The organism is Lysinibacillus sp. C5.1 (assembly GCF_016350185.1).
GTDB classification, from domain to species: Bacteria; Bacillota; Bacilli; order Bacillales_A; family Planococcaceae; genus Lysinibacillus; species Lysinibacillus sphaericus.
In genome coordinates this window covers 2604599-2835284 of sequence record NZ_CP066226.1, presented here as the reverse complement: position 1 = coordinate 2835284, position 230686 = coordinate 2604599, and the positions used below count along the sequence as shown (strand labels likewise).

General features: G+C 37.2%; 233 protein-coding genes, 6 pseudogenes and 4 riboswitches (2 of these 243 cut by a window edge). Of the genes and pseudogenes, 180 read left to right on the top strand and 59 right to left on the bottom strand.

What is annotated here, in order from left to right:
* From I5435_RS13795 to I5435_RS13780, 4 genes are all read left to right on the top strand, one after another.
* On the top strand, window positions 1–890 hold the 3' portion of the coding sequence (locus tag I5435_RS13795; RefSeq protein WP_025219898.1) for an aminotransferase-like domain-containing protein. 514 nt of this gene lie to the left of the window's left edge; 890 of the gene's 1404 nt are visible here — the last part of the coding sequence; its start codon lies off the left edge, out of view; its stop codon occupies window positions 888–890.
* Between the two features lie 303 nt (window positions 891–1193).
* The gene (locus I5435_RS13790; RefSeq protein WP_024361124.1) at window positions 1194–1658 is read left to right on the top strand and encodes an N-acetyltransferase; all 465 of its coding nucleotides are present in this window, start codon (window positions 1194–1196) and stop codon (window positions 1656–1658) included.
* A gap of 23 nt (window positions 1659–1681) precedes the next feature.
* Entirely contained in the window at window positions 1682–2869 is a 1188-nt protein-coding gene (gene argJ / locus I5435_RS13785; RefSeq protein ID WP_052599504.1) for a bifunctional glutamate N-acetyltransferase/amino-acid acetyltransferase ArgJ, read from the top strand.
* 207 nt (window positions 2870–3076) lie between these two features.
* Window positions 3077–4309, top strand: coding sequence for a DNA polymerase IV (locus I5435_RS13780; RefSeq protein ID WP_024361122.1), 1233 nt, complete (start codon window positions 3077–3079; stop codon window positions 4307–4309).
* A 40-nt stretch (window positions 4310–4349) separates the two neighbouring features.
* Here I5435_RS13780 and I5435_RS13775 read toward each other — a convergent pair whose 3' ends face one another.
* Window positions 4350–4898 (bottom strand): GNAT family N-acetyltransferase, encoded by a 549-nt coding sequence (locus tag I5435_RS13775; protein WP_337982450.1) that lies wholly within the window; start codon window positions 4896–4898, stop codon window positions 4350–4352.
* Window positions 4899–5095: 197 nt separating this feature from the next.
* Between I5435_RS13775 and I5435_RS13770 the strand changes: the two genes are divergently transcribed.
* Together I5435_RS13770 and I5435_RS13765 are read left to right on the top strand one after the other, a co-directional pair.
* Window positions 5096–5341, top strand: a complete 246-nt coding sequence (locus I5435_RS13770) for a YkuS family protein (RefSeq protein ID WP_337982449.1) — start codon at window positions 5096–5098, stop codon at window positions 5339–5341.
* Between the two features lie 177 nt (window positions 5342–5518).
* Window positions 5519–5959: a GNAT family N-acetyltransferase gene (locus tag I5435_RS13765; RefSeq protein WP_024361119.1), complete on the top strand. Its 441-nt coding sequence runs from the start codon at window positions 5519–5521 to the stop codon at window positions 5957–5959.
* A gap of 70 nt (window positions 5960–6029) precedes the next feature.
* Here the strand turns inward: I5435_RS13765 and I5435_RS13760 are convergent, their stop codons facing one another.
* The 5 genes from I5435_RS13760 to I5435_RS13740 form a co-directional block, all read right to left on the bottom strand.
* Window positions 6030–9551: a S8 family peptidase gene (locus tag I5435_RS13760; RefSeq protein WP_337982448.1), complete on the bottom strand. Its 3522-nt coding sequence runs from the start codon at window positions 9549–9551 to the stop codon at window positions 6030–6032.
* Between the two features lie 370 nt (window positions 9552–9921).
* A complete protein-coding gene (locus tag I5435_RS13755; protein ID WP_025219892.1) occupies window positions 9922–10758 on the bottom strand; it encodes an energy-coupling factor ABC transporter ATP-binding protein in 837 nt (278 codons plus the stop codon).
* On the bottom strand, window positions 10751–11527 hold the full coding sequence (gene cbiQ, locus I5435_RS13750; protein WP_024361116.1) for a cobalt ECF transporter T component CbiQ: 777 nt from the start codon (window positions 11525–11527) through the stop codon (window positions 10751–10753). The genes I5435_RS13755 and cbiQ overlap by 8 nt, the downstream gene beginning before the upstream one ends.
* A 3-nt stretch (window positions 11528–11530) precedes the next feature.
* Complete coding sequence (locus tag I5435_RS13745; RefSeq protein WP_024361115.1) at window positions 11531–11803, bottom strand: energy-coupling factor ABC transporter substrate-binding protein; 273 nt, start codon at window positions 11801–11803, stop codon at window positions 11531–11533.
* Between the two features lies 1 nt (window position 11804).
* Entirely contained in the window at window positions 11805–12551 is a 747-nt protein-coding gene (locus I5435_RS13740) for an energy-coupling factor ABC transporter permease (protein ID WP_025219891.1), read from the bottom strand.
* Between the two features lie 143 nt (window positions 12552–12694).
* Window positions 12695–12878: riboswitch (cobalamin riboswitch) on the bottom strand.
* Between the two features lie 256 nt (window positions 12879–13134).
* Window positions 13135–13314: riboswitch (cobalamin riboswitch) on the top strand.
* A gap of 136 nt (window positions 13315–13450) precedes the next feature.
* On the opposite strand from I5435_RS13740, the gene I5435_RS13735 reads away from it, so the two are divergent.
* From I5435_RS13735 to I5435_RS13620, 24 genes are all read left to right on the top strand, one after another.
* Window positions 13451–13822 (top strand): (2Fe-2S) ferredoxin domain-containing protein, encoded by a 372-nt coding sequence (locus I5435_RS13735; protein ID WP_024361113.1) that lies wholly within the window; start codon window positions 13451–13453, stop codon window positions 13820–13822.
* A gap of 3 nt (window positions 13823–13825) precedes the next feature.
* Entirely contained in the window at window positions 13826–15496 is a 1671-nt protein-coding gene (gene cobJ / locus I5435_RS13730; RefSeq protein ID WP_337982447.1) for a precorrin-3B C(17)-methyltransferase, read from the top strand.
* Window positions 15497–15510: 14 nt separating this feature from the next.
* Window positions 15511–16431 (top strand): sirohydrochlorin chelatase, encoded by a 921-nt coding sequence (locus I5435_RS13725; protein ID WP_337982446.1) that lies wholly within the window; start codon window positions 15511–15513, stop codon window positions 16429–16431.
* Window positions 16428–17189, top strand: coding sequence for a precorrin-6A reductase (gene cobK, locus I5435_RS13720; protein WP_024361110.1), 762 nt, complete (start codon window positions 16428–16430; stop codon window positions 17187–17189). The genes I5435_RS13725 and cobK overlap by 4 nt, the downstream gene beginning before the upstream one ends.
* Window positions 17190–17201: 12 nt before the next feature.
* Window positions 17202–17861, top strand: a complete 660-nt coding sequence (locus I5435_RS13715) for a precorrin-8X methylmutase (protein ID WP_024361109.1) — start codon at window positions 17202–17204, stop codon at window positions 17859–17861.
* On the top strand, window positions 17861–18994 hold the full coding sequence (locus I5435_RS13710) for a cobalt-precorrin-5B (C(1))-methyltransferase (RefSeq protein WP_107894359.1): 1134 nt from the start codon (window positions 17861–17863) through the stop codon (window positions 18992–18994). Before I5435_RS13715 ends, I5435_RS13710 begins: the two co-directional genes overlap by 1 nt.
* Entirely contained in the window at window positions 18951–20171 is a 1221-nt protein-coding gene (cbiE, locus tag I5435_RS13705) for a precorrin-6y C5,15-methyltransferase (decarboxylating) subunit CbiE (RefSeq protein ID WP_337982445.1), read from the top strand. The genes I5435_RS13710 and cbiE overlap by 44 nt, the downstream gene beginning before the upstream one ends.
* Window positions 20164–20871, top strand: coding sequence for a precorrin-2 C(20)-methyltransferase (cobI, locus tag I5435_RS13700; protein WP_024361106.1), 708 nt, complete (start codon window positions 20164–20166; stop codon window positions 20869–20871). The genes cbiE and cobI overlap by 8 nt, the downstream gene beginning before the upstream one ends.
* Window positions 20871–21656, top strand: a complete 786-nt coding sequence (cobM, locus tag I5435_RS13695) for a precorrin-4 C(11)-methyltransferase (protein ID WP_024361105.1) — start codon at window positions 20871–20873, stop codon at window positions 21654–21656. Before cobI ends, cobM begins: the two co-directional genes overlap by 1 nt.
* A complete protein-coding gene (locus I5435_RS13690; RefSeq protein ID WP_024361104.1) occupies window positions 21649–22770 on the top strand; it encodes a cobalt-precorrin 5A hydrolase in 1122 nt (373 codons plus the stop codon). Before cobM ends, I5435_RS13690 begins: the two co-directional genes overlap by 8 nt.
* 11 nt (window positions 22771–22781) lie before the next feature.
* Window positions 22782–24149: a cobyrinic acid a,c-diamide synthase CobB gene (locus I5435_RS13685; RefSeq protein WP_337982444.1), complete on the top strand. Its 1368-nt coding sequence runs from the start codon at window positions 22782–22784 to the stop codon at window positions 24147–24149.
* Window positions 24142–24780 carry a precorrin-2 dehydrogenase/sirohydrochlorin ferrochelatase family protein gene (locus tag I5435_RS13680; RefSeq protein WP_337982443.1) on the top strand — a complete coding sequence of 213 codons (639 nt, stop codon included), beginning with the start codon at window positions 24142–24144 and terminating at the stop codon, window positions 24778–24780. Before I5435_RS13685 ends, I5435_RS13680 begins: the two co-directional genes overlap by 8 nt.
* A complete protein-coding gene (gene cobA / locus I5435_RS13675; protein WP_024361101.1) occupies window positions 24777–25544 on the top strand; it encodes a uroporphyrinogen-III C-methyltransferase in 768 nt (255 codons plus the stop codon). The genes I5435_RS13680 and cobA overlap by 4 nt, the downstream gene beginning before the upstream one ends.
* A gap of 52 nt (window positions 25545–25596) precedes the next feature.
* The gene (locus I5435_RS13670; RefSeq protein WP_229386989.1) at window positions 25597–26157 is read left to right on the top strand and encodes a nitroreductase family protein; all 561 of its coding nucleotides are present in this window, start codon (window positions 25597–25599) and stop codon (window positions 26155–26157) included.
* Between the two features lie 14 nt (window positions 26158–26171).
* Window positions 26172–26708, top strand: a complete 537-nt coding sequence (locus I5435_RS13665) for a cob(I)yrinic acid a,c-diamide adenosyltransferase (protein WP_024361099.1) — start codon at window positions 26172–26174, stop codon at window positions 26706–26708.
* 80 nt (window positions 26709–26788) lie between these two features.
* The gene (locus I5435_RS13660; RefSeq protein WP_108030058.1) at window positions 26789–28288 is read left to right on the top strand and encodes a cobyric acid synthase; all 1500 of its coding nucleotides are present in this window, start codon (window positions 26789–26791) and stop codon (window positions 28286–28288) included.
* On the top strand, window positions 28285–29121 hold the full coding sequence (locus I5435_RS13655; protein ID WP_024361097.1) for a class I SAM-dependent methyltransferase: 837 nt from the start codon (window positions 28285–28287) through the stop codon (window positions 29119–29121). Before I5435_RS13660 ends, I5435_RS13655 begins: the two co-directional genes overlap by 4 nt.
* A gap of 97 nt (window positions 29122–29218) precedes the next feature.
* Window positions 29219–30154 carry a ribonuclease Z gene (gene rnz, locus I5435_RS13650; protein WP_337982442.1) on the top strand — a complete coding sequence of 312 codons (936 nt, stop codon included), beginning with the start codon at window positions 29219–29221 and terminating at the stop codon, window positions 30152–30154.
* A gap of 354 nt (window positions 30155–30508) precedes the next feature.
* Window positions 30509–32503 carry a methyl-accepting chemotaxis protein gene (locus I5435_RS13645; RefSeq protein WP_337982441.1) on the top strand — a complete coding sequence of 665 codons (1995 nt, stop codon included), beginning with the start codon at window positions 30509–30511 and terminating at the stop codon, window positions 32501–32503.
* A gap of 97 nt (window positions 32504–32600) precedes the next feature.
* Entirely contained in the window at window positions 32601–32831 is a 231-nt protein-coding gene (locus I5435_RS13640; protein WP_024361094.1) for a hypothetical protein, read from the top strand.
* Window positions 32832–32999: 168 nt separating this feature from the next.
* Complete coding sequence (cdaS, locus tag I5435_RS13635) at window positions 33000–33620, top strand: sporulation-specific diadenylate cyclase CdaS (protein ID WP_337982440.1); 621 nt, start codon at window positions 33000–33002, stop codon at window positions 33618–33620.
* A 95-nt stretch (window positions 33621–33715) separates the two neighbouring features.
* Complete coding sequence (locus I5435_RS13630) at window positions 33716–34159, top strand: MarR family winged helix-turn-helix transcriptional regulator (RefSeq protein WP_337982439.1); 444 nt, start codon at window positions 33716–33718, stop codon at window positions 34157–34159.
* A gap of 54 nt (window positions 34160–34213) precedes the next feature.
* Window positions 34214–35155, top strand: a complete 942-nt coding sequence (locus I5435_RS13625; protein WP_024361091.1) for a ring-cleaving dioxygenase — start codon at window positions 34214–34216, stop codon at window positions 35153–35155.
* Window positions 35156–35168: 13 nt separating this feature from the next.
* Window positions 35169–36224: an LLM class flavin-dependent oxidoreductase gene (locus tag I5435_RS13620; RefSeq protein WP_337982438.1), complete on the top strand. Its 1056-nt coding sequence runs from the start codon at window positions 35169–35171 to the stop codon at window positions 36222–36224.
* A 95-nt stretch (window positions 36225–36319) separates the two neighbouring features.
* Here the strand turns inward: I5435_RS13620 and namA are convergent, their stop codons facing one another.
* Both namA and proC read right to left on the bottom strand, forming a co-directional pair.
* The gene (gene namA, locus I5435_RS13615; RefSeq protein ID WP_025219882.1) at window positions 36320–37330 is read right to left on the bottom strand and encodes an NADPH dehydrogenase NamA; all 1011 of its coding nucleotides are present in this window, start codon (window positions 37328–37330) and stop codon (window positions 36320–36322) included.
* 45 nt (window positions 37331–37375) lie between these two features.
* The gene (gene proC, locus I5435_RS13610) at window positions 37376–38182 is read right to left on the bottom strand and encodes a pyrroline-5-carboxylate reductase (RefSeq protein ID WP_258842063.1); all 807 of its coding nucleotides are present in this window, start codon (window positions 38180–38182) and stop codon (window positions 37376–37378) included.
* 393 nt (window positions 38183–38575) lie between these two features.
* Here proC and I5435_RS13605 point away from each other — a divergent pair, with 393 nt between their 5' ends.
* From I5435_RS13605 to I5435_RS13560, 10 genes are all read left to right on the top strand, one after another.
* Window positions 38576–39523 carry an MBL fold metallo-hydrolase gene (locus I5435_RS13605; RefSeq protein ID WP_443136930.1) on the top strand — a complete coding sequence of 316 codons (948 nt, stop codon included), beginning with the start codon at window positions 38576–38578 and terminating at the stop codon, window positions 39521–39523.
* A gap of 9 nt (window positions 39524–39532) precedes the next feature.
* Entirely contained in the window at window positions 39533–40288 is a 756-nt protein-coding gene (locus I5435_RS13600) for an SDR family NAD(P)-dependent oxidoreductase (RefSeq protein ID WP_337982436.1), read from the top strand.
* Between the two features lie 183 nt (window positions 40289–40471).
* Window positions 40472–41665: an argininosuccinate synthase gene (locus I5435_RS13595; RefSeq protein WP_024361085.1), complete on the top strand. Its 1194-nt coding sequence runs from the start codon at window positions 40472–40474 to the stop codon at window positions 41663–41665.
* A gap of 80 nt (window positions 41666–41745) precedes the next feature.
* Window positions 41746–43119, top strand: a complete 1374-nt coding sequence (argH, locus tag I5435_RS13590; protein WP_024361084.1) for an argininosuccinate lyase — start codon at window positions 41746–41748, stop codon at window positions 43117–43119.
* Window positions 43120–43341: 222 nt separating this feature from the next.
* Entirely contained in the window at window positions 43342–43734 is a 393-nt protein-coding gene (locus I5435_RS13585) for a carboxymuconolactone decarboxylase family protein (protein ID WP_025219880.1), read from the top strand.
* A gap of 424 nt (window positions 43735–44158) precedes the next feature.
* On the top strand, window positions 44159–44779 hold the full coding sequence (locus I5435_RS13580; RefSeq protein WP_337982435.1) for a hypothetical protein: 621 nt from the start codon (window positions 44159–44161) through the stop codon (window positions 44777–44779).
* Window positions 44769–45446, top strand: a complete 678-nt coding sequence (locus I5435_RS13575; RefSeq protein ID WP_337982434.1) for an alpha/beta hydrolase — start codon at window positions 44769–44771, stop codon at window positions 45444–45446. Before I5435_RS13580 ends, I5435_RS13575 begins: the two co-directional genes overlap by 11 nt.
* Before the next feature lie 311 nt (window positions 45447–45757).
* A complete protein-coding gene (locus I5435_RS13570; RefSeq protein ID WP_069513162.1) occupies window positions 45758–45910 on the top strand; it encodes a YpzG family protein in 153 nt (50 codons plus the stop codon).
* A 126-nt stretch (window positions 45911–46036) separates the two neighbouring features.
* A complete protein-coding gene (locus tag I5435_RS13565) occupies window positions 46037–46552 on the top strand; it encodes a GNAT family N-acetyltransferase (protein WP_108030063.1) in 516 nt (171 codons plus the stop codon).
* 38 nt (window positions 46553–46590) lie between these two features.
* The gene (locus tag I5435_RS13560) at window positions 46591–46932 is read left to right on the top strand and encodes a cupin domain-containing protein (RefSeq protein ID WP_025219877.1); all 342 of its coding nucleotides are present in this window, start codon (window positions 46591–46593) and stop codon (window positions 46930–46932) included.
* 51 nt (window positions 46933–46983) lie between these two features.
* Here the strand turns inward: I5435_RS13560 and I5435_RS13555 are convergent, their stop codons facing one another.
* Entirely contained in the window at window positions 46984–47478 is a 495-nt protein-coding gene (locus tag I5435_RS13555) for a GNAT family N-acetyltransferase (RefSeq protein ID WP_231784639.1), read from the bottom strand.
* Window positions 47479–47551: 73 nt separating this feature from the next.
* Here I5435_RS13555 and I5435_RS13550 point away from each other — a divergent pair, with 73 nt between their 5' ends.
* Entirely contained in the window at window positions 47552–47965 is a 414-nt protein-coding gene (locus tag I5435_RS13550; RefSeq protein ID WP_024361078.1) for an NUDIX hydrolase, read from the top strand.
* A 125-nt stretch (window positions 47966–48090) separates the two neighbouring features.
* Here I5435_RS13550 and I5435_RS13545 read toward each other — a convergent pair whose 3' ends face one another.
* From I5435_RS13545 to mscL, 3 genes are all read right to left on the bottom strand, one after another.
* Window positions 48091–49251 (bottom strand): aminotransferase class I/II-fold pyridoxal phosphate-dependent enzyme, encoded by a 1161-nt coding sequence (locus tag I5435_RS13545; RefSeq protein ID WP_337982433.1) that lies wholly within the window; start codon window positions 49249–49251, stop codon window positions 48091–48093.
* 3 nt (window positions 49252–49254) lie between these two features.
* Complete coding sequence (locus tag I5435_RS13540; RefSeq protein ID WP_025219873.1) at window positions 49255–50370, bottom strand: methionine biosynthesis PLP-dependent protein; 1116 nt, start codon at window positions 50368–50370, stop codon at window positions 49255–49257.
* A 315-nt stretch (window positions 50371–50685) separates the two neighbouring features.
* Window positions 50686–51075, bottom strand: a complete 390-nt coding sequence (gene mscL / locus I5435_RS13535) for a large conductance mechanosensitive channel protein MscL (protein ID WP_107894386.1) — start codon at window positions 51073–51075, stop codon at window positions 50686–50688.
* Between the two features lie 172 nt (window positions 51076–51247).
* Between mscL and I5435_RS13530 the strand changes: the two genes are divergently transcribed.
* Window positions 51248–51943: a lytic transglycosylase domain-containing protein gene (locus tag I5435_RS13530; protein ID WP_025219871.1), complete on the top strand. Its 696-nt coding sequence runs from the start codon at window positions 51248–51250 to the stop codon at window positions 51941–51943.
* Between the two features lie 39 nt (window positions 51944–51982).
* Here I5435_RS13530 and I5435_RS13525 read toward each other — a convergent pair whose 3' ends face one another.
* Window positions 51983–52240, bottom strand: a complete 258-nt coding sequence (locus tag I5435_RS13525) for a GlsB/YeaQ/YmgE family stress response membrane protein (protein WP_024361073.1) — start codon at window positions 52238–52240, stop codon at window positions 51983–51985.
* A 113-nt stretch (window positions 52241–52353) separates the two neighbouring features.
* On the bottom strand, window positions 52354–52899 hold the full coding sequence (locus I5435_RS13520; protein ID WP_025219870.1) for a cysteine hydrolase family protein: 546 nt from the start codon (window positions 52897–52899) through the stop codon (window positions 52354–52356).
* 433 nt (window positions 52900–53332) lie between these two features.
* Here I5435_RS13520 and I5435_RS13515 point away from each other — a divergent pair, with 433 nt between their 5' ends.
* The 14 genes from I5435_RS13515 (at window position 53333) to I5435_RS13450 (ending at window position 72416) form a co-directional block, all read left to right on the top strand.
* Entirely contained in the window at window positions 53333–54508 is a 1176-nt protein-coding gene (locus I5435_RS13515) for an amino acid deaminase/aldolase (protein ID WP_337982432.1), read from the top strand.
* On the top strand, window positions 54496–55818 hold the full coding sequence (locus I5435_RS13510; RefSeq protein ID WP_337982431.1) for a D-arabinono-1,4-lactone oxidase: 1323 nt from the start codon (window positions 54496–54498) through the stop codon (window positions 55816–55818). Before I5435_RS13515 ends, I5435_RS13510 begins: the two co-directional genes overlap by 13 nt.
* Window positions 55819–56208: 390 nt before the next feature.
* Window positions 56209–57879 carry a dihydroxy-acid dehydratase gene (gene ilvD / locus I5435_RS13505; RefSeq protein WP_024361069.1) on the top strand — a complete coding sequence of 557 codons (1671 nt, stop codon included), beginning with the start codon at window positions 56209–56211 and terminating at the stop codon, window positions 57877–57879.
* 487 nt (window positions 57880–58366) lie between these two features.
* Entirely contained in the window at window positions 58367–60130 is a 1764-nt protein-coding gene (gene ilvB / locus I5435_RS13500; RefSeq protein ID WP_024361068.1) for a biosynthetic-type acetolactate synthase large subunit, read from the top strand.
* The gene (gene ilvN / locus I5435_RS13495) at window positions 60127–60642 is read left to right on the top strand and encodes an acetolactate synthase small subunit (RefSeq protein ID WP_024361067.1); all 516 of its coding nucleotides are present in this window, start codon (window positions 60127–60129) and stop codon (window positions 60640–60642) included. The genes ilvB and ilvN overlap by 4 nt, the downstream gene beginning before the upstream one ends.
* A 98-nt stretch (window positions 60643–60740) precedes the next feature.
* A complete protein-coding gene (ilvC, locus tag I5435_RS13490) occupies window positions 60741–61775 on the top strand; it encodes a ketol-acid reductoisomerase (protein WP_024361066.1) in 1035 nt (344 codons plus the stop codon).
* Window positions 61762–63303, top strand: a complete 1542-nt coding sequence (locus tag I5435_RS13485) for a 2-isopropylmalate synthase (RefSeq protein WP_337982430.1) — start codon at window positions 61762–61764, stop codon at window positions 63301–63303. Before ilvC ends, I5435_RS13485 begins: the two co-directional genes overlap by 14 nt.
* Before the next feature lie 87 nt (window positions 63304–63390).
* Window positions 63391–64491, top strand: a complete 1101-nt coding sequence (leuB, locus tag I5435_RS13480; RefSeq protein ID WP_024361064.1) for a 3-isopropylmalate dehydrogenase — start codon at window positions 63391–63393, stop codon at window positions 64489–64491.
* A gap of 16 nt (window positions 64492–64507) precedes the next feature.
* The gene (gene leuC, locus I5435_RS13475) at window positions 64508–65917 is read left to right on the top strand and encodes a 3-isopropylmalate dehydratase large subunit (protein WP_024361063.1); all 1410 of its coding nucleotides are present in this window, start codon (window positions 64508–64510) and stop codon (window positions 65915–65917) included.
* Between the two features lie 32 nt (window positions 65918–65949).
* Complete coding sequence (leuD, locus tag I5435_RS13470) at window positions 65950–66540, top strand: 3-isopropylmalate dehydratase small subunit (protein ID WP_024361062.1); 591 nt, start codon at window positions 65950–65952, stop codon at window positions 66538–66540.
* Window positions 66541–66716: 176 nt separating this feature from the next.
* Entirely contained in the window at window positions 66717–67598 is an 882-nt protein-coding gene (gene rbsK / locus I5435_RS13465) for a ribokinase (RefSeq protein WP_229386974.1), read from the top strand.
* 261 nt (window positions 67599–67859) lie between these two features.
* On the top strand, window positions 67860–69710 hold the full coding sequence (locus I5435_RS13460) for a dynamin family protein (protein WP_337982429.1): 1851 nt from the start codon (window positions 67860–67862) through the stop codon (window positions 69708–69710).
* Between the two features lie 266 nt (window positions 69711–69976).
* Window positions 69977–70315 carry a hypothetical protein gene (locus tag I5435_RS13455; RefSeq protein ID WP_024361059.1) on the top strand — a complete coding sequence of 113 codons (339 nt, stop codon included), beginning with the start codon at window positions 69977–69979 and terminating at the stop codon, window positions 70313–70315.
* 13 nt (window positions 70316–70328) lie between these two features.
* Window positions 70329–72416 (top strand): ankyrin repeat domain-containing protein, encoded by a 2088-nt coding sequence (locus tag I5435_RS13450; protein ID WP_337982428.1) that lies wholly within the window; start codon window positions 70329–70331, stop codon window positions 72414–72416.
* A gap of 69 nt (window positions 72417–72485) precedes the next feature.
* Here I5435_RS13450 and I5435_RS13445 read toward each other — a convergent pair.
* Both I5435_RS13445 and I5435_RS13440 read right to left on the bottom strand, forming a co-directional pair.
* Window positions 72486–72668 (bottom strand): annotated as a pseudogene (locus I5435_RS13445) (IS5/IS1182 family transposase); the annotation flags it as partial.
* 314 nt (window positions 72669–72982) lie between these two features.
* Window positions 72983–73288 (bottom strand): annotated as a pseudogene (locus I5435_RS13440) (transposase); the annotation flags it as partial.
* A gap of 116 nt (window positions 73289–73404) precedes the next feature.
* Here I5435_RS13440 and I5435_RS13435 point away from each other — a divergent pair.
* From I5435_RS13435 to I5435_RS13420, 4 genes are all read left to right on the top strand, one after another.
* On the top strand, window positions 73405–74409 hold the full coding sequence (locus I5435_RS13435) for a LacI family DNA-binding transcriptional regulator (RefSeq protein WP_337983871.1): 1005 nt from the start codon (window positions 73405–73407) through the stop codon (window positions 74407–74409).
* A 109-nt stretch (window positions 74410–74518) separates the two neighbouring features.
* Window positions 74519–75925 carry an aldehyde dehydrogenase family protein gene (locus I5435_RS13430; RefSeq protein WP_370510658.1) on the top strand — a complete coding sequence of 469 codons (1407 nt, stop codon included), beginning with the start codon at window positions 74519–74521 and terminating at the stop codon, window positions 75923–75925.
* Between the two features lie 24 nt (window positions 75926–75949).
* Window positions 75950–76795 (top strand): AhlS family quorum-quenching N-acyl homoserine lactonase, encoded by an 846-nt coding sequence (gene ahlS / locus I5435_RS13425; RefSeq protein WP_024361054.1) that lies wholly within the window; start codon window positions 75950–75952, stop codon window positions 76793–76795.
* Window positions 76796–76812: 17 nt separating this feature from the next.
* Window positions 76813–78000: an iron-containing alcohol dehydrogenase gene (locus I5435_RS13420; RefSeq protein ID WP_337982427.1), complete on the top strand. Its 1188-nt coding sequence runs from the start codon at window positions 76813–76815 to the stop codon at window positions 77998–78000.
* Between the two features lie 49 nt (window positions 78001–78049).
* On the opposite strand, the gene I5435_RS13415 is transcribed toward I5435_RS13420, so the two are convergent.
* Window positions 78050–78559: a ferritin gene (locus tag I5435_RS13415; RefSeq protein ID WP_025219855.1), complete on the bottom strand. Its 510-nt coding sequence runs from the start codon at window positions 78557–78559 to the stop codon at window positions 78050–78052.
* A gap of 281 nt (window positions 78560–78840) precedes the next feature.
* A complete protein-coding gene (locus tag I5435_RS13410) occupies window positions 78841–79599 on the bottom strand; it encodes a TerC family protein (protein ID WP_024361051.1) in 759 nt (252 codons plus the stop codon).
* A gap of 441 nt (window positions 79600–80040) precedes the next feature.
* Between I5435_RS13410 and I5435_RS13405 the strand changes: the two genes are divergently transcribed.
* Window positions 80041–81792, top strand: coding sequence for an ABC transporter ATP-binding protein (locus I5435_RS13405; RefSeq protein WP_337982426.1), 1752 nt, complete (start codon window positions 80041–80043; stop codon window positions 81790–81792).
* A 154-nt stretch (window positions 81793–81946) separates the two neighbouring features.
* Here the strand turns inward: I5435_RS13405 and I5435_RS13400 are convergent, their stop codons facing one another.
* From I5435_RS13400 to I5435_RS13375, 6 genes are all read right to left on the bottom strand, one after another.
* Window positions 81947–83026, bottom strand: coding sequence for a Ger(x)C family spore germination protein (locus I5435_RS13400; RefSeq protein ID WP_337982425.1), 1080 nt, complete (start codon window positions 83024–83026; stop codon window positions 81947–81949).
* Window positions 83019–84476: a spore germination protein gene (locus I5435_RS13395; protein WP_337982424.1), complete on the bottom strand. Its 1458-nt coding sequence runs from the start codon at window positions 84474–84476 to the stop codon at window positions 83019–83021. The genes I5435_RS13400 and I5435_RS13395 overlap by 8 nt, the downstream gene beginning before the upstream one ends.
* Complete coding sequence (locus tag I5435_RS13390; RefSeq protein WP_337982423.1) at window positions 84476–85600, bottom strand: endospore germination permease; 1125 nt, start codon at window positions 85598–85600, stop codon at window positions 84476–84478. Before I5435_RS13390 ends, I5435_RS13395 begins: the two co-directional genes overlap by 1 nt.
* 109 nt (window positions 85601–85709) lie before the next feature.
* Window positions 85710–86600 carry an anti-sigma-V factor RsiV gene (locus I5435_RS13385; protein WP_337982422.1) on the bottom strand — a complete coding sequence of 297 codons (891 nt, stop codon included), beginning with the start codon at window positions 86598–86600 and terminating at the stop codon, window positions 85710–85712.
* A complete protein-coding gene (locus I5435_RS13380) occupies window positions 86593–87111 on the bottom strand; it encodes an RNA polymerase sigma factor SigV (protein ID WP_337982421.1) in 519 nt (172 codons plus the stop codon). Before I5435_RS13380 ends, I5435_RS13385 begins: the two co-directional genes overlap by 8 nt.
* Before the next feature lie 119 nt (window positions 87112–87230).
* Complete coding sequence (locus I5435_RS13375; protein ID WP_024361044.1) at window positions 87231–87998, bottom strand: TSUP family transporter; 768 nt, start codon at window positions 87996–87998, stop codon at window positions 87231–87233.
* A gap of 216 nt (window positions 87999–88214) precedes the next feature.
* Here I5435_RS13375 and I5435_RS13370 point away from each other — a divergent pair, with 216 nt between their 5' ends.
* Window positions 88215–88640, top strand: a complete 426-nt coding sequence (locus I5435_RS13370) for a hypothetical protein (RefSeq protein ID WP_108030079.1) — start codon at window positions 88215–88217, stop codon at window positions 88638–88640.
* Window positions 88641–88715: 75 nt separating this feature from the next.
* Window positions 88716–89714: an LLM class flavin-dependent oxidoreductase gene (locus I5435_RS13365; protein WP_337982420.1), complete on the top strand. Its 999-nt coding sequence runs from the start codon at window positions 88716–88718 to the stop codon at window positions 89712–89714.
* 165 nt (window positions 89715–89879) lie between these two features.
* On the opposite strand, the gene yfkAB is transcribed toward I5435_RS13365, so the two are convergent.
* Window positions 89880–90992 carry a radical SAM/CxCxxxxC motif protein YfkAB gene (gene yfkAB, locus I5435_RS13360; protein ID WP_029747077.1) on the bottom strand — a complete coding sequence of 371 codons (1113 nt, stop codon included), beginning with the start codon at window positions 90990–90992 and terminating at the stop codon, window positions 89880–89882.
* 395 nt (window positions 90993–91387) lie between these two features.
* Between yfkAB and I5435_RS13355 the strand changes: the two genes are divergently transcribed.
* The 9 genes from I5435_RS13355 to I5435_RS13315 all read left to right on the top strand — a co-directional run bounded on the left by I5435_RS13355 (window position 91388) and on the right by I5435_RS13315 (window position 100356).
* Entirely contained in the window at window positions 91388–92080 is a 693-nt protein-coding gene (locus I5435_RS13355; RefSeq protein ID WP_024361040.1) for a YjjG family noncanonical pyrimidine nucleotidase, read from the top strand.
* Window positions 92081–92235: 155 nt separating this feature from the next.
* The gene (locus I5435_RS13350; protein ID WP_024361039.1) at window positions 92236–93150 is read left to right on the top strand and encodes an S-layer homology domain-containing protein; all 915 of its coding nucleotides are present in this window, start codon (window positions 92236–92238) and stop codon (window positions 93148–93150) included.
* A gap of 170 nt (window positions 93151–93320) precedes the next feature.
* Window positions 93321–94916: a nickel ABC transporter substrate-binding protein gene (gene nikA / locus I5435_RS13345; protein WP_024361038.1), complete on the top strand. Its 1596-nt coding sequence runs from the start codon at window positions 93321–93323 to the stop codon at window positions 94914–94916.
* Window positions 94917–94920: 4 nt separating this feature from the next.
* Window positions 94921–95862, top strand: a complete 942-nt coding sequence (locus tag I5435_RS13340) for an ABC transporter permease (protein WP_025219844.1) — start codon at window positions 94921–94923, stop codon at window positions 95860–95862.
* Complete coding sequence (locus I5435_RS13335) at window positions 95862–96668, top strand: ABC transporter permease (protein ID WP_337982419.1); 807 nt, start codon at window positions 95862–95864, stop codon at window positions 96666–96668. Before I5435_RS13340 ends, I5435_RS13335 begins: the two co-directional genes overlap by 1 nt.
* Window positions 96669–96683: 15 nt before the next feature.
* Window positions 96684–97556 carry an ABC transporter ATP-binding protein gene (locus tag I5435_RS13330; RefSeq protein ID WP_024361035.1) on the top strand — a complete coding sequence of 291 codons (873 nt, stop codon included), beginning with the start codon at window positions 96684–96686 and terminating at the stop codon, window positions 97554–97556.
* Window positions 97550–98374, top strand: a complete 825-nt coding sequence (locus I5435_RS13325; protein WP_229386964.1) for an ABC transporter ATP-binding protein — start codon at window positions 97550–97552, stop codon at window positions 98372–98374. The genes I5435_RS13330 and I5435_RS13325 overlap by 7 nt, the downstream gene beginning before the upstream one ends.
* Window positions 98371–99552, top strand: a complete 1182-nt coding sequence (cntE, locus tag I5435_RS13320) for a staphylopine family metallophore export MFS transporter CntE (protein WP_337982418.1) — start codon at window positions 98371–98373, stop codon at window positions 99550–99552. Before I5435_RS13325 ends, cntE begins: the two co-directional genes overlap by 4 nt.
* Before the next feature lie 171 nt (window positions 99553–99723).
* Entirely contained in the window at window positions 99724–100356 is a 633-nt protein-coding gene (locus tag I5435_RS13315; protein ID WP_024361032.1) for a 50S ribosomal protein L25/general stress protein Ctc, read from the top strand.
* Window positions 100357–100420: 64 nt separating this feature from the next.
* On the opposite strand, the gene I5435_RS13310 is transcribed toward I5435_RS13315, so the two are convergent.
* On the bottom strand, window positions 100421–101047 hold the full coding sequence (locus I5435_RS13310) for a YczE/YyaS/YitT family protein (RefSeq protein WP_024361031.1): 627 nt from the start codon (window positions 101045–101047) through the stop codon (window positions 100421–100423).
* A gap of 159 nt (window positions 101048–101206) precedes the next feature.
* Between I5435_RS13310 and I5435_RS13305 the strand changes: the two genes are divergently transcribed.
* Both I5435_RS13305 and ade read left to right on the top strand, forming a co-directional pair.
* Window positions 101207–101629 (top strand): pyridoxamine 5'-phosphate oxidase family protein, encoded by a 423-nt coding sequence (locus tag I5435_RS13305; protein ID WP_024361030.1) that lies wholly within the window; start codon window positions 101207–101209, stop codon window positions 101627–101629.
* 247 nt (window positions 101630–101876) lie between these two features.
* Entirely contained in the window at window positions 101877–103622 is a 1746-nt protein-coding gene (ade, locus tag I5435_RS13300) for an adenine deaminase (RefSeq protein ID WP_337982417.1), read from the top strand.
* Between the two features lie 44 nt (window positions 103623–103666).
* On the opposite strand, the gene I5435_RS13295 is transcribed toward ade, so the two are convergent.
* Window positions 103667–104224: a flavodoxin family protein gene (locus tag I5435_RS13295; protein WP_025219839.1), complete on the bottom strand. Its 558-nt coding sequence runs from the start codon at window positions 104222–104224 to the stop codon at window positions 103667–103669.
* An 86-nt stretch (window positions 104225–104310) separates the two neighbouring features.
* Window positions 104311–105336, bottom strand: coding sequence for an S-layer homology domain-containing protein (locus tag I5435_RS13290; protein WP_025219838.1), 1026 nt, complete (start codon window positions 105334–105336; stop codon window positions 104311–104313).
* A gap of 379 nt (window positions 105337–105715) precedes the next feature.
* Between I5435_RS13290 and I5435_RS13285 the strand changes: the two genes are divergently transcribed.
* From I5435_RS13285 to I5435_RS13235, 11 genes are all read left to right on the top strand, one after another.
* Entirely contained in the window at window positions 105716–105880 is a 165-nt protein-coding gene (locus I5435_RS13285) for a hypothetical protein (protein WP_162832707.1), read from the top strand.
* A 674-nt stretch (window positions 105881–106554) separates the two neighbouring features.
* Entirely contained in the window at window positions 106555–107469 is a 915-nt protein-coding gene (locus tag I5435_RS13280; RefSeq protein ID WP_024361026.1) for a metal ABC transporter solute-binding protein, Zn/Mn family, read from the top strand.
* 8 nt (window positions 107470–107477) lie between these two features.
* Complete coding sequence (locus I5435_RS13275; RefSeq protein WP_024361025.1) at window positions 107478–108227, top strand: metal ABC transporter ATP-binding protein; 750 nt, start codon at window positions 107478–107480, stop codon at window positions 108225–108227.
* On the top strand, window positions 108221–109093 hold the full coding sequence (locus I5435_RS13270; RefSeq protein WP_024361024.1) for a metal ABC transporter permease: 873 nt from the start codon (window positions 108221–108223) through the stop codon (window positions 109091–109093). The genes I5435_RS13275 and I5435_RS13270 overlap by 7 nt, the downstream gene beginning before the upstream one ends.
* On the top strand, window positions 109090–109959 hold the full coding sequence (locus I5435_RS13265) for a metal ABC transporter permease (protein WP_025219836.1): 870 nt from the start codon (window positions 109090–109092) through the stop codon (window positions 109957–109959). Before I5435_RS13270 ends, I5435_RS13265 begins: the two co-directional genes overlap by 4 nt.
* Window positions 109960–110218: 259 nt before the next feature.
* Entirely contained in the window at window positions 110219–110677 is a 459-nt protein-coding gene (locus I5435_RS13260) for a VOC family protein (protein ID WP_025219835.1), read from the top strand.
* Window positions 110678–110821: 144 nt separating this feature from the next.
* Complete coding sequence (locus I5435_RS13255; protein WP_024361021.1) at window positions 110822–112009, top strand: MFS transporter; 1188 nt, start codon at window positions 110822–110824, stop codon at window positions 112007–112009.
* A 135-nt stretch (window positions 112010–112144) separates the two neighbouring features.
* Window positions 112145–112822, top strand: coding sequence for a copper amine oxidase N-terminal domain-containing protein (locus I5435_RS13250; RefSeq protein ID WP_108030092.1), 678 nt, complete (start codon window positions 112145–112147; stop codon window positions 112820–112822).
* Between the two features lie 18 nt (window positions 112823–112840).
* Complete coding sequence (locus I5435_RS13245; RefSeq protein ID WP_024361019.1) at window positions 112841–113080, top strand: hypothetical protein; 240 nt, start codon at window positions 112841–112843, stop codon at window positions 113078–113080.
* Window positions 113081–113094: 14 nt separating this feature from the next.
* Complete coding sequence (locus tag I5435_RS13240) at window positions 113095–114000, top strand: FAD:protein FMN transferase (RefSeq protein ID WP_025219833.1); 906 nt, start codon at window positions 113095–113097, stop codon at window positions 113998–114000.
* A complete protein-coding gene (locus tag I5435_RS13235) occupies window positions 113994–114560 on the top strand; it encodes a ferric reductase-like transmembrane domain-containing protein (RefSeq protein ID WP_024361017.1) in 567 nt (188 codons plus the stop codon). The genes I5435_RS13240 and I5435_RS13235 overlap by 7 nt, the downstream gene beginning before the upstream one ends.
* A 68-nt stretch (window positions 114561–114628) precedes the next feature.
* Here I5435_RS13235 and I5435_RS13230 read toward each other — a convergent pair whose 3' ends face one another.
* Together I5435_RS13230 and I5435_RS13225 are read right to left on the bottom strand one after the other, a co-directional pair.
* Window positions 114629–115867 carry a sensor histidine kinase gene (locus I5435_RS13230; protein ID WP_025219832.1) on the bottom strand — a complete coding sequence of 413 codons (1239 nt, stop codon included), beginning with the start codon at window positions 115865–115867 and terminating at the stop codon, window positions 114629–114631.
* Entirely contained in the window at window positions 115857–116537 is a 681-nt protein-coding gene (locus I5435_RS13225; protein ID WP_024361015.1) for a response regulator transcription factor, read from the bottom strand. The genes I5435_RS13230 and I5435_RS13225 overlap by 11 nt, the downstream gene beginning before the upstream one ends.
* A gap of 314 nt (window positions 116538–116851) precedes the next feature.
* Here I5435_RS13225 and I5435_RS13220 point away from each other — a divergent pair, with 314 nt between their 5' ends.
* Window positions 116852–117154, top strand: a complete 303-nt coding sequence (locus tag I5435_RS13220; protein ID WP_024361014.1) for an antibiotic biosynthesis monooxygenase family protein — start codon at window positions 116852–116854, stop codon at window positions 117152–117154.
* 112 nt (window positions 117155–117266) lie between these two features.
* On the opposite strand, the gene thiD is transcribed toward I5435_RS13220, so the two are convergent.
* The 5 genes from thiD to crcB (I5435_RS13195) all read right to left on the bottom strand — a co-directional run bounded on the left by thiD (window position 117267) and on the right by crcB (I5435_RS13195) (window position 120939).
* A complete protein-coding gene (thiD, locus tag I5435_RS13215) occupies window positions 117267–118088 on the bottom strand; it encodes a bifunctional hydroxymethylpyrimidine kinase/phosphomethylpyrimidine kinase (protein ID WP_024361013.1) in 822 nt (273 codons plus the stop codon).
* A gap of 221 nt (window positions 118089–118309) precedes the next feature.
* Window positions 118310–119515 carry a DUF418 domain-containing protein gene (locus I5435_RS13210; RefSeq protein ID WP_024361012.1) on the bottom strand — a complete coding sequence of 402 codons (1206 nt, stop codon included), beginning with the start codon at window positions 119513–119515 and terminating at the stop codon, window positions 118310–118312.
* 358 nt (window positions 119516–119873) lie between these two features.
* Window positions 119874–120221 (bottom strand): hypothetical protein, encoded by a 348-nt coding sequence (locus I5435_RS13205; protein ID WP_024361011.1) that lies wholly within the window; start codon window positions 120219–120221, stop codon window positions 119874–119876.
* Window positions 120218–120580, bottom strand: coding sequence for a fluoride efflux transporter CrcB (gene crcB / locus I5435_RS13200; RefSeq protein ID WP_025219831.1), 363 nt, complete (start codon window positions 120578–120580; stop codon window positions 120218–120220). The genes I5435_RS13205 and crcB (I5435_RS13200) overlap by 4 nt, the downstream gene beginning before the upstream one ends.
* Window positions 120577–120939 (bottom strand): fluoride efflux transporter CrcB, encoded by a 363-nt coding sequence (gene crcB / locus I5435_RS13195; RefSeq protein WP_024361009.1) that lies wholly within the window; start codon window positions 120937–120939, stop codon window positions 120577–120579. The genes crcB (I5435_RS13200) and crcB (I5435_RS13195) overlap by 4 nt, the downstream gene beginning before the upstream one ends.
* 556 nt (window positions 120940–121495) lie before the next feature.
* Between crcB (I5435_RS13195) and I5435_RS13190 the strand changes: the two genes are divergently transcribed.
* Together I5435_RS13190 and I5435_RS13185 are read left to right on the top strand one after the other, a co-directional pair.
* Entirely contained in the window at window positions 121496–123238 is a 1743-nt protein-coding gene (locus I5435_RS13190) for an ABC transporter ATP-binding protein (protein ID WP_337982416.1), read from the top strand.
* Window positions 123235–124968, top strand: a complete 1734-nt coding sequence (locus I5435_RS13185) for an ABC transporter ATP-binding protein (RefSeq protein ID WP_024361007.1) — start codon at window positions 123235–123237, stop codon at window positions 124966–124968. The genes I5435_RS13190 and I5435_RS13185 overlap by 4 nt, the downstream gene beginning before the upstream one ends.
* Window positions 124969–125400: 432 nt before the next feature.
* Here the strand turns inward: I5435_RS13185 and I5435_RS13180 are convergent, their stop codons facing one another.
* The gene (locus I5435_RS13180) at window positions 125401–125778 is read right to left on the bottom strand and encodes a hypothetical protein (RefSeq protein WP_337982415.1); all 378 of its coding nucleotides are present in this window, start codon (window positions 125776–125778) and stop codon (window positions 125401–125403) included.
* A gap of 176 nt (window positions 125779–125954) precedes the next feature.
* Here I5435_RS13180 and dacB point away from each other — a divergent pair, with 176 nt between their 5' ends.
* The 6 genes from dacB to lepB all read left to right on the top strand — a co-directional run bounded on the left by dacB (window position 125955) and on the right by lepB (window position 131325).
* Entirely contained in the window at window positions 125955–127388 is a 1434-nt protein-coding gene (gene dacB / locus I5435_RS13175; protein WP_337982414.1) for a D-alanyl-D-alanine carboxypeptidase/D-alanyl-D-alanine endopeptidase, read from the top strand.
* An 89-nt stretch (window positions 127389–127477) separates the two neighbouring features.
* Entirely contained in the window at window positions 127478–128233 is a 756-nt protein-coding gene (locus I5435_RS13170; RefSeq protein ID WP_024360998.1) for an SDR family NAD(P)-dependent oxidoreductase, read from the top strand.
* Between the two features lie 31 nt (window positions 128234–128264).
* Complete coding sequence (locus I5435_RS13165) at window positions 128265–128702, top strand: MarR family winged helix-turn-helix transcriptional regulator (protein ID WP_024360997.1); 438 nt, start codon at window positions 128265–128267, stop codon at window positions 128700–128702.
* A gap of 524 nt (window positions 128703–129226) precedes the next feature.
* Window positions 129227–130165, top strand: coding sequence for an LCP family glycopolymer transferase (locus I5435_RS13160; protein ID WP_024360996.1), 939 nt, complete (start codon window positions 129227–129229; stop codon window positions 130163–130165).
* Between the two features lie 347 nt (window positions 130166–130512).
* Window positions 130513–130608: a hypothetical protein gene (locus I5435_RS13155; RefSeq protein WP_029747072.1), complete on the top strand. Its 96-nt coding sequence runs from the start codon at window positions 130513–130515 to the stop codon at window positions 130606–130608.
* A gap of 159 nt (window positions 130609–130767) precedes the next feature.
* On the top strand, window positions 130768–131325 hold the full coding sequence (lepB, locus tag I5435_RS13150; protein WP_024360995.1) for a signal peptidase I: 558 nt from the start codon (window positions 130768–130770) through the stop codon (window positions 131323–131325).
* 64 nt (window positions 131326–131389) lie between these two features.
* Here lepB and I5435_RS13145 read toward each other — a convergent pair whose 3' ends face one another.
* Window positions 131390–131587, bottom strand: coding sequence for a hypothetical protein (locus I5435_RS13145; protein ID WP_025219824.1), 198 nt, complete (start codon window positions 131585–131587; stop codon window positions 131390–131392).
* Between the two features lie 177 nt (window positions 131588–131764).
* Window positions 131765–131865, top strand: a riboswitch (purine riboswitch).
* A gap of 57 nt (window positions 131866–131922) precedes the next feature.
* On the opposite strand from I5435_RS13145, the gene I5435_RS13140 reads away from it, so the two are divergent.
* Both I5435_RS13140 and I5435_RS13135 read left to right on the top strand, forming a co-directional pair.
* Window positions 131923–133092 (top strand): MFS transporter, encoded by a 1170-nt coding sequence (locus I5435_RS13140; RefSeq protein ID WP_108030104.1) that lies wholly within the window; start codon window positions 131923–131925, stop codon window positions 133090–133092.
* 101 nt (window positions 133093–133193) lie between these two features.
* Entirely contained in the window at window positions 133194–133487 is a 294-nt protein-coding gene (locus I5435_RS13135) for a hypothetical protein (RefSeq protein WP_024360992.1), read from the top strand.
* A gap of 58 nt (window positions 133488–133545) precedes the next feature.
* Here I5435_RS13135 and I5435_RS13130 read toward each other — a convergent pair whose 3' ends face one another.
* The 3 genes from I5435_RS13130 to I5435_RS13120 all read right to left on the bottom strand — a co-directional run bounded on the left by I5435_RS13130 (window position 133546) and on the right by I5435_RS13120 (window position 135288).
* On the bottom strand, window positions 133546–134031 hold the full coding sequence (locus tag I5435_RS13130; protein ID WP_024360991.1) for a DUF3231 family protein: 486 nt from the start codon (window positions 134029–134031) through the stop codon (window positions 133546–133548).
* Window positions 134032–134261: 230 nt separating this feature from the next.
* Window positions 134262–134546, bottom strand: a complete 285-nt coding sequence (locus tag I5435_RS13125; RefSeq protein ID WP_108030105.1) for a hypothetical protein — start codon at window positions 134544–134546, stop codon at window positions 134262–134264.
* Between the two features lie 97 nt (window positions 134547–134643).
* Window positions 134644–135288 carry a cupin domain-containing protein gene (locus I5435_RS13120; protein ID WP_337982413.1) on the bottom strand — a complete coding sequence of 215 codons (645 nt, stop codon included), beginning with the start codon at window positions 135286–135288 and terminating at the stop codon, window positions 134644–134646.
* A 730-nt stretch (window positions 135289–136018) separates the two neighbouring features.
* On the opposite strand from I5435_RS13120, the gene I5435_RS13115 reads away from it, so the two are divergent.
* The 6 genes from I5435_RS13115 to I5435_RS13090 all read left to right on the top strand — a co-directional run bounded on the left by I5435_RS13115 (window position 136019) and on the right by I5435_RS13090 (window position 139755).
* Entirely contained in the window at window positions 136019–136567 is a 549-nt protein-coding gene (locus I5435_RS13115; RefSeq protein WP_024360988.1) for a hypothetical protein, read from the top strand.
* Window positions 136568–136660: 93 nt separating this feature from the next.
* The gene (locus tag I5435_RS13110; protein WP_337982412.1) at window positions 136661–137095 is read left to right on the top strand and encodes a GNAT family N-acetyltransferase; all 435 of its coding nucleotides are present in this window, start codon (window positions 136661–136663) and stop codon (window positions 137093–137095) included.
* A gap of 10 nt (window positions 137096–137105) precedes the next feature.
* A complete protein-coding gene (locus tag I5435_RS13105) occupies window positions 137106–137585 on the top strand; it encodes a nucleoside 2-deoxyribosyltransferase (RefSeq protein ID WP_337982411.1) in 480 nt (159 codons plus the stop codon).
* A 12-nt stretch (window positions 137586–137597) separates the two neighbouring features.
* Entirely contained in the window at window positions 137598–137915 is a 318-nt protein-coding gene (locus I5435_RS13100; protein ID WP_024360985.1) for a YbjQ family protein, read from the top strand.
* Window positions 137916–138143: 228 nt separating this feature from the next.
* Window positions 138144–139121 (top strand): helix-turn-helix transcriptional regulator, encoded by a 978-nt coding sequence (locus tag I5435_RS13095; RefSeq protein ID WP_029747070.1) that lies wholly within the window; start codon window positions 138144–138146, stop codon window positions 139119–139121.
* A gap of 124 nt (window positions 139122–139245) precedes the next feature.
* Window positions 139246–139755 carry a hypothetical protein gene (locus I5435_RS13090; RefSeq protein ID WP_024360983.1) on the top strand — a complete coding sequence of 170 codons (510 nt, stop codon included), beginning with the start codon at window positions 139246–139248 and terminating at the stop codon, window positions 139753–139755.
* Between the two features lie 167 nt (window positions 139756–139922).
* Here I5435_RS13090 and I5435_RS13085 read toward each other — a convergent pair whose 3' ends face one another.
* Window positions 139923–140360, bottom strand: a complete 438-nt coding sequence (locus I5435_RS13085; protein ID WP_337982410.1) for a DUF5412 family protein — start codon at window positions 140358–140360, stop codon at window positions 139923–139925.
* 124 nt (window positions 140361–140484) lie between these two features.
* Between I5435_RS13085 and I5435_RS13080 the strand changes: the two genes are divergently transcribed.
* Window positions 140485–141018: a GNAT family N-acetyltransferase gene (locus tag I5435_RS13080; protein ID WP_337982409.1), complete on the top strand. Its 534-nt coding sequence runs from the start codon at window positions 140485–140487 to the stop codon at window positions 141016–141018.
* Window positions 141019–141076: 58 nt separating this feature from the next.
* On the opposite strand, the gene I5435_RS13075 is transcribed toward I5435_RS13080, so the two are convergent.
* The gene (locus I5435_RS13075) at window positions 141077–141475 is read right to left on the bottom strand and encodes a hypothetical protein (RefSeq protein WP_025219816.1); all 399 of its coding nucleotides are present in this window, start codon (window positions 141473–141475) and stop codon (window positions 141077–141079) included.
* A gap of 589 nt (window positions 141476–142064) precedes the next feature.
* Here I5435_RS13075 and topB point away from each other — a divergent pair.
* The 14 genes from topB (at window position 142065) to I5435_RS13005 (ending at window position 155413) form a co-directional block, all read left to right on the top strand.
* Entirely contained in the window at window positions 142065–144200 is a 2136-nt protein-coding gene (topB, locus tag I5435_RS13070; protein WP_337982408.1) for a type IA DNA topoisomerase, read from the top strand.
* A gap of 83 nt (window positions 144201–144283) precedes the next feature.
* On the top strand, window positions 144284–144985 hold the full coding sequence (locus tag I5435_RS13065) for a GntR family transcriptional regulator (RefSeq protein WP_025219814.1): 702 nt from the start codon (window positions 144284–144286) through the stop codon (window positions 144983–144985).
* 200 nt (window positions 144986–145185) lie between these two features.
* Window positions 145186–145608, top strand: coding sequence for a phosphonate C-P lyase system protein PhnG (gene phnG / locus I5435_RS13060; RefSeq protein ID WP_108030111.1), 423 nt, complete (start codon window positions 145186–145188; stop codon window positions 145606–145608).
* 13 nt (window positions 145609–145621) lie between these two features.
* Window positions 145622–146194, top strand: a complete 573-nt coding sequence (phnH, locus tag I5435_RS13055; protein WP_108030112.1) for a phosphonate C-P lyase system protein PhnH — start codon at window positions 145622–145624, stop codon at window positions 146192–146194.
* Window positions 146194–147282, top strand: a complete 1089-nt coding sequence (locus I5435_RS13050; RefSeq protein ID WP_108030113.1) for a carbon-phosphorus lyase complex subunit PhnI — start codon at window positions 146194–146196, stop codon at window positions 147280–147282. The genes phnH and I5435_RS13050 overlap by 1 nt, the downstream gene beginning before the upstream one ends.
* Complete coding sequence (locus I5435_RS13045) at window positions 147279–148124, top strand: alpha-D-ribose 1-methylphosphonate 5-phosphate C-P-lyase PhnJ (protein ID WP_024360974.1); 846 nt, start codon at window positions 147279–147281, stop codon at window positions 148122–148124. The genes I5435_RS13050 and I5435_RS13045 overlap by 4 nt, the downstream gene beginning before the upstream one ends.
* Window positions 148124–148960, top strand: coding sequence for an ATP-binding cassette domain-containing protein (locus I5435_RS13040; protein ID WP_374116271.1), 837 nt, complete (start codon window positions 148124–148126; stop codon window positions 148958–148960). The genes I5435_RS13045 and I5435_RS13040 overlap by 1 nt, the downstream gene beginning before the upstream one ends.
* 11 nt (window positions 148961–148971) lie before the next feature.
* Window positions 148972–150144 carry a phosphonate metabolism protein PhnM gene (gene phnM / locus I5435_RS13035; protein WP_108030114.1) on the top strand — a complete coding sequence of 391 codons (1173 nt, stop codon included), beginning with the start codon at window positions 148972–148974 and terminating at the stop codon, window positions 150142–150144.
* A gap of 12 nt (window positions 150145–150156) precedes the next feature.
* Window positions 150157–150855: a phosphonate C-P lyase system protein PhnL gene (gene phnL, locus I5435_RS13030; protein ID WP_108030115.1), complete on the top strand. Its 699-nt coding sequence runs from the start codon at window positions 150157–150159 to the stop codon at window positions 150853–150855.
* Window positions 150852–151661, top strand: coding sequence for a PHP domain-containing protein (locus I5435_RS13025; protein WP_108030116.1), 810 nt, complete (start codon window positions 150852–150854; stop codon window positions 151659–151661). The genes phnL and I5435_RS13025 overlap by 4 nt, the downstream gene beginning before the upstream one ends.
* Before the next feature lie 116 nt (window positions 151662–151777).
* Window positions 151778–152818, top strand: a complete 1041-nt coding sequence (locus I5435_RS13020; protein WP_108030117.1) for a PhnD/SsuA/transferrin family substrate-binding protein — start codon at window positions 151778–151780, stop codon at window positions 152816–152818.
* A 107-nt stretch (window positions 152819–152925) separates the two neighbouring features.
* Window positions 152926–153762 carry a phosphonate ABC transporter ATP-binding protein gene (phnC, locus tag I5435_RS13015; RefSeq protein ID WP_108030118.1) on the top strand — a complete coding sequence of 279 codons (837 nt, stop codon included), beginning with the start codon at window positions 152926–152928 and terminating at the stop codon, window positions 153760–153762.
* Window positions 153763–153779: 17 nt separating this feature from the next.
* Window positions 153780–154568, top strand: a complete 789-nt coding sequence (phnE, locus tag I5435_RS13010) for a phosphonate ABC transporter, permease protein PhnE (protein WP_024360967.1) — start codon at window positions 153780–153782, stop codon at window positions 154566–154568.
* A complete protein-coding gene (locus I5435_RS13005; RefSeq protein ID WP_024360966.1) occupies window positions 154568–155413 on the top strand; it encodes a PhnE/PtxC family ABC transporter permease in 846 nt (281 codons plus the stop codon). The genes phnE and I5435_RS13005 overlap by 1 nt, the downstream gene beginning before the upstream one ends.
* A gap of 132 nt (window positions 155414–155545) precedes the next feature.
* Here the strand turns inward: I5435_RS13005 and I5435_RS13000 are convergent, their stop codons facing one another.
* Window positions 155546–157231 (bottom strand): methyl-accepting chemotaxis protein, encoded by a 1686-nt coding sequence (locus tag I5435_RS13000; protein ID WP_337982407.1) that lies wholly within the window; start codon window positions 157229–157231, stop codon window positions 155546–155548.
* Between the two features lie 1051 nt (window positions 157232–158282).
* Here I5435_RS13000 and I5435_RS12995 point away from each other — a divergent pair.
* From I5435_RS12995 to I5435_RS12870, 26 genes and pseudogenes are all read left to right on the top strand, one after another.
* The gene (locus tag I5435_RS12995) at window positions 158283–159641 is read left to right on the top strand and encodes an aspartate kinase (RefSeq protein WP_024360964.1); all 1359 of its coding nucleotides are present in this window, start codon (window positions 158283–158285) and stop codon (window positions 159639–159641) included.
* A 230-nt stretch (window positions 159642–159871) separates the two neighbouring features.
* The gene (locus I5435_RS12990) at window positions 159872–160054 is read left to right on the top strand and encodes a hypothetical protein (RefSeq protein WP_024360963.1); all 183 of its coding nucleotides are present in this window, start codon (window positions 159872–159874) and stop codon (window positions 160052–160054) included.
* A gap of 280 nt (window positions 160055–160334) precedes the next feature.
* Window positions 160335–161015 (top strand): adenosylcobinamide amidohydrolase, encoded by a 681-nt coding sequence (locus I5435_RS12985; RefSeq protein ID WP_029747066.1) that lies wholly within the window; start codon window positions 160335–160337, stop codon window positions 161013–161015.
* Window positions 161012–161968, top strand: coding sequence for an adenosylcobinamide-phosphate synthase CbiB (gene cbiB, locus I5435_RS12980; protein WP_024360962.1), 957 nt, complete (start codon window positions 161012–161014; stop codon window positions 161966–161968). Before I5435_RS12985 ends, cbiB begins: the two co-directional genes overlap by 4 nt.
* Window positions 161955–163040 (top strand): pyridoxal phosphate-dependent aminotransferase, encoded by a 1086-nt coding sequence (locus I5435_RS12975; protein WP_108030120.1) that lies wholly within the window; start codon window positions 161955–161957, stop codon window positions 163038–163040. The genes cbiB and I5435_RS12975 overlap by 14 nt, the downstream gene beginning before the upstream one ends.
* Window positions 163041–163045: 5 nt before the next feature.
* Window positions 163046–163654: a histidine phosphatase family protein gene (locus I5435_RS12970; RefSeq protein ID WP_108030121.1), complete on the top strand. Its 609-nt coding sequence runs from the start codon at window positions 163046–163048 to the stop codon at window positions 163652–163654.
* A gap of 13 nt (window positions 163655–163667) precedes the next feature.
* A complete protein-coding gene (locus I5435_RS12965; RefSeq protein WP_108030122.1) occupies window positions 163668–164243 on the top strand; it encodes a bifunctional adenosylcobinamide kinase/adenosylcobinamide-phosphate guanylyltransferase in 576 nt (191 codons plus the stop codon).
* A gap of 216 nt (window positions 164244–164459) precedes the next feature.
* A complete protein-coding gene (gene cobS, locus I5435_RS12960; protein ID WP_024360959.1) occupies window positions 164460–165236 on the top strand; it encodes an adenosylcobinamide-GDP ribazoletransferase in 777 nt (258 codons plus the stop codon).
* On the top strand, window positions 165209–165805 hold the full coding sequence (locus I5435_RS12955; protein WP_108030123.1) for a histidine phosphatase family protein: 597 nt from the start codon (window positions 165209–165211) through the stop codon (window positions 165803–165805). The genes cobS and I5435_RS12955 overlap by 28 nt, the downstream gene beginning before the upstream one ends.
* The gene (locus I5435_RS12950) at window positions 165757–166149 is read left to right on the top strand and encodes a bifunctional adenosylcobinamide kinase/adenosylcobinamide-phosphate guanylyltransferase (RefSeq protein WP_025219801.1); all 393 of its coding nucleotides are present in this window, start codon (window positions 165757–165759) and stop codon (window positions 166147–166149) included. Before I5435_RS12955 ends, I5435_RS12950 begins: the two co-directional genes overlap by 49 nt.
* 46 nt (window positions 166150–166195) lie before the next feature.
* Entirely contained in the window at window positions 166196–166690 is a 495-nt protein-coding gene (locus I5435_RS12945) for an ECF transporter S component (RefSeq protein ID WP_024360956.1), read from the top strand.
* Window positions 166687–167373, top strand: coding sequence for a hypothetical protein (locus I5435_RS12940; RefSeq protein ID WP_337982406.1), 687 nt, complete (start codon window positions 166687–166689; stop codon window positions 167371–167373). The genes I5435_RS12945 and I5435_RS12940 overlap by 4 nt, the downstream gene beginning before the upstream one ends.
* 107 nt (window positions 167374–167480) lie before the next feature.
* Window positions 167481–167669, top strand: a riboswitch (cobalamin riboswitch).
* Window positions 167670–167829: 160 nt separating this feature from the next.
* Window positions 167830–170043, top strand: a complete 2214-nt coding sequence (locus I5435_RS12935; RefSeq protein WP_108030125.1) for a ribonucleoside-diphosphate reductase subunit alpha — start codon at window positions 167830–167832, stop codon at window positions 170041–170043.
* 12 nt (window positions 170044–170055) lie between these two features.
* On the top strand, window positions 170056–171096 hold the full coding sequence (locus I5435_RS12930; RefSeq protein WP_024360953.1) for a ribonucleotide-diphosphate reductase subunit beta: 1041 nt from the start codon (window positions 170056–170058) through the stop codon (window positions 171094–171096).
* Between the two features lie 270 nt (window positions 171097–171366).
* A pseudogene (locus I5435_RS12925) lies at window positions 171367–173102 on the top strand (ABC transporter ATP-binding protein).
* Window positions 173099–174919, top strand: coding sequence for an ABC transporter ATP-binding protein (locus I5435_RS12920; protein ID WP_108030127.1), 1821 nt, complete (start codon window positions 173099–173101; stop codon window positions 174917–174919). Before I5435_RS12925 ends, I5435_RS12920 begins: the two are co-directional and overlap by 4 nt.
* Before the next feature lie 238 nt (window positions 174920–175157).
* The gene (locus I5435_RS12915) at window positions 175158–175874 is read left to right on the top strand and encodes a toast rack family protein (protein WP_108030128.1); all 717 of its coding nucleotides are present in this window, start codon (window positions 175158–175160) and stop codon (window positions 175872–175874) included.
* 112 nt (window positions 175875–175986) lie between these two features.
* Window positions 175987–176511: a tubby C-terminal domain-like protein gene (locus I5435_RS12910; RefSeq protein ID WP_108030129.1), complete on the top strand. Its 525-nt coding sequence runs from the start codon at window positions 175987–175989 to the stop codon at window positions 176509–176511.
* A 155-nt stretch (window positions 176512–176666) separates the two neighbouring features.
* Window positions 176667–177602 carry a DoxX-like family protein gene (locus I5435_RS12905; RefSeq protein ID WP_337982405.1) on the top strand — a complete coding sequence of 312 codons (936 nt, stop codon included), beginning with the start codon at window positions 176667–176669 and terminating at the stop codon, window positions 177600–177602.
* On the top strand, window positions 177599–178210 hold the full coding sequence (locus tag I5435_RS12900) for a DUF4166 domain-containing protein (protein WP_337982404.1): 612 nt from the start codon (window positions 177599–177601) through the stop codon (window positions 178208–178210). Before I5435_RS12905 ends, I5435_RS12900 begins: the two co-directional genes overlap by 4 nt.
* Window positions 178179–179732, top strand: a complete 1554-nt coding sequence (locus I5435_RS12895; RefSeq protein WP_337982403.1) for a YndJ family protein — start codon at window positions 178179–178181, stop codon at window positions 179730–179732. The genes I5435_RS12900 and I5435_RS12895 overlap by 32 nt, the downstream gene beginning before the upstream one ends.
* A 556-nt stretch (window positions 179733–180288) precedes the next feature.
* Window positions 180289–181971 carry a methyl-accepting chemotaxis protein gene (locus I5435_RS12890; RefSeq protein ID WP_229386931.1) on the top strand — a complete coding sequence of 561 codons (1683 nt, stop codon included), beginning with the start codon at window positions 180289–180291 and terminating at the stop codon, window positions 181969–181971.
* 290 nt (window positions 181972–182261) lie between these two features.
* The gene (locus I5435_RS12885) at window positions 182262–183836 is read left to right on the top strand and encodes a right-handed parallel beta-helix repeat-containing protein (RefSeq protein WP_337982402.1); all 1575 of its coding nucleotides are present in this window, start codon (window positions 182262–182264) and stop codon (window positions 183834–183836) included.
* Window positions 183837–184396: 560 nt separating this feature from the next.
* Complete coding sequence (locus I5435_RS12880; RefSeq protein ID WP_024360943.1) at window positions 184397–184588, top strand: hypothetical protein; 192 nt, start codon at window positions 184397–184399, stop codon at window positions 184586–184588.
* Between the two features lie 235 nt (window positions 184589–184823).
* On the top strand, window positions 184824–185399 hold the full coding sequence (locus I5435_RS12875; protein ID WP_337982401.1) for a DNA-3-methyladenine glycosylase I: 576 nt from the start codon (window positions 184824–184826) through the stop codon (window positions 185397–185399).
* 284 nt (window positions 185400–185683) lie between these two features.
* Entirely contained in the window at window positions 185684–185884 is a 201-nt protein-coding gene (locus tag I5435_RS12870; protein ID WP_024360941.1) for a cold-shock protein, read from the top strand.
* Window positions 185885–185968: 84 nt separating this feature from the next.
* Here I5435_RS12870 and I5435_RS12865 read toward each other — a convergent pair whose 3' ends face one another.
* Window positions 185969–186256, bottom strand: coding sequence for a hypothetical protein (locus tag I5435_RS12865; protein ID WP_024364925.1), 288 nt, complete (start codon window positions 186254–186256; stop codon window positions 185969–185971).
* Window positions 186257–186905: 649 nt separating this feature from the next.
* Here I5435_RS12865 and I5435_RS12860 point away from each other — a divergent pair.
* Window positions 186906–187208, top strand: coding sequence for a hypothetical protein (locus tag I5435_RS12860; RefSeq protein ID WP_024364924.1), 303 nt, complete (start codon window positions 186906–186908; stop codon window positions 187206–187208).
* Between the two features lie 163 nt (window positions 187209–187371).
* Here I5435_RS12860 and I5435_RS12855 read toward each other — a convergent pair whose 3' ends face one another.
* Window positions 187372–187818: a hypothetical protein gene (locus tag I5435_RS12855; protein ID WP_167492624.1), complete on the bottom strand. Its 447-nt coding sequence runs from the start codon at window positions 187816–187818 to the stop codon at window positions 187372–187374.
* 319 nt (window positions 187819–188137) lie between these two features.
* Between I5435_RS12855 and I5435_RS12850 the strand changes: the two genes are divergently transcribed.
* From I5435_RS12850 to I5435_RS12835, 4 genes are all read left to right on the top strand, one after another.
* Window positions 188138–188530: a hypothetical protein gene (locus I5435_RS12850; protein ID WP_025219789.1), complete on the top strand. Its 393-nt coding sequence runs from the start codon at window positions 188138–188140 to the stop codon at window positions 188528–188530.
* Between the two features lie 153 nt (window positions 188531–188683).
* Window positions 188684–189343, top strand: a complete 660-nt coding sequence (locus I5435_RS12845; protein ID WP_024364921.1) for a hypothetical protein — start codon at window positions 188684–188686, stop codon at window positions 189341–189343.
* Window positions 189344–189440: 97 nt separating this feature from the next.
* The gene (locus tag I5435_RS12840) at window positions 189441–190061 is read left to right on the top strand and encodes an NAD(P)-dependent oxidoreductase (protein ID WP_024364920.1); all 621 of its coding nucleotides are present in this window, start codon (window positions 189441–189443) and stop codon (window positions 190059–190061) included.
* 287 nt (window positions 190062–190348) lie between these two features.
* The gene (locus I5435_RS12835) at window positions 190349–191098 is read left to right on the top strand and encodes a polysaccharide deacetylase family protein (protein WP_024364919.1); all 750 of its coding nucleotides are present in this window, start codon (window positions 190349–190351) and stop codon (window positions 191096–191098) included.
* A 179-nt stretch (window positions 191099–191277) separates the two neighbouring features.
* On the opposite strand, the gene I5435_RS12830 is transcribed toward I5435_RS12835, so the two are convergent.
* On the bottom strand, window positions 191278–191454 hold the full coding sequence (locus tag I5435_RS12830) for a hypothetical protein (protein ID WP_024364918.1): 177 nt from the start codon (window positions 191452–191454) through the stop codon (window positions 191278–191280).
* 255 nt (window positions 191455–191709) lie between these two features.
* The gene (locus I5435_RS12825; protein WP_080653413.1) at window positions 191710–191868 is read right to left on the bottom strand and encodes a YjcZ family sporulation protein; all 159 of its coding nucleotides are present in this window, start codon (window positions 191866–191868) and stop codon (window positions 191710–191712) included.
* A 695-nt stretch (window positions 191869–192563) separates the two neighbouring features.
* Between I5435_RS12825 and I5435_RS12820 the strand changes: the two genes are divergently transcribed.
* Together I5435_RS12820 and I5435_RS12815 are read left to right on the top strand one after the other, a co-directional pair.
* Window positions 192564–192980, top strand: coding sequence for a phage holin family protein (locus I5435_RS12820; RefSeq protein WP_024364917.1), 417 nt, complete (start codon window positions 192564–192566; stop codon window positions 192978–192980).
* A 496-nt stretch (window positions 192981–193476) separates the two neighbouring features.
* A complete protein-coding gene (locus I5435_RS12815; RefSeq protein ID WP_025219786.1) occupies window positions 193477–193785 on the top strand; it encodes a hypothetical protein in 309 nt (102 codons plus the stop codon).
* A gap of 55 nt (window positions 193786–193840) precedes the next feature.
* On the opposite strand, the gene I5435_RS12810 is transcribed toward I5435_RS12815, so the two are convergent.
* Window positions 193841–194377, bottom strand: a complete 537-nt coding sequence (locus I5435_RS12810; protein WP_337982400.1) for an HXXEE domain-containing protein — start codon at window positions 194375–194377, stop codon at window positions 193841–193843.
* 575 nt (window positions 194378–194952) lie between these two features.
* Here I5435_RS12810 and I5435_RS12805 point away from each other — a divergent pair.
* The 4 genes from I5435_RS12805 to I5435_RS12790 all read left to right on the top strand — a co-directional run bounded on the left by I5435_RS12805 (window position 194953) and on the right by I5435_RS12790 (window position 198049).
* Window positions 194953–195114, top strand: coding sequence for a hypothetical protein (locus tag I5435_RS12805; RefSeq protein ID WP_162832729.1), 162 nt, complete (start codon window positions 194953–194955; stop codon window positions 195112–195114).
* Window positions 195115–195548: 434 nt separating this feature from the next.
* Window positions 195549–196385 (top strand): hypothetical protein, encoded by an 837-nt coding sequence (locus tag I5435_RS12800; RefSeq protein ID WP_229386925.1) that lies wholly within the window; start codon window positions 195549–195551, stop codon window positions 196383–196385.
* 631 nt (window positions 196386–197016) lie between these two features.
* Window positions 197017–197367, top strand: a complete 351-nt coding sequence (locus I5435_RS12795) for a hypothetical protein (protein ID WP_024364912.1) — start codon at window positions 197017–197019, stop codon at window positions 197365–197367.
* Between the two features lie 157 nt (window positions 197368–197524).
* The gene (locus I5435_RS12790) at window positions 197525–198049 is read left to right on the top strand and encodes a GNAT family N-acetyltransferase (protein WP_025219782.1); all 525 of its coding nucleotides are present in this window, start codon (window positions 197525–197527) and stop codon (window positions 198047–198049) included.
* A gap of 298 nt (window positions 198050–198347) precedes the next feature.
* On the opposite strand, the gene I5435_RS12785 is transcribed toward I5435_RS12790, so the two are convergent.
* Window positions 198348–198995 carry a pentapeptide repeat-containing protein gene (locus I5435_RS12785; RefSeq protein ID WP_024364910.1) on the bottom strand — a complete coding sequence of 216 codons (648 nt, stop codon included), beginning with the start codon at window positions 198993–198995 and terminating at the stop codon, window positions 198348–198350.
* A 132-nt stretch (window positions 198996–199127) separates the two neighbouring features.
* On the opposite strand from I5435_RS12785, the gene I5435_RS12780 reads away from it, so the two are divergent.
* From I5435_RS12780 to I5435_RS12755, 6 genes and pseudogenes are all read left to right on the top strand, one after another.
* The gene (locus I5435_RS12780) at window positions 199128–199901 is read left to right on the top strand and encodes a class I SAM-dependent methyltransferase (protein WP_337982399.1); all 774 of its coding nucleotides are present in this window, start codon (window positions 199128–199130) and stop codon (window positions 199899–199901) included.
* A gap of 108 nt (window positions 199902–200009) precedes the next feature.
* Window positions 200010–200885 carry a hypothetical protein gene (locus I5435_RS12775; protein ID WP_024364908.1) on the top strand — a complete coding sequence of 292 codons (876 nt, stop codon included), beginning with the start codon at window positions 200010–200012 and terminating at the stop codon, window positions 200883–200885.
* 156 nt (window positions 200886–201041) lie between these two features.
* Window positions 201042–201626 carry a hypothetical protein gene (locus I5435_RS12770; protein ID WP_025219779.1) on the top strand — a complete coding sequence of 195 codons (585 nt, stop codon included), beginning with the start codon at window positions 201042–201044 and terminating at the stop codon, window positions 201624–201626.
* A gap of 123 nt (window positions 201627–201749) precedes the next feature.
* The gene (locus I5435_RS12765; protein ID WP_024364906.1) at window positions 201750–202112 is read left to right on the top strand and encodes a DUF6713 family protein; all 363 of its coding nucleotides are present in this window, start codon (window positions 201750–201752) and stop codon (window positions 202110–202112) included.
* A 170-nt stretch (window positions 202113–202282) separates the two neighbouring features.
* Window positions 202283–203865: pseudogene (locus tag I5435_RS12760) on the top strand (IS1182 family transposase).
* Window positions 203866–204126: 261 nt separating this feature from the next.
* Window positions 204127–204501: a GNAT family N-acetyltransferase gene (locus I5435_RS12755; protein ID WP_231786325.1), complete on the top strand. Its 375-nt coding sequence runs from the start codon at window positions 204127–204129 to the stop codon at window positions 204499–204501.
* A gap of 95 nt (window positions 204502–204596) precedes the next feature.
* Here I5435_RS12755 and I5435_RS12750 read toward each other — a convergent pair.
* Window positions 204597–205527, bottom strand: a pseudogene (locus tag I5435_RS12750) (beta-propeller fold lactonase family protein); the annotation flags it as partial.
* Window positions 205528–205853: 326 nt separating this feature from the next.
* Here I5435_RS12750 and I5435_RS12745 point away from each other — a divergent pair.
* From I5435_RS12745 to I5435_RS12735, 3 genes are all read left to right on the top strand, one after another.
* Window positions 205854–206042 carry a hypothetical protein gene (locus tag I5435_RS12745; RefSeq protein WP_337982398.1) on the top strand — a complete coding sequence of 63 codons (189 nt, stop codon included), beginning with the start codon at window positions 205854–205856 and terminating at the stop codon, window positions 206040–206042.
* Between the two features lie 131 nt (window positions 206043–206173).
* Window positions 206174–207091, top strand: a complete 918-nt coding sequence (locus tag I5435_RS12740) for a DUF4868 domain-containing protein (protein WP_025219775.1) — start codon at window positions 206174–206176, stop codon at window positions 207089–207091.
* Between the two features lie 25 nt (window positions 207092–207116).
* Complete coding sequence (locus tag I5435_RS12735) at window positions 207117–207662, top strand: hypothetical protein (RefSeq protein ID WP_024364901.1); 546 nt, start codon at window positions 207117–207119, stop codon at window positions 207660–207662.
* Between the two features lie 145 nt (window positions 207663–207807).
* Here the strand turns inward: I5435_RS12735 and I5435_RS12730 are convergent, their stop codons facing one another.
* Together I5435_RS12730 and I5435_RS12725 are read right to left on the bottom strand one after the other, a co-directional pair.
* Window positions 207808–208338, bottom strand: a complete 531-nt coding sequence (locus I5435_RS12730) for a GNAT family N-acetyltransferase (protein ID WP_337982397.1) — start codon at window positions 208336–208338, stop codon at window positions 207808–207810.
* Between the two features lie 626 nt (window positions 208339–208964).
* Entirely contained in the window at window positions 208965–209525 is a 561-nt protein-coding gene (locus tag I5435_RS12725) for a GNAT family N-acetyltransferase (protein WP_108030145.1), read from the bottom strand.
* A gap of 193 nt (window positions 209526–209718) precedes the next feature.
* Between I5435_RS12725 and I5435_RS12720 the strand changes: the two genes are divergently transcribed.
* The 8 genes from I5435_RS12720 (at window position 209719) to I5435_RS12685 (ending at window position 216556) form a co-directional block, all read left to right on the top strand.
* Window positions 209719–210042: a DUF3986 family protein gene (locus I5435_RS12720; protein ID WP_108030146.1), complete on the top strand. Its 324-nt coding sequence runs from the start codon at window positions 209719–209721 to the stop codon at window positions 210040–210042.
* Between the two features lie 980 nt (window positions 210043–211022).
* Complete coding sequence (locus I5435_RS12715) at window positions 211023–211631, top strand: hypothetical protein (RefSeq protein WP_337982396.1); 609 nt, start codon at window positions 211023–211025, stop codon at window positions 211629–211631.
* A 792-nt stretch (window positions 211632–212423) separates the two neighbouring features.
* Window positions 212424–212660, top strand: a complete 237-nt coding sequence (locus I5435_RS12710; RefSeq protein ID WP_337982395.1) for a hypothetical protein — start codon at window positions 212424–212426, stop codon at window positions 212658–212660.
* A 102-nt stretch (window positions 212661–212762) separates the two neighbouring features.
* Complete coding sequence (locus I5435_RS12705) at window positions 212763–212996, top strand: DUF3953 domain-containing protein (protein WP_337982394.1); 234 nt, start codon at window positions 212763–212765, stop codon at window positions 212994–212996.
* A 252-nt stretch (window positions 212997–213248) separates the two neighbouring features.
* Window positions 213249–214607: a (R)-1-hydroxy-2-aminoethylphosphonate ammonia-lyase gene (gene pbfA, locus I5435_RS12700; RefSeq protein ID WP_258842918.1), complete on the top strand. Its 1359-nt coding sequence runs from the start codon at window positions 213249–213251 to the stop codon at window positions 214605–214607.
* Window positions 214608–214801: 194 nt separating this feature from the next.
* Window positions 214802–215326: a hypothetical protein gene (locus I5435_RS12695; protein ID WP_337982393.1), complete on the top strand. Its 525-nt coding sequence runs from the start codon at window positions 214802–214804 to the stop codon at window positions 215324–215326.
* A 294-nt stretch (window positions 215327–215620) separates the two neighbouring features.
* Window positions 215621–216073 carry an OsmC family protein gene (locus I5435_RS12690; RefSeq protein WP_337982392.1) on the top strand — a complete coding sequence of 151 codons (453 nt, stop codon included), beginning with the start codon at window positions 215621–215623 and terminating at the stop codon, window positions 216071–216073.
* A gap of 261 nt (window positions 216074–216334) precedes the next feature.
* Complete coding sequence (locus I5435_RS12685; protein ID WP_337982391.1) at window positions 216335–216556, top strand: hypothetical protein; 222 nt, start codon at window positions 216335–216337, stop codon at window positions 216554–216556.
* 943 nt (window positions 216557–217499) lie between these two features.
* On the opposite strand, the gene I5435_RS12680 is transcribed toward I5435_RS12685, so the two are convergent.
* Together I5435_RS12680 and I5435_RS12675 are read right to left on the bottom strand one after the other, a co-directional pair.
* The gene (locus I5435_RS12680) at window positions 217500–217688 is read right to left on the bottom strand and encodes a hypothetical protein (protein WP_337982390.1); all 189 of its coding nucleotides are present in this window, start codon (window positions 217686–217688) and stop codon (window positions 217500–217502) included.
* 169 nt (window positions 217689–217857) lie between these two features.
* Window positions 217858–217986 (bottom strand): hypothetical protein, encoded by a 129-nt coding sequence (locus I5435_RS12675; RefSeq protein ID WP_255313819.1) that lies wholly within the window; start codon window positions 217984–217986, stop codon window positions 217858–217860.
* Window positions 217987–218148: 162 nt separating this feature from the next.
* On the opposite strand from I5435_RS12675, the gene I5435_RS12670 reads away from it, so the two are divergent.
* Both I5435_RS12670 and I5435_RS12665 read left to right on the top strand, forming a co-directional pair.
* Window positions 218149–218463 (top strand): hypothetical protein, encoded by a 315-nt coding sequence (locus I5435_RS12670; protein WP_337982389.1) that lies wholly within the window; start codon window positions 218149–218151, stop codon window positions 218461–218463.
* Window positions 218464–218711: 248 nt separating this feature from the next.
* Window positions 218712–219164 (top strand): GNAT family N-acetyltransferase, encoded by a 453-nt coding sequence (locus tag I5435_RS12665; protein ID WP_108030150.1) that lies wholly within the window; start codon window positions 218712–218714, stop codon window positions 219162–219164.
* Between the two features lie 60 nt (window positions 219165–219224).
* Here the strand turns inward: I5435_RS12665 and I5435_RS12660 are convergent.
* Window positions 219225–220091: pseudogene (locus tag I5435_RS12660) on the bottom strand (IS3 family transposase); the annotation flags it as partial.
* Complete coding sequence (locus I5435_RS12655; RefSeq protein ID WP_025220230.1) at window positions 220052–220612, bottom strand: helix-turn-helix domain-containing protein; 561 nt, start codon at window positions 220610–220612, stop codon at window positions 220052–220054. The pseudogene I5435_RS12660 and the gene I5435_RS12655, both read right to left, overlap by 40 nt.
* Before the next feature lie 340 nt (window positions 220613–220952).
* On the opposite strand from I5435_RS12655, the gene I5435_RS12650 reads away from it, so the two are divergent.
* Window positions 220953–221633 carry a DUF6241 domain-containing protein gene (locus I5435_RS12650; protein ID WP_337982388.1) on the top strand — a complete coding sequence of 227 codons (681 nt, stop codon included), beginning with the start codon at window positions 220953–220955 and terminating at the stop codon, window positions 221631–221633.
* A 708-nt stretch (window positions 221634–222341) separates the two neighbouring features.
* Here the strand turns inward: I5435_RS12650 and I5435_RS12645 are convergent.
* Window positions 222342–222941: a VanZ family protein gene (locus I5435_RS12645; RefSeq protein WP_029747468.1), complete on the bottom strand. Its 600-nt coding sequence runs from the start codon at window positions 222939–222941 to the stop codon at window positions 222342–222344.
* A 1239-nt stretch (window positions 222942–224180) separates the two neighbouring features.
* Here I5435_RS12645 and I5435_RS12640 point away from each other — a divergent pair.
* The 6 genes from I5435_RS12640 (at window position 224181) to I5435_RS12615 (ending at window position 228505) form a co-directional block, all read left to right on the top strand.
* Window positions 224181–224852: a CPBP family intramembrane glutamic endopeptidase gene (locus tag I5435_RS12640; RefSeq protein WP_337982387.1), complete on the top strand. Its 672-nt coding sequence runs from the start codon at window positions 224181–224183 to the stop codon at window positions 224850–224852.
* 628 nt (window positions 224853–225480) lie between these two features.
* The gene (locus I5435_RS12635; protein ID WP_337982386.1) at window positions 225481–226104 is read left to right on the top strand and encodes a hypothetical protein; all 624 of its coding nucleotides are present in this window, start codon (window positions 225481–225483) and stop codon (window positions 226102–226104) included.
* Window positions 226104–226517, top strand: coding sequence for a hypothetical protein (locus I5435_RS12630; protein ID WP_337982385.1), 414 nt, complete (start codon window positions 226104–226106; stop codon window positions 226515–226517). The genes I5435_RS12635 and I5435_RS12630 overlap by 1 nt, the downstream gene beginning before the upstream one ends.
* A gap of 96 nt (window positions 226518–226613) precedes the next feature.
* Window positions 226614–227336: an SDR family oxidoreductase gene (locus I5435_RS12625; protein ID WP_024364755.1), complete on the top strand. Its 723-nt coding sequence runs from the start codon at window positions 226614–226616 to the stop codon at window positions 227334–227336.
* A gap of 69 nt (window positions 227337–227405) precedes the next feature.
* The gene (locus tag I5435_RS12620) at window positions 227406–227843 is read left to right on the top strand and encodes a phage holin family protein (protein WP_337982384.1); all 438 of its coding nucleotides are present in this window, start codon (window positions 227406–227408) and stop codon (window positions 227841–227843) included.
* Window positions 227840–228505, top strand: coding sequence for a M15 family metallopeptidase (locus I5435_RS12615; protein WP_337982383.1), 666 nt, complete (start codon window positions 227840–227842; stop codon window positions 228503–228505). The genes I5435_RS12620 and I5435_RS12615 overlap by 4 nt, the downstream gene beginning before the upstream one ends.
* A 169-nt stretch (window positions 228506–228674) precedes the next feature.
* On the opposite strand, the gene I5435_RS12610 is transcribed toward I5435_RS12615, so the two are convergent.
* Window positions 228675–229499: a hypothetical protein gene (locus I5435_RS12610; RefSeq protein WP_337982382.1), complete on the bottom strand. Its 825-nt coding sequence runs from the start codon at window positions 229497–229499 to the stop codon at window positions 228675–228677.
* Between the two features lie 535 nt (window positions 229500–230034).
* Window positions 230035–230686: the 3' portion of a site-specific integrase gene (locus I5435_RS12605; protein WP_337982381.1), read on the bottom strand. 497 nt of this gene lie beyond the right edge of the window; only the last 652 of its 1149 coding nucleotides appear in the window; the start codon falls outside the window, past its right edge; its stop codon occupies window positions 230035–230037.

The window sequence follows — 230686 nt, the reverse complement described above, 5'->3', positions numbered from 1 at the left end:
GTGCAGGAGGTCAAAATGCAATTGTCGGCACATTAGCCGCTTTATTTCATCCAGGAGATCGTATTGGAACAGATCCTATTACATATGCAGGAATCAAAACGGCGGCCAATATGCTTGGTATTCAACTAGTTGCCATTCAGCAAAAAAATGGAGAGATGACAAAAGAAGGACTATTGTATGCTTGTAAAAATGAACATATTAAAGGTCTTTATGTGATTCCAGATTTTCATAACCCTACAACCCATACAATGTCTTTGGAAACAAGAAAAATGATAGCAGAAGTGGCAAGGCAAAAAGGATTGATCGTGATAGAGGACGCCATTTATAGCTTTTTGAAGGAGCAACCACTAGCGCCAATCGCCTTTTATGCACCGGAAAAGGTAGTGTATATTGCCAGCGTGTCCAAAACGATATCACCTGGTTTAAGGTTATCCTTTATTGTGACGCCTAGTGCATTAAGAAAGAAAATTATTGAAACACTATATAATATCAATATTTCGGTATCACCTGTTATGGTGGAGCTTACAGCAAGACTAATTCAAGATGGTGTTGCGCAAACGATATTAGAGAAACATCGCTTATATGCTAAACAACAAAATGCGCTTGTGAATCAGTATTTAGGTGAATACAATATTTTAGGTGATGCTGAATGCATGTTTAGATGGCTTCTATTACCGAAAAAATTTACAGGTGTGCAGTTTGAATTACTTGCTTCGAAAGCCGGCGTCCAAGTCTATGCAGCAGAACGTTTTGCAGTAGGTAATGCCAAACCAGTAAATGCTGTACGGTTGGCAATTACGGCACCAGAAAATAGCACACAGCTTGAGCAAGCTTTAACGGTGTTAAAGGAATTGCTTGAAAGTGATGGTGACTACGCGTTTGTAGATTAACAGTGAATGAGTGGAAGGGAGAAGTGTTAGATTGCATGCAATCTAACACTTTTTTATTGTTGAGCGTAACAGCGCGGTTTCCAAAAGTTTACCCGCGAATCAGGGGCATTTACCCGCGGTTTTTCACAGTTTACCCGCGAATTGGAGACTTTTACCCGCGCTTCCCAAAGGTTTACCCGCGAATCATAAACTTTTACCCGCGATTCAAATATTCTGTAAATTTTCACAAAAACAAATTGCATTTTAAATCAGTTTAGTGCATATTTATAACATATTAATTTTTTTTAGAAAAAGGAGAAATCTATGAAAATATATAATGCTACAACAGCTGATGTTACACCTGTCTATGAACTAATCAAAATTTACGCAGATAAAGAGATTGTATTACCTCGTTCCTTATTATCAATTTATCAACAGTTACAGTGTTTGTATGTTGTTAAGGACAATTCTAAGGTTGTTGGGGTAGCAGGGCTACATGTCTTAGGGCAAGATTTAGCAGAGGTTCGTTCCTTAGTCGTAGATCCAGATTACCAACAAAAAGGAATCGGTCGAATGTTAGTGGAACATATCATTCAGGAGAGTCCCAAATTAGGAGTGGAAAGATTAATATCCTTAACATATCAAGTAAAGTTTTTTTCAAAACTGGGATTTCAAATTGTCAAAAGAGATGATTTGCCAGAAAAGGTTTGGACGGATTGCGTGAATTGCCCAAAAATTAATAATTGCGATGAAGTAGCGATGGTTAAATATTTGGAAACTGCAGACTAAAAGTTGAAAAGGAGGAAAAGGCAATGCAAGAACTAGGGAAAAAAGAAAATGATATGCAAACAATGATGCCGAAAGGATTTTATACTTGTGTGAAGAACCTCGGTATTAAAGATGAAACGCTAGACTTCACGGTTATTATGTCATCTACTGTAGCAAACGCAGCTGCTATGTTTACGCAAAGTAAATTTTGTGGTGCACCTATCCCCATTGGTAAGGAAAATGTTGCAAACGGTAAATTACAATGTTTTGTCATTAACAGTAAAAATGCGAACGTCGCAACAGGGGAAGAAGGGATTCGCAATGTTCAAGAAATTGTCAACTTGGTCGCACAAGAGTTAGCAATTGCACCTGAAAATATTTTACCTTCTTCAACTGGTGTAATTGGGCATCAATTACCGATGGATAAAATAAAAAATGGAATCATCAATCTTAAAGAACAGTTAGTAGAAGGAGGCTTAGAAAAATCAGCACAAGCAATTATGACGACTGATACTTATCCAAAATGTAAAATATGCAAAGTCGGTAATGCTACACTAGTTGGTATTGCAAAAGGTTCTGGCATGATCGAGCCGAATATGGCTACGATGTTATCTTACTTTGTAACAGATGCTGAAATTCCAGCCGCGACTTTACAAACAATTTTTAAAGAAGCCGTGAATCATTCATTTAACATGGTTAGTGTCGATACCGATACGAGTACAAGTGACACAGTAGCCATTATGGCGAATGGATTAGCAGGGAAAGTGGATATCAAGCAATTTACTGAAGCGTTAAATAATATGAGCATTGACTTGGCAAAAGAAATTGCCCGTGATGGGGAAGGCGCTACAAAATTAGTTGAAGTCACTGTCAATGCGTCATCGAGCTTTGCACAAGCAAAAAAAGTGGCTAAAAGTATTGTGAATTCGCCACTCGTGAAAACCGCTATTTTTGGAAAAGATGCCAATTGGGGACGTATAGCCATGGCGATTGGTAAATGTGAAGATGAAGTAGACCTTAATCCTGAAAACATCTCCATCTATTTTGGTGAAACGTTAATTTATCAAGGGAAACCAATCGATACCGTCGATTTATCTGTCATCCAAGAGTATCTTGAGAATTCTGAAATCCAGATTAAAGTATCTCTCGGATTAGGCAAGGAAGAAGCTACTGTATGGGGTTGTGATTTGTCCTATGACTATGTGAAAATTAATGGTTCCTATACAACATAAAATAACAGTGCAGCTATTGTGCAATCATTGTACAGTACCTGCACTTTTTTTGTCGCAAAAAATGCAAGTGGGTGAAAAAAGGAACAAAAGTTCTTATATGTGATAAACTATAGAAAAAGTTTAAATTGAAGGATTAGCATGACGCAGAAACGATACATTCTTTCTTTTAAAAATGTATGTAGATAATAATTAATGAGGTGAGAGAAAATGCATAAAGGAAGAATTATTTTGCATATTGACCTAAATTGCTTTTATGCCTCAGTGGAACAAATTTACGATCCCTCATTAAAAGGAAAACCAATCGCCATTGCAGGTAATCCAAAAGAGCGTAGAGGTATCGTGATTACATGTAGCTATGAAGCTAGAAAAAGTGGTGTTTATACAACGATGAATGTCGGTGAGGCAAGAAGAAAGTGTGCCGATTTAATTGTTCTGCCACCGAATTTTGAGCGATATCGAGCAGCTTCAAAAGCATTTTTTAGCTTATTGAAAGAATATAGTGAAATTCTTCAACCAGTTTCTATTGATGAAGGGTATATGCAATTGCCGATGGTAGAAGGTCAAAATGTAATGGACCTTATACAAGGCATACAAGACCGCATTTGGAACGAACTACAATTGCCTTGTTCAATAGGTGTTGCACCGAATAAGTTTTTAGCGAAAATGGCAAGCGATATGAAAAAGCCGATGGGAATTACCATATTACGTAAGCGTGATGTACCATCTATACTGTGGCCATTGAATGTCATAGAAATGCATGGAATTGGGAAAAGCACAGCCGAGAAGTTGAAAAAGTTGGGTATACAAACAATTGGAGAATTAGCTGTGGCGGATGAACGGCTATTAAAGCAACAATTTGGCATCAATGGTGTTCGTATGAAACAGAAGGCGAATGGTGAGGATGATCGACCTGTTGATCCCGAGGCAATATATGATACGAAAAGTGTAGGGAACTCGACAACACTTTCGCACGATACGACGGATAGAGATGAATTATATAAACTCATTACTACACTTTCTGAAAAGGTAGCAGATCGTTTAAATGCTAAAAAACTTGCTGGCGTCACGGTGAGTATTTTAATCCGTACAGCTAATTGGAAAACCTATACGCGCAGTAAATCGGTCAACAATGCTATTTTTTTAAAAGAAGATATTATTGAACATGCATGGAGCCTTTTTCAAAAACATTGGAATGAGGAGCCTGTCCGATTATTAGGCGTAACCATTTCAAATGTCAGCAATATGAAAGAAATGACACAGCAATTAACATTTTTTAATTTTGAAGAGCATATCAAAGAGGAGCCAATTTTAAAGGTAGTGGATGAGATAGAAGAACGATTTGGCAAAGGCATCATTAAAAGAGGAGCAGATATTGCAAAACGATCATCTTTTCAATCACAGACGAGCTTTAGTAAAGATTTTTTAGATGATCTTAAATAAGGTGCTTACGTTTTTATGACGTAAGCACCTCGTTTGCCTTTTATTCTTTTGGGTTAATAATTCCGTAAAAAACAATATCTTCAAATGTATTATTTTTATAAATATGATCTTTTAAAGTACCTTCATATCGCATACCACACTTTTCCATAATCTTACCAGAAGCGGGATTTGATTTAAAATAGCGAGCATAAACACGATGATAGTTTTTCTCTGTAAATACAAAATCAATTAGTGCTTTAGCGGCTTCGGTTGCATAGCCATTGCCCCAATGCTCTTCACCAATCCAATAGGCAATTTCACCATTTTTATATTGTGGATGATTGGAAATACCGATTGCCCCATATAACTGTCCACTTTGTTTGCCTGTTATAGCAAATTCATACATAGTATCTAGATCATAATGCTTTTCATGATTTGCAATCCATGTGAGTGCACATTCTAATGAATAGGGGTAAGGTAAATTTAATGTGCTTTTATAGATATTATAATTATTACAATAATTGCTGACTGCTTGTGCATCTGATTCCTGAAATAGACGAAGCAGTAAGCGCTCTGTTTCTATTGTTTTGGCCGTTTTACTATAGATCATGTTTATCCTCCCATCCTGTTAGTGATTAAAGCTTAAAACTTTTTTACAGTATATCATGTGGAATTGGATTATATGTATATTGTTAGGTGATTTTGTAGCTATCTGAAGCCTGTGTTATTTGTACATAATAAAATATAAAATAAGTGAATAATTAGGTAACCTATATGGCACATTAACATATAGGAGGTGGAAGAAGAATGTCTAAAATTATTGGTGTTGAACAATCGTTATCAAACGTAGAAGATGCTTTAAAAGCAAAAGGGTATGAAGTGATTCAGCTTCGTAATGAAACAGATGCAAAAAAATGTGATGCTTGCGTAATTACAGGACAAGATAGAGATGTCATGGGCATTAGTGATCCTATTATGGCAGGTCCTATTATCGATGCAGCTGGGCTTTCCGCTGATGAAGTAATACAACGTGTAGATCAATATTTCCATTAAAGAAAGGGTGCTATTTTTGAAGTCCTTCGTGACATCAAAGGTGGCACCTTTTGAATGTCGTATAGGACTAGTGAGGTACTATTGACAATATCTTTATCCTATCATTTCCTTTATAATGAACACTAGCTACATACATTTTAAGACCATCATGGGTAGACATAAGGGGAGAAGAATGAAATGGAAATACTTCACGCAACAATGGATGAATTAGAAGATGTAACAGTGCTATTTGATGAGTATCGGCAGTTTTATGGACTAGAATCGGATATTAGTAATGCCAAAGCATTTATCCAATTACGGATGGCTTTAAAAGAATCCATTATTTTTATTGCTGTGGAAAATGGGAAATCAATAGGGTTTGCACAACTGTACCCAACGTTTTCTTCTATCGCATTACAGCGTGCTTATATACTAAATGATATCTATGTAACGGATGAAGCGAGGGGCCAAGGGGTAGGCACAGCATTGATGGAAAAAGTGTTTCAATATTGTGAGCAGCAATCGGCACGTTATGTGACACTGCAAACCGCTGCTGACAATGTACATGCGCGTAAATTATATGAAAATCTGAATATGATACAAGATCAATATTGTAATTATGTAAAGTATTTTGGTTAAATGAATGGTAATTATGAAAAAGCCCTAGATAGCAATCTAGGGCTTTTCTATTGACAGAAAGGTAATGCATTTACTGTATTGCCAGTGTATACGGTTGTGTACTTGCTCGACCATTTGCTTCACTAACTTCAATATAGTATGTTCCTGGCTCCAATTGTACGATACCTAGTTCGGCATCATCGGCACCGTAATTATCGATGGTTTTTACTGTGCGTCCTTTAGCATCAATAATACGGATAACACCATCCAAACCTTTTTCGGTTAGTAAGGTGAACGTTACATTGCGCTTGCTGTCATTGTAGAATTTAAAATAGTCCTTATCACCAAACGGTACATTTGCATTGAAATATTGAGTAGCTACCCATTTATCGTCTGTTTTCGTGAGTGAAGATGGTTTTGTAGGTATACCATTGACTAATTTAGAATCCGCATCCTCATCCTTCTTTTTATGATCAAAGAGCGTTAAAGTATATGGCTGAGTCGAAACTAAGCCGTTATCGATGGCATTAACAGCAATAAAGTAACCATAATCTTTTTTTACTTTAAATGATGTATTTAGCGCCGATATCCCTGATATACCAAGTAGCCTTTCAAAATAGCTTTCACCTTGGCCAAATGGAATTTCTGTTTGCATTTCATTGCCGTCAATTTGCTTATTACCATTAGTATCTTCAATGATAGAGCCCGTAAATTTCAAATCTATTTGTAGCTCTCTTGGTAATGACGTTCCTTGCTTATTTGTATATGGCTCGGAATTGATGAGAAGACTTAATACTGTATCTTCGCCCTGATGTTTGTAGTAGTAATAATTTGTATCATCATAAAAAACGAGTTTATTTTGATAGTTGGTGCCAGATTCAATTGAACGGGCATTTTCAACTGTATTGATTTCTTTATTTTGGTCTTGGGGAATTGCCGCAATTTTATTTGCTTTAAAAATATATGGTTCGGTAGAACGATCTCCGAAATTTAAGACTTTAGCAACATAAGTTTTGCCCTTTTTCAATGCAATTGTCTTGGGATCATTTTCATTGATTGTTATGCCGTAGAGTCGTGAAATAATCGCTGGATCATTCGTTAATGAAGAAATTAGTTGCAATTCTTTCGTTTCCTCATCATATTCTAAAATACTACCAGTTGGTCTTTGATTTTTGCCTTTTTGAAGTTGGAAACTATAGATGGCATCTTCTTGTGGTGTGAAAATAAAATAGTCGATATCCTCATCTGTTTGGAAGTATGCCTTGTATTCTTTACCAATCGTATAAGGAATTGCATGCTCCAAAATTACTTTTGAGTCCTCTTCTTCATCAGATACTTCTATACTTGAAAATAGTTTTTTGTTAAAGTTCTGTTGACGTTTTTTTGTTTTCGATGGAGCAGGTGAGGAAGAATTATTTTCCTCGGCTTCTTGTGTCGGTTCAATTAATGGAAGACCGTCTTCATCTTCAGGTAAATAAACGACTTCACCAGTTAATGTGTAAGGAAAAATGGACTCGTTAATTCTATCGTTTTCTTCATTGTCAATGCCGCCACTTAAAAACGTTAAGAAAGATTCGAATGAAGAATCGTTATCACTGTTATTTGTAACGCTAAGGACATATTCTTCATCAGGTTCGACATCGACAATAAGACTAACTCCTTCGCCTTTTGTTTTGCTGCTTAATGCCGAGATTGGGAGGCGTTCATCATCTTCTTTATCGTCACCTTGTTCTGAAGGTTCATGTTCAAAATCTGTTTTTAGATAAAGTTCTAAAGATGCAGTTACACCAGGGATACCAGATAAATCAAATTTCAACGTCGTTGGCTTTGAAACAGTGAATGTGAAATAGTCTTGGTCGCTCTCATGATCTTTAGAAAGCAGTGTATAGTTTTTCCCTTGTGTATTGAATGGGAATTTTTGTATCGCCACTGCTTGATCGATCGTCGTTAAATTATCAATTGGTAATGTGTTTGTTGTTTGAGCTGTAAATGTAAAGTAAGACTTGCCCTTTAAGCTATAGCCTCCATTATGGTCTTTTACACCAATAAGAAGTGTTCCTTGTTGCTCAGCTTTATATAGATAGCCCTCTTGTTGGTTCATGCGCACATCATTTACTTTAATCGGTTCTACATCGCCACTATAACCAGTAGGGTAGAAGTATAAATCAAATGCATAATCGTAATTTTCGGCACCTTTTAAAGATAATTGAGCATATTCATTCGCATTTAAATCAACCTTGTACCATTTTTTCTCTTCTGGAAGCCTAAACTCACCTTTTTCTGTATTTAGAACATTCTTTTTCAGTACTTTGGCGTTATTCAACCGTTGTTCTTTTGTTTCGTTATAGCGTTTAGGTAGATTATTAATATCAAATTGTAGTGCTTTAACAGGATCAACCAGACCATGTCCATACGTAAGGTCGTAGCCTGGTTCTCCTAAATCTTTAGCAGTCAATTCAAGAATCGCTTCTATTTCATAAGGCTTTAAATTAGGGTATTTAGATTTTAATAGTGCCGCTACACCTGCAACAACAGGTGATGCCATTGATGTCCCACTAAATATAGCAAAAGAAGATCCTTTTTTTTCATCATAAACGGTACTATAAATATCCTCACCTGGTGCAACGATGTCTACTGAAGGGCCATAATTTGAGAAACTTGCTAATTTATTTTGTTCATTTGTAGCACCAACGCTAATAACACCTTCAAAAGAAGCAGGGAAGGAGTATCGATCGGTTGATTCATTGCCTGCAGCGGCTACAATGGTAATCCCATTGTCAAGCGCTTTTTTTACAGCTTCCTCTATTAAAGGAGACTCGCCATAGCCACCAAGACTCATATTAATCACATCTGCTTTTTGTTCGACGGCATAAAGAATACCTTGTGCAATGGCAAAGTCACTAGCGTCTTCTTGTCCGTTAAAGACGTCTATTGGCAGAATTTTGGCATTAGGAGATATCCCGTGCCCACCAATTCCATTATCTTTTGTTGCGCCAACAATGCCTGCGACATGCGTGCCGTGTGGATCAGCAACAGGAGAGTCGGCAGGTTTTACCGCATTATATGGTGGCAGTACTTGCGCTTGCAAATCGGGATGTTTATAGTCTACACCCGAATCGATAACGGCTACTTTTACATCATGATTGCCAGCTAATGCTAGTGCTTTATCAATTTCCAGTAGCTGCAAATGATACATATCTTTTTTCTTTGGATCTACAATAGTGTTAAAGGAATGATATTTGTAGCTTGGGGATACACTTTTTACACCTTTTTGCTTGGCGTAGTAGGAAACAACCTCTGTTAACGATTGTCCCTTTTTAAGTTGGATTACATCGTAACCTAATGAAGGAATGGAGCGAATAACTTTTGCACCTATTTTACTATGTACGTTCTTAGCAAGACCCGAATGTTTCACGATAATCGTATTATCACTAATCCATTCGTTTCCTCCTGTTTGTTGCTTGAACTGCTTCGCTCCTTGTTTGTTGTTGCTAGCGAGCATAGTTTTTACTGATTCTGGGTTCTGTGGTGCTTCAGCAAAGGCAGAAGCAGCAGGAACCAGTAAGGCAGAACATGCTACGACAGCGATTGATTTCATCACCCAGTTTTTCAATTGTTTTTACCTCCTTAAAAAATTATAAACTACAATATTTATAACGGATGGTAAAGAGAAAGGTTTCATACCACAATAAAATTTTTTTACAAGTTTTTTTGTTATAACTAGTATATTGTTTTATAAATGAAAGTTTTATAGGTTTTTTCGCATGAGTTGTTCATCGTTCTTTTGCGGAGTGAAAGACGGAGGAATATTAATCGTCCCGTATGTAACGGTGGGTGTTTGACAACAACACGGTTCGTTGCATACGGGATATGGCAAGGTTGGTAGATATTCATAGATGAGGGTGGTGGCTACTAGATTTGTTCCTTAAGAAGGAGTGTATGGCGACAACTAGCATCTAGTACTCGTTATGCTCGATACGTTCTTAAAGTTGTTCAATAAGTTTGTGTAAATCCTTTTTGGAACGAGGCATTGCTATATTGTCGCCCAATAGTTTTTTTGTTTGTAAGGCAAGCGTCATTTCAAATACCCATGGTCGTTCAAGGTGGGCTTTTTCAAGCAATTCCTCTTGGTAGAACATGTCGATTGGATCCCCATTATAAATGATTTTCCCTGCCTCCATCACGATTATTTGATCCGCCCATTCATAGGCTAAAGCGATATCATGTGTCGCTAATAAAAACGTACGTTGCCCATCTTCTAATTTAGCTAAGTACTGTAAAAATTGTGCCGCATAATAAGTATCTAGCCCAGCAGTCGGTTCATCTAATAGTAAGACGGAAGGTTCCATTGCGAGCACACCAGCCATGGCAACACGTTTCTTTTGTCCGACGCTTAAAAAGTGAATAGGCTTATCAAGTAATGCTTCAACCTCTGTTTGCGCAACAGCCCACGCGATTTTTTCTTCAATTTTTTCGTTTGACCAGCCAAGATTTAATGGCCCAAAAGCTATGTCTTGCTTGACGGTACCAGAAAAAAGTTGATTGTCCGCATCTTGGAAGACGATGCCAACTTGTTGTCGTAATGTTGCTAATGCATTTCTAGAATAGCTAAGCGTTTCGTTACAAAAAGAAATAGTGCCAGCTGTCGGTTTTAAAATACCATTTAAATGCTGAAATAACGTAGATTTACCTGCGCCATTGTGACCAAGCAGGGCAATTTTTTTTCCCTTTGGTATTTGCAAAGTAATATCTGTTAAAGCTTGAGTGCCGTCTGCATAAGCATAAGATAAATGTTGAAGATTAAAATAAAGCTCAGTCATGAGAAATACCTCCATAGATAATGAGGGATACGAAAATAATAACAATGCCTAACCAGTTTTTCTTGTTGTAGCTACTACTTTCCTGCCAATAGACAGCTTCGCCACCGCGTGCCTGCATCGCATTATTTAGTTCGCGACTGCGTTGGAACATTTCGGCAAACAGTGCTGCAATAAGCATGGAAATCGACCGAAGCCATTGCATGGGTGATTGATAACCAAGACGTGCTTGTTGTGCAAGATGAATTTTTTGCATGCTGTTCAAAAAGATAAAAATAAAACGGTATGTTAGCTCTACCAACTCCACAAATAAAGCTGGCAACCGCCATTGCCGTAAGACATAACAAATGGATTGTACGGAAGTCGTTAAAATTAAAAAATATAAACAACTAATACTGCCCAAAACGGTGAAAAACAGGTGCCGCGCTGTTATCAAGCTGTCATTTCCTATAAAAATGGTCCACTGGCTTAGCGAAAATGTCCATAGATGCGCCGGCAAAATACTAGCAGCAGGTGCAATCGAAATCAAAATAGATAGTAAACTGGAGAGCAAGAAAAAACTCGGTAAAAGCAGGAGTTTTGCATAATATTGTAAAGGAATTTTTGCGCCTAAAATGATAAAAGCACTCATTACAAGAAATGTAATGAGTGAAATTTGTTCATCTCTCATGATAAGCGACAATAGCAACAACCCAAGGGAGAACGTCATTTTTTCTAACGGATGAACGGACGCTAGTTTATTCATATAAGCATACTTATCAATGAGTAACATCGTTTAACCTTCTTTATGCTTACCGCGCATATAGCCCACGAAATAGCCAATAAAACCAGCGCCAATAGCGGCTTGTAAGACGAATAATAGACTTTCAATTTCACCACTTGGTGGCTCCCATAAGCTTTCAAACCATGGTTCGTATTCTTTGTTTATTTCACCAATGGCTGCTTCAGCTTCACCATCAGCACCGCCGAATTCAGCGCCTTTTTGGATGAATAGAGGGATGATTGCTAAAAATATCACAATAGCTAATAACAGTAAATTTTTCTTCATGTTAATGTGCCTCCTTTGCAGAGAAAACACGTAAAGCTTTTAATTCGCTTACATTGTATTTTTTTAAGAAATTCATCACAATGACAGTTAAAATCCCTTCACTAATCGCTAGAGGAATTTGTGTTAACGCGAAAATCCCTGCGAATTTCGTGAATGAAGCCATAAAGCCTCCCACTTCTGAAGGGAAGGCAAGTGCAAGTTGAACGGATGTGACAACATATGTACCCAAATCCCCAAGCATTGCTGCAAAAAAGACAGCGAGAGAAAAGGATAGACCGATTTTTTGAGCACCTTTAAAAACAGCATACGCAATCATTGGTCCTACAATCGCCATGGAAAAAGCATTTGCGCCAAGAGTGGTAATGCCACCATGCGCTAATAGTAACGATTGGAATAATAAGACGATTGTCCCAATCACACTCATTGCTAATGGGCCAAACAGGACTGTGCCAAGTCCAACACCAGTAGGGTGTGAGCAACTGCCCGTAACAGATGGAATCTTTAATGCAGATAAGACGAATGCAAATGCCCCTGATAGCCCTAATATCATTTTCGTTTCAGGGTTTTCATCAATTGTTTTGCGAATTGAGCGTAACCCTAAAATAATAAATGGAATCGAAATAATCCACCAAAATATCGCCCATTCAATCGGTAAAAATCCTTCCATGATGTGCATGGCAAATGCTTGTTTTGGTACTAGTAAAAATGCTAGTAGGAAGTAACTAAGTTTCCAAAAAGATAATTTCAAAATCTCTCCTCCTTAAATCAAAATTTTCGAATGTAGCGTGCGCAATAAAAAAAGCACTTCTCCTAATTTAGGAAAAGTGCATAGCTGAAAAAGCAAATAGAATCATCATCTGCTAAGCCGCACACCTATCCTCGTAGGTTGAAACGATCACGTTTTTTTCGGCAGGTCTCCTGGCTTTAGTTCAACGTTTTATAGGTCTTCCCGTCCATTGGACAGTGACATTCTCTATAAAACTCCCTAGTACAGTGGCGGGACCGCGCCGGACTTGAACCGGCTTCCCTTTTAAGCGAAATGGCTACACTTCGCACCGAAAAAAGATGAAATTGTGAGATTTCACGACACAGTGTAACATGTTTTTCCATTCGCAAGCTATCCTTTTTTTATAAAAAAATTTTTTCGTTGTTTGACATTCTAGAAAATTCAGATAAATACAAGAGAATAACGGTCGCTATCAATGAAATACTTGTTGAAATTTTATTAAAAATCTAATAAATGAAAAAGAAATGTTGAAAAGTATGAAAAAAATAGGCTATGATAGAGACAGTTTTTCAATTCATTTTAAAAACTTACAGCATTTCAATTTAATATAGATACATCTATAAGTGCTCGAAAAAGTTCGAGATAATAGGGAAATCGGTGTAAATCCGATACAGCCCCCGCTACTGTAATAGCTGATGAAATCGCAATGCCACTGAAAACTTGGGAAGGCGCGAGAGTAAAAGGAAGCTTAAGTCAGGAAACCTGCTTATTGATGGCATGCAAACTTTTCGGAGGGAGAAGTGAAGCGAGAGCGGATACGTGTATATTCGTTTTTATTTTGGCTTCTACAAAACCTTTACTCTTCGATATAGAGTGAAGGTTTTTTCTTTTTCCTAAAAGTAAATGAGGGGAGAAAAGCAATGACAACTTGGAACTTAGAGGGAATGAAAACGCATCTTTTTATTTGTAATGGCAGTAGCTGCATGAAAAAAGAGGCAGAGGAAATTACCCTAGCAATACGAGATGAAATCGAGAAATTAGCACTTGATAAGGAAATACATACGACAAGAACGCGCTGTAATGGCAGATGCAAAGATGCCTGTGTTGTCATCGCTTATCCACAAGGAAATTGGTATCGTGTGCCATCGGTTGAACACGGAAGAACACTTGTACAAGATTTAAACCATGACTCTTTACATAGTGAACATGTTTTTACACTGAAAGAAGGTACATTACAGCGTACACCGCAAACAACAGCCATTAAAGGCATCGATAAGGTGAAAGAGGGGTAAAAAATGGCGCAAAAAGGAAAGATTTTTGTTGTGGGCTTTGGCCCTGGTGATTTTAACCATATTACGACTCGTGCTGTGGAGGCACTGCAACAAAGTGAATTTATTATTGGCTATAAAACGTATGTTGAGCTTATTCAAGATTTAGTTAGTGCAAAGTCGATTGTTAGTACGGGCATGACAGAAGAAGTTTCACGAGCGCAAGAAGCAGTACGTCAAGCGGAAGCTGGCAATATTGTATCCGTTATTTCAAGTGGAGATTCGGGTGTATATGGGATGGCGGGGCTTGTCTATGAAGTGCTTATTGAGCTTGGTTGGACAGAAGCAACAGGTGTTGAAGTCGAAATCGTACCAGGTATTTCAGCTATTAATTCCTGTGCAAGTTTACTAGGTGCACCGATTATGCATGACTCTTGTACCATTAGTTTAAGTGACCATTTAACGCCATGGAATTTAATCGCCAAGCGTGTGGAAGCAGCAGCTATGGCAGATTTTGTCATCGCTTTATATAATCCAAAAAGTGGTCGCCGTACACGTCAAATTGTAGAAGCCCAGCGAATTTTACTTGAATATCGCTCGCCTGATACGCCTGTAGGTCTTGTCAAGAGTGCCTACCGAGAGCGTCAGGAAATTACGATGACGACTTTAGCAGAGATGCTTGAGCATGATATCGGCATGTTAACAACGGTTATTATCGGCAACTCTTCGACGTTTTTCTATGATAATAAAATGATTACACCGCGAGGCTATCAACGTAAATATACGCTCGGGGAAGAACAACAGCCTTTACGTCCTCATCAGCGTTTAAGAGAAGAAAATGAACCGTGGGCAATGAACCAAGAAACAGGTACTGCAAGCCATGATTTTGCGGCAGATCCAAATGCAGGACGGATGAAAAGTAATATTGCCATTACGCCTGTATCAACACCGACAAAATCGTCTTTAGAAATGGCAGCAACAGCACTTGCAATGGTGCAGGGGACAACTGCAACAAAAGCCACACCAAAGCTAGTTCAACAAAAAATGGAGTCAATTTTTGAACTAGCTGTTAGCCCTGGGGTAGCAAATAAATTTTTTACACCACAGCAGATGATGGCATTGGCTGAAGTGGTGGGAGATGAAGGCACGATGGAGTATACGCCAGACCATCAAATTCACTTGAAAATCCCAACGACAGAACCACAAGCGATAACAGAGAAGTTGAAAGAAGTAGGGTTTTTACTCTCACCAATTGGGGATGTCTTGTCATTAAAGGCATGTGATTTCTGTTATGGGGAGAAGGCTGATTCCATCCCATATGCAGAAGAACTTCAAGCAAAACTTGGTGGGTTGTCATTGCCGAAAACATTAAATATTGGCTTTAATGGCTGTGGTATGGCGTGTTATCGTGCTGTGTTTGATGATATCGGTATTGTTTATCGCAAAAGTAAATTTGATGTCTTTATCGGAGCGAAACCAGTAGGTCGAACAGCACACGCAGCACAGCCGGTCGTAGAGGGGCTAGAGCCAGAACAGCTTATTCCGCTTATTACAGCGATTATCGAGGAATATAAGGCAAATGCACATCCAAATGAACGCTTGTTTAAGTATTTTAAACGAGTGAAAAAAATATTGCATTTTACGTATCAAGATATGTCATCCAAAATAAAAGTAGAGCCAGCACCGTGCGGCGACTAGTGAGGAGAAAAGAAATGAAAGCAATTTTATTTATTGGCCATGGGAGCCGTTTAGCAGCAGGAAATGATGAGGTACGCACGTTTATTCAACAATTGACTCCTTCAATTGACGACAGTTATATCGTTGAAACTTGCTTTTTAGAATTTGAAGCACCTAATATCCCAGCAGGTATTGATGCATGTGTAAAGCGTGGCGCTACAGAGGTGTATGCAGTGCCCATTATTTTATTGCAAGCAGGCCATTCAAAAATTCATATCCCTGCAGCGATTGATGCAGCTCGTTTAAAATATCCGGATGTAACTTTTACATATGGGCGACCACTTGGTGTGCATGAAGAAGTGTTAAATATTTTAACAGAACGTTTATCAGGAACAGGCTTGAATATTAAAGAAAAACAAGAAGATACTGCGATTTTATTTATCGGCCGCGGTGGAAGTGATGCGGATGCAAACAGTGATTTTTATAAAATTGGTCGTTTGCTTTGGGAACAGTTAGATGTCCTAACAGTGGAGTGTGCATTTATGGGCGTAACGAATCCCTCAGTGGACGAAGGAATCGAACGCTGTTATCGTCTTGGGGCGAAAAAGATTATTATGTTGCCGTATTTCTTATTTACAGGCATCTTAATGGAGCGTATGGAGGGGATGCAAAAGAGCTATGCAGCCACATATGCTGATTTAGACATCCAATTGGCGGATTACTTTGGCTACCATCCAAAATTAAAAACGGTGTTGCTAGATCGTATGGAAGAGGCCATTGCAGGAGACGTAAAAATGAACTGTGATACATGTCAGTACCGTATTAATGCATCGGCATTCGTGGAGCATCATCACGACCATGACCACGACCATGGTCATCACCATCATCATCATGACCACGATCACGATCACCACCACGATCATGACCACCATCATGAAGAGGAGCTAGTGAAATGATTTTCATGTTAGCAGGGACAAGCGATGCAAGAAATCTTGCACTTGCATTGCAGTCAGCAGGCTATGCTGTTACAGCTACCGTTGTCACGGATTCAGCTGCTACAAGTCTGGCACAAGTTGGACTGCCTCATTTAGTCGGTCGATTGACGGCAGAGGAGATGGCTGCACTTATTACTGAACGAGGGGATCGTTTAGTCGTTGATGCATCGCACCCATTTGCAGAGGAAGCTTCTAAAAATGCCATGGCAGCGGCAAAAAGTGCAGGTGTTCCATATATCCGCTATGAACGCGCAAATGAGCATTACGAACATCCACTGATTACAGTCGTTAAAGATTATGAGGAAGCAGCACAATTAGCTGCGACAAAACGAGGCGTCATTATGCTGACAACAGGTAGTAAAACACTTGCTACATTTACAAAGGTCTTGCAAGGGTTAGAACATACTCGTGTCATTGCACGTATGCTGCCTCGCCTTGATAATATGGAAAAATGTGAAGCGCTTGGTGTGGCACAACGAGATATTGTAGCTATTCAAGGACCATTTTCAAAAGAGTTAAACGAAGCATTATTCCGCCAATATGATGTCACTTTAATGATTACAAAAGAAAGTGGCAAAGTGGGCTCAGTAGATGAAAAACTAGAAGCCGCTCTAGCATGTGGTATCGAAACGATTTTAATAGCACGACCAAATATCCAATACGGCCAGCAATATTCCTCATTTGAGGACGTACTTCAGGCTGTGCAAAACATACTTTAGGAGGCAATTTAAATGGACTTCAAAACAGATTTTAAACCATTAACAGTAGACCCAGATAAAATTTATGATTATAGTTTCTCAATTATTGCAGAGGAAATGGGCGAACATGATTTTTCAGAGGATGAGTGGAAAGTTGTCCGCCGCATAATCCATGCTTCGGCAGACTTTGAATTAGGACGTAGTGTAATTATTACACCAGGAGCGATTGAAGCAGGGATTAAGTCAATTCTTGCAGGACGTCATGTTATTGCAGATGTGCAAATGATAGAAAGTGGTTCAGGTAAAAAACGTTTCCAAAAACATGGCGGAGATTTACACTGCTATATCGCAGATGAAGATGTGTCGATTGAAGCGAAAAAACAAAATACAACACGCGCTATTATCTCGATGCAAAAAGCGTCAAAATTACACGAAGGTGGTATTTATGCGATTGGGAATGCCCCAACTGCTTTACTAGAATTAATTCGACTAATCAAAGAAGGTTTAGCAAAGCCAGATTTAATTATTGGTATGCCAGTAGGCTTTGTTTCAGCAGCGGAGTCGAAAGAAGAGTTATTGAAAATAGAAGGTATTCCATATATTACAAATGTTGGGCGTAAAGGCGGTAGTACAGTGACGGTTGCTGCATTAAATGCCATTTCATTATTAGCGGACGAACAGGCGAAAAAATAATGGAGCGGAAGCCAAAAAAGGATCCTAAAGACATGCGTCACGGTTATACAACAGGAGCCTGTGCAACAGCCGTTACGAAGGCCGCCTTGCTAGCACTTATTACGAATGAAGAACAAGAAACGAGTACGATTCATCTGCCAATAGGGCGAGATGCAACGTTTACGATAGAAAAATGTACGTTCGGTCATAACGAAGTAAGTTGCGAAACAATAAAGGATGCTGGTGATGACCCAGATGCAACACATAAAGCCCTCATTATTGGTACGGTAAGTTGGGCTGATACACCAGGGATTCATTTAGATGGGGGTATTGGGGTCGGGCGAGTAACAAAGCCCGGCTTGCCCGTTGCTGTTGGAGAAGCCGCCATCAATCCTGTACCACGTAAGATGATACATAGTACCGTGCAAGATGTGCTAGATGATTTTCAAATTACACGCGGCGTTAATGTTGTGATTTCTGTACCAGATGGTGAGGAAATAGCGAAAAAAACATTAAATGGACGGCTCGGCATACTTGGTGGCATTTCCATTTTAGGCACAAGGGGAACCGTCGTGCCTTTTTCGAGTTCCGCTTATATGGCAAGCATTGTCCAAGCTATTAGTGTTGCAAGAGCTGCTGGCTGTGACCATGTTGTCGTGACAACAGGTGGACGTAGCGAAAAGTTTGGCATGGCTGAGTATCCTGCATTACCTGAGGAAGCATTTATTGAAATGGGTGATTTTGTCGGCTTTACGTTAAAGCATTGTAAACGGCTTGGCATTAAGCGCGTATCGCTCGTTGGCATGATGGGGAAATTTTCAAAGGTAGCGCAAGGGGTGATGATGGTGCACTCCAAAAGTGCTGCGATTGATTTTAATTTTTTAGCACAGTTAGCTACAGATATTGGGGCAGATGAAGAGACCGTTGAACAAGTTAGAGCAGCGAATACCGCCTCTCAAGTTGGTGAAATAATGGCAGATAAAGGTTATGATGCATTCTTTCATCATTTATGTGAAGCGTGTTGTTATTCATCATTACACCATATTAGAGGTGGCTTGACGCTCTCCACATCGATTTATTCGATGCAGGGACAATTATTAGGAAGGGCTGATGACATTGCATCAATCGATGAAATTGATTGGGATCGGGGATAACGGGCAGGAAAGTTTACTTCCTCAGTATAGACAGTGGATTACAGACTGTGAAGTGCTCGTAGGTGGTGAGCGTGTCCTTGATTTTTTCCCAAGCTTTGCAGGCGAAAAAATCGTCATTAAGGGTGGTCTTTCATCGCTCGTTGAAAGACTATCTCAAGAAACGAGAAAGACCGTTATTTTAGCGTCGGGGGATCCACTTTTTTACGGTATCGGTGGCTATTTAGCAAAAAAGCTTACGATTGACGTGTATCCATATATGAGTTCCGTACAGCTTGCCTTTTCAAAAATGGGTGAGAGCTGGCAGGATGCCTATGTAACAAGTATTCATGGGCGCCCAATAAAAGGTCTGGCACAACGTATTGATGGTAAAAAGAAAGTGGCATTGCTGACTGATGCTGATAATAATCCAAATGTGCTTGCACGTTATTTAAAGCATTTTGGCATGACGGAATACCGTGCTTTTGTTGCAGAAAATTTACAAGGTGCTGATGAAAAATATGGCTGGTACTCTCTTGATGAATTAGAAGAAGCAAAGTTTTCCCCGCTAAATGTCGTGATTTTACAGCAAACATCAGCTCCAAAGCGCTATGCACTTGGCATTGATGATGAAGCGTTTTCCCAACGTAAGCCGGACAAAGGACTTATTACGAAAAAGGAAATCCGTGTATTAAGTTTGCAAGCAATGCAACTTCAAAAGGACAGTACGATTTGGGATGTAGGTACGTGCACAGGTTCCATGGCCATTGAAGCAGGAAAACTTGCACCAGAAGGACAAGTTTTCGCTGTGGAAAAAAATGCACCTGATTTAGAAAACTGTCTGCAAAATCAACAAAAATTCCGTGTTGATATAACAGCTATTCATAGTAAAGCGCCTGCTGGACTAGAACAATTCCCAGATCCAGATGCCATTTTTATCGGCGGTACAGGTGGGGAAATGGTCGAGCTATTACAGTTGTGTTGTACCCGTTTAAAGCCAAATGGTCGCATTGTCTTAAATGCGGCAACTATTGAAAATTTATATAAAGCAGTCGAGGCGTTTAAGACATGTGGCTTTGCAGTGGAAATTTTACAGGCACAACTTGCGCGTAGTAAACCAATTTTAGATATGACGCGCTTTGTCCCATTAAACCCAATTTATATTATTTCGGCATATCGAAAGGAAGAAAATCATGAGTAATCTTGGCATTTTATATGGCTTAGGCGTTGGTCCTGGCGATCCAGAATTAATTACAGTAAAGGCATTCCGCGTTATTCAGGAGTCGCCTGTTATTGCGTACCCTAAAAAGTTAAAAGGTAGCAAAAGTTACGCGCATCGTATTGTAGATGTTTATATCAACCCAGAGGAAAAAGATATGCTAGGTCTCGTTTTCCCCATGACAAAAGATGAAGCCGTCTTAGAGCGTGAATGGACGAAGTCTGTTGAACTGGTCTATGGTAAATTGCAAGAAGGGAAGGACGTAGCGTTTGTGACAGAAGGGGACCCTCTGCTATATAGTACGTTTATCCATATGATGAAGCTTATGCAGGACATGCATCCAGATGTAGAAATTCGCACTGTACCGGGCATTTCTTCATTCAACGGTTCTGCGTCTCGTTTAGGCATTGCCCTTGCTGATGGAGATGATCGAGTTGCCATTATACCAGCCCATGATAATTATGAAGCGATGCGTGAAGCGATAGAAAGCCATGATGCTGTCGTATTTATAAAAGTAGCAAAAGTAATTGATTTAATGCTAGAAGTACTGCGTGATTTAGATTTACTTGATAAAGCTTCCGTTGTCACAAAGGTAACATCTGATGAGGAAATTATTTGGGATGTACGTGAACTAGACGGTGTTGATTTAGAATACTTAACGTTAATGGTGGTGCGTAAATAATGAAAAAAATATATATTGTCGGTGCAGGCCCAGGGGACCCAGATTTAATTACTGTCAAGGGTTTACATATGCTACAAACAGCGGACGTTGTGATGTATACAGATTCATTAGTAAATGAAGACCTGATCGCAAAAGCAAAGCCAGATGCGGAAGTAATTCGAACAGCGGGCATGCATTTAGAAGAAATGGTTGCCGTCATGGTTGAGCGTGTCAATGCAGGGAAAGTAGTCGCGCGTATGCATACAGGTGATCCAGCGATGTATGGTGCCATTATGGAGCAAGTTGCATTATTAAAGAAGGAAGGAATTGGCTACGAAGTGATTCCGGGGGTTAGTTCGGTATTTGCTTCAGCCGCAGCGATTGGTGCCGAGTTAACGATTCCTGATTTAACACAAACGCTTATTTTAACACGTGCAGAAGGACGTACTCCTGTACCAGAGTTTGAAAAGCTACGAGATCTTGCTAGCCATCATTGTACGATTGCGCTGTTCTTAAGTGCCACGCTAACAAAAAAAATCGTCAAAGAATTGCAAAGTGCTGGATGGGCTGATCATACACCGGTTGCGGTTATTCAACGTGCCACATGGCCAGATCAAAAAATTGTCCGTACGACATTAGTTGAGCTAGATGAGGCAATGCGTGTCAATGGTATTCGCAAGCATGCCATGATTTTAGCAGGATGGGCATTAGACCCGGATATTCATGATAAGGATGAGTACCGTTCGAAATTATATGATGCGACCTTTACACATGGCTTCCGCAAAGGTGTGAAGACAAGTGATTGAATTACAAGAAGGTATGCTACCTGAAGTGGAGCAGCGCAATCCCTATGCAGTGGTTGCCATTACCAAGCATGGTGTGCAAATCGGACGCAAACTACAGCAGACTTTTGCAGCAAGCGATTTATATTATATGAGTAAGTTTGAACAGGGCGACGAAGATGAAAAGCATATTCAGCTTTTTACTGGAACGGTTCGTTTATTACTGCCAACACTTTTTAAACAGTATAAAGGCTTAATATTAATTATTTCACTTGGTGCGGTTGTGCGCATGATTGCACCTATTTTACAAGATAAGAAGACTGACCCAGGTGTTGTAGTGATTGATGATAGAGGCGAGAATGTCATTAGTGTGTTATCGGGCCATTTAGGTGGCGCCAATGAGCTAACACATGAAGTGGCAGCGGCACTAGGAGCAAATCCTATTATCACAACAGCTTCTGACGTTCAAAAAACAATTCCCGTTGATTTATTTGGGGCACGTTTTGGCTGGGTATGGGACAGTGCTGATAAATTAACACCAGTTAGTGCCTCAGTCGTTAATGAAGAACATGTGGCGATTGTACAGGAAACGGGTGAACGTGATTGGTGGATGCGTGATACGCCAATGCCGGAACAAATAAAAATTTATCCTTCAACACAAGCGGCAATTTTAGCGCAACCGCATGCTACGCTATTGATTACCGATCGACTCATTGAACAAGAGGAAGAAGTGCTGTTGGAAAATGGTGTTATTTATCGACCGAAATCAGTTGTCCTTGGTATGGGTTGTAACCGTGGGACGTCTGTTGAGGAAATTGAACAGCTGATTGATGAAACACTAGCTGAATTAAAGCTATCGAAAAAAAGTGTCAAAGCATTGTGTACAATTGATTTGAAGAAAGATGAAACGTGCTTTATTGAACTAACGAAAAAGTATGATTGGGAGTTCGTAACATATACGCCAGCACAATTAAATGAAATAAATTTCCCATCACCCTCTGAAACGGTCTTTAAATATACAGGGGCTTATGGCGTAAGTGAACCAGCTGCGATGCGTTATGCACAGGTGGAATCGCTCGTATTAACTAAGAAAAAATCAGGCAATGCTACGATTTCAGTAGCAAGATTAGTATTTTAAGGAGGGGGCTTATGCAAACAAATCGCTTTGTACTTGCAGGGACAGGTAGTGGCGTTGGTAAGACAACATTCACGATAGGACTGATGAAAGCATTGCAAGAAAAAGGCAATGTCGTGCAAGGGTTTAAATGTGGTCCAGATTATATTGACCCTAGTTATCATACAGCGGTAACAGGACGAGTATCACGGAATATTGATAGCTGGATGTTTTCGCATGATGCAGTCCGAGATATTGTTGCACGTGCAAGCAAAGATGCAGACGTCTCAATTATTGAAGGGGTGATGGGCTTTTACGATGGTAAAAGTCCATTAACGGATGAAGGTTCGGCAGCAGAAATCAGTGTCGTTACAGAAAGCCCTGTGATTTTAATCGTCAATTGCGCAAGTATGGCTCGCAGTGTAGCTGCTGTAGTCAAGGGCTTTCAACTTCTATCTGACAAGCCTACTATTGTTGGCGTTATTGCCAATCAAGTAGGTAGTGTCGGTCACTATGAAATTGCCAAAGCTGCGATTGAGCAAGAATGTGGTATTCCTGTTATCGGCTATTTAAAGCGAGAAACAGGCATTGACATTCCAAGTCGTCATTTAGGGCTTATTCCAGCTATTGAACGAGGTGAGCTTGATACATTTTTTGACAAGCTAGGTGCTTTAATGGCAGAGACGATTGATTTGGATTTATTGTTAGCTTTAACAAAGGCACCTGTCCTACAAGAGACAGGTCAGCTATTTGCGGCACAGCCATCAAAAAATATTTGTATTGCTGTTGCAAAAGATGCGGCATTCAACTTCTATTACGAAGAAAATTTAGCATTATTACGAGCAAAAGGAGCCACTTTGCAATTTTTCTCACCACTTGCTAATGAACCTGTTCCTGCTGAAGCAGATGGTCTTTATATTGGTGGGGGGTTCCCAGAGGAATTTGCCGATATACTTGCAAAAAATACGGTCGTAAAACATTCCATTCGTGAGGCAATTGCAAAAGGTTGTCCTACATTAGCTGAATGTGGAGGTTTTATGTATTTAACAGAAGCGATTACGAACAGCCAAGGTGAGCGCTATGAAATGCTAGGTGTTATTCCGGGTGAAGTAATGATGCAAACAAAGCTTGCAGCACTTGGTTATCGTGAAATTTTTGGCACTGCGTCTAACTTTTTAATCGGAAAAAATGAAGAAGCAAAGGGCCATGAATTCCATTATTCCACATACAGTGGTACACACGATACGCCCGCTTACGAAACACAAGGACGTTTTGGCAAAAAACAAGAAGGTTATCAAACAGGCAATGTAGTAGCGGGGTATACGCATTTTCATTTTGTTTCTAACCCTAAGCTAGTAGATAACTGGTTAACTGCTTGTAAGAAGGTGAAAACATATGACTAATTATTTTCCTATCCATCTCAATATCGAATTTAAAACAGTTGTCATTGTTGGCGGTGGGCATGTAGCGACTCAAAAGGTTGCTTCCCTACTACCAGCGAAAGCAAACATTGTCGTCGTTAGTCCGACTTTACATGACACTTTAGTGCCCCTTGTCAAATCAGGCGAAATTACATGGCGTGCGAAGGAATTTGAACCACGTGATTTAGATGATGCAACGCTTATTATCGCTGCGACAAATAATACCAACGTCAACGATGCGGTACAAGAGGCAGCCCAACATTGGCAGCTCTTAAATCGCGCAGATGTGCAAGGTGAAAGTGATTTTATTACACCAGCAACTGTTCGTCGCGGTCCTTTAGTGCTGACGGTATCTACATCTGGAGCAAGCCCAGCTCTTGCACGAAAAATAAAACAAGATTTAGCTGAGCAATTTGATGCTATTTATGAAGATTATGTTTGTTTTTTACAGCAAGCTCGACTAATGGTTGCAGCCAATTTTGAAAAAGGTGAGCAAAGACGTGCAGCGTTACAAGCACTTCTTGAGCCAAACTTATTAGAATGGACACGTAATGGAGAAATTGATCGACGAGAGGCATTTTTACAACAACTATTGACGGGAGAAACGCGATGAAAGAGGGAATTGTATATTTAGTAGGAGCTGGCCCAGGAGATCCTAAGCTCATTACAGTATATGGGCTGGAATGTATTCAAAAGGCCGATGTCATTGCGTACGATCGTCTAGTGAATCCAAAATTATTAGAATTTGCGAAAAAAGATGCTGACCTTGTGTACTGTGGTAAATTGCCTGGTAAGCACCACCTTATTCAAGATGAAATTAATACATTGCTTGTTGAGAAAGCTCAAGAGGGCAAAGTCGTAACACGTTTAAAGGGTGGCGATCCTTTTGTTTTCGGCCGTGGTGCTGAAGAAGCAGAAATATTAAAAAATAATGGTATAGCCTATGAAGTAGTACCAGGTATTACGGCTGGCATTGCAGCTCCTGCTTATGCAGGTATTCCTGTGACCCATAGAGATTTTGCCACAAGCTTTGCACTTGTGACAGGTCATGGGCGCGAGCAAAAGGGGCAAGATTTTTTAAATTGGCCAGCACTCGCAACTGGAATTGATACAGTCGCTTTTTATATGAGTGTTGGAAACATTGCCTATATTTCAAAAAAGCTTATCGAAAATGGACGTCCAGCAACTACACCTGTGGCGGTTATTGAATGGGGTACTACCGAACAACAGCGCACGATAACTGGGCCACTTCACAATATTGCTAGCATTATTGAACGGGAGGGATATCATAATCCTTCTATGATTGTCGTTGGAGATGTAGTCAACGTACGTGAAAAAATACAATGGTTTGAAGAGCAAGGGCTCGCTTTTAGCTAGTCAGACAACAGAGCAGTTGACTAAAAAGACCTACTTAAAGGAGGACATCATCATGACAGTAATCGAAGCGTTAAAAAATCGTCGTGCCATTCGCAACTATACAACACAGCCAGTAGAAAAGGAAAAAATTGAACAAATTTTACAAGCAGCAACCTATGCACCGAACGACCGCATGCGTGAGCCGTGGCATTTTTATGTTTTACAAAATGATGCTATGAAGCGCTATGAGAAAATGGCAAGTACTTATTTGCAAGAACGTTTTCCAACGAAGCCTCATTTAGTAGAGAGTTCATTAAAAGTTGTGCAAACGACGCCTGTTGCCATTGTAGTGACTGCTGATGTGGTGGAGAATGATGAAGATGCTACAGCAGATAATATTTTCGCTGTTTGTAGTGCCATTATGTCTATGTGGTTAGCCGCAGAGGAGCTAGGGCTAGGATTTGTGTGGCGGACACGAGGTGTTGGGCTTGTTCATGATGCACGTATGCATACATTTATCGGTGCGGACCAAAATCAAAAAGTTGTCGGTACTATTTTTATAGGTTATCCAGAAGAACAAGAGCTTAAAGATAAAAAGCGTACATCATTTGAAGAAAAAACCACTTGGCTTTAAAGGGGGTAGGGAAAATGGCTAGAAAAGGTTTGTTTTTGGTATATACAGGTGATGGCAAAGGTAAAACAACAGCTTCTCTTGGTGTAACATTGCGCGCAGTAGGGCGTGGTTTACATGTGCGTTATATGCAATTTATCAAATCACCAGAGCGTACGTATGGTGAGCAAATTGCCCTTTCCAAACTTGGCGTAGAAATGGAGCAAATGGGCATAGGCTTTACATGGACGAAAACACCAGAGGAGCACCGTGTTGCATTAGCGAAGGCATGGCAAAAAACAAAGGAAGCTTTACAAGATGACAGCATTGATTTACTTGTGTTAGATGAGCTGAACAATGCACTTGCCATTACTAAATTTCCGATTGATGATGTGCTGCCATTAGCTGAAGTGCTTGAAGCCATTGCACATCGCCCTTCTACAATGCATCTTGTCGTAACAGGACGCAGTGCTAATCCTGCTCTTGTTGCTATGGCAGATTTGGTGTCAACAATTGATGCAACGAAACATTACTATGAAGAAGGAATTCCTGCTGTCAAAGGCCTTGAATTTTAACATCAACTGGATTCATTTCGATCATATACGCATTGGGGGATAGTCTAATCTTCCTTAGTGTTGTTAGGAGGAAAATCAAAATGTCAGCAAAATCAATTATGATTCAAGGAACAGCCTCTGACGTTGGAAAAAGTATGATATGTACGGCATTATGTCGTATTTTTTCTGATGATGGGTTGAGAGTAGTGCCATTTAAATCTCAAAATATGGCGCTAAACTCATTTGTAACAGAGGATGGCGGAGAAATTGGGCGTGCACAAGGGGTTCAAGCTGAAGCGGCAAGGGTTGTGGCGACAACTGATATGAATCCGATTTTACTGAAACCAAAGCAGGATATGGTATCAGAGGTCATTGTCCACGGCAAGCATTTTTTAAATATGGATGCGAAAAGCTATCGCAATCAATTTGTCCAAGAAGCCATGCCGATTGTAGAGAAGTCGGTTCGTACGTTACAAAATACATATGATGTTATTGTATTAGAAGGTGCCGGTAGCCCAGCTGAAATTAATTTAAAGGATCGCGATATCGCCAATATGCGCATGGCTCATTTAGCCGATGCAGCCGTTGTTTTAGTTGCTGATATTGACCGCGGTGGTGTATTTGCCTCCATTATCGGGACGCTTGCATTGCTTGATGATGCAGAGCGTGCCCGTGTTAAAGGGCTGATTATTAACAAATTCCGTGGTATGCGCGAGCTATTAGATGATGGTATTGAATGGGTAGAGCGAGAAACAGGCATCCCTGTTCTTGGTGTTGTACCTTATGTTGATGTCAATATTGAAGCGGAAGATTCATTAGCACTGTCTGCCTTACGCTTTAAAAAGCCAAAGCCTGGCGAATTTCCAGTAGACGTGGCGATGATTCGTTTACCTCGCATTTCAAATTTTACTGATATTGACCCATTTTTTGATGAGCCAGAGGTAGGGGTACGTTTAATCGGCAATGTGACAGAGTTGGGCACACCAGATTTGCTTATCCTACCGGGCACTAAAAGTACAATGGACGATTTAGCATGGCTGAAGGCACAAGGCTTTGAACAAGCAATTACAAACCTACGCGCTCGCGGAACAAAAATTATTGGCATATGCGGCGGTTTTCAAATGCTTGGTGAAGTGTTATTAGATCCAGATGCCGTAGAAGGAAATGGCGAGTCAGCGCAAGGTCTCGGCTTGTTACCGATGGAGACCGTATTTGTAGGAGATAAAAAAACCGTACAAATGTCTGGAACACGTGGGCAAGCTATTTTAACAGGCTATGAGATTCATCTTGGTCGTACAAAAATTTTACGGGATGAAGTGTCACCTTTTTTACAGCTAGCAGATGGTCGTGTAGATGGAGCAGTAAGTGCGGATGAACAAGTAATCGGTACATATTTCCACGGAATCTTCCATAATCGTACGTTTACACGTCAGCTTGTTAACGAAATGCGTACGAAAAAAGGGCTTGTTACATTACCAAGTGAAGTCAAAAGTGATGCGGAACGACGGGAAGATGCTTACAATATGCTAGCATCACATGTGCGTGCCAATTTAGATATGGAAAAAATATATGATATGTTAAAAATTGAGGTAAATGGATGACAAGAAAAGGACCATTAGCTATTAATTATGAAGCATTATGGCAAGAAGGTATGAAGGATTGGCAAGGACAAATGCCAGAGCGGATGGTGAACGATCAATTAGAGGAACAATTTTGGTCTCAATCGATCGCCCGCAAAAAAACGGGGCAAACGGATCCTTATGCAGCACTTATTTTTGAAGCAATGAAGCAACATATTCGTCCAGAACATTCAGTGATTGAAATTGGACCAGGGTGGGGCAATTATACATTCCCGCTTGCAGATTATGTACGAGAGTTAACGTGTGTAGATAGCTCAGACAGCATCCTTGATTATTTACAACAATGTTTACAAGAAAACAAGCATATTTCCTATGTCCATGCGAAGTGGGAGAAACTTGAAGAAAATGAGCTAACAGCACATGACATTGTGCTTGGTGTAAACTGTTTTTATCGTATGTACGAAATTAAATCGGCATTATATCACATGAATCGGTTGGCTAAAAAGCGCGCAATTATTGGCATGACTACAGGCCCAATTCAACCACATTATGAAGTATTACATGAGAAATATGGTTATGATATTAAATATCCCCGAAGAGATTATATTGAATTTTTAAATTTATTGTATGAAATGGATATTTATGCAGAATGTACAATTATTCCTTTGGAGCGTACGTATGAATATGAAACGTATGACCAGCTTGTGACAACGCAAAGTAAAAAAATATTAAGTACAGACTTTAACCGCTCGCATGTTGAGGACTCACTTGCTCCATTTATAGAAGAAAAAAATGGGCGTTATTACTACCGTCATGATTTCCACGCAGCACTTGTATCATGGCAACCGAAATAATAAGAAAAACCTTTGGCGATTGCTTTCACCAAAGGTTTTTCTTATGTTTCGCAATAAGGTACAATAGAACAACAGAAAAAGAATTGAGGTGGCAGTTATGCAACTACATTTTTTAGGAACAGGAGCAGGCATGCCTTCGAAGGAGCGCAATACGAGCGCATTAATGGTTAAGCTATTAGAGGAAAACGGTGAAATGTGGCTTTTTGATTGTGGCGAGGCGACCCAGCATCAAATTTTGCATACGTCTTTAAAGCCACGTAAAGTGACAAAAATTTTCATTACACATTTACATGGCGACCATATATTTGGTTTACCTGGATTTTTGAGCTCACGTTCATTTCAAGGTGGAGATGAGCCGTTGACCATTTATGGCCCAGCCGGCTTACAACAATGGGTAGAGCAGACATTTGCTTTATCAAAAACCCATTTAACGTATCCATTGCAATTTGTAGAAGTACATGAAGGCGTCATTTACGAAGATGATAAATTTACGGTGCGTGCAAGTGAATTACGCCATGTCGTGCCCTGTTTTGGTTACCGTATAGAGCAAAAGGATTTACCTGGTGAGTTACTGATGGACAAAGTCCAATCCTACGGCGTACCGAAAGGACCATTGCTTGGACAGTTAAAGAAAGGACAAGATATTGCACTTGATAATGGCACCATTATTCAAGCAAAGGATGTTGTTGCACCTCCGAAAAAAGGCTTTACGCTTGCGATTTTGGGGGATACAAAATATTGTGAACAAGCCATTTCCTTGGCTGAACAAGCAGATGTTGTTGTGCATGAGGCGACATTTGATGGGAGTACTACGGATTTAGCTGCGAGCTATGGTCACTCTACCAATGTAGAAGCAGCGATGGTAGCAAGTAAAGCTGGTGCGAAATATTTACTTCTGAACCATTTAAGTGCACGTTTTTTACCACATGATTTACCAATTTTTTTAGCCCAAGCACAAGCCATTTTCCCACAAACCTTCCTTACATCGGACCAAGCGGTTTTTTATTGGAGTAATAATAATTTGTTATTTTAGTATAATTATATGCATTGGATGAAAAGTAATTATTTTGAAATTGAAACACCTATTTTAATGAGCCTTCATTAAAATAGGTGTTTTTCTATTGGGTCTATAAGTCTAGAAAAAGTCGTGGACAGAAAAAGTAAACTTCTAAAATAACTTATTTTTTTACAATAAATATGAGAAAAAGATCATTCTATTGGTATTTTTCTAGCAACTTTATAGATAGATAATTTTTTATTACAAATTAATGACAATTTCATCGTTAGAATAAATTTATTATTTAAAATTATGAAAAATTACATTAAATGTAGGGAAATGATGTTGTATGATGAAATAGAAACAATCCTACTTTAGGGGGAATAGTCAATGGGGAAATCAATGAAATGGAAAATGATGCTGGAAATTATGGCCATCGTGGTGTTAATAATTGGCGCATTTTCTGTTTACATTTTTCAGGCGACCTATAAAAGCGTCAAGAGTAATGGTGAGGCACTCGCTAGCTCAATTGTTATGGGCATGGAAGGGGCTATTCAATCCAGAGCAAAAGCAGAAGAAATTATGGAGAAGGAAATGATTGCGGAATCTGTGATGGCTTCGTACATTATTGACAAAGGTGCTACATATGAAGATTTAAAAGAAATCGCTGAACGAGGCGGGATTGACGAAATTTGGAGTACCGATGATAAAGGGAATACGGCAGTGACATCGGTAGCACCATATATTGATTTTAATTTTGGTTCCGATCCAAATGGACAAGCTGCTGAATATATGCAGCTATTAGATGGTCGCGCTACACAAATTGTGCAAAAAGCACAGATTCGCGACGTGGATAGCGAATTTTTTAAATTTGTTGGTGTTAATAGTTGGAATCCAGCTACACCGCAAATTATCCAAGTAGCAAGACACGGTCAACAACTGTTAGATTTAGAAGCTAGTATTGGCAGTGAATATTACATAAATGAACTAAACAAATATTTATCTAAAACGGTCCTTTTTGCAGCAGTTGTAAATGAACAAGGAGAGCCCATTGTTGCAACAACGGATAAAAATTTAACTAAGATTGGCTTTACGAAAGAGCAATTTACTTCGGCAAAAAATACTGAATTTTCTGGGCGTTATGATGGGAAACGTGTTACACAATATGTAAAGCCTTTATCAAATGGTACCTCTTTAGCAATTATTGTGTCGAATGAAGTGTTGTCGAATATACTATTGGGGACAATTATTGCCTCCATAATAGTCGTATGTGTTATATTCCTCATCACAGGCTTTTCAATTAATCGACAAGTTGCTCGCATTTTAAAAGTGCGTAATTCACTAGAAGATATTAGCAAAGGAGAGGCAGATTTAACGAAGCGGATTGATGTAAGTTCGAACGACGAGATTGGTCAATTGGTTACATCTTTTAATGGGATGATGGACAACTTCCAACACATTATGAGAGATTTAAAACAGGATGCTACACAAATAAAAGAGGCGACGTACATTATTCATGGAAATGCCCATCAAACTTTGGATTCAGCGCACAATATTCAAGACGAATCGCACCAAGTTGCACAAGCTTCATTTGGGCAATTAAAAAATACAGAAGATAGCGCCCAATCTATGGAAGAGTTAGCGCGTAGTATTCAGCATATTTCTGATTCGATTGCAGAAATTTCTACAATTTCTCGTAACACCGAAGAAAATGCCAATAATGGTTTGCACATTATGAATCGCTTGCAAAATCAATTGGAAGATGTTCATCAAAAAACAGATCTTTCAGTTGCGAGTATGCAGGAATTAGAAAAACTATCTGCAATGATTGGTGAATTTACGAATGTTATAACAGGTATTTCTGATCAAACGAATTTGCTAGCACTAAATGCATCAATCGAGGCAGCTCGTGCCGGTGAGGCTGGTAAAGGCTTTGCCGTTGTTGCGGAGGAAGTGCGTAAATTAGCAGAGGAATCGAAAGTTGCTGCAGATCGCATTTCACATGTTGTGATGAATGTCCAAAAAGAAACGACGAATATAGTATCTACTATCTATACAACAGCAGATGTTTTACATGCAGGTCACGCCATTGCAAGTGAGGCTCGACAATCCTTTGAAGGCATCCATAATGATGTGCAAGTGTTAGCTGAGCAAGTAGATTTAGTTTCTAGTTCAACGGAAGAAATTGCCGCGAGTACGGAAGAAGTAACCGCTACAATGGAAGATGTTTCATTATTAGCCAAGCAGACATCCGCTAGTGTAGATGCGGTTGCACAAAAAGCGCAAAATCAAGCAACGAGCATGAATGAGATGACGGCGATTATCGATATGCTAAATGGGACAGCAGAAAAACTAGAACAATCTGCTGGAAAGTATAAAGTATAATCGTTGACGTCGTATAATGAGTAGCGTGTCTTATTATAGAAATATAGTGCGTTTAATAGATGATTTCCGTATAATTAAGTAAAAAGGGAGTGGTTGAATGGATCAACAAAAGATGCCACCAGCTGTTTTACGTTTACTTGTTATCTTTCCCAACGTATTAAGCTATTTATTACTAGGCGGACTTATTATCTATGTTATTTCAAATTATGAAGTGTTAAAAACAACTGAAAGCTTGAAAGTATGGCTAATTCTTATTGCAGTTCTTGCCCCTGCAGCGGCCTATACAACTTTTAGCATTATAAAAAAAATTCGTGCTGGTCATATGTAGCAGTTATGACAACGCGTTGCATTTTTTGGATTATCAAAAGATGCAGCGTGTTTTTTTATTAGACTTTCAAAAATGGCAAAATGAGCGAAATACGAATAAAAAATTCCCTTCAAGGAAAACTAATAGGACGAAGTGGTGAATCATTATGTAGAAAAAGAGGTGTGTTACATGAAGCAATCAAACTGTGACGCTGCTCCACTAAAGCAAACAATAAAAGAAGAGCTTAAACAAGTCATTACTTCTTTACAGCAAAGTTTAGCCTCAATGGATTCTCAAGAAGATTGTCTACTGACAGATTTAGAGCAAATAAAAGGCAACTTTTTAACGATTGAAATGCAAGCGGCAACGTTTTATTTAAATTGCTATTTGTCCCCATTTACAGAAAAATACCCAGAACTATCAATTTGCGTGCAAAACATGTCAAAAAGACGACACGGTGGATTAATTGTCTTTGAAAGAAAAGACGCCGTAGATCATCTGATTAAGCCGGGAATTCATATTGGTGCAGAACTTACGCATTCTTTATTAGAATCTATTTTTTTCCCAGGTAATCCTCTCCATGACGGTGCTGTGTTAGTTAGAAGCAACCGCATTGTTTCAGCGGCCAATGTGCTTCCACTGTCAGATATTTATACCGGTGATAAAAAACTCGGTACAAGACACCGAGCTGCAATTGGTTTAAGTGAGCGTAGTGATGCCCTTATTATGGTTATATCAGAAGAAACGGGAAGAATTTCATTTGCTTTTAACGGAAGCTTACATCCGGTTACGTCACATGGAATTTTATAATTAAAAAAATATCTCATATTCGAGATATTTTCCTTGCACCGTTCTCACTTGCATGGTAAAGTGAGTTTACAGTTCGAGGAAGGGAGGGCGAAGTGATGGAAAAACATACACTCGGCTCACTTACATGGTTGCGGATGATGCGCTTTACCAATCAAAGTAATCAGCTATCGAATGAATTTTTAAAGCGTTCTAACTTAACAACTGCACAGTTTGATGTGCTCATTCAAATCAAAACCTATGCACCATTAACGCAATCACAACTAGCAGAAAAGGTTACTGTGACCCAAGGTGGTATGTCACGAATGCTTGCACGCCTTGAAAAAGAGGGGCTTATAGAGCGCAAGCAAAATTGGAAGACCAAGACGATATCGCTCACGGTAAAAGGGATGGAATTGATCGATGCTGCTACGCCAAGCCAACTTCACTTTCAATCCTCATTTTTTGAAGAGGTTTTATCAGAAGAAGAAATGAAAGCTTTATATACGCTGCTGTCAAAACTAGAAAAACATAGTAGAGAAAAAAAATTACCCCAGGTGTGATTTTTTTTACTTCATCACTTGCGTAGTCAAGTGAAAACATTAGGAGGACTTTATATGCAAAAAATTAGCGGTCATCATCATATTTCAATGTTAACGAAAAATGGCAAAAAGAATAACGATTTTTACACAAAAATCCTCGGTTTACGTCGGGTGAAAAAAACAGTCAATCAAGATTCTCCTTCGATGTATCATTTATTTTATGGAGATCTTACAGGGGCAGCCGGAACAGAATTAACTTTTTTTGAAATGCCTGTAGCTGGACGTACTGTCCGTGGAACGAATGCCATTACGCGCATTGGCTTATTAGTACCTAGCTATGATAGTTTACTATATTGGAAAAAACGTTTTGAGCTATTACAAGTGGAGCACAGTGATATTACAACATATGCAGGCAAAGATGCTTTGCTTTTTGAGGATCATGAAGGCTTGCGCATGGTGCTGTTAAATCATAATGGACAAGCAATACCAGCCGAGTGGCAAGCATGGGATGGGTCTGATATTGCATCAGCGCATCGTATTTTAGGGATGGGCACAGTTGAAATGACTGTTCGTTATTTACAGCGTACAGTAAATTTATTACAAGAGCTTTTTGACTATAGCGTTGTCACGGAAGATGACATAGAAGTACGACTTCAGTCAATTGCTGGCGAAACGTTGGGTGAAATCATTGTCAAGGAGTTGGAAGGACCAAGTGAAAAACCAGGTCGAGGAAGTATTCATCATCTTGCACTGCGCGTAGCTACAGTAGAAGAACTTCAACAATGGGATGCAGTAATTAAAGCGCACGGTTTAGACAGCACAGGCGTTGTCGATCGTTATTACTTCCAGAGCCTTTATTTTAGAGACCGTAATGGCATTCTTTTTGAAATGGCAACAGATGGGCCTGGTTTTACGGTAGATTCTGCTATAGAGGATTTAGGAAGAGAACTTGATTTGCCACCATTTTTAGAAGCACAGCGCACAGAAATTGAAGCGATTTTAGAACCACTCGATTAAAGGGGAGCGTACAATGGAAAATTATCGTATCGATCAATCAGCAGGTTTAGAATTTGGACTTTATTCACTCGGAGATCATATTCCGAACCCTTTAACAGGTCATCGGATTTCAGCTCAGCAACGTATACAAGAGCTAATTGAAATGAGCCAATTAGCGGAGCAAGCTGGCATTGATGTTTTTGGCGTAGGGGAAAGTCATCAGTCGTATTTTACAACACAGGCCCATACAGTCGTGTTAGGTGCCATTGCACAAGCGACGAAAAAAATAAAAATTGCAAGTTCTGCCACCGTGTTGAGTGTATCCGATCCAGTAAGAGTCTATGAGGATTTTGCCACCATCGATTTAATTTCAGATGGACGTGCGGAAATTGTAGCAGGTCGAGGGTCGCGCGTTGGAGCCTATCATTTACTAGGTGTCAATTTACAAGACTACGAAGAAATTTTTGAGGAAAAATTAGCACTGTTAAAAAAGCTCAATGAAGAAGAACTTGTGTCATGGGAAGGGCAGTATAGAGCACCGCTTCATAATGCGCAAATTTTACCACAGCCAAAAAATGGCGCATTGCCTATTTGGCGCGCGGTTGGTGGTCCTCCTGCAAGTGCCATAAAAGCTGGCTATATGGGCATTCCAATGATGTTAACGACATTAGGTGGACCTGCTATTAACTTTAAACCTTCCGTGGATGCTTATCGTGAAGCAGCTGATCGAAGTGGTTTTGATGCAGAAAAGCTACCGATAGCAACAACAAGTTTATTTTACGTGGCTGATACATCAAAAGAAGCTTTGCAAAAAATGTATCCTCACCTTAATGGAGGCTTCCAAGCAATTCGTGGGGGTGGTTATCCAAAACAACAATTTGCTGAAGCAATTGATACACGAGATGCCCTTATGGTTGGTAGTAAAGAACAAATTATTGAAAAGTTGCTTTATCAATATGAACTGTATGGCATGCAACGTTTTATGGCACAAATTGATTTTGGAGGCGTACCTTTCGATCAAATTATGAAGAATATCGAAATCATTGGCTGTGACATCATACCAGCAATTAAAAAATATACAGCAAAGTAAGTATGGGAATCGCCACTAACCTGAGCGCAATCGCCACAAAACGCTAAAAAAACGCTGATAGCTTGAAAGATTCCAAGCTATCAGCCAACTTTGTGTTACCAACCACGAACATATTGCACGGGCGGTTCGATTTTTGCGCCGAGTTCTTTGGCAGCATGCAGAGGCCAGTAAGGTTCGCGCAATAAAACACGACCTAAGAAAATTAAATCAGCACGATTATTTTGCAATATTTCTTCTGCATGTTGCGCAATTGTAATTAGACCCACTGCACCAGTAGGGATATTTGCGCCAAGTTTAATCGCTTCCGCATGTGGCACTTGGTAGCCAGGGAATGGATGAATATCTGCCTGTACGACTCCGCCAGTAGAGACATCCACTAAATCTACGCCTTGCGATTTCATCCATCGACTAAAGACGATAAAGTCCTCCATTGTTGTGCCATCTTGTGCATAGTCTTCAGCAGATACACGAACGAGTAGGGGACCTTCCCAGACGCTTCGGATGGCATCAATGACTTGACGCAATAAGCGATAGCGATTTTCCTGTGAGCCACCGTATTGATCGCTACGTTTATTTGTTGCAGGTGATAAAAATTCACTAATCAAATAGCCATGTGCGCCATGAATCTCCAACACATCAAAGCCTGCTTGACGAGCGCGCACAGCTGCATTTTTAAAGGCTTCAATAACATTGTCAATATCGGCAAGTGTCATCTCACGTGGTGTTTTATAAGCATCACTAAAAGCCATCGCGGAAGGGGCAAAGATTTCACCCTCTACAGTTGCTTTACGCCCTGCATGGGCAAGCTGAATGCCCGTTTTAGCTCCGTAAGCTTGCATATTTGTTACTAATTGTTGTAACCCTTCGATATGAGCGTCATCCCAAATACCAAGGTCATTACTAGAGATGCGTCCTTCAGGTACTACAGCAGTAGCTTCCAATAGTATTAAACCAATTTGCCCAGCGGCGCGTGTTGCATAATGCACAAGATGGAATGGTGTTACAAGTCCGTCTTCCTTCGCAGAATACATACACATGGGGGCCATGACAATGCGGTTTTTTAAGGTAATCGATTGCAATTGGTATGGTTCAAATAATTTCGTCAATTCAAGCCCTCCTAATTCCTAGTTATTACCTCTATTTTGCATGGATTATTTGCTTTTTGCAAGCGCGCGAGATCGAGCTTCTGCTTCTTTAATGCATGCTTCAATCGCTGCATTAAATTGATACTGTTCAAGTGCTTTAATGCCAGCTTCTGTTGTACCACCTGGACTTGTCACTTTTTTACGAAGGACATCAGGTTCGTCAATAGATTGTTTGAGCATTTCAGCTGTACCAGCAAGCGTTTGGGTCATAAGAAGTCTGACAGTATCTTTTGACAGCCCTACTTCTATACCAACCCGTTCAAAAGCTTCCATTAGATAATAAATATAAGCAGGACCACTTCCAGAGAGTGCTGTAACGGCATGTAATTGGTCTTCCTCCACTTCAATTACAGAACCAACAGCTTCTAATAATTGTAAAAACATGGCGCGCTGTGTAGCCGATACTTGCGCATTAAATGCAATGCCACTTGCCGACATGCCAATTGTTGCAGAAGTATTAGGCATTACGCGAGCGACTGGACGTAATCCTAATTGCTCAGTGATCGTGCTAATAGCAATGCCAGCTAAAATGGATAGAATGGCCGTATGTTCAGTTATTTTGTTTTTCAGTTCAAGCATTGCCTTGATGGCATCCTTTGGTTTCATCGCCAAAATAATCAAGTCTGCTTGCTGGTATATCGCATCCTCTATGCTAGTCTGGACGCCATACGTATCGTGTAAAAACTGTAAACGTTCCTTATCTGAGCGATTGGTGACATAAATTTCGTGTGGTGTAAATACGTTCTGTTTTATCCAGCCGTGCATCAATGCTTCTGCCATGGAGCCAGCACCGATAAATAAAATTTTTTTCATAGGAAAAACCTCCGATTCAAAATAAAAAAGCGCTCTCGTCCTTAAATAGAAGGACGAAAACGCTGTCGTTTCCGCGGTACCACCTTTGTTTGCCAATTCGGCACAACTCTTAGCCCTTTTATCGCAAGGGGGAACGGTTATGTTGTCATAACTGCTCAGAAGTAGGTTCTGTATTGGGAGTGGGTGATGTTACTTGCAGCAAATGTAACACTCTCTAGACACCTTCACCATTTACATACTTGGCTTCCTCAACGCACATCTAATAATTTGATTATTCAAAATTATAGTAATAATACGTCTAGCTGTCAACAGGAGGGTGACTTGAGAAAGAAAAACTTGTAAAATAGGTGAATGAGTATTCATTATTTACTTACACTAAAGGGGGAGACAGCTTTGTCGATACACAAAATAGAAATTCCAACACCCTATGACGTAGGAGATGTCAATGCATTTATTGTCAAAGGTGATGCATTAACGATTTTTGATGTTGGTCCGAAAACAATGGAAGCTTATGATGCACTGAAATGGGGTATTCGGGCAGCTGGCTTTGATTTACAAGATATTGAACAAGTTGTGTTAACCCATCACCATCCTGATCATGCAGGTTGGGTGGATGCTTTTCCACATGCAGAAATTTTAGGCCATGCCTATAACGATAAATGGTTACGACATGACGAAGATTTTTTACGTTATCATGAGCAGTTTTACAGTGAGCGTTTGTTCGAACACGGGGTTCCACAGGCATATATTGAGCATAGTGTCCATGTTCGACGGGAATTAGAGCTTGTAGGGGAGCGACCATTAACCCAAATTTTATACGATGGCGATGAAGTTCCAGGTCATCCCGGGTTAAAAGTATTTGAAACATTAGGGCATGCGCAAAGTCATTTTATTTTTTGGGATGAAAAATTACATTATGTAATTGGTGGAGATTTATTATTAGAAAAAATAACTCCTAATCCATTAATCGAACCACCGTTAGATCGCACATCAGGTCGTCCAAAATCATTGTTACAATATAATGCTTCACTAGAAATATTGCGTCAATTGCCAGTGAATATTATGTATACAGGGCATGGCGCAAATTTAGAAGATATACCAGCTCTCATTGATAAGCGACTAGAAAGACAACACCAACAATCCATGAAGGTCTATGAGTTACTAGGAAATGATCAGCTAACCGTTGTACAAATGACAAAGCGTTTATATCCTTCGATTTTTCAGCATCAACTAGGCTTAACATTATCTAAAACACTTGGGCATTTGGATTATTTAGAGGCAAATCATCTTGTGGTTTCAGGGAAAAATGAGGAAGGTATCTATTTGTATAGAAGAAAGTAGGGTTCATACATGAAAATGAATAAAAAGACAATCTTTGTAACAGGTGCAACGAGTGGTGTAGGGCTAAAAATTACAGAATTATTAGTTGCTCAAGGCCATCATGTATATGCAACAGGGCGTAATGAGGTAGCGTTAAAAACATTACAACGTTTAGGTGCCAATGTGATACAAGCTGATTTAACGTCACTTACAGCAATTGATGAAGTATGTGCGCAACTGCCTCCGCTCGATGTAGCCATTTTTTCTGCGGGAGTTGGTAAATTTGCTATTGCGCCTTTGTTATCGGATGAAAATATAAGCGAAATGCTGGAGCTCAATGTGCGCGTGCCAATGTATTTAGCAAAACGTCTAGCTGCACCAATGATTGCGCGTGAACAGGGGCAACTAATTTTTATCGGTTCACAGGCCGGCAAAGTCGCTACTCCGAAGGCTAGTGTTTATGCGGCAACAAAGCATGCCATTGTTGGTTTTACCAATGGTCTGCGTATGGAGCTAGCACCCTATAATATTAAAGTAACAGCCATTCACCCGGGACCAATTGATACACCATTTTTAGATAAAGTAAATGATGAAAGCGGTTATCGTGAGTCTCTAGGTCGATTTATTTTAACACCTGAAGAAGTGGCACAGGCGACAGTAAAAACGATAGAGCGCCCAGTTCGAGAAGTAAACTTGCCCAAAATAATGGGCTTGACGAGTAAACTATATGCTCTAGCGCCTGCTACAATCGAATTTTTAGCCAAACCACTATTCAATAAGAAATAACGGTGCCAAATAACGGTACCAGTCACCCGAAAAATTCTGAATATTTTGTGTGTCAGGCACCAACTATTTTTTTATAAAAATGCACTTGTATTTATTTTTATAACATGATACTATTCGTGTATAAACTTTTAAGTGAATGTATAAACATACATATCATATAGAGCAATTGGAGGCGCATTTTGTATGGCAAATAAAAAAGTAGTTTTAGCATACTCAGGCGGTCTTGATACTTCTGTAGCAATTCCGTGGTTAAAAGAACAAGGTTGGGACGTTATCGCAGTTTGTCTAGACGTTGGTGAAGGAAAAGATCTTGAATTTGTAAAAAATAAAGCACTTCAAGTAGGTGCTATTGAATCATATATGGTGGATGCAAAAGATGAATTCGCTGAAGGATACGCACTTATTTCATTACAAGCACATACTTGGTACGAACAAAAATACCCATTAGTATCAGCACTTTCTCGTCCTTTAATTTCTAAAAAGTTAGTGGAAATTGCTAACCAAGTGGGTGCGGATGCAGTAGCTCACGGTTGTACAGGTAAAGGAAACGACCAAGTTCGTTTCGAAGTGTCAATAAAAGCATTAAATCCAGACTTAGAAGTACTTGCTCCTGTACGTGAGTGGGGTTGGAGCCGTGATGAAGAAATCGAATATGCAATGAAACATAATGTACCGATTCCGGCAACATTAGATTCACCATTCTCAATTGACCAAAACTTATGGGGCCGTGCAAACGAAGCAGGCGTAATGGAAGATCCTTGGGTATCTCCACCAGAAGAAGCGTATGGCTTAACGGTTTCTGTTGAAAACGCGCCAAATGAAGCTGAATATGTAGAAATCGAATTTATTGCTGGTAAACCTGTAGCTTTAAACGGCAAAGAAATGAAGCTTGCTGATTTAATTCAAGAACTAAATGCAGTAGCAGGTGCACACGGTGTTGGCCGTATCGACCATGTTGAAAACCGTTTAGTTGGTATTAAATCTCGTGAAGTATACGAAATTCCAGGTGCAAAAGTACTGTTAACTGCTCATAAAGAGCTTGAAGATTTAACACTTGTGAAAGAACTAGCACACTTCAAACCAGTGATTGAGAAAAAATTATCTGAATTAATTTATGATGGTTTATGGTTCTCTCCTTTACGTGATGCATTACAAGCATTCCTTGCTGAATCACAACAATACGTAAATGGTACAGTACGTGTGAAACTTTACAAAGGTCATGCCATTGTAGAAGGACGTAAATCACCAAACTCATTATACAACGAAAAATTAGCAACATACTCTAAAGAAGACCAATTCAACCACGCATCTGCTGTAGGCTTCATCGAATTATGGGGTCTGCCAACAGTGGTTAACTCTTCAGTTAATAAAAAATAATTATTAAAAGTAGGGTGTAGTGTAGCATGAACGCTGTACTGCACCTTTTCGATAAGTAATTTAGGAAAAGGTGAGCTGTTATGACAAAACTTTGGGGCGGACGTTTCCAAAAATCAGCAGAAGCATGGGTCGATGAGTTTGGCGCATCCATCGGCTTTGACCAGCAACTTGTATTGGAAGACCTAGAAGGTAGTGTCGCACATGTCACGATGCTTGGTGCAACGGGAATTTTACCAGCAGAGGATGTAGAAGCTATTCTTGGCGGTCTCGCACAATTACAGGAAAAAGCAGTCGCTGGTGAGCTTGAATTTACTGTTGCCAATGAAGATATTCATTTAAACCTTGAAAAAATGCTCATTGATTGCATAGGACCAGTTGGTGGTAAACTGCATACAGGCCGTAGCCGTAATGACCAAGTGGCAACGGATATGCATATTTTCTTAAAGAAACGTGTAAAGGAAGCCATTGATTGTATCGAGACATTCCAAAAAACGTTACTAGAAAAAGCAGAGGAGCATGTTGAAACAATTGCCCCAGGTTATACGCATTTACAACGTGCACAGCCAATTTCTTTTGCACATCATCTAATGGCATACTTTTGGATGCTTGAACGCGATAAACAACGTTTTACGGAATCCATTAAACGTATTGATATCTTACCATTAGGTGCTGGTGCCATGGCAGGGACAACTTTCCCGATTGATCGTCTAAAATCAGCGGAGCTACTTGGTTTTAGTGAAGTGTATGCGAATTCTATGGATGCTGTAAGTGATCGTGATTTTATCGTCGAATTTTTAAGCAATTCATCCTTATTAATGGCGCATTTATCTCGTTTTGCTGAGGAAATCATTTTGTGGTCAACAGATGAATTTAAGTTTATCGAATTGGATGATGCATTCTCGACAGGCTCATCTATTATGCCACAGAAGAAAAATCCAGATATGGCGGAGTTAATTCGCGGTAAAACTGGTCGTGTTTATGGTAACCTAATGGGCTTACTGACAGTTCTAAAAGGAACACCGTTAACATACAACAAGGATATGCAAGAAGACAAAGAAGGAATGTTCGATACAGTGCATACAATTCTTGGCTCTTTAAAAATCTTTGAAGGTATGGTACGCACGATGACCGTCAATACGGAGCGTCTGCACAAGGCAGTCCACTCTGACTTCTCAAATGCTACGGAATTAGCAGATTACCTTGCAACAAAAGGCATGCCGTTCCGTGAAGCACATGAAGTAACAGGTAAATTAGTGTTTACATGTATTCAAAAAGGCATTTATTTATTAGATTTACCGATTGAAGACATGAAAAAAGAAAGCGAGCTTATCGAAGCGGATATTTATGATGTATTAGCACCTGAAGCCGCTGTGCGCCGTCGTCATTCATTAGGTGGTACTGGTTTCGATCAAGTCAATATTCAAATCGCTAAAGCAAAAGCTTGTCTTTCTTAACTATTTTGCGTGCAAGTCCTTTGAGACATTTGCATAGATATTCATTAAAGCTGTCCAGAGAGGCACTATGAAAAACCTTCATCCTTTTTCTGTGGAGCCAGAGGGTGAAACAAAAAAAGAGCACCTTACATATGTGAAGGACAATCCCCAATTTTCGGAGACGCGAAATTGGGGTTTTTGTATAAGGAACATATAGTTATGTAAAAAGGGGAGAAATGTCATATGACGGATCGTTTTACAAAGGGGTTAGAAACAATGAAGCACTATGTGACAGAAGAAGAGGTATACCGTATGGTAGAATCGGATGCCCTCGCTGACATAGCGCCCGATTTACGCAAAATGATTATCGAGTTTGCCTATGGTGATGTCTATTCACGCCCAGGGCTTGATGCGAAAAGTCGAGCACTTGTCGTAATCACAGCAGTTGTTACACAAAGTGCTGTTCCACAAACGAAAACCCATATAACACGAGGGTTGCATGCAGGATTAACACCTACTGAAATTGTCGAAGCACTTTTGCAATTAGTGCCCTATATCGGCTTTCCTCGTGTGCAAAATGCGCTAACGATTGCTCAACAGGTATTTGCAGAAAAGCAGCTAACTGTAAAAAAATGAAGCGATAAAAATTTTTCAACAACATGTATAGAGTTTTGGGATATGGCCCATACTGTTAAAGGATACACTTAATCATCTAATATGATGAGGAGGATGCAGAATGAGTAGTCCAACTCCAGTAGACAACGAATCTCAGGAAAGTCCGCCACAGCTGAATAAGGTTTATACTTCACATATCTTAAGGAGTAGGTAATGAGAGATATCTCTGGGTTACTGTATCTTAAGATGAAGTAGAGACCACAACTGTACAATCAAATAGAAGGTATAAGTGTCCAAGGACCCAGAATTATTCTGGGTCTTTCTTTTTTGCTAAATTATGTTGATATTGCAAATAAACTGTTATACTCTATGTATGACAGATGGAGTCGCAAATAAATAACTATTATCGTGTTGATTATGCGTATTGTGATGAGGGAGGGTTTTGATGAAAAAACTTTTTGTACTATGTTTGGTAGCGTTCGCATTAGTTGCCTGTTCGCCAAAAGAAAATGCAACTCAGGTCGACAAAGAGGAGGATGAGCATGCTATGAATGAACAGCTAATCGGGAAATGGGCAGGGGATATTGAACTTCCAAATGGTTCACTACCAATTATTGTAGACTTACAAAAAGAGAGCGGAACATTATCTGTTCCTGCACAAGGGTTAAGTAATTATCCATTTAAAAGTGTGTCATATAGTGGTAATAAAGTACACATAATCATTCGTTTAAATGGCTCGGCGATTGAGGTAAACGGGACGTTAAAAGACGAGCAAATTAAAGCAACATTTAAACAAAATGGAGGGGAATTCCCCCTTGTTTTAAAGCGCTATAAAGAACAACCAGAACAACCTGTCTCCTACGAAACACTCACAGTACCAGTTAAAGATGGCGATTTAACGGTCGCACTGCAAAAAAGCAGTAACAAGCCTTCACCAGTCGTACTCATTATTGCAGGCTCTGGTCCGACAGATAAGGATGGAAATTCCGCAATTGCTGGAAAAAATAATAGTTTGAAAATGCTTGCTGAAGGATTAGCTCAAGAAGGTATTGCAAGTGTACGATAAACGAGGTATCGGGGATAATGCATCGCTATTGAAAAAGGAAGAGGATATCTCCATCGATCAATATGTTGACGATGCAGTGCAAATTATTCATGTATTGTCCGCCAATCAAGCTTTTTCAAGCGTTCATATTATTGGGCATAGTGAAGGGTCATTAATTGGCATGCTCGCCGCTCAAAAGACCAATGTGGCATCATTTGTGTCAATAGCAGGCGCAGGTAGAACGGCTGATACGTTACTTTTAGAGCAATTATCAGGACAATTAACACCTGCTCTAACGGCTGAAACTAATATGATTCTAGCCGCGCTGAAAAAAGGAGAGCAAGTGCAACATGTATCGCCTGAGCTACAAGCATTATTTAGACCTTCTGTGCAGCCATATATGATGTCATGGCTGAAATATAATCCAGCTACTGAACTTCAACACGTAAAAGGACGCGTGTTACTGATTCAAGGAACGACAGATATCCAAGTGAATGCAACAGATGCCGAAGCGCTTAAGCAAGGCGATGAAAAAGCAGAACTTCTCTATCTGGAGGGCATGAATCATATTCTAAAAAACGCACCGGAGGATAGAACGAAGAATTTAGCGACCTACGCAGACCCAACATTGCCCCTACATCCAAAGTTATTGCCAGCCATTTACAAATTTATCGCCAATGAACAGTAGCGATAGACAAATGGTCACAACATAGGACTGGTTCGACTTATGTTGTGGCTGTTTTTATTTTTAAAAGGGTCAAGTAACGAGTATCAGCATGATGAATGCTTGGGCAGGTCACACAATTTTTTCTCAAAACAAAACCATTCATGTACTCTTTGTAAAGCGTTTCATAATATGATGGTGAAAATTTCGTGTTATTAAACAACACACATAAAAATTTTTTCGCGATTTCAAAAAAAGAGGTGTAGTCTTTTAATTGAACGGTCATACTAACATGGATTCACTTATAAAGTCTATAATGATGAGGAGGATGTAAAATGAGTAGGCCGGAACAATTAGACCCGAAATCTCAAAAAATCCACCGTAACTGGACAAGGATTAAGCGTTCAAAATCTCAAGTAAATGGTGAAACGGAGATTACTCTCCATAACCGTATCTTGAGAAGTGAAGCGAAAGCCCGACAGTTTTAATCATGCTAGAAGTAATAAGTGTCATCAAGCCCAGAAATTTTTCTGGGCTTTTTTTATTTAAGGTTCTGTACTATATAAGTATTGGATGTGTAGTAAAATAAAGGAAGTAAGAAGGGAGGAACTAGAATGAGCAAGCAAATAAACATTCGCGTCGCATGTTTTGCAGATGCACAACAAATGCTGAAAATCCAGCAGGAAGTAATGGCTGAAGAACGATATTTCATCTCGACCGAAGCAGAATTCCAACAAACAATTGAAGGTCAGCAAGCATGGATACAGAAGAAATTGGCGAATGATCGTGACATAATTCTTATTGCCGAATGCAATAAAACGATCGTTGGCTGGCTAGCATTTCAATCGCCAGAACGAAAACGTCTAGCCCATACAGGTAGCTTTGGAATGATGGTTCGAAAAGATCAACGAGGGCAAGGAATTGGGAAACGTTTAATTGAAGCGCTACTGACATGGGCAGCTGCCAATCCACTAATCGAGAAAGTTTGTTTAGGCGTATTGTCCAGCAATATCAGTGCTATTGCCCTTTATCAAAAAATGGGTTTTATCGAAGAAGGTAGAAAGATACATGAAATCAAAATCGCTGACAATCTATATGTTGATGATGTATTAATGTACAAATTGGTTTAATGCATATTTCATTCTGTTAATAAGAAAGAGGTTGTTTTATGAAAATTTATAAGTTTACAAAGGACGGCGCTAATGCCATTCACAATTACAACTCGTTGCATTCATTTTACACAAAAATCATGACAACAGTGGAGCCAACAAATATAGGGTTTATATACATAGAAGCGGGTGGACTGGTAGGTCTGCATGAAGCACCTGTTCCACAACTATTTATAGTTATTGAAGGAGAGGGATGGGTCTGTGGTGAGAATCAGGAGAAATTAGTCGTAAAACAGGGGGATAGTGTTTTTTGGCACGTGGGACAAGTCCATGAGTCCGGCAGTGACAAAGGGTTAACAGCCCTCGTTATTCAATCTAAGCAAATTGACTTGCCTATATAAATAGAGGGCAACACTTGAATATTTCGTAACAAGAAGGAGACAGTGACCCCGTTATTTTTTTGCTAATGGTAGAATCAAACGTATTGTTTTTAACATATGCCCTTCAAATAATTCATCAAATTCTTCAACTTGTTGAAAGCCCTTTGCGCTGTAAAATTGTCTACCAATTTTATTGTCTTTCTCAACGCATACAGTAAGCGAAGTTGCTCCTTGTAATCTTTGAATACCGTTTTCCAGTAGAGCTGAACCGATGCCTTTATGTTGAGCGGTTGGAAGGAGGTAAATAGCGAGTAATTCGGCTTGCCCCTCTTCATTAACATGTGAAAAATTAGCAAAGCCAATAAGAGACTCACCAACTGTTGCCACTAAAAAAGGGCTTGTTTGAAGACGGCATGTTAACCGTTCGTCACTATAGGCGGCTTGAAGAAATCGTTCTTGAATATGCTTTGGTATGATTCCTTCATAGGTAGCAGTCCAAGATGTTTGTGCAATTTCTTGGACAAAAGAGATGTCATCTTCATTCATTTGTCGTATAATGAGTGTCAATACATATCACCTACAATTTCAATAATTTCTATATATTGTAACATATAACATAACGACAAAGGGGGATGTTTTTATGCAAGTGTTAGAAAAAGCATTTGGTTATATTACCCGAAACTATGATGATCGGATTCAGGTCCTTGTATTTGAGCAAAATACAGAGGGAGCAGGCATTCAAATTCCAAAAGGTACAATTGAAGACGGAGAGACGCCACTTGAAGCAGTTATACGAGAGATGGTGGAGGAAACGGGTTTAACAAATTTAGAAGTACAAGGCCTTATCGCACAGGATTATGCCGAGCATTATTCAGGAGCATTGCAAAAACGCTATTTTTTCCATTTAACTTCAAATGAGTCCCAACATACTTGGCAACACAATCCAACAGGCTTAAACGAGGGCAACTTACAGTTTACGTTTTATTGGATTGAAAAGGAACATGACGTTGAGCTCGCAAAAGGACATGGCGATTATTTATATCGTATTGTCTAGTGCCAGTCACCCAAACAATTCTGAATATTTAGGTAAAATTAAAACCCACTTAGATTTCGGCGGCTTATACTGTGCTCGCCGGAAAGTCAAAGTGGGTTATAGTGCCAGTCACGCAAGTTTTATTTTTACGCTTTAGCGGCAATTTCTAATGCTTGGGCAAAGTCTGCAATTAAATCATCCACATGCTCCAAACCAACTGAGAATCGTAATAATCCATCCGTAATGCCACGTTTGATGCGTTCTTCAGGTTCCATTGCTGCATGGCTCATTTTTGCTGGGTAGGAAAGAATCGATTCCACACCACCAAGAGATACAGCAAATACGGGAATCTTCATTGCCTCTACCAAGGCTTTCGCTGCTGCATAATGAGGTAGGCGGAACGACAAGACAGCGCCTGCGCTTGTACATTGGCTTTGATGAATGGCATAGCCAGGATGTGAGGCAAGACCTGGGTAGTACACTTGCTCAACAAGGGAATTTGCTTCTAAAAACTGTGCAATCTTTTGTGCTGATGCAACAGAACGGCTAAAACGTACATCGGTTGTTTTCATATTTTGTAGTAGTGTGAAGGAATCTTGTACACCTAAAATATTACCAAAAGAATTTTGGATGAAATACAGGTCATTTCCGAGTTGTTCATCTGCTGTTACAGTAAGTCCCGCAATAATATCTGAGTGACCAGATAAAAACTTCGTTGCACTATGAATGACAACGTCTACACCTAAGTCTAGAGGTCGTTGGTGTAAAGGTGTCATAAATGTATTATCTAAAAACGTTAGACATTGATGTTGTTTAGCTAGTGCGACTATTGCACGGATATCTGTAATCCCTAATGTAGGATTCGATGGTGTCTCCATGTAGAGAAGCTTTGTAGCAGGTGTAATGGCTGCTTCAACCGCTGCTATATCAGTAAAATCCACGAACGTATGCGTAATACCGTATCGAGGTAATATTTTTGACACAAAGCGGTATGTTCCACCATAAACGTCCTCTGTAATGACAATGTGATCACCTTGTGATAATAACATTAAGGCTGCGGAAACCGCTGCAATACCAGAGGAGAAGGCATGTGCACGAACGCCACCTTCAAGCTCGGCAACGGCTTTCTCTAACGCATCACGTGTTGGGTTACCAGAACGAGCATAATCGTATTCACCGAATTCATCGATGCTTTCTTGGTGAAATGTTGAAGAAACATACAGTGGTACATTAACCGCACCTTTTTTATTTTCGTAGCCATCACGCACACCTGCGTGGATAAGCGTTGTTTCAATATGTTGTTTCATTTTCTATGCCTCTTTTCTCAGCGTATCAAACACTTGTTTTAAATCTGCAATTAAATCTTCAGCCTCTTCAATGCCGACAGAAAAGCGTAGTAAACGATCGCAAACGCCGCGTGCTACACGTTCCTCGTAAGGCATATCGGCATGTGTTTGTGTAGCAGGGTACGTGATAAAGCTTTCAACGCCACCAAGACTCTCTGCAAAAATAATTAACTTTAAGTTACGAAGAAATGGGTCAATCCATTCAGGCTTTTGTAGTCGGAATGACAACATACCACCCTTGCCCGTATATAATACGTCTGTGACAAGTTCTTCTTCCTCTAAATAAGCAGCAATCGCTTTGGCATTGGCATCATGTTGTTTTAAGCGAAGATGTAACGTTTTTAAGCCACGAATCAATAACCAAGAATCCATTGCTCCTAGTACCATTCCGCTACCATTTTGAATAAAGCCGAGACGTTCGGATAGCTCAGCACCTTTTGAGACAACTAAACCGGCTAATACGTCATTATGTCCGCCAATATACTTTGTTGCAGAATGCAGTACAATATCGGCACCTAGTTCAATTGGTCGTTGGAAGTAGGGTGTATAAAAAGTATTATCTACGATTAGCAATGCACCGTGTTGATGGGCAAGCTCAGCATACACTTTGAGATCAAATTCCTGCATAAGTGGGTTTGTTGGTGTTTCGATAAAGAGGGCACGTGTATTGTCATTGATTAACGCCTCTACTTGCTCAAGCGATTCAAATTTAGAATAGATTGGTTTAATATTGTATGTTTCTTTAAAAAAGTTAAAAAGACGATATGTACCACCATATAAATCATCTGGTACGATGAGTTCATCTCCTGGTTTAAATAGAGACATTACAAGTTGGATTGCAGCCATACCGGAACTACAGGCAAAGCCAGCGTCGCCACCTTCTAAATCTGCAATACCTGCTTCTAAAATGGCACGCGTTGGGTTTTTTGTACGAGCGTAGTCAAATCCTGTCGATTCACCGATCCCTGTATGTTTATAGGCAGTTGATAAATGAATGGGCGGGCTAACAGCACCAGTTCTAGGGTCACTCAAATTGCCAAGCTGTACAAGTTTTGTTTCAATACGTCTATTGTTTGTCATGTCCTCACTCTTTTCTTCATCGTTAATATAGAAAGAGTCCACACTAGGGGGACTCTATTCCTTAATAGAATAATTCGATTAGTCTCTTCAATTTTCTCTATAATTGTTACTTAATTTAACATGGAAAGTACAGAAGGACAAGATGATTTCAGAAAATTACATAGATTATTGAAAATAAATCATGTAGGAATAGTAGGGGATTGATGTTTGACGATGAAAAGAGGCTTGAAAGAGGCACAAATAAAAAAGCTATAGATTCGTTTTCGCGTAGCACGAAAATATCTATAGCCTTTGTGGAACATAATGTCTTGTCCATTATGCTTGTTGTTTTTTTAATAAATCTCGAATTTCTTTTAACAGTTCTTCTTTTGCATCTAGCACAGGTGTCGGTTCCTCTACAACCGCTTCCTCTTTTTTTCTAGTAAATTTCGTCATAAGACGTAATGCTAAGAAAATAGCAAAGGCGATAATTAAAAAATCAATAATTGATTGTAAAAATATACCTAACTTTACTTGAGCTGTACCAGAACCAAACATAAAGCTTTCAGTTAAATCAATGCCACCTGTTAACACACCGACTAATGGCATAATAATATTTTCTACTAAGGAGGTAACGATTTTCCCGAAAGCCCCACCAATTACAACGGCAATCGCTAAATCAATTATATTGCCTTTCATAGCAAATTCCTTAAAGTCTTTCCACATATAATATATCCTCCCTATAATTATCCAAAAAAACAATCGAATTGTATTCTACTATATTACCCTAATTATAATCAACTATAAACATAGGAAAAAGAAAAATAGAAAAAATCTACAACATAAAACGGTAAATTTGGTAATATAGAAGTAGACAAAGAATGATTAGGTGTGACATATGGCGAAAAAAAAACAAAAGAAACCATTGCTATCTCCAAGTATGAAGATGGGGATGATAGCACTATTAATCCCTGTAGCCATTACTGTATATGTACTTGCTTTTTTTGCTTGGAAGGAACTACAAACATTCCCGATTTTCGAAAAACTTGCTCAACAAAAGGCGATTGAAGAAATACAGCAGCATTTCGATATGAACATTCCAGAACAATATATTCCGGTGTATGTTGCTGCCGAGGAGAAATATGGCGTGCCTTGGACATTGTTAGCTGCCCATCATCGTATTGAAACACGATTTTCTTCCATGAAATCACTTGTTTCGCCAGCAGGGGCAGTCGGACATATGCAATTTATGCCTTGTACATTTGTAGGATGGAAACATCCAACTTGTGAGGGATTAGGGAAGGGCAATATTACAAAGGCAGAGCTGATGAATCCCGAAACGATAAAAAAATATGGAGGTTACGGTGTCGATGCCAATGGAGATGGTATAGCGGATCCCTATGATATCGAAGATGCTGTATTTAGTGCTGCGAATTATTTATCAAAGTATGGAGCTGCAAAAGGTGACGTAAAACGAGCCGTTTTCAATTATAATCATAGCGAAGAATACGTTAAAAATGTCTTACATTACTATAATTTGTATAATGATTACCACGATGAATTAAAAACAGCCGTCCTTCTTAATGCAAAATAATAAAAGAGCCATCTAAACGATGGCTCTTTTTGTACATAATTACGTAGCTTTACGCATACTTTTAAGAATAATGCTTACAATGAAGATAAGCACAATTGCACCTATTAACGCTGGAAATACATAAAAATCGCTGACTTTCCAACCCCAGTTACCTAAAACCATACTACCTATCCAAGAACCGACAATCCCGGCAATAATATTACCAATAATGCCTCCAGGAACATCTTTTCCTAAAATGACGCCAGCTAACCAACCTAAAATTCCTCCGATGATTAAATACCAAATGAAACTGATCATAATGATTCATCTCCTCAAAGTTAAGATATAATGGCATTACTTAGTTATATCCTTTTTGGAGATAATTAAACCTAAATGACCGACCTTTTTATTTTTACAATGACTTCATTTGTTTATTTCACTACTGTGGCACCTAAAGTATGTTCAAAATGACGCAAAGCCCAATCATGTCCAGCTACATCAAAACTTGCTACTGCATTTGCATAAATAACAGTAGAAATGCCCAAATTATAAGCATCCACAGCTGTATGCAAAATACATATATCTGTACAAACACCAACTAAATGAACTTCCTCGATGTTCCGTTCCTTTAATAAAATGGCTAAATTTGTTCCTGCAAAGGCACTATAACGTGTTTTGTCGAGCCAAATCACGTTGTCCTTATACAAGTTATAAACTTCACCAACATGACCGTATAGATTGCGACCAGATGTTCCGCGAATATTGTGAGGAGGAAAAAGCTTTGTTTCAGGGTGAAATGGATCGTTTTCTTCATGTAAATCATTAGCGAAAACGACGACATTTTTTTCTGCAATAAATTGTTCAATTAAATTTGCAATAGGCGTATCAAGTAATTGTCCTGGTTCCCCACACGTTAATTTACCATCTGTTGCTACAAAATCATTTGTATAATCAATTACCAGTAATGCTTTTTTCACTTTCGTCCACTCCTTTAGGCATGATTTCACTCTTTATCATGCCATATTTGGTTTTGGCTGTCAGAAAAATAGTCATATTTTAATATTGAGAATAGTTTGAAAATTGAACAAGGTGAGCGTATAATGTGAAAAAAAGGAGAGGTGATAGTTTATGAATATGACTGTTATGAAACGTTTAGATCGCCAAGGATTCTTTATTGCTGCGCTACATTTGGTGGTAATGTTAAATTTAGCTGCTGAGTTTTTATTGGCATCCTAATCTCTTAAAAATCTAATAGAAAGGTGAGTACAATGCTTGACCTATACTAAAACAACCGTGAAGGCAATTTCGTCGTAATACACGGTTGTTTTTTGTTGCCTATTGTGAAGTAGACAAGCATTTTCGCGTATTTTTCTAGTACTTGACCAATATAAATCATACGAGGGGGATTAAATGACAACGAGATTTCAACAGGCTTTCCAGGGCATAGAGCGCCCATTTGCTTGGTTAGACCTTGATGCACTTGATGATAATATTGCAACGGTGCAACAAGCTTGTGGGCAAAAAAAAATCCGTATAGCAACAAAATCAATACGCTCGGTAGAGGTGTTGCAATATCTACAACAACATCTGTCGAATATAACAGGATTTATGACATTTACCGCGGCAGAATCCATCTTTTTACTCCAAAGAAATTTCGATGATGTACTGCTTGGTTATCCTGTTATGGAAGACATGGCTGTACGTCAGCTATTGCACTATGTAAAAGAGGGAAGAACCGTCACATTTATGGTGGATAGATATGAGCAAGTTGCGTTTTTAGAAAAAATAGGTGCGGAGCTAGATGTAAAGGTATCCATCTGTATCGATATTAATTTATCTACTGATTTTAAAGTACTTTATTTTGGTACAAAACGCTCATCTCTTGACTCGCTGGAGTCTATCACTCCTTTTTTAACTTATATAAAACAGCAGTCCCATATAGAAGTTGTAGGGGTTATGGGATATGAGGCGCAAATAGCTGGTGTTGGAAATCGACCTGCTAATGCTATAAAAGGTAGGCTAATAGATTTCATGCAAACACAAGCCAAAAAGCAAGTAACCCAATTTCGTAGATTAGCTATTGCGCATGTAAAAGCTTATTTTCCTCGATTACGCTTTGTTAATGGTGGAGGTACAGGCAGTATGACATATACTGCGGAGCAGAAAGAAGTGACAGAAATGACAGTTGGTTCTGCATTTTATGCACCAGCCCTTTTTGATCAATTTGCCCATTTACAACTTTCAAAAGCAGCAGGCTTTGCACTCCGTATCACGCGGAAACCTGCGCCTAATATTGTTGTCTGCCATGGTGGTGGTTATCCAGCGTCCGGAGCAATGGCCAATGATCGTTATCCGGTATTTTACGAGCCGACCTATTTTTCCTTTCTGCGTTTAGAAGGAGCTGGAGAAGTGCAAACACCGATTAAGGTAAAAGGCAAAACACTCACAATTGGGGATACCATCTATTTTCGCCATGCAAAGGCTGGAGAGCTTTGCGAAAGATTTCAAACACTTCATGGGATAAGGCAAGACGAATATGTAGGTAGCTTTGCGACGTACAGGGGGGATGGTCAATGTTTTCTGTAGAGAAGTGGAAAAATGGGGAGAAATGGACGAACTGGGCTGGCAATATAATAGCGTATCCAAGTGAGATGCACTTACCTCGTTCAATAGAAGAAGTTGTAAATGTAGTGAAGCATGCGCGTGATAGGAAGAAAACCATTCGTGTAACAGGTGCAGCGCATTCATTTAGTGCTGTTGCCATGCCGGAGCATATTGCACTGTCATTACATAATATGCGCGGGCTTATTTCGATAGATGCCGAAAACCAAGAAGCTACATTGTGGGCAGGAACTTATTTATACGAGATTGGACCACAGCTTGCAAAGCATGGGTTTGGCTTAATGAATATGGGCGATATTCAAGAACAGACCATTGCCGGAGCAGTGTCTACTGGTACACATGGAACAGGGGTGACTTTAGGTTCGTTGTCGTCTGCTGTGACACGCTGGTGTTTTGTTGATGGAAATGGAACTTACCATGAGCATATTCGAGGGACTGACGATTTATCCGAGGCACTTCATGTCTCACTTGGCATGCTTGGGGTACTTGTAAAAGTGACGCTAAAAGTGTTGCCGCTCTATAGTTTACATTATATTGGCACAAGGGACACATTAACAAACGGACTAGCAACATTTGCACAAGATATTCGACAGCATCGACATGTTGAATGGTTCTACTTTCCTGGTAGTGAGACAATTCAAATTAAACGTATGAATGCGATGGCTCCAGTGTATCAAAGTGAATGGCGCAAGTGTGTAGAAAATATAAAACTTCAAATAGTAGAAAATGGTGCATTTTTTGCGATTTCGGAGCTATGTAAATGGAAACCAGCTTTAAGTAGTGCAATGAGTAAATTAGCTGCTGCCAATGTTGTCGAGGCCGAGAAGATTGGCATTAGCTATGAAATCTATCCAACTCCTAGAAGTGTCAAATTCCAAGAAAGTGAGTACGCCATATCATTAACACAATTTGAGGCATGCATGGAAGAAATTCATGCAACGTTTCAAAAAGGGCATTTGCATGTGCATTTTCCATTGGAATGCCGTACAACAGCAGGTGAGGCCGGTTATTTAAGTCCTACACAAGGACAAGAATCCGCCTTTATAGCTTTTCATATGTATAAAGGAATGTCGGAAGAGCCTTATTTTAAATGGGTGCACAATCTGATGCAAAAATATCATGGTCGACCACATTGGGGAAAACAAAGCCATTTAACTGCACAGCAAGTACACACATTATATCCAAATATAGATAAGTTTTTAACAGTTCGTGCACAATATGACCCTGACAAAGTATTTTTTACACGTTACTTAGAGCAATTATTCATATTGTAATATTTAGAATTTAACAACAACTGAATCTACTAATTTTGAAATCAATGTATGGGGAAAGATGAAAGCATTTGTGATAAATCATCAACTGAATAGTGTTTATAATGAAAAAATTTAAATTTGAACGAAATGTCAAAATATTTATCAAAACGAGATAAAACTGATGCTTAATCAGCATGTAAACGATTTCAAATTTCGTATAGTTTTTGAATTGTTTAAACAATTCAAAAAATACTGTTGACTTAGCCTAGTTATTCGTACTATGATAACAACAATTTAATACGTTCGTTCCTACAATCAGTTGCCACAAAGGCAATCAGATAGGTAAAAACAAAATAGACAGAACATTTTGTATATAGCGACGAACATAGCAATAAATGAGGGGCGTTTAAAATGAGAAGTGACATGATTAAAGTAGGCGTAGATCGTGCGCCACATCGTAGTCTTTTATATGCAACAGGCAAAGTAAAAGCAAAAGATTTAGGGAAACCATTTATTGGGGTTTGTAACTCTTATATCGACATTATTCCAGGTCACGTTCATTTACGTACATTTGCTGATGTAGTGAAAGAAGCCATAATTGAAGCGGGAGGCATTCCATTCGAATTTAATACGATTGGTGTGGATGATGGTATTGCAATGGGCCATATTGGTATGCGTTACTCTTTACCAAGCCGTGAAATTATAGCGGATTCAGCAGAAACAGTTATTAATGCACACTGGTTTGATGGCGTATTTTACATTCCTAACTGTGACAAAATCACACCAGGAATGTTAATGGCAGCAGTTCGTACGAACGTACCATCAATTTTTGTATCTGGTGGTCCAATGGAGGCAGGTACATCTGCTACAGGAAAACAGCTTTCATTAACTTCAGTATTTGAAGGTGTTGGGGCTCACAAATCAGGTAATATGTCAGCTGAAGAGCTGTTAGATATTGAAAATAATGCATGTCCAACATGTGGATCATGTTCAGGGATGTTCACAGCGAACTCCATGAACTGCTTAATGGAAATGCTAGGTGTAGCACTTCCAGGCAACGGTACAATCGTTGCTACGTCTGAAGACCGACATAAGTTGATTAAAGAAGCCGCTAAACAATTAGTGCGCATGATTAAAGAAGACGTTAAGCCACGTGACATCATTACAAAAGAAGCAATTGATGATGCATTTGCACTCGATATGGCAATGGGCGGCTCCACAAATACGGTGCTTCACACATTAGCAATCGCAAATGAAGCTGAAATCGACTATAACATTGAAGATATTAATAAAGTTGCAGAGCGTGTGCCATATTTAGCAAAAATTATGCCTGCTTCTGATATTTCAATGGATGATATCAATAAAGCAGGTGGTGTTAGTGCCATCATTAATGAATTAACATCTATTCCAGGTGCCATTCATCCAAATCGTCCGACTGTTGCAGGTGTAACAATGGGCGAGCTCGTCAAAGATTATCACATTACAAATGATCAAGTTATTCGTACAAAAGACAATCCTTATAGCCCAGTCGGAGGTTTATCGGTGCTATTTGGCAACATTGCTCCTGATGGCTCTGTTATTAAAGTAGGTGCTGTTGATCCTTCGATTAAAGTATTTACAGGTGAGGCAATTGTCTTTGAATCACAAGAAGCAGCGCAAGAAAATATTGATAACGGTACTGTTAAGGAAGGCCATGTAGTCGTCATTCGTTATGAAGGACCAAAAGGTGGCCCAGGGATGCCAGAAATGTTAGCACCTACATCGGCCATTCAAGGTCGTGGTCTCGGTACAAAGGTAGCGTTAATTACAGATGGTCGATTCTCCGGTGCATCTCGTGGTATTTCAATCGGGCATATATCGCCAGAAGCAGCAGAAGGCGGTCCAATCGCTTTAGTTGAAAATGGTGACATCATTACGATTGATTTACCAAATCGTACAATCAATTTAGAAGTTTCAGATGAAGTATTAGCAGAACGTCGCGCAAAACTGCCAGTGTTTGAACCGAAAATTAAACGTGGCTGGTTAGCAAGATATTCAAAATTAGTGACAAGCGCCTCAACAGGTGGCGTTATGAAAATTTAGTCTTAAAAACTAGTAAAAAATCAATAGGTTAAAACGTTGATGAGGTTAAAGGTTCTAGAGCCTTGTATCTACCAGAGAGCCGGTCGTGCTGGAAGCCGGCGATACAACTAGATCCGACATCCCCTCGGAGTGAACTATTAAACGCGTGATCGCCATTAGATAGTTCCGGGCATAATCGAAGTGCTCGTTATTAATGAATAAATGATTTATGACACCGTATTGGATGTAAGTTCACTTGCATTGGTGCATAAATGCTTTCATTTATTCGCGAGGTAGCAATATGATTGCTATAAACAAGGGTGGTACCATGAAAAGTCTTTTTCATCCCTACGCAAGGTAGTTCTTTGCGTTCGGAGAAAAAGGCTTTTTATTATTTATTAAGCGTAGAATATTCCGTTTTCAGCATTACATCACGAAAGTGTTCATTAACTAGATGAGGTAGTCGTATGCTGTTGTGAATCGAAAGACAAGAAGGAGGCATATTTTGATGAGTGCGAATGTTTCAATTAATGAAAAAGAACAATTGGCGACAGAAGAAGTAGAACAAACTTTTCAAGCGAAAGATGGTGCAGACATTTTAGTTCAAGCGCTGCATGATCAGGATGTAGATATTATTTTTGGATATCCGGGTGGAGCAGTACTTCAAATATATGATGCAATGTACAAAAACCCAATTCGTCATATTTTAACACGTCACGAGCAAGGTGCTATTCACGCAGCTGAAGGCTATGCACGTGTATCGAATAAGCCGGGGGTTGTCATCGCTACAAGTGGTCCAGGTGCAACGAACTTAGTAACAGGTATTGCCGATGCGATGATTGATTCTATCCCATTAGTTGTCTTTACTGGTCAAGTAGCGACAACAGTTATTGGAACAGATGCGTTCCAAGAGGCAGATATTATGGGGATTACAACACCTATTACAAAGCACAACTACCAAGTGCAAGATGTCAATGATATCCCTCGCATAGTGAAAGAAGCGTTCCATATTGCGAATACAGGTCGTAAAGGACCAGTTGTGGTAGATTTCCCTAAAAATGTATCTCAAATGCTGTTTGATGTAAATAATCCACCACAAGAACCAGAAGAAATTTATTTACCAGGCTATCAGCCGACATACAAGCCGAACTATTTGCAAATTCAAAAGGCTATTCAAGCTATTTCGCTAGCGAAAAATCCAGTAATTCTAGCAGGGGCGGGTGTACTATTTGCCGATGCTCGTGAAGAATTAACAACTTTCGCTGAGAAGTATCAAATTCCTGTAACAAATACCTTATTAGGTCTTGGCTCCATTCATGGCGATCACGAATTATTCATTGGTATGGCCGGAATGCATGGAACAGTAACAGCAAATATGGCAATTACTAAGTCGGATTTATTATTAAATATTGGCGCTCGATTTGATGACCGTTTAACAGGGAATTTAGCAACGTTTGCACCAAATGCAACAATTGTCCATATTGACATTGATCCGGCTGAAATCGGTAAAAATGTACCGACCGATATTCCGATTGTAGCGGATGCAAAAGAGGCATTAAAATCTTTACTGAAAAAAGATTTTGAAGGTCCGGATACGAAACAATGGCTTGAATTTTTAAACAATCATGCAAAAGAATATCCGCTGTGGTATTCAAAAGAAGATGGAGACACAGAGGTGTTACCGCAGGAAGCACTAGAACTTGTGCATAAAATTACTGAAGGTGATGCCATTGTGACGACGGATGTAGGGCAGCATCAAATGTGGGCTGCACAATATTACCGCTTAAACAATGATCATGGTTGGGTAACGTCTGGTGGACTTGGTACGATGGGCTTCGGCTTCCCAGCTGCAATAGGGGCCCAGTTTGCGAAGCCAGACAAAAAAGTTGTTTCGATTGTAGGCGATGCAGGTTTCCAAATGACTGCACAAGAGCTTTCATTATTAAAAGAATTCAACTTACCAGTAAAAATTGTGATTTTAAATAACAGTTGTTTAGGGATGGTACGCCAATGGCAACAAACATTCTATGAAGAGCGTTATTCATCATCACTTATGCCAATCCAGCCAGATTTTGTTAAATTAGCGGATGCTTACGGCATTAAAGGCTATCGAATTAACACAATTGACGAAGCGGAAAGTATTTTCCGTGAGGCACTGCTTTCTGACGAGCCAGCGTTAATCGACTGCCGTGTAAAACAGCTTGAATGTGTCTACCCAATGGTTGCACCAGGTAAAGGGTTACATGAAATGATTGGGGTGAAAAAGAATTGAAACGAGTAATTACAGTAACAGTGATTAATCAAAGTGGTGTATTAAACCGTATAACAGGTTTACTTATGAAGCGTCAATTCAATATCGAATCGATTACAGTTGGTCATACTGAACAGCCAAACTTCTCAAAAATGACATTTGTTGTGAATGTAGAAGATGAGCGCAAAATTGAACAACTGGTGAAGCAATTATCGAAGCAAATTGATGTGTTAAAGGTCAATGACATTACAGATAAATCCATCGTGCTTCGTGAGCTAGCGCTTGTGAAGGTTATTTCACCACCAAATTTACGTCTGGAAATGAACTCGATTGTTGAGCCATTCCGTCCACAAATTATTGATACAGCGAAAAACGTTGTGACATATCAAGTGGTAGGAAATCCAGAAAAAATCGATGCCTTTATTGAGCTTATTCGCCCATATGGTATTAAAGAATTAACGCGCACAGGTGCAACGGCATCTGTTCGTGAAACACAAAAAACCATCAATACGCAGCTCTCTATTTTAAAATAGTTTGCATATAAAATCGAAGCTTGTGATCTGCGCACTGTAAAGCTGCAAATGCTCATAAGTTTAAAAAAACAAACCCAATTATTAGGAGGAAACAAACAATGGCTACAATGTACTATGAACAAAACATCAACGAGGACGTATTAAAAGGAAAAAAAATCGCAATTATCGGTTACGGTTCACAAGGTCATGCACATGCATTAAACCTTAAAGAATCAGGTTTCGATGTAGTAGTAGGTGTTCGCCCAGGTGGATCTTTCGATGCAGCAAAAGCTGATGGCTTAGACGTTAAAACAGTTGCGGAAGCAGCGCAAGAAGCAGATGTAATCCAAATCTTACTACCAGATGAGCGTCAAAAAGCAGTTTATGAAGCTGAAATTGCTCCATATTTAGAAGCTGGTAAAGCACTGATGTTTGCACATGGTTTCAATATTCACTTTGGTCAAATTACGCCACCTGCAGATGTTGACGTATTTTTAGTAGCACCAAAAGGACCAGGTCATCTAGTGCGTCGTCAATTCCAACAAGGTGCTGGTGTACCAGGACTATTTGCTATCCACCAAGATGCAACGGGTCAAGCAAAAGATTTAGCACTTGCTTACGGTAAAGGTATTGGCGCTGCTCGTGGCGGTTTATTAGAAACATCATTCAAAGAAGAAACTGAAACGGATCTATTTGGTGAGCAAGCAGTACTTTGCGGTGGGGCAACTCAATTAGTTAAAGCTGGATTTGAAACATTAGTAGAAGCGGGCTACCAACCAGAGCTTGCTTACTTTGAGACATTACACGAATTAAAATTAATCGTAGATTTAATGTTTGAAGGTGGTATGGCGACAATGCGTTACTCCGTTTCAGATACAGCCGAGTGGGGTGATTATGTTGCAGGTCCACGCATCATCGACGATTCAGTTAAAGCCCGCATGAAAGACGTATTAACAGATATTCAAGATGGTACATTTGCTCGTCGTTGGATTCAAGAAAATGAAAATGGTCGTCCAGACTATACAAAATTCAAAGAAGCTGGTGCAAACCACCAAATCGAAGAAGTTGGTGCAAAACTACGTGCAATGATGCCATTCATCAATGAAGGTAAGGAAAAAGTTGTGAGAGAAGTGGCTACAAGTGCGAAAAATTGATATTTTCGATACAACACTTCGCGATGGTGAACAATCTGCCGGCATTAATTTAAATACAGCAGAGAAAATTGAGATTGCCAAGCAACTTGAACGTCTAGGTGTAACAATTATTGAAGCAGGTTTTCCTGCTTCATCTCCCGGCGATTTTGATGCGGTCCAGCGTATTGCGGGTACTGTGAAAAATTCAATTGTTACAGGGCTAGCGCGTTGCGTGCAAAAAGATATTGATACAACATGGGAAGCGATTAAAGTAGCAGAACAACCGCATATTCATATTTTTTTAGCAACATCTCCAATCCATATGGAATATAAGTTGAAAAAATCACCTGATCAAGTGGTCGAGCAAGCCATTGAAGCAGTGAAATATGCGAAAAAATTCTTCCCACTTGTGCAATGGTCTGCCGAAGATGCTTTCCGCTCAGATCGCGAATTTTTAGTACGTATTATGAATGATGTTATTGCTGCTGGAGCGACGACGATTAACGTGCCAGATACAGTGGGCTATGCTTCTCCGCAAGAATATGGCGCATTATTCAAATTTTTATTAGAAAACGTCAAAGGTGCTGAAAAAGTGAAATTCTCAGCACACTGCCATGATGATTTAGGAATGGCTACGGCTAACACCATTGCGGCTATTGAAAATGGTGCGTCACAAGTTGAAGGAACAATTAACGGTATCGGGGAGCGTGCAGGGAATGTTGCACTAGAGGAAATCGCGGTAGCCCTCCATATCCGTAAAGATATCTATCCTGTTGAAACAGGCATCAACTTACAGGAAATTAAGCGCACATCGCAATTAGTTAGTAAACTAACGAATGTCGTTATTCAACCAAATAAAGCAATTGTCGGTAAAAATGCATTTGCACATGAGTCTGGCATTCATCAAGATGGCGTGTTAAAAAATCCTGAAACATATGAAATTATATCACCTGCACTGATTGGCGAAGGAGAAGTACCGCTTGTTCTTGGCAAACATTCAGGACGCGCTGCTTTCCGTGATCGTGCAGAAACAATGGGCTTTGCACTGTCAGATGAAAAGCTAAATAAAGCTTTTGCTGAATTTAAAAAGCTAGCAGACCGTAAAAAAGAAATTACGGAAGAAGATTTATTAACGCTTCTAACAGAGCAGCAAATCCAAATCGAAGATGTGCCATTGTTTGAGCTTAAAATGGTACAAGTGCAATATGGTACAGAAAATATTCCAACTGCTACCGCGACGGTCGTGACGCCAGAAGGCAATGTAAAAAATGTTGTGGCTACAGGCTCAGGCTCAGTGGAAGCAATATTTAATACGTTAGAACAACTTGTGCCTGGTGCTATCAATGTCATTGATTACCGAGTGAAGTCTGTCGGCAAAGGGCGTGATGCACTTGGTGAGGCAGTTATTAATATCCGATACGATGGTGTATCAACAACGGGACGAAACTCTTCACAGGATGTATTAGAAGCATCCGCGAAAGCTTATTTAAATGCGATTAACCGACATTTAATTCAGGTAAGTCTTCGAGCACAAGGTGAACTCGTTTAACTTGATTTGACTCTCACCTAGCAAAGCAGGTGAGAGTCTTTACTAAAATAGCGTAACCGTACGCTAGACAAAGAAAGGTGTTTTACGATGGAGAAAAAAATTACAGTACTTCCTGGCGATGGAATTGGGCCAGAGGTGGTTGCGTCAGCTATACGTGTACTACAAGTTATCGGCAAACGTTTCAACCATACATTCCATTTAGGATATGGAACAATCGGAGGCGCTGCCATCGATCAACACAACAATCCACTACCTGATGAAACAATTGAAATGTGTGAGAGCAGTGATGCGATTTTATTAGGCGCAGTAGGGGGGCCAAAATGGGACAATAACCCACCAGAACTACGTCCAGAAAAAGGCTTACTTCGTATCCGCAAGCACTTTGACTTATTTGCAAATTTACGTCCAGTAAAGGCGTTCCCGAGTTTACTAGAGGCTTCACCTTTAAAACGTGAAGTAGCCGAAAACGTCGATTTAATGATCGTACGTGAACTTACAGGCGGCGTATACTTCGGGGAACCACGTATGCGTACTGAAAATGGCGCGATTGATACAACAGTTTACTCAACAGCTGAAGTAGAGCGTATCGTTGAAAATGCCTTTGAATTAGCACGTTTACGTGGAGGCAAATTATGTTCAGTCGATAAGGCAAACGTACTTGAAACTAGCCGTTTATGGCGCGAAGTTGTAGAAGCGAAGAAAAAAGACTATCCAGATGTTCAGGTAGAACACAACTTAGTAGACTCTGTAGCGATGAAATTAATTACAAATCCTGCTCATTATGATGTCGTTGTAACAGAAAACATGTTTGGTGATATTTTAAGTGATGAAGCATCGGTTATTACAGGTTCTCTTGGCGTACTACCATCCGCATCCATTCGCGGTGATAATTTTGGACTTTACGAACCAGTACACGGTTCAGCACCAGAAATTGCAGGGCAAGGCGTGGCTAATCCAGCAGCAACGATTCTGTCAGTCGCTATGATGTTACAATACTCATTTGGCCTAGCAGAAGAAGCGGCTGAAATCGAACGTGCAGTAAGTGCAGTATTTGATGATGGGTACTTTACAGCAGATCTTGCACGTGATGGAGGACGCACTCTATCTACAAATGAATGGACAGATAAAGTTATTAATGAAATTGATACAAGTTTTGTTTCGGAAAGTATTATGACAACATATATTTAAGAAATAGGTGAAGACAATGGGAAAAAATATAATTGAAAAGATTTGGGATAAACATGTTGTTTATCAGGAAGAGGGCAAACCGGACCTGTTATATATTGATCTTCATTTAATTCATGAAGTAACTTCTCCGCAAGCATTTGAAGGTCTACGCATAAATGGACGGAAAGTGCGTCGTCCTGATTTAAGCTTTGCGACGATGGATCATAATGTGCCAACAAAAAATCTACCGACAATCAATGATCCAATTGCACGCAATCAAATTGAAACACTGGCGAAAAACGCTGCTGAATTCGGTGTTGAGCTGGCAGGTATGGGTCACCCTGACCAAGGGATTGTCCACGTGATTGGACCAGAATTAGGTTTAACACAGCCTGGCAAAACAATTGTTTGTGGTGACTCGCATACATCGACACACGGTGCATTTGGTGCCATTGCATTTGGTATCGGTACATCCGAAGTAGAGCACGTAATGTCTACACAAACATTGTGGCAAAACAAGCCAAAAACGATGGAAATCCGCGTTGAAGGAGAGCTACCGGTTGGTGTTGCTGCGAAGGATATTATTTTAGCAATCATCTCGAAATTCGGTATTGGCGTTGGTACAGGACATATTGTGGAATTCACTGGAGAGGCAATCCACAAACTGTCAATGGAAGAGCGCATGACCATCTGTAATATGTCCATCGAAGCGGGTGCAAAGGCTGGTCTTGTATCACCTGACCAAATAACAGTGGATTATATTCGTGGTCGCAAATATGCACCACAAGGTGAGAAATTTGAAGAAGCGACAGCGTATTGGCTAAGTTTAGCATCAGATGAGGACGCGACATATGATGAAGTCCGCATCATTAAAGCAGAGGAAATCGAGCCAATTATTACATGGGGAACAAATCCTTCAATGGGTTCTGGTGTATCACAAAATGTTCCGACGCAAGCAGATTATCAGGATGAGTCAGATAAAGCCGCACTTCGTAAAGCGCTTGCCTATATGGGCTTAGAAGAAGGGCAACCATTAACTTCAATCGATATCCAATACGTATTTATCGGCTCATGTACGAACTCACGCTTAAGTGATTTACGAGCTGCTGCAAATGTTATTCAAGGACGTAAAGTTCATGAAAACGTAACAGCAATCGTTGTCCCAGGTTCCCATTCTACAAAAAAACAAGCAGAAGCAGAAGGTTTAGATAAAATTTTCATTGATGCAGGTTTTGAATGGCGCGAATCCGGTTGTTCGATGTGCTTAGCGATGAATGATGATGTGGTCCCAGCTGGTAAACGCTGTGCATCAACCTCAAACCGCAATTTCGAAGGTCGTCAAGGTGCTGGTGCTCGCACGCACTTAGTATCACCTCCGATGGCAGCTGCTGCTGCGATTGCAGGTCACTTTGTAGATGTACGAGAATTCGTGAAGGAAACTGTGTAAAGGCACCATTTACACGGAAAGGATGATTGAAAATGCAACCAATTAATATCGTAAATAGTGTGATAACACCACTTGATCGTAAAAATGTCGATACAGATCAAATCATTTCGAAAGAGTTTTTAAAACGCATTGAGCGTACAGGCTTTGGTCAATTTTTATTTTATCATTGGCGTTTTGATGCACAAGGCAATGAAGTGCAGGACTTTGTATTAAATAAAGCAGAATTTAAAAACTCTAAAATTTTAGTAGCGCAAGATAATTTTGGCTGTGGCTCTTCACGTGAGCATGCACCGTGGGCAATTTTAGATTATGGCTTTAACGTCGTCATTGCCCCTTCATTTGCGGATATTTTCCATAATAACTGCTTCAAAAATGGTATATTACCTATCAAGTTAACGGAAGCAGAGTGCGATGAAATTTTAGCAAAAGGTTTAGAGAAACCTTATCATGTAGAAGTAAATCTTGAAGCACAAACAGTAACAGGTGAAGATGGTAAAGTTTACACATTCAACATCGATTCTTATTATAAAGAAACGTTACTAAATGGCTGGGATGAAATTGCCCTAACATTTAAATACGAAGACCATATTGCTGCCTATGAAGCACAACGTGTAGCCTACTAATGGGCAAGTAAAGCCGAGAAGAGTGTTAGATTGACTGGAATCAATCTAACACTTTTTTGCTGTTTGATGGGAACGTTGCCAGTATAGATACTTCGAAATACTGAAAACAAGGAAGCCTTTGTCTTTCTTTTGCTAAGTCGTTAAAATAGAAAGAAGGAATCGAAAGGATGATTTAGATGATTACAGTAATTGGTAGTTTAAATATGGATTTAGTGATACAAATGGCGGATTTCCCACAACAGGGAGAAACGGTTCTTGGGCAACACTTTCAAACAAGTCCTGGAGGAAAGGGGGCTAATCAGGCGATTGCTGCGGCTCGTTTAGGCAGCAACGTCACAATGATTGGTTGTGTAGGTGATGATCGTTTTGGGCATACATTACGAACAGTTTTAGAGCAGGAGCATATTGATACAACATCGCTTCTAACAACTTCAGAATCGACGGGCATTGCGAATATTTTAGTGCATCACAATGATAATCGTATCATCGTGGTCCCAGGAGCAAATTATAAGCTGGAACCAACACATTTGGATGCTGTAAAAGATGTCATTACACAAAGTCAAATGGTAATCTTACAGCTTGAAATTCCGATGGAGACGACAGCACATGCTATAAAATTATGTAAGGAAGCGAATGTACCAGTGCTGTTAAACCCAGCCCCAGCGGCGAACTTTGATATGTGCTGGATGGATGATATTACCTACTTGACCCCAAATGAAATTGAGTGTGCCCAGCTATTCGGAAACGATTTCGATCAAACGCTCGAAAAATATCCGAATAAACTAATTATTACACTTGGTCGTGATGGGGCACGTTACTTTGATGGCGAATATCCTATTCATGTCCCTGGCTATATGACAAAAGCGGTGGATACAACTGGGGCTGGGGATACTTTCAATGGTGCGCTTGCCTATGCATTAGTAGAGGGGCAATCGTTGGATGAAGCAGTGTACTTTGCGAATATAGCGGCCTCGCTAGCGGTTGAGCAAGTAAGTGCACAAGGCGGTATGCCAACACTTAGTAAAGTTTATGCGAGAATGGCTGGTTTGGACGAATAAAAAACATTACGCTTTATAAGTAAAGTGTTGGGATGTGTGGATTTTCTAGTTATTAGCATGAGGCACTATCATTGCATATACCTAGTTGTGCGATAAATGTGAAAAATAGAGAAATTTAACCTAAGAAGGAAATCCTATTTGTGACAAGTCGAACTAAGTAGTTTGTCCTTTTTTGTCATTAAATTTCATGACTATATATAAGAAATCGAATAGTTTCCTTTATAATGGAACTATAGATACATATGAAAGTAGGTTTTGAGGATGACGAATATTGACACTACGCCAATCGACTATACAGCCTCAGCGAATAATATTTTGCCACAGTTTGTGGATCGTTTACGTCAACTGCACAGCATTATTGTACAAAATACATATGTGAAAGATACAGCTAAGCACTTAAATCGTATAATCCAAGATGCAAACAATCAAACAATGGTACTGATAGTCGGAAAAGAACGAGTAGGAAAAACAACACTGATAAATGGTCTTCTTGGTCGTTCTATTTTACCTGTAAGCGATCAAAATCCGACAGGGGTTAATACGTTTTTACGATATGGTGAGCATGAGGAAATTAAAGCATATTTTTTAGATGGTATGGTGGCAATATTTGATATGAGCAAATTAGAATTACTTACTACAGGTGATACGTTTGCATCACAAATTTTACGTGAACATTTAGATTATCTAGAAGTATATGTTAAGCATGAGTTATTAAAATCTGTGACAATTATCGATTCGGTCTCATTAGAAGCGGGTGGGGGAGAAATGGCTTACTTCTCCGAATCGCTAATCAATCGAGTGGATGAAATTTTTTGGGTGTTACGTTCAGAATCAATGGCGATCGATGCAGAAGTTTTATTAATGGAAGCTTTAAAAAATAAAGGGGTAGTTCCACTTTGTATCGTTAATGGCATCGATAAAAATAATAATACAGAAGCCTTTATTCGTTCTGAAAAAGAACGAATTGGTCATTTATTAAGCGATTTTGTAGCGATTTCTGCAATGGATGCCCTTGAAGCACAACAAACAGACAATAAAGCGTTATGGCAGCGTAGTCAATATGATAATCTAATTGCGCAAATTCAACGCGTTGCAGAGAATAGCGATAAAAAAACGTACGCAATTATTATTCGTTTTTTACAATGGCTGGAGCGTTTCCGCTTCGAATTAACGATTATACCGCAACGTGATCCATTTCAATCAGCAGTAGAAAACATCGAAAAATTTGCGGGAGATACACAATATGAATTTTCACGTTATCAGCGAGATGTAGCCATTGTACAGGAATATGAACAAGAGTACGAGCAAGTAGCAAGCGTATTCAAAAATGTTCAAACATTGTATCAGCTCTTACAAACGATTTCGCAACATGATTATTTACAAGATGATTTCGTTGAACAATTTACTGAAAAAGCAGTGATTTATCAACAGGCATTACGTGAATATCGTAATATGCATAATGAATATATGCGAGAATATGAGCGTTTGGACGCACAACATAAAAAAATTCATGGAAAAGGGTTGATGAAAGCCATTTTTGGCCATCATACACAAAATGACTTTTTCAAAGAACGTGTTCTGCGTTTAAATGAACAGCAAGAAGTATGTGTTATGCAGTATGCGAAAGTACGGGAAGCGGAAGCTATCATTGTGGAAGAAATAAATACAGTCCAAAACTATTTGATTAACCTATCCAAAAAGCGTTTAGCGCGTATTGAGAAAAAGGTGAACGAGCTGAATCAGCAACGGGCAAAAGAGAAACACCAACTAAAATTATATGCTGCGAAGTTAAATGAATTTTCTTGTTTAATAGAGGCACAAGGGTTTATTAAAGAAAACATTCAACCGTTTCTTATGGATGAAAGGGTGCCGCTACGCTCGAAAGATCAGCAAATGCTTAAAGAAACAATCGACAATATTATAAGTATCGATCTATCTAAAAATGGCTTACTGGCGAGAAGTCAAATGAACAACAAAATGGAAAGTATAGCCATTCTATTTGATGTTGAAAGTAAATATGCATTACAGCCATTACGACTTGCCGAGACGGACGTTAAATCAAACGATATACCCGCCATACCGAATAAATTAGAAATTCAATATGAAGATTAAGTAGCACAAAACGTTCTAGAAGAATGAATCTTTTAGAGCGTTTTTTAACGCATTCATTTCGTTCAAATTTATGAGTGGTTGTTTCACAAATGCTAATATTTAGGGAGAAATGGATTGACAACAGGTGAATAGAAAATAAATTAAAAGTACCATAAAAAATTATTATTTATGAATTTTTTCTTTTAAGATGTTTTGGATTATATAGTAAATATTAGGTAATTAGTATATAATATTAATTATTTTAAAATTGTGGAGGGTTGACGCAGATGAAACTGGTACTGCAGATAACGAGTGTCATTTTAATTGTAACAGCTATCATTTTTAGTTTAACGCAGGTTTCAAGTTTAAAGGAAGAAAGAGAGGATATGAAATACTGGGAAGCAGCAGCTATTGAACATTATGATAATAATCTTATAGAAGAAAAATATTTTGCATTGAAGGATATTTACTCCTCTCATCTGACAACGACTTTGATGTCAGTAATATCAATTATGTTAACTGGGATTTTCTTTTTAGCGATAGCAAAAATAATTGCATTACTTCAAGATATAAATTCAAAAGTTACTAATAAACCTCAAGAAGAAGAATTTGAATTATTGAATTAATAGGAGGAGCAGAATGCTAGTTGATATAAATTGTCCAATTGAATTGCTTGAGTATCAGCTATATAGAAGTAAAAAAACGGGTAACGTTTATTGTTCATTTCGATTTTATAATATCTCTGAAAAAACGATCAAAGGTTTTAATGCGACTATCTATTGTTTTGACCAATTTGGTGAGCCTACTGGTTCGGTATCAAATTGTTTTGAACATAAATTTCATTTTCCCGATTCAATAGGCCCTAGCCAAGCATTTGATACGAATGAAAGAATTTCATTAGATAATTTTTTACATGCCAGAAAAGTGGAGATTGTCATTGAGAAAGTACTTTTTAGTGACGAAACTACATGGACTAAAGCTGAAACAGAGCTAGAGAAAGTAGAATTAAAAGAAATACATAATCCGAGGCAATTAGCTTATGTAAAAGCGCATGAAGGAAATGATGCAAAGTATTATTCACAACTATTAAATGATAAATGGGTATGTGTATGTGGGCGTCTCAACTTAGAGAATATGGAAGCGTGTCAGCGTTGTAAAAAAGAAAAAAATCATATTATTTCCATTTATAGTAATGAAGAAACGATTAATGAACAGATTCAGTTATATGAAAAACAATTAGAAGAGAATCAAAAGAAAGAACAACTGGAAAAAGAACGTCAACGTGAAGAAACTAAGAAAAAGGTAAGGAAAATTTTTACATATAGCTCGGTGGTTGTTAGCCTTTTATTACTTATCGTTATTGGTACATTTGGCTTTATAACAAAGTTTACCTTTTCATGGGATAATTATCTTTTGTTAAAAGATAAGGATAATGCTTTAATTGAGGCAGTCAAACATCAAAATAGGAATGAGATAAATTTTTTGATTGAAAATGGGGCAAATGCTAATTTTGTCAATAGGGATGGCGAAAATTCAATAAGCGAAGCCATTAAATTACCAAATAAAAAGTTGGCTATTTCGCTAATGAATAAAGGAATGGTGAGTATTACAGTTGGACAAGAAAAGAATACGCTTGCTCATCTTGCGGTCGACAATGAACAAATGGAAATACTAAAAGAGTTACATCATTTCAAAGTGGATATGGATGTTAAGAATGAAATGGGACATTCGGTTTTATATACTGCCATGGAGACAGGAAATCCAGAAATAATTGACTACCTTATCCATGATGTAAAAGTAAAGCTACAAGATGTGGATAATGAAGGGAATAATATTGTTCAAGTAGCCTTGCTACAACAGTTAAAAGATACAGCATTTATCAAAGAATTACTGAACCTGGCTATTGATTTAAATAAGGAGAATAAAAATGGCCAAAATACATACGAAATGGCTATTCTTACTGAAAATAATGAGATAGTGCAACTATTTATAGACAAAGGACTAAATGTGAATCAGGTTGATAAACGAGGAAATAATGCAATCCATGTTCTCCTTAATCAGAAAAAAGATAATGTGGCTTTTCTAACAGCATTAATAAACAAGGGGACAAATGTAAATGGACTGAATGGACAAGGACAATCACCCTTATATGTAGCTATTGTAAATGGGGATAAAAAAATTGTTGAAGAACTGATAAAGAATAAAGTGAATATTGATTCAGTCAATAGTAATGGGGAATCAGCGCAAACCGTTGCTGAAAAATATAATAAATCATTGGTAGAATTATTTGAACAAGGTAAATTTGTCATTAAATATGATAAACAAAAAAATGTTTACATAGTAAGTGGGATTACTTTAGGGAATTCTAGAAAAGATGTAGTGAATAAGTTAGGGAACCCAGCTAAAAGGCAAGAATTTACTTCTATAAATGGTGAAATTGACTGCAATTTTTATTACTTGAAAGATAGCACTGGAAAAAATATAGAGACACAATATTGTACTTATACAGGGAGCAATAAAATTGAAGAAATTACGTTTGATTTTTATCCTAAACATCTAAATGAAAATTGGTATAAAGATTTGGGAAAACCATTTGTCATGGATGATGGGAAAGCATTATTTTATCTTGAAGGCACGGAACAAATATTAAATTTAAAACCGAATGAAGAGTTAGGGTTTCTTACTTATGCAGATGCTAATTTCTATTATTATTATCCAAAGGATTAGCAGCTTGTAGAAAAAAAGGGGCTGGGACATAACTGCTTCAATTAGTGAGAAATCCGAATTTGAATGATTTCAAATTCGGATTTCTCTATTTTTTATGTTGTCTCCATATAGTTCTATGCAAATGGCTGTGAATTTTCTTAAATTCGCCATTAATGCGAGACCCATCTCGTTATCAACCTTCGATTTTCTTCGTACAGAAAATCGAGTAAAACGCAAATTAGCTTTCAAGAATCCAAAAACGGGTTCCACGTCAGGCAATATCATTCTTTTGTAACTTCACTTCTAAATCTAAAGGCAAAACTAATTGATTGACTTATCAGAAGTGATTCTTATTTTTATGTAAAAATGATCTAAGCCGTTTATTTCAGAGGAGGGTTTTGTCCCAGCCTCTTTCTTACAATTAGTTAATCATATTATGAAAATAATTTATGTGTGTTTTTGTTTTGAGGTGTGGATGGATCTCCATCCACACTTCAAAACATTTTGGATACGCCAAAAAGACCTAACGATTTTTGTTTTTTTCGAAAGGTCCATATGATATAGTTTTAGGTAGGTGATTACGATTTCTAAGCTGGTAGTGCGGACTCATAATCGTAAAGAATGCCACGCGTCAGTAACTGAAACGTCACTTTCAGAAACTTATTGATGCAGGCGACAATCGCAACCTTATGAGGCTTCCTCTGAGGTTGCTTTTTTAATTTATAATAATAGTCCACAAAATGATTCGGTTTTCCTTGTGCCCTAAGCATGGCACACACCATGAAATATAAAATTTTCCGTAAATGCTTGTTTCCTCGTTTATTCATACGATCTCTATATTGCGTATTGCCCTATCGTATTATATCTATTCCTGCATAAGCGTTCAGTTTTTTATAGGTTATAGTGCAGATAAAAGGGATAACTTTGATTGTGCTTATACCTTAACTAGTTTAATGCTATTAACATTATCCTTTTGATGGTATAAAATAGGCATAGAAAGATGAAATGGGTGGTTTTTTTGGTTTCTTCTAAAGATGTAGCAAAGTATGCCGGTGTTTCACAGACAACTGTTTCACGAGTGTTAAATACTCCAGAACTCGTGAAACCGAAAACATTAAAAAAGGTGATGGAGGCCATTGAACAATTAAATTATGTCCCAAACGATATTGCAAGATCACTTGTACAACAAAAGACAGGAATAATTACTTTAATTTCTGGACCGTTGCATAATCCATTTTTTGTCGATACAACAACCGAAATTGTAAATTATGCAAATGCTAGAGGCTATAAGGTAAACGTGTATTTTGGAACGGAAGATAATCTAGAGACTATTTATAATTCCGTGTTAGAAACAAAAGTGGATGCAATTATTTTATCATCTATAAGGTATACGGATCCATTATTTTATAAGCTTGAAAAACTGGAGATACCTTTTATTATGTTTAATCGTAAGCATCAAGAAAATAGACATTTTGTAGAAATAGATAATATAGAAGCAGGTTATTTAGCGACTAATCATCTAGTGACTTTAGGACATACGGACCTTTGTTGGATAGGGGGGCCACATGAAATGAGTACTTTTTTTGGAAGATATGAGGGTTTTAAAAAGGCTTTGGTTGAGGCGAGCATAGATATAAATGCAGTGCCAAAATTTTTTACAAATACGAGCAAAGGTGATATAAAACGAGTGTTTGAAGAACTATTGTTGCTATCTCCAAGACCGACAGCAATTTGCGCTGCAACAGATGCTATTGCCATTGAAATACTCAACCAATGTTTAGAACAAGGATTCAATATCCCTAACGATTTTAATGTAATTGGAATTGATAATGTAGAACTGAGTAAACATCGTTCTATTTCCTTGACGACAGTTGGCATCAAATCGGAAAAAAATTTAGGGTTTTTAGCGATTGAGAAATTATTTGATGTAATGGAGAAAAAAAGTGCTTGCATCCAGCAAACTGAATCTGTTAAACTTTTCCCAAGAAACACAACAGGTGAAAAAATGAACTGATGAGTGTCAGTTTATTTTTTTATACTAGAATGGTTACGTATTCATTTTTTTATTTTCAGAAATGAATACGTAACCATTAAAAGGGAGTGAGGACTTGAAGAAACATTTAATGTTGAATGGCGAGTGGCGTATGACGGATGAATATTTAGATGTTTATGCCCCGTATTCAAAAGAATTAATTGGTCAGTTTGCGATAGCAACTGAGATCGATGTGCAACAAGCAATTGAGTGCGCACATGCAGCTACCTCAAAGATGGCAATGTTAACAGCAATTCAGAGAGCTCAAATTTTGGAACAATTATCGAATTTATTTGCTGAGCATCGAGAAGAAGCAGCTACTATTATTTCGTTAGAATCCGCTAAGCCACTAAAGTATGCAGTTGCAGAAATAGACCGAACAATTGAAACATATAAGTTTGCCGCTGAAGAAGCGAAGCGCCTTGCAGGTGAATTGATTCCGATGGATGCTTCAAAAGGTGGAGAAGGACGCTTTGCTTATACGTTGAGGGAACCGATTGGCGTTATAGCGGCAATTACGCCATTTAATTTCCCTCAAAATCTTGTCGCACATAAAGTCGGCCCAGCATTAGCGGCAGGAAACACAATTGTCTTAAAACCGGCAACACAAACGGCACTATCTGCACATTTTTTAGCAAAATTACTTGCGCAAACAGACTTACCTGCAGGTGCTTTTAATTTAGTTACGGGCTCTGGAAAACTCATCGGGGATACATTTTTAGCACATCCTCAAGTGAAAATGATTACATTTACAGGCAGTCCAGCAGTCGGTATTTCTCTTCGTAATCGAGCCGGATTGAAAAAGGTAACGTTAGAACTTGGATCTAATGCGGGAGTAATTGTCGATGAAGGTGTTCCATTAGAAAACATAATGGATCGTATAGTAATGGGAGCGTTTTCAAATCAAGGTCAAGTTTGTATTTCCTTGCAACGTATTTATGTTCTGGACAATGTTCTTGATTCATTTTTAAAACAGTTTACAGAGAAAATTACCCAACTAAAGATAGGGGATCCGCTTGATCCAACAACAGATTTAACAACAATGATTTCAGAAACTGAACAACAACGTGCATATGCTTGGATTCAAGAGGCAGTCAATGAAGGTGCACAAATTATTACTGGAGGTCGGATTGAAAACAATATTTTATTACCTACTGTCCTTTATAATGTACCATCTCACAGCCGCGTTTCCTGTGAAGAGATTTTCGCGCCTGTCGTTATCATTAACACTGTGTCCACAATAGATGAAGCAATCGAAGCAATAAATGATTCGAATTATGGCCTACAAGCTGGCATCTTTACTTCATCTATAGAAACAGCATTTAAGGCATCGAAAAAATTACATGTAGGTGGTGTCATTATAAATGATGTGCCTACATACCGAGTTGATCATATGCCATATGGAGGAGTAAAAGACAGTGGAACAGGTAAGGAAGGTATTAAATATGCAATCGAAGAAATGACTGAAATGAAACTCGTTATTTGGAATAACAACTAATCATGAAATGGGGATGTTTGTAAAATGAAGATGATAAACAAGCACGCTAAACTATTTGTTATGGATAATGGAACGATGCGCATGGATAAAAACTATATGATTGCAATGCATAATCCTGCAACGATTGACCACCCGAATCAACCAAATGAATTTGTTGAATTTCCGGTTTATACAGTTTTAATTGATCATCCAGAAGGAAAAATTTTATTTGATACAGCATGTAATCCAAACTCAATGGGACCCGAAGGAAGGTGGGGTGAATTTACACAAAAAGCATTCCCTATTAATATGCCAGAAGAATGCTATTTACATCATCGATTAGAAGAATTAAATGTTCGCCCTGAGGATATTAAATATGTAGTTGCTTCACATCTTCATTTAGATCATGCAGGTTGTTTAGAACTTTTTACAAATGCAACAATCATTGTGCAGGAAGATGAATTTAATGGAACGTTACAAACATACGCGAGAAATGTTAAGGATGGTGCGTATGTTTGGGGTGATATAGATATGTGGATTAAAAACAACTTACAGTGGCGCCTAATCAAACGTGGTGAAGATAATGTGAAACTGGCAGAAGGTATAAATATATTGAATTTTGGTAGTGGGCATGCTTGGGGTATGCTAGGTTTGCATATTAATATGCCAGAAACAGGGGGAATCATTTTAGCGTCAGATGCTATTTACACAGCTGAAAGCTTTGGACCACCGGTTAAGCCTCCTGGTATCATCTATGATTCAGTAGGTTATAACTCAACAGTTGAACGAATTCGAAGATTAGCAAACGAAACAAATTCGCAAGTATGGTTCGGCCATGACCCCGTGCAATTTAAATCATTTAGAAAATCAACAGAAGGCTATTATGAATAGATGGGAGTAGAACGAACATGAGTAAACTTACCTTTACTCCTACAAACTATATAGGTTGGGGGAGTCTACAGCATTTACTTGTAGAAGTGCAAAAATTCGAAGCAAAGAATATATTAATCGTAACGGACCCGTTGTTAAAAGAGTTAGGTATAGTGGACCATATTAATAAACCTTTACAAGAAAATGGTTATCGTACGACCCTTTATACTGACATTGCTCCAGAGCCACCTCTTGCAATTGGGGAACAACTGGTAGACTATACAAGAAAGCATCAATTTGATTTAGTTATCGGATTAGGTGGCGGAAGTGCATTAGATTTAGCAAAGCTAGCTGCCGTATTAGCTACTCATGACGGCAAAGTCGCTGACTATTTAAATTTAACAGGTACAAAAACACTTAAAAATAAAGGGCTTCCCAAAATTCTAATTCCGACAACTTCGGGTACAGGGTCAGAAGTTACAAATATTTCGGTTTTATCGTTAAAAACGACAAAGGATGTCGTGACACATGATTATTTACTAGCTGATGTAGCCATTGTAGATCCGGAATTAACAATTTCTTTGCCAGCAAAGGTAACGGCTGCTACGGGTGTTGACGCGTTAACGCATGCAATTGAAGCATATGTTTCAATTAATGCAAATGAAGTGACAGATGGTCTTGCACTTCAAGCGATTAAATTAATTAGTAGTTCAATTCGTACAGCCGTGCATGACGGCAAGAATAAGCAAGCGCGCTCAGATATGAGTTATGGAAGTTATTTAGCAGGCTTAGCATTTTTTAATGCAGGTGTAGCAGGGGTGCATGCTTTGGCTTATCCTCTTGGTGGTCAGTATCATATTGCACATGGAGATTCAAATGCTGTATTACTACCATACGTTATGGGCTATATTCGTCAAAGTTGCGAAAAACGCATGAAGGATATTTTAGATGCAATGGGGCTGTCATCTAGTTATTTATCGCAAGAAGATGCTTCCTTTAAATGTGTAGTTGCATTACAGCAACTAGTAAAGGATGTAAATATTCCTTCAACTTTGAAAGGGTTTGCCATACCGGAATTAGCACTTGAACAATTAACGGATGATGCTACGAAACAGACTAGAATTTTAGCCAGAAGCCCGATGCCCTTAAATCGAGAAGATATTTTGGCTATTTATCGTGCAGCATTTGATGGGGAAATTCGCGAACCGAAACGACAAACATTGTAGATAATAAATGAAAAGGGCCGTATCAATTGATACAGCCCTTCATTATTTATTAAGCTTCAGCACCAGGTGTAAATGTCCGTGTGGCTAACTCCGCATCAAGCATAAAGATAGCATTTGAATCATTTTCAATGCGTTCAATTTTACGAATTAATGTATCGAACGTTGATTCTTCTTCTACTTGCTCATCGATGAACCATTTTAAAAATGCCATTGTGGCGTGTTCACGTTCATCTAATGCAATATCAGATAAGTTGTAGATACGACGTGTCACTTCTTTTTCATGTGACAAAGCTGTTTTAAAGGCATGCAAAATAGAGTTGAAATGATTTTCTGGACTGTCAAAACCATGGATTGTTGCACGATAGCCCATATCACTTAAAAAGTTATAAAATTTCATTGCATGGAAACGTTCTTCTTCCGCTTGCACTAAAAAGAAATTGGCAAACCCATCGTAATCTTGATCTGTGCAAAATGCGGCCATTGCCATATAGGCATGCGCGGAGTAAAATTCAAAATTCATTTGTTCGTTAAGTGCTGTGTGTAGTTTTTCTGATAACATAGTAGTTCCTCCCTTTGCAGTAAATACCTTCTACTTCTCATAGTATATAGCGAAAGAGGGTCATCATACAGAAAAAGATTTTTTTCGTCATAAATACTGCAAAATTAAATTGATATTCGTTCTCAATTAGAAGATTTCGTTTTTTAAAAATTGAAGAATCGCCACGAAACGAATGCAAATCACCACGAAATCAGAACGAATCGCCACGAAGCTAGTATAAGATGCCGACCGTATTTGGCAAAAAAAATTCGCCCAGACGTTGAGTCTAGGCGAATGATCTATTATGCTTCTTTCTTTTGGTTTTTGATACCTACTAAGTAGCCAATTAGCGCAATCGCAAGTAACACAATCCAGAATGTCGCTTTCCACATTGTTGAATGTGGGAATTCGTGAGGAATAAAGCCTAATTTTTCATGTGCTAACGTTAAAACTGCTAACTTTACGCCAACCCAACCAACGATTAAGAATGCAGCTGTTTCAAGTGACGGGAATTTTTCTAGTACACGTACGAACCAGCGTGCCGCAAATCGCATCATGACAACCCCGATAAGACCACCAAGGAACATAACACCGAATTGTCCTGCATTAATACCACCGACATCGAAATTACCTAAATGCGGCAATGTAACAGCGATTGCCACTGCAGCTAAAATGGAATCTACCGCAAAGGCGATGTCCGCAAGCTCTACTTTAATAACCGTCATCCAGAAACCAGATTGTTTTTTAGGTTCTTTAATTTCATCTGATTCTCCAGCGGCTTTCCGCGAATCGTAAATATGTTTAATTGACATAAATAACAAGTAGGCAGCACCTAATGCCTGAATTTGCCAGAAATTTACGAGTGTTGTAATTAAGAATAGTGCGGCAAAACGGAAAACGAATGCACCAACTAATCCGTATAATAATGCCTTTTGTTGTTGTGCTTTTGGTAAATGTTTTACCATAACGGCCATCACGACCGCGTTATCTGCCGCTAATAGTCCTTCTAGTACAATTAATACGACAAGTACCCAAGCGTATTCTAATAAAATCGCTTCCAAATTTGTTTCCTCCTTTGTTGTGGACAGAAATGAATAATATGCTCTTTCCTATTGTTTATTTTAGGCAAAAGAAAAAGACCCATGCCTAAAAAATAGGCAAAGGTCTTGCTAAGCAATTATTTGGAAGCTCCAAATAATAATTTGTACCAATAATTTCTAGTACAGAACTCATCTATGTAGATGAGTTTGCTATCACACCCGATGGCTGCTACCATGTAATGACGAATGTGAAATCAGATGTATCGCTCACATCTGCTAGCTACTCCCCTTTGACAAAAATGTCAAAAGCTATTCAATTCTTCTTACTAAGGATTATAGCATGTTGTTCGCAAAAAGCAAATAAAAATGTAGTGCTATACTAAATTTTTTCCTAATTTTTCTTATGAGTGGTACTATATGATGATAAGTGAAATTTTTTAACAACTTAGAGGGGAGACCTATATGTATAAAAAGTTTTTTTCATACTACAAACCACATAAACGATTATTTGCTATCGATTTTTCCAGTGCCATTGTCGTAGCAATACTAGAGCTAGCTTTTCCTTTAGCTGTACAATGGTTTATTGACAAGCTTCTTCCTACAGGAGATTGGGGCATGATTGTTAAAGTGAGTATTATGCTATTACTAGTATATGCTCTTAGTACAGTATTAAACTTTATCGTCAATTACCTAGGGCATAAACTTGGTATCAATATCGAAACCGATATGCGACAGGAGCTGTTTAATCATGTGCAGCGTCAATCATTCCGTTTTTTTGATAATACAAAAACCGGCCATATTATGAGTCGAATTACGAATGATTTATTTGATATAGGAGAGTTTGCTCACCATGGACCAGAGGATTTATTCATTGCCATCATGACATTTTTGGGCGCTTTCGTCATTATGTTTAATATCAATCCAACACTTGCGCTAATAGCAGCCATTATGGTGCCATTTTTAATGTGGCTTGTTACGGTTAGTAACATCAAGATGAATAATGCATGGAAAACGTTGTACGGAAAAATTGCAGATGTCAACGGTCGCGTAGAGGATAGTGTATCTGGTGTACGTGTTGTGAAATCATTTACAAATGAAGCATTTGAAATGGGGCGTTTTAAGGAACAAAATAGCTATTTCCGTTCTGCAAAATTATACGCGTATAAAATTATGGCAGGGGCGCATTCAAGCATCTATATGATGACTCGTTTGTTAACGTTAGTAGTCCTTGTTGTGGGCGCATGGTTAAGCTTTAATGGGAAATTATCGTATGGGGGACTTGTCAGCTTCGTTTTGTATACGAATGTTCTGATTAAACCTATTGATAAAATTAGTGCGTTGCTAGAGCTTTATCCAAAAGGTATGGCGGGTTTTAAACGTTTTCGTGAGTTGATAGAGCAGGAGCCTGAGGTTCAGGATCGAGACGGTGCACAACCAGTAATACATTTATATGGGGACATTTCATTTAAAAATGTTGATTTTAATTATGATGCGTCTAAAGCTGTTTTAAAAGATATTTCATTTGATGTACGGGCAGGACAAACCATTGCCTTCGTTGGACCATCGGGTGCCGGGAAAACGACCATATGTTCTTTAATTCCGAGATTTTATGATGTCCATCAGGGTGCCATTACGATTGATGGTTTGGATGTACGAGATATGACTCAAGCCTCTCTTCGTGCACAAATCGGGATTGTCCAACAGGATGTCTTTTTATTTACAGGAACAATTCGAGAAAACATTGCATATGGACGTTTAGGAGCAAGTGATGAAGAGGTTCAGGAAGCTGCTAAAAGAGCCCATCTCGAGTCCTTTATTGCTGAATTGCCAGATGGTTATGACACACAAATTGGTGAGCGTGGCTTAAAGTTATCAGGCGGGCAAAAGCAACGAATTGCTATTGCACGTATGTTCTTGAAAAATCCACCGATTTTAATTTTAGACGAAGCAACCTCTGCATTAGATACCGAAACGGAAATGATTATCCAACAGTCGTTAGCAGAGCTTGCTGAAAATCGAACAACGCTTATTATTGCGCACCGCCTTGCGACCATCCGCAACGCAGATCGTGTGCTTGTTGTTACACAAAACGGGATTGAAGAAGACGGCACGTATGAGGAATTAGTTGCACAAGATGGTACTTTTGCGAAACTTCATCATATTCAATTTCGCAAAGGCGATAGTGAAAGAGCCATTCAACCAATTGAATGTTAAGTAGAATATAAGATTCTAAAGTAAAAGGGCATCGAATGCGAAATGATTCGATGCCTTTGTTTGATTTGCCAACTATTTTCTAATTGTTTCAGTATAAGATCCTCTGCCAGGATTTATTTTGTAAACATTTACTTTAATATTGCGTATAGAATCTTCAGTTAACTCTATTTTTCCGTTTTTTTTCTAATTTTTTCCACGTTTTAACGTTTTTTCGATAAAGTCGTTCAGATAAACGGTAAATATCTGTGTCTAACGCTATAGCTTCCTTAAACGTTTCTCTTACCTCTTTTTCCACTTGTTTTTCGATCTCTTTCTCAATTTCTTTAGTGGTGATTTTTTTGGTAATACCAAGAACGCTGGTTGCCTCCAATTTGATTTCAATATCAAATTGTACTTTTTCGTTTTTTACGATAGGTGTAATATGAACTTTTATATGTTCCAAAGCAACGGTTACATAGGAATTTTCATCTTCACCAATTTGCCCTGTGATTTCACTGCGCATTGTTTCATTTGTCATCCATTTGACACCGTTAGCTTTATTTTGTGTGAGAGACCCTTTATAGCCTTCATTCGATAACAGGGCAACACCCTTTATTTCTATAGATTCAGCCTGTCCTTTCGACGTTTCCCATCCTTTATCAATTGAGACGAGAGGTAAATACACTTCATGACTAGGCTCATTTAGACCGATGACCAATTTTCGAACATTAATCGGTGTAACAAAAGATTCTTGCCTAAATGAATTTAATGGATCACCGAGTTTTGATAATGTAAGTGCCTTATTATTAATTGGTGTCACGACTAGTAATTTATCGAGTGGCTCTTTTGTGCCATATACCCAAATTTGGTATCTCATCTCGCGATAACGAGTTAAAAAGTCAAGTACTTGATTGACTTTGTTGCTTTTCATGACTTCTTCTGACAGTATAATGTAGGTAATATGACCCCAAAATGCTTTTTGATCAATGGAATGATATAAATCAAAAAAAGAATCTTCTATTGTTTTACCTTTGGCTTGTCCAATTTCAGCTTGTTGGGCTTGCGGATTATTAGGCTGTTCTGATTTGGCTATATTGGCAAAGTCAATAATTTGCATATAGGTTTCATAATGACCATCTTTAAAATCGATACCAAGTGCATGAATATAGTACATCCTTTGTGGTTCAGTGACATCCCAACAACCTGACAGCAGTGTCGTCAGTACTACCAATATACAGAGTATTTTTTTATTCATTTTTATCCTCACTCGTACGTGTTTGATCTTGTGGAGCAATATAGTTTGGGCGTTTGGCGTAACCTTTAGGGGATAAACGGAAAAGTGTTTTCTTAATGGTTTGCCAGTCTAAATCACCGCCAACTTGCATGTAAGAATAACCGAATATTCTTATATTACATAAGTAAAGAAGGGTTAAGTATAGGGATATAAAGAAGCCAAATAACCCAAAGAAGCCGCTTAACAAAATAAAACCAACACGGAAAATACTAATGGTCGTAACGAGAGATTGATTTACAAGTGTAAAGGAAGCGATGGTAGAGACAGCAATAATAACGATCATTTCTGGGCTTGTCACACCGGCACGTATGGCTGCATCACCAATAATTAAACCTCCAACAACACTTATCGTTCCGCCAATAACAGATGGTAAACGTAGACCTGCTTCTCGAAAGAGCTCGAACATCAGTAGCATTAATAGCATTTCCAATGAAGAGGGAAGAGGTAAACCTGTTCGACCTTGCACAACCGTTGCTAAAAACAGTAAAGGTAATTGATTTTGATGATAAGTCGTTAAGGCAAGCCAAAAAGCAGGTAAGAGCAAACCGATAAAAATACCTGATATACGTAGTAAACGTTCCAGAGAACTAAAAACAATGGGATATTCATTATCCTCGCCTGATTTTAATAGTAAAAATAAATTAACCGGTGTGATAACCGCATACGCTACACCATCTACAAAAATAAGAAAACGTCCGCGAATCAATGCTTGAATCGCGAAATCTGGACGTCCTGTATAATCCGTTTTCGGGAAAAATCGCGTATTTTTGTTGACACGTTCCATAAGCAAATCACCGCTAAAGACAATATCTGTATCAACGGATTGTAGCTGTACTTTTATACTATTTAAAATGTCCATGTTGGCGATGTCACCAAAATAAAGTATGGCAACCGTTGTTTTTGAACGTTTTCCCAATTCCATTTTTTCAACACATAAGGAATTCGTCGGCAGTCGTTTTCTTAATAACGCAATATTGACGGAAATATCTTCAATAAAGTTATCTCGAGGCCCTTTAACAAGTACTTCCATCCGTGTTTCTTCCGGATTACGATTTGGCTTTTTGGCAATATTACTTGCGTAAAGTAGTTCATCGGATTCAAAATAAAGAAGTAAGTGGCCAGTATATACGAGTGATATGGCATCTGATTCTTCTGTTACTTGTTTTAAGTTAGGGATGTGTAACTTTGTATCGACGTTATCTTGCAGTGATGTGTCTGTTAAATGATCAAAAAGAGATTGAACGCGCCTTACAATCACGTCATGGAGTAGTTGCTGATCAATCATTGCCTCACAAATGACGAATTGTACTCGATGCTGCTTAAATACATACTCTTGAAAATAAACGTCAGCAGATTTTTTAAATAACTGCTTTAAGCGGTTTAAATCTAAGGACTTTTCTGTTGAAGGCATCAGGTGTCACCACTTTCCGTGTCTTGGTAATCGGCTTTAGACTTGTTTGCTTTTTTTCCTGACATGAAAGCTACAATCATTAAAAAAATGGATAGTAAGAAAAAGAATATAAACGTAGCTGTTAATATATAATTTCCTTTGAGTTCTAGAAATATGTGCTCATTTAATAATATTAGTGGCAGGCATATGAAAAAGAACGGAAGTGCTACCATTTTCCATATGCGTTGGTGGTCTCCCACCATGCCAAGTAAGTCCGTTACAACGTATAAAATAAACCCAACACGAATAAATGTTCCTGTAAGCCATTGATAAATAGAAAGAAAGTCTAAATGTTCTACATAACGTCCTATCGTTACTAATCCCCACTCTTCGTAAGCAGGATAACGTTGTTTAGCAGCTTCAGCGGGTCCAAATTCTGTAATGGCACCAATAAGAGGTCCCAATGTTAACCCTGCTAGAATCACTAGCATGATGGCAAAGTGATGCCAACGAAGACGATCTTTAATTTGATGTTGGATGAGTAAAAATATTATTAATTCTGAAAAGCCGGAAGCGGGGTAGATGAGCCCAGATAAAATTGGTTGGAAACCATGCTCTAAAAAAGGACGTAGTAACTCATGGTCCTTCACTTGTAAATTGGTAAACGCGACAAAAAAACCAAATACGACGACCGCTAATAAAACGAACACATTGACAATAACAATTGTTTGTAAACTAGTTGTGACAAGCAAAATACAAAGCGTGACATAAATCGCAAGTAAAATTAACTTTGGTGTTTTAGGTAAAAAGGTTGTATTGATCCACTGTAACGTTTCAATCATTGTAAAAGCTGCAATTACAATAAGAAAAATCACAATTGTATAGATGACGATATTCGAGCCGACTTTTCCAATTTTTTGTTTTAACCAATCTTTTAAAGGTTCTTGTTTTGATTTTCTATGAATATACACTAAAAGAAAGAGCCAAGGAAACATGATTAGTAAAGTGAAAATAACGGATAACCAGCTATCTCTTTCTGCAACCTCTAATAATGGAGGCATAATGGTTACGTGATTTTTTAAGCCAATAACGGTCATTGCTAGGAAGACAACATGTAAAATACTAATCGATCCGACACTTTTCATATAAAAACCCTCTAACCTGTTTTGATACATATTAGCATTGACAAAAAGTTGAAGGATTATAAGTTATAAAAAGGCACTATCTCATGAAACTTGAGATAGTGCCAGCTATTTAGTGAATATATTGATTGCTTACCAGACTGTTTTTCAGTACGTCTGTTGGAATTTCAAATTCTACTACGCCCATATAACCAGGTGCTACTTCATATTTATCGAATGAAATGACAAGCTTTCCTTTATCCGAAATATAGAATTGTTGTTCAGCGTCAATAGCGTTAAAATCATCCATTAAATCCTCATCAGGCAAGCCTGCACCTTTGACCCAATAGACTTTTTCTTCGTTCGATGCAGCAATTTGTGCACGCATTTGTTCTTTAATATTGTCACTAATGACACGAATATAGCTGTCATCTTTAAATAACATTGGTAGCGTGATTAAAATTTCATTTTGTTTATCAATCGTATCATAATGCATAACTGTTGAAGAGGAACCAACTGTATTGACGATATAACGTCCTATCGATAAAATTTGATCGTTATCAGTTTTAATGTCATAGCCGCTATCTACGCCATAGTGACCACCGCCATTCGCCTTTATATCTCCAACATCTGCAATAAATTCATCGTAAAGCGCTTTTCCTTCTGCACGATACTTTTCATTTAATGTATTGGCAAGCTTTTGATTTTCTAAATTTTCAATAGAAGGAACTTTAATATTCGCTTCATATGTGTCATCTGCCACTTCGTATTCAGTCCAAGTAAGTACTTTTACAACACTTCCGACAACAGGTATTTCCGAAAGCGTACGTGCCATTGCAGGGCTAACGTTTAAGCTAGCGGTAAACAGCATAGCTGCTGCTGCTGTTCCTAGTAACCAGTGTGGCGTTCGATTTTTTTTCTTCTTTTTACTTTGCTTTAATGCATTTTCCACAACAAAGTCAAGCTCTTTTGGAATTGGTACTTCTTCATATTGTTTTTTTAAATCTTTTAATTTTTTATCCATGTGCGGTTTCTCCCTTCCCATCTTGGAGTTGTATTTTTAACAGTTTTAATGCTTTATATAGGCGTGATTTTGCTGTGCTCAGCTTGATGTCTAATACACTAGCAACATCAGCTAGTTTTAAATCCTCAAAGTAATGCAAAATCACTACTTCACGGTACATCTGGGGTAATTCTTCTAACGCATGCTCTAGGTCGATGTCTTCGTAAATATCTTCTTGAGCAGGTGTTAAATATTGAAGTGTGTCGTCGTCTGTTACTTGTAAGCGATTGTGTTTGCGCAAAAAATCTATTGCTGTTCTTACAACGATTTTGTAAAACCAGCTTTTCATATAATCCACGTGCTCTAATCGATCGAGAGAAAGCATCGCTTTTTGAATGCTGTCTTGTACTATATCGAGTGCATCCTGCTCATTTTTCGTATAGCTATAGGCTAGCAAATAAAATCGTTCTTTCTGTTCGCGAATTAACTGGACAAACACCTCTTCATGTTGAAATGCATTTCTTGTTTTCATGTCCAAAGAAGCTCCTTTTTAACATTTTCATATTGTATACAACTACTAGACGTGTGAAAGTGGAGAAAAAGTTGATAGAAAGAAAAAAAACTTACCTCCTGTAAGAGGTAAGAAGGATTTTATGAAAAATAGTCGTATGTATTTTTCAGTAGTAATAAAATTGTGACGACAATAAATAGCTTACGTACATAACTGCTCCCACGTTTAATAGCAAATTTTGAACCAACGATCGCACCTGCAATTTGCGCAAGCCCCATAGCGAAGCCGTAAGTATAATGGATCTGCCCTAAGTAGATAAACATTAAAAGTGCTGCAATGTTACTGCCAAAATTCAAAAATTTAGCATTGCCCGCTGATTTTAAAAAGTCAAAGCCTACTATTAGAAAAGCAAATAGTAAGAATGAGCCTGTACCTGGTCCTAAAAAACCATCATAGAAACCAATTAAAGTAATAATAAGGATGAAAGCAGCATATCGTTTAGGTGTTAGCTTATTATATGTAGAAATGCCCCCCCAGTCTTTTTTTAATATTGTATAAACGGCTACAACGGCTAGCATAATTAACATTAACGGTTTTAAAACACTTGGATCGATTAAATGGACAATCCATGCCCCGACCATGGAGCCAATAAAAACAAATGGAAATAGCTTGTAGACAGATCGGATGTCTAATTTTCCAGAGCGGTAAAACGTAATGGTACTTGTTAGAGAACCCATTGTACCAGCAAGTTTATTGGTTGCGACAGCGGCAGAGGGTGGTAATCCTACGAATAAGAGGGCAGGCAATGAAATAAGCCCGCCTCCACCAACTACTGAGTCAATGAATGCGGCCAAAAAGCCAAAAATAATAAGAATCAATAAAATATTCAAATCTAAATCAAAAGGCACCAACGTCATCTCTTTTCTATAATAATAATCTGATATTAGCGGAACAAAGAGTGACTGTAAATAGTTTGAAAAAATTTCGTGTACCGCATTTAGTATGGTTCAATTGTGAGGGAAATATAAAAAATCTACAAAATACAAAAATTTTCTACTTTATGCAACTATTTTAATGTATTATGAAGAAAATAATGTTTTTGCGTAAAGGGGACGTGATGACATTTGTCTTTAGGAAATCATTTTCGGGTTTTTGTTTGTGTTGTATTTATGGGAGTGCTTGTAGGTTATGTGTTCAATGCGAAAAAGGATGTTACCGATAATGTGTACATCGATTCAGTAAAAGAGGGCTATTTAGTTGACTTTACCGATGTGAAAGTCCGTGATGCTTTTAATTATGCTTTTACAGAACCCTATTGGCGCTATTATGAGGCGAAAACGGGTCAACATGTTGTTGAACTTTCAGGGGACATTGTGTTTTTAGAGGAAAAGGGACATGCTATTTTGCAATTTGTTGTGAATGAGGAAGCGAACGAATTTAAGCTTTTCGCAATGAAATTTAACGATGAAGTCCTTGATTCCCAACAAAAAGGAACGCTTATTGGCATGGTGTATGAAACATGGGAAATGAAACAACTCGCTTATCAGTAAGTGCTTTTACTTTGTAAAATAGAATTACTATATTACAGTAGTAAAGAGAGCATACAGACAGAGAGGGTGTTTTCATTGAAGTTAAGTATTTTAGATCAAATTCCTGTACCAAAAGGTCATAGTGCTGAACAGGCATTTTTGCGGACAGAACAATTAGCGCTTTTAGGTGAAGAACTAGGCTTCAATCGTATGTGGTTGGCAGAACATCATAATAGCGCATCACTGGCAAGCTCAGCACCTGAAATAACAGCGGCATATTTAGCTGCGAAAACAAAACGTTTACGTATTGGCACTGGTGGCGTTATGATGATGCATTATTCGCCGTACAAGTTGGCAGAAGTTTTTAAAACATTAAGTGCACTTGCACCAAATCGCATTGACTTTGGTGTTGGCCGTGCACCTGGTGGAGACCATGCATCGATTTATGCACTTGCAGAGGGACGCAGACAGCATTTTGATGAACAATATGATAAACTCGATACTATTTTAAAACTGATGAATAACCAAAAGACTGGCGAATCAGTCTATGATCAAGTCGTTGCATCACCTACTATCAGTCAATTACCAGAAGCGTGGTTGCTTGGCTCAAGCGGTCAAAGTGCCATGCAAGCAGGGCAACGTGGTGTAGGTTATTCGTATGCCCAGTTCTTTACTGGCAATATGTCTAAAGATATTTTTGATACGTATAAATCGTACTTTACACCTTCTTATTATATGGAAAAACCGCAAATTATCGTTACTTATGCGACAACGGTTGCCGATACTTTAGAGGAGGCAGAATACTTAGCGAAACCGATTGATATTACGCGGCTTCAATTGATGAAGGGCCAAATTATCCAAGCGATGTCGCCTGAAGAGGCGCAGGACTATCCATTGACCGAGATGGATAAAATGATGATTGAAAATAATCGTAAAGCCAACATTGTTGGCAAACCGAAGGATGTTGCGGCATTTTTAGTAGCTGAGCAGGAGCAATATGGCTTTGATGAAGTAATGCTAAACTGCAATCAATATGCGCAGGAAAGTCGCTTAAATTGTTATAAACTGCTGGCAAAAGAATTGATTTCACACTAATGTTTTTAATACAATGTAACGGTAATTGCAGAAAATAGGTTGTAACAAGGAGCTCTTTGCAAAAAAGCGTAACACGCCAGTACAGAACAAGAAATCAACGCAATATAAAGAATATTTATAGTAAAATGTCCAATGCATTCAAGCGCATTGGACATTTTTGTGTGTTTAAAGTTTTGCTGAGCCACTCGTAAAGGTAGTGTGCTGATAGTACATATTTTTTACTAAGACGTTCGGACCTAAGCATTTTACAGCGGGACAGTGGCAGTTTAATGATTTGGCTAAATCTGTCGCCATCCATTTATCGAAAATTGCAGGTAGTTTATCGTGAGCAATATTGCCAAGCGCTGATGCATCGCCAAAGTCTGTAACGATTACATCGCCTGTAAAAATATTAACGTTTAGTCGAGAACGACCATCTGGATCATTACGCACTGTCACGTTTTTCGTCTCGCGTAAACGTTTTAATAGTTTTTGATCTTCCTCATCGGTACTACATGGATAAAACGGTAGCGTACCAAATAACATCCAAGTATTTTCATCACGCACATCAAGTAAATGATGAATAGCAGCGCGAGTTTCCGCTAGAGACAGTGAACTTAGTGAGCTGGCAAAGTCTGATGGATACATCGGATGTACTTCGTGACGAGCACAGTGCATTTCGTTGATAATTTGATTGTGAATATGCTCTAGGTATGGCAATGTTTTTTTGTTGAGCATTGTTTCAGCAGAGACCATAACGCCGTGTTCGGCAAGCATTTTGGAGTTATCAATCATGCGTTGGAACAAAGCCGCACGCTGTTCATAAGTTGGTTTTCGCTCCATCATAGCAAAACCTGTTTCAACGAATTCATCCACCGTACCCCAGTTATGTGAAATATGTAAAACATCTAAATAAGGGGCAATGAGTAAATAACGTTCTGGCTCAATGGTTAAGTTCGAGTTAATTTGTGTACGAACCCCACGTGCGTGTGCGTATTTTAATAGGGGGAGTACATAATTTTGCACGGATTTTTTCGACATCATCGGTTCGCCACCTGTAATGCTAAGCGTTTTTAAGTGTGGAATTTCATCCAGTCGCTTTGTAATCAACTCCATTGGCAAGGCTTGCGGATCTTTATTTTGCAATGTATAGCCGACTGCACAGTGTGCACAACGCATATTGCAAAGAGTTGTTGTTGTAAATTCAATATTTGATAGGGTCATGTGCCCATGTTGTTCGACATCTAAATACGCTTCCCATGGATCAAAGTGGGGTGTAATTGTTTGTAAGGTCGTCATAATTCGTACATCTTCCTTTCTAGCATTCTATTGTCTCATATTCACTACTATTTTCAAATATGAAATTAATGAAAGAGCTTTTTTTCGTGTAAATAATGTATTTTAATCTTTCTGTAGGAAATAATGTTCATATAAGAAAACGCTAAAGAACTCTATGAGGTTATATGTAATACGTTGAACTTATTGGCTAAATATTAACGCGCGGTGAGGAAATGGATTGACAGTATACAAACCATGTTTTAAGTGAAGTACAGGAAGCGGTAAAAAAGGCTGTTTGCTTTAAATACACCGATGCAAAGAAAAGACTGAGTGTATAGTTTACTATTTTTCCAAAAAAACGTTATGATAAAGAAAGCAAGGCGGTAAGACCGTAACAAAGAAAGTAGGAAATCGTTTTGAATAAGTATGAGATACTATTATTTGATGTAGATGATACATTATTAGATTTTGATTTGGCTGAAAATGCAGCACTAGACCGTTTGTTTGAACAAGAAAATATTGCTACTACACCAGAGATGATTGCCCGCTATAAAGAAATTAATGAGTCCTTGTGGCGTGCCTTTGAACGAGGCGAAGTAACAAAAAATACATTACATAATACTCGCTTCTCCATTGCGTTAAAGGAATTTGGTATAGAGGTAGACGGAGAATATTTTGAAGCAGGTTTCCAAAAGTACTTGCAGGAAGCGCATCATTATGTTGATGGCGCCTATGAGCTTATTGCACAGCTTGCGGGTAGTTATGATTTATATGTCGTTTCGAATGGTAAGACGAAGACGCAAAATAAACGATTAGCTGATGCAGATTTAGCAAAGTACTTTAAAGGGATTTTTATTTCAGAGCAAACAGGCTATCAGAAACCGATGCCAGCTTTTTTCAATTATGTTTTTGAGCGTATCGAGGGATTAGATAAAGACAAGACCATGATTGTTGGCGACTCGCTAACATCGGATGTTAAAGGTGGTTTGCTAGCAGGAATTGATACGTGTTGGTTTAACATTCGTAATATTAACAATGCAACGGATATTCAACCTCATTATGAAATTAAAAAATTGCACGAGTTGCATTTGTTATTAAATCAAGAATAAAATGAAGGAACTTCGCTCAACTATTAGCAGTTATAATAGTGAGCGAAGTTTTTATTACTTAAAAATGACGATTGGTAGGAGTATGTGCTAAAAATACTATATTTTTACACATTTAAATCTATTATGATAGTAATAGAAAAAAGAGGAGGACCAGTATGAAAGGAATTTTTCAAAAAACAATGTTAATAACACTGTTGGGGGCGTCTATAGCTTGCCCGATGCAAGCATCTGCCTATGACGAACCGACGAATTACGTACATATGAAAACGGAAAATATGACAGTATATTCCGCTTATGGTGCGACCATTTCTGCAACTGAAAAAAATGGAGTTTATAGCATCAAGGCGAATATTGTCAATAATCGTCAACCGCTTGAGGTTGTCATTTTTAAAAATGGTCAAACTGGCGTGCTACAGCAAGTGTTTAAAAAGGGAATTACAGAGCCTGTTGCCTATCGAGATGAAGGGGACCGTGTTGTTGCAACCATTCATAATAATGCAGAGCTGAAATTTGTGCACCCTGAACAAATCTATTTCCGAGATCTAACAAGAGCAACAGGTAGTAGCTATATCCAAACTTTGGCGGAGCGCGGTATTATTCGAGGGCGCACACCTGATTATTTTGGTGTAAACGATGCTTTAACACGTGCACAGTTTAGTGCCTTACTCGTTCGTGCATTTAGCTTCCAGCAGATGCCAACAAAACAGTTTACAGATATAGACCAAAAAAAATCGTGGTACGTTGGTCATGTAGGTGCCTTGCATTCGTTAGGTATTATAAATGGCAAATCGCCAACTATTTTTGATCCGAATGGCAAAATTACACGCCAACAGGCAATTTTAATGCTCGGACGTACATTGGATGCTGTTGATTTTGTGCATGAAGATGAACCGACATTACCTTATGAAGATAGTCGTGCATTCCAAGGAGAGCTACTGCGTCACACGCAAACACTCTATGCGATTGGCGCGCTAGACGATAGTGCAACACTGCGTCCAAACGACTATATAACTCGAAGTCAATTTGCGAAAATGCTAGCAGTAACTTTACAAGTTGCAGGTAGATTATAATTGTCAGAATTGTTTGCGTGCCTGTCACGGCCTTCACACCTTTTCCTCCTTTATTGGAAGAAAAGGTGTTTTTTATTGTATAAGTACTTTACAAAAAGTTAAGAATCAATTAGAATTGCAAATTGTAGTGATAATAGTAATCATTACTATTTGAGAAAGGGGAACAAATTATGAGAAAATTGTCTAGTTTCCTACTTATCTTCGCATTGAGTATATTAGCTGCATGCGGAAATTCAGAGGATAAAAAACAAAGCACAAGTAGCAACCCAAAAAGTGTACTGACCATGTCTTGGGTCAAAGATATAGGTCAAGTTAATCCACATATGTATGCTCCAAATGAACTGTTTGCACAAGCCATGCTATATGATCCATTAGTGAGCTATGGAGAAGATGGAAAAATACAACCGGCGCTCGCAACGTCGTGGGAAATGGCTACAGATGGTAAAAGTTATACTTTTACATTACGTGATGATGTAATGTATTCAGATGGTTCGAAGCTAACTGCAGAAAATGTAAAAAGAAATATTGATACCGTTGTCGAAAATAGTGCTGCACATAGCTGGCTAGAAGTTGTTGCTGTTATTGATAACGTGGAAATAGTGGATGAACGACAAGTTAAAATCAATTTAAAAGAACCTTATTATCCATTTTTGCAAGAATTATCACTGATTCGTCCACTGCGTATGTTAGCAGATAGTGGTTTCCCAGAGAGTGGCACGACAAAGGATGGGATAGCAAAGCCGATTGGTTCAGGCCCGTGGATTTTAACTGACTATCAGCAAGATAGCTTTGCAGAGTTTACACGAAACGAAAATTATTGGGGAGAAAAACCAAAGTTAAAAAAAGTAATCGTCAAAATTATTCCTGATGCACAAGCGCGAATGATGGCGCTAGAAAAAGGGGATATTGATTTAATTTTTGGTAGTGGGCAACTTGCACCTGCGGAATACCAAGCGTTACAAAAAACGGGAAAATATCAAACAATGATTTCCGAGCCATCTTCTACAAGAATTTTATCATTCAATACTACGTATGGAGTGACGCAGGATAAAAATGTAAGACTAGCATTGCAACACGCCTTTGACCGACAAACAATGATTGATTATGTATTGAACGGCTTAGAGCAAGAAGCCTATACATTATTTGCACCAGGTTTTCCATTTAGTGATATCAAACTAGAACATTATACTTACAACATAGAGAAAGCGACACAACTGCTAGAGGATGCAGGCTGGGCGTTAGAAAGCGGTGCTACATTCCGCACAAAAAATGGGCAAACATTAACGTTAGTAATACCGTATAACAGCGGTGACCAAGTGCATAAGACCATTTTCGAATATTTACAAAGTGCATGGCGTGAAATAGGCGTAGAAGTCCAGTTGATTGGAGAAGAAGATCAACTTTTCAAAATGCGTAGTAAAACAGGTCAATATAACTTGATTATGAATGATACATGGGGAGTACCCTATGATCCACATATGTATATACGCACAATGACAGGTGACAAGCAAATCGGTTATTACGCACAAAAAGGATTGGCCGTTTCAGAGCAACTGACAGCGAATATAGGGAAAGTAATTCGTTCAACAGACGAAGGACAACGGCGAGCATTGTACGAGTCCATTTTTCAAACAATTCATGAGGAAGCCATTTTCATGCCGTTATCGTACCGTACAAATTATTTAGTTGCGAATAATGAGTTAGCTAATTTGTCATTCTCGAAGCAACAGTATGAAGTCCCTCTAAAAAATTTTGAGGTGAAGTAACTAAATGGGGCGATTTTTAGCGAAGCGATTGGGTAGTATGTTACTGGCGTTTTTTGGTATGACCATTATAGCATTTGGGTTAATTCGTGTTATTCCAGTAGATCCAGTGGAAGCCTATTTTACAATGAATCAAATTCCAATATCAGAAGAAGCACTTGCATCCATGCGTGAGGAAGAGGGCTATAATCGTCCCTTGCTCGTGCAATATAGTACTTGGTTGGTGGATGCTATGACGTTGGATTTTGGTGAATCATTTGTATCGAAAAAGTCAGTAACAGCAGAACTTTTACAACGTTTTCATGTCACGCTGACACTTGCAGCAACCGCCTTTATTATGATTGTTACGGTTAGTTTGACGGTTGGTATTTGGTCTGCTACTAAGCGAGGTGGGTTTATTGATTGGCTTAGTCGTTCGTTTATTTTTACACTCGCATCTATGCCGAGCTTCTGGCTTGCTTTTGTTTTTGTCTATATCGTGGCATTAAAATGGGGATTGCTTCCTCTAATGGGGTGGGGTAGTTTTGCACATGTCATTTTGCCTGCTGGAACGCTTGCACTCGGTTTTATTCCTTACTACATTCGGCTCATTCGATCCAGCATGCTGGAAGAAGTCAATAAACCACATGTAGTCTTTGCAAGAGCCCGCGGTGTGAAAGAGTCGGTCATTATACGGAGGCATGTTGTGAAAGGGATTTTACCACAGCTCGTTACCTCGCTTGCTATGACATGTGGTGGATTGCTTGGGGGAGCGGCTATTATTGAAATTGTTTTTACAATATCAGGAGTAGGACGATTTGTTGTAGAGTCGATGTTTGCTAGAGATTATTTTGTGCTACAAGGCTTTATCGTAATGATTGGTGGGCTTTACATCGTCTTTAATTTTGTTGCAGATCTATTGTGTGCACTTGTTGATCCAAGGGTAAGGTTAAAAGGAGACGGAGCATAATGAAAAAGAAAATAGCGCTTATTAGTAGTAGTGTGCTTGTGTTATTGCTGATTTCCATGGCAATATTTGCACCGTGGCTTGCCCCAAATGATCCTTATGCGACCAATATGGCATTGAAATTACAAGGTTTTTCTACTGACTATCCATTAGGTACCGATTATTTAGGGCGCTGTGTGTTATCGCGTTTATTATATGGGGCACGAGTATCTCTTTTCATCGCGTTGAGTGTACTTGTCGTAACATTGTTTATTAGCATGTTTGTCGGGCTGCTTGCTGGTTATGTTGGAGGTATTATCGATTTAGTGTTAATGCGCCTTTGCGACATTTTTCTAGCGATTCCTGATTTCGTATTTGCACTTGTAATTGTTGGAGCGCTTGGTGGCGGTATACGTAATATGTTTATCGCCATTGTGCTTGTGTCATGGGTGGGCTTTGCACGGATTATTCGCAACATGGTGCGGTCATTAAAAGAAAGTACGTATGTACAGTATGCGCGTACAATAGGAGTTCCAAAATGGAAAATTATGATAAGACATATTGTACCTTTTGTATTCCCACAAATTTTTTTATTGAAATTAATTGGTCTTGGCTCAACGATTTTACTTATTTCTGAGTTGTCATTTTTAGGTTTAGGGGTGTCAGCACCGATGGCGGAATGGGGCATGATGATTAGCGATAGTAAAACGTATTTGATGAGTCATCCGATGCTCATGTTTCTACCAGGTATTATGATTTCATTCACCGTTTTGATTTTGAATTGGTTTGGCGATGCACTTCGAGAGGCAATGGATCCAAAAGCAATATAGAAGGGAGGTCGTGACATGTTAGAAATACAACAACTTTCTATTTGGATACAAACCGAGAATGGGGAAAAACAAGTCGTACGAGATGCTAGTATGATGATTCCTGCTGGTCAAACAGTCGGTATAGTTGGAGAGAGTGGCAGTGGTAAAACGATGTTGTGTCATGCAGTTATGCAACTATTTCGGGATTCTAGACGCTATAATGGTGATATTTTATTTGAAGGACGTTCATTATTAGCCATGGACGAGCAAGAAATGCGACAGCTTCGAGGTAATGATATTGCGCTTATTATGCAAAATCCGATGGCTATGTTTAACCCTTTGGTTACAGTTGGCGATCATTTCGTTGAAACGATGCAAGCACATACCCCTGTGAAAAAACAACAGGCACTAAAATTAGCCGCACAACAACTAGCGCGCTTTCAACTACCGGATCCATCAATTTTAAAAAAATATCCACATGAATTAAGTGGTGGGATGCTCCAACGCATTATGATTGCTCTTGCAGCGAGTCTTAGCCCGAAGCTGTTATTAGCCGATGAACCAACGACAGCTCTTGATACGTTGACACAACTTGAGATTTTAGAGGAATTAGCATTATATCAACAGCAAACAAATACAAGTATGCTGATTGTCTCACATGATTTAGGCGTAATTGCCAAAATGGCGGATATCATTGTGGTTATGCGCCGAGGGCAAATTATGGAATATGGTCCTGCTAACTGTATTTTAGTGGAGCCTGTTCATTCCTATACACAAGCACTATTAGCAGCGAAGGATAATAAATACTCGCTTGAACAATTAGTGGATGCATGGACGGGGGAAGTAAGCGGTGAATTATATGAATATAGGCAAGGTCACTGGGTAAGACAGGAGGAAACCTCATGTTAATGATACAACATGTTTCAAAATGCTATCAGCAAAAAGGCTGGTTTCGTATAAAAGAAAGAATACAGGCTGTGAAAGATGTGACATTAACACTTCGACAGGGTGTATGCTTAGCAATTGTCGGTGAAAGTGGTAGCGGGAAAACAACACTTGGCAAGCTTGTATTAGGGATAGAACAACCAGATTGTGGCGCGATTCTATTTGATAACTTGAATGTGTGTACGACAGTGAAAGCGTCAAAGAAACTGTTACAAAAAAATATACAAGTGGTTTTTCAAGATTGCCAAAGTGCGGTCAATCCGAAAATGAAAATAAAGGACATTATTGCGGAACCAATGGAACTTCACCTATCACTATCGAAGGCAGAACGAGTAAAGAAAATCGAACAGTTACTTGTACAAGTTGGATTAGCCCCAAGAGATGCCGATAAATATCCGCATCAATTAAGTGGGGGGCAATTACAGCGTGTGACGATAGCAAGAGCCATTGCAACCGAGCCTAAACTAATAGTCCTCGATGAATCTATCAATAGCCTAGATTTACTTGTGCAGATAAGTATATTAAAACTACTGAAACAGTTACAGCGGGAAAAAGGGTTTAGTTACTTCTTTATTACCCATGACTTACATGCAGTACAGTTATTTGCTGATGAAGTAGCTGTGATGGATAAAGGGGAAATTGTCGAGTTTGTAAGCGATGTAACACAAATTGACAACATGACACATCCAGTAAGTAGACGACTATTAGCAGCAAGATTACCGATTCCTTGTAAGCATCCTTCTCAACCGCAAGGATTTGATCGAGAGGAGCATGTTTCATGAGGTATCGTCCATTATCGGGCCGCATGCTCCAAATGTATGGACTCGCTATGTTTTTCTTTACGGCAAATGCCGTATTAACCGTTATTTTTCCTGTTCAGGCAGCAGCGGGAGGCTTTAAAGAAAGTCAAATCGGTGTGATGATGGCGATGTATATGCTTGTCTGTATGTTTTTACGTCCATTTGCTGGGCAGATGGTAGCACAACATAGTCCATATACTATTATGAAATGGCTATTACTAGCCCACGCGGTAGCATTACTTATTTATGTCGTATTTGGCATTGATAGTCTCTATATTGTGCGGATACTACAAGGCGTCATCACAGCCTTTTTCTCGATGGCCATGCAACTTGGCATAGCAGATGTGTTACAAGATGAAGATCGTGGGCAGGGGATGTCGATGTATTCCTTATCCACCGTAATGCCTGCAATTTACGGGCCGGCAGTAGCATTGTTACTTTGGAGCCAGTTTGAACTGCATTATTTACTGGCATTTATTGTCTTTTTAGCAATCGCACCATTATTTTGCTTTATTAATTCGCCTTTACCGAAAATAAAAGCAGCAAAACAACGGATTTCACTTAACGACATGCTTTATGCTTTAAAGCGTACAAAACAGCATAAAGGGCTAATGCTCTCAGCTATTGTCATGGCAATAGGCGCTGCCGTATTTGGAGCTATTTCTACTTTTGTACCACTTTATATGCTAACGGAAGGTATTGCCAATCCAGCGCTATATTTATTTTTACAGGCAATTGTCGTTGTCGGTAGCCGTTTTTTATGCCGCCAATATATCCCTTCTGATGGTAAATGGCATCCAATGTTTATCTCGATAGTGTTAATCAGTTCAATGCTCGGTACGACATTACTTGCCATGTTACCCATGCTTGGGTCATTCGTTTATATGTCCGCTATTTTTAATGGATTAGCATCGGCAATGCTCTATCCAACGGTTACTACATATATGTCCTTTGCTATACCAAAGGAAGCGCGTTACACATTGCTAGGGCTCTATTTAGCTACATATGATTTAGGTTTTGGGGCAGGTAGCTTTTTCATGGGCTTCGTTGTGCAATTCACTTCATATGCCATGATGTTTATGATGTGCACAATAATAGCAGGAATAGCGCTAATACTTGTTCTTCTTAAACGTCAAATGACGGGAAAGTACGAGCATTGAATCGCGACAAAGAGCTAATGAGTGCTTTTAGCAAGTTGAAGGAAAAAATAGCTTATTAATGACAAAATTTTAGAAGTAGAAAAGAATAGTTAATCGTATGAAAGGTATAAAAATCAACATAACGGGCAAAACCTTTTATGAGACTAGTTTTCACGAAAGGGGAAAATGCTAATGAGTACCATTTTAAATGCTACAACCCGTCATAAAGGACAACGTTCAACACTAACTAAACTAAGACAAAGTGGTGCCATTCCTGGCATTGTTTACGGCTATCAAATGGAGCCGACGTCGATTTCACTTGACGCAAGAATGTTTGCGAAAGTGTTAAGTGAAATCGGTAGTAAAAGTGTCTTTCAATTAGATGTGGAAGGCAAGAAAATAAATGCCGTGTTAAATGAAGTTCAACGCTGTGCATTAAAAGGTCATGTGAAGCATGTTGACTTTAAATCAATCAATATGTCAGAGGAGCTAGAAGTCGATATTCCTGTTTCCGTTGTAGGGGAAGCGATAGGTGTAAAAGATGGTGGTTTCCTGTTACAACCAAATCGTGATATACGCATTAAAGTACAGCCATCGGAAATACCAGAAACGATAGAAATCGATGTAACCAATGTTGCTATTGGGACTTCGCTGTATGTGGGGGATATTCGTCAAAACTTCCATTTTGAAATTCTCAATGAAGATGACTATACATTAGTGACCATTACACCACCACCAGCAGAAAATGAGCAAGAGGAAACAGTAGATGGTACGCCTGAGGTAATAGAAGCAACGGGACAAAATACAGCTGAGCCGAGGGAATAAAAAGTGTAGTATCCTTGTAACTAAAAAGGAGCCATAAAAGGCTCCTTTTTTCATTTGTATGATTTTAAATAATCGCGCTCTTCACACCAGTCCATTTTGTAAATAATTTCTCGTTATAGGCTAATGCTACTTGTACAATAGGGCCTAGACCAAAAGCCATTAGGACTGTTCCTACACCAATAGGGCCTCCGAGGAAAAAGCCGATGATCGCTACTGTTACTTCCATCAAAGTACGAGCACGTGTGACACTCCAGCCAAGCTTATGAACCATCAAAAGCATTAATGTATCTCGTGGGCCAATTCCTAAATTGGCTACCATATACATACCACAGCCCCAGCCAAGTAATAGCAATCCAGTGAGGTAAGCAAATAGTTGCATCCAAAAACCCTCAATATCAGGAAGCCAGAAGTTGAAGATATCAATAAAAATACCAGCTAAAAACATATCTACAAATGTACCTGGCAAAGGAAACTTCTTCGTCACTAACATATCAAAAGCTAAAATGGCTAAGCCAATGAGGATGGACCAAGTGCCAATCGTTAGACCAAACGTTTTGGCTAGACCTATATGTAAGACATCCCATGAACCAACGCCAAACAATTGCCCTTTAATCGTTAACGTGACGCCAAATGATAATACGATAATGCCAACGATGAAAAACAGACATCGTGTAAAAAAAGCTTGTTTCATTTTGAATACCCTCATTCTAAAAAATTCATGTTGTCTAACAAAACATTATAGCAATAGTTTTGAAAAAACCTCGAAAATAGTCATTTCATATTTTTCAAAAAATGCGGGTTTAGCTTATGGATGGAGGGGTAAAATAACAATATGAAAGGATGGGATGAAATGACTTCGGTACGTGATGAAATTTTAGAAGTATTAAATCGAGAAAAAATAGGAACGATGGCAACCGTTGAAAATGGCAAGCCGTATTCACGTTATATGACATTCCAAAATGAAGACTTCGTGTTGTATACCGTAACAAATAAGCATTCGGAGAAAATCGAGGAGCTATCGAAAAATCCGTATACACATATTTTATATGGCTACGACAATGGGGGATTTGGTGATACCTTTGTTGAGATAGAAGGGAAGTTAACGGAAATTCAAGAGGAAGGTTTGAAAAATAAATTAGCAGAATTTTTCACAGGAATTTTCATTGGCAATAAAGATGAAATGGTAACACTTAAAATTGAACCCATTCGTATGCGATTGATGAACAAAAAAGGTGAGCCACCAAAAGAGTTAGAATTTACAAACGACCATTGATAGATGGTCGTTTTTTATACCGCAAAGTACCTACCATAGTGCACACCTATAGGAGTCATCGCCTCCGTTCCACTCAAGAACTTACCGCTAACGGCTTCAAGCGTAAGAACTAGTTTATAATGGTGAGGAAATTATCCTATTGAAGGCATTGTGACAAGGAAATAGAAGGTGAAACAATCTTCATGACTTGAATCTCCTTCAGTATTCATGCATGATAGGTCATAAATAAAAAGGGAGTGTGCTCAATATGGTAGAAAAACTACAGCAACTAACAAATAACATAATCGCATCACAGGGGAAACTAGAGGCGGATTTTATTTTGCGCAATGCCCTTGTTGCCGATGTTTTTACATTAACTTGGAAAAAGGCCGATGTTGTTGTGAAAAATGGGCAAATTATCGCCCTCGATACCCAAAATCATTTTACTGCTAATAATGAGGAAGATGCTGCGGGTCATTATGTAATTCCTGGGTTAATTGATGGGCATATACATATTGAATCTTCTATGCTTACACCAGCTGAATTTAGTCGTGTCCTTGTTCCTCATGGTGTTACGACAGTTATCACAGATCCACATGAGATTGCTAATGTCGCAGGTGCAGAAGGTATTCAGTTTATGCTAGATGATGCTAAAAAAGCTGAAATGGATATTTTCGTTATGTTACCGTCAAGTGTGCCTGGCACTCATTTTGAACATGCAGGTGCAACTTTGACAGCAAAAGATTTAGCACCCTTTATGACCAATGACCATGTTCGTGGTCTGGCAGAGGTGATGGATTTTCCTGCTGTGTTAAACGGCGAAGCCAGTATGCTTGAAAAAATCTTGTTAGCCCAACAAGCAAATCTAGTTGTAGATGGCCATTGTGCAGGCTTAACAAGCGCGCAAATTACAGGCTACCGTGTGGCAGGTATTCATACCGACCATGAATGTGTGACAGCAGAAGAGGCGTTAAACCGTATAGAGCAAGGAATGTACGTATTAATTCGTGAAGGCTCCGCAGCAAAAAATTTACGTGACTTATTACCAGCAGTAAATACAGTAAATGCCCGTCGATTCGGTTTTTGCACCGATGACAAGTATGTCGATGAATTAATGGATGAAGGTAGCATTAACTTTGACGTAAAAATGGCCATTGCAGAAGGGATGGAACCTTTGCAAGCCATTCAATTAGCGACCATTAATGTAGCAGAGTGCTATCGATTATACGATCGGGGTGTTTTAGCACCGGGCTATAAAGCAGACTTTATAGTAGTAGAAGATATAAAGGAAATGCGTGCAAAAGCGGTCTGGAAAGATGGAATTAAAGTCGCTGAAAATGGTGAAATGTTAACAGCTCGTGCGCAACCAAAAGTGCCGGCACATATCCATCAATCTGTCCATTTGCCAGCCATGAAAACTGATATGCTTGCCATTCCGTTTACAAAAGGCACGACAGCCAATGTTATGGAAATTGTTCCTAACCAACTGATTACAAATCATTTGGTCGTAGAGGTACCTGTCACAGATGGTGTGTTTGTACCATCTGTAGAGCAGGATTTACTAAAGCTTGCTGTCATTGAGCGCCATCATCAATTGCATACGACAGGGCTAGGTATCGTGAAAGGTTTCGGTTTGCAAAAGGGAGCAGTTGCAACAACAGTAGCCCACGACTCACACAATGCGTTAGTTATTGGAACGAATGATGCAGATATGGTAATGGCCCTCAAGCGTATTCAAGAAATTCAAGGTGGCTTTGTTATTGTGGCTGACGGTCAAATTCTAGCAGAAATGCCGCTAACAATCGGTGGATTAATGACGGATGTAACGGCAGCTGAAGCTAAAAGCCAATTAGCAAGTCTACACAATGCACTTCATGAACTTAATCCTCATTTAGATTTCCATTTTCTTTTAACGTTTTCGTTTGTGGCACTACCTGTTATTCCAGCCTTAAAGTTAACGGATACAGGGTTATTTGATGTGACAACGTTCCAACATATTTCAGTAGAGGCATAGCTATAAAAAACGACCTGAAAGCATCATGCATTCAGGTCGTTTGTTTATTTGGAGGTGGTGCGGGCTTGAAGCTGTTTATTTAGCAATGTTGCTTGTGTCAGAGCTAACGCATCATGCGCTATGTCACCAGGTTTATTGGCTTTTCCGATAATGTATGATGAAAAAGGCATATTTAAAAAGTTAAAAATATAGTGGAATTGTTGAATCATCGGTAAGCCTTTTATTCGTGGATCATCGCCACCAACAGCAAGCACAATCGCTTCTGTTGTCTGTAGCTGTTCTTTCAACTGTGGAAAACGCTCATCACGAATGGCATGACTCAGACGGTCAATCACATTTTTCATGATTCCAGACATGCTATACCAATAAATCGGCGTGGCAAAAAGAACGATATCACTTGTCAGTAATGCTTGAATAATATGGTCGTAATCATCCTCTACATACTGAAAGCCTTGTGCATCATGGCGTAAATCATGAATAGGTACAATATTCAAGTCCTTTAAATATAACTTTTCATGGGAGATCCCTTCTAATACATAGTTGGCAAGTTCCTCACTATTGCTGTGTTGTCTGGAGCTACCATACAAAGCGGTAATGTGCATGTTATTCCTCCTCAAATCAAATTAAGCATAGTGTATGCTACTTCTACCTACCGTATTTTCATTGGACGTTAATATTCCGCCTTTGTTTATTGCTTTTTTAATGTGCCTGAAAAGTTCGTTCCTTCATCATGTGCAAAACGGCAATCTACTTCAATAATTTTAAGTGCATTTTTAAGTTGTTCAAATTCAAGCACACAGCGGTTTCCATCGTCTGATTTGTTCATGATAGCCTTTGTGCTAGACGTGATGGTAGCTGTACCTTCTACGCTACCAGACTGTTGTCCATCGCTTGCAGTCAAAGAAATGTTGAAGCTCTTGCTTGTAGCATTTGAAATAATAGCATCACGGCGATTAAAATCAGTCGCTCCTTTGCCCCATTTATAATAATACGTATACGTCCCTTCCCATGCACTGTTAGATGGTGCTACTTGTTGCATGGATTTATCGAGTTGCTTTTGCCCATTAATCGCTCGTGCATTTAATGAAACGTTACTTTGGTTTTCGTGAATGTTTTGTGCATCATCAGAAATCGTATAAAAATTCCTTGAATCCATGCGGTGAAGCAATGTCACAACTTGCGCGCGTGTCATATGGTTTGCAACGCCAAAAAACTTTTGTAAATCCCGATTTTCATACTTGGGGTTTTGTCCAGTGGAAATATAGGAATCGAGTAAAAATTGAATGGATTCATTAAGACCGCGTTTGCCCTCTGCAAGGTGGGTGATTGCTTGTGCAACGACACCGCGTTTTATTGCTGTTGCTCGAATATTGTTATGAAAATACCCGTTGAGTGGTACACCGTAACTAGCTAGGCGATTATAATACTCATCTGCCCAGTTCCCAGCAGTAGTCTGCTTTTTTAACTCATCATATGGGGACTCTAGTTCGTAATAATTAGCAAGTAACTTTGCAAATTGTTGCTCCGTAATGGTTGCATTCGGCTTGAAGGTACCGTCTGCATAGCCATCGATAATGTCATATTCTTCTGCCCACAAAACCGCCTCGTAAGCAAAATGGTCTTCCGTTACATCTGAAAAACCGGCTGCCTCCACTTTGTAGTTCCCAGCAACGATAAGTAATGAAAGCAATAATATACACACTAATTGTTTCATTATCATACTTCCTTTCTAGCTGTAATTATATTTAGTTTGCAGGATATAGATGGAAACTGCAAATGTTTCTATCAAATAATCCAAGATCATGTCAATTTTACTAGTGAATATGATGGGCTACATTGTACGAACGATATAACGGAAGATATCAGCGATTTTCAACTATAGCTTTTACACCGTTACAACTGTATAGCCATCTCTAATTTTTATAAAACGATACACAAAAAGTAAAGGTGATTTATGATGGGCGCATAAAAAATGTGTGCAAGAAAAAATTTTTTAAAAAGAAATTTTTATAAAACAGTTGAAATTTCTTTTCATTAAGCATATATTTTTCCTAAGGGAAACAAAATATCGCAAACGAAAGAAGAGTGACTGTATGAAAGAGTTAGATGATTTGAAACTAACAATTCTTCCGCTAGGCATACTAGTGTTTTTGACGATGTTATGGAAAATGACCCAATCAGTTGGTGTAGCGATTTCAATCATTATATTTTGGATGGGCTGGAAACAGCTTATGAAAAAATTCATGATAAATAATTAATACGCCATACAAAGCGGCGTGATTAGAAAAAAGATGAAATACACATCTGTCCAAACGGAAAATGGAGAAATGTTTACGCAAGTTGCTGCGAAAGCGTCTCTCGAAAATTATAAAAAGTATAAGGAGGGAAACCGTTTCGTCAAAACAAGCAACATTATAAAACAACTCATAGTAATACGTTTACTTCCATGTAATTAAACGAATAACCGCATCATCATCTTCAGCAGAAAACGACTAAGAGTGGGAAAATTAAGCCACCAATTAAAGTTGCAGTTGAACAAGAGGCTGATAAAAAATAGACATCTTTCGCAAGGCATTGGGCAACAGAAGCTGTGTGAAATTCAAAAGACAATAGCAATTAAATGCACACAATATTTTTTGATAGAAACAGTTAAGTGTTATCCTTCTTTAGAAATTTGCAGTGACAAGCTCATAAAAAAGCATCCACAATGGAAAGAATCTATCAATGTGATGGGGTAAGCTTGGACTCATACTGGCTTCCCAATAAGCTTTACCGTTAGTCGATTAATCGCACATTATACGGTTAAAATGTAGGATTCGTTGCACCACAATGCTAATAAAGATAGTAGCTTCGGCAAAATCTCAGGCTCGATGGTGTAAGAAGTAAACGAAACGCTATAGCGTTTTATAAGGTTTTGACGACGGTAATGGTAATGAAACGTTTTTTAGGTGTAATGGTTTTAATGATGTTACTTTTCGGTTGTAGCGCAGAAAATAGCGCAACGGAAAAAAAAGAAGGAGTCGTTGTTGCAACAACGGGGCATATTGCCGATGTGATTAAAGAAATTGGCGGTGACCATTTAACTGTTTCGGCATTGATGGGGCCTGGTGTAGATCCACATTTATATAAAGCAACACAGAGCGATTTATCGAAGTTAGAAAACGCCGAAGTTATTTTTTATAACGGTCTACAATTAGAAGGACAAATGCTCGATATCTTTGATCAAATGTCCAAAGATAAAACTGTGCTAGCTGTTGGGGATAAGTTGGATAAAGCAAATCTACTCGATAGTGAAGATGAAGGGCTTCTACATGATCCGCATATTTGGTTTAACATTGACTTATGGAAACAAGTTGTGGATGCTGTAACGAAAACGCTTGTAGCAGAATATCCAACGTTTAAAGATGACTTTAAAGCAAATGAAAAAACGTATTTGGAAAAATTAGATGAACTACAAGCGTATGCTAAAAAGCGCATTAGTGAAGTGCCAGATAAGCAACGAATATTAGTAACGGCACATGATGCGTTCAACTATTTCGGAGAGAGCCAAGGATTTGAAGTTCGCGGCTTACAGGGGCTAAGTACAGAAGCTGAATATGGTGTGAAAGACGTTCAAGAAATGGTGGACTTTTTAGTAGATAACAAAATTAAAGCAATTTTTGTAGAATCAAGTGTTTCCGATAAAGCGATGAAAGCTGTTATTGAAGGGGCAAAACAAAAAGGGCATGAAGTTGCCATTGGTGGTGAATTATTCTCAGATGCAATGGGCGCTGAAGGAACAGAAGAAGGCACATACGTTGGGATGTATCAACATAACATCGACACTATTGTCGATGCATTAAAGTAGGTGAAAAAATGAATGCATTAACTGTAGAAAATTTATCGGTTGCTTATGATAAGAAAACCGTTTTAGAAAATGCCAACGTCACAGTGCCTAGCGGTCGGCTTACAGCAATTATTGGGCCAAATGGAGCGGGAAAATCGACGTTCTTAAAAGCGATATTAAATCAATTACCAAACAAGGTAGGAAAAGTAGAGATACTAGGAAAGCTATTCGATCCAAAAAGTTTAGTCGTGGGATACGTCCCACAGCGCAATGCCGTTGATTGGGATTTCCCAACGAATGCACTAGATATTGTGCTAATGGGAAGATACGGACATACTGGATTGTTTAAAAGACCATCTAAACAAGATAAGCTTTTAGCAAAGCAAGCTTTGGAAAGTGTAGGCATGCAAGATTTTGCACAGCGTTCCATTGGTCAATTATCAGGAGGTCAACAACAACGTGTATTTTTAGCACGGGCTTTAGCACAAAATGCTACTATCTATTTCTTAGATGAGCCATTTGCTGGTGTTGATGCCGCTACTGAAAAAACAATTATTGATATTTTAAAAAGCTTAAAGGCACAAGGAAAAAGTATATTTGTCGTTCATCATGATTTACAAACAGTAAAAGAATATTTTGATTACACAATTTTATTAAATAAAACGATATTAGCATCCGGTGCAACGGAAGAAGTTTTTACACCAGAACAATTACAAAAAACATACGGTGGCAAACTATTCATGATGCAAGACATGTTAGGAGCGAACAGCCTATGTTAACGGGAAACTTGCTTTGGGTATTAATGGGTACGATGTTGCTTGGGATTGCTGCTGGAATAACAGGTACTTTTTCCTTTCTTCAAAAACAAAGTTTAGTAGGTGATGCTGCAGCACATGCAGCATTACCTGGTATTGCCTTAGCATTTTTATTAACAGGGCAAAAAGATTTACCTATATTAATGCTTGGGGCAGGTATAACATCAGCTTTGTCTGTCTACTGTATCCAATGGATTGTTTCATTTTCGAAAATGAAAGCAGATGCTGCTATTGGTTTAGTGCTAACGGTATTTTTCGGGGTAGGTGTTGTATTTTTAACGGTTGTCAATCATAGCCCGCTAGGAAATCAGAGTGGCCTTAACAATTTTATTTTTGGTAAAGCGGCAACGATGACAAAAGCGGATTTAACATGGCTGTTTTTAAGTGCAACAATTATTATAATAGTTAGTTTGTTATTTTATAAGGAATGGAAACTATTAATCTTTGATCCCATGTATGCAAAGGGGATAGGCTTACCGATTGAAGCGTTAAAGGCAACGTTAACCGTTTTGATTGTAATGACAATTGTAACGGGCATTCAATCAGTCGGTGTTATTTTAATGTCAGCGTTGTTAATCATTCCTGCTGTTAGTGCCAAATTATGGACAAGGAAGCTAAGTTCAATGCTTGTAGTTAGTGCAGTAATAGGTGGTGTGTCAGGGATTGTTGGAACCTTTATTAGTTCTACGCGTACAGGCTTATCAACAGGACCTTTAATTGTGTTAGTAGCTGCTGCCATTTTCTTTTTATCTTATTTATTTAGTCCAGCAGGGCAAATGTATAAGTACTTTAGAAAAAAACAGTTTCGAAAGCAAGGTGAAGTAGGATGATTGAATTATGGGTCATAATCACGGGTCTTTTGGTTGGTATTACATGTGGGATGGCTGGCGTTTTTTTAATATTACGTAAAATGTCGATGATCGCAGATGCTATTAGCCATACGGTGCTGTTTGGCATTGTGATGGCATTTATCATTACGCAAACATTAAACGGATTTTGGATGCTATTAGGTGCAGCGGTTGCTGGCATTTTAACGGCATACTTAGTGCAGTTATTACATTCTTCAGGTATACAGCAAGATGCTGCAATCGGTGTTGTCTTTACGACATTATTTGCTGCAGGTGTTCTGCTAATTACATTGTTTGCTAGCCATGTGCATTTAGATGTTGAGCATATCTTAATGGGCGAAATCGCATTTGTTCCTTGGGATAAATGGACGTTCTTTGCCATAACAATGCCAAAAGCTGTCTGGATATTATTGCTTGTATTATTCATTAATATAGGGTTCCTATTATTATTCTTTAAGGAAATGAAGCTTGCAACCTTTGATAGCGTTTATGCAGCGTCCATTGGTGTGCCAATACTTTTCTTACATTATGGTTTTATGACATCCGTTTCCTTTACAACTGTTGCAGCATTTGATAGTGTTGGAGCAATTTTAGTAGTGGCGATGTTAATTGGGCCTGCTGCCACAGCCAATTTAATTAGTAAATCAATTAAACAAATGTTCCTATTCAGTATGTTATATGGAGGGGCAGCGGCGATTATTGGTTATTATTTGGCTAAATTTTGGGACACGTCCATTGCAGGTATGATGGCTACGGCAGTCGGTCTATTATTTATCATGACGTTATGCGCTCAAAAATTTATGGACTATAAACGAAAAGCACTTGTTAGTAAATTAGAAGGGGCTTAAAGTGTAAGACATTGTGAAAGGTGCTGTTTGACTCCGAATTTTGACATATGTTAAGGGATAGTCACTTTAGATAGTAAATAAAGAGGGAGAGATGGGGCTTTTAAAACCCATCTCTTTATTTTGTTTGACAGTGTAGTAACACATCTGTACGCTAGCAACCCCGCTAATTACTATAAAAAAGCATATTTCATCCTTTTGCACGATTTTCCCTTTTTCAAAAAATAGTATACTTTTGTCATTCATCATAAGGGGAGATCACATGATAAAAGGATTATATGAAGCACATTTACCCGTTAGCGATTTACAACAATCCATTATATTTTATAAAAAGCTAGGGCTTGAATTAGCTTATGTGCAACAGCAATTCGCCTTTTTCTGGATTGTCAAAGGACAAAGTTGGATAGGTTTGTGGGAATGTAAGGAAGCGCAATTAGACTACCATCCGTCTATTCGACATCTCGCTTTTAAAATCGACGAAGAGGATGCAGGACGAGTGAAACAATGGTTACAATCCATTGGCATTGAAATAAAAACAGCATTTGGCTTTACGCCCTCACAACAGCCGCTCGTCTTACCCAATCATCCACATGCCCATGCGGCAATCTATTTTGCCGATCCAGATGGCAATTCTATTGAGCTAATTACGCCATTAAGATTGGATGTTGCTGAAGAATTTCCAATGATGTCTTTAGCAACATGGTACAACAGGGATAAGTAGCGAAAGTGATACATAAATCAAGAATAAAGGAGTTTGCACACGTCGATAAAATACCAGATTTGTAAAATTATATGTACGATTATTTATAATTTTGTTACGATGGATGTTATAAAAATTTAATATTGGGCAACGAGGGGAGACAGCATGTGGGGAAAACGGAATGTTTGGATTATTTTATTAGGTGAATTTGTAGTAGGTCTTGGCTTATGGGCTGGAATTATTGGCAACTTAGCATTTATGCAAAAAGTCGTGCCGTCAGATTTCCATAAATCATTAATTATTTCAATTGGTATATTAGCTGGTCTTGTTGTCGCACCACTCGCAGGGCGGTTGATTGACCAATCAAAGAAAAAAACAGTTATTCAGTTTGCGAGTGTAGGTCGTATTCTAAGTGTGTTCTTTATGTTTATTGCACTGTATACCAACTCTGTAATATGGATGATATTATTTTTAATCACGTTGCAAATTGCAGCAGCCTTTTATATGCCTGCTTTACAGTCCATTATACCATTAGTTGTCAAAGATAAAGATTTAATGACTTTGAATGCATGGCAAATGAATGCTCGAACGATTTCAAGAATTGTCGGAACCGCTGCAGCGGGCTTAATGTTAAGCTATTTTGAGTTGAAATGGTTATATATTGTTTCACTAATTGTGTATATTATCATGTATTTTATTACAAATAGTTTAAAGCTTGATGAAGCGGTAAATGTATCTGTCAATGACAAGGAAAAAGGTAGATTTAAGGACGTATACCCGATGCTAAAGGAGCATCCGGTCGTATTAATGACACTCGTTTTAATGTTAATTCCGACATTATTTTTGGGCTCTTTTAATCTAGTCATTATGAAAATCACTGAAATGCATGAGTCCACGACTATTTCTGGTTTATTATATACAGTTGAAGGAATTGGCTTTATGTTAGGGGCTGCGGGGCTCAAATATATTGCTGAGCGCGTCAAAATAGGGACATTATTATTCGGACTTGCATTGATTATTGGCTTAATGGAGCTCATGTTATTGCTAGCGGATAGTACGTTCTTTGCTTTATTAACATTCGGACTATTTGGTTTTTCTGTCGGTTGCTTTTTCCCAACAACGATGGTGATTTTTCAAAAACAAGTACCGAAAGAATACCACGGGCGATTCTTTTCCTTCCGCAATATGATTGACTCGGTTGTGTTCCAAATTGTGCTGTTGTCAACAGGTATGATGCTTGATTTAATCGGCTTAAGTGGAATGGGTATTGTTTTTGGTATGATTAGTTTAAGTTTAACCGTAACTTTTTTCCTTTTCTCGAAGAAAAGAAAGGTGATTTTACACGCACATTAAGCGTTACAATGACAAGTTATTTCTATTTACAGGTCAATCTGTATGTGGAAATAGCTTTTTTTGTTTTTTATATGGGAAAATTCAGTTTCCTATCATTTTCATGTCCTACTATTAATGATGGAAGGAGTGAAGGAAATGAAAAACAAAAAAATAAGTGTAGCAGTTAGTTTATTGGTAGTAGGTTTATTAACGAATGGCATGCAGGCTAAGGCAGATGATGACGATTATGATCACGATGGTTATGAACATGAAAAGTATGAAAAATACGATGACCATGATGACGACTATGATCATAATGATGATGATGACTATGATTATGAGTATGAAGATGATTATGACGACGATGATGATCAATACGAAAATTATGATACAACGAACGTTGTGAATGAAAAAGGGAAATGGAATATATGGACAAGATCCGTTGTTGTCGATAAAGAAGCACTACCTTTTACGGATTCAAAACAAGTGGTATTAAAAGTAACAGGCACAAATAAAGAGGTAAACTTGTTTGCAATGCCAAAAGACGGAGAAATATTTGTACCTGGCAAGACAGTGGCAAAGCTATTAGGTGCAACAGCGACTTATTACAAAACAAGTGAAATATTGGTTATTCAAAACGCCAATCATGAACTTATTTATCGCGCAGGGAAAAATGTTGCTTACGATAACGATGTAAAAACACCATTACCTGCACATGCTTTTTATTTAAATAATGAGCTTTATTTACCGATTAGTGCCATAACAAATGGCTTAGGCTTTATCGCCGAATGGCAAGAGGAAAATCAACAGTTTGTCTGTCAACCATTAAATTAGGTAGGAGCGTGGAGAACGATGAAAGATCCAAAAAAAGCAAAATGGTTATTAGGCGCATCGGGTGTACTTATTTCTGCTGCATTACTATCACAATTTAATGACACATCGCAAGCTGAAACAACTGATGCTCAATTTTCTAAAATAGAAGAGAAGGCCATGACAAAGAAAGAGAAAGAGCTTGTCCAGCTTGATTGGACAAATTTTGAAATAACAAAACAAACAGCAGTCAAAAGTGAGCGCAAAACGAAAAGAACTTGATAGGGATGATGACAGTGGATACATTGACATTACAAGTAATGAATACGGAATTTTATCTAGCTATAGCAAAGAGTAACAAAACGAATTGGAAAGAAAAAGCTGAAAAGTGGCTTCGTTATGTAGCGCAAGAGTGGTCGAGGTTTGGCACGAACAATGAACTATGGCAATTGAATAATTTGGAAATCGGGCAAACATTACAAGTAAGTGACGACCTCTACGATTGTTTGGTGCAGGCCAATGACTATTATCTTCGTACAAATGGTTTATTTTCACCGTATTTAAAATTACAACTTGAACAACATGGCTACAATCAATCTTTTCCGTTTACCTCAATTGAAAAGGAGGCAATGTACAACCAATCTATTATAGCAGGTAATCCTTTTCGGTTTTTAAGCAATCAACAAGTTATGAAAATAGCACAGCAAGAAATTGATTTAGGGGGTTTTGCAAAAGGCTATGCTATTGAAAAATTAGCGCAATGGCTTGAGGCGGAGATAGCTCCTGAATACGGCTTAATAGATGGGGGTGGGGATATGAAAATGTGGTCGTCAGGTGAAAAAATATGGACGATTGGTGTTGCCGATCCCTATGATGTGGACAAAGAAATAAGCTCTATAAAAATGGCTTCGGGCGCTATTGCTACCTCTAATCGAATTTATAGAAGTTGGACCCAAGGAGAAAACAGGAAGCATCATTTATTAAATGGTCAAACAGGAAACGTTGCGATCACGGATGTAATACAAGCAACGGTCGTAACATCATCATTATGTGATGCAGAAGTTGGAGCAAAACTTTGCTTTTTAGTGGATGAGACCAAACAGCAACAATGGCTTGAAGCAATATGCGACCGCAGTGCACGTTTTATTGTAAAAGAAAATCAAGCAGGTTACTGGGCAATGACGGGGGAGAAAGTATGTTAACAAGTACATGGGAATGGATTCGGTTATTAGGGTTTTTAGCATATTTTTATTTTACAGTGTCTATTGTATTTGGTTTGTTAAGAAAATCAACGTTTGTCAAATCACATAAAAATTTAATCTACCAAGTTCATCAAAACGCGGGGTGGTTAGGTCTAATAACCGTTGTTGCGCATATGTTCGTGCTCATCATCGATAACTACCAGCCCTATGCATTAGTGGAAGTGCTACTCCCTTTTTCATCTCATTATCAACCGATTGCCTCAGGACTTGGGATAATTGCTTTTTACTTATTTTTATTAGTACTATTAACTTCAGATTTATGGTTGAAATCGATGAATCGCTCAATATGGAAATCGATCCACTTTCTCGTATTGCCAGCTTGGCTCCTATCTCTTTTACACGGCATACTTATTGGGAGTGATACAGACAACATATATATCCTGCTGTTCTATTTTACGTCCGCAGGTTGTGTGCTCTCAATATTGATAGCAAGAATGGTCAGCCAAGGAAGGAAGACAAAAGACAAAACAGTACCACAAGCATTAAGGAGCTCAAAATAAAAGCATCAGCTTATTTCTTGAGAGGAAATAAGCTGATGCTGTTGCTTTTTAAGCCAATTTAAGAAATGTTATTGAACGGGAAATTCAATATAAAACGTTGAACCTTTTCCTACAGTACTCGTAACATAAATTTTTCCTCCATGCTGTTCTACAATCGCTTGTGCAATGGCAAGACCTAACCCTGTCCCATTGCGTTGACGTGAAGTGTCACTGCGGTAAAAGCGTTCAAACACCATGGCAAGTTCCTGCTCTGGTATACCGATACCACTATCTGCTAGAGCAATCGTGATAAGGTTTGCTTGTTTTGAAAGTGTCAATGTAATCTGACCTTGCTTTGTATAGGCAATAGCATTATCTAATAGGATATAAAGCAGTTCTTGTATTTTTGTTGCATCGCCAAGTAGTTCAATGTTTTCTTCTATTTGTGTGCAAAATTGAATGGATTCGGGCATAATTTTCTGAAATTTAGTACTGATTTTTTCAAGCATAGTAGATAGCTGTAATACTTCTTGATGAGCTAAGCCCTGCTGTTGATCGTGGCGCGCTAAAAATAATAGTTTATCAAGCAGTGCTTTCATTAATTGGGCCTCATCTTTTAAATCTGTAATTAACTCTTTGCCAAAAGGAGTTAAATGCTTTGCTTCCTCAAGTTCTAAAATATCGAGTGAACTATAAAAAATACTAAGTGGTGTGCGCAATTCATGAGAGGCATCCGAAACAAACTTTTTTTGTTTATCAAATGACCATTGAATAGGAACCATCGCTTTGCCAGCCATGTAGTAGCTCAGTAATCCGATTAAAATCGTTGAAATACACGCTAATAGTAGCAGTAACTCACTTGCTTTTTGAAAAAAGTGATGTTGTGTTGTTACAGATTTCCCAATCAGTATATAACCGACTACTTTTTCATGATAGCTAATCGGTTTTTTGAGTACAAGAAAATGCTGTTCTTTCCATTCGAAACGACGTACGACATCGTGAACTTGACGGTCTGGCGAAAAGGCTTTTTCTACTTGTGTTTTAAGCCCTCTAACAGATTCATCCCCATGGATAAATTGATGATCGTTTGTATAGATATAATAAAAATAATTCCGATTTGGATCATAGCTCACGGTTTTTTTGTTGTCATTTGCATATTCAAAATAATCATGTTCCTGTTTTATATAAAACGCTTCTAATTCTTGTATTTGTTGATTTTCCATCAATTTAACGAGAGAAAAATAAAGAACAATAATAAACAGCGAAAACAATAAAAAATAGAGTGTGGCATACAAATAAGATAATTTTTTTCTGGTTTTATGAAACATGAGATTCCCTCAATTTATAGCCAATGCCCCGCACATTTTGAATGCGTGATTTGACTTGCCCATCATCAATTTTTTTCCGAACAAGCTTTACTAAAGCATCTAATGAATTGTTGGATACATCATAATCATAGCCCCAAATATAAATGCATATTTGTTCTCTCGTTAGAACACGACCTTTATTTAAAAATAAATATTCAAGAAGCAAAAATTCATTTTTAGTTAATTCTACTTCGGTATTATTAAGCAAAAAAGTCCGCGCATCGACTTGTAAGGTTAAATTATCTACTCTGACAACTTGCTCAATCACTTTATTTTTTCTACGCAGTAATGCCCGCACCCTTGCTAACAGTTCCTCCATCTTAAAGGGTTTTACTAAATAATCGTCAGCGCCACTATCAAGTCCTGTAATGATATCTTCTGTATCGTCCTTGGCAGTTAGCATTAAAATACTGCCATTAAAGCCACTTTGTCGTAACTGCTGACAAACAGCAATACCACTTAGCTGAGGCATCATCCAATCTAAAATCACTAAATCGTACTGTTCAGAAAATGTATTGTTCAGGGCATCTTGTCCATTATCGACAGATGCTACATGGTGGAATTCTTTTTTTAAAATATGAACAATATTTTTACGTAGTCGACTATCATCTTCTGCCAGTAATATTTTCATTTTAGTTCCCTCCTGTTTCCATATTCAAATTATTATACTATGCTAAAATGAAGGCAAACTGAAAAAATAGTATATCATCTTGTTTTTTTCACATTTAGCTATCTTTAGTGTGAACCACCAAGTAAATTGAATCAATAGAGATGGCTATCGCTTAATGACTAAAAGTTAGTTCTATAGTACATACCTCCATTATAAAGGGTAGTACTACAATGTATACTAGCGGAAGTTTGCAAAACTGCCACGACATAGCTTATTGAAATTAAATGGATAGGATTTTTTATACAATAGTCGTGAAAGAGGAGGGGGAGTAAAGGATGGATAGTTATTATGCAGTTATTTTCACATCACAACGGACGGATGACGACAACGAAGGATATGCCAAAATGGCGGATGCCATTGAAGTATTAGCAAAACAGCAGTCAGGTTTTCTTCGTGTGGCAAGTACAAGAAATGCCGAGGGGCAGGGGATTACTGTATCGTATTGGGAATCGTTAGAGGCGATTCAACAGTGGAAAAACAATGCACAACATGTTGTAGCACAACAACTAGGGAAAGAAAAATGGTACAGTCATTATCATGTAGAAATATGCCAAGTTATGCGTGCATATTCTTTTTAAGATATTAGCATTTCGTCTTCAACGATAGCACAAATAAAAAAATCCGCTGAGCCTGCAAAAGGCTCCACACGGATTTTTTTTGCTTTTAATAACGATAAGCCATGTTCCATTATTACGAGTATCGAGTTACTGTAATATCATGTTCACCAAACGCTTTATAGGCACGATGGTCAATAGCTCCAGCAACCGTTTCAAACGGTATAGCTCGACGAATGCCAGCAGTAACAAACTTTTTAGCTTGAATAACAGCCTCTTCAACACTTAAACCTTGTGCTAAGCCAGCAGTGATCGCGGCAGAATATGAACAACCTGCTCCATTTGTATGGATAGTATCAATACGTGGGGCTTCCAATGTTACCATGCGTACGCCATCATATAATACATCTGTTGCTGGACCATCGAGACGACCACCTTTTACGAGTACAAATTGCGTGCCAAGCTTATGTAAATCACGGGCAGCATCCTGTAAATCAGTGGCAGTCGTCAATTTTTTACCACCGAGCAAATATTCTGCTTCAGGCATATTAGGGGTCATAATTGTTGCATGCGGTAATAGTTTATCCTTTAAAGAAGACATGGCACCTTCTTCCATTAATGCAGTTCCTACTTTACCGAACATAACGGGGTCAATAACGACATGTTTGACCTGAACAGTAGAGAGCCAGTCTGACACAAGCTCAATGATATCTTTGGTGAATAGCATCCCTGTTTTTAAAGCATCTATGCCAATTTGCGTTGCAATCGTATGGAGCTGTGCCTCAATAACGTCTAACGATTGCGTAAAAACGCCTTGATTAGTACGAGGATGTGTTGCTACAAAGGCCGTAATGGCAGAAGTGCCGTACACCCCTAGTTCTTGGAAAGTTTTTAAATCTGCTTGAATACCAGCTCCGCCACGTGCGGCAGAACCGGCAATTGTCAGTGTTTTTTTCATGTTTAGTGTACTCCTCATCTTTTACGTGAAAGCTAGTTGACGATGACTTAAAAGTAATTCTATATTACTTTATTGTAATAATAATTGTCGTTATTTTGAAATAGCCAGAAAGTAGAGTTTTTATAATGTCAGTTTAAAGATAAAGCAAAAAATTAAAACATGTATGTGCTAGCCATTAGGAAGAACATACATGTTTTAATGGCGCTATGCAATCAAAGGGATTACGTTAATTTTTGTAGATGGCGTTTCACAGGGATATTGCCAAGTTTACGCCAGATGGTTTCAACTGGACCTTGTTTATATTTTCGTAACCATAAAGTAGAAAATACAATCATAAACAACGTAATGCCTAGCCAAGATGCGTGGATTAATGGTTGACTATAATGGTTGGATAGGCCGAGTCCCCAATTATAGAACAAAAAGGATGCAATGATATTTTGCGCGATATAGCATGTAAGTGCCATTTTGCCAACATTACTAATATAATGTTGGGTTTTAACGAACTTTTGATGGCGGGCGATTAAAAAGACAAGACCGAGATAACCCAGTGATAAAACAGGGGCAAAAACATAGCGGTCTAAAACGACAAATTGAGTACTAAAAAACGATAGTGCATTTAATGGGATACCAATACCTAATCCAATCCATAGTAGGCGGTTTTGCAGTCGAATGCCGTGTTCATCCATTTTCAATAAACCTTTTCTGACGAGGAAGACACCCAGTAAAAATAAGAAAACATTCATTGGTAAAATCATAATCGCTTCTGAGCGTAAAACCCAAAAATGTTCTAGTCTGTATACAACTTGCTCCCACCATGAAAATCCAGCTATCTCAAGCAATTGATTTTCCTGACGAACTAATGCTGCTTGTTCAGCAATACTACTACGATTAGCACTTATATTGGCATATGGATTGTTTGGAAACAATGTTCGTGCAAGTTGAGTCGTCATAATTTTGTCCATAAGAAAACCTTCTACGACTTGGTGAAAAAGGTGAATACTAGCTGCAATAAACATACAAATTTTCATGACTCGCTCTGAGCGTTGAATAATAAATGCAACGAGGATACCTGTTAGGGAATAACTCATTAATACATCAAATTCAAAAACAAATATAAAATGAAGAACCCCATCTAAAAAAAGCAATATCATAGACCATAGGTACAGTTTAAACCAAGGGAGCCCCCTATTTTGGAAACTAGCATATTTCAATTGCATGCCAATGCCGAACATAATCGTTAATAAGCCAAGAAATTTCCCGTTCGTTAAATAATCTGAAAACTTAGATATATATGAACCAATCCTTGAAATATCAGTTTCATCTAAATCGACTGAATAGCCGGCTGACCCAAAAATCCAAATATTCGTTCCCAGTGTGCCAATTATGGCTAGTCCTCTCGCAACATCCAATAATTTTATTCTTTCCATCAAAACACCTCTCAAAAATGTTTATATAGAACGAAATGATAACGATTTTCATCGCGTTCTCATAAATAATAAACGAGTATAGATTAGGAAGGTTCCGATAAAATGAGCATTTTAGTGGATTGAAATAGCATAATATAGTTTTTATGAGGGTAAAAGGCAAGCATGTCATAAAAAAATAGCTTGTTTGTGACGGTCAATCGATTGCAAAGATAGAGGTTGGAGGAGAAGATTATTACAGAGAACGCGCAAGCAAGTTACGGCTTATATACTTACCTTGCCAAAGCGGCAAATAGAACAGTAAAAAAGTGTTAGATGTTTTGCTGTCAATCTAACACTTTCTTTGTATTGTCTACCGCTTTTAAAACATCTGTGGTAATAGCTCATTTATAAATTGACGATTTTTACGTAGCCAAATTTTTAAAATGATGCGATGCGTTAAAAGCTGATGTCTTTTGTTGGGCCTGTTTTTTGCTTCTAGTAAACTCTCGAGTAATAGGCACGTTTCGGTAGCGTAATTATTAGGTTCTACTAGTACATCAAGCTTATAATCTATTAAGTGCGCTGCTTGCACCTTGGCGAGTAATTTGGCAAATAGAGTCGTCATTTCTTGGTAAGCTTCATCAAGTTCTAAGTCAATTAATGTATATAATGTATGTTCAATTTCAGCCTCTAAAGCTTGAAGCTGCTCGATTGTGGGTTGTGTCAAAAAATCACCTCTAATGTTTTAAGGACGCCCTGCATAAGGGAAAGCCCTAGTGCTGCAAAGAGCAATCCGACAATTACAGTACTACAAATATAACGGAACGCTAGATGCCATTGTTTCTTTTCGATTAGTTGCAATGTTTCAAAACCAAATGTTGAAAACGTTGTATAAGCACCTAAAAAGCCAATTCCTAAGAAATGCCATAGCGCATCACTTAGATGTGCACCAACTAACAGACCGAGTACAAAGGAACCTGTTATGTTGATGACAAAGGTAGCCCAAGGATATGTACTAACAATCCATTTACCTAAGTAAAACCTTGCTAATGCACCTAAAAATCCGCCTATTCCAACTAATATCATTGCGTCCGCCTCCTTGCAAGTCGAGCGCCTAGCCAAGCGCATACTAGACCACCGAACACACTCATCAAACAATAGGCGAGTGCTTGTCCCCATTTACTATTTTCCAACAGTAAAAGTGTCTCTACAGAAAAGGTCGAGAAGGTAGTAAAGGCTCCTAAAAAGCCTGTACCAATGCCGAGTACAAGGGGCGTGCGGTTAGTAAAGGTGGTGAAAAGGAAGGCTAAACAAAAACAGCCAACTAAATTAATGCAAAGTGTTGAAAATGGAAAGACCGCCGTATTTGCAGCTAGCATACTAATATAATAGCGGGAAATAGCGCCTAAACATCCTCCTAAGCCAATTGCAACAAATATTTTCAATGTCAAAGACTCCTTTATTTTTAGACCGAGTATAGATAATAAGATTCACCGCATGCCTTTATATTGTATCAAGCACAAAAGCAGGATGGTAGTTTTTTAAAGTTTGTTATAATGAAAGCTATTTTCTTGCGAATAAAGCAATTCACTACTTTAAAGCGTTAATTATTTCCTGTAATATATAAAAAATAACAGTTTGAATGTTGACAATTATTTCAATTATATGATAATCTTCAATAACACTATAACAAACCAAACAAAGGAGGGCATGACAATGATGATTTTATCCGTACGATACAAAAGCACAGCTGCATACATTGTCCATGTCTAACATTGTTATTTTTTATGCAATGAAAGGTATGGGTGCACCTTACCTTTTATAAGAGACGCATGCTCTTTTTAGGGGATGCGTCTTTTTTATTGCAAAAAAAGGTGGTAGTGAACAGAAAAAGGAGTGTATGTGTATGCAAAACATCACAAGGAAATTAATTTTCAATAAGGAATTGCTAGATAGTGGGTAGCGAAGATGTAAAGCATTTAGGAAAGAAGGTATTGAAGTATGTTTGATGTATTAAGTAAATTAAGTTGGTTTTTTAAGCAATATTGGAAGCAATATACCATAGCGATTGTACTCTTAATCATTGCGAGTGGATTAGAGGTTATTCCACCGTATTTACTAGGGTCTATTATTGATATTTTAACTGCAGGCACAATGACAACAGCTATTTTAACGAAATATTTGTTGATTTTTGCGGCTATTATTGTTGGCGGTTATGTCTTGAATTTTGTTTGGCAATTTCGATTATTTGAAGGTGCCATTAATTTAGAGAAAATGTTACGTCGCAATTTAATGCAACATTTTTTGCGTATGACACCGACATTTTATGAAAAAAATCGCACTGGTGATTTGATGGCACGAGCTACAAATGATTTAAACGCCGTGTCACTAACTGCGGGCTTTGGAATCATGACACTGATAGACTCGACGATCTATATGGGCTGTATTATTTTTGCAATGGGTTATATGATTTCGTGGAAGTTAACGTTTTTTGCCATGTTGCCAGTGCCCGTTATGGCTATTCTTATTCAGTATTTAGGGAAAATTGTGCATGAACGGTATATGAAAGCGCAGGACGCCTTTGGTGAATTAAATGATAGTGTCCTTGAGTCAGTAGCAGGTGTTCGAGTTGTAAGGGCATATGTACAAGAAAAAAAGGACGAAGCAAACTTTGCGGCAATGAGTGAAGTCGTTTATGAAAAAAATATGCATACGGCAAAAATCAACGCTTTATTTGGACCCATCACGAAAGTAGGGACAGGGATTAGTTATGTTGTGGCACTTGGCTACGGTGCACATTTAGTATCGACTGAGGCGATGTCATTAGGGCAACTTGTAACATTTACTGTCTATTTAGGATTAGCGGTTTGGCCAATTTTTGCGATTGGGGAACTTATTAATGTGATGCAGCAAGGAAATGCCTCATTAGACCGTGTACAGGAAACGTTACGCTATAAAGCGGATGTACAAAATAGTGCAACACCGCAAGCTGTAGCAACGCCAAATGCAATCGGGTTCAACGAATTATCTTTCCAGTATCCAATGAGCCATGTGAAAAACTTGGAACGTATTTCATTGTCGCTAAAAAAGGGGCAAACACTTGGTATTGTTGGAAAGACAGGTGCTGGGAAAACAACCTTCTTACGACAGCTGCTACGTGAGTATCCAATTGGAGAAGGTCAGTTGTCCATTGATGGCATTGATATTACGGCTCAAACAAAAGAGCAGTTACTCGATTGGATCGGCTATGTGCCGCAGGATCATGTATTATTCTCCCGAACAATTCGAGAAAATATTTTATTTGGAAAAGAAGATGCTACAGAAGAAGAGCTGAAACAAGCGATTCATGCAGCCTATTTTGAAAAAGATTTAGCCCATCTCCCAATGGGGCTTGAAACACTTGTTGGAGAAAAAGGGGTATCACTTTCAGGAGGTCAAAAGCAACGTGTATCAATTGCGCGGGCACTCATTAAAGACCCTGAAATTTTAATCCTTGATGATTCACTTTCAGCGGTAGACGCTAAAACGGAAGCTAAAATCATCGAAAATATTCAGCGTGAACGACAGGATCGAACGACGATTATTACAACCCATCGATTATCGGGAATTCAACATGCCGATATGATTATTGTGCTTGATGAAGGACAAATAGTAGAACAGGGAACACATGAACAGCTCCTTTCACAACAAGGCTGGTATAAAGAACAATTCGACCGTCAGCAGCTAGAAGGGGGTGCCTCATGAGTACGAGTCAACGCTTAACACGCTATGCAATGTATTTTAAAAAACCAATATTTTTAGGGTTATTTTTCTTAACCATTGCTGTCTTTACCGAACTTGTCGGGCCATTTATTGCAAAGCATATCATCGATAATTATATGACGATCGGTCAAATAGAAATTAAACCGATTACGTGGTTGTTACTATTGTATTTAATTTTGGCGATTGCTACAGCGGTTTTACGTTACTTTATGTATATTTATTTACAAATGGGCGCAAATCGTGTTGTTCAAAAATTACGTAAAGATGTATTTGAGCATATTCAAACGTTACCGATTCAATATTTCGATAATTTACCAGCAGGGAAAATTGTTGCGCGTGTAACCAATGATACCGAGGCAGTACGCAATTTATATGTCCAGGTGCTATCAAATTTTGTGACAAGTTTAATTTCAATCATCGGTGTATATGTAGCGCTGTTTATTTTAAATTGGCAAATGGCGTTACTGGCATTAGTCATGGTGCCTATCATTTATGTATGGATGATTTTATATCGGAAATTTGCATCGAAATACAATGATGTTATTCGCACAAAGATTGCAGATATCAATGCGATGATCAATGAATCCATTCAAGGTATGACAATTATTCAAGCATTCCGACGTGAGCAACAAATGACGAAGGAATTTGATGATATGAATAATGAACACTATGCCTATGAGCGTAAACTATTAGTGCTCGATTCGGCGACTTCATTTAACTTAGTGAATACGTTAAGGCTTTTAATGTTTACGATTTTTATTTTCTATTTTGGGACCCAATCGATGACGACAACGCAAATTATTTCAGCAGGGACTTTATATGCTTTTGTCGATTACTTAACAAAACTCTTCAATCCAATCACCAATATTGTGAATCAATTTTCGCAGCTTGAACGCTCGCTGATTGCAGGGAAGCGCGTGTTTGAGGTGTTAGATATAGATGGAGAGCCCGTATCTGAAGTAAGTCTACCAAGATATAAAGGCAATGTCGTGTTTGAGGATGTTTCCTTTGCCTACAAAAACGATGACTATGTTTTGAAAAACTTAACATTTGAAGCACATCAAGGAGAAACAATTGCACTTGTAGGTCATACGGGCTCTGGAAAAAGTTCGATTATGAATTTATTATTCCGCTTCTATGACCCATCTAAAGGCAAGATTTCGATTGATGGTATAGATATTACAACGGTTGCTCGTCAATCTATGCGTGAGCATATGGGGATTGTTTTACAGGACCCTTATTTATTTACCGGAACGATTGCGTCCAATGTGAGTTTAAATAACCCGAAAATCTCTCGACAAAAAGTGGAAGATTCTTTAAGAGCCGTTGGAGGGGATCGCGTGCTTGCAAATTTACCAAAGGGTTATGATGAACCAGTGATTGAAAAAGGAAGTACATTATCTTCTGGTCAGCGACAATTAATATCTTTTGCACGTGCATTAGCCTTTGATCCAGCCATTTTAATCTTAGATGAAGCAACGTCAAATATTGACACTGAGACAGAAGAAATTATTCAACATGCAATGGATGTACTAAAAAAGGGGCGCACAACATTCATTATTGCCCACCGTCTGTCAACAATTAAAAATGCGGATCGAATACTTGTCTTAGATCGTGGAAATATTGTGGAGCGTGGTACCCATGATGAGCTATTAGCACACGGTGGAATTTATGAAAAAATGTATCAAATGCAAGCGAACTCTTTGCAGTAATAAGCGTCATTCCTCAATGCTTGGCATATTTTGTATAAAATATAGAACCCCACTTTGTTGAATGGAGTTCTACGTATCGAAAGAGCCTGGGACAAAAGAGAAGAAGTGTTAGATTGACTGCCATCAATCTAACACTTTTTTGCTATGCCGTTGTTATCCGCTACGGCGGTGCTTTCCGCTCAGCACAGTAAGCCGCAACCCTCGCTAACGCGCGGAATGCCAGCGTCTAACATTATGTGCTGTTCTGAGCTGGAGTCACCGCCTTCGCTACCAACAACTAGTGAACACTTCTAATTTATTGCAAAAGCAAGAATAGCTAAGGTCTCCATATAGCAAAAATTTACGAACAGCTTTCCTCTGTTCCTTAAAATTTTTTAGTTTTGTCCTAGCCCCTTTGCTTTATCTTGTGTAGAGTAAAAACGCCCTCTATAGTTAATAAGTACTTTTCACATTTTGTAAGACATTGACAAAGAATAATAAAATAGAAAGTCCAACGGCAATTCCACCGCCAGATACGAACAGTTCAAATAACCAATGTGGCACATCTAAGTAAACCATCATCATCCCAATTAAAAGAAACGGTAAACCAATATTGTAAAACCAAAATTGTGCCTTGGCGAGCCCTGTTTTTGCAGCATCTTTAAAATGACAATAAACGAGCCCTATGAATCCCGTAGTTAGCCAACCAACGACACCAATATGTGCATGTGTCGTCTTCCATTGAAGTTGAAATGCATAATGCATAAACAGTCCAAAAGCGATTGTAAGTATTAAATAGAAGATCGATATTTTAATCCATTTTGCGCCCATCGAAACCAACTCCTATTTTGAAAGCGATTTTAGCTAGCTACTACAGTCTATTCATGTCGAAAAAAAAGATGTCTGTCCACTTCAGAAGAAGTTAGAATAGTTGTTGAATTGAAAAAATAAGCGCTTTTACTTAAAATAAAAAATAATTAGAGAATATTTTGCCAAATGGAGGATCTATGAAAAAGAAAATTGTTATATTGACGATGCTTTTAACGTTGTGTTGTTACCCATTGCTATTTGTTGAACAAGCACAGGCAAATGAGCAAACGATGACGAATAAAATCAATACAATCATCGCTAAAAACTGGAAAAACAATGAATATAGTATTACGGTGCGAGAAATGGAAAAAGGAGACGTTCTTTATAGTAAGCATGGAGAAAAAATGATACGTCCCGCCTCCACACATAAATTGCTTGTTAGTGCTGCGGCATTAGATTTACTCGGCTCTGATTATCGTTTTGAAACGAAGGCTTATGTGGATGGTCCCATTGAAAATGGTGTATTACAAGGAAATATTTATTTACAAGGTGGGGGCGATCCAACATTATTACCTGTCCATTTAGAAACATTCGCCAATGGGATGAAAAAATTAGGAATCACCAAAATTACAGGAGCATTGATTGCTGATGATTCGTGGTTTGATGACGATCGATTAGCCAAAGGAATAGTCCCACAAGAAGAGGCATTCTCTTATGCATCACGCATTTCTGCTCTAACGCTCTCACCGAATGACCAATATGATGTCGGCAATGTCCATGTAAAAGTGACTGGCACTAAAATTGGACAAGCAGCCAAAATTCAGCTTATACCATATGCAAGCACAATCCCCATTGTCAACAAAACAAAAACTGTGAAAAAGGGTGAGAAATCGACCGTCAAAATCACAAGAGAATATGGAACAGATCGTATTGTTGTAACAGGCAATTTACCTGCAGGTTCAGAAAAAAATACATATGTCACTGTTTATAATCCAACAATGTTTACGCTGGATGTATTACGAGAAAAATTAGTAGCAAAAGGAATTCAAAAAATGCCTCTTACCGAAGGGAAAGTGCCAGAAAATGCACAGCGAGTTGGCATTACTTACTCCATGCCATTAAAGGATATGAATTTTCGATTTTTAAAGTTAAGCATTAATGGTATGGGAGAAATGCTCACTAAGCAATTGGGAAGGGAGCTTCTTGGAGAAGGAAGCTGGTCTGCGGGTATTGAAGCCATTCGCACCTATGGTATAGATAGTGGATTAAATATGGACCAATGGTACTTTGAAGATGGCTCAGGCTTAAATCATCAAAACCGCGTAAGCAGTATGCAGGAAAGCTTATTACTATTTAAAGTTCGACAAAAACCTTGGTACTTCTCGTATTTGGATGCTTTACCACATGCGGGACGAAAAGGAAAGCTAGTTGGAGCAACATTAGAAAACCGCTTGAAAGGCTATAGTGTCTCAGCTAAAACGGGCTATATAAGTGGTACCTATGCGTTAAGTGGCTATGTTAAAGGGAGAAGTGGCAAGTGGTATATTTTTAGTATTTTAACGCAAGGCAATAAAGGTTCAGCGATCGCTACGATTGATGAAATTGTCAAGCAAATTGCCAATGAAATGTAAAGGGTTTCAATAGAGTGAGCAATCTAGTTTAATTATGAATAATTTAGTGATAAACTATTTAACGATTAATGAAAAGGAGCTGTTCACTCATGGGCAAATTACAAGACAAAGTAGTAATTATTACTGGTGGAGCTGGCGGTATCGGTAGTGGTATGGCAAAAGCGATGGTAAAAGAAGGCGCAATCGTCACGATTGTAGATTTAAATGAAGAAACAGGGAAAGCAATGGAAAAGGAATTGCAAAAAATTTCTCCAAAATCAATGTTTTTACAGGCAAATTTAATGGATCGTGCTAATTTGCATAAAATAATCGATACAGTTGTTGAAAAATACGGTAAACTAGATGTATTAGTTAATAATGCACATGCTTCAAAACAAGCAACGATTGAAGATACAACGCAGGCTGATTTAGATTTATCATTTGATACTGGTTTTTATCCAACATTTTATTTAATGCAAGCCGCATTACCGCATTTAAAAGAAACAAAAGGGAATATTATTAACTTTGCTTCTGGTGCTGGAATTGCTGGTCATGAAACACAAGGTGCGTATGCTGCAGCAAAAGAAGCAATCCGCGGTATTTCTCGTGTAGCGGCAAATGAATGGGGACGTTTCGGTATTAATGTAAACCTAATTAGCCCAATTGCAAATTCACCAGGTGTACAAGCATGGGCAAAAGCACAACCAGAATATTACGAAGCTGTTAAAAATAAAATCCCAATGGGCCGCTTTGGTGATGTAGAAGATGACATCGGCCGTGTAGCAGTATTTTTAGCATCAGAGGATTCACAGTATATCACAGGTCAAACACTTATGGTTGACGGTGGTTCAATCATGCTTCACTAATTTTCTCGGTTATTGTTCGAGGAGGATTTTTTTGACACAGACAAGTATTTTTAAACTCATTCATATGATTGATCAGATGAATAATGCTAATATTATACGTTTTACGAAAGGTTTTCCATATCCGCTAGGCATTTCACCGATTTTAGTTTTAAGTGAACTAAAAATTAAAGGTCCGCAAAGACAGGCAGAATTAGCGGAAACGATTGGTTATACGAAAGGTGCTATGACAAGCATTGCTGAAAAATTAGTAAAACTAGGCTTAGCAGAAAGACTATACGATGAGGCGGATAGACGTACGATTCGTTTACAAATTACGGATAAAGGTGTAGAGGCATTAATAAAAGCACAAGAGGTTGGAAAGGACGTATTTATTCAGCTTTTTGAAGTATTGAATGATGAAGAGATTGCACAATATTTGTCCATTCAAGAAAAGTTAGTGCAAGGAATACACGACAGAAATAATCAATAAGAAAGTTGCGTTTTTCAGTAGCTTGGAGAAATACCTTGAGCGTTTTTTTGCTCAAGGTATTTCTCTTTTTTTTGTAATGATTGCGTTAAAAATGCAAACCAAATCGAAAGGCTTGTGCCTGAAAAATGATTATGCGATTGAGATGGTTTTATTGGCGAATTTTTAGTTGACTAAATGAATCTTTTTTTAAAATAAACGTAAAATCGACAAAAAAACTTTATAATTGAAGGAAAATTTGCTATTCTATACGGTACAAAAGGGGTTTTTACATACATGAAGGAATTTTTTCTTACTGTAGGGAAATGATAGAAGGTAGGTTAAAAAGTAACAAGATAAAACAGCGCATTTACAAACAGGATTGCCAATTTTACATATTAACGAATATAAAGACGCATATTTAGTAAATACTAGTGTACGTCTTTTTTTCGTCCAATATGCATATAAATAGACCATATAAACTTTTTTCCAACCTAAAACGTCAAAAAGAGGGGCAAATTTTTTAAAAAGCTAGAGAGGACTTAAGTATGGAAAAAAACATGAAACGAATGAAAGAAAAGAAAAAAAAGAGTAAGAAGAAAATATGGCTTTGGATAGTAGGTAGCCTATTAACAATTTTTTTAATATTTATAGGTACAGCTTATTATACTATTCAGAAAACGATGAATAAAATAAATACACCTTTAGTTGAAGCGACAGACATTACTGAAGAAGCGCCAAAAACAATGAAGAAAAAAGAACCGTTTTCTGTGCTGTTACTAGGTGTTGATGAACGAAGCAACGATAGTGGCCGCTCAGATACAATGATTGTCATTACGGTCAATCCTGAAAAACAAACGATGAAAATGTTAAGCATCCCGCGAGATACACGTACCGAAATCATTGGTCATGACACAGTAGATAAGATTAACCATGCATATGCTTTTGGAGGCGTACCAATGGCAATGGATACAGTTGAAAATTTGTTAGATATTCCACTCGATTATTATGTATTTATTAATATGGAAGGGTTTCTACAAATTATAGATACGCTTGGTGGTGTTACGATTCAAAATGATATGGATTTAACCTATGATTCATACCATTTTCCTAAGGGAGAACTATCTTTAAATGGCGATGAAGCACTTATTTTTTCACGTATACGCTACGAAGATCCACGAGGGGACTTTGGTCGTCAAATTCGTCAACGTCAAATTATCGAAGCGGTAATGAAAAAAGCTTCTACACCTTCCGTGATTTTAAAGGCTAGTGATATGCTCGATGTTGTCGGAGACAATGTCCGCATGAATTTTACAGTGAAAGATTTAATCCAGCTACAAAGTATATATAAGAAAATGGATAGTAGTATAGAGCAGTTATCATTTGAAGCAGAAGGAGGGAAAATGATTGATCGTATTTGGTATTATGTACCAGATGAAACAGAGCTTCAACAAATACAAACAGAGTTAAAAACCCATTTAGAATAACGCACGATCATTTGGCTACAATAGTTGTAAAAATATGTTTGCGAAGGGAGCGAGATGAATGAATGGGAGGACCCAGGTGCTTAGGTATACAGCATTAAATAATTGCATGCAAAGCTATGTACCTAAACGGAAAGTACAAAAAAGTCCAGCTAAATTCATGATGCAACAGCTACAACTATTATGTTTTAAAATTTTTATGTAATACAAAAAAATCATTCAGGTAGGATGCATGCCTAGTTGAATGATTTTTTCGTTATAAAACGTGCTAGCAGTTTTTTATTTCGTTTGAAATATCTGAAAATTTAGTGTATAATTTTTTATAAGAAATGGTTGAGGGAGTGATTGTGATGATGATTGGTACAATATTGTTAGCTATCGCGTTGCCTGTTGGAATTGTATTAGCAGTTGATTTATTTAACGAGCAACATCACTCTACTACATAAAGCAACTAGTTGATGTACATAAATAGAATATATTTTCCAAGACACAAGCGACTGAGCTTATGTCTTTTTTTCATGGTATGGAAACATTTTGTGTTTTTATTCGTCAATAGACACTAGTAAATGCTATACTATTAAATAAAAAAGTATCGGGGAATGAGCATGCAAGCAGAAAAAACGAATATGAAAAAAGAAATTCTATCCTACATTAAAATTATTGTCGTGACAGCAATCGTCGTCTTAGGCTGTAAACAATTTTTATTTGCACCGATAAAAGTACAAGGTGCTTCTATGTATCCGACATATGAGGATAAGGACATTATTATTGTAAGTAAAACAAGTAAAATTGAACGCTTTGACCAAATTGTCTTTCAATCTCCGACTGAGGATGAATTATATATTAAGCGTGTGATAGGGCTTCCAGGGGATACAGTCGAAATGATCGATGATGTATTGTATGTAAATGGAAAGGCCTATAAAGAAGATTATGTAAATCGTCAAACTGATGATCCGAGTCAACTACGCATTACCGAGAATTTCACATTAGAAGGTTTAACGAATGAGAAAAAGGTGCCAGAAGGTAAATACTTTGTCATGGGTGATAACCGTTTGAAAAGTTATGATAGTCGCCATTACGGCTTAATTGCAAAAGATGCTATTTATGGAGAAGCAAAATTGACACTTTATCCATTTAAGCATTTTCACATTGGCATTGAATAGAGACCAACGATAAAAATTCAAAAGGGGGCAGCTCATTGGAAATGGGCATGCCTCCTTATTTTCTTTATTTTGCTGATAATGCTTTACACACTTTATAAGAAGGGTAGTAAACGCAAACTGTTGAATCTTCAACAGTTTCTTTTAGTGGATGTTGTCTCTTTTCTAAGCTAGATGTTGGTTGATCGATTGAGAGCTCTTCTACTACTAATTCCGCGCCATAAAATAGCATTAAAAAATAGCATACTAATCCAAATATCCGCAAACAATCACCCCATTGCTATATTTCATGTCTATTACTATGTATGGTCGAATGATAAAAAATATAAGCAAAAAGCTAAAAAAATATATAAAAATAAATTGAGCTTATGTAAAGTACTGCGGGTGTTAGCAAATAGAGTGATAGAAAAATGTTGTAACGCAAAAATCCATATGCTAATATAGCTAAAGTAAAATAATGATCTGTATAACCTCAATAATATGGATTGAGGGTCTCTACCAGGAACCATAAAAATCCTGACTACAAAAATTTGCTTGCATTTTGTAGTCAGGATTTTTTTATGCTGCTACAAAATGGGAGTGTAATAGAAAGGTGATTCCATGAATTGGAGAGTATTTATATTGGCTGCTACTACTTTTGCAGTTGGATTGGTAGAGCTAATTGTAGGCGGTATTTTGCCATATATCGCAGATGATTTGAACGTTTCAGTTGCAACAGCAGGACAATTAATTACCATTTTTGCACTAGTATATGCTATTTCAGCGCCTGTCCTTTTATCGTTAACTGCGAAAGTGGAAAGGAAGCAGCTTTATCTTATTTCATTGTTTTTATTCACATTGGGGAATGTCATGACCTATTTCAGCCCAACCTTTGCCATTGTGATGATTGCAAGAATCATCACAGCAATGAGTACAGCATTGGTAATTGTGTTGTCTTTAACAATTACAACAAAAATAGTAGAGCCAAGACATCGTGCCAAAGCGTTAGGGCTTATTTTTGTCGGCGTCAGTTCGGCATTAGTCATCGGTGTACCAATGGGCATTTTTATTACCGAAGCATTCGGTTGGCGTGCCGTTTTTTTAGGGATTGCAATGCTGTCATCTGTATCCATGATTCTAATATTTATGATTTTAGAAAAAATGCCAGTTGTTGAAGTGGTGCCATTAAAAGCTCAAATCAAGTCATTAGCTAATTGGAAAATAGCAAGTGCGCATTTAACAACACTGTTTATGTTGGCGGGGCATTATATGCTTTATGCCTACTTTACGCCATTTTTAGTTGAAGCATTTAATTTAAGCTCTTCTTGGATCAGTATTTGTTATTTAGTATTCGGTCTCGCTTCAGTAAGCGGAAATGCAATTGGTGGTTGGTTAAGTGACCAAATTGGTACAGGCAAATCGATCGTTATGATTATCGCAACATTTGCCATCGTGCTGTTCAGTATTCCGTATACAATTGTCGCGTTTCCCTTATTTTTAGTCGTGACAGTGTTGTGGGGAGCGCTTAGTTGGGCACTTACACCACCGTTACAAAATTATTTGATACAAACAGATCCTAAAACATCTGATATTCAACAAAGCTTAAATACTGCCGCCTTACAAATAGGTATTTCGATAGGCTCTGCAATTGGTGGGGCTATGTTTACTGTTACAGGTTCGGTCATGCATTTAGCAAGCTTCGGTGCTATTTTAGTGTTAGCTGCATTAGGTTGTGCCATTTTTTCTTTAAAGAGAGCGCCGCTTGCAAAAAAATCATCATTTAAATGGTAACTTATAAAATATCATTTATGCTAAACGTAAATTATGATATAAAGCAGGACTATGATTGTTGGAAATAGAATGTAAGAGAAGAGAGGGAGGCTGGTAAATAAATGCAGGTAGATTTAACGGAATTTGAAGGATTGAATGTGAAAGTTGTCGCAACGATTGATCACACGCTTTATCGGAACGTTGGTGCCATTATTTTATATGAAGAAGATTCACACATTTTATCTGTACGAAAACTGAAACGAAAAATCGCTGATCAATATATACCAACAGACGAACTCGAAAATTTTATATTTGATTCACAAGCTGATGCTATTAAATTTACACATAAGTTAACTAGAATGAGTGCGCTGGACTATTTGTTAGTGACAAACAGAGAAAAACAGTTAAGTGAATAGCCGTTTAGGTCGCCTTGTAAAGTACGAGACGACCTAAACAATTGCTTTATTGCTCGTTTTACATTGTAGAGGGAGCAAGTAACCAACTTTTTTTGTGACTAAGGGCAATTAACTTTGCGCCAAGATTGGCATACTTCATATGAAAGACTTGATATTTTGTAGAGAGCATATGCTCGATAGACATGTCCATCGCTTGACTGACTGAAATTAACGAAGAAGCAATATTCATCGATAGGATGGCACTGATTTCGCAATCATTTACGGCTGTCTTGCCTCGAATCTTAGCAATTTGTAAACTTCCTTGGTCAATGGATAGTGGTGGGGCAAGTACGCCATTTTCTTTTAATAGCTTCTCTAGTTGTTTATTTTCCTCTTTTAAATATTGAATAAACTCCAAAATAATAACTTTTAACTCTCGATTCACGGCATGCTTGAAAAAGAGATGATTGGTCGCTATATAGCCATTATTGACCCCAAGTTGTTTCCAAATTGCAAACACTTCCTTAAAACGTAGAGCGTCTAAATTTCGCTTTGACATTTTCATTATTGCACGTCCTAACTCATTTTATAGTTGTTGATTGTGAGATTAGGATGGGATGATTTGTTATTTTTTATACATTTATAGGAAAAGTAGTCATTATCAATTTGGTATGTGTGTCATCTAGCAAAACGTATGTACATTATTTGTTTGAAGGCTTCGCCACTTTACTTCTGCTTTTTCTCTGTTTTGCTCTTTATATAGAAGTCTCGTCACGAAGCATTCCTTATCTACCATCATGCTTTTGTTGTTTTATTTTTAAAGCTCCTAATCGTGGTCTTTAAGGACGCATAATTCCCAATGGCTGCGTATCCATAAAAAAGGCCCATAAATACACCTGCTAAAAAATTATGTTTGTGGCTAATAAAAATAGAAATCATTAAACCTAGAGCCAGAGCGATTGCTGGGACATATTTAGGTTGAATAGGGAAAAAAACTTTAATTGCTTGAGTCAGGATCATGACAACCGGTACGGCAATCACAGCATCCCAAAAATTTGTATGGATAATAGGAAAGCCCATTGTTTATACACCTCTTTTATACATGATGAATAATAGTTAGACTTTCCATTCTGAAATGTTTTATGCATTTTTGCAACGAAAACCAATAGACTTCATGTCATGAATATTCGTAACCATTTTGATACATATATGGATAATGGTAATAATTTAGGTTGTAAGGCGGATACATTTGCATAAAATTGGGTGAGCTAGAGGGAGTGGGAAAGGATTGGTTGCATTCTTTTGGAGGACCGATATAAGTCGTAGGAACAACAGGCGCAATCGTTTGTTTCCATACATTTTCATCTAAGCAATACGTATGCGCCATAATTGCTGTTGGTGTAAATTTCAAAATATCAGAACCTAAAATAACTTCGGGTGTAGGGGCATCAAAAATAGCGAGTATATGCGTGTTGTCTGCATTCGCGACGATATAATGCCACCAACCCTGTGGAATATTAGTTACCTGTCCAGATTTTATTGGGTAATTTTGAATTTGTTTTGTAAAAGGATTTAATAAGGAAACGGTAGCAGCACCAGAAATACAATAAACAAGCTCTCCTGCATTTTGATGATAATGCGGTTCTACAACATTATTCGTACTTAGAAATATATCAAGCAAGGATACATTTTCTAATGTATTTAATTGGGCAGTACCGAGAATATTGATGTAGTTTTGATTATCCTTTTTAAATAGGGGGCTTGTATTTACATCAAACGTAAACTGCGTGGATGGAGATGTGTAGTCGATGGGCAAAATCATACATCCTTCCTTCATGTAAGTACATGTACGTTAATATCACAGATTATGACTATAAAGGTTGGTGCTTTAAGCGAACGCCTATGAAAGAGCTAAATAACAAAATTGCGCGAGGGGTTTTAAAATTTTTATCTAATAATCAATCATTATTTTGTATTTCAATTATGACCTCTTTTTCAAGTTTAGAATGCTGTTGTTCAGAATTCCCTTGAGATTTTAGATTGAACCAGATAAATAAGTTTAAAACATTTAAAATTACTATAATGATTATAATTGCGACTGCAACTTTTACCCAATTCATATGTACCTCACTTCCTTTTTATTTTTTGATTGGATTTAGATGAGTTTATAAAAAATTATAATATATTTCTGATAATTAATGAAGAAATTAGCTACTTTAAACGATTAAAATACAGTTTCTTGATTTCCTATTTTTCAGTCAGTGTCCCAGTGGTGAAAATTTATGAATACCTAGTTGTCTTCTACATAACAATACAAGTCTAAACATATAAATAAAGGTAGCGAAAAAATACTAGTGTTTAACCATTCATAGTATCAAATCTAGTATTTTCACAATTCAACTACACCCTATTAAAAATTAAGGAAATCTTAAGTTTCAGCTTAAGTAAAAATTAAGATTTATTTTCTATACTATAAAAATAAGGAAATTACGAAACCATTTGAAGAATTAAAACGTATTGGTATTAACAGAACAATTGAAGTAGGTGACGAAATGGTATATACCATTTACATAGTATTGACAAAAACAGGGACCTTATTATCGAAAGCAATAGGGATGTATACGGGAAAAGAGATGAACCATGCTTCCATCGCCTTTGACCAGGAACTTTTTGATATGTACAGCTTTGGGCGAAGACAGCTCAATAATCCTCTAAGTGGCGGATTTTTAAGGGAAAATGCAGAAGCTGGTCTTTTTGAATATGCGGATTGTGTGATTTACCGTTGTCGTGTTTCGTATTATCAGTACTTAGAGATGGAAAAAATTGTACACTATATGTATTGCAATCGAGATCGATATAAATATAATTTTATAGGGCTTTTTGGTGTGATGATGCAAAAGGAAGTACGTAGAGAACGCGCTTATTTTTGTTCGCAGTTTGTGGCAACCCTTTTAAAAATCGGTGGTCTGAAGATTTATCAAAATCCAGCGTTAATGACCCCCGACTGTATTGCACAGTTACCTTATTTAGAAGAGATTTTTGCTGGTAAACTAGCAGATTATTTACAAGGTGTACGACAACCCGCAATGCTGTATGGTTAAAATCACCTTATTTAATTCCGTTGTATGCCTATCGAATACATGTAAGACATTTTTTTGATATAATGATTGAATGAAAAGAGGCGGGTGATAAAGGTGCAAATCATTGTAGTTGAAGGTGTACCTTATCATTGGGTGCAACCGTTACAAGAAATTCATGCACATGTGTTTGAAGGTGCACATCTTACTCTAGAAAAACTGGAAAGTAAAAAAGACCTGCTTTGTTTATTTGCTGTGGAGAAACAGGAGATGGTAGGATTTAAATTAGGCTACCCACATTCTGATGGCGTTTTTTATAGCTGGTTGGGCGGTGTTCACGAAAAAATGCGAGGGCAAGGTATTGCTAGTCAATTGATGCGAAAGCAACATGAAAAAGTGCTAGAACTTGGCTATAGTAAAGTTCGTACATACGGTAGAAATAAGCGCAAAACCATGCTCATCACGAATATTCACCATGGTTTTGAGATTGTATCGACTTTTATTGATGATAAAGGTCGGCATAAAATAGTGTTTGAAAAATTATTGAATTGAGGAATGTATGATGAAAGCATATTTAGCGAATGGGTTATTTTCTTTAGGAGATCGCTTAGTAAATGAACGGTTAGCAACGGCAATTCGACAAGCGATACCAAATATTGAATTATATGTTCCACAGGAGAACGATGCGATTAATGATAAGGCATCCTATGCGGATAGTTTAGCCATTGCAGAAGCGGATTTAGCAATGCTACAAACGAGTGATGTTTTAGTAGCTGTGTTAGATGGTGTAGAAATTGATTCTGGCGTAGCGGCTGAAATCGGTGCATTTTCAATGCTGAACCGCCCCATCGTTGGAGTATTTACAGACGTCCGTCAACAAGGGCGAGAAAATATGATGAAAATAGAGGCGCTTATACGTGATGGCATTGAAAATCAATTTGTTTACCGTAATTTATTTGTTATCGGTTTAATCAAGCGCAACGGTGTCATTACGACTTCTATTGACGATGCTGTATTAGCGGTTCAAGAACTACAACAATAAGGAGGAATGGCAATGCTTTTAACAACAACGGATGTTGTTGCAGGAAAAGAGATTGAAGAAACATTAGGTTTGGTTAAGGGCAATTCGGTCCAATCGAGAAATATTGGTCGCGATATGATGGCGGGGCTTCGCAATATTGTGGGCGGTGAAATGAAAGAATATGCCGAAATGCTCGTGCGCTCCAGAGAAATTGCTACACGAGCTATGGAAGAAGAAGCGCAGCTTTTAGGAGCTGATGCGATTGTAGCCGTCCGATTTTCCACATCATCTGTTATGGACGGAACTTCCGAGGTTTTAGTCTATGGTACAGCCGTAAAATTAAAAAGTTAACTACTATAAGAGGACTTCAACCTACTCGGATTGAAGTCCTTTAATATGCCAGTTTACTTGATAATACTTACAAAAAATCGGTATGTCCGTCTGTGAAGAATGGAATCTAATGCAATTAGTATTGCACTAATTATCCCAATTATATAGAAAATTCGTAGTTATAAGGACTAATGATGTCCATCTCGTTTTGTATAATAAGAGGGTAACTATGTAGAAAGAGTGGGATATATGGTGGATTCACAACAAAATAAAGGCTATCGTGTCATTTCAATGTTCGACAGATTGATGGATGGTCAAGGAATTAGCAAAAAGCAAGAAGCATTTACACATCAAGTTGGTGAAAAAACCATACAACGAGATTTAGATCAAATTCGAGCGTATATTGAAAAAGCTAAACTAGACTGTCATTTAGAATATGTGCGAACAGAAAAAGTGTATAAGCTAACGAATACCGGGAAAAACGTTTTATCCAAAGAACAAGTGCTAGCGATTGTTAAAATACTTATTGAATCAAGAGCGCTTTTAAAATCAGAAATGAGCGATATTATCGATAAACTTATATCGATTGTTGCAGCAGATAAACAAGAGTTTATTCATAATATCATTTTAAATGAGAAGCATTTGTACGTTGACTTAAATCATAAAAAATCTCTTTTACATTTAATATGGGTAATTTCAGAGGCAATTCAAAAGAAAAAAATAATTAAAATTGATTATTTACGAGAGAGTGAGATAATTCCTTCACAAAAGATATTAAAACCTCTTGGTGTTATTTTCTCCGAATACTATTTCTATTTAATAGCTTACGATAGTAAGCATGAGAAGGACCTACCGATTGTCTATCGTATTGATCGTATCCAGCATTTTCTAGAGTTAGATAAGAAATTTCAAATCTCCTACTCCGAACGCTTTCAAGAAGGTGAATTTCGTAAACGCATTCAGTTTATGGATGCAGGTGAGCTGATGCATATTAAGTTTCTTTTTAAGGGGCGTTCGCCACAGGCGGTCTTAGATCGTTTACCAACAGCCAAAATTTTGTCCAATAAAGATGGACAATGCTTGTTTGAAGCGGAAGTTTTTGGTCGTGGTATTAAAATGTGGCTACTTAGTCAAGGGGCGAATATTGAGGTGTTGGAGCCTTTAGAATTGAGAGAAGAAATGATTGAAACAATTCAATCCATGCAGCAAAATTATTTTTATATGTAAACGAGGAAAGTATACTTCATTTTTAAACGCATCGCATATTAGAACAAAAAAGTTATAAGAATGAATGAAAAGTTGACTAAATTCCCTTGCTATTGCCGACTATAAAATGAAGGGGGAATTTACAATGTACTCACTTTCAAATTTCAAATTATTGGTTGAAAAACAGAAGAAAATTGATGCGATTTATCAACATTGCGATGAATTAAAAAAAACAACGATTACACCTAAAATTTCCGAAGAAGTAGAACGATTTTATACATGTTGTAAAACACGTTTAGAACAGCAAGGTTTTAAGGTCACTTTGACATCTTCAAAATTAATTGCAGAGTATAAAGAGGCATTTATTACTATTGATAAGCATTCTAAAGACATCGAAGAATGTATTTTTATTAATTTAAATAATTATGTGGAAGATCAGTTATCCATTATGCTAGACATTGAATATCAACAGTTCGAACAAATCATTACATATAACCTAGATGGTTTTTCAACGGTTATAGAGCAAGTAAACGAAAAATTAAACCAAGCCAAAAATTTTCAAGATGCTTGTAAAGCCGCAAAGCTTATTTATAAAAATAATCAAAATGAAATTTTTCATTCTGCTGACGAGGCAGTAAACTATTATTTTAAGTAAAACACAAGGCATCATCCTTACTAGGGATATGCTCTGTTTCAGATGTCCGTTGGTAAAGAAGTGTTATAACCATGATAAAAGGCATTGCTTGATGCCTTTTATCGACAAGCTAAAGCATACTAGGAGCGCATCTTAGTATGCTGTTTTTAGTTTGAAATAATAGGACATTAGGAGTCTTGTTCCTTACAATTAAAAGCTTTTCTTATTTTATACGTATTACAAGCAGTTCCTTGCTCATCGTAAATTTCTTTACCTACGACTAGTTCAGTATTGCGATTAGCGTATTCGTCATAGTTCGTAATCGACAGTACATCGTCGGCAGTCCAGTTTACATTTACACTACCTTTGGCATCACTAAAATAAATGGTTTGTTCTTCGTCATGTTTTTGATGATATATAATATTGACAATCAAATTGACTCCACCTATAGCGCCACCATAATTGTCATAATAAACTTGTGCTGAATAGTCACCATTTGGTGAAAGAATAGGGCGACCATATTTGATATCGCCTGTATAGAAAAATGTATAAGTAAAATGGTGATAAACAACATAAAGGCAAAATAGTAAGATTGGCATCAACAAATATAAACTCATTTTTTTCATATTCTTCCATACCTCCTGTAAATAATACGAAACTTTTCATTGAAAGTTCCTAGAAAGGTAGTTCTCTTTTAAAAGGGTTTTTGCCAATTTTGGAGAATTGTAAATACTATAAAGGAGGAATAAGATGTTTCCTATTGTAGAGACTGAACGATTAATATTAAGAGAAATAATAGATGAAGATGCAACAGACCTTTTTCGCTGTTTTTCCAATCACCTTGTTACCCAGTATTATGGATTAGAACCCTTTGCAACAATTGAAGAAGCAGAAAAACTAATCGAAACTTTTTCTGAAAATTATAAGGAAAAAAGAGGTATTCGGTGGGGTATAGAGCGGAAAGAAGTAAAGGGCATTATCGGAACTATCGGCTTTAACGCATGGTCACCTAAACATAAGCGGGCAGAAATTGGCTATGAGTTGCACCCCGACTTCTGGCGAAAGGGCTATACGAAAGAGGCAGTAGCTGAAATTGTATCCTATGGGTTTGATAAGATGGAACTTAACCGGATTGGGGCAATTGTCTTTATTGAAAATGTAGCATCCAATCAGTTACTAACTCATTTAGGTTTTCACAAAGAAGGCGTATTAAAAGAATATATGTATCAACAAGGGAAAGCACATGATACAAATGTATATGCTATTTTTAATGATAAGCTATAAAGCCATGAGCCCAAATTCACCTTTCAGTGCGTTTAGGCTCATTGTAAGAAAATAAGATTTACTCCGTCGTTATCGCCAGTAGAAAATTGTCTCGTTCGGATTCTTCTTGCATTTTACTATCGACTAACATTGCACCATACTTCACAGTTGTCATTTTGGCATCGACTAAAAATTGTACATTGACTTTCGCCTTCTTGTTGTTGATAGGACAATCACCTTTAAATTCCACTACATCTTGTCCCTTTTGTGTCTCAAAATAAACCCAATATGGATTTTCGCAAGCTGAAGCAAAAGCTTTTTCGAATGATTGGTTACTATTTTCGATTGAATAGTTTTTGACATATGTAATATATTCATTATCCGTTATGTCTTCTTGTGGACCATAAAAATACCAAAACACGCCTATTATGCCGATTGGTATAATCCATAAAATATTACGCTTACTTAATTTCCCCATTCCCCATCCCCCTTTATAACCATATTTTATCATCTTGCCCCTATTATTTGCTAGCTCAATATAATATTTTCTAACTTAAACATTTTTCTTGTTATCCAAAATCTATATGGGATAAGGAGAAAGAGGTTATGTACATTTAGTTTTTTTCTATTTGAAGAGAGCATCGTTGCTTCGCTTCTGACATTAGGAAGTGCTATTTTAAATGGTATACAGTAAAATAGTTGTAGGGTATTTCACAATAAGAGGCTGGGACAAAAGAGAAAAGTGTTAGATTGACTGCCATCAATCTAACACTTACTTGTTGCGCCATTGTTGTCCGCTACGGAGGTGCTTTCCGCTCAGCACAGTAAGCCGCAACCCTCGCTACGCGCGGAATGCCCGCGTCTTACATTATGTGCTGTTCCCGCCGGAGTCACCACCTCCGCTACCAACAACTAGTAACCCTTCTAATTTTTTATTTATTGCAAAAGCAAGAATAGCTAAGTTAGCCAAGTTCTCCATTCCTTAAATTTTTCTAGTTATGTCCCAGACTCTTTCCATTTTTAGATAACAAACTACTAAAATATTTAAAAGAAGATGTGATCATTTTATGGGAAAAATCGCTATATTAGCTGAAAAACCATCGCAGGCACGAGCTTATGCAGAAGCCTTTAAAATTAAACACAAAGAGAAAACGTTTATAGAGTTAGAGCCTTGTTCAACATTTCCTGATGGTGCCATTATTAGTTGGGGGATAGGTCACCTCGTCGAATTAAAGGAACCGAAGGAATATAAAAAGGAATGGGAGAAGTGGTCTTTAGATGCCTTACCGATTATCTTAGACAAATATGAAGATAAAGTTGTTAGTAATGTATACACACAGTTTAATGCGATAAAAAAAATCTTCCACAATCCACAAGTAACCATGATTTATAATGGATGCGATGCTGAGCGTGAAGGATCGAATATTTTTTATTCCATTTATAAAATGACAAAAGTAAAAAAGCCTGTAAAACGTTTATGGATTAACTCTTTAGAGGTGGATGAAATTCGGAAAGGTTTTCAAAATATGCACAGTAACGAGCGCGATTTGCTGATGTATCAAGAAGCAAAAACACGCCAAATTAGCGACTGGCTAGTGGGCATGAACTGTAGTCGTTTATATACATTACTTCTTCAGCAGAAGGGCTTTAAGGGCAGTATTTCTATTGGGCGTGTGCAATCACCAACAGTGTATTTGATTTATAAAAGACGACAAGAAATCGAGAATTTTAAGCCTGAAAAGTTTTATGAAATTGAAGGAGTATTTACAGCCCAAAATGGTATGTATAAAGGTAAGGCGAAAATCAAATCCAATGTTAGAGAAGAAGTAGAGCAGTTATTGAGACAACACGCTATTCAGCCAATGGATATAGGTCAAATTACGAGTGTAACGAATAAGACAAAGCGAATCCAACCACCTAAATTGCACGCATTATCAACTTTGCAGGCAACAGCAAATAGACGCTGGAAATATAGTCCGGCTCACGTGTTAAAATTGACACAGTCGCTATATGAGAAAAAGCTTGTATCGTACCCACGTACCGATTCACAGCTGATAACACCAAATGAATACAATTATTTACACGAAGCACTGCAAAAATATCAACAGCTCATTGGTCAGTCATTTCCCCCTGTTTTAAGAGGCCAACATAAACGTTATGTTGACAGCTCTAATGTAAGCGAGCACTATGCCATTATTCCAACGAAAAAGGTGCCAACAGAAAAAGCGTTGCAGTCAATGGCTGCGGATGAACGAAATATTTATTTTGAAATATTACATACAACGCTTGCAATGTTTCATCATGATTATGAGTATGATGAAAAAACGATTTTAACGGATGTGAAAAATGTAGAATTTAAATCCGTCGGGAAAACAGAGCTTGTAAAAGGCTGGCGGGAGCTTTTCGCTGGCGATAAAGAGCCTTCACATCGTGAGGAAGTTCTACCTGTCGTATCTAAAGGGGAAATCGTCCAAAGTCAAATCGCCATTATGGAAGGGACTACAACGCCACCAAAGCCTTATACAGAAGGGCAACTTATTACAATGATGAAAACATGTGGAAAATCGGTTGAAGACGAGACTGAAATCGAAGTTTTAAATTCTGTAGAAGGTATTGGCACAGAGGCAACACGTAGTGGCATTATTGAAACGATTAAAAAGTATGGGTTTATTGAGGTGAAGAAAAATATTGTCAGTATCACACCTAAAGGGGAACTATTGTGTAGAGCAATTGAAGGAACCTTGCTTTCCAGTCCATCGATGACAGCAAAATGGGAAATTTATTTAAAAAAAATAGGACGTGGTGAAGGATCGGCCAAACATTTTATCGACAGTATTGGCAAATTTATCTATCAGTTAATTGCCGAAGTACCAAACAAAATTAACACAATCACAATTAATGCGGATCAATTTGCAACGAATGCTAAAGCAAAAGATATTGTGACATGCCCAACATGTAAAGTAGGCAAAATTAGCTTGCGCAAGAAATTTTATGGTTGCTCGGAATATAAAAATGGCTGTAAACAAACATTTCCAGAAAGATTATTAGGGAAAAAGCTTACGGAGAAGAATATTAGAGATTTATGTACGAGCGGGAAAACAGCCGAAATGAAAGGTTTTAAAGCAAAAAGTGGCAAGCAATTTAGCGCTGCCCTGCAATTTGTGGAAGGGAAAATTGAATTTGCATTTAATACAAAAAAATAACGTTCATAAAGTTTATTTGGAATGTGCTACTTAAGGTACAAATGGATTGAAATTATGCCTTTTTTATAGAAGGAGTGAAGCGTGTGGATGAGCAGGAACTAGTAGTGAAGGATTACTTGTTACAGGGAATCGAGGCAGGGAATTATTCGCAAGATGGGAAAATGCCAAGTGAACATGCTCTAATGGAAATGTTTGGTGTACCACGTATAAAAGTACGAAATGCCTATGATTTACTAGAGAAAATGGGTTTAATTTATTCGCAGAAGGGGATTGGGCGCTTTTTGCGGGAAAAACAAAAACCACTTGAGGTTGTAATGTCTGGCGATATTAGCTTTAGTGAAAAAATGCTCAAATTTACATCAAACTATCAATCAGTTGTGACGAAAATAGAACAGGTACCTAAAGAACATATTATTTTTAGCAAGCCATATGTTCAACATAGCGACCTTTACCTAATTGAAAGATTGCGCTTTATTGACGAGGAACCCACAGCAATCCATCGCTCGTATGTCGTTGTTGAAAATATGCCTGCCATTAAGCAGGTGAATGATGATTTAACCTCTATCTATACATTTTATCAACAGCATGGTGTAAAACAATTTCGTAGTTCCTTCTCACATTTAGCTGTCAAATTTCCAAATGAACTGGACCGGTCATTGCTTGCATGTGAAATATTGGTGCCTCTCGTCAAGGTAGAATCGGATAGTTGGGATGACGAGCATAATATTTTACTAGAGTACACAGAAATTTTATATCGAACGGATCGCTTCTTTTTTCAAATATAGATTAGATTGACTTCAAACCATTCGTGTTTGAAGTCTTTTTTTATGCTGTAAGACAACCGGAAGATAAATTGCTACGTGACCCCGCCATTTTAATTAAATGCCGTTAATTTTTGTAAAACTTAATTTACATGAACTTCACGAAACCTTTTCACTACTGAACATGGCGCCAAGTTAAGGTATTGGTGAAGGGAGTTGGTCAAGTGAAACGAGCTGAACGGACTAAATTATTAATTGAGGTTGGACGTGAAGAAGCATTACAGATGGCAAATGAAGTTTGTAGTCACCATGAGGTAATTGAAATCCAAGCACCAAGAGAGGGGCTTGTCATGATTAAAATGCGAGAATCGGCACAGCAATCCCTTTTTTATATAGGTGAGACGTTAGTAACAGAAACTAAGGTCAAAATTGGCGAAGCATTTGGTCTTGGCTTAGTTCGCGAATATGAGCCAGAGCTTTCCAAGGCACTGGCCATTATAGATGCTGCTTATAATGGGCAACTACCTGTAGTGGCAAAGTGGGCGAGCGTGTTAACGAAACTGTCACAACGTCTTGATATGAAGCAACAAGAAATAAAATGTTCAATTGAACGGACAAAAGTTCAGTTCGACACGATGTCGATATAAGGAGGTAGGGAACATGGAAACGGTACACTTTACGCAACTGACATTTCGTACATTAATGGATTGTTTTGCTCGACCAGGCAGTAAAGGGACGTTACAAACTTTGCATTCCATCGATGGGCTATATCCTCAAACATTATCTGTTTTAATGACATTGTTCGATGGAGAAATCAGCTTTCAAGCAGTAGATGATTCGAAGCGACTTCACCAAGAACTACGTCAATGGACAGGCGCAAAAGTGAAAGATTACCATGAAGCGGATTTTATCATTGTGCCTGCAAATGCTAACAAAGAGCAAATATTGAAAGTGTTAGAAGTAGTGAAAATAGGGAATTTAATTGATCCACAGCAATCCGCTACAATCGTCATGGAATTGCCACAGCAGTCAAACGAGATTGTCTATCAATTAACAGGGCCTGGTATTTTGCATAAAGAACTAGTGGAACTGGGATTATCTCCTGATATTTTGGCGTTGCGTGCAATTCGAAATCGAGAGTTTCCGCTAGGAGTCGATTTGATTTTAATAGATGAAAATGGTAAGGTGCTCGCTTTACCACGCACAACGAAGTTGGAAGAGGTGAAAAGCTAATGGCGTATGTAGCAGTTCGTGGTGGCGCCGAGGCGATTGAAGCATCTTTAGAGCATTTGCAGTATGAGCGCGTGAAGCGAGGCGCACATATTTCAGTGCATACATTACAGTCCACAATGCGAGGATTTTTAGATCAAGTCATGTCGGAAAGTAGTTTATATAGTGAACGTTTAGCCTCTTTAGCGATGAAACAAAGCGAGGGCAATGCAGAGGAGGCTGTATTTTTATTACGTGCGCACCGCTCCACATTGCCACGCTTGTATTATTCAACTGTAACGAATGCGAGAGAAATGTTTGTCCTACGACGCATATCGGCTAGTTTCAAAGATATTCCAGGAGGGCAAATTTTAGGGGCTTCACACGATTATTTACACCGCTTATTGGATTTTGATTTGCTGGAGGAAACCGTAGCAGATGTTGAGCAAAAAAAGGCGGCATTTGAACAAATAAATAAACCGGAAGAAAGTGAACTTGCATTAGAGCAGCTACCAAAAGTAATGGATTATTTACGCGATGAAGGTCTAATAAGAAAGTTCGCTTTAAATAATCAAGAACCTAAAGATGTGACGAAGCAAGCCATAACGTTTCCAACAAATCGTTCTCAACGTTTGCAAACATTAACAAGGGGACAAACAGGGACGATTACATCTCTTGGTTATGCAGGTCTTCGCGGCTACGGTGCATCACATCCAAATGTTGGGGAGGTACGGGTAGGTTGGCAACCAATTTATGTTGCATTAGAAGACGACGATATGGACCCTTATTATATTGGCGCCATTAAACTAACGGAAGTAGAGTCGTTTATTCCTGTTGATGTAGATGAAGATGGACAACAAGTGTTGGAATTCGATGTTGGCTATGGTGCATGTTTTGGACAAAACGAAACAAAAGCCATTGCGATGTCTATCGTAGATCATGCACTAGAAGTTGGAGGCGATTCTCCAATCCATGACGAAGAATTTGTACTACTTCACGTGGATATGATTGAATCTACAGGATTTATCTCACACTTGAAGATGCCGCATTATGTCACATTCCAAGCGAAGTTAGAACAAATGCGCAGTATAAAAAAGGAGGGGCACCGATGAGCGCAGTACCATTTGCTTTGTTAGACGAACAGTCAAAGCGTGAAATCCGACGAGCAATTTTGAAAGGAATAGCTATTCCTGGCTATCAAGTGCCATTCGCCTCGCGTGAGTTGCCAATTGCCCGAGGGTGGGGAACAGGAGGCTTGCAAGTAACACTCGCATTAATTGGTAAAAATGATGTATTAAAAGTTATTGACCAAGGTTCGGATGACTCCGTCAATGCGGTTAATATAAAAAAGCTAGTGACCAAGACAACGGGTGTTCAAACAACAACTCGTACGCAAGATGCCACGCTTGTACAATCACGCCATCGCATTCCTGAAGTGCCATTACGTGCAGATCAAGTGTTAGTGCTACAAGTACCAGAGCCAGAGCCGTTGCGGGACATTGAACGGAGTGAATTTAAAACAAAACGTTATCATGCAGAAAAAGAATATAGCGGTGCTTATTTAATGTTGTTTGAACAAATTATGCGCTATAACCAGACTTCTCAAGGGGCGGATTATCCAGTATTAGTCAATGGACGCTACGTCATGAATCCTAGTCCAATTCCGCGGTTTGATAACCCAAAAATACATCAAAGTGAGGCGCTTATACTTTTTGGGGCGGGACGTGAGAAAAAAATTTACGCAGTACCGCCTTATACAAATGTGGAGTCGCTTGCATTTGAGGACTATCCGTTTGTTGTCGAGCAATTTGAAGGAAAGGTGTGCCGAGAAACAGGTCTGTCAGATGTCTTTCTTGATGAGCTTACAGATGAAGTTACGGGTGAAACTTACTATGTTTGTAATGATACAAGTTATATGCAAGAAATATTACAACAAAAGGTGGCAGCAAAATGATGCAAGAACAACCGGTATTATCGATTCGACAGTTATCCAAACAGTACGGTGATGGTTGTACGCATTGTCAGCACGAAGACATGAAACTAGAAAAAAATTTTTGCCCTGTCTGTAAAACTGTCTATGCATGTCGAAATGTATCGTTAGATTTATATCGAGGAGAAATATTAGGAATTGTCGGAGAGAGTGGCAGTGGTAAATCGACATTGATGAAAAGTCTTTACTTTGATGAGACGGTGACGTCAGGAGAAGGCTATTTAGTAGATTATGAAAATGGGCACAACAATATTTTTACTGAATCGAGTCAAATGAAGCGTCATATACGAAATACGATTTTAGGGATGGTTTATCAAAATCCGATGCTTGGACTGAAAATGGATTTTTCATCCATGAGTAATATTGCAGAAAAGCAAATTGCAGCAGGTAATCGTCATGTTCGTCAGATGGAAGAGCGAAGCCTATCACTTCTACAACATGTTAGAATTCCTGTCCATCGAAGTAAAGAAGCACCGAAAAATTTTTCAGGTGGCATGCAGCAACGGGTTCAAATTGCTAAGGCCATGTCCAATAACCCGCCTATTCTATTACTAGATGAAGTAACGACAGGATTAGACTTGTCTGTACAAGCAGATGTTTTAGATTTAATTAAATCGATACAACGGGAGTTAAATATTTCAATGATTGTTGTATCACATGATTTGGCCGTTATTCGTATGCTTGCTGACCGTACAATTGTCATGCTGAATGGGGAAATTATTGAACATGGGTTAACAGATCAAGTGTTGGAAGATCCACAGCACGAATATACACAACAATTAGTTTACTCATTACTGTAAGGAGGTAAATGATGCTTGCGATTATAAATGGCGTTATTGTGACAGAACAGCAATTTTTAAAAAACCACATTGTATTAGTGGAGGACCATTTAATTAATGCGATTGTCCATGAAGCGGACATTGATTTACATGGTATAGAGGTTTTAGATGCTAAAGGTGGCTATGTATCACCAGGTTTTGTCGATATTCATTCGGATTATATTGAGACGATTGTCAGCCCTCGTCCAACCTCAGTAATGAGCATGAACATTGGTTTACGGGAGAGCGAACGCATTTTAATGACGCATGGCATTACAACAATTTTTCATTCCTTATCCTATTACGGGGATGATAAATACTCACATAAAGCAATTCGTAATCCGGAAAATGTTCAAAAATGTGTTGATGCTATTTACGCTTCACACGAAGAGCCACATTTAATACGACATCGTTTACATGCTCGCTTCGAAATTGATTCCATCGATCAAATACCGAACTTAGAGCGCAATATTAAAGATGGCAAAGTGCATTTGCTATCATTTATGGATCATACACCAGGTCAGGGACAATATCGAAATCTTGAAATCTATAAAAATATTATGCGCGGCTATCGTTCCATGTCAGATCAGGAAGCCAATGTATTAATTCAAAATCAAGTTGATAAGGCGAAAATGACTTTCGATGATATTGAACGACTAAGTCGACTAGCCATTGAGCATAACATTGCGGTTGCTTCACATGATGACGATGATGTAGCAAAACTTCAACTTGTTCAATCGTATGGCACAACAATCAGTGAGTTTCCTATTACACTCGATGTGGCAAAAGAAGCAAAGAAGATGGGGATGCAAACGATTGCTGGTGCACCCAATATTTTAAATGGTGGCTCCCATTCAGGGAATTTAAGCGCCAGTGAGGCGATTCAAGCACAAGTAATCGATATTATTTGTAGTGATTATTATCCTCCTGCAATGTTACACGGGATTTTCGAATTATCGAAACAATATGATGAAGATTTACACCGTTTATTCCAACTTGTGACGATTAATCCTGCACGTGCAGTAAATCTTGATCACGAAATTGGCTCGATTGAGGTTGGTAAAAAGGCAGATATATTAATTATTGAACAGATGGAAGACGGCTATCCCGTTGTTACAACAACCATGGTTGATGGCAACATTATTATGCAAACCAATTATCGCTAAGGGGGGGAAACGATGTTAACTATACACAATTTGCAGAAATCGTTTACTATTCATCATTTACAAAAGACTTTTCCAGCACTTGAAAATATATCATTGCATGTGAAGGAGGGGGGCTTTTTAGGGATTGTCGGTAAAAGTGGCAGTGGCAAATCGACCATCTTAAAAAGTATTTATCGCACTTATATGCCGCAAGCTGGAAACATTATATTCCATTCAGATGCCTATGGTGAGATTGATTTATTACAAGCGACGACTCGACAAATTGTTTATTTGCGAAAACATGAAATTGGTTATGTGTCGCAATTTTTAAACGTCATGCCTCGAACGACAGCATTAGAACTGGTGACACAATCTCTACTAGATGTAGGTGTAGAACAACAAGAAGCTATTGCCCGAGCAAAGCAAGCATTACGTCATTTTGATTTGGAGGAAAAATTATGGAATAGTTATCCAAATAATTTTTCAGGTGGAGAGAAACTTCGTTTAAATATTGCTTGTGCGATAGTGAAAGAGCCACGCCTCCTTCTTTTAGATGAACCTACTGCTAGCTTAGATCAAGCCTCGAAAGTTAAGGTAAGGGAATCCATCGAAAAGCTAAAAGCACAAGGAACTACTTTAATTGGTATTTTTCATGATTTAGAGTTTATGGAAGGCCTGTGCGATGATGTTTTTACAATGATGAAAACTAGCGACAAGGAAGTGTTAGCGTGAAAATTGATTTGCATACACATAGTCGTTATTCCGATGGTAGTGAAACTTTGATGCAATTATTTCAGCAAGCGAAGGCAGCAGGTATCACACATCTAGGCGTTGTTGACCATGATACAACAGCTCACCATGCGGAGGGGCGTAAGCTTGCGGCACAATTCAATATCGAATTTATTGCTGGTGTTGAAATATCGGCCTATGACTTTAAGCGTCAGCGCAAAGTCCATATGCTTGGCTATGGTTTTCAAGGTCCATGTCCACATATTCAAGCACTTTGTACACCACTACTTGCTCGCCGGCACGCCCATTCATTATGGCAATTAGCGCGCATACAGGAGGCGGGGTTCCCGCTCGATGCAAAGCAGGCACTCGCCTTTGCTCGCGAAAGCGGTACATTATATAAACAGCATATTATGAATGCGTTGACAGAAGAGGCATATAGTTCAAAATACTATCAAACATTGTATCGCTCATTATTTAAAACAGGAGTAGCAGCAGGGGATATTGTTTATGTTGATGCATTTGATGCATTGCAAGCCATTCATGCTGATGGCGGAGTCGCTGTCGTTGCCCATCCTGGTCAGTTAAACTCTTTCGATATCACAAAGGAGCTTGTGCAAGAAGGGCTTGATGGAATCGAGTTACTTCATCCTGATCACACACCTGTGCATATGGAACAGGTGCAACAATTAGCTCAAAAATATCATTTAATCACAACAGGTGGATCAGATTATCATGGTCGTTATGGTGCACCTGTACAATTAGGGCAATATACATTATCCAATTTACAAACTGCCGTTTTTATTTAGTGAATGTAAAATTTTATTAAGAAAAATGCGGAGCTATTTCCAAGCGCTTTCCGAGATGATTAAATGGGGCATGTAGAGCAAAACTACAAAAACTGAAGTGAAAAAGGAGAAGAATAATGAACAAACGATGGTTATCAATTTTGATGGGCATGTTGACTGTACTTTTTTTAGCTGCTTGTAGTTCGGAAAATGGAACAAGTGAAACAAAGAAAGCCAATGCAAAATCAGATGGACCACTTGTAATGGTTTGGTATCCAAATGAATCAGGTTCTGAAATGGCTCCTTCTCGTGATGCTTTTGGTGCCATTTTTGAAAAGGCAACAGGGCGTAAAGTAGAACATAAATTAACGACAGATTATGCGATTGCGATTGAATCAATTGCCAATGGCAATGCACATATTGCTTTTATGGGAGCGCAAGGGTATATCGAAGCGAAGGACAAAAGTAAAGATGTCGAACCCTTAGTTGTACCATCCGGAGAGTCTGGTACATTAGACGATGCGGTCTATTATAGCTGGCTAGCGGTTCCAAAGGATCAGGCACAACAATATCAAAAGATTGGTAAATATACGTTAGATACAACGGAAGGCAAAACGATTTCTTTCGTCTCTGCTTCTTCAACATCAGGTTTCAAAGTACCAACAAGTTCAATTATTTCTCACTTTAGCGATAAAAATTTAACTGAAGAAGCTTTAATGGAAGGCAATGAAGTATATCCTGAAGTCTTATTTGGGGATTCTCACCAAGGGTCAGCTGTCAATATGTTGATGGAGCGCTCTGATATCGCAGCATTTTGTGATACATGTGTGGAGGCTTATGTTGAGCTAGTGGAAGGAAAAGAAAGTACACCAGGTGCAGTTTATAAGGTAAAAGATAATGCTGCAGCACCGTTTAACACGTTAACAGGAAAAGAATTTGTGCTGATACAGGTAACACCAGTACTTAACGCTCCATTCGTAGTCAATACGTCGGTATTAAGCGAAGAAGATATTAAGACATTAAAAGAACACTTAATCTCGGATGAAACAACCAATAACAAAAGTATTTTTGTACCAAAAGATTCCGGCGATTCTGGATTGTTCTATAGGGCGGCGGACGAGCGTTTCTTAGAAGTGGAAGATGCTTGGTTTAATCCAATTCGCGAACTATCAAAATAATACTGTACAGGGCTTTTATCTTTAAAGATAGAAGCCTTTTTCAAAAAAGTCTCAGAGATTTTCCATGCTATCAGCTTTATCAAATTACGATACAAGGAGAGAGAATAATGACTACTATTGTATTGGAAAGACAGCCCCTGCAGTCAGCATTTACTGTTGCTCCAGAAAGAGAGCAAGCCAACACGATTTTGCAGCTTCATAAAATTGCTAAAAGCTATGACCATAAGTCCATGGTGTTAAATGATATCAATCTTTCCTTGCAAGAAGGCGAGTTTGTATCCATTATAGGTCAATCGGGTGCAGGGAAATCGACATTGCTACGCTGCATTAATCGAATGATTGAACCGTCCGAAGGAGAAATTATTTTTGATCAGCAAGATATTACGTCTATCAATAAAAGAGCAATGCGGCAACAACGTGCCAAAATGGGCATGATTTTTCAGCATTATAACTTAGTTTCCCGTCTAACTGTATTTGAAAATGTGTTGCATGGTCGGTTTGGTTATAAATCCACGATGCAAGGTATCCTAAGTATTTATACAGAAGAAGAGAAACGACTTGCATTATCGATATTAGAAAAGCTGAATATGAAGGATCAAATTTATAAACGTTGTGACCAGTTAAGTGGTGGTCAAAAGCAACGAGTAGGGATAGCAAGGGCATTAGTGCAAGAGCCAAAGTTATTGTTATGTGATGAGCCTATCGCATCCCTTGATCCCAATTCATCTAAGGTCATTATGGATCACTTAAAGGAAATTTCACAGTCTATGGGCATTACTGTGTTAGTGAATTTACATCAAGTCGACGTTGCCATGCGTTATTCTGATCGAATTATCGGATTACGTAAAGGGGAGAAAGTATTTGATGATATCCCGAAGCAGTTAAACCAGCTTGCTATACGTAACATTTATGGAACAAGTGTAGATGAACTAATTACGGAATAAAAGGTTCGGAGGGTATGATGACAGAGGCGAATATTTTACGTAGGAAAAAGTGGCGAATGACAGGTGTAATGATTGTTCTGATTGTATTAACGTACGGCTCAGCAGCCATTACAAAGTTTAATATAATAGAAGGTTTATATGCGATTCCTAGTACACTTGCATGGATGATTAATAATTTAATTCCTTCAACTGAAACAATAGAAAATATTCCAAAAGTATTACAACGCCTTTGGGAGACGATTATTTTATCCGTCATAGCTTCTACTACAGCAGCCGTATTTGCTTTGCTTTTTGCAATATTAGGGGCGCAAACGACACAATTCAATCGTTTCTTTGGCTTTGTAGCACGGTTCATTGCATCCATTTTTCGTAATGTTCCAGTAATCGCATGGGCGCTTGTTCTTGTTATTTCATTTGGACATAATGTTGTAACGGGCTATTTCGCTCTATTTTTCTCGACGTTTGGCTTTTTAGTTCGGATGTTTATTGAAACAATTGATGAGGCAAGTTCAGACGGAGTAGAGGCGCTAATGGCCACAGGGGCTACATATTTTCAAATGGTATGGAAAGGCGTATTACCAGATACGATGCCTCAGATGCTTAGTTGGATATTTTATATGATTGAAACCAATATTCGAAGTGCGACATTAGTTGGATTATTAACAGGTACAGGTATTGGTTATCTATTTGATCTTTACTATAAAAAACTGGATTATAATATGCTAGGGCTTATTACCATTATGATTATCGCGGTTGTGTTTATTATTGAATTTACATCAAACAAAGTAAGGAAGGTGATTTCTTAATGCACGTGTCACCTTTAGAGACAAATGTTAAAGTAAGAAATGGTCGAATTCAAATCACTAAAATGACAAAGGCGAATATCGTCATGCGTCTTGTACTATGGGCGCTACTGTTATTTACACTGATTGGACCATTTTTGCTTGATTATGGGACAATTACATGGTCAACAGCCATTTCCTTAACGCTAGGTAATTTAAAGATGATGTTTTTAGAACCTGCCTTTCATCAAATTACATTTGCTACAGCGTTAAAGCAAATTAGTATAACACTTGCATTAGCTTTTTTAGCAACGATTTTAGGAGCAGTACTCTCTTTTTTCCTTGCTATTTTTAGCGCGAAAAACTTAGTCCCTTCAATGGTGTCAAATGGGATAATCGCTTTTAACTCATTTATTAGAGCAGTACCTACAGTCCTGTGGGTGTTAATCTTTGCGATTGTTGCAGGTCTCGGTGCAATTGCTTGTGTACTGGGGATGATGCTGCATACCATTGCTTACTTAACAAAGGCATTTGCTGAATCATTTGAGGAGTTAGAAGAAGGTACTATAGAGGCATTGCGGGCCTCAGGAGCGAATTGGTGGCATATTGTATGGCATGCTGTCGTTCCGCAGTCTTCGTCCTATATGGTGTCGTGGATTTTTTTACGCTTTGAAACGAACTATGGTGTGGCAGTGGCGATGGGTGCAGCAGCGGCGGCAGGTGGTATTGGCTTTGAGTTATTTATGGCTTCTAGTTTTTACTATGATTTACACGAAGTTGGGATGATTACGTATTGCGCTCTTATTGTCGCGATCATCTTAGAGCTTGTGTCCCTTCGTATTAAAAGAAAATTAATGGCGAAATCATAAAATGAAGTGCAGAAGAAGATTTGACTTAGAACACACTGTAGGCAAATTCTAATCCTAAAAGAAACGAACGATAATAAAAATAACACCCTAATGATGGTCATTTCACACATCAATTAGGGTGTTATTTGTCGTTTAGATTTTAAAGCTACGCACCATCTGATTAAGTGAATCAGAAATGCTCGTTAATGTTTGCGCAACACTTTGAATTTCTTCCATAGAAACTAACTGTTCTTCTGTTGCTGCGACCACTTCGTGTGTGCTTTCGGAATTTTCCTTAAAGAGTGAAGAAACGATTTCATATTGTTGGGTAACCGTTGTAAAATCGGCTGTTAATTGTTCTGTTGTGGCAGCTATTTCTTGTACTTTACCTGTGACATGGGCAATGGATTGCATAATATCTTGAAATTGTACCGAAGTAGTAGATGTTAATTGAACGCCACTACCGACATTTGTTTGCACTTTTTGTATCGTTTGAACGGTTTCATTGGTTGTCTCTTGAATACGTGTAATGAGTGCTTTGATTTGATTTGTCGAGCCACTGGATTGTTCAGCTAATTTTCGTACTTCTTCTGCAACTACGGCAAATCCTTTTCCATGCTCTCCTGCACGGGCAGCTTCAATGGCCGCATTTAAGGCAAGGAGATTTGTTTGATTGGCAATGTCATTTATCAATGTTGTGATTTCACCAATTTTGACAGCATCTTCAGCGAGTGAATTGATATTTTTATTTGTTTCGTCTACCGATTGTGAAATGGCCTCCATGGACGAAACAATATCTTTAACGGATTGTGCTCCTTGATCCGCCTGTATACTAACTTCATTCGTATCTTCTGAAACATCAGCTGTATAATGTGTCATACTTTCTAAACTTTGCAATGCTTGCACGATGGCAATAGTGCTTTCGTGTAAAATGTTCGCTTGGCTATCCATACTCGTCGAGACATCTTGTATATTTTCCGTAATTTGATGAGAAGATCGTTTTGATTGTTCCGCACTCGCTGAAAACTCTTCGGAAGACGCTGCTACTCGCTCGGATGAAGAGCTAATTTGTGTCATCATTTGTCTTAATGAAGAAATGAAGTGGTTAAATGAAGTAGCCACTTCCCCTAATTCATCTTTGTTTTTTACTTGGATCGTTTTAGTTAAATCGCCGTTTCCGTGTGCGATATCATTCATCTGAATATTTAGTTGGCGCAATGGTTTTAAAATGGATTGATAAAGTAAAACGCCTAAAATGATTCCAGATACTGTGGCAACTATTGCAACTCCGAGTAGTAGTGCTTGGCTCATTTTAGATTGTGATTTCAAGCTAGCGCTTGCTACTTCTGTTTGTTGATCTATTTGTGCAATAAAACGTTCAAACGAAGGGTCAAGTACTTCTTTCCGTATTCTTCGTTCTTCCCCAAAATGAATTTCAGATGCTTTTTTAGGGTCTATCGTATGATTGTGCATAACGAATTGAACTTGATTCCAATATTTTTCGTAATTTTCCTTAATGTCATCAATGGTCTTTTGCTCTGAGGATATGATGGAAAAGGCATATAATTGATTAAATTGGTTTATAATATCGTTTGATTTTTCCTCCATTTGTGACACGAATGTTGGATCATTTGTTAATAGTAATGCTCGCTCATCATTTGAAAGACCGGCAAGCCGATATTGAATTTGCTTGGTGATTGTTTTAATTTCCATCAGATTATTTACCTCATTATTTTGTGAGACAATCTTCGATAAAGACCATGTCCCAAATCCACCTACGGCCATGATTGACAACACAAAAATTGAAGTAACAAGAATAAGTCTTGTTTTAATACGCATACAAATCCTCCATCTATTTCGATAAATTAACTTTGCTTTAAGAAAGCAAAAAGTGATAGAGATAAATAGTGATATGGTCGACTAACACCAAATGGGGTATTAACAACTTGCTTTTATAACTATTATCTTTTGCAATAAGTATTCAGAATAAGAGAAAAGTGGTTATGTACTTCACTGGCTTTATCAATAAAGTAACCTAATTTGCGTCTTATATTATTTAAGGATAATGAATCTGTTATTGCTAAATATTAGTTTATTTTAACATCACATGTAGTGATTGGCGAGAACTATGTGGTAGATTTTTGCTTTTTCATATAAACATAAAGCGAGTAGTCCGTAAATTTGAGTTACTAATCTTTTGTCACACATCAATCAATCAGCAAAGCGTATTGAATCTATCTAAAATAGCAGCCATTTTACGTCACATAATAAGGAAGTAAGCGTTTGCTTTATTATATAGAAGAAAGACAAAAGCTTGTGCAAACCAGCTGGTGTAAAAGGAACTGGAAAGGTATTAACCCAATGGACTAAAAGGGAAGCGCACAAATAAAAATGCCATCTTATATAAGGTGGCATTTTTAATCGTTGCTAACAAATTCATTATCAAATAGCACAGACATAATGATTATTGTAGCATATCATAATGACAGTAAGCGCTCTCTTCATTAGTCATAAAAGAAAACAGTTTTCAGCTAGCAACGTATGATAGAAAGCTGTTGGATGCCATTAGATGAAGGAGACGAGCTAACTTGAAGCTCGTCTTTTCATGAACAAACGTAATCGCCACGATCATATAGCTAATTAAAGCTAGTTCAAACGAAAATTTACACGATTATGTGACATATGCGAAAAAAATTTATAAAAACCTTAACTAATTCATATGAAATCCGTATAATAAATCAAACAGTGCGAAAATTGTCCATTTTTCTATCGACGAATTGCGTGAATTTTTTAAATTGTATTGACGTAGAGAACGATAATTTGTACACTGTGTACATTCAATTGTTTTTTGGAGGAATACATTATTTTAAAAAGTTAGGATTTGATAGATATGATCGTATGTAAATTTGGTGGAACATCTGTAGCAAGTGCAGAACAAATTCAAAAAGTAGCAAACATTGTAAAATCTAATCCGGCACGCAAAATCGTAGCCGTTTCAGCACCAGGAAAACGTTCTGGTGATGATATAAAAGTAACAGATTTACTAATTGACTTAGCTCATGCGGCATTACAAAATGAAAATATAGAAGAAAAACTACAAACAGTCGTTAATCGTTACAAGTCTATTGCTGACGGGTTACAGCTAGATGATACGATTTGTGACGTTATTACAGAAGACTTGCGCGAACGTGTGCAAGGTGATATTTCCAATGAAGAATTATTTATTGATAGCTTAAAAGCGGCAGGAGAAGATAACAATGCCAAGCTTATTGCAGCATATTTTAACTCTATCGGTATGCCAGCACGCTATGTAAGTCCAAAAGAAGGTTTAGTCGTCAACGATTTACCTGAGCGTACGTTTGCCTTACCTGAAGCTTATACAAATTTAGCGCCATTAAAAGATACAAAAGAAATTATTGTTTTCCCAGGTTTCTTCGGTTACACTAAAGCGGGCATATTGCGTACGTTTGATCGCGGAGGCTCGGATATTACAGGCTCTATTTTAGCAGCTGCTGTTGAAGCGGAGCTTTATGAAAACTTTACGGATGTGGATTGTGTATTTTCCGCAAATCCGAAAGTCGTGAATGATCCAGTGGAAATTAAAGAAATAACGTATCGCGAAATGCGCGAATTATCCTATGCGGGCTTTTCTGTCTTTCATGATGAAGCATTAATGCCTGTCTATAAGATTGGGGTGCCAGTTAACATAAAAAATACAAATAATCCTTCAGCCCCAGGTACTCGAATTGTACCGAGTCGTCCTGCTACAGGTCGTCCGGTTACAGGTATCTCGGCAGACAGCGGCTTTTCAACGTTATATGTGTCTAAATATTTAATGAACCGTGAAGTAGGGTTCGGTCGTAAGCTTCTACAAATTTTAGAAGATGAAAATATTTCATATGAACATACTCCGTCTGGTTTAGATGATATTTCGGTGATTATGCGATCCAACCAACTAACACCAGAAAATGAAGCGCGTATATTAACGCGTGTGAAAAATGAATTGCAGGCAGATGATGTCCAAATGCGTCATGGATTCTCAATGATTGTGATTGTTGGGGAAGGGATGCGTAATAACACAGGTCTTGCAGCACGTGCAGCAACAGCAATATCTAAAACTGGAGCTAATATTGAAATGATTAATCAAGGCTCGTCTGAAGTAAGTCTTGTATTTGGTGTTCTACAAGAGTATGAAAATCGAATTTTACAAGCACTATATGGAGAATTTTTTGCACAAGTGCAAGCATAAGTAAACCCAATACGATAGTTTTATAAAAACAATAAAATTATCTAAAAATAAAACGGAGCTGCCTTATAAGCAATGAATTCATAGCTTATAAGGCAGCTCTTTCATTTTATAAGTTACATGGATGTATGAATGCCTCCAAAAAATCAAACACTACTAGAAGGAATAGAGTTTTCTTTTATACAGTAATGCTGTAAAATCGAGTTCGTACATAGATAGGAGGTCGTAATAGATTGAAGAGTTTTTCAATGGGCATGATTTTGTCAGTTATCGGTATTTTAGTTGTCTGTTTAACCATTATGGACATTTTACCAGCATCGACGAAATCCATGAAAATTATATATGTTGGGATTGGTTGGGTTTTTATTATAGCCGGTTCAATTATTCGATTTAAAAATTTAAAGCAAAGGCAATAAGAAAATTAACTAAAATGAATGTTGCAAACATCAAAGTTATGATACAATTTCAAAGAAATAAATAATTTCAATACGATGAAGTTATTATTTTGTACTATACAAAAAATTCAGAAGGTTCAAATTTGCAGTGTATTCATAATTAAAGAATGAACAGTACAAATTCTTCTTGTAAGAATTTGTTTTTTTATTTACCTCCACTACAAAATATGGGTTCTCCCGTTGGAAAGGGAGTAGTGAATAACCAATTCGGTATATAATAAATAATGGAGGTAAGTAGACGATGATTGTACGTAAGGAAGATATAAAAATAGTAGATAATTATGTTACGATTCAAACAATAACTCCGATGAAAGTTGTCTCGTCAGCGATGCATAATCCTGGCTTTGGCTACTATACACATCTACTGAATCGCTCTGTACCAAAAACTTATGATGAACGAAAACCACATCATGAGTTGCGACGGTTTTTGCAATCAGAGGGTTATCCCATCGACAAAACCGTTGCGATGATGACAGCAGTAAACGCTCGTTTTGCAACAATACGTGAATTTACATATGAAGGTTTGCATCTAGTTGTTATGATAACAGCAGGCTTGGGCAATGCCGTTGATATTACGCGTGCATTTCATCGACAAGAGCAATATCACGCTGGAACGATTAATACATGGGTGCTAATCAATGGAAAACTATCGGATGAGGCGTTGTTTCAGGCAATGATCTCAACAACAGAGGCAAAGGTCAAAGCACTACTAGATGAAGATATCACAGATCCTACTACGGGTACATTAGCAACAGGCACGTCAACGGATAGTTTACTTATTGCATCGACGGAAGAAGGCGATTTCCATCAATATGCAGGCCCTATTACAATGTTGGGCAAAGTGATTGGGCATGGTGTTTATGAAACGATGCGTGAGGCCATCCAAAAATACAAAAAAGAGAAAGAGGCGAATCCACTATGATTTTACTAGTGATTGCCTGTATCATTGGCTTATTATTTGATTTAGTTGTCGGTGATCCTCCTAAAATGCCACATCCAGTACGGTGGATAGGCAAACTTATTCAAGCGCAAACCGCCTTGTGGAATAAGGGCAAGATGCGAAAATTTCGTGGGATGATCATGGCGCTTGCTGTTGTTGGAACGACCATGTTTGTTGTAACCGTGATAGTAGTGCTTAGTTATCAAGTGAACATTGTGTTTGGAATTCTAATTGAGGGGTTATTAATTGGCGTTGGACTAGCACAGCGTAGTTTAAAAGAAGCAGCAATAGCTGTCTATGAGCCTCTTGTCCAAGGAGATTTTGCAGAAGCACGTGTGAAATTATCGTGGATTGTTGGGCGAGATACCGATCAGCTTGACGAGGATGAAATTGTTCGGGGTGTAGTAGAAACAGTATCTGAAAATACAAGTGATGGTGTAACCGCGCCACTCTTTTATGCATTTTTATTTGGGGCAATTGGTTTATGGGGATACAAGGCAGTAAACACGTTAGATTCAATGATTGGCTATAAAAATGAAAAATACAAAGATTTTGGTATGTTTGCCGCAAGACTTGATGATGTCCTAAATTTTATTCCTAGTCGTTTAACAGGATTGTTAATGGTACTTGGTACTAAAAATGAAACAACGGTTTCGCTTGGCAAACGCTTAAAACGCTGGGTACAGGATGCTAAAAAACATCCTAGTCCGAATAGCGGTTATTTGGAAGCAGCAACTGCTGTACAGTTAGGCGTACAACTCGGCGGGAAAAATACATATCAAGGTGTTGCATCGTATAGAGCGACGATGGGTGAAAAACTTGTACCGTTAACGAAAGAGCACATTGCCACATCTGTGACTCATATGCGAATTGCTACACTGCTCTTTACGCTTGTTATGTTAGCAATGGAGGTGTTAATTTTTGCAATTACCTAATCATGGAGCAAATCCGCAAAATGTCTATCAGCAGCTCGGGCTGAAAATGCCGACAGAAGTATTTGATTTTAGTGAGAATGTCAATGCAGCAGGTCCTCCTTCTTTTGTTGAGGCACGCTGGCGCACATTTTATCCATTAATCCAGCGTTACCCAGATCCAGATGGTGAACCTTTTTTAACAAAGGTGGCCCATTTTCATGGCATTGAAAAACAGGCAATCGTCCTAGGGAATGGGGCGTCAGAGTTATTTAGTGTGTTAGCCAGACGCTATGTAAATAAACGTGTTATTGTCATTCATCCGACATTTTCGGAGTACGAACGGACGCTAAAGGCTGCCGGGGCGCATGTTGTGCCAATTGTTGTGGATGATTTTATAAACTATACATTACCAATGGCACGTCTTTATCAAGAAATGGTACATGCAGATGCAGTATATATCTGTACCCCAAATAATCCAACAGGTGTCTTACCAAAAAAAGAAGAACTACTCCGCTTAATAGCTTATGGAGCGGACGTAGACTGTGAACTCGTATTGGATGAGGCATTTATTGATTGGGTCAGTGAAGATCATTCGTTAATTGGCGATGTTGCGCATCATCCACATGTAATTGTTGTGCGATCGATGACAAAAATGTATGCCATTCCTGGATTAAGACTCGGCTATTTAGTTGCAAGCAAAATTATTGTTTCAGAGCTAAAAGCAATGTTGTCACATTGGAATCTCAACGCATTTGCGCTTGTTATCGGCGCGGGCTGTTTGGATGAGCATGATTATTGTCAACAGGCAATCGACTATGCCACAAATCAAAGAGCGTGGCTCCAACGTTTTTTGCACGAACACGGATGTCGCGTAACAAATAGTGTGACAAACTATGTATGCTTTTCATTGCCGAGCAACCAGCATCCAGATACATTTTTCAGCTTTTGTTTAGGACAAGGAATTGTCCTGCGCCATACAAAAAACTTTATGGGGTTAAATGGTGAATGGTTCCGCATCGGTATTAAAGATGTAACAGCGATGACCTATTTACATAACTGTTTACAAACGTGGTTTAAAGCAAATAAGGGGTGAGAAAAGTGACAACTTTTTATCTAGTTCGACATGGGGAAACAGTTTGGAATAAAGAACATCGATTGCAAGGGTGGTTAGATTCTCCATTGTCTGAAAACGGCATTTTACATGCCCAAAAACTTGGTGAACAATTGAAAAACATTCCCTTTACTGCAGCGTATAGTAGCACAAGTGGTCGTGCAAAAGAAACATTACACTATTTAACAGTAGGTCGCAAGCTAGCAATTCACTATAAGGATGATCTACGTGAAATTTTTTTAGGAAACTGGCAAGGAAAAACTGTGGAGGATATTATGGTCAGCAATCGTTTTGACTACGAGCTGTATACCCATTATCCAGCACAATTTGTCGCCACTCACACCGAAAGCTTTGGCGAAGTAACAGAACGAGCGATGTATACGTTAAAAAATATTGCCCAACGCTATCCACATGAACATATTTTAATTGTGTCACATGGAGTAACGATTAAATGCATGATTAATGCCATATTAGAGCGGGGCATTGACCAGTTATGGACAGCGCCACACATAGAGGGGACAAGCGTGACTATCGTAGAGCGTACAGAAGAAAGCTGGCACGTCAAGGTTATTGGTAGCACACAACATTTACAATAGAGAGGTGAAAACAGTGCCGCTAATTTTTATTTCGGGTGGGGTTCGCAGCGGTAAATCTCACTTTGCCGAACAAGAAGCTGTTTTGCACTATCAAAATAAAGATTTAATAAACAAACGATTGATATATATTGCTTCTGGTGTTGCCATGGATGTTGAAATGGAAAAACGCATAGTGCGACACCAAGCAGATCGTTTAAAACAAGCGATTGCGTGGCATACAATTGAAGCACCTTATCAAATACAGGATGCCTTTCATACGTTAGTTGAAGGGGATATTGTACTTTGGGACTGTGTGACGACATGGCTGACCAATGCCTTTTATGAAGGATTTGATCGTGGAACGCCATGTGTAGAAAAGCCAGGGTGTCTAGAGGAAAAAATATGGTTTATGAAAAGTGCAGTATTGACGTTACTTGACAAAAAGGTGACGCTTTTTGTCGTTTCTAATGAACTTTTTGATGAACCGCCGTATGAAAATCAGGAGGTGGAATTGTACCGCCAATTGCTCGGCAATCTCCATCAATGGTTTGTATCTATTTCACATGACGCCTATGAAATAAATTATGGTATCGTCAAGAAATGGAAATAAGGAACCAACTTCTAAGCTTAGTTAGTGACTGACACAAAAAAGATGTAACTCCACAAGTAAACGGGAAAATCTAGATGGCACGGTAGCATGGAAAATGATTTTGATTGCTCCTGTAAACGTTTGCTTTTTATGTCTTATTGGCAATTGATCTACTAGATTTTTTTATATTCTTCACTAAAATTGGTTGAGATAACACGAAAGAAAGAAGGCAAGGCGATGAAAACTATATGGCACAGTGTATTGCTGGCATTTCAATTTTTTACAGTTTTGCCTGTACATAAAGAAATTCCGTTAACTAAACGGACAATTACCGGAATGTTTGCATTTTTACCTTGGATAGGGGCGCTGATGGGAGCTGTTGTTGCAGCGATAATCTACTGTTTAACACAATGGACAGCCAGCAGTGAAGTCCTCTTAACTTTTATGATTATCGGTTTATTTGCATTATTTACAGGAGGCTTGCATCTAGACGGTTTTATCGATATGGGGGATGCTTATTTTTCTTATCGCGATCGAGATAAGCGACTTGAAATATTAGATGATCCGCGAGTTGGGGCATTTGGTGTACTATCTGTGTTATTTCTAGTGTTGGGAAAATTCGTTGTGCTACATGAACTTTTTGTACAGAACAAACTTTCATTATGGATGCTTGTCTTTATCCCTTTATTGACACGTGTAGGAATGAGTTTCTATTTTCTATCGTTACAATGTTCGAAGGAAAAAGGACTTGCTTATTTTTTTAAAACACATATACATCATCGCTTACTGACAAGTTTGATGTTACTTACGCTTTTACTTGCCTATTGTGGTGTGTTCGTAGTTTCAAGCTTTTCTATAGTGCCATTGCTGTTAATGGTCGTTTTAGTCATTGCATTTGTATTGTTTCGGCAGTTTACAGTGCGTAATTTTGGCGGAGTTTCTGGGGACTTGCTAGGTGCTTCAATCGAAGGAATGGAGGTTGTGCTATGGGTGACATTGTTACTGTTCGTTTAATGAGACATGCACCAACAAAAGAAAATGTGGAAAAGCGTTATATTGGCTGGACAGATTCTTCCTTAGCACAGGCGTCGGCGCTTCCAATAGTCAATGATTCTGTCAGAAAAGTATATGGCAGTGATTTACGTCGTTGTCAAGAAACCGCGAAATGTTATTTTCCACAAGCTAGCTATATAGCCGATGTGAGATTTCGAGAGACGAATTTTGGTGATTTTGAAGGCAAAACATATGACCAATTAAAGACAGATTCTCGGTACCGTAGATGGTTAGATGACCCAATGAAAAATGCGCCACCAAACGGTGAAAGATTTGATCAGTTTTGTGAGCGAGTAGTCGCAGGTTTTTTAGCGTTACCAAAAGATGAGGATGACTATTATCTCGTTGTTCATGGTGGGGTGGTGCGAGCGTTACTTGTTGCATTTGCTCCACAACAAGAGGCTTTTTGGTCATATCAAGCACCCCATAATCGCCTATTTACGCTAACGTTTTCCCGAGCAGCTTGGAAGGAGGGAGCTAGATGCATGTCTTTATCGGAGGAGCCTATAACGGAAAAACCGCTTATGTAGAGCGATTACTAAAAGATGATCACTATACGATAATTGATGGCGAACTACCAGATGTTGCACCTGATTGTGATGCACTCATTATTAAAAATTTAGAACAATGGCTCGTAAAACGCAATTTGGAGGAAGATGAAGCCATTATCCATCACATTTTGACAACACTTAAAAGCCTTGAAAAAAACTGTGTAGTGTATATGATTGTAACCGATATGGGACGTGGTGTTGTACCGATGGAAAAGCAAGCAAGACTATTGCGTGACACGTGTGGTCGCTTGTATCAGGCGTTATTTGTAGAAGCACAACAAGTAAATCGCATTTGGTATGGCATTGCAGAACGTATTAAATAAACGAGTTTAGGCTTCAGTAGAATACTTGTAGAAAAGAGGAAATGGAATGAATCGACAAAAATTAATGAGTTTGACATTAACAGCCATGGTTGCGGCGATTTGTGCAGTTGGGGCAGTTATTAAAATTCCGTCTTTTGTATCATCGGCGGCACTCGACTCAGCGCCAGCATTTTTAAGCGTTGCATTTTTATCGCCTGTATTGGCAGGAGTAGCAGGGTTAATAGGTCATTTGATTACAGCATTGACATCTGGTTTTCTACTTGGACCTTTGCATCTTATTATTGCGGTCGAAATGTTTATTGTTGTATGGCTATTCGGTGTGATGCACAAAAAAGGTATGCATTTTTGGAAATGGCCAGTAGCGCTTATATTAAACGGTGTGATCGCACCACTCCCATTTTATTTCATCATTAGTCCAGCGTTTTTCTGGGGCTCATTAGCGAGTATTTTCATGGCAACTGTCATCAATTTATTGATTGTAGCTGTCGTGATGCCAATACTCTCGAAAGTGTTTGTTCGTAAGGCAGGGCGAGCAAATTGAGAAATGCAGTAAAAATAGGGAATCTGATTGTTACAACAGATAATGCTGCAGCCATCGGAGAAAAACCTCAAGATGTCGTATCGGCTCCGGATACATTAACGGCTTATTTAACTGGGCGTGTCACTTTTCTAGAACAGCTTGCAGCCGATGCCCTACCCAGTCATATTATTCTTGCCAACTTTTCAGGCGATGAGGCGTGGTCTCGTTATGTCGAAGGACTTGCGCAAGTCTTTGAAGAAGCAGGTCTACCATGTCCACCTGTAAATGGCAGTTCAGAATCCAATATGCCGACTGTGCAATCGGGATTATCTGTAACAATGTTAGGTGAAATGCAAACAAGGTCGTCATTTGCTAGTGACAACCTGATTTGGTATACGTATGGACTGCCACTCGTTGGCAATGAAGTGCTTGCGCAGCCTGAAGATGTGGCCCAACTACAGCCCATTTACCAAGCTTGGCGCGAGGAAATTGTGCAACAAGTTTGGCCGGTAGGTTCTCAAGGCTTACAAGCAGAATTTTTAAGACTTTTTGGTCAGCAACAAATTAAAAGTTCGCTGGATGTAGGAAAAACAGCAGGGCCATGTGCGGTAATTTTACTAGGAATCAATCCAGAAAAAGAGCAACTGGCACAAAAAATTTTTACTAGAAATTTTGAGAAACTGCGTAAAACTGCATTGGAATAGGGCTTGCTTCGAGCAAAAGTAGCGTTTTCGAGAATACAAGGGGCAAAACGCCTATTGAAACGTTAAACACAATATGTTAGATTTGTTTAGGAGTTAAAACACTATATATAGTATATTGGACAAGCGGTACCAGTATGGTTTAAAAGGGAATTCGGAAATAGAGATATCTAAAGCCGAAGCTGTCCCCGCAACTGTAAGTGCTGACAAATAATTAGGATGCCACTGTGAAAGAACGGGAAGGCAATTATTTGAAGGAAGCATGAGCCAGGAGACCTGCCGAGTTGTTCAAGACAGCAACACATCTTCGGGGATTGAGAAGTGGAGGCGAGAGATTTGTCCACTTCGATGTGTACATGTCCTTCATTTCCATTTCCGATTTTACAGCGATTACGCAACCGAAACAGGGTGTGTAATCGCTTTTTTGTGTGCGCTGATAGAAAGGGAGAGAATGGGAATATGACAATTCAAATCGAACAGCAGATGGCTAAGTTAAAGAAAAGTTACACAGAGGAGGAGCTTGAAAGCTTTGTAAGATTATCGGATAGATGGCTACGAAAAAATGACAATGCAACATTTGAAGCTTGGGCGGATGCGATGATTTTACAAACACTTAGTCTTATTGATGAGGAAGAGCCATATTGGACATTTGTTGCTGCCCAAATTTACTTAGAAAAATTGTATGATCAATTTGCTACCCGTCGTGGTGTTGGGGTGGAAGATGTCTATAAGGTATTTCCAGAGCAACTTGCTCGCTATACCGAGGCAGGGCTTTATCACGATTGTTTAACGACGAAGTATAGTGAACTAGAGCTAGTCGAGCTTGCGTCTTATCTTGAACAGAGTCGTGATGAGCTGTTTACGTATATCGGTTTAAAAACGTTAATGGACCGCTATGTTGTGCGTGATTATACAAAAACACCTGTAGAATTACCGCAAGAGCGTTGGATGGTCATTGCAATGACATTGATGCAAGATGAAACGGAAAACCGCTTAGAAAAAGTACGAGAATCGTATTGGGCGATGAGTAATTTATATATGACGGTTGCAACACCAACATTGTCAAATGCCGGAAAAACGCATGGCCAGCTTTCAAGCTGCTTTATTGATACGGTAGATGATAGTTTACAAAGTATTTATGATACGAACACCGATGTTGCAACATTATCGAAATACGGGGGCGGTATAGGCGTTTACATGGGGAAAATCCGTAGTCGTGGCTCCTCTATCAAAGGGTTTAAAGGCGCATCTAGTGGGGTACTGCCATGGATCAAACAACTTAATAATACAGCGGTGTCAGTGGATCAGCTTGGTCAACGCCAAGGCGCAATCGCCGTATATTTAGATGTGTGGCATAAAGATGTCTTTACGTTTTTAGATTTACGTTTAAATAATGGAGACGAACGATTACGCGCGCATGATATTTTCACTGGTTTATGTTTACCGGATATTTTTATGGAAGCAGTCGAAGCGCGTGGAGAGTGGCATTTATTTGACCCACATGAAGTACGTGAGGTAATGGGCTTCTCACTTGAAGATTGTTATGATGAGCAAAAAGGACAAGGCTCTTTCCGAGATAAATATGCGTCGTGCATTGCCAATCCACTATTAAGTCGAGAAGTGGTGCCGGCAATCGATATTATGAAGCGTATTATGCGTTCACAGTTGGAAACAGGTGTACCATTTATGTTTTACCGCGATGAAGTAAATCGCATGAATCCAAATAAGCATGAAGGGATGATTTATAGTTCAAATTTATGTACTGAAATTTTCCAAAACATGTCGCCGACGCAATTCGAATCCATTACGTTAGAAGATGATGTGATTGTGACACGTCGTAAGCCAGGAGATTTTGTTGTATGTAATTTATCTTCTGTCAATTTAGGAAAGGCTGTTCCGGCTGGTGTGTTAGAGCGTTTAATACCGATTCAAGTGCGCATGTTAGATAATGTGATTGCCTTAAATACTATTCCTGTGAAACAAGCCGAGCGTACTAATGCTCGTTATCGTGGAATTGGGCTAGGGACATTTGGTTGGCATCATTTACTTGCCTTGAAGGAAATTCAATGGGAGTCGGATGAGGCAGTTGACTTTGCTGATAAATTATACGAGCATATTGCGTATTTAACGATTCGTGCATCGAGTGCACTTGCGCGCGAAAAAGGTGCTTACCCATTATTTGAGGGCTCTGACTGGCAAACGGGTGTTTATTTTGAAAAGCGTAGCTACAACAGTGACAAGTGGCAAGCTTTGCGTGCGGATGTCGCAAAATATGGAATGCGCAATGGGTATGTAATGGCCGTAGCACCAAATTCATCGACATCTATTTTGGCAGGCAGTACGGCAACAATTGATCCGATTTTCCAAAAGAGTTACTCCGAGGAGAAAAAGGATTACAAAATTCCTGTTACAGTACCGGACTTATCACCCGTAACGACTTGGTATTATAAGTCTGCTTACTTTATCGATCAAAACTGGACAATTAAACAAAATGCGGCACGTGCCCGTCATATTGACCAGGGCATTTCGCTTAATTTATATGTGCAAAATACGATTCAGGCAAAAGACTTACTCGCTTTACATCTTAATGCTTGGGCAAGTGGCGTAAAAACGACTTATTATGTGCGCTCAACATCTGTTGAATTGCTAGAATGTGAGTCTTGTGCAAGCTAGGAGGAATAGAAAATGACAACAATTACGAAACGAAAAATGATGGATAAGGAGGCGCCAAACCGTTCGACAGCCATTGTGAACGGGCGCTCTTCTAATATTTTAAACTGGGATGATGTGCGTTTTAGTTGGGCGTACCCAAAATATAAAAAAATGCTTGGGAACTTTTGGACACCTTTTGAGATTAATATGAGCAATGATGTCAAACAATTTCCAACTTTATCAGCGGATGAACAGGAATCATTTTTGAAAATTATTGGCTTACTGGCGCTGTTAGACAGTGTACAAACGGATTTTGCGGGCAAGGTGGCGGACTATTTAACGGATTCGAGCCTTAATGCCTTAATGATTATTTTAGCGCAACAAGAAGTGATTCATAATCATTCCTATTCTTATGTTTTATCCAGTATTGTAAATAAAGATGAACAAGACCGTACATTTGACTTTTGGCGCACGGAGCCAGTGTTAGAGCGTCGCAATGATTTTGTGATGAAAGGCTATCAAGCATTTGCAGAGGAACCAAATGTTGAAAATATGTTAGAGGCCATTGTCTATGATGTTATTTTAGAAGGCTTATTTTTCTATTCAGGCTTTGCCTTCTTCTATCATTTAGCACGCAATCAAAAAATGGTGGCTTCGTCAACGATGATCAATTATATCAACCGTGATGAACAGCTACATGTGGATTTATTTGTGAAAATCTATCAGGAATTGCTAGCGGAATTTCCTGAATATGATACACCAGAACGAGCGGCGCGTGTGCAGGAGATTTTCCGTGAAGCGGTTCAACTTGAAATCGATTGGGCAAATGAAGTCATAGGTGAAAAAATTGAAGGACTTGATGTGGAAGATGTCCATGATTATGTCCATTTTTATGCGAATGTACGTTGCCACCAACTAGGGGTAGAGCGTCCGTTTGAGGGTTATCGAAAAAATCCATTAAAATGGATTAAAGCATACGAGGATGTAGACTTAGGAAAGACAGATTTCTTTGAACAACGCTCCCGTCAATATGTCAAAGTTAATGTAGAAGATAACGGCTTCGATGACTTGTAATTTAATATAATATAATTGTTTGAGTGCCTGTCACTCTATCCACTTGGCTTTTGCGTAGCATGATGTAAGCCACAACTCCCGCTTTTGCGCCGTATGTTGTGACTTTCTGTATGTGAGTTCCCGCAGAAGTTCAAGTGGATTTTTACTTTCTAGCCAGAAAATTGTTTGAGTGCCTGTCACTAAAATCCATCTGAATTCAGTTGCCAATTGGGAATGATTTTCAGTTATAATGAATAGCGTATGTGATTTACAAGGAACGGAGACGAAAGAATGCAAGTAGTTAAACAGTTAGGGAGGTATTTAGGACCCTATAAATTTTTTACACTGATTGCACCTATTTTAATGGTGCTTGAGGTAACGATGGATTTAATCCAACCAACCATTATGCAACATATGATTGATACAGGAATAGCAAATGGTGACAATTCATATGTCCTTCAAATGTTCGTGTTAATGCTGATGAGTGCGGTTCTTGGACTAGTGGGGGGGATTGGGTGCTCTTTTTATAGTTCCAAGGCGGCTATTCACTTTGCCTCTGATGTCCGTCAATCATTGTATGAAAAAATAATGACGTATTCGGCAAAGGAACGTGATGCTTTCACTACAGGAAAGTTAATTACCATTTTAACAAGTGATGTGGAAAGTGTTCAACGTGCATTTATGATGACGTTACGGATTTTTGTTCGTGGCCCGCTGTTATTTATTGGGGCTGTTATTATTGTTTTTGTAACAGCTCGCGAATTATTTTCTATTTTACTAGTAATTTTGTACCGATTTTAATAATGGCCATGTATTTTTTTACAAAATATTCAGGTGTTTTGTATCGTAAAGTACAAGAGGTTATTGACGGGGTTAATACAAAATTACAGGAGAATTTAGCGGGGATTCGTGTGGTGAAAGCGTTTCGACGTGAAAAGCATCAGGTAGAGCAGTTCGCTATGCTCAATGACACGCTAACGAAACGTTTTATTACCGCAGAACAAATAGTAGGAATACTGGTACCGTTTACGATGTTTGTCGTCAATATTGGCATTGTTGCGGCACTTTGGCTAGGTGCCATTAAAGTGGAAACAGGTACATTGCAAGTTGGTGTTATACTTGCGTTTATAAACTATTTAACGATTATTTTAAATGGACTCATGTCTTCGAGTATGGTTCTAATGCAAATTGCTCGTGCTCTTCCTTCTGGGGAGCGTATTGTGGACGTCCTAAATAGGGAAGTGGCAGTTACAGAAGTAGCACAGCCGATTACGACGTCCATCCAAGGAATGATAGACTTCCAAAATGTAAGCTACCGCTATTATGAAAATTCGGAGGATGTCCTGAAAAACATTACATTTTCTGTACAGGTAGGGCAAACAATTGGGATAATTGGTAAAACGGGGAGTGGTAAATCAACACTAGTAAAACTATTACCACGACTAGTTGACCCGACAAGTGGAGTTATTTTACTAGATGGAAAACCATTACATCAATATGCATTGGCAACATTACGAAAACATATTGGTTTTACCTCTCAAAAGGCTTTACTATTTTCAGGGAAAATTGAAAAAAATATACGTTTTGGGAAGGAGGAAGCGACACAACAGGAATTACAGCTGGCACTTGATGCAGCTTGTGCAACTGAATTTGTTGCGAAACTTGAACAAGGGCCAGCACATGAATTGTCACAAGGGGCAACGAACTTATCTGGCGGTCAAAAACAGCGCTTAGCACTAACCCGCGCATTTGTAAGACGACCAGCTATCCTTGTCTTAGATGATACAACGTCCGCTCTAGATAGCGCATCTGAAAAGCAAGTACAGCAGGCGATTAACGAGCAATTTCAAGAGACAACAACATTTATTGTTGCATCTAAAATTACTTCCATTCAACAGGCGGATTTAATTTTAGTGTTAGAAGATGGCGAAATTGTTGGGCAAGGAACGCATCAGCATTTATTACAAAATAATAAGCCGTACAAAGCAATCTATGCTTCTCAGCAAAAGGCTGGTGAACGACAATGAGTCAAAGTCAACCAAAGCAAATAAATTTTGGACGTGGACCACGAATAGGCGGACCAACAGAAAAAGCTCAAAATCAAAAAACAACGCTCTTACGTTTATGGCACTATATCAAACAACAAAAAGTGGGATTGTACTTCTCGGTATTTTTCGTCATCGCTTCGACATTTTTAAGCTTAGCTGGTCCATATCTAATCGGTCATATTGTGGATGACTATATTATGAAAAAGCAAGTAGCAGGGGCAATTCGACTTGGTATTGTTCTTGCCTGTATTTTTACTGTAGCATCCCTTTTTACTTGGTTACAAACGTATGTCATGATTCATGTCGCGATGAAAACGATTCGCACATTACGGCTTGAACTTTTAAAAAAACTGCAAACATTAACAGTGAAGTTTTTTGATCAACACGCACTTGGTGATTTAATGAGCCGTGTGACCAATGATATTGATAATTTGAATACAGCGTTAGCACAGAGCGTGACACAAATCGTATCGTCGATTTTAACAGTCATCGGAGTAAGCATCGCGATGTTTGCCTTGAGCTGGCAATTGGCTATCGTCACGCTCATTATTATCCCTTTGATTGTTTTCACAACTAAACAAATTGTCAAGCGTAGCAGTAAAAACTATGCAGCTCGTCAACGTGATTTAGGAAAGCTGAATGGAACGATTGAGGAAATGATAACAGGTGCAGAGGTCGTGACACTTTTTGGTAAGGAGCAGCAAGCAATCGAAACTTTTCAATTACAAAATAACAACCTTCGAAATTCAGCACAACGCGCTGAAATAACGTCCGGCTTACTAGGGCCAATCAACAACTTTATGAATAACTTGGGGCTAGCAGTTGTCATTGGTACAGGGGCATTTTTGGCTGTGAAGGGGCTCGTGACTGTCGGCATTATTGCGGCATTTGTCACATACACGCGTCAATTTTTCCGTCCGCTTAATCAGCTATCGAACTTATTAAATACGTTTCAATCAGCGATTGCAGGGGCAGAACGAGTTTTTGAAATTTTAGATGAACCTTCAGAAGTGGCAGATAAACCACAGGCAATTGATTGTCACAGTTTGAAGGGGGATGTAGCATTCCAACAAGTATCTTTCAGCTATTTGCCAAATCAGCCGATACTAAAAAATATTACTTTCCAAGCCAAGGCAGGAGAAACAATTGCACTAGTGGGTCCTACAGGCTCTGGTAAAACGACAATTATTAATTTGCTGACTCGTTTTTATGATGTGGATGCAGGTGAGATTCTTATTGATGGCCTCAATATTGAGGAGTATAAAATGGCCACGATTCGAAAGCGCGTTGGTGTAGTATTACAAGATACCTATTTATTCACGGGCACTATTCGTGAAAATATTCGCTTTGGTAAGCTCGATGCGACGGATGCAGAGGTTGAAGAAGCGGCTAAAATTGCTAATGCACATAATTTTATTAAATACTTACCAGCACAATACGATACTGTAGTACAAGCAGGGGGAGCTAATTTAAGCCAAGGGCAAAGACAACTCCTAGCGATTGCTCGCGCTATTTTAGAAAATGCTGATATTTTAATTTTGGATGAAGCCACATCTAGCGTTGATACGCAAACAGAGGTGGATATTCAAAAAGGATTACAACGTTTAATGCAAGGACGCACAAGTTTTGTGATTGCACACCGTTTGAAAACGATAGAAAATGCCAATCAAATTTTCGTTATTCAACAAGGCGAAATTGTTGAACAAGGTAACCATCAACAACTGATGCAACAACAAGGAATTTACAACAACCTCCAGCAAAAACTACTGTTAGAACAAGAACAGCCAAGTGTCTAACCCCTTTTAAATTTCCTATGAAAAAATTAATATATTCATTTACAGAACCCTTCATCTTAAGCGCACTGAATAAGATGGAGGGTTCAATTTTTGACAAGTAGTCGCATATAGATGGTAAAGAAAATGGATACGGCTACGTCTTAGGTCTTAGACGAAGTTAAAGCCAAGGGTCGTTTTCATATAGCGAGAATCAGATAAAATGAAATGAATGGGATATGAAAAAGTAGGAGGAAATAATGTGAAAAAAATATTGGTTTTAGCTTTCATGATGTGTGGCTCGTTGCTCGTTTTAAGTGGTTGTTTTTCTGTGATTCCAGAGAAGGAAAAAGAAGATACCTTTCAGGTGAAAAAGGATGATGCGCAAAAATTAGATGTTGAAATAAATCTAGGTGTTGGGGAAATGACGGTTTCAAAAGGTGCGAAAGAATGGTTAGAGGGAAATGCCCAGTATAATATTAATAAATTAGCACCAGAAGTGAAGTATAAACTACGTGGCAATACAGGTGAAATTGAGATTGATCATAAAGGCTCTAGTAAAGTGAAGATTGGTAATACAAAAAATTTATGGGATGTCCAATTAAATGAAGATATTCCAATGGACCTTTCGATAGAGACAGGTGCATCAAAAGCAATGCTTGATTTACGAGGTCTGAAACTTGAAAAATTAGATATTGAAACAGGGGTAGGGGACCTAAATGTTGACTTAGGTGGCGATTGGAAAAAAAGCTTCAAAACAAATATTGAAACGGGTGTTGGGCAAACTACGGTCATTTTACCATCAGAAGTCGGTGTAAAAATAACGACCGAAAAAGGCATTGGTTCGATGAATCTAGAAGGCTTTATTGCAAAAGGTAAAGGGGTATTTGTTAATGAGGCGTATGAAAAGGCAGATATATTGCTTGAGGTGAACTCAGAGTTAGGCGTAGGCGACGTTACATTCAAACTAGATAAGTAACTACCTACTACAATACAATCAATTTAAGCGTCAAATACAACAGGTGAATTGTATTTGACGCTTATTTTATGTTAGCTTAAAGAAAGCAAGCGTAATTGAAGGAGCGAACGAATTGAGAATTTTTACATATAAACAACCTGTAACGATTGAATCGACGAAAGTAGTTCAAATAGTGAATGAGGAAGGAAACGTCTCATCAACTGTCCAGCGGATTTACTCCAATGGATTGAAAAAAGCTTTTGACCGTACGATGGATTATCGATATTTTGTACAATTTGATGTCAGCACAGTGGACGGACAATGTCTTTTCTCCTGTAAAAAAGTATCACGACGTGGGCGTGTACATTTCAAAGGCAAGGACTTTGTAACAGGAAAAGACTATATGATTGCCTATGACGGCTGGCAAATCATGATTCCAGATTTAATCATAACAGATGGTCAACAAAAAATAATGCTGAATAAGGAGATGGAAGGCTGGTCTGTGTTTACGTTGGATGAACAGCCAATTGCACGCTGGCAAGCGGTTTATCAAGAAACACATTTTGATATTACACTGGAGATAGAAGCAACGAGCCCGATTCAACATGAAGCATTTTTTATTGCCATAGGACAGGCTGTCTTATTTGTCGGAGCATAGTGTGAAAAGCACCTTTCATGAATGAGAGGTGTTTTTTTTGATGACATCAACTTCATCGTTATTGCACTATTACAATGTTAATTATAGTAAAATTAACTAAGAAGTTTCCAACTTACAATCATTGTTTGAAATTGATATTTCGAGGAGAGAGTGGGATGAAGAAAAAGCCGATTTACGTTGAAATTGATATACAAGCACCGATTGAGGATGCTTGGCATTATACGCAAAACCCAAAGTTGCATGAACAGTGGGATTTACGCTTTACATCCATTACATATAAAGAAAAAGAAGAGCTTTCAGAACTGCAACGCTTTACTTATGAAACAAAAGTGATGCCTGGTGTAACAGTGAGTGGGTGGGGAGAAAGTAAAGGGGAACATTTGACGAAAGATGGCGTTAAAATATCTTCTTTGCATTTTGGGACGCCACAAAAAATATCACCAATTGCAGAGGGTAAAGGGTATTGGAAGTATATTCCGAAGAAACAAGCGTTAACTTTTTTAACGCAATATGATTATGAAGTGCGCTACGGCAAATTAGGTTTGCTATTTGACTTGGTATTTCGTCCATTAATGGGATGGGCAACAGCACTTAGTTTTGATGTTTTGAAAAGGTGGCTAGAGAAGGGAGAAAATCCATCTGCGCAATATCGACGCTTTTTTCTAACACTGCTTATTAGCGCATTATTTTGCTTCGTTTGGTTGTATCATGGACTAATACCTAAAGTACTGTTCCAACATCCTCTGGAAGTGATGATGGTAGAACATTCGTTGACACAGGTGAATACTGCTAATGACCGCAATGTAGCAAATGCAACTTCACTCGTTTATTGGATTGGTGTGGCAGAGGTATTATTTGCACTTTGCTGGTTAGTACCTAGAGGGAAGCGGTTGCTCTTTGGGCTGCAAATCATGTTATTCCCACTCTTAACGCTTGGTGCTGTGTTAGTAGATAGTGATATTGCAATAGCCCCATTCAACCCAATCACATTAAATGGCGCATTATGGGTCTTATCCATTATAGGATTTGTACTTAGTAAAGATTTACCGAGTGCGGCAAGTTGTAAACGAAAGCGAGGGAAAAAAGATTGACCATCTATCAAACGTTATTAGGGGAGGACTTTAAAAGACTCCATCCAAAACTACAACAGCGCTATGCATTGCCAGTAGGTCAAACGTTTAATGCGCAAGGCGTGATGCATGATATACAATCAGGAGCAAAATGGATGCGTCCCTTTTATGTGATGGCTGCCAAGTCTAGGTTTTTATTTCCTGAGTCAGGAAAGGATATCCCCTTTACTATCAGTAATACATGTCGACAAATGCCTAATGGAGAATTGGAGGTTATATGGGAACGTTCCTTTTATTTTAATCGCAAGACAAGGCATTTTGATGCGAGGATGACGGTTGATCCAATTAAAAAAATTGTCAAAGATTACTTAGGCGCACCAGCTCTTTTTTATTCAGATTTATTGTTTTCAGTGACAAGAGAAGGGAAATTACTTATTCGTTCAGGGCCACAACGATTTGTTATGTCTAGACTAGAATGGGCGATACCGCAACAGCTAGAAGGGCGCGTTATTGTCGAGGAAGGCTATGATGAGTACAGAGAAGTTTTTACAATTCACGTATCGATTTATAATCCGCTTATTGGGAGGTTAATGATGTATGCTGGGGAATTTACGCAAAAATCTCTTTAGTCCCGTGTTATTAATAGGTTGGGTACTTATGCTGTGTTGCTATCTGTTTAGCATGCAACCACATTATTTACTATTACTTACTTTTGCGCAACTTGTATTCGTCCCTGCAATGCTAAAAATGGTCGTTTCTTTCAATAAAATAGGTCATATCATTATCATCGCTATGATGCTTGTTGTAACGATTTTACACTTTTCTATTAATCGTGAGTTAGCGATTGTCTTAGCGGGTTTATATGTTGTCTATACAGCTTATATTGCATACCAAGGTGTGACGCGCTTTTTACAGCGAGGTTTTACGAACATTGCTGAAATCGCTATCGATATTGGACTCCTCTATTTATTTATTGGAGGTCTATGGTTCTTTGCCTTTATAGCAGAAATAGATACAGGGTTTTCATCGTTAATTACATGGTTAACTGCAATCCATTTTCACTATTCAGCTTGTCTATTTGCTATATCAATTGGTTTATTTGGACGTTTCCATACAAGCAAATGGTACAATACAGTCGTCATAATCTTACTAACAGGACCATTGTTAGTTGCACTTGGAATTACGTTTTCGACAGTCATTGAAATTGTATCAGTGGCACTTTATATATTTGCCATCTACTGCTTGTTTACACTGTCCTTGAAAACAACTCTGCCTAAGAGACAGGGAGCACTATTGCGAATTTCTTACGGCTCATTATGTTTGACAATTTTAGGATCTTTTCTTTATGCTATTGGCAATTTTACTGGCACGTCGATTATAAGTATTCCCGATATGTTAACCTATCATGGTTTAGTGAATTGTCTGTTGTTTGGATTGATGGGGGTAATCGCGTGGGGAATAGACGTCCCAAAATCTTCCCATCAGCCTTTTACGTTTCCGGTGAGTCGTATACGGGGGAAACTACAGCCTTTGGAAGAGCCGCATACCGGTTTAGTTGATGTACTGCAAGATTTTGTAGATACAAGGAAACTTCCACAAATTATTCCACATTTTTATGAGCAAACGACTAATTATCGTCTAAATGCTTCGGTACAATGGCGATGTTGGTTTAAACCATTTGCATTCATCTATCAAGGCATTAGCCGTTGGATGCAACAGCTTAATTTGCCGCTATCCAGTCGACCAGTGGAGATGAATGGCGTTATTATGAAAGTAGATGAACGACAGGATGGTCGCCTTGCTCCGCGTGCTTGGATTCGTAAAATAAACGAGCAGACGATATTCGTAGCCATTTACTCACAACATACGACCAATCAAACAACGTATATGAATATTGCTTTACCATTACCTTTTTCAACTATGATAGGTATTTTATATGTATATGAGCAAGACGGAAAATTACATATAACAAGCTCTAAAACTGGGGAAGCAGGTATCTATTTAGCATTCAAACAAAATATATTGAGACTACCTTTGAATGAGCATTTTACGATTACGGCGAAAAATGATACAACTTTAACGGCGATACATACGATGCGCATTTTTGGATTGTCTTTTTTACGAATAGATTATCAAATAGAACAAATATAATTACGTTATTCTACAATAATAAAAAATAAGCTGAAGAAAGAGAAGAAGTGTTAGATTGACGAATGTCGATTTAACACTTTTTTGCTGTAAGTACTATTATCTACTACTGAGAGCAGTTGCATAATTAGTTTCGTTTTCTACCATTCAATTTACATGTTAATAGTATAGAGAAAATATACTATCAACTTAGCTCCCTTTTGTGAATTTTAGATTCAAGTCCCGAAAAAATTGAATTTTTTAACTAGAATAAGCAAACTAAATGAGCGAAAAGTCTTATTTATGGATTTTTCTTTTTTGTAAAAATCATAATCCAATAGAAGGGAAAATGATGTTGAAAATCAAAAGGATGCTAAAAAACACAAAGAAACCTCTGTTTTATTCAACTAATTATAAGAAAAAATATTATTTCATCCTAAACCTTTTTAAAAATGGTAGATTACTAATATTAAGCAATACAGTTAAATTTTTTATCGATTGCCTGTTATTTTTTAAAGAAGAAATAGAATACTCGAAGGAGATTGCCAAAAAATTGATAATAAGAAGGAGAAATTGACAAATGAATTTTAAATCGATTAGCAAAAGGATTGTATTTTCATTTAGTATTGTTGTTGCCGTTATTGTTTTATATATTGGTTTCAATTTTTATGAAATCGCACAAAGTAACCAAGCGACAGAACAAATTGTGGATGAGGAGTTGCAATTATTAATTGCTGATTATGAGTTAGCATCTACTATTGGTTTAAGAATTGCTGCAGCAAGGGGCTATGTATTATCTGGCAATGAAAAATATAAAACAATTTATGATGAAAATGTAGAACGAGCGCTTGCCAATGAAAAAATACGTCTAGCTATTGCTGAATCAGCAGAATTTAACAAGTATGCTGAAATGGCAAAAGAATGGAGTAGCTATGTTCAAAACGATGTTTTTGAAATATACGATCAAGGAAATAAGGAATTAGCCATACATAATTTAGCTGCAATGGATGAAAAAGCGACGGAAATCCGTGAGGGATATGAGGCATTAGCAGCACAACGGAAACAATCAATAAATGCTGTAGGAGATACACTTATTACTGATGGGGAGCGTAAGCAAACTATAAGTATTATTGTAGGAATAAGCATTGCCTTGATCGCCATTATTATTGCAATATTCAGCGCTCGTATTATTTCGAAACCTATTATCTTAATTACCAATCGGATGAAGAAAATTACAGATGGGGATTTAAGTGAACCTGCACTAAATGTAACATCAAAAGATGAAATAGGGCAATTAACCGAAGCAACAAATACGATGTCCCAAATTTTAAATAATCTATTAAAACATATTCAAACGGTGTCAAATGAGGTTGCCGCCCATAGTGAGGAACTGATGCAATCTGCTACAGAAGTAAAAGAGGGGACAGAGCAAGTTGTAGATACAGTTGAAGAAATTGCAAATGGAACGGAAGTGCAAGCGAGTAATGCATCTGATGTGGCAACAAGTATGATGGATTTTTCAAGTAAAGTAACCGATGTCAATCAAAGTAGTAGAGATGTCTATCAGTTTTCTGAATCTGTGATGAAGCTAACAGAAGAAGGGAAAGGACGTATGGAAGCTTCTACACAACAAATGATGACAATTGACTATATTGTGAAAGATTCAGTTGAAAAACTAGATGAATTAAATAAACAAACACAGGAAATATCTAAAATTATTGCGGTAATTCATGATATTGCAGCGCAAACAAATTTACTGGCGTTAAATGCAGCAATTGAAGCAGCACGTGCAGGAGAGCATGGCAAAGGATTCGCAGTAGTAGCAGATGAAGTTCGAAAACTAGCAGAGCAAGTATCTTCATCTATTAGTGAAATTACAGGTATCATTCAAATAATTCAAGATGATTCAACCGTTGTGACATCCTCTCTCGAAAAAGGATATGGAGAAGTTGCAAAAGGTACAACACAAATTGTTTCGACGAATGAGACATTTAGTGAAATTGCAAATGCTGTCTATTCCATGTCATCGAGCATCGTCAATATGTCAACAAAGCTAGAAGAAGTTGTACAAAATACGATGACTATTAATAAATCAGTGGATGAAATTGCCGCTGTGTCTGAGCAGTCAGCTGCAGGTATTCAAGAAACTTCAGCAACGATAGAACAAACCGCTAGCTCAATGGACGAAATAAAAAATAGTTCAAGTCATCTAGCTGAAATGGCTGAAAACTTAAATGATCTTATTGGGAAATTTAAATTATAAATAATGTATTAAACCGATTGGATACAACACCGAAAGAAAACAACAAATTACGATAAACAAAACCAGTAAGAGGCGAATGTATCGCTTACTTGCTGGTTTTTTAATGTTCATAAGTAATTGTTGGTGAATATCTTTTAAAAATAGATTTTCCAATGGATAAACGAGGAAATGGTTATTTATTTGGTTAAAATTGAATAATCGTAAGTTCAATGGGGATATAAATAGGATGAATAGGGTGATTTATGGAGTACTTAATAAAGTACGACATGTAAACGACAGGAGGCATGAGGATGGCAATACTTGTAGTAAAAAAAGGTATAATGCATCGTTATCAAAATATCAATCAGGCGCTGCAAGACGCTGAAGTTGGAGATGCTATAGAAATTCGGGATGGTATTTATGAAGAAAGTATAGAGATTTCAAAAAGGTTAACGCTCTATGGTAAAGGGGATGTTACGATTAAAGGTGGCGTGTTTATTCGTTACCATACGCATGTGGACATCCATAATATCCGATTTAGTCAAGGCCAAGGCATTTATGTGAAAGGGGATTTGCAGCTTGAAAACTGCATCATTGAAAAGCAACAAGTAAGTACCCAAGTCACTGTTAACTTTGGCACTTTAATGATGAAAAATGTTGATATACTGGCAGGCGCATCTAATCAATTTGGCATTCGGATAGATAATGGTTCAAGTGTTATGCTGATTGAATCGACATTACACCAGCATACGAAAGCACAAATCATTGCACAAAATAGTGAAATTTCATTGTCGAAGTGCATGTTGCTAGAGGGCACGATGAATGGAATTTTTGCCATACGAAACGTTCACATGGTCATAGAGGATTGTGAAATTCATGGGCATGAAAAAACTCAAATTGTTGCAGCATCCAGTACAATTTCTTTAGTCAACTCGCTTATTCACGAAGGAAAAGACGTAGGAATCCAAGTATTTAGTGGTTCAAAATTAACAATCAATCAATGTGAAATCAAGCACCATGCTGAAACTAATGTCGTTGTCCATGAAAGCGAACTTGTAGCGTCTGATAGTCGCATTGCGAAAAGTAATGGCAATGGACTGTATATAGGTGAAAAATCAAAGGCTGTTATCTATGATTGTCAGTTATCCGATCATAAAAAACCACAGCTGTTTATAGAGAATAGTAAAGCCGAGATTCGAAAATGCCAGGTGACAAATGGCAGCACAACAGGTATCACTATTTTCAATGAAGCCGATGTCATGATGACAGAATGTACAATTCATCATCATACACAATTTCACGTAATTGTTGATGCAAGTGGTCTTGTTCTCGATCAATGTATCATACAGTTTGGGCAAACAGGTGGAATTTATGGAAATGATCATGCCAAAATCACAGTAAAAAATTCACGCATACAGGAATTAGAAAGTCATCATATTTATATTAATAATGCGCGTCTTTTTGCCAACAAATGTACCTTTAACCATATAGTTGGTAATGGAATTACGTGTATTGATGCCATTGTTGAAGTAGTAGACAGTCAATTCTCGCAATGTAAACAAAGTCCTTATTCTATTTTTTGGTCTGATAAGTCAATGGGGCGCATCCAAAATTGTGCAATCAACGACACCGAGCGAACTTTTTTGGCAATGACCAATCAATCGCTTCTTGAACTCGTCAATAGCACCTTATCCAATGTTAAAACAGCGGCAGTTGTTCAGGAACAGAGCCAATTATATATTCGGGGACCAATGCAAGCGGGGAGGTGTCAAAAAGATGACTCTTCAAGAATTATTCATATAGACTTACAACAACCAACGAGTAAAAAAACACAACGAATTGTCGATAAATTAAGTACATGTAACGGAAGCAATGTTGAAGATTGAAAAAAGAAAAAGAGTAGTTTCAAACTTTTGAAATTACTTTTTTTATGTCTGTTACAAGTCAAATGGTAAACACGGAGGTTTCAATTATAAGAAAAGGGGTATAAACAGTAGGGTTGGAACGTTCAATACCATATATATTCCATTTTTTACTATGCTATAAAAGTGTCTTAAGTGTGTAAGATGAAAGACCTTTACGAGATAAAATACTTGAAGAGGACGAATTTTTCATGCAAAATATGGACAAAGATTCATAGAATTCGACATAAGAAGTATTGATTTGTAAGAAAATTGCCCACTTTTTTGTGCGCGATACATTATGGTGAGAAAACTTGGAATTTATTCGGAAGTAAATTTAAAATATTTGTAATATTATATCCAAAATAACAATGTTTGTTTTTGTAGAAGAAAATTTAGTTTTTAGATTGCTTAATTTGTAGGTTATATCCTATAATTAGTAAAAATGGTTCATTAATAATATTGTCTGTCTGTAGTACTAGACCTTTGGATAATGTTTTTGGAATAATGAAATGTTTTTGAATTTGGAAATGGGGTGAGAAAAGATGTTTGGGCTTTCGAAAGAAGAAATTATGATGATGCTAAAGAAAGTTGAATTAGCAGATAGCCAAAAAATTGCAATAGCTGATATATTTCATCAAAATAATCTGTTAATTGAACAACAGCTAGCATTTATTATCCATCTAGTAATAGATGAGCGCGAACGAAATACGTCAAACAATACATATTTAAATTAATGTCAAGGGATTTTGTCAAAGCGATAAACGATGTGTCTTGATATTATGCATAGAACAAATTATTAAAATCATGTGAGTCAAAATGATAAGGCTTACATCACAATATATGTAAATAAAGAAGAAATCACAGTTTTTTGTTGTGGACAAAATAACTGTGATTTTTTACTATATAAAACAAAAAATGAAACTTAGAACTATTCTAAACGTATAAAAGATAAAGAAGGAGGTTGTAATAATGAAAAGATGTGAGTGGGTAAAGTTAGACGAGCCATTATATGTAGATTATCATGATAAGGAATGGGGTGTGCCGATTTATGACGATCAGCACTTATTTGAAATGATTTGTCTAGAGGGGGCACAAGCAGGTCTGAGCTGGTGGACAATTTTACAAAAGAGAGAAGGTTACCGAGAGGCCTTTGACCAATTTAATGCTGCTAAAATCGTGTCCTATACCGAAGAGAAGTTGGCTGAACTAAAAGAGGATACACGTATCGTGCGCAACAAGCTTAAAATAGCAAGTGTCGTAACGAATGCACAAGCCTTTTTACGTATCCAACAACAGCATGGTTCTTTTTCACAGTACATATGGTCATTTGTAGACAATCACCCTATTGTGAATAACTGGGAAACGATTGCTGATGTACCAGTAACAACTGAGCTAAGTGATCGAATGAGCAAACAGCTTAAAAAAGATGGTTTTAAATTTGTGGGTAGCACGATTTGTTATTCATTTATGCAGGCAGTCGGCATGGTCAATGATCATATTGTAGATTGTGGTTGTCGACAAGAGAAATCGTTAGAACAATCTTAAATTTATAGCCTATAACAAGGGGAATAATAGATGAAATGATGGACGTGAAAAATAAGTAACTAAACTAATATGTTCTAGTAATACTATTGCAATATTTTAAATATACGATTTCACTAGACAATTAGGATGTTCTCATATATAATGGAATTAATAATAAGATTTCTTGATTTAAAATATTGAATTCACCTATTACAAAAAGTAATCGTGTTTTTCGGTACTTTTTATAATAGGTGAATTTTTTTTGAAGAAATTGTTTATTAATTTATTTTTTGGAGGTTTTATTTATGAAACAAGGTACAGTAAAATGGTTTAACGCAGAAAAAGGTTTTGGATTTATCGAAGTTGAAGGTGAAGCAGACGTATTCGCTCACTTCTCAGCAATCCAAGGCGAAGGTTTCAAATCACTTGACGAAGGTCAAAAAGTTGAATTTGAAGTGGAAGACGGTAACCGCGGACCACAAGCTAAAAACATCGTTAAACTATAATTGAACGATCGTTTTGTAAAAAGAAGCATTCTTTAAGAATGCTTCTTTTTTTTCTTTATTTAAAATAATCATCCTATACAATTGTTATTTTTCGTTCCATGTTAAAAGCATTAATCTGTATATCATGAATACACCTAGATAAGCCCCAACAACTAAAAATAATGGATTTAAAAAAACGGCGTGGATGGTTGTCATAAATACTGCACCGTCTTTAATAATTTGATAAATTGATGTGGATGCAATACTACCAAAAATTATCAGCGCTAGCACAGCCAAAACATTCCATAGCAGGCGAGCACGGTCACTTTTGTATTGTAGCAATAGCATGATAGCAGGGACAACGATGCTCGATAAGATGATGAACAGTTTCAACTTAAATCACTTCCTTTCCTTAATTATGACCATGACTTTTAAATCATAATCAATGGCAGAAAGTAAAGCATGCTGTAGTGTGACATCGCTAATAAAAAGAACGTGTAAAAAAATTAACAATGGGGTAATAAAAAATATAGCCAGTAATATGGCAATCAAGAATAGGGAAGAGAAATTATTGAATGATAAAAGCTTTCTATGATGTTCAGCTTTTTTTAAACATATAATGATATGATTTAAGTACATATCCTGTTAAGGAAAAAAATTAAAAATTTAGGAGGGATTATCATCAAAGATCATCGTGTAGTATACACAAAGAAAACGAAGGGGGAAGGACGGAAAATGGAAAAGAAAACTGTAGTTAAAAATGGAATAGGATTTGGTTCAGTTCTAGCCATTACAATATCTTGGAGTGTCCATCATTCTATACTATGGGCAATTATTCACGGATGCTTTAGTTGGCTATATGTACTTTATTATGTGATGACAAGTTAAAGAGATTTAAGAAGTTGTACATAAGGCTGCGGATGATTAGTTTTAACATATCCTTCGCAGTTTTAGCATACATAACTAAGTGTTACTTTTACGATTAATGACACTACTCATTGTTTACTGTAAATGAAAGTTCTTTGAAAGAAAGGTTGATAGGATGACACATCAAGTTACCGCTAAGAGCAATATAGATTATGGTGCTACAGGCATCGATGAAATATTGCAAAATGTAGCATATATTTTATCTACATTTGTTATGTCTTACCCGGATAAGAGAGGACGGGACAGAAAAAAAGAGCTTGAAGTCCCTTTTCATTTTGCAAAGAAACGTAATACCGCACGTATCATTGATAGTATTCAACGATTTGAGCCTCGAGCAGTCATTATTGATGTGGACTATGTAGGAGATGTATCGAAAGGAAAGATCGAACCAGTAGTAAAAGTAATTGTTAATGGATAATTAGTTTGTATAAGAATAGCTTGTAACAGTCCACCATCCTTCGTAGTAAAAAAACCTGCTTGACTATTTCGGAGAATTTTGGAAGTCGCAGCAGACGGTATTCACGTATACTGAAAGTCATCCGTAAATAGCAAGCAGATTCTTTTATAAAGCTTAGGTTTGTTTACACAGTTGCAATTCGTCTAAGTGCGTCAATTTTTTTGCAGTCGACAATAATAGGTGCATTTGCTGCTCCAGCTTCAACAAAATAAGCACAACAATTACACGTATCTAATTTTAAGAAAATAACACCAAGGAAGCTACCGCCACTTGATAAATAAAGATCTACTGTAGTTCCTAATTCAAATCTTCGTAATAAATGACAAATACAGCCTTCACAGTGGTGATGATCGTCTTTGTCCTCATCTCTGTCATCTTTCCAACAAGATTTTTCTTCACAAGCACAATAATTGTGTTTCCAGTCTTCATGTTTTCGGCAACAAGATTTTCCTTTATGATCATGTTTGCATTTTTTTTCGACTTCGCAATAATATCGATCTTCTTGTTTATCACATGTATCTTTTTTGTAATGATTCCAATTCATATGTTTACAATATCTATTATCTGTCATTTTGAAATCTCCCTTTTGTTAGTTTGTTTGTGTAATGCGCGCGCTAGCCTTACATTTATAATCTATGAATTGAAATGATATTGACTTGGTAATATGTCCCTTAATAGAGTTAAAAATTAAAATCATTTTGAAAAAACAAACCTGTATGTATACCTATTGGATACAAATGATAGAAAGAAATAAGATTTGAGTAAAGAAAAAGAAGGTCAAAGAGCATAACGGTGTTGCCTTCCTTTCCTTTTGCGACAAAGAAGCTCTTTCCAGTGATGCGTCAGTGCCCAAAAACGTATTTTTTGTGAAAAAAGGAGAGCAGGAGAAAATGCATAAAAGTTTTATAAAAGGTATTTGTATAGTGATGGCATTACTTATATTTGTAACAATTTATTTGAAATACCAGCCGACTACATCTGTACAATTAACTCAAAATAATTCTTCTCAATATGCATCTGAAGAAATAGCGCAAAAGTTACAACGCACGCAATTAACAAAAAAAATAATTATAGCGCTAAGGGATGAAGGCTATCATCCAGATAGCACGATTGAATATTTAATCGACTCATCGGACAATCAAATTATCACAATAAGTTTACATAATTTAGAGAAAATCGATAACCGAACGGAGAGCAAAATCCAAAAAATAGTAAATAACATTGCAAAAAAGAATAACTTTAATTTGTTTATTGTGGATGTCCAGCTTACTGATCGAAATTGACGATTTTTGTACATGAATCCTAGTCTATTAGAAGAAAATAAATAGTTAGTAATAACTACAAAAAGTTGAAAAATATTGGAAAATTATTATAGTATGTACTCCTCTTTATTGGTATATTTAGTATGTTAAAAGAAGAATTGGGAGGATTTAGTGATGAAGAAGTTTTTAATCATGGCTGTACTGTCGTTAGTAGCAATTATGGCAGCCGCATGTGGTAGTGAAGTTAGCAAAGGAGGTAGCACTCCTATCCCAAGTAACGAAGCAAAGAAGGAAGAAGCTTCAGCAGATAAGGAATCAGAAGAAAAAGAAGAAGTTAAAAACGATCAGACTGAGAAAGAAGCAGCTGCTCCAGTCGTTAATTATGCAAGAAACTATTTAGAAGATGTACCATTTTTCACAGAAGATCAACTAACATTAGAAAAGCAATCATATAATTTTATTTCAACGAATGCAGATTTATTCCCTGCTTTATCGAAAGAAGCAATTCAAAAAACAAAAAAGCTTGCGGATGATAAAATCACTTCCAAGCATTTAAATAAAAATATTAAACCGTATCTAGAGAAAATGGTTACCTTTGCAGGCGATATCATCCAAATAGAGGAAGATACATTAGAGGATGGTACACCAGTGTCACTTATTTTAATTGAAGATATGGACTTTAATGCGATTTATGCCATTGGCTATCAATCAACAGAATTCCTTGAAGGGGATTTTGTGGAAATTTGGGGTTTACCTTTAGGTCAATATAGTTATGAAAACATAGATGGCGGTACTACATTAGCTCAGGCTATTGCAACGTCTCATATAGAATAAAAAATATAAGGACACTCTCGAAGGAGATGTGTCCTTTTAGCATGCATCAAAAATTAATCTAATCTATGATATAATCGCAAAGAAAGAGGTGATTTTCCTGAATATTTTAGTTTTAGGTGCAACTGGCCGTGTAGGCAGTCATATCGTTTCCCTTGCACTAAACGATGGTCATCAAGTAATCGCATTAGTACGTACACCAAGTAAAATGATAATAGCGAATGAGAATTTACAAGTTAAACTTGGTAATGTCTTAAATAAAAACGACCTCATATCAGTTATGGCAGATGTAGATGTCGTTATTAGCGCATTAAATACGGATGGGTCAAACACGTTAACAGCAAGTTTACCACTCATTCTCGATGCAATGGCAAGTAAAAAAGTGAACCGAATTATAACAGTCGGGACAGCTGGAATTTTACAAAGTCGTCTAACGCCTAATTTACTTCGATATCAATCCAGTGAATCAAAACGAAAGTCAACGTTTGCAGCACAAGAACATCACAATGCCTTTAAATTATTAGCGCAATCAACTATGGATTGGACAATCGTTTGTCCTACATATTTACCAGATGGACGTTATACAGGTAAATATCGCGTAGAGCGGGATTTCCTTCCAGAAGGTGGAAATGAAATATCTGTGGCAGACACTGCACAATTTACTTACCAACAAATTCAATGTTCTGAATACGTGAAGTCTCGAGTAGGAATCGCCTATTAATAGATTATTTGCACACACTTATTTTAACGATGGTATTAGTTAAAATGAGTGTGTTTTTCCGTCATCGAAGGATCTACAGCTTTACGTCATTTTAATAAAAAAAGCTGTAGCAACAGTTTGCTACAGCAAATGAATAATTAGGGAGATTCATGGCTTAAATTTTATTGTGGCACATAACTTGTTTTTTTATACTACATATGGCAGTTAATAATTCAAATTTAAAAGCATTTTTTAATCATTTCCACAAATAATAAAGTACTAAATAATTTTTTTGGGAAGTGAAGTTGTTGAAGAAATTAATGCTATATATTGTGCCTTTTTGTATTTTAGCGGCCTCCATTTTTTTTGTAAGTGAACGTTTCTCTGCTGATAAAGGAAGAAAATATTATGAAGAGGCAGGGCAAATATTATGGGAAATAAAAACAAATGAAAAAATAATTGCATTGACCTTTGACGATGGCCCTCATAAAAAATATACACCTGAAATATTAGATGTTCTAGACAAGTACAATGCAAAATCCACATTTTTTATAGTCGGTGAAAATGCAGAAAAAAACCCAGCAGTTATTCAAAGAATGTATGAAGAAGGCCATGAATTAGCCATTCACACATATACACATCCTTTAAGAACGACTATCCCTAATCTATTGAAGGAAATTAAACAAACACATGAAACAATTTACGGTATTAGTGGATATTCTCCAACTTTATTCCGTCCAGTGGAAGGGCAATATACAGACGGGATGATTGATGCAGTTGCAAAAGAAGGATACAAAGTAGTGATGTGGTCTTGGCACCAAGATACAATGGACTGGAAAAGCCCTGGTGTTAATAAAATTGTCAACACTGTGTTGAAAGGGGCTAAGGAAGGCAATATTGTTCTTTTTCATGATGGGGGCGGAGATCGAGGTCAAACGGTTAAAGCGCTCGAAAAAATTTTACCTGAACTGGAAAAGCAGGGATATAAATTTGTCACGGTTTCGGAATTACTTGAAGTGCAAAAAGCAACGAATAAAATGGAAAACAATAAGAAATAATAGGCTGCTTAGGTTAAAATAACTTCGATAAGTGCAAATTAAATGGGCACTTATCGAGGTTTTTTAGCGTATTCCGCTAGTTATTATTTGAGCCTGACCATCATCAATAGCATTCAAATCCAGCGAATAAGTACGACATCAAATAAAAAAGAAGAGCACAATAGTGTGCCCTCCCATTTCTAACGACGATGTTCTACAAGGTCAATTGCACCTAACACAATATGTGCTAAACCAAATCCAAAGACTGTATGGGCAATCATTTTGTTAGAACCGCTTTTTTGCTTTAATGCATATCCAGCAGCCGTAACAGCAGAACCTAAAATAGTTGGGATTAAACCTTCTCGAATTGAATTCATCAAAATCCCTCCATCGTAGTTAATTTGGTGTCATCACACCATTTATACTATTTGCGAATATGCGCAATACTATACTTGTCCAAATTTACTCTAATGAAGTGAATTTTTGTATAGAAAGGCGAAACACAGTAGGAAATCCAAGTACTTTCTCTTTTTTAAGCATGAAAAAATGGGTCACTTGGGGGAAGTGACCCAAAGGGGTTAATAGGAGTGTAAAGCTGGCATCATGCATGCCATTGCTTTGTATAACATTTTTTATAAGAAAGCAGTACCGACAATAATTAAGAGAATAAAGAGTACAACAATAAGCGTAAACGTAGAGCCATTGCCGCCACCATAGTAATAGTCACCGCCGTAGTTATATCCACCACAATAATTATTGTTCCAGCTTCCTACATTTCCGTAGTATCCCATGAAACATACCTCCTTTCCTTCCTTCAATTTATAATATGTTCCCTGTTGAAATGCGGAGGGGTATTTATCCCAATTCAAGCCCATCTGTTTTAGAAATGTTTTTTATAAAAAAATGTGTAAAGTTTTTCATTACAAAAAGCTGCAGCGTATAAAAACGCTACAGCTTTGAATTGGTTACCTGTTTGGTTTGTCAGTAAGAGCATTATAACATACTTTTTAAACTGCAGTATAGCAATTCTAATTCACTACATTAATTTTTGCTAATATGTATAAGGAGTTACTCCCACTACAATTTTATCACGGTCTTTAAATGTTCTTTCTGTTCAAAATACATAGTAGCTTAAACACTTATAATTCATTTTAAACAAACCCAATATTTGCGAAAAAGCATAGACAATTTTATGTTTCCCCTAATGTCTTAGCCCACTTTAGATAATTGTAGAAAGCATATGGTTGTGCCAAAAAGTACAAAGAATGATAGGTACTGGTTAGAAGCTTGAGGGAGATTAATTTACGAAAAGTTAGTTCTTTCTGTATTTTTGTTAACCTCCATAGGTCTAGGAATTGAATATGCTAGAAATGAAGGCAGGGATTGAAGAAATCCAAAAAGTACTTTATGAAAAATAAAGTAGTTTTTTTATGTCTTCAGCTATCACCTGTGTGGGGGGCTAATATAGAGGAAAGTAGGTGATGATATGGAAACAAATACATTTTGGTCTTCACTTATAGGAGGTATGACCGCATTAATCGTATATCTAATTGGCGGTGTGGATGAATTGGTGACATCTTTAACAATATTAATGGCAATCGACTTAACATTAGGTGTAATGGTTGGTTGGATCATCAAAGATATAGATTCTCGTAAAACGTTTAAAGGTCTTCTGAAAAAGACAGCCATGATTTTAATGGTTATCGCAGCAGTTCAGTTGGACAATGCGACAGAAAGCGGCAACTTTATGCGTAACGCCATGATTTTGTTTTTAATTGGGATGGAAGGTATAAGTATAATCGAAAACTTAGGTAAGTTGGGCATTCGTGTTCCAAAGTTTTTAGCAAATGCTTTTGCACAGTTGAAAAAGGATAATGACGATAAAAAGGATGATGAGCAGTAGATTGTAGTTAAAAGTCTCGTGACTTAATGGATACTTTTTAATGTCTTATAAGGATATTACATTAAACAATTCCCACACAGTAATGGCAAGAAAATAGACACAAGGCCATTTGCCTATCAAAATAGATTTTCTACCACCGCTGCCTTTGGATAAGACTGCTGAAGACCCTGTATCTGTGGATTATAGCATATAATGCGGGGATTGTTAGTCGAAAGGAATAATCTCATAGAGGTAGCAGGTCATAAAAATGAAACGTTTAATTGATCTTTTAACGCAGCACAAAATGGTAGCTGTTTTTCATAAAAATAATAAAAGAGTCACATCTAACTAGGTGGGGCTTTTTATTTTGCATTTAATAATGAGGGGAAGAACGTGTTGAAGGATAACACATCTCGAAAGAACGGCGTTGAAGGAATATTGAAGCATAAATGGATGTGATAAAGAGAACGTTGCCTTCAACAAGCTTTACCAAGTTTATTTGGAAAGAGGTGGTAGTATGCAATTAACCGATGGCTCCTGGATTTTTGAAACCGAAGAGATAGAAGCGGCTGTCATGAACTTAGAACGAGAGGGATACGAGCGAGAAATGTTGAACGCCTTTGCTCGATATGCTTACTTACGTTATAAACAAGTTAGGGATACTGTAAATCCACGGAAGTGCAAATACATGTTTATTGATAAAGTAAGAGAACAATTAAAGTCCCCAGCAAAATTACGTAGAGTTAGTAGTTTATTGAATATGACCGAAGAGGAAGTACAATACATTGTGGCATTTGTAAAAAAGCATTTGAAATATGTAAAATAAACAACCCTGTTTCAGTGAACTGGAAAATAAAATAGGTTTATTGAAACTTTGTAAATTATATAAACTTTTTGCCAATCCAATGAGCTGTTAACACTATAGGAAAAAAGAGCACACCAAAAGGTAAGGATATCAAAATCATTTTCCACGTAACAATTTGCTCCATCCATAATGATCTATATAAAACAATGCTGTATGGAATAATTATAATAACCGATGTAATAGTTCCAGGAGCAATAGAGCGGAATATAATTGTCTGCCCAATATGCGTAAACGCATGAATAAAAAATACTAATGAAACGGCTATAAAAAAGTATAAACTCCAACTAGTACCATTATAGAGATAGTAAATAGCTGAAACAGTAGCTGCACTGACAAATAAAAAAATAACAATAACTGCTGCTGCAAATTGAGCTGTCGTCATAGAAAACTGCTTCACAATTCGGTCAGCTATTTTGGGAGGCAACCGTTTATAAATCTTATTTCGATTCGTATGTAACCATTTTTCTACTAATATAATCTCTTCAAAATCGTGGATAATGAAAAGAATAGGAAATAACCAGATTAATGTTTGAACATTTAACCAGAATGCCATATTGACCTCACTTGCTTTCGTTTATATTTGGTCATGTATAAAGATTGTAGATTGGAATGGAAAAATGATTAAAGGGTCACTGGACCAGAGTGACCCTAACCAACAAATCAGGAGGTGCAAAGCTAAATTTGCTTTACACTACTATTACTATGATGAAATAGTTATGATAACTAGCTATTAGCCTGCAAACTAGATAAAAAATAAATACTTTATTATTTATAAAGTTACGTTATTATTTATAAAGTTACGTGTGTTTCTATGATTATAATTATTATACCAATTATGGATTATTTAGTTAATTACTTTTTGAATAATCGTGAGTGATAGTTAACTTTTAGTAAAATACTGCTCTTTCGACAAATACGAAATGTTGATTAAGAAAAATATTCCTATTTTATGCAAGAAATTCAAAGTGCATTGTAATGCATAGGGAAATAGTATAGTGAGTATGCGCAAGGATAAGTCTATCTACATGTGACATTGTCGATCTTTTTAATCAAATTTGTTGTTTTCAATTGTCAGAAATTATCAATATATCTTATAATAATAAAAAATATAATATAAGAGGTGAACTTATGGGGAAACCAGTAGATTACAATCTATTTCCAGCCTATCAAAACACACTTGAAGACAGACTAACCGAACGAAAAGAAGAATATATAGAAGAGTTAGAAAAAGCAAAACTTGGCGGGTATCTATTAGATTTTGAAAAATTATTAGAAGAAGTACCGCAATAAAAAAAGCACCTCACAGGGGGTGCTTTTTAGTTGAAACAAATCGTAAAAACCTGTATACCTCGTTACATACCAATCGAAAAAATTTAATCTTATTCGCCATTACATATCAAATAAAATAAAATTTTAGCAAATTGCTACAAAGTTTGTATAAGAATTAATAATTCAGTAAATATATTTATTTTGAATTATCTTCAAAATAATAGTTAAATAACCCTGATTTTTAATTTGGATATTGAAATGCTAACCGTAATTGTTAAAATAAATTTTAACTAGATCTAGCGAGACATAGGAGAATAAGTGTCCAAATCTTAATGAGGTGGGTAGTATTAGATACCCATTAATAAAAATACTATGATAATGTTCGGTTGTAAATAATTTTAATACTTTGAAAACTGATAAACAGATTAAAATTTAATGTTTATAGGAGGATTAGTATGAAAAAATTTATTTGTTGCTTAGTAGTAATTTTGGTATTTTCTACTGTTGCATCTCCAACATTATTGACAATTGCAAGTTACGAAAATAATTTAACGCTAGCTTCAGAATATAATAGCTTTACGTTGCTTTATGATAATGGTAATCATTCAGCTTTTCAATTAAAAGATGAAGCAGGAAATATTTTTGAGTACGTTGAAGATGTAATCAGTAAACCTGATGGAACGGATGAAATTACCCAAAAAATATTTAATATTTCACCTAATAACGAGAAAGAATTAATAGATGAGAAAGTTATTAGGATAATGGAAACAACAGAAGAAATAATGATTAAAGAACTTACTAATCCGAATAGTGTGGAAGTGAAAATAAACAAAAATAATCCTCAATATAATACTAATAGTACTTTCCAACAACAATCTTATAATAATATTAATCCTAAATTAAAAACATTGACTGCCTCAAAGGGGGCATCTGGCGGTTCTTATATTGCGGCTATTCGTTGGGAGGAATCACCTAATAATAATAATGCCTATGCTATTTTTGGTACGATGTCTAAAACGACAACGAAGCAACAATGGCAGTATAGAGATTTTAAAGCAGCAGCTAATAATATAGTTGATCAAGAAAGAAGTCTTCTATTAGGCGGCTTAGGTGGCGTTGCAACAGCAGTCTGGGATGCTGTTAAGGGTGGTAATCTATTATCATGGGAATTAATTAAAAAGATATTTAAAAGCCTAGGAAAAAGTATACCTGTTTTTGGAACAATTCTTATTGTATTTACTTATGTTAATTTATGCCTTAAAGCAAAGGAAAAATATAATGCTATACCATAATTAAAAATAAAACTAAGTAACCATATAAGGTGATTGTTTTGAATACTTTCCTTGAAATTCTATTGGGCGCTTTGATAGTATTCGTTTATATTAAATTAATATCGTTTATTTTTAAAAAATCGGTAATGTATATGAATAGAAAAAGTACGGACTTTCTTGCACAAAGACTTCCTGGCTGGCTAATGGTTATGATATCAAGCGGTTGTATATTTTATTACACACTACCATTTTATCCTTATTATATAATGCAAACGATAATGTATGTAGCAATGGGTGTTTGCATTGTATCATTATTCTTATTGTTGGTCGTTAAAAATATTAGCATATCTATATATAACAAAATCCTAATAAAAATTAAAAAGGAGTATGATAGCAAATAAAGCATAGTCAAAAGAAGTTTTTGAAGTTTAATGATATATAACCATTTAGTTTCTATGGAAGAATTAGAAAACAAAAAAACTTGCTAGATTTTTGAAATTAGCGGAAGAAGTACCCAATAAATTAGGAGGCATCTCACTTTAAAGTGAGGTGCTTTTCAATATAGTCTAGAACAGTTTAATAATTATCAAATAAAAATATCATGGCATACCATAATAATGAAGATGTAAAAATTATAGAAGGAGGATTTCTTATGAATTCTCTTTTTAATATTTTATTGAGTGCTTTAATTGGCTTCGTTTATTTGAAAATAATGTCTCTTGTTTTCAAAAAATCGGTAATGTATATGAAAGAAAAAAGCAGGGACTTCCTTGTGCAAATATTGCCAGGGTGGCTTTTGATCATGTTATCAAGTGGTTGGATATATTGGTATGCACCTCCGTATTTGACATATTATTATATTATGCAAACTATAATGTATACCGCCATGGTTGTTTGTATTATGGCGTTGTTCTTATTATTGGTGGTGAAGCCGATCAGTATCAATAAATACAACAGAATAGTTGTATTTATTAAAAAGGATTTTAATCGTAATGAAAGCTAAGTTAACAGGTTCTAAACATATAGATGTGCAGCCATTAAGTGTATTAATACTAAATGGCTGCTTTTTAAATTAGAGTACTACGCAGAATAAGTAATGTAAATAATGTGCTATTGTTATAGAATGGTAAAAATACGATTTTGAAAGTAGAGGGAAAAGCATGTTTCCAATATTACATACCGAGCGTTTAGTGCTAAGAGAACTGACAGAAAATGATGCGCAAGCAATATTAAGTTGTTTTTCAAATCCAGACGTTTTACGTCATTATGGGCAGAAGCCGTTAACGAGCTTAGAGCAAGTGAAACAGATTATCCAAAATTTTTCTACTAATTTCAAAGAAAAACGTGGCATTAAATGGGGAATATCCGTGCAAGGACAAGAAGAAATTATCGGTACAATTGGTTTTCAAGATTGGTCTGTTGAGCATAAAAAAGCGGATATCAGTTATGCACTTTTCCCTAATAGTTGGGGGCAAGGCTATGCAAAGGAAGCTGTAGGTAAAGTTATTTCCTATGGTATTCAAGAGATGAATTTGGTGCGCATAGGAGCCATTGTTTTTACGGAAAATGAAGCTTCGAATAAGCTATTGGAAGCATTGGGTTTTGAAAAAGAAGGGGTTTTAAGAAACTTTATGCATCAAAATAATATGCCTTATGACACTAATGTTTATTCTTTCATTAAGTAAAGAAGTAAAGAACAATATTGAATATCATCGAAATAAATAGCGAAATATAGTGGAAACTTTATTTACTAAATAATTTGAAAACATGGAATAGTAACAAGTATAAACCCCGAAAGATGTTTTGAACAAATGTCATCGTCTAAAATGTGCAGTGCTGTTTTTGTGCGAACTGTAGATTTATTGAAAATAAAATACTTATAGTGTTGCTCACCTACTATTTATGGTAAGCTCCTCCATACAAAAGAGTAATTGCGCAAGTATGGGAGTTATTGTTTCCTAACAGTTTTAATCCTGTAGTGAGCTAAGATTTAACTTTTAAACCTAGTAATGATGCAAACCCAACAGCTTGTTCAGAAGATACTTCGCAACCTTTTATACTTTCCAAAGTAACATTCAACCTTTCATATCGACATGAGCTAATATCAATACCTTTTAAAGATGTTTGAGAAAAATCCACATCGTTAATATCACACTCATTAAAAATGACTTTATTAAATTTGCATTCAAAATAGTTGGCGCTTTGTAGCGATGAATGATTAAAAATGACCTGTTTTAAACGAGTCTCTGTAAAATCACATAGATTTGCAATGCAATTGTCAAACGAAACATTTCCTACATGAGCTTCTGCTAAATTCAATCCTAATACTTTACAATTGTCGAATGTAACTCTGTGAATTAAGCCTTCCCTAAAGCTGGCATTTGATAAATCACAGTTTTCAAAAATTACATCAGTCAAATCAATTTTTCTAAAAGATACATCTATGAATCTAACATTTTTAAAGAGTACTTTTGATAAAATAAGTCTATCAATAGCTATATTGTCAATGACCGTATTGGCGATAACACAATTGGATAAGTACGGATCTTCTTCATAAAAAATATCTTGAATATTTACTTTTTCTAATGCTAAAGGCAATTTAGGTGATTCAATTTTAAATACTTTTGCCACTTTATCACACCTCTCAATGTAATGATGTATATAGAATAATAAAAAATTCATGCTTTTATAAGACTTTATTTTTTCTTCATAGTATGGACATAGCAGTTTGTGTTACAAAGGACCGATTTGGGGGAATTAACATTGGAAGATTCGGTATTAAAATTTTATGATGAACTTGCAGAAGATTATCATCTAATATTTGTTGATTGGCATTTAGCCATTGCTCGGCAAAGTGAAATTCTATATAAAATTATCCAATCGAAGTTAAACTTATCTTCGACGCGGCAGGTTTCTTTATTAGATTGTTCGTGTGGCATTGGTACACAAGCAATTGGTTTGGCGAATTATGGATTTCATGTAACCGCTACTGACATTAGTGCTGTATCTGTAAAGAGAGCTAAAAAAGAAGCAGCCCGTTATGGAGTGAAAATAAACTTTGGAGTAGCAGATTTTCGGGAGCTCAATACAAATGTATCAGGCTTATTTGATATTGTGCTATCGGCGGATAATGCAATACCGCATTTACTAACAGATAAAGATTTGCACAAAGCTTGTCAAAATATGTATGAAAAGCTTCATCATAACGGTTTACTTTTAGTTACGATAAGAGATTACGATGCGATGGTTATAGAGAAAATAATTACAACACATCCAAATGTTTTGGACGAAGGAAAGAGAATGACTTTTCAGGTCTATGATTGGGCAGAAGATGGAAAAACGTATACAGTAAAACAATTTATTATGAGAGAAATTAACGGTGAATGGAAAACAAAACATAATAGTACGCAATACAGGGCACTGTTACGGGAAGAAATTAACAAAGTACTACGTATGATTGGTTTCGTCAATATTGAATGGCATTTCCCTGAAAATACAGGTTATTATCAACCGATTTTGACTGCTAGTAAAGTGTAAAATGCAGTTCCCAATGCAAGCACACTAACATAAATTTTTATACTAAATATGAAACTTTTTGAATTTTCAAACGTATATTTTTGAAATAATGGTTTTGTGGAGGTAAAAATGTATAAATTTAGTGTAGTGTTTGTTGTGTTTATCTGCTTATTAACGGCTTGTACACAAGATGAAGTTGTACCGAAAGAACAAGAAATTGAGGATGAACAGATTGTAGTGACACCTGATGGGAAAGTAACCTTTGAGATTATTAATAACATTAAGGTTCCACAAGAAAAAGTGGAAGAAATTAAAGATGAACTTCTAACAGCCTATGAAGTAATACAAAATTCGATTCAAACTGCTTATGTTCCTTCCGATAAAATCAACGTTTATCTCAATGAGGGAGACCTTGCTTCATTGGGCTTGGCATCTAGAATCGAGCTATATGGCGTGAAGGAAGACAGATACCCACTAATACATGAATTAACACATTCCTTACTGGGCTATGGGAAAGATTTTGATACAAGCAGTGGGTATTTTACACAAGAGGGTTTTGCTAGTTATTTGGAAGAAAAGTACGGGGAAAATAAAACATATCCCCATAAACTTGTAAAATATTTTATGGATGCAAACAAATTAATCCCTATTAGTAATTTGATAGATTCTAATCTGGATGAATCCTATTTTCGCCCTGTCCTAATAACTGAAAAAGATGTTACCCTTCGATTGATGAGCTATACACATGCTTCTTCTTTTGTAACATATTTAGTAGAGACTTACGGGTTAGAAAAGTTTGAACAGATTTACAATGAAAAGGATTTGTCAAAAAAAGTAGCGGAAGTATACGGAAAAAATATGAGTGAATTAGAAAATGAATGGATTGTTTTTCTTAATAAGGATTCAAATAATTTAACATATGAAGAGAAAATGGACATGGGGTATTTTTTTGCTATCTCTTCAGTTATCGATACGATTGATTCGAAATTTTTTTCAAAGGAATAAAATGATGCGTGTAACAGATGATTGTTCTTTATTTGTTCGTAGATAAAATTTCAAAGCGTATGTTATTTCCGCTGTCGTCTTAATCAATAATTTGCATTTTATTTTACAATTGTTTATTCTATCATAATACTTAATTTTGGAAATAAGGTGATGGACATGAACAGTTTAGACAGGGCAAATAGAAAAAAAGGAAGAGCATTAAAAATTTTAGATGAATTACAATTAATGCAAAGATGGAGTACGATAGGAACTTGTTTTGTAGTGGGTGCAACCGCTTATGATTTAATCGTATCGCCTGATATTGATATGGAGACATTTAGTGATGAATTAATTCCAGAAAAAGTAATGATGGCGTTGGCACCATTAGTAGACAATCAAAATGTAGTGGAACTAAAATATAAAAATTATATGGATTCTGATTATCAAGGCTATTATTTTAAAATCATTTATTTAGCTAATCAAGAAGAGTGGAATATCGATATGTGGCTTTTTTCAAATGGACGTCAAGGAGCACTCTCTAAAGATTTGGTGCCTTTTATGAAAAAAGCGTTAACAGAAACTTCGAGAAAAGCTATTCTTGATATTAAAGAAGCTTTACTAGAAACTAATTTAAGTTATTCATCAATATTTATTTATCAGGCTGTAATAGAATTTGGGATTCGAAATGTGAATGAATTTTTAGAATGGACGAAAAACCATGCTACGAATTTACTTATTGACTGGACACCTAATAGCCATTAGGTGTTAGAAAATGGGGCACTTCTCTAGTTTTCAAGACTTGATTTCGACATATTTTGGCAGAGTTTCTTCGTTTTAGACTATCTTTTTATAGTAACATGAAGGAAAAAGATGAGGAGATTGGAAATGCCTGATTTAGTGCTTGCCCTGTTTTTATTGAACCTTTCTTTATTTCTTGTGCATGAAATGGATGCGATTAGGCGCTCGGAGTGGCGGCTGTTTGTTGTACTAAAGGATATGGAAGATGAGAAAGCTTACAAAGTATTCACATTGATTCATATAGTTCTTTACATAATTATATTTTTGTTATTATTTAGTCAGTATCAAACGATTCTTTTTTGGATTTTAGATATATTTTTTATTGTTCATTCCATATTGCATTTGTTTTTTGAACGACATCCTCGAAATAATTTTAAACATGCATTTTCAAGAGCGATTATACATTCGTTAGGCATTCTTTCCGTAGTACATTTATTATTTTTAATTTAGCTTTAAAGCAAAGAGGCTGGGACAAAACCCTCCTCTAAAAACTAATAAGCCGTTGAAATTTTACTCATCGTAAAATTTCAACGGCTTTGATTATTTTTACATAAAAATAAGAACCACTTCTGATAAGATAAAAGTACACCACATACCAAATCTCTGAAAGAAGGGTTCTTATGTTCAAAAATTATAACATGAATCAATTAGTTTTGCCTTTAGATTTAGAAATGAAATTACAAAAGAATGACATTGCCTTCCATGTCCATCATTTAGTCGAAAGTATCCCGCCCGAAGCGTTTGAACCATTTCTTCGAAATGAGGGCTGTCCTGCCTATCATCCACGCATGATGCTTAAAATTATCTTATGTGCCTACACGCAATCCGTCTTCTCAGGGCGCCGAATGGAGGCGCTTTTAAAAGATAGTCTTCGGATGATGTGGCTAGCACAAGGGTATGAACCAACCTATCGCACAATCAACCGATTCCGTGTCCACTCAGAAGTCAAAGAGTTGATTCGACAATGCTTCGTTCAATTCCGCTGCCAGCTGGTACAGGAAGAATTGTACAGGAAGAATTAATTAATCAGGAAGCGATTTTTATTGATGGAACAAAAATTGAAGCGAATGCAAATAAATTTACATTCGTGTGGAAAAAGTCGATTGAGAAATATCATAACGGACTCATTGAAAAGTCCAACCAGCTATACAATGAGCTACTTGAAAAAGAAATCATACCCGAAATGGAACGGGAAAATGAACAGGAATTAGCATTGGAAGACCTTGACCAAATGGTCAAAAAAGTAGATGAAGTGATTTCTGAATACGATCGAAAAATTGGGGACTCATCGGATGTGGCAGAGCGAAAGGCTTTAAGAAAGGAACGAAAATTCCCAAAGCAAACGCGCAAACAATTAATCGACTATATGGAACGCAAACTAAAATATCAAAGAGACTTCGAAATCTTTGACGGACGAAATAGTTACTCGAAAACAGACCCGGATGCGACATTTATGCGTATGAAAGATGACTATATGAAAAATGGTCAATTGAAGGCAGGTTATAACATACAAGTAGCAACAGAGGGTCAGTATGCGCTTGCCTACAGCATTTTTTCGAATCCAACGGATACACGTACATTAATCCCATTTTTGGATGAAATCGAACAACATTATTTGAAGTTACCAAAACATATCGTAGCAGATGCTGGATATGGAAGCGAACAAAATTATGATGATATCCTTGTGAACCGTAAGCGAGAAGCCTTAATCACATACAACATGTATGTAAAAGAACAGAGGAAACCGTATAAGCAAAACGAATTCAATACAGGGAACTGGGCTTATGATGAAGAAAATGATCGATATACTTGCCCAAACCAACAACAGCTTGAATTTAAATATCGTACCACGAAAACGGATAAGTATGAGTACACGCGTGAGTTTAAGGTATACGAATGTGAAGACTGTTCCGGCTGCCCCCTCCGTTCATTCTGTACAAAAGCAAAAGAAGGAACGAATCGAAAGTTAACAGTGAATGAGAAGTGGGAACAACAAAAAGAACATGTGAGAACAAAGCTTTCAGAAGAAAAAACGAGTACCATTTATCGTCAACGCAAAATTGACGTGGAACCCGTTTTTGGATTCTTGAAGGCTAATTTGCGTTTCACTCGATTTTCTGTACGAGGAAAATCGAAGGTTGATAACGAGATGGGTCTCGCATTAATGGCTGTGAATTTAAGAAAATTCACAGCCATTAGCTAAAAGCTATATGGAGACAACATAAAAAAACAGAGAAATCCGAATTTGAATAAATTCAAATTCGGATTTCTCACTAATCAAAGCTAGTTATGTCCCAGCCTCGTTTTTTTATTGAAGAAAAATAGGCCATAATTTGGAACAATACACCTAGATAATATAGTAAAATGAGGGATGAATAGATATTTGAATTATTTGAAAATTAAAGAAAGGGTGGGGGATAAGGTGGTATTGCTTAAATACGATATAGAAGAGAAAGATATTAGGATGCTAAAAGAAGTTTATCAATCTGTTGGATGGCATAAACATAACGAACTTATCATCGAGAAGGTTTTTAATGCAAGTACTCATGTTGTAGTTGCATTGGTGGATGGCAAAATTGTAGGTTTTGTTAGAGCGCTTTCAGATGGGGTATTTAATGCAGCTATTTATGATGTAGTTGTCCATAAAAAGTTTCAAGGCCAAGGAATTGCAAGGTTGCTTTTGGAAGATATGAAGCAGCAGTTAGAAAATGTTTCATGCATTCAGTTAATTGCAACAACTGGTAATGTTCCTTTTTATGAAAAAATGGGATTTAAAAAATTGAAGACAGGTATGGGGATTTATAAAAATCAGCAACTAGCCCAAGAATATTTAGAGTAAATTTAGTAATGGATCGATCAATAATCATTAAAAAACCAGAATAGATGCTACAATATGTAGATTAATTCTGGTTTTTTTAAATAATCCAATTTATTTTATATACAAATTGTTCCTGTTTTTATACCAGTCGGTCCATTAAATCCAGGAATTGTATCAACTACTATATTTGTTGCGATATTAATAACAGACACCGTATTATCTAGTTGATTTGTGACATATGCAAACGTTCCATTCGGTAGGATGGTTACTTGGTCAGGGGAGATGCCTACAGGAATTGTTGCAATGACTAAATTTGTAGACGTATCTATAACAGATACTGTATTACTACCTTTATTTACAATGTAAACAAATGATCCATCGGGTGTAATAGCTGTTCCAACAGGTCCATTACCAACAGGAATTGTAGCAATTACTGTATTCATATTTGCATTAATAACGGATACTGTATTGCTCGCTTCATTTGTGACATAAGCAAATTGTCCATTCGGTGTAAAAACGATGGATCTTGGGCGAGCTCCTACAGGGATTGTTGCTACAACTATATTCGTTAGCGTATCAATAACTGATATTGCATTTGAATTTTCATCTGCAACATAGGCAAATGCACCATTGGGTGTAAAAGCTATTCCCTGTGGTGCAAGACCTACCGGAATAGTTGCAGTTACCGTATTTAAAGTTGTATTTATGACAGACACCGTATTAGAGCCTTGGTTGAACATAAGCCAATGTTCCATTTGGTGAAATGGCAACACCTAGAGGATTGATTCCAACTGGGATGGTGGCCACTGCCATATTCGTTGCCGTACTAAATACTGTTACATTATTCGAAAAGTATGCAGGCACATAACCGAATGCGCCATCTGGGGTGATTGCTACTTCTAAAGGAGCGGTTCCCACCGGAATGGAAGCGACGATAGTATTTGTAGATGTATTAATTACTGAAACTCTATTGTCGGGCGTTTCTATTTGACCAGCATCCGTAACATACACTAGATAGTTGCAATTTGGTGGGGAAGGAAATGGCGGTTTACATTTACAATTACAACAAAAACAGCAACAATGACAACAACAATTAGGATTTGATTTAATCTTAAACTTTATAAAATAATTTGGTTGTTTTTCCACGTTAGTCCTCCTTTCTTTCATATATTGCTACTATATGTACACGTAACCATCTTCCTTGTATGTTTTCCTACATCTGAAAAGACACGCTTTCATATTAAGTACTTTTATTCAAATAATGTTTTAAATTTTGTGAACAGTTTTAATGTTTCTTTACGCAAATAAAATTTAACTCTTAAATGAATCATATTTTTTCAGACGTTAGCATAGTGAAATAAAGGGGGATAAATATGGGAAATGTGAATATTTATGAAATCATTGGCTTTTCAATTGATCCTATTTATGAGGCATTAACAAAACTTATGGTTGATGAAGAAATCGTCATTGGCAAATATACCATTCGTAAAACACCAAAATTTTATGAAATTGAAAATATAAATTTGCATGAATGTTTTAAAGAAAAAGAGCATTGTTATTAATTTTTATGTAACTTGCTCAAAATTAAATAATTACGTTACGACAGCCATTATGGATGTATGTTGATTTACTGGAAAAAAACAAATATTGTATGATTTTATTCATATTATCAAAGAGTGAAGGGGGAGTATTATTGAATATCGAGCTCATAAACAGCAAAATTTCAGAACGCTTATTGAGTGGTACATTTGAAGTAAGTTTGTTTTTAATTGAAAAGATTAAGACGCATGATATGTTAGATTATTTTTCATTTCAACCATCAATAAGCCATTCTTTACAAAAAGAGATAATCAATATTATCCAGCCAACTATTGATAAGCTTGTTGGAAAAGAGCAACTAGAATTTAATGAAAATGGTCGACCGAATGGCGTAGTGGAGTATTGTAAGTCATCCTATATAGGAATAACTTATGATCATTTATTCAAAAGTTTACAGGAACCGGGTGAATCATTGAATGAAGATGTGCAAAAAGATTTATACTGTATAAAAATTGAAATAGAAGCAGGGAAGTATGCTTATTTCCTAAATCGCATTCCGCAATTTAAGAAGTTTTCTAAAGGGCTTTGGGGAATCATTGCGGATACTACTTTTAGAAAAGTCTCAGATTCATTTATTGGCATTGAACCAGGGTTCGATTTACTTATTTATGACAACGAAATACTAGTGGTAAATAATGTTTCAGTGCAACGAATTTTCGATTTGAAAACAAAATATGTGCACAATACGAATTCGGTCTTATGTGCTTTTGAAGAAACGAATAAATTAGAAGGCTTTGAACAATTTAAAAATGATAGCATTGAAGATGGTAATATAGTTAAAAGAGTTTCGCGATTAATGACAAAGCCTGAGAGAATGACAAGGTTCGTTGAAAATTTTGATAAAATAGAAGAAATTATTAAAGAATTTGACTTAAATATAGAATTAAACGAAGAAAAGTCAAAAATAAAATATACAGATAAAAAACAATTAAATGATATCGTCAAGTTACTGAATGATGCTTATTATAAAACTGTTCTTACAGGTGAAAGAGGCAGAGATGATTTAAGGTAATTTATTAAGAAAGGGTGGAGGAAAAATGACAAATCTTTTTAAATTGTTTCTGTTTATATCGTCATACTCTCCATTATATGTCATTGTTGCTCTTTCCATATTCCCTTATGAAAATATTGATTGGCAGTCATTTATTGAAGATCAAGTAACGTTTACCGTTACTATTATCTTGGTCGTATTATTTTCCCTTTCCTTTTTACCGATTTGGTATATTAGGAAATGTGAATTAAACAGCACGATTGTTAGTGAGCGCGTAGCAAGAAAAAATGAAGAGATTTTAAGTTACTTAGTGACATATATCGTTCCTTTACTAGCCATCAATGTTAAAGAAGTAAGTACTTTGATTACAAATGGGATTTTGTTTATGATAATTGGCTATTTATATATTAAGTCTAATATAATCCATGTGAATATAACGTTCTTATTATTTGGATGGAACATTTATGAGGATGAGCTTGGCCGCGTAATTATCTCAAAAGACAATCCAGATTATTTTATCAGAATGAACATTGCTAACAACCCTATCCGTGTTAGAAAACTGGCTAGTAATATTTATTTGCATAGGTCTTAGAGAAAGTAGCAATCCATTGTGAAAAGTCACTATTTGATAATGGGCAGGACTTAAAAACAGCCAAATTACTTAGTAGGCAATGATACTCCTTATATGACAAACAAAAAAGCCTATACCAAAAAATGATATAGGCCAAATTCAAAAATTAATCTGTTTTTAGGAGAGAATAAATATTAATATCTATAAAATTCCCTTTTGAATTTTCGTATTGTCTTAACTTTCCTTCGAATGTAAAATGAAGCTTTTGTAACACTTTTATAGAATTTACATTTGCAGGTTCTACCTTTGCTTCAATCCTATTGATTTTTAAAGTTTCGAAAGCATATTCAATAAGTGCCTTTATACCTTCAAGAGCATACCCCATGCCCCAATAGGCTTTCGCGATATCATAACCAATTTCTACTTTTGCATTATCTAAGTCTATTGAATTGAATCCACATGTTCCTATTATTTCGTTGGAGTTCCTTTCAATCATGCTAAACCGTATCGCTTCACCAGCATGAGCTAATTCTTCTAGAAGTTCAATCATCTCTGTTGCTTGCGTTTCATGCGTAAAGGTAGTGATATTCATGTATTTCGTTACATCTGGATCAGACCAAAGTTTAAACAAGCGAGGTGAGTCTGATACAGCCATTCTTCTTAAATGTAATCTTTGAGTGTGTAGTTCTTTTATCAATGCTTATACCTCCAATATTTTTAATCAGTTAGATAAAAAATATTGCCATCTGCGCATAGTTCAGTCCCTTCAAGGTTTTTATTCTAGTCTATGTTATTTCTCTTTCACTTTTGTTTTCTAAGTAGTATTGCTGCCATAAATAAAAAAACAGCTATCCATAAGGAAAAAAGAAAGTTTTCAAGCAAAGCCCAATGATTATTTTTGAAATAATACCAAATTCATGATAGTAAAAAAACGGTCATAATGAAAGTGATATATAAGTGCTTTCCGAATTTTGTCAATTGAAACACCATTGTGCATCAGTGTAACTTTAAAATTACAGGCTTTACAACCTTAAAAGAGGCTATGTAAACTTTTGTGGCTTTGTAACCTTGATGGAAGCTAGTTTACCTCAATCTTTACAAAAGTTAAAAATGTATGGCGAACCAACAGAAAATACAGATCCAATAGCTCTAACATTACCTTGGCTTGTTTCACTACCAACTTGACCGCTTACAAAGGAATCACCACCACAAGCTTTACAAATCTATTTACTATTCTCCATAAATGCACCTCTTTATGTAATATATGTTAACTATACTATAAAGTTGATGATAGCGTCTAATCTCTTCAGCGCATCATAGATACTAATTCGTTTCTTGTCGTTCCCACTCGCTTCGTAAAATCCCCATTTTTATAGCATCATAGTATTTTCCATCAACAATTCGTGCATCTCTAATTCTTGCCTCTAATTGCATCCCTAATTTCTCGGCTACTCGTATCATTCTTTCATTACCAGACCAAGTAGACATCCCTAATCGATGAAGGGGTGTATTTTCAAAAAGATAGTCAATCCATAAGCGATAAGCTTCTGAACCATAACCACCATTCCAATAAGCTGTATCATATGTGACAATCCCTGTTTCAAGCCAGTTAGTATTTTTATCTACCCAATAAGCACCGACAACACCAATAAACTGTTCGTCTACTGCTATGATTAATGAACTTGGAACATCTTCAAATAATTGTTCATCTTTTGTCCATTCCTTTAAAAACGCAGCTTTAGACTTATGTTTTTCTGGAATATATGGACCGTTCCATTTCTTTGCTTCTTGTTTCTCATCAACATACTTCCAAAAATAGATATTTTCAATATCGGAAGGAGTAGCTGTTCGTAATGTAACTTTATTTCCTTTTATATGTATCATTGTATTCTCCCCTTGTTTATAACAAAACTACTATACTATAATATCATAATCAAATATTTTCTTATTTTATAGTATGTCGAAAGCATAGAGCGTACTAAAGGATTTAAAGTCAGCAGTATTCCTTCCAGTTCTTACTGGAAGGGAGGATAAGTTGCCTTACAAAGGAAAGTTATTATAGGAAGGAGCATTATCTATGAATTTTGAAGAAGATATCCATCTACATGTTGGATTTTATGATACTAATGGTGAATTTGAAGGTATTTTTTTAAAACAAAAAAGTGGCGGGACATGGTGCTTATTTTTCCATAATGAATCTTATAATGTATCCCTAAAAAAAACGTATGCTTTATTTGATCAATATTTTGGGTATATGGTGAGAGAATACAATATTTGTGATTTAACTTTTGAGCATGCGAATGAATTATTCAAAGAATTTTTATTAGAAGAGGAATTAATCGTTATAAGGGAGGGGGACAATACCTTTCATCTGAATGAAGTAAAAGTCCAAGATCATTAGGTTTCAGCTAATCACTGCCCAAAAACCTCTACAGAACCCGAGTTTGGCGACAAATTGAGAGTAATCTCATCCTCTATAAAAGTTATACTGAAAACTTTTATAGTATTTATTTTAGTTTTAAGCTGATAAGTAATGCCAAACACTATGTTAAAAATTAAACAGAATTTAAAGGATTCAAGAAAGCTCAATATCAATTTGTTTCTAGTGTTAAAAAATTCACATTACCAATAACAGACATAATAAGCCAATATCATTGGCCCATTAAAACATTGAGCTAAATCCAGCTCGCAATTCCCCCATATACTAATCAAAACAAGAGGACAGCGCGCCTGACATAGCTACACCCGCTGTACCTACAAATAGCTCCTCCGCCAGCACCTAACCCTAAGCTAGTTATTGCACCAAGAACTCCTAATGTATATGTCCATAGTTGAACGAGCCAGCCAGTCTAGTCGTTTGAGCCGATTGTTCCCTGCTATGTAATTTTATAATCAGTCCACTAGTAACGGATTTATAAATTAAATACGCTATTATCATGACTATCTATTGCATGCGTTGACAATGTCTCTATATAATCACCTTTTGTAACAATTATATTTCCAACATCAGCATTTTCAATTTTCACCTCTTCGTTTAACAAATCTAAACGCATTGTACTTTCCTAAATTGTTATTGCAACATCATTATTCTTCTCTGCTACATATATAGTTGATGCACTTAAAGCCATATTTCCAGTGAAAAACCAGTCAATATAAAAATTCCCTCATGATTGAAAACCCACGCATAATCTAGACTTAATGAAGTATTTATAATGCTTTAGTAGTCGAGTTACATGATAGATAGACTGAAACCTACTGTCTATTTTCGTATAAGGGAAGAGAAGGAGGCAAAGCCCTAATCTAGTTTTAATAACGTTTATCTAAAAATAACTAGTAAATTAACTCCAAATTATGTATATTTATTACGAGGAGGAATTAATTATGAAAAAGATATTAGTATTACCATTATTATTGTTATTTGGAATTATTTTTGCGGGATGTAGTGCGGATTCAGAAAAGGAGAGTGGAGACAAAAAGGAGGTTGCTGCAGATACAACTGAAAAGACTTCTGTGAGCAAACCACTTAAGGTCGATAAAGAGCTATTAAATGTTGAGGTAACGTTACCGGCTGATTTTTTTGAAGGTGAAGATATAGATACAGTGATTGCTGATGCCAAAGACGAAGGTATTCAAGAAGTAATTAAGAACGATGATGGTTCTTTAACGTTTAGAATGTCTGAATCACAGCACAAAGAAATCTTGAACGATATGGAAGAAGAGATTATCGTGTTCATAGAAGAGATTAAAACAGATGAAGAGATTACTTCTATTAAGGATATAAGTTACAATAATACATATTCTGAGTTAACACTTTTAGTTAACCCAGAAGAATTAGAAAACACCCTAGACGTCGACGCTACAGCTGAACTTGTTCTGATGGGTATGTTCTATCAACTGTTTAATGGAGTAGATCTAGAAAAAAATCAAGTAACCGTTACTTATAAAAATGAATCAAATGGTGAAGTAATTAATACAACAGTATATCCGTAAAACCAGATGATTTAAATGAGCAAAATTAATTTTAAAATTTCAAGGAGTAAAAGCACTTAAAAAAGTGCTTTTTATTTTGCACTAAAAGGAATTTGAGGCATATCATAGGTTTATAACGCACAACTATGATTTAAACAGACTTAGGAGTCCATCGGTGTTGCAATAGTTAATCCAAAAGAAAATAATTGTTGATACTGTGATAATTTCATCGGAAGCTAAACAAGTTAAAAAGATTTGCTAAAATGGTGTTTACAAATCTATTACTCTGTTACAAATGATGTCAATTTCTTTAAAAAAGCTGCTGCGTCGTTATGATACAGATAGAGATAAATGCTATTGCTTTTTATATTTTTTACTAGTCCATGCCCAATTTATGAAAGCAAAAATAAGGACGGTCCATAGAGAAAAGAAAAAGTTGCTAAGCAAGTTCCAATTACCGTATTTCAAATAATCACGAATCAATAAAATTAAAAACAGTGATAAAAAGTAGAAGAGATAGATATATTTCCTGATAAATGCCATATTGTTAACCTCATTATGTATTTTCTATAAATTGTAGCACAAAAAACGTCGACGTTTGCATCAACACAAAGCGGAATAGATAATCAAGCATTATTTAGAGAAAGTATAACAATGGTGAAATTTATGTTAAAGAATTTTGGGGGAAATCTATACATTGCGCTTATAAAAGGTAGTGCTTTTGTACAATATTGATTCACTTATTATAAATATGATGTAGATAGAAGCGGAAGTCTTTAGTTAAGATAGTCATTTTTAGTAGGAGGGGCTAACATGTGGTGGAAACTTAACAAAATAATTGAGGATGAAAAGCAAATTGTATACCGATATAGTCGTGAGAGCGACAAGTTGGATGGTGAAATTGCTTTTAATCGAAATACCAAAACATTTCATTGCATCAATTATGCCTATGGAGATACTCAAAGAGAAGTAGAATGGTTCTACTCACATCTATGGAGGTCAATAAGTAAAGAAGATGCTTCTGACAAGCACTTAATAGCGATTGGTTAAAAGCATTACTTATCTTAAGAATTATATAATGTTAAATTTAGAATTATCTCTATAGTATCTTATAGATAATTAAAGATGTAATTTAAAGAGGAGTGAAAGGATATGCTGAAAATTCTACCAATTGTTTTTGGAATCATTGTAATCGCGCTATCAACTTATGGACTTATCACACGTGATTATCAATTTAATTTCGTAACGATATTCTTCTTAAGTTTATCGATGTTAACTTTAGGCATTAATGCATATCAAAGTGAGAGAAAAGCTTACGCTTGGTTCTTAATAGGTGTATCTTTATTTTTAGTATATGTGTCAATTCAAAGTTTTATATATAGGTAAATAATTGGCTGCAAGGGATACAGAATAGAAAATTCACAAAAAGACATGCCTTATTGGTATGTCTTTTTTTGTTAAAATCTCCTTTGGTTCTTCGGTGTTCTATGAGCTTAGATATAATGATTGCTTCACTACAACTATGTAACAAAATCATTAAGTGAAAAGATTTACAGGATATTAATATCTAATTAAAAAGCATATGTTAGTTTGTTTAGGTGAAGGAAGTAATTACGTTTTATGAGAGGAGATAAAATCATGGATAAAAACATTGAAGTTTTAAGAACAGAGGGGGATATTAATTTAACAAAAACTCGTTCCGTCTGGCAAGAAAATCATTTAAGTAAAGAATCGTTTGAGTTTATAAACGATGACGCCAAGTATTATTTACATCAGTCTCTTTCTACTCCTTGTTTAAATATTATAGAAAAAAGCTATGGCATTTACATAGAGGATATAGATGGAAGGAAGTATATGGATTTTCATGGGAATAATGTTCATCAAATAGGATATGGGAATGAGTATGTGATTCGTGCCGTAAAAGAGCAGTTGGATACACTTCCATTCTCTCCAAGACGTTATACAAATAAAGTTGCAATCCAGTTAGCAAAAAAATTAGTTGCTATTGCACCAGAACCTTTAAATAAGGTACTTTTGGCTCCTGGAGGAACTTCAGCTGTTGGTATGGCTTTAAAGCTTGTTCGAAAGGCAACTGGTAAATTTAAAACGATATCGATGTGGGATTCGTTCCACGGCGCCTCTTTAGACGCAATTTCAGTTGGAGGAGAAGCGCTTTTCCGTAACGGTATGGGCCCATTAATGCCAGGAAGTCTACATATAGCGCCTTACAATTCATATCGCGGTTTGTTTGAGGATGACAATGGTAGGTTTAAATCCCTTGATTATCTAGAGTATATACTAGAAAGAGAAAATGAAATCGGTGCCATTATTTTAGAGCCTGTTCGTTGTACAGACGTGCATATCCCACCAAAAGAGTACTATCAACGTTTACGCAATATTTGTGATAGCAATAATATATTAATGATTTTTGATGAAATTCCAACTGCTTTAGGACGAACAGGAAAAATGTTCACTTTTGAAAACTTTGGAGTTATTCCAGATATTGTTTTATTGGGAAAAGGATTGGGTGGAGGCGTGTTTCCAATGGCGGCGATGCTCGTAAAAGGAGAACTTGATGTTGCCCAAGATATTGCACTTGGTCATTATACACATGAAAAAAGTTCCCTAGGCTGTGCAGCAGCATTGGCTACTCTTCATTATATTGAGGATTTTAAATTAATAGAAAAGGCTAATCAATTAGGAGAGTATATGAGAATGCGACTTGAAAAGATGCAAGAGCAGTATGAAATTATAGGTGATGTACGAGGAATCGGTCTATTATATGGCGTAGAACTAGTATTGGACCGCCATTCGAAAGAAAAAGCTATAGTCGAAGCAGAACAAGTAATGTATAAATGTATGGAGAAGGGATTAAGTTTTAAAGTATCACAAGGAAATGTGCTTACGCTCACGCCACCACTGATTATTAAGGAACAAGAATTAGAGCTGGCAATGGATATTTTAGACCAATCTATCCAAGAGGTTTTAGAGCAGTAATATAGATTTATAAAAAATTGATGAAACATCTCATAGGAGGTGTTTTTCTTTTATAAGGAAACAAAGGCGGGTAAGGTGAAAAGTTATTGCATTAAAAACAGATAGTGTAGGTACTATTAACACATTTTCGCACCTTAATAGAATGTGTGTAAAGGTGAAAAAATGTGGTATAGTGAAAAAAGAGGTGTAAAAAATTGGTTAGAGGGAATAGTGAATTTTTAGAAACAGGAACTAATTCAAGAGATCAGAGGGAGTTGATAAAATGTATTTATAATTGTAAAGATAAAGAGTTAATAAAATTTTTAGGTAAACACCTAAAAAGAAAAGATTGGAATGGAGATAGTTTTTATACTATTTTTAAAAGACTCCTAAAATATGAGACAAGAAATTCAAATATAAAAGGTTATATAAAAAATATTCAAGCTCTTTCTACAGAAGATTGGTTAATTTTGAAGGCAAGATTAGTAGAAATTGAATGTACATATGATAGAGTTTCCATATTAAACCTGAGTGGTGTAGGACTATTTGCTTTTTTACTTATCTATAAAGAAATGTCAAAAGAAATTTTATTTAAACAGCTCCCAGTAACCTATTATTATTTTATGCAAGCTGTTTATATTTTGGTTATATTATTTTTAATTAAAAAAGCAGTTAAATCAAAACATTTACAATCCCAAGCTAAGTATTTCTTAACAATAATTGATAACGTTAAAAATTAATCAATAGGGAACAAGAAGTTTTTTTCTAATTGCCATGAAACGTAATACGAGCCATACAAGTTTGCAGCGAATACGTTGAATAAGTGATTAATCTAATGAAGTGATTGTTTGGATAGATTTGTTGCTATTGCTATCCTTGAATTTAAAAAATTTTCAATTAGTAGTTGACTAAAGAAAAAGTTACAAGTAGCATAAAAGAAATAACGTTGTATTCTTATAAACTTAATAAGGTATAAAAACCTTATTCAGTAATTATAAAAAAAGTAGTCAAATTCTAAAGAGGAGTGATTGTAAATGGCAATAACAACATTTAAGGCAAACACATTTTTAAAAGAAAAGGTTTTGGTAGAAGCTCATGTTAGAGGACATAAAATTATTGTAGATGAACCAAAAGAATTAGGTGGAGATGATCAAGCTCCAAATCCTGTAGAACTCTTGCTTTCATCTTTAGGGGCATGTCAATCAATAGTAGCAAGAACTTTTGCGAAAAAGTTTGATATAGACCTTCAAGATTTCTGGGTGGAATTAGAAGGAGACCTTGATACAGATGGCTTTTTAGGCAAGTCCGATGTAAGACCAGGATTTTTATCAATCCGATATACCTTTCATATCAAAACGAATGCATCAGAGGAAAAGGTAGAAGAATTTAAAAAATATATTGAAGCACGTTGCCCTGTAGGTGATTCGATTGCTAATACAGTAAATCTTGTGTCTTCAGGAATTGTTATTGAGAATTCTGTAGTTTAATCTATTTTTATGTAATGCCTAATATAATTGTAAGCTAGATATTCAGAATGTTCCAAACGATTTTCAAGTAACTTTGTATACTGCGAGGGAGGGGCACTAAGTGTTTCCTCCCTTGTTACTTACATACTGGGGCAAGACATACATAAACGGCTCTATTTTTAGTGATGAGTATATTTTTGTATAATACTTTAGAACGTAGTAAAATAAACCATATTAACATGTTAAAAGGTGCAGAAATATGTTTAATGGGAGGTTGGGTCGATGAATGAAAACAAGAAGAGTAAATTACAAATATTAGCAATCGCCATAATAATTGCACTATTGGTTGCGGCCTTTGTAACTTTTTTCTTAGGGCATTTCGTCGTAGGTTCAGTTTTATTTGTAATCTTTATGATAATCTTGAATGCTATTAGTAGTTGGACGAGAATCAAAAATACAGAGTACATTCATTTTAAAGAGCATAAATATAATGAGAAGTGGTGATGAAACGCGGGTTTTGCTATGGTACTTATCCTAATCATGCTTTCTAGCCCTTTTTAATTTTGTCATTCCATGGAGTGAAGACAACGATGTCCTACAAAAAATGGGGCGAAGTATCTTGATAAAGTTGTCATAGCAAAATACTTGTTTTACCCTTGATAAACCATAAATTTAGATTGTCAAAATTGATAAATAAGATATTCATTATATTAAATACAAGCCTGTTTATTAGCAAAAGAAGAGCAAAATTCGCATTAATTCAATAAGTTATTTTTTTGTCATTTCTTGCGCTTACCCGGGAAATTTTTTTATTTCCTAATTGAAATACCCCATTCTAATGGCATTTTGTAACACGAAAAAGGAGGGCGAGGACAAATTGGGATTATCTGAGTAGCTAAAAATAATAACTATGTCGTGATGAATCGTACAGCATTACATGACAACTGGCTCAATCCTTAAATAATTTTAATGCGGATACATGCAATCCTGAATTTTGGAAATTTTGTAGGAGGGCAAACAAGTACTCAAAATTGAAATATCACTTAGGTGACATATTAGCAGACCCTAGAAAAGGAGTGGTTATACAAGATACACCAAAGAATAGAGACTTCAAAGACTCTGTAAAGCAATAGTATGGATAGGAGATCGATGCCTCTGACGGGATTCGAACCCGCACTCCTTTCGTAAGCATAGGCTAGGGGGAACACGCTTCCCTACGGACTTTCACCAGCTAGGAATTTCACCTGCTTCAGCTCATTTGCTTTTCGGTGCTTCTGAAACCCTTGCCTTGCGACCCGGCAGCTACAATGTTTTCCGGCGCTCTTCCCTTCTACAGCTACAGAGGCAAATAACTATTCTTTCGTTATTTATATAGATTTTAGTAGATATTGAAAGTTTGAAAGAAATTGGGCAATACCAATAAGCATAGCGCTACAATAAAGCAACGCTAAGTTTGTTCAATCTTAAACAACTTTACAACACTAAAAACACAGCCTATCAATCCGCCAATAAAGAAAATATATGCCACTAGAATTGACATAGCTTCTAAGTTGTGTGTAAAGATTTTATATGCTCCTACTGAACATAATGCTAAACCACTAATCGAGCTCAGTAATGTTCTATTCTTGTCAGTCAAAAAAACACCTCCAAATAATAGCATTTATAATATGGTAACAAAAATTCGCTATTTAGTTAACTAATGTATAGCGGTATTAATGTCATGAAAGCAAAAAAGCTTACTGAACAATATGCGTAATTAATGAAAATAGAATGATTAAAACATCCCCCTATAATTCAACTATATATTAAAATCCCTTTTTTCTTTCAAGTACTTCGATCCGTTTCTCTAATTTCTTAATTTTCATGTCATTAAGTAAGACGATGACTGACGTTGCTATAGCGAAAGTAAAGGCTATGTACGTGATACCAAGCATAAATAAACCTCCTAATTTTTGTTAATTCTATTGTAACACAAAAAGCAGCAGCGTCGTCACACGCTAGGGTTTGAATTGGATTAAGCTATTTAAACCTTATCGAAGCATTATCCCACAGCTTACTTGGCTAACCTGATGAGCCAAAAAGGGCAAATTAATTTAATGAAAAAGATTTTACTGCAGTGGATTAAGAATTTTCCTTGGATGGTTGCGACAATGGAAGAAGCACAAAAGCCAGTAGCGAAGGTTGATGATAATAGTTTCAGCGGGGCGAAAACAGCAATGTATGGTTTTAATGTAACATTACCAAAGGCAGATGGAGGTATAAGTGATCCGGTGTTTAATGAAGTTCAACATCGTGTCTATTTGTTAAATTATCGAACTAAAGAGTATGAGCAAAAGATTGCAGAAGTGCAAGCACGTATACCACTAGTATATAGAGACAGGGGGAGATTGAAGTTCTTCATAGATTACTAGATGGCATAGCATGCGTGCAATTGGAAACCATATGAGAATATCTAGTACGACAATTTTTAGGGTAAAACGATGAAGTATTCAATGAGCTACTTCATTTTAATAACATATGTTCAACAATCGGGCCAGATTGTTGAATAAAACTTTTAAAGGATTTTAAATTTATATTAAAATTTAGATGGTCCAAAAGGCTTTTACTTAAACTCCGGTGCTATTAGAATTAAAGTAGGAAAAGTTAAAGGGGGATAGATTTGATTAAAAAAATCGATATAACTAATCTTAAACTTGCTGAAGAAGTTTTAAACATTCAAATACCTTCATATAAAGTGGAAGCGGAAATAATAGACTTTTATGATATACCGCCATTGAAAGATACAGTTTACACGTTACAACAATGTGGTGAGACATTTTTTGGTTATTACGTAAAAGAAGAATTATGCGGCGTCATTTCTATAAAAGTAGAGAATGGTATAATCGATATACATCGGTTAATGGTACATCCTAAACATTTCAAAAAAGGAATTGCCAAGATATTATTGGATTTTATTGAAAACGACAATGAAGGATTGGAAACAATAATAGTATCCACTGGATCCAAGAATACACCAGCAGTGACTTTCTATTTGAAAAATGGATTTTCAAAAACAGAGGAAATAAGTATAACAGAACGCCTTTCCTTAACTTCTTTTAAAAAAGAAATTTAATATAGTTTATTTAGCAATTAAGCGCTCTCCGGTAGTGACCCCTTAAAGTTAGAGTTTTTATTATGCAGCTAATTGGCTGGCATGTTTTCGGTAATTTACCGGACTCATGCCGGCCAGTTTTTGTTTAATACGAACATTATTATAATAATTGATATACTCTTTTATTTTCTTTTGTAATGCTTCATAAGAGATTAATTGTTCTCCATAATACATTTCCTGTTTTAGTAAGCTAAAGAAGTTCTCCATGGCCGCATTGTCTGCGCACGTTGCTTTACGAGACATGCTTTGAAAAATCCTGTTCTGCCTCAATGTTTTCACCCATGTATTGTGTTGATAGTGCCATCCTTGATCGGAATGAATGGTTGTCCGATATTCAGCACGCTTTTGAATAATTGGAAGCGCTTGTTTAAGTGAATCTAACACAAAATCTAGGCTCGGCCGTTTTGACATACTTAACCCAATAATCTCACCATTATATAAATCCATGATCGGACTTAAATATAATTTTTCATCATCTGTACATTTAAATTCAGTTACATCAGTCACCAATTTTTGAAGGGCATATGACGTTCTGAATCTACGATTCAAAAGGTTTTTAGCGACTTTCCCAACTGTTCCTTTGTATGATTTATAGCGTGATTTACGCACGAATTTCACACATTTCAACCCTAGGTTTTTCATAATTCGTTGTACCTTTTTATGATTTATTGTATGTCCTTGCACTCTTAATTCCGCATGAATTCGCCGGTAGCCATATCGACCTTCATGTTTTTCGAAAGTCTCTAAAATCAAGACTTTCCACTCTACGTCTGGATCCTTTTGCCCCATCAGTTTGATATGATAATGATACGTCGCTTCTGGAATATCCACTTGTTTTAAAATATCTTTTAATCGAAATCCTTCTTGTTTAAGTTCGAAGGCGATGGCAGCTTGTGCTTTTCGAGGAAGGCATCTGGATTCTCTCGAAAAGCCTTCAACTTTTTTAAATACGCCACCTCTAAACGAAGCAGTTCATTTTCGCGTTCTAGCTGCTCCTCACGTGACATTGTTTTTTCTTGGTTATTCGCTGTTGATTTTTGTTTCTTAGACATAGACGGGCGCCCCTTTAATTTTTTTTGCAGGCCCTCTATCCCTCCTTTTAAAAAACGATGATACCAACTAGCAACTAAAGTTGGATCATTCAAGTTAAAGTGAATCGCAGTATCTTGATAGGAAGCACCTGTTCGTTTCATAAAGTTTAATACATCTAATTTAAATTGAACAGAATAAAACTGCTTCGTTTTCTTAACGGATAAGCCACTTTGCCCAAACTCTTTAAAAGCACGGACCCATCTCCTTAATGGAGAATCACCTATACCATACTTCTTCGCTATCGCTCTATATCCTAGAGAGCCACTTAAATATTCTTGAACCACCATCAATTTGAATTCTTCATTATATTTAGTCATAAAAAATCACCTCAAAAGTTAGTTTTTCACTCTAACTTTTGGGGTGCAGTACCTCCTGGAATTAGGAAAGTGCTTTTTTAATTAAAAGGCAGATTGAAATCGTGCGCGATTGTGGAATAAAAGTAACAGATGTAACAAAAAGAACAAATGTAAAACATGTACGATGTTTTGTTTAAACTCGGTGCAGTAAATGTTTCTGCCCTTGGGATAAAATCCTCTATATTAGGGAAAAACAGACTCACGACCGACCCACGCCTTATAAACTTGTTCGATATGATTTTTTTAAGTGTATTACTAGGAGACGAGAAAATGAAACCCTTGTTTACAAAAAGGATTATATATGCTAATTTGGATTAAAGTGTTAATTATGGTGGTGAAATTAATGAAGTGGACATATGTTTTAGGTATCGTTATTTTAACTGCGTTATTGAGTATAGGTGGTACACTTTTAATCTCAGACAAGATCTATGACAAAGGAGAGATGGAACAAGATGTGAAAGAATTAGAGAACACTTCAAAAGCAGATACAAAAGAAAAATTTGTATCGACGGTAGATGTGAGCGGTATAGGTTGGGAAAACCCTATTTTCTCCAAGAAAATTGATGATTGGAAAAGTGGAGATGAACCCTTCGTTGGCAATCTAGTAGAAGAAGTGATTCAAGAGATGGCACACCAAAAGATTATCGCTGAATCGAAAGAAGGCTCTATTATGATTACACCAGAAAGAATCGACATTTTAATACAGATGGTAGAAGAAAACAAAGATAACTATGAACGTCATAAAATGTCTGATAAGTATGCACCGTATGAAATATATCTAGATATATTAAAACGTTGGAAAAAAGGTGATTTTTCAACAGTTGACGATGACCATAATATTTTAATGTTTATTCAAGGAGGGAAACCACCTGAAGGTTTAGCAACAGATATTGCTTCGGAAGAACAAGAGATAAACTATATTTTCCAAGTTTTTGCTAAAGAGGTAGATGAAGTCTTTGGCTCGACAGAAAAGCAGAATTAATCTATTTTTAGAAGTTAAATAATAATTGCTAACATCCTTCGGGGTGTTTTTATTTTCTCTTTTATAGAGAAGTCTTCTTAAGATATTAGCGGTATAGGCAGAGGATACCGAAAAAGATCTTGTTAAAAATAGAACGGAGGTTTTCGTCGTACCGAACAGAGCACCGTTGCTATCGGTAGATGCAGTCGCGCCTTCTGGTGTTGTAAATACTGATAAATTTAAAATATCTGGTAAAGCATAAGAGGAAGATGCAAATGCCACGGTAAAGGTGACAAGTCGTATCAACGCAGGTGAGCCAATGGAAATTTACAGTGGTTCAGGTGGTCCTTAGGAGTTTTAAGTATCACTTGCGCAATTAGTAGTGTTTTGGTCGTAGATAATTACGGGGCTAAGACAAGTAAAATCATTAGAGTGGTGCATCTATTATGTGTGGAAAATTTTGCTGGACTTGAGGACATCTTTGCTTTTGTTGCTTTGTAATAGATGAGTACAACAATACGGTTAATGTAGATGATACATGCGATAATATTGTGGAATAAAATTTTCGATGATATGTTATACAAGTTTTTATGCAAATTTATAAACAAACTCTGTAAGTATAGACGCTCTACTGTTTGTGCAATTTGTATAAAAAATGTACAATCAATAGTTAAAGTGAAAAGGCAAAAACGTTGATTTAACAACATTCGTGCCTTTTTGGTGTATATTTTAATCGACAATTTTTGTTTGGGTGTTTAATTTATATGAGTGAATATAATTTACTGCGTACTTTACTAAAAAGATTCCTAAGACCCCACCCAAAACATTAAATAACGAACAGAAAATATCCATATTACCAAAGTGGCCCTTAGTAAAACCAGACCGCCCAAGTAAAAGATGGGCGAAATGTATCACTAAACAACTTAAAACAACAATAGAAATTGCTTTTTTGTTACTTTTTAAATTGAAAAGGAGTAATAAAAAAATCCCAAATGGTACAAATAAAATAAAATTATAAAATAAAGCTGAATAACTAAAAATAGAAATATGAAAGTGCATCGTATCAAATATTCCAAACCAGTCATTCGTTGAAATAAATCCTCTACCATTGTCTGCTGGATTTTGAGGGAGCGTGAATCCACCAGTTTTAATTTGAATTAAACTTATTAAGTAAAAGATAAAGCTATATAGAATAATTCGTTTTTTATTACTTTTTATTTCTTTTCTAAAATAGTCAAGAAATACATCAATAAAAATATATACTAGCAAAATTAGAAATCCGAAAGGAACAATATTGTAAAGAACGTATGTTGAATGCACAATTAACATCTCCCACTATTTGTAACATTTAAAAGTCAATATTTATTTTACCAATTTTTACATTATAAAACAAATATAACTCGTCAACTAACCTGTTACGTTAATTGAAGTATATAAAGCTACCAAAGCGTTGTTTAAGATATATAACCTTGCGAACGCGATATTCGTGATACAACAATAGGGTGCGATTCTTAATAAGAAACATGGTTTGATTTCATTAAAGGGCCAGACTGTAGATTACACCTTAAAGATTACTAAAGGACGCTTGGGGACATTTTTTATTTAACTAGAATAGTAATTATTTCGAAAAAAGGAAGAACTTTGTAGTTAACGGAAACGTCATAGTATTAAGTTATATAAGGGGTGAAATTATGGGATTATGGTATTTTTTGATATTATTTATAGGATTATTTTTAGTGATTAAGGGGTTACTTGGGAAAAAAAGATTAAGCTTGATACTTATAGGATTATTATGTATTTCGTTCTCAATATTTATGTTTTCTCCAGGAAGTGATGAAATCATTTCTAGATTATTCAATTTTAATTAGAGTGTAGGTAGAATATTTATAGGTATTTTCACTAAGGAAGTTTTCCAACACAGTAATTGTTCCTCAATCGTGCAAATTTCTTACGGGGGTCTAGCCAGATTTATACTGGTTCACATCGGTAAGAAAAGAAATATCCTCAAACGATTCCTTGGTGCTTTTTTCAGCTAACGTTGTCGTATAGTAAATGTAGTAGAGGAACAGAGGATGGACAACCAATATTTCATGTTTGGGGTACATTAGCATAAATGGTAAAACTGTTGCAACTAAACAATTATTTTTTGATAAATTAGGTAGTTTTGACGTTGTATGGGATACTTCTACCGACGATGCAACTGGGTGGATTGACAAGCAAGTGCATCTAACAATGACCTACACTATAAGGCGACTTAGAAACTAAAATTGTTGATTTCGATTATAACAGCATAAAACACTAAATGAATCGGAGTTCTCTTCCAAGCTGAAGTATATTGCGAATCATCTTTTGCAAATTTCTTCAAAGAAGTAAATTAGAAATTGAATTTTAGCAGCAAGGGTGATTCATATAATATATTAATTATCAAATACTTCTAGCTTAATTTTTTATAGAAAATTACACTCAGAGAAGCTGTGAAAAATAATTTTAAAGTAAGGCTGTTCGTTCCACTTGTTCATAATATGATATAATCTAAAAAGGTAAATAATTACATTTAAGGAGGTAGAAATGGAATCGCAATTAAGTATTGAAAGTAAAGTGAAAAATAATGATGTGAAATCGATGATAGGGTTTCTACTCCTATTTTACTTAGTATGGGCAATTAAAGAGTTATGGTTAATTGACTATATTTATTTGTTTGGTGAAATAATTTCTCCATTATTAGAAGCGTTGGTTAAGGGGATCGTATGGATTGTTCCAACTTGGTTATACATAAAATATTATTTACATACTAACTCATTCGACTACTTAAGAATGAACGTTAATGTTAAAAAAGGTTTATTTTGGGGAGTCGTTCTTTCACTGTTAGTTGGCTTATATTTTGCTTTTGAAACATATAGCATTAATCAGCAATCATTTCAATTTTCATTATCCTTTGATGATTACCTTAATGGTATTCTTATGGCAGGACTAGCCGAAGAAATTGTTTTCAGGGGATTAATTTTACAAGAAATCAATAAAAAAATAGCTTTTTGGAAAGCAAATATTGTAACTGCTTTATTATTTTTAGTGATACACTATCCAATTTGGATTCAAAATGAAATAATCTTCCATTTTGGGACTCATATTTATGTTTTTGTTTTAGGTCTATTCTTCGGGTTTGTGTACAAGAAAACCGGTTCATTATGGTCAGTTATAATATTGCATGCACTTCATAATTTTTTTGTTACATTAATTTAATGAAAAAAATCGAAATGCTGTTAAACCAACATTTTTGGACATAGTGATGGGTATTGGTATGTCAGAGGCAGCCGTGTCAATCAAGCCATTGCACCGCCTGGTCCATTAACATCCCCAACACAAGGCAAAAAGTTCAAACCAGACGAGACGGTAAACATCACATTTGGCGCCTCTCGCGCTACGAATCTCGCACTTTATGAAGTAGATTACCGATATAATAGCACAGACGATTGGACATCATTTCCATATAACTAGCCTCCAAATTAGTGCTAATCCAACACATACAACATTAGAACTGCGTGTACGAGCAAAAAATACAAGCAATGTATACTCCGATTATATCCATTCAGACGTATTGACAATTGAACACAATGTAGCACCTACTGTAAAGTTACGGAGTCCATCTGGCAACGTGATGAGGAGCCTCGTAAAATATTAGCGACCAATCTAAGTCAGGTAAGATTCCCTTTAACAAAGCAGTTAACTTTTAAAGGTGGCAAGCTCTATCAGGGTAAAACGGCTATTACGGGCCAATTATCCGAAGGAACCATTCAAAAATTATTTGTATGGGCAGAGGATACGGAAAAAGGAATCTCTCCAAAAATAGAACAAAGGTTTTCGGTCGTACGTGAACAGAGCACCTTTGTTATCGGTGGATGCAGTCGTGACTTCTGGTGTCGTTGATACCGATACATTCAAAATATCTGGTAAAGCATCGGATGACGATGCAAATGCCACGGTGAAAGTGACAAGCCGTATTAATGCAGGTGAGCCAGTGGAAATTTACAGTGGTTCAGGTGGCGCGTGGAAGTTTTATGTAAAGCTAGCACAATTAAGAACAGGTGAAAATACGATTGTTCTTGAGGTCGTGGATAATTTCGGAGCCAAGACAAGTAAAACGATACAACTAAATAAAAAAGAAGTGAAAACGCCTATTTTACAATCCGTTGCTCGTTACCAAATCGAGCCGCCTAGCGGATCTGCAAAGGGCGTTTTATTGTTTATTCAACAAGATGAAGTACTTGAAATAAAAGTGGAAGTATCTATGACTGCAAAAGGTGAGCAAGAGCAATACACGATGTTAACACCGGTGAATACAGCACCCATCACAGCCAAACAAGGTGTCGTGGAGGACACCTTCGAGCATAAAGGAATGGAAGCTAAACAACGAATTGTATTAAAAATTACGTCAACGCGTAAAGACTTGGCATCTCATCACAAAATACATTTGATAACAGGGGCGGTGGACTAATGGCATTTCAATATAAAGTACGTAATCCCGATGGCACAATGGGTGAAATGAAAAAGTTCGGTGACGAAGACACAGCAGAAGAAAAGGCTGCACGTTTAGAACAAGAAAACCAACTTCTAGTGAGCAGTATGAGGGAGATGTCAACGTATATAGCGAACCAAGAGCAACGTTTAGCAGAGCAGGAAAGGGCGATTATAGAGCTTTCCTCGTTAATTGCAAAGGAATCAGAAGGAGGCGAACAAAAAATTTTTAATGAACAGAGTGGACTAGTAGCTATCTGGTATAACTATGTGCTAGCACGTCCACATAAACGTAATCAAGTACCAAATCTATCAAATTTGCGCCAAGTGGTGTATCACAAACTAGAACAAGAAAATGATAGTAAAATTTATGGATTTCAGTCAAAAGAATGAAGTGAAATAATAATATTGTACAATATAATAGATTTAATTGTTATATTGTTTTCTATCTTAAATAATCAAAAGATAGTTATTGGAGAGGAAGATTGGATGAGTAAAGACTTTATTATTTTTGGAGCAAGTCAAGGGCTTGGCGACGCCTTTGTAAAGGGTCTACCCATAGAGGGAGATACAGTATGGATGGTGTCAAGAACACGACCAGAAAGTTTGGATATTAATGATGGTGTAAATCGCAAATGGCTTTCAATAGATTTATCAAGTCAACAACACATCTCTTCTTTAAAGGAAACCTTAAAAGACATTGCAATAGATGTATTAATATATAATGTTGGCGTATGGGAAAAGCGTGGTTTCGAAGATGACTATACATTTGATAAGGATGAAATCGAAGATATTTCCAACTTAATCAATATAAATCTAACTTCTACTATTACGTATATTCAAGCGCTTCTACCAAACTTAAGACAAGCTAAAAATGGAAAAGTCATTTTAATTGGTTCAACGGCAGGCTTAGAACATACAAATAGTTCACAGGTTTCATTTGTTGCATCTAAATTCGGCTTACGAGGCATTACAAATGCTCTACGTGAACATTTGAGAGGAGATAAAATTCCTGTCACTTGTATTAATCCAGGGGAGCTAGCAGCAGAAGTACCTTATGAAGAAGGTGCAGAAAAGGCAATTGATTTATATGAAGGTACACGTATACCTGTACAAGATATTGTATCTATTGTGCAATGTGTGATTAATTTATCACCAGTTTCATGTGTTAAGGAAATTACTATCCCTTCAATAACAGACTTAAATGCTTGATCGTTTCAAAATAAGTAAAATTAAAATAGATTTTAAGCCTTCTACAATCATCTGTGGAGGGCTTTTATTATGCAAAAAGAAAGGTATCCAATGAAAACAGACACATTATATACATCACTCGTAGGCGGCTCCGTGGCAGGGGTCGCCTATTTTGTTGGTGGGATTGACCATTTATTCAAAGCCTTCGTTATTTTTATGGCGATTGATTATATTTTAGGCGTTATGGTTGCGTTTGTTGTGAAAAATGTTGATAGCAGAAAAGCCTTGATAGGGCTATTTAAAAAGCTAGCTATGATTTTGATGGTGATTGCTGCAGTACAACTGGACTTAGCAACAGAGAGTGCCAACTTTATGCGCAATGCCATGATTCTTTTTCTAATTGGTATGGAAGGTATCAGTATGATTGAGAATCTTGGTAAGTTAGGAATGAGAGTACCGAAGTTTTTAACGAGTGCTTTTAAGCAGTTACAAATTGACAACGATGAAAAAAAGGATGATAAACAATGAGTGTCACAACTACATGCCGAGATTTAGGTGAACTATTACCAGTGGCCCAAACAGCGTGCAGATTGCTCTTTCAAGAGTGCTATAAAGCGGGAATCAAAAATATCTTTGTTACGGAAACTTACCGATCGCAAGCACGGCAAAATTATCTATATGCACAAGGCAGAACAAGACCAGGGAAAGTTGTGACGTGGACGCTGAGGAGTAATCATACTTCAAGATTAGCGTGGGACATTGCCGTAGCTCCCCCTAAATCCTTATATGATGTAGATATATTAACAAAAGTCGGGGCTATAGCTCGTAAGTTAGGCATTACCTGGGGCGGTGATTGGGCACGCAGAATAGACCGTCCACATTTTGAAGTGAAACGAAATTGGAAGATGCCTAAAGGCTACAAGTTAGAAGGACAAGTAATCGTACCAAGTAACAGTAAATTGAAAGTGCAATTAATTGTGGAAGACAAGAAGGAGGAAACTACAGTGGCAAATACAACATGGAATCCAGGTTCTCCAGTAATGAAAACTGAAACAGAAAACTTCATTGCACAGGCGGTGAAGAATGGTATTATTCAAGGTTCGCACTTGAAGGATTTACAAAATGGTTTGATGACAACGGATCGTTTGATTGGTTTGTATATTACGATTGAGCAAAGACGTAGTAAATAAAAATAAGCCCGCTCTGCTAAAATTAAAAGTAGTAACGGGCTTTTATGTTTGAAAAAAATAAAATATAAGAATGAGTATTCATGAAAGAATTAATATTTATAATATGAAGACTTCAACATCAGAATACTAATTCAGCGATTACCACATCGTTTGTGAGAGATAATTACTTTTAATATTTCGAATAACTATATGCATCTAAATATGTTCGCCAACCGAATTCTGTAATTTCGAAATCATTGTATTTTAAGAACATATATTTTGTTGTAAATTGATCTCGCATTCTTTCATCCTGTTGGTATTGAGCTGATAAAACTCGATCGTAGTTTTTATCAAGTTGATCTGTCACTCTAAAATAGTCTTCTGGTCGAGGACCTGGCCACTCTACTCCTATATTAATAGGTTCATAATTAGTCCAACTCATAGAAGTTCTTTTGTTATAACCTCTTTTTATATATGGATAATCATACCAAGATTCATAATCCTGCCCGAATATTTTCTTGTTGGGTAGTTTTTCAATTACATCTTTAGCCATTGTTTCTATAAAATCTTTGAATTGTTTTCTAGCCTCCTCAACATCTTCTTTTGCCGTACCTTGATGCTTAATAGAATTTAAGTGTGTATTCATCGCATATTCAAAATTTGGATAGAATGGTGTAAAAGACAAATTGTAATCTATATAAAAGTCATACGGTGCACTAATATTATCATTTTCAATGACAGAATAATTAAATTTTATAGTGACGATGTCAGTTTGCAACTCTGGATAATTTGATACTAAATAAGTTCTTAACTCTTTAGCTGAAGTAATTTTAGTTTCAACTACCTCAGATTCTTTTTTTATAGAATCCTTTTTAGAAACCTTATCAAATGTATTTTGGGTTATAACTTCTTTGTTTGTCAAAGCTGTTGCATGTACATTTTCGTTGCCAGTTGGGATAAATAACGTTGATAACAAAATACTACTAACAGCCAATCCTAAAAATGATTTTTTCACTGTACTCCTCCTCAGAAATGATTATATTTCCATTCTAAGTAATTTGTAGGTAAATTACTAGGATAAAAAATAGATAACTTTATTAGTTTTCTGTTCAATAATTTTTTGCAACGCAAATGGAAGAATTACTTTTTAACAATATAAACAAATGAATCAGATACTCACAATTACCAGGTTCTTACTATTATTCGTGGACCTGGTCTTTTTCGTTTGTGTAACGAGCGTCACACAAGCAATTTTCGTTACACAAAAAAAGTCACGAAAGTCACGAAAAAGTCACATTTCTCCCGAAAACATGCGAATTTGGGCGAAAACAAGGTTTTGTACATTCGTAAGAAACCTTGCTATAATGGGCTTTGTGATTACATATGAAAGAGGGTAAAAGCATGAATGCTTACGACGAATATAAGGGGTCGGGTTTCGGGAGAACCTTGATATATCAACGTTTATAGAGGATAAATGAAGCTGATTTTGCTAAAAAGCAACCAAACAGCAACATTTATCCTTTTTTTAATTCCAAACAGTTTTTTGAGAATTAATCATTTAATAGGGCAGTGAATTTAGCATGCATTTTTTTAGAAGCATTTTCGCGCATACCACCTGTTACATGAAGGTAAATTTTTGTCGTCGTATCGGAGTTTTTATGACCTACTCGATTCATAATGTAATTCAAGTCCACCTCAGCTTCTGCCAAAAGACTAATGTGCGTATGACGTAAAATATATGTGCGGAATGGCTTGTCAATATTCGTTCTTGAAGCAATTCGTTTAACAGCTCTATTAAGCATTTTAACGGTAGTAGGGAACCCATCTTGCTCACCAAATACATACCCATGATCTTGCCATTTGCTCAGTTTACGGAAAGCGATAAGTTCTTGAATTTTCTCGACTACAATATCATCGATGTCAATAATTCGAACACTTCCAATTGTTTTAGGGGGCGTTAACTCAAAGTCCTTTTTTCGATCACCTTTCGCATAATTAGTCTTGTTAATGCGGATTGTTTTATTGTTCAGGTCCACATCCTCAAGTTTGAGGGCAAGTGCTTCACCCGGACGCATGCCCGTAAATGCAATTGTATAAATGACTGTGCGATAAGCGATATTAGGATATTGATCTGTTTCTCTTAAAAACTCCTTTAATTCTTCAGCTTCTAAAAACAACTGGCTTACATCTTGGCCACTCACT

What these genes read in the sequence shown, in the direction of transcription:
- rbsK (WP_229386974.1), top strand. Translation starts at nt 66,717, where the DNA reads ATGATTACAGTAATTGGTAGTTTAAATATGGATTTAGTGATACAAATG.
- I5435_RS13260 (WP_025219835.1), top strand. Translation starts at nt 110,219, where the DNA reads ATGATAAAAGGATTATATGAAGCACATTTACCCGTTAGCGATTTACAA.
- rnz (WP_337982442.1), top strand. Translation starts at nt 29,219, where the DNA reads ATGCAACTACATTTTTTAGGAACAGGAGCAGGCATGCCTTCGAAGGAG.
- I5435_RS12755 (WP_231786325.1), top strand. Translation starts at nt 204,127, where the DNA reads ATGCTAAAAGAAGTTTATCAATCTGTTGGATGGCATAAACATAACGAA.
- I5435_RS13105 (WP_337982411.1), top strand. Translation starts at nt 137,106, where the DNA reads ATGAAAGCATATTTAGCGAATGGGTTATTTTCTTTAGGAGATCGCTTA.
- I5435_RS13045 (WP_024360974.1), top strand. Translation starts at nt 147,279, where the DNA reads ATGAGCGCAGTACCATTTGCTTTGTTAGACGAACAGTCAAAGCGTGAA.
- I5435_RS12860 (WP_024364924.1), top strand. Translation starts at nt 186,906, where the DNA reads ATGACACATCAAGTTACCGCTAAGAGCAATATAGATTATGGTGCTACA.
- I5435_RS13350 (WP_024361039.1), top strand. Translation starts at nt 92,236, where the DNA reads ATGAAAGGAATTTTTCAAAAAACAATGTTAATAACACTGTTGGGGGCG.
- I5435_RS13095 (WP_029747070.1), top strand. Translation starts at nt 138,144, where the DNA reads ATGGTGGATTCACAACAAAATAAAGGCTATCGTGTCATTTCAATGTTC.
- cbiE (WP_337982445.1), top strand. Translation starts at nt 18,951, where the DNA reads ATGACATTGCATCAATCGATGAAATTGATTGGGATCGGGGATAACGGG.
- I5435_RS13210 (WP_024361012.1), bottom strand. Translation starts at nt 119,515, where the DNA reads ATGGAAAGAATAAAATTATTGGATGTTGCGAGAGGACTAGCCATAATT.
- I5435_RS13405 (WP_337982426.1), top strand. Translation starts at nt 80,041, where the DNA reads ATGTATAAAAAGTTTTTTTCATACTACAAACCACATAAACGATTATTT.
- I5435_RS12825 (WP_080653413.1), bottom strand. Translation starts at nt 191,868, where the DNA reads ATGGGATACTACGGAAATGTAGGAAGCTGGAACAATAATTATTGTGGT.
- I5435_RS13220 (WP_024361014.1), top strand. Translation starts at nt 116,852, where the DNA reads ATGGATAGTTATTATGCAGTTATTTTCACATCACAACGGACGGATGAC.
- I5435_RS12920 (WP_108030127.1), top strand. Translation starts at nt 173,099, where the DNA reads ATGAGTCAAAGTCAACCAAAGCAAATAAATTTTGGACGTGGACCACGA.
- I5435_RS13680 (WP_337982443.1), top strand. Translation starts at nt 24,142, where the DNA reads ATGACTAATTATTTTCCTATCCATCTCAATATCGAATTTAAAACAGTT.
- cbiB (WP_024360962.1), top strand. Translation starts at nt 161,012, where the DNA reads ATGATTTTACTAGTGATTGCCTGTATCATTGGCTTATTATTTGATTTA.
- I5435_RS12815 (WP_025219786.1), top strand. Translation starts at nt 193,477, where the DNA reads ATGCAATTAACCGATGGCTCCTGGATTTTTGAAACCGAAGAGATAGAA.
- I5435_RS12905 (WP_337982405.1), top strand. Translation starts at nt 176,667, where the DNA reads ATGAAGAAAAAGCCGATTTACGTTGAAATTGATATACAAGCACCGATT.
- I5435_RS13000 (WP_337982407.1), bottom strand. Translation starts at nt 157,231, where the DNA reads ATGCGTATTAAAACAAGACTTATTCTTGTTACTTCAATTTTTGTGTTG.
- ahlS (WP_024361054.1), top strand. Translation starts at nt 75,950, where the DNA reads ATGAAGATGATAAACAAGCACGCTAAACTATTTGTTATGGATAATGGA.
- I5435_RS13180 (WP_337982415.1), bottom strand. Translation starts at nt 125,778, where the DNA reads ATGGGCGCAAAATGGATTAAAATATCGATCTTCTATTTAATACTTACA.
- I5435_RS12870 (WP_024360941.1), top strand. Translation starts at nt 185,684, where the DNA reads ATGAAACAAGGTACAGTAAAATGGTTTAACGCAGAAAAAGGTTTTGGA.
- I5435_RS13305 (WP_024361030.1), top strand. Translation starts at nt 101,207, where the DNA reads ATGACTTCGGTACGTGATGAAATTTTAGAAGTATTAAATCGAGAAAAA.
- I5435_RS12710 (WP_337982395.1), top strand. Translation starts at nt 212,424, where the DNA reads ATGTGGTGGAAACTTAACAAAATAATTGAGGATGAAAAGCAAATTGTA.
- I5435_RS12790 (WP_025219782.1), top strand. Translation starts at nt 197,525, where the DNA reads ATGTTTCCAATATTACATACCGAGCGTTTAGTGCTAAGAGAACTGACA.
- I5435_RS13270 (WP_024361024.1), top strand. Translation starts at nt 108,221, where the DNA reads ATGTTAACGGGAAACTTGCTTTGGGTATTAATGGGTACGATGTTGCTT.
- I5435_RS12830 (WP_024364918.1), bottom strand. Translation starts at nt 191,454, where the DNA reads ATGAATTCAATTCGAGAAGGTTTAATCCCAACTATTTTAGGTTCTGCT.
- I5435_RS13775 (WP_337982450.1), bottom strand. Translation starts at nt 4,898, where the DNA reads ATGATCTATAGTAAAACGGCCAAAACAATAGAAACAGAGCGCTTACTG.
- I5435_RS12620 (WP_337982384.1), top strand. Translation starts at nt 227,406, where the DNA reads ATGCAAAAAGAAAGGTATCCAATGAAAACAGACACATTATATACATCA.
- phnE (WP_024360967.1), top strand. Translation starts at nt 153,780, where the DNA reads ATGACAGAGGCGAATATTTTACGTAGGAAAAAGTGGCGAATGACAGGT.
- yfkAB (WP_029747077.1), bottom strand. Translation starts at nt 90,992, where the DNA reads ATGACGACCTTACAAACAATTACACCCCACTTTGATCCATGGGAAGCG.
- I5435_RS13595 (WP_024361085.1), top strand. Translation starts at nt 40,472, where the DNA reads ATGGCAAATAAAAAAGTAGTTTTAGCATACTCAGGCGGTCTTGATACT.
- I5435_RS12795 (WP_024364912.1), top strand. Translation starts at nt 197,017, where the DNA reads ATGAATTCTCTTTTTAATATTTTATTGAGTGCTTTAATTGGCTTCGTT.
- I5435_RS13245 (WP_024361019.1), top strand. Translation starts at nt 112,841, where the DNA reads ATGAAAGATCCAAAAAAAGCAAAATGGTTATTAGGCGCATCGGGTGTA.
- I5435_RS13005 (WP_024360966.1), top strand. Translation starts at nt 154,568, where the DNA reads ATGCACGTGTCACCTTTAGAGACAAATGTTAAAGTAAGAAATGGTCGA.
- I5435_RS12820 (WP_024364917.1), top strand. Translation starts at nt 192,564, where the DNA reads ATGGAAACAAATACATTTTGGTCTTCACTTATAGGAGGTATGACCGCA.
- I5435_RS13255 (WP_024361021.1), top strand. Translation starts at nt 110,822, where the DNA reads ATGTGGGGAAAACGGAATGTTTGGATTATTTTATTAGGTGAATTTGTA.
- I5435_RS12810 (WP_337982400.1), bottom strand. Translation starts at nt 194,377, where the DNA reads ATGGCATTCTGGTTAAATGTTCAAACATTAATCTGGTTATTTCCTATT.
- I5435_RS13685 (WP_337982444.1), top strand. Translation starts at nt 22,782, where the DNA reads ATGCAAACAAATCGCTTTGTACTTGCAGGGACAGGTAGTGGCGTTGGT.
- I5435_RS13115 (WP_024360988.1), top strand. Translation starts at nt 136,019, where the DNA reads ATGGTATATACCATTTACATAGTATTGACAAAAACAGGGACCTTATTA.
- I5435_RS13585 (WP_025219880.1), top strand. Translation starts at nt 43,342, where the DNA reads ATGACGGATCGTTTTACAAAGGGGTTAGAAACAATGAAGCACTATGTG.
- mscL (WP_107894386.1), bottom strand. Translation starts at nt 51,075, where the DNA reads ATGTGGAAAGACTTTAAGGAATTTGCTATGAAAGGCAATATAATTGAT.
- I5435_RS13450 (WP_337982428.1), top strand. Translation starts at nt 70,329, where the DNA reads ATGCTAGTTGATATAAATTGTCCAATTGAATTGCTTGAGTATCAGCTA.
- I5435_RS13735 (WP_024361113.1), top strand. Translation starts at nt 13,451, where the DNA reads ATGACAACTTGGAACTTAGAGGGAATGAAAACGCATCTTTTTATTTGT.
- I5435_RS13630 (WP_337982439.1), top strand. Translation starts at nt 33,716, where the DNA reads ATGGAAAAACATACACTCGGCTCACTTACATGGTTGCGGATGATGCGC.
- I5435_RS12735 (WP_024364901.1), top strand. Translation starts at nt 207,117, where the DNA reads ATGACAAATCTTTTTAAATTGTTTCTGTTTATATCGTCATACTCTCCA.
- I5435_RS13545 (WP_337982433.1), bottom strand. Translation starts at nt 49,251, where the DNA reads ATGAAACAACATATTGAAACAACGCTTATCCACGCAGGTGTGCGTGAT.
- I5435_RS13765 (WP_024361119.1), top strand. Translation starts at nt 5,519, where the DNA reads ATGGAAATACTTCACGCAACAATGGATGAATTAGAAGATGTAACAGTG.
- nikA (WP_024361038.1), top strand. Translation starts at nt 93,321, where the DNA reads ATGAGAAAATTGTCTAGTTTCCTACTTATCTTCGCATTGAGTATATTA.
- I5435_RS13090 (WP_024360983.1), top strand. Translation starts at nt 139,246, where the DNA reads ATGTACTCACTTTCAAATTTCAAATTATTGGTTGAAAAACAGAAGAAA.
- leuD (WP_024361062.1), top strand. Translation starts at nt 65,950, where the DNA reads ATGCAACCAATTAATATCGTAAATAGTGTGATAACACCACTTGATCGT.
- I5435_RS13295 (WP_025219839.1), bottom strand. Translation starts at nt 104,224, where the DNA reads ATGCACATTACCGCTTTGTATGGTAGCTCCAGACAACACAGCAATAGT.
- I5435_RS12985 (WP_029747066.1), top strand. Translation starts at nt 160,335, where the DNA reads ATGATTGTACGTAAGGAAGATATAAAAATAGTAGATAATTATGTTACG.
- I5435_RS12640 (WP_337982387.1), top strand. Translation starts at nt 224,181, where the DNA reads ATGGAATCGCAATTAAGTATTGAAAGTAAAGTGAAAAATAATGATGTG.
- I5435_RS12745 (WP_337982398.1), top strand. Translation starts at nt 205,854, where the DNA reads ATGGGAAATGTGAATATTTATGAAATCATTGGCTTTTCAATTGATCCT.
- I5435_RS13770 (WP_337982449.1), top strand. Translation starts at nt 5,096, where the DNA reads ATGTCTAAAATTATTGGTGTTGAACAATCGTTATCAAACGTAGAAGAT.
- lepB (WP_024360995.1), top strand. Translation starts at nt 130,768, where the DNA reads ATGCAAGCAGAAAAAACGAATATGAAAAAAGAAATTCTATCCTACATT.
- I5435_RS13120 (WP_337982413.1), bottom strand. Translation starts at nt 135,288, where the DNA reads ATGATTTTGCCCATCGACTACACATCTCCATCCACGCAGTTTACGTTT.
- I5435_RS13600 (WP_337982436.1), top strand. Translation starts at nt 39,533, where the DNA reads ATGAAAATGAATAAAAAGACAATCTTTGTAACAGGTGCAACGAGTGGT.
- I5435_RS12800 (WP_229386925.1), top strand. Translation starts at nt 195,549, where the DNA reads ATGAAAAAATTTATTTGTTGCTTAGTAGTAATTTTGGTATTTTCTACT.
- I5435_RS13335 (WP_337982419.1), top strand. Translation starts at nt 95,862, where the DNA reads ATGAAAAAGAAAATAGCGCTTATTAGTAGTAGTGTGCTTGTGTTATTG.
- I5435_RS12655 (WP_025220230.1), bottom strand. Translation starts at nt 220,612, where the DNA reads ATGACTAAATATAATGAAGAATTCAAATTGATGGTGGTTCAAGAATAT.
- I5435_RS12955 (WP_108030123.1), top strand. Translation starts at nt 165,209, where the DNA reads ATGGGTGACATTGTTACTGTTCGTTTAATGAGACATGCACCAACAAAA.
- I5435_RS13135 (WP_024360992.1), top strand. Translation starts at nt 133,194, where the DNA reads ATGCAGGTAGATTTAACGGAATTTGAAGGATTGAATGTGAAAGTTGTC.
- I5435_RS12845 (WP_024364921.1), top strand. Translation starts at nt 188,684, where the DNA reads ATGAAGAAGTTTTTAATCATGGCTGTACTGTCGTTAGTAGCAATTATG.
- crcB (WP_025219831.1), bottom strand. Translation starts at nt 120,580, where the DNA reads ATGATATTAGTTGGAATAGGCGGATTTTTAGGTGCATTAGCAAGGTTT.
- I5435_RS12615 (WP_337982383.1), top strand. Translation starts at nt 227,840, where the DNA reads ATGAGTGTCACAACTACATGCCGAGATTTAGGTGAACTATTACCAGTG.
- I5435_RS13755 (WP_025219892.1), bottom strand. Translation starts at nt 10,758, where the DNA reads ATGACTGAGCTTTATTTTAATCTTCAACATTTATCTTATGCTTATGCA.
- ade (WP_337982417.1), top strand. Translation starts at nt 101,877, where the DNA reads ATGGTAGAAAAACTACAGCAACTAACAAATAACATAATCGCATCACAG.
- I5435_RS13790 (WP_024361124.1), top strand. Translation starts at nt 1,194, where the DNA reads ATGAAAATATATAATGCTACAACAGCTGATGTTACACCTGTCTATGAA.
- I5435_RS13510 (WP_337982431.1), top strand. Translation starts at nt 54,496, where the DNA reads ATGTTTTCTGTAGAGAAGTGGAAAAATGGGGAGAAATGGACGAACTGG.
- I5435_RS13340 (WP_025219844.1), top strand. Translation starts at nt 94,921, where the DNA reads ATGGGGCGATTTTTAGCGAAGCGATTGGGTAGTATGTTACTGGCGTTT.
- I5435_RS13170 (WP_024360998.1), top strand. Translation starts at nt 127,478, where the DNA reads ATGGGCAAATTACAAGACAAAGTAGTAATTATTACTGGTGGAGCTGGC.
- I5435_RS12895 (WP_337982403.1), top strand. Translation starts at nt 178,179, where the DNA reads ATGCTGGGGAATTTACGCAAAAATCTCTTTAGTCCCGTGTTATTAATA.
- I5435_RS13155 (WP_029747072.1), top strand. Translation starts at nt 130,513, where the DNA reads ATGATGATTGGTACAATATTGTTAGCTATCGCGTTGCCTGTTGGAATT.
- I5435_RS13280 (WP_024361026.1), top strand. Translation starts at nt 106,555, where the DNA reads ATGAAACGTTTTTTAGGTGTAATGGTTTTAATGATGTTACTTTTCGGT.
- I5435_RS13640 (WP_024361094.1), top strand. Translation starts at nt 32,601, where the DNA reads ATGGATCAACAAAAGATGCCACCAGCTGTTTTACGTTTACTTGTTATC.
- I5435_RS12645 (WP_029747468.1), bottom strand. Translation starts at nt 222,941, where the DNA reads ATGTTAATTGTGCATTCAACATACGTTCTTTACAATATTGTTCCTTTC.
- I5435_RS13080 (WP_337982409.1), top strand. Translation starts at nt 140,485, where the DNA reads ATGTTTCCTATTGTAGAGACTGAACGATTAATATTAAGAGAAATAATA.
- I5435_RS13250 (WP_108030092.1), top strand. Translation starts at nt 112,145, where the DNA reads ATGAAAAACAAAAAAATAAGTGTAGCAGTTAGTTTATTGGTAGTAGGT.
- dacB (WP_337982414.1), top strand. Translation starts at nt 125,955, where the DNA reads ATGAAAAAGAAAATTGTTATATTGACGATGCTTTTAACGTTGTGTTGT.
- I5435_RS13400 (WP_337982425.1), bottom strand. Translation starts at nt 83,026, where the DNA reads ATGAATAAAAAAATACTCTGTATATTGGTAGTACTGACGACACTGCTG.
- cobI (WP_024361106.1), top strand. Translation starts at nt 20,164, where the DNA reads ATGAGTAATCTTGGCATTTTATATGGCTTAGGCGTTGGTCCTGGCGAT.
- I5435_RS13710 (WP_107894359.1), top strand. Translation starts at nt 17,861, where the DNA reads ATGGAGCGGAAGCCAAAAAAGGATCCTAAAGACATGCGTCACGGTTAT.
- I5435_RS12930 (WP_024360953.1), top strand. Translation starts at nt 170,056, where the DNA reads ATGACAACAATTACGAAACGAAAAATGATGGATAAGGAGGCGCCAAAC.
- cobJ (WP_337982447.1), top strand. Translation starts at nt 13,826, where the DNA reads ATGGCGCAAAAAGGAAAGATTTTTGTTGTGGGCTTTGGCCCTGGTGAT.
- cobS (WP_024360959.1), top strand. Translation starts at nt 164,460, where the DNA reads ATGAAAACTATATGGCACAGTGTATTGCTGGCATTTCAATTTTTTACA.
- I5435_RS13285 (WP_162832707.1), top strand. Translation starts at nt 105,716, where the DNA reads ATGAAAGAGTTAGATGATTTGAAACTAACAATTCTTCCGCTAGGCATA.
- I5435_RS13265 (WP_025219836.1), top strand. Translation starts at nt 109,090, where the DNA reads ATGATTGAATTATGGGTCATAATCACGGGTCTTTTGGTTGGTATTACA.
- thiD (WP_024361013.1), bottom strand. Translation starts at nt 118,088, where the DNA reads ATGAAAAAAACACTGACAATTGCCGGTTCTGCCGCACGTGGCGGAGCT.
- I5435_RS13050 (WP_108030113.1), top strand. Translation starts at nt 146,194, where the DNA reads ATGGCGTATGTAGCAGTTCGTGGTGGCGCCGAGGCGATTGAAGCATCT.
- I5435_RS13190 (WP_337982416.1), top strand. Translation starts at nt 121,496, where the DNA reads ATGTTTGATGTATTAAGTAAATTAAGTTGGTTTTTTAAGCAATATTGG.
- I5435_RS12675 (WP_255313819.1), bottom strand. Translation starts at nt 217,986, where the DNA reads ATGCTTGGTATCACGTACATAGCCTTTACTTTCGCTATAGCAACGTCA.
- I5435_RS12805 (WP_162832729.1), top strand. Translation starts at nt 194,953, where the DNA reads ATGGGGAAACCAGTAGATTACAATCTATTTCCAGCCTATCAAAACACA.
- I5435_RS13125 (WP_108030105.1), bottom strand. Translation starts at nt 134,546, where the DNA reads ATGGGCTTTCCTATTATCCATACAAATTTTTGGGATGCTGTGATTGCC.
- I5435_RS13530 (WP_025219871.1), top strand. Translation starts at nt 51,248, where the DNA reads ATGGCGAAAAAAAAACAAAAGAAACCATTGCTATCTCCAAGTATGAAG.
- I5435_RS13235 (WP_024361017.1), top strand. Translation starts at nt 113,994, where the DNA reads ATGTTAACAAGTACATGGGAATGGATTCGGTTATTAGGGTTTTTAGCA.
- I5435_RS13655 (WP_024361097.1), top strand. Translation starts at nt 28,285, where the DNA reads ATGACAAGAAAAGGACCATTAGCTATTAATTATGAAGCATTATGGCAA.
- I5435_RS12650 (WP_337982388.1), top strand. Translation starts at nt 220,953, where the DNA reads ATGCTAATTTGGATTAAAGTGTTAATTATGGTGGTGAAATTAATGAAG.
- cdaS (WP_337982440.1), top strand. Translation starts at nt 33,000, where the DNA reads ATGAAGCAATCAAACTGTGACGCTGCTCCACTAAAGCAAACAATAAAA.
- pbfA (WP_258842918.1), top strand. Translation starts at nt 213,249, where the DNA reads ATGGATAAAAACATTGAAGTTTTAAGAACAGAGGGGGATATTAATTTA.
- I5435_RS13040 (WP_374116271.1), top strand. Translation starts at nt 148,124, where the DNA reads ATGCAAGAACAACCGGTATTATCGATTCGACAGTTATCCAAACAGTAC.
- ilvB (WP_024361068.1), top strand. Translation starts at nt 58,367, where the DNA reads ATGAGTGCGAATGTTTCAATTAATGAAAAAGAACAATTGGCGACAGAA.
- I5435_RS13085 (WP_337982410.1), bottom strand. Translation starts at nt 140,360, where the DNA reads ATGAAAAAAATGAGTTTATATTTGTTGATGCCAATCTTACTATTTTGC.
- I5435_RS13580 (WP_337982435.1), top strand. Translation starts at nt 44,159, where the DNA reads ATGAAAAAACTTTTTGTACTATGTTTGGTAGCGTTCGCATTAGTTGCC.
- I5435_RS13380 (WP_337982421.1), bottom strand. Translation starts at nt 87,111, where the DNA reads ATGAAAACAAGAAATGCATTTCAACATGAAGAGGTGTTTGTCCAGTTA.
- I5435_RS12885 (WP_337982402.1), top strand. Translation starts at nt 182,262, where the DNA reads ATGGCAATACTTGTAGTAAAAAAAGGTATAATGCATCGTTATCAAAAT.
- I5435_RS12775 (WP_024364908.1), top strand. Translation starts at nt 200,010, where the DNA reads ATGTATAAATTTAGTGTAGTGTTTGTTGTGTTTATCTGCTTATTAACG.
- ilvD (WP_024361069.1), top strand. Translation starts at nt 56,209, where the DNA reads ATGAGAAGTGACATGATTAAAGTAGGCGTAGATCGTGCGCCACATCGT.
- leuB (WP_024361064.1), top strand. Translation starts at nt 63,391, where the DNA reads ATGGAGAAAAAAATTACAGTACTTCCTGGCGATGGAATTGGGCCAGAG.
- I5435_RS12770 (WP_025219779.1), top strand. Translation starts at nt 201,042, where the DNA reads ATGAACAGTTTAGACAGGGCAAATAGAAAAAAAGGAAGAGCATTAAAA.
- I5435_RS13185 (WP_024361007.1), top strand. Translation starts at nt 123,235, where the DNA reads ATGAGTACGAGTCAACGCTTAACACGCTATGCAATGTATTTTAAAAAA.
- proC (WP_258842063.1), bottom strand. Translation starts at nt 38,182, where the DNA reads ATGAAAAAAATTTTATTTATCGGTGCTGGCTCCATGGCAGAAGCATTG.
- I5435_RS12690 (WP_337982392.1), top strand. Translation starts at nt 215,621, where the DNA reads ATGGCAATAACAACATTTAAGGCAAACACATTTTTAAAAGAAAAGGTT.
- cntE (WP_337982418.1), top strand. Translation starts at nt 98,371, where the DNA reads ATGAGGTATCGTCCATTATCGGGCCGCATGCTCCAAATGTATGGACTC.
- phnL (WP_108030115.1), top strand. Translation starts at nt 150,157, where the DNA reads ATGTTAACTATACACAATTTGCAGAAATCGTTTACTATTCATCATTTA.
- I5435_RS13565 (WP_108030063.1), top strand. Translation starts at nt 46,037, where the DNA reads ATGAGCAAGCAAATAAACATTCGCGTCGCATGTTTTGCAGATGCACAA.
- I5435_RS13225 (WP_024361015.1), bottom strand. Translation starts at nt 116,537, where the DNA reads ATGAAAATATTACTGGCAGAAGATGATAGTCGACTACGTAAAAATATT.
- I5435_RS12950 (WP_025219801.1), top strand. Translation starts at nt 165,757, where the DNA reads ATGCATGTCTTTATCGGAGGAGCCTATAACGGAAAAACCGCTTATGTA.
- I5435_RS12850 (WP_025219789.1), top strand. Translation starts at nt 188,138, where the DNA reads ATGCATAAAAGTTTTATAAAAGGTATTTGTATAGTGATGGCATTACTT.
- I5435_RS12875 (WP_337982401.1), top strand. Translation starts at nt 184,824, where the DNA reads ATGAAAAGATGTGAGTGGGTAAAGTTAGACGAGCCATTATATGTAGAT.
- I5435_RS13525 (WP_024361073.1), bottom strand. Translation starts at nt 52,240, where the DNA reads ATGATCAGTTTCATTTGGTATTTAATCATCGGAGGAATTTTAGGTTGG.
- I5435_RS12765 (WP_024364906.1), top strand. Translation starts at nt 201,750, where the DNA reads ATGCCTGATTTAGTGCTTGCCCTGTTTTTATTGAACCTTTCTTTATTT.
- I5435_RS13515 (WP_337982432.1), top strand. Translation starts at nt 53,333, where the DNA reads ATGACAACGAGATTTCAACAGGCTTTCCAGGGCATAGAGCGCCCATTT.
- I5435_RS13395 (WP_337982424.1), bottom strand. Translation starts at nt 84,476, where the DNA reads ATGCCTTCAACAGAAAAGTCCTTAGATTTAAACCGCTTAAAGCAGTTA.
- cbiQ (WP_024361116.1), bottom strand. Translation starts at nt 11,527, where the DNA reads ATGTTACTCATTGATAAGTATGCTTATATGAATAAACTAGCGTCCGTT.
- I5435_RS13430 (WP_370510658.1), top strand. Translation starts at nt 74,519, where the DNA reads ATGTTGAATGGCGAGTGGCGTATGACGGATGAATATTTAGATGTTTAT.
- I5435_RS13325 (WP_229386964.1), top strand. Translation starts at nt 97,550, where the DNA reads ATGTTAATGATACAACATGTTTCAAAATGCTATCAGCAAAAAGGCTGG.
- I5435_RS13460 (WP_337982429.1), top strand. Translation starts at nt 67,860, where the DNA reads ATGACGAATATTGACACTACGCCAATCGACTATACAGCCTCAGCGAAT.
- I5435_RS13230 (WP_025219832.1), bottom strand. Translation starts at nt 115,867, where the DNA reads ATGTTTCATAAAACCAGAAAAAAATTATCTTATTTGTATGCCACACTC.
- I5435_RS13715 (WP_024361109.1), top strand. Translation starts at nt 17,202, where the DNA reads ATGGACTTCAAAACAGATTTTAAACCATTAACAGTAGACCCAGATAAA.
- I5435_RS13420 (WP_337982427.1), top strand. Translation starts at nt 76,813, where the DNA reads ATGAGTAAACTTACCTTTACTCCTACAAACTATATAGGTTGGGGGAGT.
- I5435_RS13455 (WP_024361059.1), top strand. Translation starts at nt 69,977, where the DNA reads ATGAAACTGGTACTGCAGATAACGAGTGTCATTTTAATTGTAACAGCT.
- cobA (WP_024361101.1), top strand. Translation starts at nt 24,777, where the DNA reads ATGAAAGAGGGAATTGTATATTTAGTAGGAGCTGGCCCAGGAGATCCT.
- I5435_RS13310 (WP_024361031.1), bottom strand. Translation starts at nt 101,047, where the DNA reads ATGAAACAAGCTTTTTTTACACGATGTCTGTTTTTCATCGTTGGCATT.
- I5435_RS13100 (WP_024360985.1), top strand. Translation starts at nt 137,598, where the DNA reads ATGCTTTTAACAACAACGGATGTTGTTGCAGGAAAAGAGATTGAAGAA.
- I5435_RS13390 (WP_337982423.1), bottom strand. Translation starts at nt 85,600, where the DNA reads ATGAAAAGTGTCGGATCGATTAGTATTTTACATGTTGTCTTCCTAGCA.
- I5435_RS12720 (WP_108030146.1), top strand. Translation starts at nt 209,719, where the DNA reads ATGAATTTTGAAGAAGATATCCATCTACATGTTGGATTTTATGATACT.
- I5435_RS13160 (WP_024360996.1), top strand. Translation starts at nt 129,227, where the DNA reads ATGGAAAAAAACATGAAACGAATGAAAGAAAAGAAAAAAAAGAGTAAG.
- I5435_RS12685 (WP_337982391.1), top strand. Translation starts at nt 216,335, where the DNA reads ATGAATGAAAACAAGAAGAGTAAATTACAAATATTAGCAATCGCCATA.
- cobK (WP_024361110.1), top strand. Translation starts at nt 16,428, where the DNA reads ATGATTTTCATGTTAGCAGGGACAAGCGATGCAAGAAATCTTGCACTT.
- cobM (WP_024361105.1), top strand. Translation starts at nt 20,871, where the DNA reads ATGAAAAAAATATATATTGTCGGTGCAGGCCCAGGGGACCCAGATTTA.
- I5435_RS13020 (WP_108030117.1), top strand. Translation starts at nt 151,778, where the DNA reads ATGAACAAACGATGGTTATCAATTTTGATGGGCATGTTGACTGTACTT.
- phnM (WP_108030114.1), top strand. Translation starts at nt 148,972, where the DNA reads ATGCTTGCGATTATAAATGGCGTTATTGTGACAGAACAGCAATTTTTA.
- I5435_RS12630 (WP_337982385.1), top strand. Translation starts at nt 226,104, where the DNA reads ATGGCATTTCAATATAAAGTACGTAATCCCGATGGCACAATGGGTGAA.
- I5435_RS12995 (WP_024360964.1), top strand. Translation starts at nt 158,283, where the DNA reads ATGATCGTATGTAAATTTGGTGGAACATCTGTAGCAAGTGCAGAACAA.
- I5435_RS13780 (WP_024361122.1), top strand. Translation starts at nt 3,077, where the DNA reads ATGCATAAAGGAAGAATTATTTTGCATATTGACCTAAATTGCTTTTAT.
- I5435_RS13620 (WP_337982438.1), top strand. Translation starts at nt 35,169, where the DNA reads ATGGAAAATTATCGTATCGATCAATCAGCAGGTTTAGAATTTGGACTT.
- I5435_RS12625 (WP_024364755.1), top strand. Translation starts at nt 226,614, where the DNA reads ATGAGTAAAGACTTTATTATTTTTGGAGCAAGTCAAGGGCTTGGCGAC.
- I5435_RS13670 (WP_229386989.1), top strand. Translation starts at nt 25,597, where the DNA reads ATGACAGTAATCGAAGCGTTAAAAAATCGTCGTGCCATTCGCAACTAT.
- I5435_RS12725 (WP_108030145.1), bottom strand. Translation starts at nt 209,525, where the DNA reads ATGATACATATAAAAGGAAATAAAGTTACATTACGAACAGCTACTCCT.
- I5435_RS13330 (WP_024361035.1), top strand. Translation starts at nt 96,684, where the DNA reads ATGTTAGAAATACAACAACTTTCTATTTGGATACAAACCGAGAATGGG.
- leuC (WP_024361063.1), top strand. Translation starts at nt 64,508, where the DNA reads ATGGGAAAAAATATAATTGAAAAGATTTGGGATAAACATGTTGTTTAT.
- I5435_RS12880 (WP_024360943.1), top strand. Translation starts at nt 184,397, where the DNA reads ATGTTTGGGCTTTCGAAAGAAGAAATTATGATGATGCTAAAGAAAGTT.
- I5435_RS12935 (WP_108030125.1), top strand. Translation starts at nt 167,830, where the DNA reads ATGACAATTCAAATCGAACAGCAGATGGCTAAGTTAAAGAAAAGTTAC.
- I5435_RS12705 (WP_337982394.1), top strand. Translation starts at nt 212,763, where the DNA reads ATGCTGAAAATTCTACCAATTGTTTTTGGAATCATTGTAATCGCGCTA.
- I5435_RS13275 (WP_024361025.1), top strand. Translation starts at nt 107,478, where the DNA reads ATGAATGCATTAACTGTAGAAAATTTATCGGTTGCTTATGATAAGAAA.
- I5435_RS13745 (WP_024361115.1), bottom strand. Translation starts at nt 11,803, where the DNA reads ATGAAGAAAAATTTACTGTTATTAGCTATTGTGATATTTTTAGCAATC.
- ilvC (WP_024361066.1), top strand. Translation starts at nt 60,741, where the DNA reads ATGGCTACAATGTACTATGAACAAAACATCAACGAGGACGTATTAAAA.
- phnH (WP_108030112.1), top strand. Translation starts at nt 145,622, where the DNA reads ATGGAAACGGTACACTTTACGCAACTGACATTTCGTACATTAATGGAT.
- phnC (WP_108030118.1), top strand. Translation starts at nt 152,926, where the DNA reads ATGACTACTATTGTATTGGAAAGACAGCCCCTGCAGTCAGCATTTACT.
- argH (WP_024361084.1), top strand. Translation starts at nt 41,746, where the DNA reads ATGACAAAACTTTGGGGCGGACGTTTCCAAAAATCAGCAGAAGCATGG.
- I5435_RS13415 (WP_025219855.1), bottom strand. Translation starts at nt 78,559, where the DNA reads ATGTTATCAGAAAAACTACACACAGCACTTAACGAACAAATGAATTTT.
- I5435_RS13315 (WP_024361032.1), top strand. Translation starts at nt 99,724, where the DNA reads ATGAGTACCATTTTAAATGCTACAACCCGTCATAAAGGACAACGTTCA.
- I5435_RS13290 (WP_025219838.1), bottom strand. Translation starts at nt 105,336, where the DNA reads ATGAAACAATTAGTGTGTATATTATTGCTTTCATTACTTATCGTTGCT.
- I5435_RS13560 (WP_025219877.1), top strand. Translation starts at nt 46,591, where the DNA reads ATGAAAATTTATAAGTTTACAAAGGACGGCGCTAATGCCATTCACAAT.
- I5435_RS13075 (WP_025219816.1), bottom strand. Translation starts at nt 141,475, where the DNA reads ATGGGGAAATTAAGTAAGCGTAATATTTTATGGATTATACCAATCGGC.
- I5435_RS12670 (WP_337982389.1), top strand. Translation starts at nt 218,149, where the DNA reads ATGAAAAAGATTTTACTGCAGTGGATTAAGAATTTTCCTTGGATGGTT.
- I5435_RS12715 (WP_337982396.1), top strand. Translation starts at nt 211,023, where the DNA reads ATGAAAAAGATATTAGTATTACCATTATTATTGTTATTTGGAATTATT.
- I5435_RS12945 (WP_024360956.1), top strand. Translation starts at nt 166,196, where the DNA reads ATGAATCGACAAAAATTAATGAGTTTGACATTAACAGCCATGGTTGCG.
- I5435_RS13645 (WP_337982441.1), top strand. Translation starts at nt 30,509, where the DNA reads ATGGGGAAATCAATGAAATGGAAAATGATGCTGGAAATTATGGCCATC.
- I5435_RS13625 (WP_024361091.1), top strand. Translation starts at nt 34,214, where the DNA reads ATGCAAAAAATTAGCGGTCATCATCATATTTCAATGTTAACGAAAAAT.
- I5435_RS13725 (WP_337982446.1), top strand. Translation starts at nt 15,511, where the DNA reads ATGAAAGCAATTTTATTTATTGGCCATGGGAGCCGTTTAGCAGCAGGA.
- argJ (WP_052599504.1), top strand. Translation starts at nt 1,682, where the DNA reads ATGCAAGAACTAGGGAAAAAAGAAAATGATATGCAAACAATGATGCCG.
- topB (WP_337982408.1), top strand. Translation starts at nt 142,065, where the DNA reads ATGGGAAAAATCGCTATATTAGCTGAAAAACCATCGCAGGCACGAGCT.
- I5435_RS13570 (WP_069513162.1), top strand. Translation starts at nt 45,758, where the DNA reads ATGAGTAGGCCGGAACAATTAGACCCGAAATCTCAAAAAATCCACCGT.
- I5435_RS13540 (WP_025219873.1), bottom strand. Translation starts at nt 50,370, where the DNA reads ATGACAAACAATAGACGTATTGAAACAAAACTTGTACAGCTTGGCAAT.
- I5435_RS12890 (WP_229386931.1), top strand. Translation starts at nt 180,289, where the DNA reads ATGAATTTTAAATCGATTAGCAAAAGGATTGTATTTTCATTTAGTATT.
- I5435_RS13130 (WP_024360991.1), bottom strand. Translation starts at nt 134,031, where the DNA reads ATGAAAATGTCAAAGCGAAATTTAGACGCTCTACGTTTTAAGGAAGTG.
- I5435_RS13385 (WP_337982422.1), bottom strand. Translation starts at nt 86,600, where the DNA reads ATGGATAAAAAATTAAAAGATTTAAAAAAACAATATGAAGAAGTACCA.
- I5435_RS13550 (WP_024361078.1), top strand. Translation starts at nt 47,552, where the DNA reads ATGCAAGTGTTAGAAAAAGCATTTGGTTATATTACCCGAAACTATGAT.
- I5435_RS13140 (WP_108030104.1), top strand. Translation starts at nt 131,923, where the DNA reads ATGAATTGGAGAGTATTTATATTGGCTGCTACTACTTTTGCAGTTGGA.
- I5435_RS12855 (WP_167492624.1), bottom strand. Translation starts at nt 187,818, where the DNA reads ATGACAGATAATAGATATTGTAAACATATGAATTGGAATCATTACAAA.
- I5435_RS13660 (WP_108030058.1), top strand. Translation starts at nt 26,789, where the DNA reads ATGTCAGCAAAATCAATTATGATTCAAGGAACAGCCTCTGACGTTGGA.
- I5435_RS13665 (WP_024361099.1), top strand. Translation starts at nt 26,172, where the DNA reads ATGGCTAGAAAAGGTTTGTTTTTGGTATATACAGGTGATGGCAAAGGT.